The sequence below is a fragment of the Falsiruegeria litorea R37 genome (genome assembly GCF_900172225.1).
GTDB lineage: Bacteria > Pseudomonadota > Alphaproteobacteria > Rhodobacterales > Rhodobacteraceae > Falsiruegeria > Falsiruegeria litorea.
The window spans coordinates 1,474,419-1,701,906 of record NZ_FWFO01000001.1 but is presented as its reverse complement, the minus strand read 5'-3'; the positions used below and the strand labels follow the sequence as shown (position 1 = coordinate 1,701,906).

At 60.2% G+C, this 227,488-nt stretch carries 224 protein-coding genes, 2 tRNA genes and 1 pseudogene (2 of these 227 only partly in view); 105 read left to right on the top strand and 122 right to left on the bottom strand.

The features are described from left to right. From TRL7639_RS08410 to TRL7639_RS08395, 4 genes are all read left to right on the top strand, one after another. On the top strand, positions 1-1,187 hold the 3' portion of the coding sequence (locus TRL7639_RS08410) for an aldehyde dehydrogenase family protein (protein WP_085795267.1). The gene continues 190 nt to the left of window position 1, outside the view; 1,187 of the gene's 1,377 nt are visible here — the last part of the coding sequence; the start codon falls outside the window, past its left edge; its stop codon occupies positions 1,185-1,187. 4 nt (positions 1,188-1,191) lie between these two features. Next, positions 1,192-2,337 (top strand): iron-containing alcohol dehydrogenase, encoded by a 1,146-nt coding sequence (locus TRL7639_RS08405; protein WP_085795266.1) that lies wholly within the window; start codon positions 1,192-1,194, stop codon positions 2,335-2,337. A 224-nt stretch (positions 2,338-2,561) separates the two neighbouring features. Beyond that, positions 2,562-3,281, top strand: a complete 720-nt coding sequence (locus TRL7639_RS08400) for a hypothetical protein (RefSeq protein WP_085795265.1) — start codon at positions 2,562-2,564, stop codon at positions 3,279-3,281. 175 nt (positions 3,282-3,456) lie between these two features. Next, positions 3,457-4,167: a porin gene (locus tag TRL7639_RS08395; RefSeq protein ID WP_085795264.1), complete on the top strand. Its 711-nt coding sequence runs from the start codon at positions 3,457-3,459 to the stop codon at positions 4,165-4,167. A gap of 214 nt (positions 4,168-4,381) precedes the next feature. Here the strand turns inward: TRL7639_RS08395 and TRL7639_RS08390 are convergent, their stop codons facing one another. From TRL7639_RS08390 to TRL7639_RS08365, 6 genes are all read right to left on the bottom strand, one after another. Next, positions 4,382-5,356 carry a D-2-hydroxyacid dehydrogenase family protein gene (locus TRL7639_RS08390; RefSeq protein WP_085796322.1) on the bottom strand — a complete coding sequence of 325 codons (975 nt, stop codon included), beginning with the start codon at positions 5,354-5,356 and terminating at the stop codon, positions 4,382-4,384. Continuing rightward, complete coding sequence (locus tag TRL7639_RS08385) at positions 5,356-5,538, bottom strand: hypothetical protein (RefSeq protein WP_085795263.1); 183 nt, start codon at positions 5,536-5,538, stop codon at positions 5,356-5,358. Before TRL7639_RS08385 ends, TRL7639_RS08390 begins: the two co-directional genes overlap by 1 nt. Before the next feature lie 8 nt (positions 5,539-5,546). Further along, positions 5,547-6,362 (bottom strand): universal stress protein, encoded by an 816-nt coding sequence (locus TRL7639_RS08380; RefSeq protein ID WP_085795262.1) that lies wholly within the window; start codon positions 6,360-6,362, stop codon positions 5,547-5,549. After that, a complete protein-coding gene (locus tag TRL7639_RS08375) occupies positions 6,359-7,459 on the bottom strand; it encodes a 4-oxalomesaconate tautomerase (protein ID WP_085795261.1) in 1,101 nt (366 codons plus the stop codon). Before TRL7639_RS08375 ends, TRL7639_RS08380 begins: the two co-directional genes overlap by 4 nt. A gap of 10 nt (positions 7,460-7,469) precedes the next feature. After that, positions 7,470-9,500, bottom strand: a complete 2,031-nt coding sequence (locus TRL7639_RS08370) for a tripartite tricarboxylate transporter permease (protein WP_085795260.1) — start codon at positions 9,498-9,500, stop codon at positions 7,470-7,472. A 71-nt stretch (positions 9,501-9,571) separates the two neighbouring features. Beyond that, on the bottom strand, positions 9,572-10,660 hold the full coding sequence (locus tag TRL7639_RS08365) for a type 2 periplasmic-binding domain-containing protein (protein WP_085795259.1): 1,089 nt from the start codon (positions 10,658-10,660) through the stop codon (positions 9,572-9,574). Between the two features lie 137 nt (positions 10,661-10,797). On the opposite strand from TRL7639_RS08365, the gene TRL7639_RS08360 reads away from it, so the two are divergent. Then, positions 10,798-11,466 (top strand): response regulator transcription factor, encoded by a 669-nt coding sequence (locus TRL7639_RS08360; protein WP_085796321.1) that lies wholly within the window; start codon positions 10,798-10,800, stop codon positions 11,464-11,466. After that, entirely contained in the window at positions 11,466-12,833 is a 1,368-nt protein-coding gene (locus TRL7639_RS08355; RefSeq protein WP_085795258.1) for a sensor histidine kinase, read from the top strand. Before TRL7639_RS08360 ends, TRL7639_RS08355 begins: the two co-directional genes overlap by 1 nt. Positions 12,834-12,976: 143 nt before the next feature. Here TRL7639_RS08355 and TRL7639_RS08350 read toward each other — a convergent pair whose 3' ends face one another. Next, the gene (locus TRL7639_RS08350; RefSeq protein ID WP_085795257.1) at positions 12,977-13,891 is read right to left on the bottom strand and encodes a LysR family transcriptional regulator; all 915 of its coding nucleotides are present in this window, start codon (positions 13,889-13,891) and stop codon (positions 12,977-12,979) included. Positions 13,892-13,991: 100 nt separating this feature from the next. Here TRL7639_RS08350 and TRL7639_RS08345 point away from each other — a divergent pair, with 100 nt between their 5' ends. From TRL7639_RS08345 to TRL7639_RS08330, 4 genes are read left to right on the top strand one after another with little or no spacing between them, the layout of a single operon-like run. Continuing rightward, complete coding sequence (locus TRL7639_RS08345) at positions 13,992-14,294, top strand: DUF1330 domain-containing protein (protein WP_085795256.1); 303 nt, start codon at positions 13,992-13,994, stop codon at positions 14,292-14,294. Between the two features lie 56 nt (positions 14,295-14,350). After that, positions 14,351-15,127 carry a CmcJ/NvfI family oxidoreductase gene (locus tag TRL7639_RS08340; RefSeq protein ID WP_085795255.1) on the top strand — a complete coding sequence of 259 codons (777 nt, stop codon included), beginning with the start codon at positions 14,351-14,353 and terminating at the stop codon, positions 15,125-15,127. 8 nt (positions 15,128-15,135) lie between these two features. After that, positions 15,136-16,125, top strand: a complete 990-nt coding sequence (locus TRL7639_RS08335) for an LLM class oxidoreductase (RefSeq protein WP_085795254.1) — start codon at positions 15,136-15,138, stop codon at positions 16,123-16,125. A gap of 5 nt (positions 16,126-16,130) precedes the next feature. After that, the gene (locus TRL7639_RS08330; RefSeq protein ID WP_085795253.1) at positions 16,131-16,895 is read left to right on the top strand and encodes an SDR family NAD(P)-dependent oxidoreductase; all 765 of its coding nucleotides are present in this window, start codon (positions 16,131-16,133) and stop codon (positions 16,893-16,895) included. Positions 16,896-17,206: 311 nt separating this feature from the next. On the opposite strand, the gene TRL7639_RS08325 is transcribed toward TRL7639_RS08330, so the two are convergent. Further along, positions 17,207-17,282: transfer RNA gene (locus TRL7639_RS08325), tRNA-Val, on the bottom strand. A 59-nt stretch (positions 17,283-17,341) separates the two neighbouring features. After that, positions 17,342-18,376 carry an AbrB family transcriptional regulator gene (locus TRL7639_RS08320; RefSeq protein ID WP_207559646.1) on the bottom strand — a complete coding sequence of 345 codons (1,035 nt, stop codon included), beginning with the start codon at positions 18,374-18,376 and terminating at the stop codon, positions 17,342-17,344. Between the two features lie 87 nt (positions 18,377-18,463). On the opposite strand from TRL7639_RS08320, the gene TRL7639_RS08315 reads away from it, so the two are divergent. Next, complete coding sequence (locus tag TRL7639_RS08315) at positions 18,464-19,165, top strand: GntR family transcriptional regulator (RefSeq protein WP_085795251.1); 702 nt, start codon at positions 18,464-18,466, stop codon at positions 19,163-19,165. A gap of 42 nt (positions 19,166-19,207) precedes the next feature. Here TRL7639_RS08315 and TRL7639_RS23075 read toward each other — a convergent pair whose 3' ends face one another. From TRL7639_RS23075 to urtA, 8 genes are all read right to left on the bottom strand, one after another. Further along, on the bottom strand, positions 19,208-19,357 hold the full coding sequence (locus tag TRL7639_RS23075) for a hypothetical protein (RefSeq protein WP_165759781.1): 150 nt from the start codon (positions 19,355-19,357) through the stop codon (positions 19,208-19,210). 699 nt (positions 19,358-20,056) lie between these two features. Further along, positions 20,057-20,893, bottom strand: a complete 837-nt coding sequence (locus TRL7639_RS08310) for an NgoMIV family type II restriction endonuclease (RefSeq protein ID WP_085795250.1) — start codon at positions 20,891-20,893, stop codon at positions 20,057-20,059. 2 nt (positions 20,894-20,895) lie between these two features. Continuing rightward, a complete protein-coding gene (locus TRL7639_RS08305; RefSeq protein WP_085795249.1) occupies positions 20,896-21,867 on the bottom strand; it encodes a DNA cytosine methyltransferase in 972 nt (323 codons plus the stop codon). A gap of 382 nt (positions 21,868-22,249) precedes the next feature. After that, positions 22,250-22,945: an urea ABC transporter ATP-binding subunit UrtE gene (urtE, locus tag TRL7639_RS08300; RefSeq protein ID WP_085795248.1), complete on the bottom strand. Its 696-nt coding sequence runs from the start codon at positions 22,943-22,945 to the stop codon at positions 22,250-22,252. 3 nt (positions 22,946-22,948) lie between these two features. Further along, complete coding sequence (gene urtD, locus TRL7639_RS08295) at positions 22,949-23,689, bottom strand: urea ABC transporter ATP-binding protein UrtD (protein WP_085795247.1); 741 nt, start codon at positions 23,687-23,689, stop codon at positions 22,949-22,951. Further along, the gene (urtC, locus tag TRL7639_RS08290) at positions 23,686-24,915 is read right to left on the bottom strand and encodes an urea ABC transporter permease subunit UrtC (RefSeq protein WP_085795246.1); all 1,230 of its coding nucleotides are present in this window, start codon (positions 24,913-24,915) and stop codon (positions 23,686-23,688) included. The genes urtD and urtC overlap by 4 nt, the downstream gene beginning before the upstream one ends. Positions 24,916-24,918: 3 nt before the next feature. Beyond that, positions 24,919-26,874, bottom strand: a complete 1,956-nt coding sequence (gene urtB / locus TRL7639_RS08285) for an urea ABC transporter permease subunit UrtB (RefSeq protein WP_085795245.1) — start codon at positions 26,872-26,874, stop codon at positions 24,919-24,921. 63 nt (positions 26,875-26,937) lie between these two features. Further along, positions 26,938-28,218: an urea ABC transporter substrate-binding protein gene (gene urtA, locus TRL7639_RS08280; protein WP_085795244.1), complete on the bottom strand. Its 1,281-nt coding sequence runs from the start codon at positions 28,216-28,218 to the stop codon at positions 26,938-26,940. A 288-nt stretch (positions 28,219-28,506) separates the two neighbouring features. Here urtA and TRL7639_RS08275 point away from each other — a divergent pair, with 288 nt between their 5' ends. Genes TRL7639_RS08275 through TRL7639_RS08240 form a run of 9 tightly spaced genes read left to right on the top strand, consistent with a single transcriptional unit; the run spans position 28,507 to position 33,856 of the window. Further along, entirely contained in the window at positions 28,507-29,442 is a 936-nt protein-coding gene (locus tag TRL7639_RS08275) for an urease accessory protein UreD (RefSeq protein WP_235820290.1), read from the top strand. A gap of 1 nt (position 29,443) precedes the next feature. Further along, complete coding sequence (locus TRL7639_RS08270) at positions 29,444-29,746, top strand: urease subunit gamma (RefSeq protein ID WP_085795243.1); 303 nt, start codon at positions 29,444-29,446, stop codon at positions 29,744-29,746. Positions 29,747-29,758: 12 nt separating this feature from the next. Then, the gene (locus TRL7639_RS23070) at positions 29,759-29,935 is read left to right on the top strand and encodes a hypothetical protein (RefSeq protein ID WP_165759780.1); all 177 of its coding nucleotides are present in this window, start codon (positions 29,759-29,761) and stop codon (positions 29,933-29,935) included. Continuing rightward, positions 29,932-30,237: an urease subunit beta gene (locus tag TRL7639_RS08265; protein ID WP_085795242.1), complete on the top strand. Its 306-nt coding sequence runs from the start codon at positions 29,932-29,934 to the stop codon at positions 30,235-30,237. The genes TRL7639_RS23070 and TRL7639_RS08265 overlap by 4 nt, the downstream gene beginning before the upstream one ends. Continuing rightward, positions 30,237-31,946, top strand: a complete 1,710-nt coding sequence (ureC, locus tag TRL7639_RS08260) for an urease subunit alpha (protein WP_085795241.1) — start codon at positions 30,237-30,239, stop codon at positions 31,944-31,946. The genes TRL7639_RS08265 and ureC overlap by 1 nt, the downstream gene beginning before the upstream one ends. Before the next feature lie 10 nt (positions 31,947-31,956). Beyond that, positions 31,957-32,403, top strand: a complete 447-nt coding sequence (gene ureE, locus TRL7639_RS08255; protein ID WP_085795240.1) for an urease accessory protein UreE — start codon at positions 31,957-31,959, stop codon at positions 32,401-32,403. Further along, positions 32,387-33,031 (top strand): urease accessory protein UreF, encoded by a 645-nt coding sequence (locus TRL7639_RS08250; protein ID WP_085795239.1) that lies wholly within the window; start codon positions 32,387-32,389, stop codon positions 33,029-33,031. The genes ureE and TRL7639_RS08250 overlap by 17 nt, the downstream gene beginning before the upstream one ends. After that, entirely contained in the window at positions 33,028-33,678 is a 651-nt protein-coding gene (gene ureG, locus TRL7639_RS08245; RefSeq protein WP_085795238.1) for an urease accessory protein UreG, read from the top strand. Before TRL7639_RS08250 ends, ureG begins: the two co-directional genes overlap by 4 nt. After that, positions 33,647-33,856 (top strand): transposase, encoded by a 210-nt coding sequence (locus TRL7639_RS08240; protein WP_085796319.1) that lies wholly within the window; start codon positions 33,647-33,649, stop codon positions 33,854-33,856. The genes ureG and TRL7639_RS08240 overlap by 32 nt, the downstream gene beginning before the upstream one ends. Before the next feature lie 115 nt (positions 33,857-33,971). On the opposite strand, the gene TRL7639_RS08235 is transcribed toward TRL7639_RS08240, so the two are convergent. The 12 genes from TRL7639_RS08235 to TRL7639_RS08180 all read right to left on the bottom strand — a co-directional run bounded on the left by TRL7639_RS08235 (position 33,972) and on the right by TRL7639_RS08180 (position 47,764). After that, positions 33,972-34,919 carry a carbohydrate kinase family protein gene (locus tag TRL7639_RS08235; RefSeq protein ID WP_085795237.1) on the bottom strand — a complete coding sequence of 316 codons (948 nt, stop codon included), beginning with the start codon at positions 34,917-34,919 and terminating at the stop codon, positions 33,972-33,974. After that, positions 34,916-36,442 (bottom strand): mannitol dehydrogenase family protein, encoded by a 1,527-nt coding sequence (locus TRL7639_RS08230; RefSeq protein WP_085795236.1) that lies wholly within the window; start codon positions 36,440-36,442, stop codon positions 34,916-34,918. The genes TRL7639_RS08235 and TRL7639_RS08230 overlap by 4 nt, the downstream gene beginning before the upstream one ends. Beyond that, a complete protein-coding gene (locus TRL7639_RS08225) occupies positions 36,442-37,443 on the bottom strand; it encodes an ABC transporter ATP-binding protein (RefSeq protein ID WP_085795235.1) in 1,002 nt (333 codons plus the stop codon). The genes TRL7639_RS08230 and TRL7639_RS08225 overlap by 1 nt, the downstream gene beginning before the upstream one ends. A 9-nt stretch (positions 37,444-37,452) precedes the next feature. Further along, positions 37,453-38,286 carry a carbohydrate ABC transporter permease gene (locus TRL7639_RS08220; RefSeq protein ID WP_085795234.1) on the bottom strand — a complete coding sequence of 278 codons (834 nt, stop codon included), beginning with the start codon at positions 38,284-38,286 and terminating at the stop codon, positions 37,453-37,455. 12 nt (positions 38,287-38,298) lie between these two features. Continuing rightward, positions 38,299-39,237, bottom strand: a complete 939-nt coding sequence (locus TRL7639_RS08215) for a carbohydrate ABC transporter permease (RefSeq protein WP_085796318.1) — start codon at positions 39,235-39,237, stop codon at positions 38,299-38,301. A 143-nt stretch (positions 39,238-39,380) separates the two neighbouring features. After that, entirely contained in the window at positions 39,381-40,667 is a 1,287-nt protein-coding gene (locus TRL7639_RS08210; RefSeq protein WP_085795233.1) for an ABC transporter substrate-binding protein, read from the bottom strand. Positions 40,668-40,780: 113 nt separating this feature from the next. Continuing rightward, on the bottom strand, positions 40,781-41,812 hold the full coding sequence (locus tag TRL7639_RS08205) for a LacI family DNA-binding transcriptional regulator (RefSeq protein WP_085795232.1): 1,032 nt from the start codon (positions 41,810-41,812) through the stop codon (positions 40,781-40,783). A 380-nt stretch (positions 41,813-42,192) separates the two neighbouring features. Then, positions 42,193-42,267: transfer RNA gene (locus TRL7639_RS08200), tRNA-Val, on the bottom strand. A 19-nt stretch (positions 42,268-42,286) separates the two neighbouring features. Continuing rightward, positions 42,287-42,775 (bottom strand): HU family DNA-binding protein, encoded by a 489-nt coding sequence (locus TRL7639_RS23310; RefSeq protein WP_235820289.1) that lies wholly within the window; start codon positions 42,773-42,775, stop codon positions 42,287-42,289. 188 nt (positions 42,776-42,963) lie between these two features. Then, a complete protein-coding gene (lon, locus tag TRL7639_RS08190) occupies positions 42,964-45,372 on the bottom strand; it encodes an endopeptidase La (RefSeq protein WP_085795231.1) in 2,409 nt (802 codons plus the stop codon). A 262-nt stretch (positions 45,373-45,634) separates the two neighbouring features. Beyond that, the gene (tgt, locus tag TRL7639_RS08185; protein WP_085796316.1) at positions 45,635-46,765 is read right to left on the bottom strand and encodes a tRNA guanosine(34) transglycosylase Tgt; all 1,131 of its coding nucleotides are present in this window, start codon (positions 46,763-46,765) and stop codon (positions 45,635-45,637) included. A gap of 87 nt (positions 46,766-46,852) precedes the next feature. After that, positions 46,853-47,764 carry a nucleoside hydrolase gene (locus tag TRL7639_RS08180; protein ID WP_085795230.1) on the bottom strand — a complete coding sequence of 304 codons (912 nt, stop codon included), beginning with the start codon at positions 47,762-47,764 and terminating at the stop codon, positions 46,853-46,855. Positions 47,765-47,909: 145 nt separating this feature from the next. Here TRL7639_RS08180 and TRL7639_RS08175 point away from each other — a divergent pair, with 145 nt between their 5' ends. The 6 genes from TRL7639_RS08175 to TRL7639_RS08150 all read left to right on the top strand — a co-directional run bounded on the left by TRL7639_RS08175 (position 47,910) and on the right by TRL7639_RS08150 (position 53,397). Continuing rightward, positions 47,910-48,800, top strand: a complete 891-nt coding sequence (locus TRL7639_RS08175) for an SPFH domain-containing protein (protein ID WP_085795229.1) — start codon at positions 47,910-47,912, stop codon at positions 48,798-48,800. Next, positions 48,800-49,078 (top strand): hypothetical protein, encoded by a 279-nt coding sequence (locus tag TRL7639_RS08170; RefSeq protein WP_085796315.1) that lies wholly within the window; start codon positions 48,800-48,802, stop codon positions 49,076-49,078. The genes TRL7639_RS08175 and TRL7639_RS08170 overlap by 1 nt, the downstream gene beginning before the upstream one ends. Positions 49,079-49,329: 251 nt before the next feature. Continuing rightward, positions 49,330-50,973, top strand: coding sequence for an ATP-dependent nuclease (locus tag TRL7639_RS08165; protein ID WP_085795228.1), 1,644 nt, complete (start codon positions 49,330-49,332; stop codon positions 50,971-50,973). Positions 50,974-51,153: 180 nt separating this feature from the next. Beyond that, positions 51,154-51,516 (top strand): SUF system Fe-S cluster assembly protein, encoded by a 363-nt coding sequence (locus TRL7639_RS08160; RefSeq protein ID WP_085795227.1) that lies wholly within the window; start codon positions 51,154-51,156, stop codon positions 51,514-51,516. A 143-nt stretch (positions 51,517-51,659) separates the two neighbouring features. Further along, entirely contained in the window at positions 51,660-52,889 is a 1,230-nt protein-coding gene (locus TRL7639_RS08155; protein ID WP_085795226.1) for a glycerophosphodiester phosphodiesterase family protein, read from the top strand. A gap of 136 nt (positions 52,890-53,025) precedes the next feature. Further along, positions 53,026-53,397, top strand: coding sequence for a HesB/IscA family protein (locus TRL7639_RS08150; RefSeq protein WP_085795225.1), 372 nt, complete (start codon positions 53,026-53,028; stop codon positions 53,395-53,397). Positions 53,398-53,560: 163 nt separating this feature from the next. On the opposite strand, the gene TRL7639_RS08145 is transcribed toward TRL7639_RS08150, so the two are convergent. Further along, on the bottom strand, positions 53,561-54,478 hold the full coding sequence (locus TRL7639_RS08145) for an isopenicillin N synthase family dioxygenase (RefSeq protein WP_085795224.1): 918 nt from the start codon (positions 54,476-54,478) through the stop codon (positions 53,561-53,563). Positions 54,479-54,619: 141 nt separating this feature from the next. On the opposite strand from TRL7639_RS08145, the gene tpiA reads away from it, so the two are divergent. Next, positions 54,620-55,369 carry a triose-phosphate isomerase gene (gene tpiA / locus TRL7639_RS08140; protein ID WP_085795223.1) on the top strand — a complete coding sequence of 250 codons (750 nt, stop codon included), beginning with the start codon at positions 54,620-54,622 and terminating at the stop codon, positions 55,367-55,369. A gap of 142 nt (positions 55,370-55,511) precedes the next feature. Here the strand turns inward: tpiA and TRL7639_RS08135 are convergent, their stop codons facing one another. The 5 genes from TRL7639_RS08135 to TRL7639_RS08115 form a co-directional block, all read right to left on the bottom strand. Beyond that, positions 55,512-56,888: a TRAP transporter large permease gene (locus TRL7639_RS08135; protein ID WP_085795222.1), complete on the bottom strand. Its 1,377-nt coding sequence runs from the start codon at positions 56,886-56,888 to the stop codon at positions 55,512-55,514. After that, the gene (locus TRL7639_RS08130) at positions 56,888-57,565 is read right to left on the bottom strand and encodes a TRAP transporter small permease (protein WP_085795221.1); all 678 of its coding nucleotides are present in this window, start codon (positions 57,563-57,565) and stop codon (positions 56,888-56,890) included. Before TRL7639_RS08130 ends, TRL7639_RS08135 begins: the two co-directional genes overlap by 1 nt. 216 nt (positions 57,566-57,781) lie before the next feature. Continuing rightward, a complete protein-coding gene (locus TRL7639_RS08125) occupies positions 57,782-58,783 on the bottom strand; it encodes a DctP family TRAP transporter solute-binding subunit (RefSeq protein WP_085795220.1) in 1,002 nt (333 codons plus the stop codon). 384 nt (positions 58,784-59,167) lie between these two features. Beyond that, positions 59,168-60,397 carry a sigma-54-dependent transcriptional regulator gene (locus TRL7639_RS08120; protein ID WP_085795219.1) on the bottom strand — a complete coding sequence of 410 codons (1,230 nt, stop codon included), beginning with the start codon at positions 60,395-60,397 and terminating at the stop codon, positions 59,168-59,170. Then, positions 60,394-62,145 carry a sensor histidine kinase gene (locus tag TRL7639_RS08115; RefSeq protein WP_085795218.1) on the bottom strand — a complete coding sequence of 584 codons (1,752 nt, stop codon included), beginning with the start codon at positions 62,143-62,145 and terminating at the stop codon, positions 60,394-60,396. The genes TRL7639_RS08120 and TRL7639_RS08115 overlap by 4 nt, the downstream gene beginning before the upstream one ends. Positions 62,146-62,205: 60 nt before the next feature. Between TRL7639_RS08115 and TRL7639_RS08110 the strand changes: the two genes are divergently transcribed. Next, positions 62,206-63,387 (top strand): cytochrome P450, encoded by a 1,182-nt coding sequence (locus tag TRL7639_RS08110; RefSeq protein WP_085795217.1) that lies wholly within the window; start codon positions 62,206-62,208, stop codon positions 63,385-63,387. Positions 63,388-63,444: 57 nt separating this feature from the next. Beyond that, positions 63,445-64,593: an adenylate/guanylate cyclase domain-containing protein gene (locus TRL7639_RS08105; protein ID WP_085795216.1), complete on the top strand. Its 1,149-nt coding sequence runs from the start codon at positions 63,445-63,447 to the stop codon at positions 64,591-64,593. Here TRL7639_RS08105 and TRL7639_RS08100 read toward each other — a convergent pair. Then, positions 64,588-65,049, bottom strand: a complete 462-nt coding sequence (locus TRL7639_RS08100) for an Lrp/AsnC family transcriptional regulator (protein WP_085795215.1) — start codon at positions 65,047-65,049, stop codon at positions 64,588-64,590. The two genes, TRL7639_RS08105 and TRL7639_RS08100, sit on opposite strands and share 6 nt — an antisense overlap. A gap of 144 nt (positions 65,050-65,193) precedes the next feature. On the opposite strand from TRL7639_RS08100, the gene cobA reads away from it, so the two are divergent. From cobA to TRL7639_RS08040, 12 genes are all read left to right on the top strand, one after another. After that, the gene (gene cobA / locus TRL7639_RS08095; protein WP_085795214.1) at positions 65,194-65,970 is read left to right on the top strand and encodes a uroporphyrinogen-III C-methyltransferase; all 777 of its coding nucleotides are present in this window, start codon (positions 65,194-65,196) and stop codon (positions 65,968-65,970) included. After that, on the top strand, positions 65,970-66,284 hold the full coding sequence (locus TRL7639_RS08090) for a DUF2849 domain-containing protein (protein WP_085795213.1): 315 nt from the start codon (positions 65,970-65,972) through the stop codon (positions 66,282-66,284). The genes cobA and TRL7639_RS08090 overlap by 1 nt, the downstream gene beginning before the upstream one ends. 65 nt (positions 66,285-66,349) lie before the next feature. After that, positions 66,350-68,014 (top strand): nitrite/sulfite reductase, encoded by a 1,665-nt coding sequence (locus TRL7639_RS08085; protein ID WP_085795212.1) that lies wholly within the window; start codon positions 66,350-66,352, stop codon positions 68,012-68,014. After that, positions 68,004-68,765: a phosphoadenylyl-sulfate reductase gene (locus tag TRL7639_RS08080; protein ID WP_085795211.1), complete on the top strand. Its 762-nt coding sequence runs from the start codon at positions 68,004-68,006 to the stop codon at positions 68,763-68,765. Before TRL7639_RS08085 ends, TRL7639_RS08080 begins: the two co-directional genes overlap by 11 nt. Beyond that, positions 68,762-69,169, top strand: coding sequence for a DUF934 domain-containing protein (locus TRL7639_RS08075; RefSeq protein ID WP_085795210.1), 408 nt, complete (start codon positions 68,762-68,764; stop codon positions 69,167-69,169). The genes TRL7639_RS08080 and TRL7639_RS08075 overlap by 4 nt, the downstream gene beginning before the upstream one ends. Positions 69,170-69,279: 110 nt before the next feature. Continuing rightward, on the top strand, positions 69,280-70,110 hold the full coding sequence (locus TRL7639_RS08070; RefSeq protein ID WP_085795209.1) for a ferredoxin--NADP reductase: 831 nt from the start codon (positions 69,280-69,282) through the stop codon (positions 70,108-70,110). 104 nt (positions 70,111-70,214) lie between these two features. Beyond that, entirely contained in the window at positions 70,215-71,624 is a 1,410-nt protein-coding gene (locus TRL7639_RS08065; RefSeq protein ID WP_235820287.1) for an alpha/beta fold hydrolase, read from the top strand. A gap of 71 nt (positions 71,625-71,695) precedes the next feature. Next, a complete protein-coding gene (gene infC, locus TRL7639_RS08060; RefSeq protein ID WP_306456281.1) occupies positions 71,696-72,286 on the top strand; it encodes a translation initiation factor IF-3 in 591 nt (196 codons plus the stop codon). 136 nt (positions 72,287-72,422) lie between these two features. Continuing rightward, entirely contained in the window at positions 72,423-73,658 is a 1,236-nt protein-coding gene (locus TRL7639_RS08055; RefSeq protein ID WP_085795207.1) for a DUF3300 domain-containing protein, read from the top strand. 3 nt (positions 73,659-73,661) lie between these two features. Then, positions 73,662-74,570, top strand: coding sequence for a DUF2950 domain-containing protein (locus TRL7639_RS08050; RefSeq protein ID WP_085795206.1), 909 nt, complete (start codon positions 73,662-73,664; stop codon positions 74,568-74,570). 145 nt (positions 74,571-74,715) lie between these two features. Next, positions 74,716-76,116, top strand: coding sequence for a selenium-binding protein SBP56-related protein (locus tag TRL7639_RS08045; protein ID WP_085795205.1), 1,401 nt, complete (start codon positions 74,716-74,718; stop codon positions 76,114-76,116). A gap of 28 nt (positions 76,117-76,144) precedes the next feature. Further along, entirely contained in the window at positions 76,145-76,801 is a 657-nt protein-coding gene (locus TRL7639_RS08040) for a hypothetical protein (protein ID WP_207559645.1), read from the top strand. Here the strand turns inward: TRL7639_RS08040 and TRL7639_RS08035 are convergent. The 8 genes from TRL7639_RS08035 to TRL7639_RS08000 form a co-directional block, all read right to left on the bottom strand. Then, the gene (locus TRL7639_RS08035) at positions 76,798-77,199 is read right to left on the bottom strand and encodes a hypothetical protein (protein WP_235820285.1); all 402 of its coding nucleotides are present in this window, start codon (positions 77,197-77,199) and stop codon (positions 76,798-76,800) included. The genes TRL7639_RS08040 and TRL7639_RS08035 overlap by 4 nt on opposite strands. 50 nt (positions 77,200-77,249) lie before the next feature. Beyond that, a complete protein-coding gene (locus TRL7639_RS08030) occupies positions 77,250-78,038 on the bottom strand; it encodes an FAD binding domain-containing protein (protein ID WP_085795202.1) in 789 nt (262 codons plus the stop codon). Between the two features lie 137 nt (positions 78,039-78,175). After that, positions 78,176-80,539: a xanthine dehydrogenase family protein molybdopterin-binding subunit gene (locus tag TRL7639_RS08025; RefSeq protein ID WP_085795201.1), complete on the bottom strand. Its 2,364-nt coding sequence runs from the start codon at positions 80,537-80,539 to the stop codon at positions 78,176-78,178. A 104-nt stretch (positions 80,540-80,643) separates the two neighbouring features. Beyond that, complete coding sequence (locus tag TRL7639_RS08020) at positions 80,644-81,129, bottom strand: (2Fe-2S)-binding protein (protein ID WP_085795200.1); 486 nt, start codon at positions 81,127-81,129, stop codon at positions 80,644-80,646. A gap of 163 nt (positions 81,130-81,292) precedes the next feature. Next, positions 81,293-82,306 (bottom strand): molybdopterin-binding protein, encoded by a 1,014-nt coding sequence (locus TRL7639_RS08015; RefSeq protein ID WP_085795199.1) that lies wholly within the window; start codon positions 82,304-82,306, stop codon positions 81,293-81,295. Continuing rightward, positions 82,303-83,271: an XdhC family protein gene (locus TRL7639_RS08010; RefSeq protein WP_085795198.1), complete on the bottom strand. Its 969-nt coding sequence runs from the start codon at positions 83,269-83,271 to the stop codon at positions 82,303-82,305. Before TRL7639_RS08010 ends, TRL7639_RS08015 begins: the two co-directional genes overlap by 4 nt. Positions 83,272-83,537: 266 nt before the next feature. Then, complete coding sequence (locus tag TRL7639_RS08005; RefSeq protein ID WP_085795197.1) at positions 83,538-84,128, bottom strand: DUF6691 family protein; 591 nt, start codon at positions 84,126-84,128, stop codon at positions 83,538-83,540. A 3-nt stretch (positions 84,129-84,131) separates the two neighbouring features. Then, positions 84,132-84,683, bottom strand: a complete 552-nt coding sequence (locus tag TRL7639_RS08000; RefSeq protein WP_085795196.1) for a YeeE/YedE thiosulfate transporter family protein — start codon at positions 84,681-84,683, stop codon at positions 84,132-84,134. A 212-nt stretch (positions 84,684-84,895) separates the two neighbouring features. Here TRL7639_RS08000 and TRL7639_RS07995 point away from each other — a divergent pair, with 212 nt between their 5' ends. Continuing rightward, positions 84,896-85,399: a hypothetical protein gene (locus tag TRL7639_RS07995; protein ID WP_235820283.1), complete on the top strand. Its 504-nt coding sequence runs from the start codon at positions 84,896-84,898 to the stop codon at positions 85,397-85,399. A gap of 7 nt (positions 85,400-85,406) precedes the next feature. Here the strand turns inward: TRL7639_RS07995 and TRL7639_RS07990 are convergent, their stop codons facing one another. Together TRL7639_RS07990 and TRL7639_RS07985 are read right to left on the bottom strand one after the other, a co-directional pair. Then, positions 85,407-86,666 (bottom strand): vWA domain-containing protein, encoded by a 1,260-nt coding sequence (locus tag TRL7639_RS07990; RefSeq protein WP_085795195.1) that lies wholly within the window; start codon positions 86,664-86,666, stop codon positions 85,407-85,409. A 60-nt stretch (positions 86,667-86,726) separates the two neighbouring features. Further along, positions 86,727-87,635, bottom strand: coding sequence for an AAA family ATPase (locus TRL7639_RS07985; RefSeq protein ID WP_085795194.1), 909 nt, complete (start codon positions 87,633-87,635; stop codon positions 86,727-86,729). A 239-nt stretch (positions 87,636-87,874) separates the two neighbouring features. Between TRL7639_RS07985 and TRL7639_RS07980 the strand changes: the two genes are divergently transcribed. From TRL7639_RS07980 to TRL7639_RS07895, 18 genes and pseudogenes are all read left to right on the top strand, one after another. Further along, entirely contained in the window at positions 87,875-88,906 is a 1,032-nt protein-coding gene (locus TRL7639_RS07980; protein ID WP_085795193.1) for a glycosyltransferase family 2 protein, read from the top strand. Then, positions 88,903-89,556 carry a sulfotransferase gene (locus tag TRL7639_RS07975; RefSeq protein ID WP_085795192.1) on the top strand — a complete coding sequence of 218 codons (654 nt, stop codon included), beginning with the start codon at positions 88,903-88,905 and terminating at the stop codon, positions 89,554-89,556. Before TRL7639_RS07980 ends, TRL7639_RS07975 begins: the two co-directional genes overlap by 4 nt. After that, positions 89,556-91,958, top strand: coding sequence for a glycosyltransferase family 2 protein (locus tag TRL7639_RS07970; RefSeq protein WP_085795191.1), 2,403 nt, complete (start codon positions 89,556-89,558; stop codon positions 91,956-91,958). The genes TRL7639_RS07975 and TRL7639_RS07970 overlap by 1 nt, the downstream gene beginning before the upstream one ends. Positions 91,959-91,961: 3 nt before the next feature. Further along, on the top strand, positions 91,962-92,810 hold the full coding sequence (locus tag TRL7639_RS07965; RefSeq protein WP_235820282.1) for an FkbM family methyltransferase: 849 nt from the start codon (positions 91,962-91,964) through the stop codon (positions 92,808-92,810). Between the two features lie 5 nt (positions 92,811-92,815). Next, the gene (locus TRL7639_RS07960) at positions 92,816-93,895 is read left to right on the top strand and encodes a glycosyltransferase family 2 protein (RefSeq protein WP_085795190.1); all 1,080 of its coding nucleotides are present in this window, start codon (positions 92,816-92,818) and stop codon (positions 93,893-93,895) included. Positions 93,896-93,981: 86 nt separating this feature from the next. Further along, positions 93,982-94,944 (top strand): phosphoadenosine phosphosulfate reductase, encoded by a 963-nt coding sequence (locus TRL7639_RS07955; protein WP_085795189.1) that lies wholly within the window; start codon positions 93,982-93,984, stop codon positions 94,942-94,944. A gap of 81 nt (positions 94,945-95,025) precedes the next feature. After that, positions 95,026-96,063 (top strand): dihydroorotase, encoded by a 1,038-nt coding sequence (gene pyrC / locus TRL7639_RS07950; protein ID WP_085795188.1) that lies wholly within the window; start codon positions 95,026-95,028, stop codon positions 96,061-96,063. Positions 96,064-96,136: 73 nt separating this feature from the next. Then, on the top strand, positions 96,137-96,814 hold the full coding sequence (locus TRL7639_RS07945; protein ID WP_085795187.1) for an orotate phosphoribosyltransferase: 678 nt from the start codon (positions 96,137-96,139) through the stop codon (positions 96,812-96,814). 199 nt (positions 96,815-97,013) lie between these two features. Beyond that, positions 97,014-98,504, top strand: coding sequence for a replicative DNA helicase (locus tag TRL7639_RS07940; protein WP_085795186.1), 1,491 nt, complete (start codon positions 97,014-97,016; stop codon positions 98,502-98,504). A gap of 74 nt (positions 98,505-98,578) precedes the next feature. Next, positions 98,579-99,577, top strand: a complete 999-nt coding sequence (locus tag TRL7639_RS07935) for an agmatine deiminase family protein (protein ID WP_110647113.1) — start codon at positions 98,579-98,581, stop codon at positions 99,575-99,577. 160 nt (positions 99,578-99,737) lie between these two features. After that, the gene (locus TRL7639_RS07930) at positions 99,738-100,676 is read left to right on the top strand and encodes an isopenicillin N synthase family dioxygenase (RefSeq protein WP_085795185.1); all 939 of its coding nucleotides are present in this window, start codon (positions 99,738-99,740) and stop codon (positions 100,674-100,676) included. Positions 100,677-100,722: 46 nt separating this feature from the next. Further along, positions 100,723-101,751, top strand: a pseudogene (gene alr, locus TRL7639_RS07925) (alanine racemase); the annotation flags it as partial. Positions 101,752-101,855: 104 nt separating this feature from the next. Then, positions 101,856-102,638 (top strand): MlaE family ABC transporter permease, encoded by a 783-nt coding sequence (locus TRL7639_RS07920; protein ID WP_085795183.1) that lies wholly within the window; start codon positions 101,856-101,858, stop codon positions 102,636-102,638. Continuing rightward, positions 102,635-103,075, top strand: coding sequence for a hypothetical protein (locus tag TRL7639_RS07915; protein ID WP_085795182.1), 441 nt, complete (start codon positions 102,635-102,637; stop codon positions 103,073-103,075). The genes TRL7639_RS07920 and TRL7639_RS07915 overlap by 4 nt, the downstream gene beginning before the upstream one ends. Then, positions 103,068-103,814, top strand: coding sequence for an ABC transporter ATP-binding protein (locus TRL7639_RS07910; protein WP_085795181.1), 747 nt, complete (start codon positions 103,068-103,070; stop codon positions 103,812-103,814). The genes TRL7639_RS07915 and TRL7639_RS07910 overlap by 8 nt, the downstream gene beginning before the upstream one ends. After that, the gene (locus TRL7639_RS07905) at positions 103,811-104,362 is read left to right on the top strand and encodes a hypothetical protein (protein WP_085795180.1); all 552 of its coding nucleotides are present in this window, start codon (positions 103,811-103,813) and stop codon (positions 104,360-104,362) included. The genes TRL7639_RS07910 and TRL7639_RS07905 overlap by 4 nt, the downstream gene beginning before the upstream one ends. A 130-nt stretch (positions 104,363-104,492) precedes the next feature. Further along, entirely contained in the window at positions 104,493-104,945 is a 453-nt protein-coding gene (locus TRL7639_RS07900; RefSeq protein ID WP_085795179.1) for a paraquat-inducible protein A, read from the top strand. Positions 104,946-105,045: 100 nt separating this feature from the next. After that, on the top strand, positions 105,046-105,879 hold the full coding sequence (locus TRL7639_RS07895) for a DNA repair protein (protein ID WP_235820350.1): 834 nt from the start codon (positions 105,046-105,048) through the stop codon (positions 105,877-105,879). Here the strand turns inward: TRL7639_RS07895 and TRL7639_RS07890 are convergent. Continuing rightward, positions 105,876-106,346 carry a DUF2867 domain-containing protein gene (locus TRL7639_RS07890; RefSeq protein WP_085795178.1) on the bottom strand — a complete coding sequence of 157 codons (471 nt, stop codon included), beginning with the start codon at positions 106,344-106,346 and terminating at the stop codon, positions 105,876-105,878. The two genes, TRL7639_RS07895 and TRL7639_RS07890, sit on opposite strands and share 4 nt — an antisense overlap. Before the next feature lie 214 nt (positions 106,347-106,560). Between TRL7639_RS07890 and radA the strand changes: the two genes are divergently transcribed. From radA to purF, 4 genes are all read left to right on the top strand, one after another. Then, positions 106,561-107,922 carry a DNA repair protein RadA gene (radA, locus tag TRL7639_RS07885; RefSeq protein ID WP_085796309.1) on the top strand — a complete coding sequence of 454 codons (1,362 nt, stop codon included), beginning with the start codon at positions 106,561-106,563 and terminating at the stop codon, positions 107,920-107,922. A 43-nt stretch (positions 107,923-107,965) separates the two neighbouring features. After that, on the top strand, positions 107,966-108,520 hold the full coding sequence (locus TRL7639_RS07880; RefSeq protein WP_085795177.1) for a CvpA family protein: 555 nt from the start codon (positions 107,966-107,968) through the stop codon (positions 108,518-108,520). 320 nt (positions 108,521-108,840) lie between these two features. Next, entirely contained in the window at positions 108,841-109,407 is a 567-nt protein-coding gene (locus tag TRL7639_RS07870; protein ID WP_085795175.1) for a Hint domain-containing protein, read from the top strand. A gap of 373 nt (positions 109,408-109,780) precedes the next feature. Then, positions 109,781-111,301 (top strand): amidophosphoribosyltransferase, encoded by a 1,521-nt coding sequence (gene purF / locus TRL7639_RS07865; RefSeq protein WP_085795174.1) that lies wholly within the window; start codon positions 109,781-109,783, stop codon positions 111,299-111,301. A gap of 209 nt (positions 111,302-111,510) precedes the next feature. On the opposite strand, the gene TRL7639_RS07860 is transcribed toward purF, so the two are convergent. Beyond that, positions 111,511-111,717 (bottom strand): cold-shock protein, encoded by a 207-nt coding sequence (locus TRL7639_RS07860; RefSeq protein ID WP_085795173.1) that lies wholly within the window; start codon positions 111,715-111,717, stop codon positions 111,511-111,513. A 386-nt stretch (positions 111,718-112,103) separates the two neighbouring features. On the opposite strand from TRL7639_RS07860, the gene TRL7639_RS07855 reads away from it, so the two are divergent. Continuing rightward, a complete protein-coding gene (locus TRL7639_RS07855) occupies positions 112,104-112,352 on the top strand; it encodes a hypothetical protein (RefSeq protein WP_085795172.1) in 249 nt (82 codons plus the stop codon). Between the two features lie 42 nt (positions 112,353-112,394). Continuing rightward, on the top strand, positions 112,395-113,039 hold the full coding sequence (locus tag TRL7639_RS07850) for an SDR family NAD(P)-dependent oxidoreductase (RefSeq protein ID WP_085795171.1): 645 nt from the start codon (positions 112,395-112,397) through the stop codon (positions 113,037-113,039). Positions 113,040-113,042: 3 nt separating this feature from the next. Here TRL7639_RS07850 and TRL7639_RS07845 read toward each other — a convergent pair whose 3' ends face one another. From TRL7639_RS07845 to TRL7639_RS07820, 6 genes are all read right to left on the bottom strand, one after another. Then, positions 113,043-114,164 carry an aromatic ring-hydroxylating oxygenase subunit alpha gene (locus TRL7639_RS07845; protein ID WP_085795170.1) on the bottom strand — a complete coding sequence of 374 codons (1,122 nt, stop codon included), beginning with the start codon at positions 114,162-114,164 and terminating at the stop codon, positions 113,043-113,045. A 93-nt stretch (positions 114,165-114,257) separates the two neighbouring features. Then, on the bottom strand, positions 114,258-115,100 hold the full coding sequence (locus TRL7639_RS07840) for an ATP-binding protein (protein ID WP_085795169.1): 843 nt from the start codon (positions 115,098-115,100) through the stop codon (positions 114,258-114,260). Between the two features lie 75 nt (positions 115,101-115,175). Continuing rightward, positions 115,176-116,426: a peptidase T gene (pepT, locus tag TRL7639_RS07835; RefSeq protein WP_085795168.1), complete on the bottom strand. Its 1,251-nt coding sequence runs from the start codon at positions 116,424-116,426 to the stop codon at positions 115,176-115,178. Positions 116,427-116,915: 489 nt separating this feature from the next. Beyond that, entirely contained in the window at positions 116,916-117,788 is an 873-nt protein-coding gene (tatC, locus tag TRL7639_RS07830) for a twin-arginine translocase subunit TatC (RefSeq protein ID WP_085795167.1), read from the bottom strand. Beyond that, the gene (gene tatB, locus TRL7639_RS07825) at positions 117,785-118,249 is read right to left on the bottom strand and encodes a Sec-independent protein translocase protein TatB (protein ID WP_085795166.1); all 465 of its coding nucleotides are present in this window, start codon (positions 118,247-118,249) and stop codon (positions 117,785-117,787) included. Before tatB ends, tatC begins: the two co-directional genes overlap by 4 nt. Before the next feature lie 6 nt (positions 118,250-118,255). Then, a complete protein-coding gene (locus tag TRL7639_RS07820; RefSeq protein WP_085795165.1) occupies positions 118,256-118,471 on the bottom strand; it encodes a twin-arginine translocase TatA/TatE family subunit in 216 nt (71 codons plus the stop codon). A 227-nt stretch (positions 118,472-118,698) separates the two neighbouring features. On the opposite strand from TRL7639_RS07820, the gene TRL7639_RS07815 reads away from it, so the two are divergent. After that, a complete protein-coding gene (locus tag TRL7639_RS07815) occupies positions 118,699-119,007 on the top strand; it encodes a hypothetical protein (protein WP_085795164.1) in 309 nt (102 codons plus the stop codon). A 33-nt stretch (positions 119,008-119,040) separates the two neighbouring features. Further along, positions 119,041-119,706 (top strand): helix-turn-helix transcriptional regulator, encoded by a 666-nt coding sequence (locus tag TRL7639_RS07810; protein WP_085795163.1) that lies wholly within the window; start codon positions 119,041-119,043, stop codon positions 119,704-119,706. 253 nt (positions 119,707-119,959) lie between these two features. Here TRL7639_RS07810 and TRL7639_RS07805 read toward each other — a convergent pair whose 3' ends face one another. From TRL7639_RS07805 to surE, 3 genes are all read right to left on the bottom strand, one after another. Next, entirely contained in the window at positions 119,960-121,138 is a 1,179-nt protein-coding gene (locus TRL7639_RS07805) for a peptidoglycan DD-metalloendopeptidase family protein (protein ID WP_085796308.1), read from the bottom strand. Between the two features lie 69 nt (positions 121,139-121,207). Next, positions 121,208-121,855 carry a protein-L-isoaspartate(D-aspartate) O-methyltransferase gene (locus TRL7639_RS07800; protein WP_085795162.1) on the bottom strand — a complete coding sequence of 216 codons (648 nt, stop codon included), beginning with the start codon at positions 121,853-121,855 and terminating at the stop codon, positions 121,208-121,210. Then, positions 121,852-122,634: a 5'/3'-nucleotidase SurE gene (gene surE / locus TRL7639_RS07795; RefSeq protein WP_085795161.1), complete on the bottom strand. Its 783-nt coding sequence runs from the start codon at positions 122,632-122,634 to the stop codon at positions 121,852-121,854. Before surE ends, TRL7639_RS07800 begins: the two co-directional genes overlap by 4 nt. On the opposite strand from surE, the gene TRL7639_RS23440 reads away from it, so the two are divergent. Further along, on the top strand, positions 122,633-122,761 hold the full coding sequence (locus TRL7639_RS23440; RefSeq protein WP_268875833.1) for a hypothetical protein: 129 nt from the start codon (positions 122,633-122,635) through the stop codon (positions 122,759-122,761). The genes surE and TRL7639_RS23440 overlap by 2 nt on opposite strands. A gap of 103 nt (positions 122,762-122,864) precedes the next feature. Here the strand turns inward: TRL7639_RS23440 and TRL7639_RS07790 are convergent, their stop codons facing one another. The 5 genes from TRL7639_RS07790 to TRL7639_RS07770 all read right to left on the bottom strand — a co-directional run bounded on the left by TRL7639_RS07790 (position 122,865) and on the right by TRL7639_RS07770 (position 127,911). Continuing rightward, positions 122,865-123,908 (bottom strand): ABC transporter ATP-binding protein, encoded by a 1,044-nt coding sequence (locus TRL7639_RS07790; protein ID WP_085796307.1) that lies wholly within the window; start codon positions 123,906-123,908, stop codon positions 122,865-122,867. 149 nt (positions 123,909-124,057) lie between these two features. Next, on the bottom strand, positions 124,058-125,101 hold the full coding sequence (locus TRL7639_RS07785) for a methyltransferase domain-containing protein (protein ID WP_085795160.1): 1,044 nt from the start codon (positions 125,099-125,101) through the stop codon (positions 124,058-124,060). Between the two features lie 103 nt (positions 125,102-125,204). Next, positions 125,205-125,999, bottom strand: a complete 795-nt coding sequence (locus tag TRL7639_RS07780) for an O-methyltransferase (RefSeq protein ID WP_085795159.1) — start codon at positions 125,997-125,999, stop codon at positions 125,205-125,207. A 22-nt stretch (positions 126,000-126,021) separates the two neighbouring features. Then, complete coding sequence (locus TRL7639_RS07775) at positions 126,022-127,128, bottom strand: YhaZ family DNA alkylation repair protein (RefSeq protein WP_085795158.1); 1,107 nt, start codon at positions 127,126-127,128, stop codon at positions 126,022-126,024. A 3-nt stretch (positions 127,129-127,131) separates the two neighbouring features. Next, complete coding sequence (locus TRL7639_RS07770) at positions 127,132-127,911, bottom strand: SDR family oxidoreductase (RefSeq protein ID WP_085795157.1); 780 nt, start codon at positions 127,909-127,911, stop codon at positions 127,132-127,134. 186 nt (positions 127,912-128,097) lie between these two features. Here TRL7639_RS07770 and TRL7639_RS07765 point away from each other — a divergent pair, with 186 nt between their 5' ends. The 3 genes from TRL7639_RS07765 (at position 128,098) to TRL7639_RS07755 (ending at position 130,991) form a co-directional block, all read left to right on the top strand. Beyond that, on the top strand, positions 128,098-129,105 hold the full coding sequence (locus TRL7639_RS07765) for a Hint domain-containing protein (protein WP_085795156.1): 1,008 nt from the start codon (positions 128,098-128,100) through the stop codon (positions 129,103-129,105). A 389-nt stretch (positions 129,106-129,494) separates the two neighbouring features. Next, positions 129,495-130,229, top strand: coding sequence for a hypothetical protein (locus tag TRL7639_RS07760; protein WP_133057629.1), 735 nt, complete (start codon positions 129,495-129,497; stop codon positions 130,227-130,229). 261 nt (positions 130,230-130,490) lie between these two features. After that, complete coding sequence (locus TRL7639_RS07755; protein ID WP_085795154.1) at positions 130,491-130,991, top strand: c-type cytochrome; 501 nt, start codon at positions 130,491-130,493, stop codon at positions 130,989-130,991. Between the two features lie 162 nt (positions 130,992-131,153). Here the strand turns inward: TRL7639_RS07755 and TRL7639_RS07750 are convergent, their stop codons facing one another. Both TRL7639_RS07750 and TRL7639_RS07745 read right to left on the bottom strand, forming a co-directional pair. After that, complete coding sequence (locus TRL7639_RS07750; RefSeq protein WP_085795153.1) at positions 131,154-132,839, bottom strand: calcium-binding protein; 1,686 nt, start codon at positions 132,837-132,839, stop codon at positions 131,154-131,156. Between the two features lie 112 nt (positions 132,840-132,951). Next, the gene (locus TRL7639_RS07745; protein WP_207559644.1) at positions 132,952-133,296 is read right to left on the bottom strand and encodes a BrnA antitoxin family protein; all 345 of its coding nucleotides are present in this window, start codon (positions 133,294-133,296) and stop codon (positions 132,952-132,954) included. Positions 133,297-133,456: 160 nt separating this feature from the next. Here TRL7639_RS07745 and TRL7639_RS07740 point away from each other — a divergent pair, with 160 nt between their 5' ends. The 4 genes from TRL7639_RS07740 (at position 133,457) to TRL7639_RS23065 (ending at position 137,805) form a co-directional block, all read left to right on the top strand. Then, the gene (locus TRL7639_RS07740; RefSeq protein WP_085795152.1) at positions 133,457-135,064 is read left to right on the top strand and encodes a peptide chain release factor 3; all 1,608 of its coding nucleotides are present in this window, start codon (positions 133,457-133,459) and stop codon (positions 135,062-135,064) included. A gap of 27 nt (positions 135,065-135,091) precedes the next feature. Then, entirely contained in the window at positions 135,092-135,844 is a 753-nt protein-coding gene (locus TRL7639_RS07735; RefSeq protein WP_085795151.1) for a hypothetical protein, read from the top strand. A gap of 215 nt (positions 135,845-136,059) precedes the next feature. Next, a complete protein-coding gene (locus TRL7639_RS07730) occupies positions 136,060-137,457 on the top strand; it encodes a DEAD/DEAH box helicase (RefSeq protein WP_085795150.1) in 1,398 nt (465 codons plus the stop codon). Positions 137,458-137,631: 174 nt separating this feature from the next. Then, the gene (locus TRL7639_RS23065; RefSeq protein ID WP_165759778.1) at positions 137,632-137,805 is read left to right on the top strand and encodes a hypothetical protein; all 174 of its coding nucleotides are present in this window, start codon (positions 137,632-137,634) and stop codon (positions 137,803-137,805) included. An 84-nt stretch (positions 137,806-137,889) separates the two neighbouring features. Here TRL7639_RS23065 and TRL7639_RS07720 read toward each other — a convergent pair whose 3' ends face one another. The 36 genes from TRL7639_RS07720 to TRL7639_RS07555 all read right to left on the bottom strand — a co-directional run bounded on the left by TRL7639_RS07720 (position 137,890) and on the right by TRL7639_RS07555 (position 168,636). After that, positions 137,890-139,557, bottom strand: a complete 1,668-nt coding sequence (locus TRL7639_RS07720; RefSeq protein WP_085795148.1) for a ribonuclease J — start codon at positions 139,555-139,557, stop codon at positions 137,890-137,892. 2 nt (positions 139,558-139,559) lie between these two features. Continuing rightward, positions 139,560-140,333, bottom strand: a complete 774-nt coding sequence (locus tag TRL7639_RS07715) for a type III pantothenate kinase (RefSeq protein ID WP_085795147.1) — start codon at positions 140,331-140,333, stop codon at positions 139,560-139,562. Between the two features lie 14 nt (positions 140,334-140,347). Further along, complete coding sequence (locus TRL7639_RS07710) at positions 140,348-141,097, bottom strand: biotin--[acetyl-CoA-carboxylase] ligase (RefSeq protein ID WP_085795146.1); 750 nt, start codon at positions 141,095-141,097, stop codon at positions 140,348-140,350. Positions 141,098-141,151: 54 nt separating this feature from the next. Then, positions 141,152-142,594 carry an NADH-quinone oxidoreductase subunit NuoN gene (gene nuoN / locus TRL7639_RS07705; RefSeq protein ID WP_085795145.1) on the bottom strand — a complete coding sequence of 481 codons (1,443 nt, stop codon included), beginning with the start codon at positions 142,592-142,594 and terminating at the stop codon, positions 141,152-141,154. Between the two features lie 14 nt (positions 142,595-142,608). After that, positions 142,609-144,153: an NADH-quinone oxidoreductase subunit M gene (locus TRL7639_RS07700; protein WP_085795144.1), complete on the bottom strand. Its 1,545-nt coding sequence runs from the start codon at positions 144,151-144,153 to the stop codon at positions 142,609-142,611. Continuing rightward, the gene (nuoL, locus tag TRL7639_RS07695) at positions 144,153-146,288 is read right to left on the bottom strand and encodes an NADH-quinone oxidoreductase subunit L (RefSeq protein ID WP_085795143.1); all 2,136 of its coding nucleotides are present in this window, start codon (positions 146,286-146,288) and stop codon (positions 144,153-144,155) included. The genes TRL7639_RS07700 and nuoL overlap by 1 nt, the downstream gene beginning before the upstream one ends. 6 nt (positions 146,289-146,294) lie before the next feature. Further along, positions 146,295-146,600, bottom strand: coding sequence for an NADH-quinone oxidoreductase subunit NuoK (gene nuoK, locus TRL7639_RS07690; RefSeq protein WP_005624625.1), 306 nt, complete (start codon positions 146,598-146,600; stop codon positions 146,295-146,297). Positions 146,601-146,602: 2 nt separating this feature from the next. Next, on the bottom strand, positions 146,603-147,205 hold the full coding sequence (locus TRL7639_RS07685; protein ID WP_085795142.1) for an NADH-quinone oxidoreductase subunit J: 603 nt from the start codon (positions 147,203-147,205) through the stop codon (positions 146,603-146,605). After that, a complete protein-coding gene (locus TRL7639_RS07680; protein ID WP_085795141.1) occupies positions 147,202-147,621 on the bottom strand; it encodes a carboxymuconolactone decarboxylase family protein in 420 nt (139 codons plus the stop codon). Before TRL7639_RS07680 ends, TRL7639_RS07685 begins: the two co-directional genes overlap by 4 nt. Next, entirely contained in the window at positions 147,618-148,112 is a 495-nt protein-coding gene (nuoI, locus tag TRL7639_RS07675; protein ID WP_085795140.1) for an NADH-quinone oxidoreductase subunit NuoI, read from the bottom strand. The genes TRL7639_RS07680 and nuoI overlap by 4 nt, the downstream gene beginning before the upstream one ends. Before the next feature lie 2 nt (positions 148,113-148,114). Beyond that, a complete protein-coding gene (gene nuoH / locus TRL7639_RS07670; protein WP_085795139.1) occupies positions 148,115-149,152 on the bottom strand; it encodes an NADH-quinone oxidoreductase subunit NuoH in 1,038 nt (345 codons plus the stop codon). A gap of 6 nt (positions 149,153-149,158) precedes the next feature. Continuing rightward, positions 149,159-149,545 (bottom strand): YNQ4 family lipoprotein, encoded by a 387-nt coding sequence (locus TRL7639_RS07665; protein WP_085795138.1) that lies wholly within the window; start codon positions 149,543-149,545, stop codon positions 149,159-149,161. Beyond that, positions 149,542-151,575: an NADH-quinone oxidoreductase subunit NuoG gene (gene nuoG, locus TRL7639_RS07660; protein WP_085795137.1), complete on the bottom strand. Its 2,034-nt coding sequence runs from the start codon at positions 151,573-151,575 to the stop codon at positions 149,542-149,544. The genes TRL7639_RS07665 and nuoG overlap by 4 nt, the downstream gene beginning before the upstream one ends. A gap of 3 nt (positions 151,576-151,578) precedes the next feature. Continuing rightward, positions 151,579-151,995, bottom strand: a complete 417-nt coding sequence (locus TRL7639_RS07655) for a DUF5333 domain-containing protein (RefSeq protein ID WP_085795136.1) — start codon at positions 151,993-151,995, stop codon at positions 151,579-151,581. 98 nt (positions 151,996-152,093) lie between these two features. Beyond that, complete coding sequence (locus tag TRL7639_RS07650) at positions 152,094-152,450, bottom strand: hypothetical protein (protein WP_133057627.1); 357 nt, start codon at positions 152,448-152,450, stop codon at positions 152,094-152,096. A gap of 70 nt (positions 152,451-152,520) precedes the next feature. Next, entirely contained in the window at positions 152,521-153,024 is a 504-nt protein-coding gene (locus TRL7639_RS07645; protein WP_085795134.1) for a DUF3291 domain-containing protein, read from the bottom strand. Then, complete coding sequence (locus tag TRL7639_RS07640) at positions 153,021-153,437, bottom strand: MAPEG family protein (RefSeq protein ID WP_085795133.1); 417 nt, start codon at positions 153,435-153,437, stop codon at positions 153,021-153,023. The genes TRL7639_RS07645 and TRL7639_RS07640 overlap by 4 nt, the downstream gene beginning before the upstream one ends. 11 nt (positions 153,438-153,448) lie before the next feature. Continuing rightward, on the bottom strand, positions 153,449-154,744 hold the full coding sequence (nuoF, locus tag TRL7639_RS07635; RefSeq protein ID WP_085795132.1) for an NADH-quinone oxidoreductase subunit NuoF: 1,296 nt from the start codon (positions 154,742-154,744) through the stop codon (positions 153,449-153,451). Positions 154,745-154,751: 7 nt separating this feature from the next. Further along, the gene (locus TRL7639_RS07630; protein WP_085795131.1) at positions 154,752-154,991 is read right to left on the bottom strand and encodes a DUF5337 domain-containing protein; all 240 of its coding nucleotides are present in this window, start codon (positions 154,989-154,991) and stop codon (positions 154,752-154,754) included. A gap of 27 nt (positions 154,992-155,018) precedes the next feature. After that, complete coding sequence (locus tag TRL7639_RS07625; RefSeq protein ID WP_085795130.1) at positions 155,019-155,483, bottom strand: hypothetical protein; 465 nt, start codon at positions 155,481-155,483, stop codon at positions 155,019-155,021. 21 nt (positions 155,484-155,504) lie between these two features. Continuing rightward, a complete protein-coding gene (gene nuoE / locus TRL7639_RS07620; RefSeq protein WP_085795129.1) occupies positions 155,505-156,593 on the bottom strand; it encodes an NADH-quinone oxidoreductase subunit NuoE in 1,089 nt (362 codons plus the stop codon). A 27-nt stretch (positions 156,594-156,620) separates the two neighbouring features. Continuing rightward, positions 156,621-156,917, bottom strand: coding sequence for a hypothetical protein (locus tag TRL7639_RS07615; protein WP_085795128.1), 297 nt, complete (start codon positions 156,915-156,917; stop codon positions 156,621-156,623). Beyond that, positions 156,914-158,128 carry an NADH-quinone oxidoreductase subunit D gene (locus TRL7639_RS07610; protein ID WP_085796305.1) on the bottom strand — a complete coding sequence of 405 codons (1,215 nt, stop codon included), beginning with the start codon at positions 158,126-158,128 and terminating at the stop codon, positions 156,914-156,916. Before TRL7639_RS07610 ends, TRL7639_RS07615 begins: the two co-directional genes overlap by 4 nt. Before the next feature lie 41 nt (positions 158,129-158,169). After that, positions 158,170-158,544, bottom strand: coding sequence for a nuclear transport factor 2 family protein (locus TRL7639_RS07605; RefSeq protein ID WP_165759776.1), 375 nt, complete (start codon positions 158,542-158,544; stop codon positions 158,170-158,172). Positions 158,545-158,560: 16 nt separating this feature from the next. Then, a complete protein-coding gene (locus tag TRL7639_RS23060) occupies positions 158,561-158,707 on the bottom strand; it encodes a hypothetical protein (protein WP_165759775.1) in 147 nt (48 codons plus the stop codon). Further along, the gene (locus TRL7639_RS23055) at positions 158,704-158,877 is read right to left on the bottom strand and encodes a hypothetical protein (RefSeq protein ID WP_165759774.1); all 174 of its coding nucleotides are present in this window, start codon (positions 158,875-158,877) and stop codon (positions 158,704-158,706) included. Before TRL7639_RS23055 ends, TRL7639_RS23060 begins: the two co-directional genes overlap by 4 nt. After that, complete coding sequence (locus tag TRL7639_RS07600; RefSeq protein WP_085795126.1) at positions 158,877-159,482, bottom strand: NADH-quinone oxidoreductase subunit C; 606 nt, start codon at positions 159,480-159,482, stop codon at positions 158,877-158,879. The genes TRL7639_RS23055 and TRL7639_RS07600 overlap by 1 nt, the downstream gene beginning before the upstream one ends. Then, on the bottom strand, positions 159,479-160,012 hold the full coding sequence (locus tag TRL7639_RS07595) for a NuoB/complex I 20 kDa subunit family protein (RefSeq protein ID WP_037307875.1): 534 nt from the start codon (positions 160,010-160,012) through the stop codon (positions 159,479-159,481). The genes TRL7639_RS07600 and TRL7639_RS07595 overlap by 4 nt, the downstream gene beginning before the upstream one ends. Beyond that, positions 160,003-160,368 (bottom strand): NADH-quinone oxidoreductase subunit A, encoded by a 366-nt coding sequence (locus TRL7639_RS07590; protein ID WP_085795125.1) that lies wholly within the window; start codon positions 160,366-160,368, stop codon positions 160,003-160,005. Before TRL7639_RS07590 ends, TRL7639_RS07595 begins: the two co-directional genes overlap by 10 nt. 373 nt (positions 160,369-160,741) lie before the next feature. Next, the gene (locus TRL7639_RS07585) at positions 160,742-161,521 is read right to left on the bottom strand and encodes a crotonase/enoyl-CoA hydratase family protein (RefSeq protein WP_085795124.1); all 780 of its coding nucleotides are present in this window, start codon (positions 161,519-161,521) and stop codon (positions 160,742-160,744) included. A gap of 2 nt (positions 161,522-161,523) precedes the next feature. Next, positions 161,524-162,045 carry a P-loop nucleotide/nucleoside kinase family protein gene (locus tag TRL7639_RS07580; RefSeq protein WP_110647112.1) on the bottom strand — a complete coding sequence of 174 codons (522 nt, stop codon included), beginning with the start codon at positions 162,043-162,045 and terminating at the stop codon, positions 161,524-161,526. After that, on the bottom strand, positions 162,046-162,900 hold the full coding sequence (locus TRL7639_RS07575; RefSeq protein ID WP_085795123.1) for a hydroxymethylglutaryl-CoA lyase: 855 nt from the start codon (positions 162,898-162,900) through the stop codon (positions 162,046-162,048). A gap of 72 nt (positions 162,901-162,972) precedes the next feature. Beyond that, a complete protein-coding gene (locus TRL7639_RS07570) occupies positions 162,973-164,922 on the bottom strand; it encodes an acetyl/propionyl/methylcrotonyl-CoA carboxylase subunit alpha (RefSeq protein WP_085795122.1) in 1,950 nt (649 codons plus the stop codon). An 84-nt stretch (positions 164,923-165,006) separates the two neighbouring features. Further along, the gene (locus TRL7639_RS07565) at positions 165,007-166,611 is read right to left on the bottom strand and encodes a carboxyl transferase domain-containing protein (RefSeq protein ID WP_085795121.1); all 1,605 of its coding nucleotides are present in this window, start codon (positions 166,609-166,611) and stop codon (positions 165,007-165,009) included. 31 nt (positions 166,612-166,642) lie between these two features. After that, a complete protein-coding gene (locus TRL7639_RS07560; RefSeq protein ID WP_085795120.1) occupies positions 166,643-167,113 on the bottom strand; it encodes a hypothetical protein in 471 nt (156 codons plus the stop codon). Then, positions 167,110-168,636, bottom strand: a complete 1,527-nt coding sequence (locus tag TRL7639_RS07555) for an AMP-binding protein (RefSeq protein ID WP_085795119.1) — start codon at positions 168,634-168,636, stop codon at positions 167,110-167,112. The genes TRL7639_RS07560 and TRL7639_RS07555 overlap by 4 nt, the downstream gene beginning before the upstream one ends. Positions 168,637-168,818: 182 nt before the next feature. On the opposite strand from TRL7639_RS07555, the gene TRL7639_RS07550 reads away from it, so the two are divergent. Continuing rightward, positions 168,819-169,424 carry an OmpW/AlkL family protein gene (locus TRL7639_RS07550; protein ID WP_085795118.1) on the top strand — a complete coding sequence of 202 codons (606 nt, stop codon included), beginning with the start codon at positions 168,819-168,821 and terminating at the stop codon, positions 169,422-169,424. A gap of 85 nt (positions 169,425-169,509) precedes the next feature. On the opposite strand, the gene TRL7639_RS07545 is transcribed toward TRL7639_RS07550, so the two are convergent. The 3 genes from TRL7639_RS07545 to TRL7639_RS07535 form a co-directional block, all read right to left on the bottom strand. After that, the gene (locus TRL7639_RS07545) at positions 169,510-170,673 is read right to left on the bottom strand and encodes an isovaleryl-CoA dehydrogenase (RefSeq protein ID WP_085796303.1); all 1,164 of its coding nucleotides are present in this window, start codon (positions 170,671-170,673) and stop codon (positions 169,510-169,512) included. A gap of 199 nt (positions 170,674-170,872) precedes the next feature. Next, a complete protein-coding gene (locus TRL7639_RS07540) occupies positions 170,873-172,069 on the bottom strand; it encodes a DegT/DnrJ/EryC1/StrS family aminotransferase (RefSeq protein WP_085795117.1) in 1,197 nt (398 codons plus the stop codon). Positions 172,070-172,115: 46 nt separating this feature from the next. Continuing rightward, positions 172,116-172,814, bottom strand: coding sequence for an HAD-IA family hydrolase (locus TRL7639_RS07535; RefSeq protein ID WP_085795116.1), 699 nt, complete (start codon positions 172,812-172,814; stop codon positions 172,116-172,118). Between the two features lie 207 nt (positions 172,815-173,021). Between TRL7639_RS07535 and TRL7639_RS07530 the strand changes: the two genes are divergently transcribed. Next, the gene (locus TRL7639_RS07530; protein ID WP_085795115.1) at positions 173,022-173,564 is read left to right on the top strand and encodes a pyridoxamine 5'-phosphate oxidase family protein; all 543 of its coding nucleotides are present in this window, start codon (positions 173,022-173,024) and stop codon (positions 173,562-173,564) included. Here the strand turns inward: TRL7639_RS07530 and TRL7639_RS07525 are convergent, their stop codons facing one another. Continuing rightward, positions 173,565-174,284, bottom strand: a complete 720-nt coding sequence (locus TRL7639_RS07525; RefSeq protein WP_165759773.1) for an FkbM family methyltransferase — start codon at positions 174,282-174,284, stop codon at positions 173,565-173,567. Between the two features lie 93 nt (positions 174,285-174,377). Here TRL7639_RS07525 and TRL7639_RS07520 point away from each other — a divergent pair, with 93 nt between their 5' ends. Further along, the gene (locus TRL7639_RS07520; RefSeq protein WP_085795113.1) at positions 174,378-175,064 is read left to right on the top strand and encodes a DNA alkylation repair protein; all 687 of its coding nucleotides are present in this window, start codon (positions 174,378-174,380) and stop codon (positions 175,062-175,064) included. Here TRL7639_RS07520 and TRL7639_RS07515 read toward each other — a convergent pair. Next, positions 175,052-175,513, bottom strand: coding sequence for a hypothetical protein (locus tag TRL7639_RS07515; protein WP_085795112.1), 462 nt, complete (start codon positions 175,511-175,513; stop codon positions 175,052-175,054). The genes TRL7639_RS07520 and TRL7639_RS07515 overlap by 13 nt on opposite strands. Positions 175,514-175,604: 91 nt before the next feature. Between TRL7639_RS07515 and moaA the strand changes: the two genes are divergently transcribed. Genes moaA through TRL7639_RS07500 form a run of 3 tightly spaced genes read left to right on the top strand, consistent with a single transcriptional unit; the run spans position 175,605 to position 178,953 of the window. Next, entirely contained in the window at positions 175,605-176,612 is a 1,008-nt protein-coding gene (gene moaA, locus TRL7639_RS07510; protein ID WP_085795111.1) for a GTP 3',8-cyclase MoaA, read from the top strand. Continuing rightward, positions 176,612-177,910: a 3-deoxy-D-manno-octulosonic acid transferase gene (locus tag TRL7639_RS07505; protein WP_085795110.1), complete on the top strand. Its 1,299-nt coding sequence runs from the start codon at positions 176,612-176,614 to the stop codon at positions 177,908-177,910. Before moaA ends, TRL7639_RS07505 begins: the two co-directional genes overlap by 1 nt. Continuing rightward, complete coding sequence (locus TRL7639_RS07500; protein ID WP_085795109.1) at positions 177,907-178,953, top strand: glycosyltransferase family 4 protein; 1,047 nt, start codon at positions 177,907-177,909, stop codon at positions 178,951-178,953. The genes TRL7639_RS07505 and TRL7639_RS07500 overlap by 4 nt, the downstream gene beginning before the upstream one ends. Before the next feature lie 79 nt (positions 178,954-179,032). Here TRL7639_RS07500 and TRL7639_RS07495 read toward each other — a convergent pair whose 3' ends face one another. From TRL7639_RS07495 to TRL7639_RS07475, 5 genes are read right to left on the bottom strand one after another with little or no spacing between them, the layout of a single operon-like run. Then, entirely contained in the window at positions 179,033-180,196 is a 1,164-nt protein-coding gene (locus TRL7639_RS07495; protein ID WP_085795108.1) for a M20 aminoacylase family protein, read from the bottom strand. Between the two features lie 28 nt (positions 180,197-180,224). Beyond that, complete coding sequence (locus tag TRL7639_RS07490; protein ID WP_085795107.1) at positions 180,225-181,388, bottom strand: M20 aminoacylase family protein; 1,164 nt, start codon at positions 181,386-181,388, stop codon at positions 180,225-180,227. A gap of 39 nt (positions 181,389-181,427) precedes the next feature. Next, positions 181,428-182,594 carry a M20 aminoacylase family protein gene (locus TRL7639_RS07485; RefSeq protein WP_085795106.1) on the bottom strand — a complete coding sequence of 389 codons (1,167 nt, stop codon included), beginning with the start codon at positions 182,592-182,594 and terminating at the stop codon, positions 181,428-181,430. Next, entirely contained in the window at positions 182,595-183,764 is a 1,170-nt protein-coding gene (gene argE, locus TRL7639_RS07480; RefSeq protein WP_085795105.1) for an acetylornithine deacetylase, read from the bottom strand. A 9-nt stretch (positions 183,765-183,773) separates the two neighbouring features. Then, positions 183,774-185,594 carry an ABC transporter ATP-binding protein gene (locus TRL7639_RS07475; RefSeq protein WP_085795104.1) on the bottom strand — a complete coding sequence of 607 codons (1,821 nt, stop codon included), beginning with the start codon at positions 185,592-185,594 and terminating at the stop codon, positions 183,774-183,776. 283 nt (positions 185,595-185,877) lie between these two features. Here TRL7639_RS07475 and TRL7639_RS07470 point away from each other — a divergent pair, with 283 nt between their 5' ends. From TRL7639_RS07470 to TRL7639_RS07455, 4 genes are all read left to right on the top strand, one after another. Next, the gene (locus tag TRL7639_RS07470) at positions 185,878-187,584 is read left to right on the top strand and encodes a peptide ABC transporter substrate-binding protein (protein ID WP_085795103.1); all 1,707 of its coding nucleotides are present in this window, start codon (positions 185,878-185,880) and stop codon (positions 187,582-187,584) included. 109 nt (positions 187,585-187,693) lie between these two features. Then, the gene (locus TRL7639_RS07465; RefSeq protein WP_085795102.1) at positions 187,694-188,701 is read left to right on the top strand and encodes an ABC transporter permease; all 1,008 of its coding nucleotides are present in this window, start codon (positions 187,694-187,696) and stop codon (positions 188,699-188,701) included. Next, positions 188,694-189,626: an ABC transporter permease gene (locus tag TRL7639_RS07460; protein WP_085795101.1), complete on the top strand. Its 933-nt coding sequence runs from the start codon at positions 188,694-188,696 to the stop codon at positions 189,624-189,626. The genes TRL7639_RS07465 and TRL7639_RS07460 overlap by 8 nt, the downstream gene beginning before the upstream one ends. A 212-nt stretch (positions 189,627-189,838) precedes the next feature. Then, positions 189,839-190,909, top strand: coding sequence for a YeeE/YedE family protein (locus tag TRL7639_RS07455; RefSeq protein WP_085795100.1), 1,071 nt, complete (start codon positions 189,839-189,841; stop codon positions 190,907-190,909). On the opposite strand, the gene TRL7639_RS07450 is transcribed toward TRL7639_RS07455, so the two are convergent. The 4 genes from TRL7639_RS07450 to TRL7639_RS07435 form a co-directional block, all read right to left on the bottom strand. Then, a complete protein-coding gene (locus tag TRL7639_RS07450) occupies positions 190,845-192,122 on the bottom strand; it encodes a DUF3422 family protein (RefSeq protein WP_085795099.1) in 1,278 nt (425 codons plus the stop codon). The genes TRL7639_RS07455 and TRL7639_RS07450 overlap by 65 nt on opposite strands. 239 nt (positions 192,123-192,361) lie before the next feature. Beyond that, positions 192,362-193,795, bottom strand: coding sequence for an NAD(P)(+) transhydrogenase (Re/Si-specific) subunit beta (locus TRL7639_RS07445; RefSeq protein WP_085795098.1), 1,434 nt, complete (start codon positions 193,793-193,795; stop codon positions 192,362-192,364). Positions 193,796-193,809: 14 nt separating this feature from the next. Next, positions 193,810-195,381 (bottom strand): Re/Si-specific NAD(P)(+) transhydrogenase subunit alpha, encoded by a 1,572-nt coding sequence (locus tag TRL7639_RS07440; RefSeq protein WP_085795097.1) that lies wholly within the window; start codon positions 195,379-195,381, stop codon positions 193,810-193,812. Between the two features lie 130 nt (positions 195,382-195,511). Next, the gene (locus tag TRL7639_RS07435; RefSeq protein WP_085795096.1) at positions 195,512-195,967 is read right to left on the bottom strand and encodes a methyltransferase family protein; all 456 of its coding nucleotides are present in this window, start codon (positions 195,965-195,967) and stop codon (positions 195,512-195,514) included. Between the two features lie 219 nt (positions 195,968-196,186). On the opposite strand from TRL7639_RS07435, the gene TRL7639_RS07430 reads away from it, so the two are divergent. The 4 genes from TRL7639_RS07430 to TRL7639_RS07420 all read left to right on the top strand — a co-directional run bounded on the left by TRL7639_RS07430 (position 196,187) and on the right by TRL7639_RS07420 (position 198,788). Beyond that, on the top strand, positions 196,187-196,939 hold the full coding sequence (locus tag TRL7639_RS07430; protein ID WP_085795095.1) for an SDR family NAD(P)-dependent oxidoreductase: 753 nt from the start codon (positions 196,187-196,189) through the stop codon (positions 196,937-196,939). Positions 196,940-197,029: 90 nt separating this feature from the next. Continuing rightward, positions 197,030-197,653, top strand: coding sequence for an NAD-dependent epimerase/dehydratase family protein (locus TRL7639_RS23305; RefSeq protein ID WP_235820281.1), 624 nt, complete (start codon positions 197,030-197,032; stop codon positions 197,651-197,653). Next, complete coding sequence (locus TRL7639_RS23300; protein ID WP_235820280.1) at positions 197,650-198,324, top strand: DoxX-like family protein; 675 nt, start codon at positions 197,650-197,652, stop codon at positions 198,322-198,324. The genes TRL7639_RS23305 and TRL7639_RS23300 overlap by 4 nt, the downstream gene beginning before the upstream one ends. Beyond that, positions 198,321-198,788, top strand: a complete 468-nt coding sequence (locus tag TRL7639_RS07420; protein WP_085795094.1) for a DUF2269 family protein — start codon at positions 198,321-198,323, stop codon at positions 198,786-198,788. The genes TRL7639_RS23300 and TRL7639_RS07420 overlap by 4 nt, the downstream gene beginning before the upstream one ends. A gap of 57 nt (positions 198,789-198,845) precedes the next feature. On the opposite strand, the gene TRL7639_RS07415 is transcribed toward TRL7639_RS07420, so the two are convergent. Beyond that, a complete protein-coding gene (locus TRL7639_RS07415; protein ID WP_085795093.1) occupies positions 198,846-200,585 on the bottom strand; it encodes an arylsulfatase in 1,740 nt (579 codons plus the stop codon). A 143-nt stretch (positions 200,586-200,728) separates the two neighbouring features. Between TRL7639_RS07415 and TRL7639_RS07410 the strand changes: the two genes are divergently transcribed. Then, the gene (locus TRL7639_RS07410; protein WP_165759772.1) at positions 200,729-201,634 is read left to right on the top strand and encodes a LysR family transcriptional regulator; all 906 of its coding nucleotides are present in this window, start codon (positions 200,729-200,731) and stop codon (positions 201,632-201,634) included. 236 nt (positions 201,635-201,870) lie between these two features. After that, positions 201,871-203,064 carry a kynureninase gene (gene kynU / locus TRL7639_RS07405; RefSeq protein WP_085795091.1) on the top strand — a complete coding sequence of 398 codons (1,194 nt, stop codon included), beginning with the start codon at positions 201,871-201,873 and terminating at the stop codon, positions 203,062-203,064. Here the strand turns inward: kynU and TRL7639_RS07400 are convergent. Continuing rightward, positions 203,057-203,635: a TetR/AcrR family transcriptional regulator gene (locus TRL7639_RS07400; RefSeq protein ID WP_085795090.1), complete on the bottom strand. Its 579-nt coding sequence runs from the start codon at positions 203,633-203,635 to the stop codon at positions 203,057-203,059. The two genes, kynU and TRL7639_RS07400, sit on opposite strands and share 8 nt — an antisense overlap. Before the next feature lie 101 nt (positions 203,636-203,736). On the opposite strand from TRL7639_RS07400, the gene TRL7639_RS07395 reads away from it, so the two are divergent. The 3 genes from TRL7639_RS07395 (at position 203,737) to TRL7639_RS07385 (ending at position 209,064) form a co-directional block, all read left to right on the top strand. After that, positions 203,737-204,201, top strand: a complete 465-nt coding sequence (locus TRL7639_RS07395; RefSeq protein WP_085795089.1) for a (2Fe-2S)-binding protein — start codon at positions 203,737-203,739, stop codon at positions 204,199-204,201. Between the two features lie 3 nt (positions 204,202-204,204). Beyond that, entirely contained in the window at positions 204,205-206,442 is a 2,238-nt protein-coding gene (locus tag TRL7639_RS07390) for a xanthine dehydrogenase family protein molybdopterin-binding subunit (RefSeq protein ID WP_085795088.1), read from the top strand. A gap of 531 nt (positions 206,443-206,973) precedes the next feature. Further along, on the top strand, positions 206,974-209,064 hold the full coding sequence (locus tag TRL7639_RS07385) for a Hint domain-containing protein (RefSeq protein ID WP_085795087.1): 2,091 nt from the start codon (positions 206,974-206,976) through the stop codon (positions 209,062-209,064). A 1-nt stretch (position 209,065) separates the two neighbouring features. Here the strand turns inward: TRL7639_RS07385 and TRL7639_RS07380 are convergent, their stop codons facing one another. From TRL7639_RS07380 to TRL7639_RS07370, 3 genes are all read right to left on the bottom strand, one after another. After that, positions 209,066-209,845 carry a gamma-glutamyl-gamma-aminobutyrate hydrolase family protein gene (locus tag TRL7639_RS07380; RefSeq protein ID WP_085795086.1) on the bottom strand — a complete coding sequence of 260 codons (780 nt, stop codon included), beginning with the start codon at positions 209,843-209,845 and terminating at the stop codon, positions 209,066-209,068. A gap of 116 nt (positions 209,846-209,961) precedes the next feature. Then, on the bottom strand, positions 209,962-210,387 hold the full coding sequence (locus tag TRL7639_RS07375) for a GlcG/HbpS family heme-binding protein (protein WP_085795085.1): 426 nt from the start codon (positions 210,385-210,387) through the stop codon (positions 209,962-209,964). 64 nt (positions 210,388-210,451) lie between these two features. Then, the gene (locus TRL7639_RS07370) at positions 210,452-212,584 is read right to left on the bottom strand and encodes a malate synthase G (RefSeq protein WP_085796302.1); all 2,133 of its coding nucleotides are present in this window, start codon (positions 212,582-212,584) and stop codon (positions 210,452-210,454) included. Between the two features lie 230 nt (positions 212,585-212,814). On the opposite strand from TRL7639_RS07370, the gene pepN reads away from it, so the two are divergent. The 5 genes from pepN to gatB all read left to right on the top strand — a co-directional run bounded on the left by pepN (position 212,815) and on the right by gatB (position 219,548). Further along, the gene (gene pepN / locus TRL7639_RS07365; RefSeq protein WP_085795084.1) at positions 212,815-215,367 is read left to right on the top strand and encodes an aminopeptidase N; all 2,553 of its coding nucleotides are present in this window, start codon (positions 212,815-212,817) and stop codon (positions 215,365-215,367) included. Between the two features lie 3 nt (positions 215,368-215,370). Next, positions 215,371-216,111 carry an SDR family oxidoreductase gene (locus tag TRL7639_RS07360; protein ID WP_085795083.1) on the top strand — a complete coding sequence of 247 codons (741 nt, stop codon included), beginning with the start codon at positions 215,371-215,373 and terminating at the stop codon, positions 216,109-216,111. Continuing rightward, positions 216,111-216,542: a hypothetical protein gene (locus TRL7639_RS07355; RefSeq protein ID WP_085795082.1), complete on the top strand. Its 432-nt coding sequence runs from the start codon at positions 216,111-216,113 to the stop codon at positions 216,540-216,542. Before TRL7639_RS07360 ends, TRL7639_RS07355 begins: the two co-directional genes overlap by 1 nt. A 130-nt stretch (positions 216,543-216,672) precedes the next feature. Then, complete coding sequence (locus TRL7639_RS07350; RefSeq protein WP_085795081.1) at positions 216,673-217,941, top strand: hypothetical protein; 1,269 nt, start codon at positions 216,673-216,675, stop codon at positions 217,939-217,941. Between the two features lie 95 nt (positions 217,942-218,036). Then, positions 218,037-219,548 carry an Asp-tRNA(Asn)/Glu-tRNA(Gln) amidotransferase subunit GatB gene (gene gatB / locus TRL7639_RS07345; protein ID WP_085795080.1) on the top strand — a complete coding sequence of 504 codons (1,512 nt, stop codon included), beginning with the start codon at positions 218,037-218,039 and terminating at the stop codon, positions 219,546-219,548. A 185-nt stretch (positions 219,549-219,733) separates the two neighbouring features. Here gatB and TRL7639_RS07340 read toward each other — a convergent pair whose 3' ends face one another. Then, positions 219,734-221,260, bottom strand: coding sequence for a phospholipase D-like domain-containing protein (locus tag TRL7639_RS07340; RefSeq protein WP_085795079.1), 1,527 nt, complete (start codon positions 221,258-221,260; stop codon positions 219,734-219,736). A 129-nt stretch (positions 221,261-221,389) separates the two neighbouring features. Between TRL7639_RS07340 and TRL7639_RS07335 the strand changes: the two genes are divergently transcribed. Continuing rightward, positions 221,390-221,884 (top strand): DUF4177 domain-containing protein, encoded by a 495-nt coding sequence (locus TRL7639_RS07335; protein WP_085795078.1) that lies wholly within the window; start codon positions 221,390-221,392, stop codon positions 221,882-221,884. Here TRL7639_RS07335 and TRL7639_RS07330 read toward each other — a convergent pair. Then, positions 221,881-222,135 (bottom strand): BolA family protein, encoded by a 255-nt coding sequence (locus tag TRL7639_RS07330; protein WP_085795077.1) that lies wholly within the window; start codon positions 222,133-222,135, stop codon positions 221,881-221,883. The two genes, TRL7639_RS07335 and TRL7639_RS07330, sit on opposite strands and share 4 nt — an antisense overlap. A gap of 115 nt (positions 222,136-222,250) precedes the next feature. Between TRL7639_RS07330 and TRL7639_RS07325 the strand changes: the two genes are divergently transcribed. Together TRL7639_RS07325 and TRL7639_RS07320 are read left to right on the top strand one after the other, a co-directional pair. Continuing rightward, positions 222,251-222,877, top strand: coding sequence for a DnaJ domain-containing protein (locus tag TRL7639_RS07325; protein ID WP_085795076.1), 627 nt, complete (start codon positions 222,251-222,253; stop codon positions 222,875-222,877). Positions 222,878-222,904: 27 nt separating this feature from the next. Next, entirely contained in the window at positions 222,905-223,549 is a 645-nt protein-coding gene (locus tag TRL7639_RS07320) for an NADPH-dependent FMN reductase (protein WP_085795075.1), read from the top strand. 194 nt (positions 223,550-223,743) lie between these two features. On the opposite strand, the gene TRL7639_RS07315 is transcribed toward TRL7639_RS07320, so the two are convergent. Continuing rightward, positions 223,744-225,288: an arylsulfatase gene (locus tag TRL7639_RS07315; protein WP_085795074.1), complete on the bottom strand. Its 1,545-nt coding sequence runs from the start codon at positions 225,286-225,288 to the stop codon at positions 223,744-223,746. 322 nt (positions 225,289-225,610) lie between these two features. On the opposite strand from TRL7639_RS07315, the gene cobS reads away from it, so the two are divergent. Together cobS and cobT are read left to right on the top strand one after the other, a co-directional pair. Further along, positions 225,611-226,597, top strand: coding sequence for a cobaltochelatase subunit CobS (gene cobS, locus TRL7639_RS07310; protein WP_085795073.1), 987 nt, complete (start codon positions 225,611-225,613; stop codon positions 226,595-226,597). Positions 226,598-226,753: 156 nt separating this feature from the next. Further along, positions 226,754-227,488: the beginning of a cobaltochelatase subunit CobT gene (cobT, locus tag TRL7639_RS07305; RefSeq protein WP_085795072.1), read on the top strand. Its footprint extends 1,143 nt past the window's final position; the window shows 735 of its 1,878 coding nt (coding positions 1-735); its start codon is at positions 226,754-226,756; its stop codon lies off the right edge, out of view.

Below are 227,488 nucleotides of genomic sequence, written 5' to 3'. Positions count from 1 at the left end.
CCGACCGCATGGCGGTGGAACTGGCCCATCAGATGGGCCGCCCGGTGCGCTATGGGGGCGAGTTTGGCGGCTTCAACGAGCGCGCCAGCCACATGGCCGAAATTGCGGAAACCGCGCTCGCGCCGATTGTGGTCGAGGACAGCGACACCTTCCTGCGCAAGATCGAGCGTGAAGCCCATGGTGTCGTACTGGTCGTCGCGCCCTGGAACTATCCCTACATGACTGCGATCAACACCGTGGCCCCTGCCCTGATTGCGGGCAACACCGTGCTGTTGAAACACGCCGCGCAAACCCTGCAGGTGGGCGAGCGGATGGCCGAGGCGTTTCATGCCGCAGGCATCCCGCAGGACGTGTTCCAGAACCTGTTCCTGAACCACGACACCACCGCCGAGCTGATCTCGGGCCGCCACGTGAATTTCGTGAACTTCACCGGCTCGGTGCGCGGCGGTCAGGCGATGGAGCGCGCGGCTGCGGGCACCTTTACCCCAGTATCGACCGAGCTGGGTGGCAAGGACCCCGGTTATGTCCGCGCCGATGCCGATCTGGATGCCGCCGTCGATACGCTGATTGACGGGGCCATGTTCAACTCGGGCCAGTGCTGTTGCGGGATCGAGCGCATCTATGTCCACGATAGCCTTTATGACGCCTTTGTTGAAAAGGCCGTGGCACTGGTAAAGACCTATAAGCTGGGCAACCCGCTGGAGGCTGAAACCACCATGGGCCCGATGGCGCATGTCAGGTTCGCTGCCGAGGTGCGTGCCCAGATTGCCGAGGCCCTTGAGGCCGGTGCTGTCGCCCATATCGAGACCATGGAGGCCGATGATGGCGGTGCTTATCTGACGCCGCAGATCCTGACGAACGTCACCCACGACATGCGCGTGATGCGCGATGAGAGTTTTGGTCCGGTTGTGGGCATCATGAAGCTGTCCAGCGACGAAGAGGCCATCGAATTGATGAATGACAGCCAGTTTGGCCTCACCGCCTCGATCTGGACGGCCGATACAGACAAGGCCGACGAAATCGGCGCGCAGCTGGAAACCGGCACCGTCTTCATGAACCGTTGCGATTATCTGGATCCCGCATTGTGCTGGACCGGATGCAAAGACACCGGGCGCGGTGCAGGCTTGTCCGTCCTGGGCTTTCATGCTCTGACGCGCCCCAAATCCTACCACCTGAAAAAGGGCTGATCTGATGAACCTTGTTGGCAACTGGTCCTACCCCACCGCCGTGCGCTTTGGCGCAGGCCGCATTTCTGAAATCGCAGACGCCTGCGCGGCGGCTGGCATCACCAAGCCTCTGTTGGTGACCGACAAGGGCCTGGCCGATCTACCGATCACGGAGGCCACGTTGGACCTGCTGGACGCAGCTGGCCTGGGCCGCGCGCTGTTTTCGGACGTCGACCCGAATCCGAACGAGAAAAACGTCGAGGCCGGGCTGGCCGTTTACCGCGAAGGCGGCTTTGACGGTGTCATCGCCTTTGGTGGCGGCTCGGGCCTTGATCTGGGCAAGACGCTGGCCTTCATGGCGGGTCAGACGCGCCCGCTGTGGGATTTCGAAGACATCGGAGACTGGTGGACCCGCGCCGATCCAGCGGGCATCCACCCGATCGTGGCCGTACCCACAACTGCTGGCACCGGATCAGAGGTGGGGCGCGCGGGCGTTATCACCAACTCGCAAACTCACGAGAAAAAGATCATCTTCCATCCGCTGATGTTGCCCAAGGTGGTGATCTGCGACCCGGAACTGACCGTGGGCATGCCCAAGTTCATCACCGCAGGCACCGGTCTGGACGCGTTCGCCCATTGTGTTGAGGCCTTCTGTTCGCCGCACTACCACCCGATGTCTCAGGGCATGGCGCTGGAGGGCATGCGTCTGGTCAAGGACTACCTGCCACGCGCCTATGCCGATGGCACCGACCTTGAGGCGCGCGCGCATATGATGTCGGCCGCAGCCATGGGCGCGACTGCGTTCCAAAAGGGTCTGGGCGCAATTCACGCTCTATCGCACCCCATCGGCGCGCATCACCACACCCACCACGGCACCACCAACGCCGTCTGCATGCCCGCCGTGCTGCAGTTCAACCGCCCCGCCGCCGAGGGCGTGTTAACCCAGGCCGCCGCCTATCTGGGTATTGAAGGCGGATTTGACGGATTTGCTGCCTACGTTAACAACCTGAACGATAGCTTGGGCATCCCCAAATCGCTGGCCGAATTGGGGGTCAGCAACCCCGATCTGGACGCTCTGGTGCGCGATGCACTCAACGACCCGTCCACGGGCGGCAACCCGGTCGAAATGACGGCAGAAAACACGCGCGCGCTATTCGAAGCCATCCTCTGAGGCGCACAACCACCCTAATTAAAAGCCTTCGGCCCCAACCACCGCCGGTTGGGGCCATTTTTTTTGCGCCAAACGCGCATGGCACAATGCGTTGACGGCGCCTGTGGTCAGCCCGCAACAATTTCATCATTTTCACCCTTGGGGTGTATCGCCCTTAGATCAATGTGATAGCTGATAAGAAAACGCACTAAAGTGCGAAAAAACAACATAATTGGAGCAGGTCCATGAAAACTTTGACCCTGGCAGCCCTTGGGCTGTCCGTCGCATTCGCGCAGTCCACTACAGCCGCTGAATTGGTTGGCGGCTATGTCGATCTTGGCTATTCCGCCTTCACCGACAACACCCGTGTCTCCAAACGCTCGCTCACCGGTTCGGGCGAGGTCGCATTTACCCGCACCTTTGGCCTGCAAGCTGATCTGGGCCTGCATGATCTGAACGCCGTTAACGAGGTTGGCACCAATGTAACCCTGCACGGCAACTTTCACGTGGGCGAGTTCACCTCGCTGGGTGTGTTCGCCGGGCGTGACAACCTTAACAACCAAGGCGTGAATTTCTATGGCGTCGAAGCCGGGCACGAAACTGGCCGGATCGAGTTCGAAGGCTACGCATCCATTGCCGACGCCGCCGGAAACAATGGCAGCAACGGCACGCTGGCGGGCCTGCAAGTTCGGGGCAACATCAACGAATCCTGGCGCCTGAAAGCCAACGTCGACTACATCGACGCGCGCAACGGCGTTGACGCGACCCGCTACAGCATCGGTGCCGACTATGACTTTGGCCAAGGCGGCGCCTTCTACGCCGAAGCGGGTGGCTTTGACGCCAACGCAGGCAATGCGGGCGCAAACGAGGCCTTTGTCGGCTTTGGCGTGCGCTACAATCTGGGCACCAAGCGTGGCACCACCTTTGGTCGCCGCGGCTTCTTGGACAAACTGCCCGGCCTCTGATCCACCTGTGGCGTCGGCGCCGCGATTGGCGCCGACGATTCCCCCAATTCCTTTAACACTTTACCTGATTCGCTCCGTGCATTAGATTGTGCCTATCAGAGCGCGAAAAGCGCCGTGCAGAGATGTACAAGAACTATCCCGTGCGAGAGGCGCACGAGGCAAAGGAGCAGAACATATGAAACCCCAGGCAATGGCGGCGGTGCTTGCCATGGGGCTCGTCCCGATCAGCGCGAACGCTCAGGCAATCAGCGGCGCAAATGTTGACGTGTCCCACTATCAGTTCACCAACAATTCCAAAGGCACGCGCCAAGCACTGCGCGGATCCTTTGAACTTGGGCTCAGCGACAGCTTTTCGACCCAGATCGACCTCGGTTACTACCGCTTTGGCCAAAGCAACACATCCGGCCACAGCGCAACCTTGCACGGCGTTTATCAGTTCGACTATGGCGGGGCGATTGGTGCCTTTTGGGGCACCGAGGACGAGAACACCATCGACCGCAACTTCTATGGGCTTGAGGCCACCTATGACTTCACCGGCATGACGGTAGAAGGGTATTTCTCGCGCGGTCGTGTCCAGGGGCAGAACGCCACCCTGCTCGGCGCCAAGCTCAGCAGCGACGTGGGCAGCAACCTGAGCTTGAACGCGCAGTTCGACTATATGGACAACAAAACAGGTTCAGACCTGACCCGTCTGGCCATCGGCGCCGACTATGAACTGGGCAGCGGCGTGGCGCTGTATGGCGAATTGGGCAACGGCAACGCCCGCGTCGCCAACTTCAGCTCCAGCGATGCCTTCGTGGGCTTTGGGATGAAGTTCAACCTGGGCGACCGCCCCGGCACCACCTTTGGCCGCCGTTCCATCTTGGATCGTCTACCGGGTATGTAACCCGCACTCATCGCCGATTGAATTCAGGCCGCTGCGGTTATCCGCTGCGGCCTTTTTCATGTTCACTGACGCCCGGAAATCAATCGCTGCATGGTGCAAGATACACATAGGGTTCGACGAAGAACCATCACCAAAACCTGTGGTCGATCAGGAGTTGATCTGGCGGATCATTTCCCTGACGGCGGCAACGGTGCGCGTCGCGCGACACGCAGATTCAGCCAGAGACCTCCGGGTTGACCACATTGGTCGGCACCCCAAGCGCAAAAGCGTTCACCTGGTCGTAGATGTCCGCGAACTGAAGGTCGAATTCGTCTTCGGTGACGAAACCGATGTGCGGCGTGGCGATGAGATTGGGATGGGTCAGCAGAGGGTCGGACGAGTCGGTCAATGGTTCGGTGTCGAACACGTCAATGGCAGCCTTGCCCGGGCACCCCGCGTTCAGTGCCTGCAACAGCGCACCCGGCGCGATCAGCCCCGCGCGTGAGGTATTCACGAGCAGCGCACCGGACTGCATCGCCGCCAGATCCTGTGCGGTGATGATCCCGCGCGTGGCCGGTTTCAGGCGCAGGTGCAGGCTGACCACGTCGGCTTCGGCGAAGAAGGCCTGCCGATTTTCGGCGATTGTCTCCCCCTGTGCTTGAGCACGGGCTCGCCCCTCCTTCGAGGCCCACCAGGTCACCTCCATTCCAAAGGCGCGCGCATACCCGGCCACCAATCGCGCAATGCGGCCATAGCCATAAAGCCCCAGACGACGCCCCCTGAGTGTCTTGCCGACGCCTGATTGCCAACGCCCGGCCTTTACACTGGCCATCTGCCCGGGCAAATCGCGCATCCCGGCCAGGATCAGGGCCCAAGTCAACTCAGCTGCGGCATGGTTGGGGGCGCCGCCGCTGGGTATCTTCGAACAGAAGGCAACCCCGTGATCGGTACAGGCAGCAACGTCCACATGCGGGTAGACCCCGCGTTGCGAGATTAGGCGCAGGTTGGGAAGACGCTCCAGCAGGTCACGCGTGACTTGGGTGCGTTCGCGAAACAGCACCAGCGCTTCGGCGTCGGCCAGCCGTTTGACCAGACTGTCGACATCCTCGACATGGTCGGTCCAGACGGTCACCTCATGCCCGTCAAGCTTGGCAAAGCTGGGCAGGCCGCGCAGCGTATCGAACCAGTCATCCAGAATGTGAACGCGCATCATTGCCCCTTGTGATAAGCCGCCACTGCGTTCGCGGCGCGATCGTGCAGGACCGACAGGCGCTGAACCTCGGGATCTTTCAAGTTCGGCATAGAGGTCAGCTCGGCCCCGATGGTGTCGCGCACCTCGCGCAAGCTGTCGATGGCGGCGTTGATGCGGTTTATGGCGTCTTGGGATGTCATGGTCTTCCTCAGTGAGACAGCAGAACGGGGATGGGGGCGGACCGAAGGACCCGGGCTGTGACACCGCCCAGGAAATCCTCGCGAAATTTCGAATGCTCATAGGCGCCCATGACCAGCAGACAGGGGTCATGTTCGGTGCACCAGGCCAGCAAAGCGCGTGCCACACCGGGCGTGGCGGCGATATGTTCGTGGGTGGCCGCGACACCATGGCGAGACAGGTGCAGGGTGACATCACCGACCGGGCGCGGCATGGCCTCGTCTCCGATGGTCAAGACGGTTACCCGCCCCTGATCCTCCAACAGACCAAGCCCGTCCGACAGAGCCCGCGCCACTGCGCGCCCACCGTCCCAGGCCAACGCGGCATGCGCATGACGGGCCGTGGCATCGTGGCCTTCGGGCACGATCAGGATCGGGCGGCCGCTCATCAAGGCGATGCGGTCCGGATGCAGGGTGACGTGTTCGTCCACCCCGGCCTGATCCTGCCCGACAACCAACAGGTCGAAACTGCGCGCGTGTTCGGCCAGCACCGCGTCGACCCGCCCCGCGGCGCGGGTAAAGTGCAGCCGATCGCCCAAACCCAGGCCATCGCTCGCAACGCTAAACCGCGCCTCGATTTCATTCAGAATGTCGGCATTGGCCTCGGCGATGATCGTGCGCGCGCGGGCGGGGACCCAGGCGGAATTGGGATCCACCACCTCATGGGTGGAATGGGCCAGCAGCGCGGTGACATGGCCATGGTAGCCCGCAAGCTGCGCCGCGTATTTCAACGCCGAGATCGAGGACTGCCCACCATTGAACGCCACCAGGATGTTGTGCAGGGTCATGCGGGTTCCTCCTGTCCGGCCCAGGTATCGGCAGGAACATAGACGTGGCCGTCGGCCAGCTTGCGCGCCGTGCGCACAAGGCCCGCCGCGTTCAGGGCAAAGCCATCCTCGGTGCTGAAATCGACCAGCACATCGATGGTGCCCGAGGCATGTTCCAACACAACCTCGGCGGAGCTGGTGGCAGGACGCGTCAACATCCCGTCCGACACCGTACCCGGCGTCAACGCGCAAGAGGCCAGGCATTGCGCCCCGGTCACAGCCATGGTCGGATGGGTTTTCCAAGGCATGAAGTAACGCGTGGCGATGGTGCCGCCGTCGCGCGCGGGGGCCAGCAGGCCAAATTTGGGCGTAACCGACTGGCTGACATCGCCCATGCCCATCAGCTTACCCGCCTCGAGGCGCATGGCCTCCATCCGGTCGAAAAAGGCGCGGTTGGCGTCCAGCTCTTCGGCGCTTTCATATCCTGTCAGGCCGAAATCCTCGGCTCGGGCGATGACAAGGGGCATGGCGACATCCATGCAGGTCACTTCAATTCCGTCCACTGTGTCGCGCAGATTGCCCGTGGGCAGAAACGCCCCGGTGGACGAGCCCACCACGCCCATAAAGCTGAGCTGTACCGGCGCCGACGTGCCGGGCACGCCTGCGATCTCGGCGTCGCCCTCGTAGGCAAGCTTGCCGCCGGGTGTCTGCACCTTGGCGACGACCTGAGCATCGGTGTTCACGGCGCGAATGCGGATCTCGGTCACATCGCCCTGGGGCTCAATCAGCCCCATTTCAATGGCCGCGGGCCCAACACCCGACAGGATATTGCCACAGGTCGGTTTGAAATCGACCAGTTGCTCCTCGACCGAAACCTGAGCAAAGAAGTAATCCACATCCGCCCAGTTGTTGGTGCTTTTGGACAGCATTGCGACCTTGGTCGTCACGGCCGCGCCGCCGCCGATGCCGTCGATGTTCAACCCGTGTCCAGACCCCACGGCGGCAATCAGGACGCGCGCCAGGGTGTCCAGATCTTCGGGCAAATCCGAACGCCGGAAATATGGCCCCTTCGAGGTGCCTCCGCGCATGTGGATGTAGGGAATGGCGATCTGGGTCATGTCATGCTCCTCACTTCAGCGGCCAGGGCAGATCAACGGCACCCTGCAACAGGCCCGGTGGGAAATCGCGGTTCAGGGCACCCGCCATCAGGCACATGAAGCCGATGCCGCAGGCGGTCAGCAGCAGGGTCTTGCCCCAGCTGGCACCGGCCCGAACCCGCAGGAAACTGATCAGAAAGCCCAACAGCGCCAGGATGAAACCCACCACCCAGGTCGCGGCGATCAGCGCGGCGAACCAGGCCAGCGTGGACCACAAGCCAAAGGGGGCATCGGCGTCTTCGCCCGCCACCTCTTTGTCGGCAAAGATCGGATCGCCCTCGGGGCGGCGCATCATCTGCACCAGCAGGATAGCGCAGCACAGCAGGGCAAAACTGCCCACGACCAGCGGGATGATCTTGTCGGTCATGTTGTAGTCGGGGATCATGTTGGCGTTCACCAGCGCAACGATCAGATAGCCCGCCAGCACAAGCAGGAACACCATCGGCGCGCGTTTGGCACCGGACTGCACCTCGCCTTCGGCCATGATCGATTTGGCCTGGCGAATGCCAAGAACAACCGAGACCACGGTGATGATGATCAGCACGATCACGATGGGGCTAAAGACATACTCCATGCCCACATCAAACCCCTTGCGGAACCGGAAAGAGGCGATCTGAAACGCCTGGTTGGTGAATTTCTCGACCGGGTTGGACAGGACGAAACCGATCAGAAAGGCGGGTCGCGACCAATCAAACCGGCGCAGGAAGATGCCGATGAGGCCGATGGCGAACAGTGCCAGAAGATCCTCGAAGTTCTGCCCCGACTGGAACGCAGCAAAGCTGATCAGCATGAACAGGAACGGCGCCAGGTATGTGAACCGGATCGTGGTCAGCTTGGCGATGCCACCCGAGGCGGCGATGCACAGCACCGTGCCGACGACATTGGCAAGCGCCAACAGCCAGACGATCGAATAGGTGATGTCCAGGTTGTCCTTCAACATGCCCGGGCCAACCTCGATATCGCCCGAACCCAGCAAGGCCACCGCGCCGATGAAGATCGCCATCGATCCGGATCCGGGAATGCCGAACAAGAGCGTCGGGACAAGCCCCCCGCCCTCTTTTGCGTTGTTCGAACTTTCCGGCCCGATCACGCCACGGACTTCGCCCTTGCCGAAGTTGGACTTGTCCTTGGTGGTCTGGACCGAATGGCCATAGGCGATCCAGTCGACCACGCTGCCGCCCAGGCCGGGAATGATGCCCACGACGACGCCGATCACCGAACAGCGCACCGACAACCAGATATTGGCGAACCAGTCCTTTACACCGTCCAGCCACCCTGCGCCCAGGCTTGCGCCTTTGGCGATAGAACGGTCCTGGCGCAGCAGGGATACGATTTCGGGAATGGCAAAAATGCCCAGACCGACGATGACCAGCTTCAGCCCGTCGGTCAGATATGGAATGCCATAGGAGGCCATGCGCAGGCTGCCGCCTGCATCCGCCTCGCCGATGGTTCCGATCATCAGGCCCAAACCGGCGGCGGCGAGACCCTTGAGCGGGAAACGCCCCGCCAGAACGGCAACCATAGAGAGGCCGAGGATGGTGATCATCAACATCTCAGGCAGACCAAAGGCCAGGACGATGGGCCGAGCGACCAGGATAAACAGGGTCAGAAAACAGGCGCCTACAAGCCCACCAAAGAGCGAGCTGGAGAAGGCCGCAGACAGGGCCCGTGCCGCCTGCCCGTTCTTGGCCATGGGAAACCCGTCCAGCACCGTGGCCTGCGAGGCCGAGCTGCCGGGGATTCCCATCAAGACAGAGGCGAATGTGTCCGAGGTCGGCACCACGGCGACCATGCCGATCATCAGGGCCAGACCCAGAACCGGGTCCATGCCGAACATGAATGGCAAAAGCAGAGACAGGCCAGCGATGCCGCCCAGGCCCGGAAAGACCCCCACGGCCAGGCCCATCACGACCCCCAGGACCAGGTATCCCAGAACAACAGGTTGCAGGATCAAACCCCACGCTTCTCCAAGCGCAGGAAGAGCGGTGGCGAAAGCCTCCATGGGAGCCGCCTTTCAGTAGAAAAATCGGGAAAAGTGGCGCGTGTTAGACCCACGCGCCAAGGTGGGAGTGATCAGTTCAGCGAGACGCCATAGGCCTCTTGCAGCCAGTTGGTCACAAAGGTCTTGGCCTCATCCGGAACCGAAGTCGCCGTGCCCAATGCACCCTGCGCCTCCGCGCCAGTAAAGACCTGGTATTTACCAACCCGCTTAGACGAAATGTCTGCAAAATCAGCGCGCGCCACAACGGCTTCGAACGCGGCGGTGTAGGTGTCGATCACCTCTTGAGGCGTGCCTGCAGGCAGGAAGGCCAGTTTCTGCACCGGGAAGCCCGCGACAAAGAAGGCGCGCCAGGCGTCCCAGACCTCACCACTGGTTTCACAACCTTCGGTGGCCTCGCAGACCTCCTTGAAGGTCGGGATGTCGGGGAAAGTCGGATCGCGCACGATGTTGCCATCCGCGTCCAACGCTCCCCAAGTCATCATCGCCACCGCGTCGCCTGCAGCCACCATCTCGGCCGACCCTTTCAGATAGCCCGACGAGGTCTGGTAGTCGATTGTCGCTTCGCCCCGCTCAAACATCAGACGGCCGTCACCGCGCCCCTTGATGCCGAACACCGGCTCCACGTTCATGCCAAGCATCTGCCAGGCCAAAAGCGGCACCAGGTCCAGACGTGTCGCGCCTTGCGACCCATAGATGAAATCCACATCCTTCAGCCCGTTGGCCGAGCCATCAAACTTGGCGCCATCTTCCGGGTTCAAATAGGCCACGCCGCCCGTGCCCGAGGCCATGACCGGGTTCCAGTCCTTGTATTCATAACGCACACGCGGATCACCCAGCAGATAGGGAAATTGCGTCGAGCCCGAAGTGCCGAACAGCAGCGTGCCGTCGTCATGGTCCTGTTCCTGGAACCAGTTGGCCCCCTTGGTGGACCCGGCGCCCGGCATGAACTTTACCACAACCGTGGGATTGCCCGGCAGCTCTTCGGCCAGCAGCGGGGCAAAGAAGTTGGCCCATTTGGCCGACCCCCCGGTTTCCGAGAACGGAATGACCCATTCGATCGTCTTGCCGGAAAAGTCGACCTCGGCGGCCGCAGGCGCGGCAATGCCGGCGGCGGCGATCAGGCCGACAACAGCGCGGCGGGTGAAAGTGGAAACGGTCATTGGATCCTCCCTGTTGACCAGACAAGCACGGAAGCCTCCTCAGCACCACCATGATTGCCAAACTGTACGGGGTTGATTCCCCGGTTGATCTGCTGATCATGGGGGATCAACCTTGCGCCAAGCTTGCGGACCCGGACATGCGGATTGCGATCGTCGAAGACAACGAAACCCTGGCCAACGCGATTGCCTATCGCCTGCGCGACCGCGGTCACGCGGTGGATGTGCTGCATGATGGAGAGCTTGCCGATGACTTTCTGGCCCAGGATGGCGCCGACCTGGTGGTGCTGGACATCAACCTGCCGCGACGATCCGGCCTGGATATTCTGTCAGCCCTGCGCGCGAGAGGGGACGGCACACCGGTCATCCTGCTGACGGCCCGGTCGGAAACTTCGGACCGGGTGGCCGGGCTGGACACCGGAGCCGATGACTATCTGGTCAAACCCTTCGAGATGGACGAGCTGGAGGCCCGCATTCGCGCCCTGTCGCGCCGTAAGGATCTGGACTATGGCGCGCAAGAGGTTCTGGGGTCCGTGACCTTCGACCGTTCGACACGTCAGGTCAGTGCGCAGGGCACAGCACTGGATATTCCACGCAAGGAACTGGCCGTGCTGGAATGTCTGGCGGAACGACGCGGGCGCATCGTGTCCAAGGCGCAGCTGATCGAGCATGTCTATGGTGTGGGCGCCGACGTCGACGACAGCGCAATCGAACCGCATGTCTCGCGCCTGCGCAAAAGGCTGGCGCCGCATGGGGTCGGCATCAAGACCGCGCGCGGTTTGGGATACCTGCTTGAGGTCAACGGTTGATGCGCCGCGCGTCGCTCCGCCTGCGCCTTTTTGCGGTGATCCTCACTCCGCTGCTGGCCATGGCGCTGATCGTGGGGTTCTGGCGGGTGACGGTCGCACAGCAGACCGCGCAAGAGTTGTTCGACCGCTCGCTTCTGTCCGCAGCCCTGGCCATTTCCCGAGATGTGGCCGTGTCCGAAGGGGACGTGCTGTCGCTCACCACCCGTGACCTGATCGGCGATGCCGCCGGAGGCGAGGTGTTCTACCACGCAACGGGCCCCGGGGGTATCTATGTCACCGGATACGCCTATCCACCGACCGGTGGGGAAAAACCACGCCCTGCCCTGAACACACCGCATCTGTTCCAGGCGATCTATCGCGACGAAGAGGTGCGGGTGTTGCAGGTGACCGAGCGGCTGACCATCGACACTATGACTGGGGACACCACAGTCACTGTCTGGCAACGCCTGACGGACCGAAACCAGCTTGCAACGCAACTCGCGATCCGCGCCGCCGCCTTGATTGGCGTGCTGCTGGCAACTTTGGCACTTGTGGTGTGGTTCGGCGTCGGGCTTGGCCTGCGTCCGCTGCTGGATCTTGAAGAAGCGATTGCCGTGCGCTCCCCCGACGATCTGAGCCGGATCAAGCGCCCCGTCCCGATCGAAGCGAACGGCATCGTCCGCACGCTCAACCGCCTGCTGGGTCAGGTCGAGGCCAGCATTGACGCGCATCAGGCCTTCATCTCGGATGCCGCTCATCAACTGCGCAATCCCGCCGCCGCCGTGCAGTCCATGGCAGAAAGCGTCCGGGATGCACGCTCGGAAACAGACCGAAACCAGCGGATTTCCGAGCTGATTGCGGCGGCGCGTTCATCTGCCCGCGTCGCGGATCAACTGTTGTCGCTGGATCGCCTTCAACACCCCCTTCGGCCTGCAGCACAACAGAGTTTCGATCTGACGCTACTTGTCCGGCAGACCTGCGCGGATATGGGGCCAATCGTGCTGAAAGAGGACATTGATTTCGGTGTCAGTGTGCCAGACGCCCCAGTCGTTGTTCAGGGTGACCCTCTTTTTGTGACAGAAGCCATAAAAAACCTGATCGACAACGCTTTGAAGCATGGGGGCAAAACCCTGAGCGTAATCAAGGTTGCCCTGACCTGTCATGACGGGATTGCGCAGATCACCGTTGAAGATAACGGTAAGGGATTGATCCCCGAACAGGCAGACGCCGCCTTCAGGCGTTTCTCACAGATCGAACCATCAGAAGGGAGTGGCTTGGGCTTGGCCATCGTCTCTTCGGTCGCAGAGCGCCATGGCGGGCACTTGTCAATAAACAGGGTCTTACGTGGGGCCAGCCTGACACTGTCTTTGCCCGCCATGGCCACTTAGGGCGGCCAATAGCCATTGGATCCTCATATCCAATGGTGCTTTCGCTGCAAACGTATTGCCGCTCTGCCAAACGGCGCCTTGTACCCGCTTTGACACCTGCCGCGTTGTGTCCGAATGGCTGCAGGCGGTCTTGGTCGTGTCGTTCATTGAGGATGCGCAATCCACTGTGGATTGCGCCCGATCCGTTCAAGGAGGAAATCCATGAATACCCGTACCTTTACCGAGAGAACATTGGTTTGCGGGTAGATCAGCCAAAGTGCCGTGTTGGCGACGCAGGTGTAGTCCGGCAGCACGCGAACCAGGTTTCCCGTAGATAGCTCAGCATGGACGCTCCACAAAGAATGAGCAGCAACGCCCGCGCCCGCCAATGTCGCGAGCTTGTGGCTATGGCCATCATCAAAGATCAGCTTGCAGTTGTCGGCGCTTGGATCAAACTGCGCAATGGCACCGTCACCCTTGATCAGGCGCAGGGGCTCGTCGTTTCCAAAGGCCACAAGGCGGTGGTTGCGAAGATCAACCGGCGTTTCCGGATGTCCGTTCTCTTCCAAATACTTTGGCGATGCACAGAGGATACGGGTGTCGTCTGCAAGTTTGCGACCGCGTAGTGTCGAGTCCTCCAAAACGGCGTTGCGAAGGGCCAGATCGAAACTGCCGTCGATGAGATCGAATTGCTTGTCTGACAGGCGCATGTCGAGGCGAAGTTCAGGATGATCTGCCATGAACTCTGGCAGAATGGGTGCGATGTAGAGCTGCGCGAAGGTGCTGGGGGCAGTGAAGCGCAGGGTGCCGGAAACCTTGGCGCGGCCTTGCCCGAGCGCCGCTCTGGCCGCGTCCTCGCGCGCGACGATATCACGGGCATAGGGCAAGAACTCCACCCCCTCCATGGACAGGGCAACCTTGCGTGTCGAACGGTGCAGAAGATCAGCGCCGATACATTTTTCCAGCTTTGTCATCCATGCGCTGGCCACAGAAGGTGCGAGACCGAGCTCTCGCCCGGCTGCACTGATGTTCAGTTTGTCCGCGGCAAGGACGAACAGGCGAAGGGTATCGGTTTCCATTTTATATCCAAAACCAGAATTCTGATTTCAAATTCTCCCCAGTTTATTCCGCATTTGCAACAGGTCATATCTTGCGCAACACAAACCAGGAGACGCCCCCATGGCCTATTATTCTGTTCTTGCCGTCACGCCCTCCAGCGAAGATTGGATCCCGGACTATCTGCCTACCGCCAACAAGCTGGTTGCGAAGCATGGTGGCAGATATCTGGCGCGCACCGCGTCTCATGAGCAGGTCGAAGGGAGCGACCAGGCTGCTGCGTTGCGGATCATTCTGGAATGGCCGACCAGGGACGCGGCCATGAATTTCATGAATGACCCTGACTACAAACCGCATCTCGACGCGCGCACAGCTGGCTCTGAGAGTTACCATTTTGTGATCGAGGGCAAAGACGACCTTGCCTGAACCACTTGACCGGCCCGATCGCTTGCATCGGGCCGCATGCGACAAGGAAGCCTGCAATGACCAAAGCTGCGACCGTAAACTACCACGTTCATGCACCCGAGCGCCAAGCCTATCACATTGATGCAGGTGGCGTGGCCGGAGAGTTGATCTCGCCCAAGCATGCGGCGACCCAGGTCAAGCTGAAAGATGTGCGCGCTGGTGCAAGCGTCAGCTTTGCCAGCGACAGCGTTGGGTTTTGCAACGCGCCGTCCAAGGTGCGGGCCTTTGACGACAGCCGCGCGTGGCAAGCCGTCTACGATCAGGAGTTAACCGCCCTTCTTACCCGCAACATTGGCGCGAAAGAGGTCATTGTCTTCGATCACACCGTTCGCGTCGATGACCCGAATGCGACCCGCAAGCCTGCCCGCAACGTCCATAGCGACTATAGCCCAGAGGGGGCGCAGCAGCGGCTGGTCGACATACTTGGAGATCAAAAAGCCAGAGAATGGGCAGACGGGCATTATGGTTTCATCAACGTCTGGCGCCCAATCGAAAACCCAATCAATTCAGCACCTCTGGGCTTCGTGAGGCCCTCAAGCGTGCCTGATGAAGACTGGGTTTTGCTTGACCTGATCTATCCGGATCGGCGCGGGCATATCATGGGGCTGGTCGCCAATCTGGATCACGAATGGATATATCAGTCCCGCATGACGCCTGACGAAGTGGTGGCATTCAATATCTATGACAACCGGGGCAAGCCCTCGATTGCGCATTCGGCGCTGGATATGATCGAAGACGAAGCCATCATCACCAAGCGCAAAAGCATCGAAAGCCGCACCCTGGTGCGGTACTGAGGCACGTGATGACAGATCTGCGAACTCTTTCGGAAACAGGCACACTTTCATTCCCGACATTGAACCGGGCCTATGACACGGTGTTCCAACCAGGGGAATTGAGCCTTGGATTGGTTGTGCCGCTCGACGCACATCACAATGACCCGGTGCCCGACATGTCACGTCATCTCGAACGCGCACAAATGGCAGATCAACTCGGCTTTTCCGCCCTGTGGCTGCGGGATGTACCGTTCAATGTACCGAGTTTTGGCGATGCCGGGCAAGTGTTTGATCCGTTTGTCTATCTTGGCCTGCTATCAGGTGCGACGCGAAACATCGCACTTGGCGTTGCCAGCATAATCTTGCCACTGCGCCACCCAGCTGATGTAGCAAAGGCTGCGGCCTCGGCCGATCAACTCTCTGGCGGACGTCTCCTGTTGGGTGTCGCCTCCGGAGACCGGCCAGAAGAATATCCCGCTTTGGGGATGAGCTATGCCGACCGTGGCGCGCGTTTTCGCGAAAGCCTGGCGTATATCCGTGCCGTGGCGGCAGACTATCCAACCTACAGTGGCGACCACGGAACGTTGAACGGTGCCCTGGATATGCTGCCCAAACCTACGGGCACCCGATTGCCCATTCTGATCACAGGCGGGTCGCAGCAGTCTCCGGATTGGGTTGCTGCGCATGGAGACGGCTGGATGACCTATCCCCGCGATATCGCATCGCAGGCGCAGATCGTCCGAGATTATCGCGCAAGAGAGGCAACGGCAGGCGCGCAAGCCAAACCTGTGATGCAATCGCTTTATGTTGATCTCGTCGCCGACGATGATGCCCCGGCTCAGCCCATTCACCTGGGCTTTAGATCAGGGGTGTCTTTCCTGAAATCCTATTTGGGCCAGCTTCGCCTGCACGGGATCAACCACGTCGCGCTGAACCTGCGGTTCAATCAAGCCGACATCGAAGACACAATGAGACGCCTCGCAGCCGAGGTGCTGCCGGAATTCCCAAGCCAAGGATAAAAGTCATGACCAAAACCATACTCATCACCGGATCGACCGACGGCATAGGGCTTTTGACCGCCAAGACCTTGGTCGGCAAAGGTCACAAGGTCATCCTGCATGGCCGCAGTGCGGGCAAACTGGAGGCCGCCGCCAAAGGCGTCGGCGGTGACGTTGCCACCTATGAAGCGGACCTCTCGTCACTTCACGAAACCACGGAATTGGCAAAGGCTGTTGCTGCCAATCATGACCGGATTGACGTTCTGATCAACAATGCAGGCGTGTACAAAACACCACAGCCGATCCTGCCGAACGGTCAGGATGTCCGATTTGTCGTCAACACGCTGGCCCCGCACGTTTTGACCACCGTGTTACTACCGCTCCTCCCGCAGGATGGTCGCGTCATCAGTCTGTCTTCTGCTGCCCAGGCTCCGGTGGATTTGACCGCGCTTTCTGGAGAAACCCGCCTGAACGACATGGGTGCCTACGCACAAAGCAAACGCGCCATCACACTGTGGTCGGCCGAAATGGCAGCCAAACACCCAGACGGCCCCATATTCATCTCGGTCAATCCTGGCTCTCTGCTGGCCTCGAAAATGGTTAAAGAAGGCTTCGGCGTTGCAGGCAATGACTTGCAGATCGGGGCAGACATCCTTTGCCGCCTCTCTTTGGATGCCGGTCATGCAGATGCGTCTGGCCAGTATTGGGACAATGATTCAGGGGCATTTGGTCATGTGGACCAAGGGCAGGCTAAAGACGTGATGAAGGCCGTCGAAGCACTGACCGCCTAAGCGCCACGTTTGCAGGCGAACCCGCCATCAGTCATGAAATACCGCATAGCCGAGTTTGGTGCAGCGAGCAGTGAACTGGGCTTTCCACCCTAAATGCACATGAGGCGATCTCAGTTCCCATCAAGGCGGATGGCTGCTTGGCGCTGGCATTGGGGCATTGCGATGTCTTCGCTGCCTTTCACCTGCAGGCCGCCCGTGACGGGACAGGAACATGGGAACGCCGACTCTGTGGCTCTCATGCCTGGGTTTTGGGAGTCGCCCATTTCTGACGGCCAGAACCCCCTGCAAACCATCTGAAATTGTGGGGAAAATGGTGGGTGATGAGAGACTCGAACTCCCGACATCTTCGGTGTAAACGAAGCGCTCTACCAACTGAGCTAATCACCCGTGAGGGCGGATGTACCCAAGCCGACGACGAGGTGCAAGAGGGAATTGCGCAGTTTTTGTCATTCTTTTTGATCCAGGAAATAGCGTGCCGCAACCGGGGCTCCGGCGATAACAACAACCATGCGCACCAGGTGGTGCAGGACCACAAATCCCAGGTCCGCCCCCACGGCCAGAGCCAGAACCGTCATCTCGGCCTGCCCCCCCGGCGAAAACGCCAGAAAGGCCTCGACCGGGTCAGCCAGCCCCATCTGCACCACAAAATAGGTGATCGCCTTGGCCATTACCGCCAGCAACAAAACAAAGGCCGCGCCGGATAAAACGATCCGGCGCAGCTCGGCAGTGGTGATACCAGTATAGGACACCCCCAACCCCATGCCGATCACAAACTGGGCCACAAAAATCGCCTCGGCCGGGGGGCGGTGTTCCAACAGCCCCAAAAGCGTCGCGCCCGCCGCCAGGATCAGCGGCCCCAGGATCGCGGCCCCAAACAGGCCGATGCGTTCGCCCCCTTTCCATCCCACGATGGCAAGGATGACCATCAGGGCCAGTTGCAAAGGTGGAAGATCGCCAACCGGCTCCCCCACGGCACCGCTGAGGGACACGCCATAGACTTCGGTCAGGATGAACGGCGCGATCGAGACGATCACCAGGACGCGGGTCACATGGATCAGCGACAGGGCGCGCACGTTGCCCCCTGCCTCTTGCCCGAACAGGATCATGTCCTGCAACCCGCCCGGCATGGCGCTGAAATAGGCCGTAACCCGGTCAAAGCCGCACAGACGGGTGAAAAAGGGAACCCCGATCACCGCAATCAGGGCGATGTAAACGGCCATGATCGTCAGCGTGATTGCCATGTCCGGCAGTTTCATCACCAGATCCAGAGTGATGGCGCTGCCGACCGCGATGCCCAGAACTGTTCTGGCCGATGTAGAAACAACTTTGACGCCCCTCAGCTCGACGCCTGCCAAGGCGGCGATCAGGCAAGTGCACATCGGACCAAACAAAAACGGCAGCGGCAGATGCAAGAGCCAGAATACCGCGGCGCCAATGGCTGCGATCAAGAATGTTACCAAACGCGGCGGCAGGGGGGACATGGACACTCCAACAGGATTATTGTTCTGGCGGCTATGCATCCAGTCGTATACAACTGGATGCAATAGAGTCAATCCAAGGTCCCTGCCATGAGCAGCACGCAGCGCAAAGAGAGTTCATCGGCGTCTATCGCTTATGCCCGAATGTTGGATGACATTCGCACCGGGACGCTTCAGGCAGGTGACCGCGTCACCGAGACCGAGTTGGCGACGCGACTGGAGTTGAGCCGAACCCCCGTGCGCGAAGCGATCCGCATGCTCGAAGCCGACGGGCTGGTTGAACATGTGCCCCGCGTCGGCGCCACGATCCGCAAGCTCGGGTATGCTGAGGTGATGGAACTCTATGATATGCGCGCCGTTCTCGAAGGCACTGCTGCACGGATGGCGGCCCGCACGGCGTCGGACATAGAACTGGCAGAACTGGATGCGCTGAATGCCGATATGGCGACCTGCAGCGATTTGAACCAGGCCTATCACCTGAACCGCCAGTTCCACCTGACACTGCTGGATGCTGCCAAGAACCGCTTTCTGCTCAAGTCAATGGCTGGATTGCAAAGGACCCTGTTGATCCTGGGGCCGATCATCCTGTCGGACCCGACGCGTGCCGCAGCCTCGGTCGAAGAGCACGAAGCCATCCTGCGCGCGCTGCGCGCCCGCGATGCCGACGCCGCCGAAGCCGCCATGCGCGCCCACATCGAGGCTGGGCACCGCAAACGCCTGCGCCTCTTGCGCGACGAACGCCGTCTGACACCCCAGGCCGAGGATGTGTTGGCCGAAGCATTTCGCGACTAGGCTCTGGTATCCCTGCGATCAGGATTATGTCGGCAACAGGGGCTATTCCCGAGAAAGGATGTTGTCATCGGGTTTGGCTGGGCCCTCATCCGACGCGATAGTTTGGTTGTTCTGGATGTCCAGCTCTGCAAACTGGCGATCTATCAGGTTCATCAGATCGCATCCCTGGTTCGACCATGTCGGCGTCTCCATGCTTTCCCAGCAGCGTTCTTTGGCAAACACTGGAAGTTCGTGCGACCACCGGTTCTGGCACGCAGGCAAATCATTCCGCTGTGCTGTGCAGTTGCAGTCCTTGTTTCCCTGGCACGTGACAAATGTCCAACCAATCGAATCTGAACCCCATGCCACCTATCGGCAAAATTTGGCGTACTCACTTGCCAGAGACTGCCTGATCTGAACCTGAGTTCCTCGCCCGCCTGACCGATGGTCCTGACCGAGTTCAGGCAGAGGCTTCGCTCATTCAGCACTGCAACTGTCCACGGGGACGGCTGAATGGCCTCGTCTTACACTGCCAAAGGCGATGAAGAGTTTGTGCTGGCTCTCTAGAAAACGTGGTGGCGCTGCGTGGCTCCGCCGACATCAATCGCCCCGTCGGTAACTTCATCCTGGGTTTGTGGCTGTGGCAGCACAACAGAGAAGCAAAATCCTGTGAACTTGAGCCGGGAAGGCTCCCGCCCGTCGTTGATTTTTCTGACGAAAAACCGCCTCCCGTTGGGCCGGGCCGCCGCGCTGCGCGCGGCGGCGGGCGCTCGGTTGCACCTGTTGGAGATAGAGCCGGGACTTCCCGTCTGGGCGTGACCGCGCCGAGCCGAAGGCTCGGCGCCCGGCCCAAGGCCGTCAGCGGGGCTGACGCAGTCAGATCTGCTCGGGCGCGGGAGCCCCCCCTCGCCTTTAGACCACTAGATCCAATGGCAAATCCGAAGTATCCCGCAAGCGCTGACCATCGATCATCGTCTCAACCAGTTCCAAGGTGTCGCGTTCCTGTTCGCGCAGCGTCTCGACCAGCTCAGGCAGAGCGAAGTGATAGACACAATCCATGTCCCCTGTCCCAAGAGCAATCGCCGCAATTCGCGACGGCACTGGCTCGGCCGTCACCGCAACGATATGCGGCAACCGCCCCTTGCGGTTGCGGATCAGGTTCAGCGCCTCGGACCGTGTGTTCTGCACCCGGTCCGACCGGATCGTCAGCTTGCAGCTGACCGAGGCGTGCAGCGTTGCCCGTGCCCCATTGGCCTGGCGCAGGCCCGTGTTCCCGGCCACTGAAGCATCTACCAGAACCCCGCTCTGGTTGATCACCGCATCCGTTTCAGCCCCGCGCACCACCACCACGTCCGGCTTGATCAGATAGTCGGTCCCTAAATGCGTCTTGAGTGTTCGGCTCGCATCGGCCAGCGCCCTTAACTCATCAAGATGCGCATATTGCGCATAGCGCGAGATTGGCTGCCCCCGCTCGACCGAGAACCGCCCCGGCCGCAGATGGGTAAACTGTTCGAAACACGCCGCAATGAAATCCTGGCAGGCTGCCTCAAACAGGCTGCCAGCCGTTTGCCCCGCCGGTTTCTCGGCATGGCTGATAAGCGGCCCGATCTTGGCCACCATCGATGTCGCAATCTCTCGGCTCGACGTGTTCGAGACATCCGCCACCGACGGAACACCGCGTGTTTCCGTGATCGGGCCGGACAGGCATTGGGCATGGAACCGCGCCCGCGCCGCGCGCAGCCAGGTCATGCTCAGGCAACCGCGTAAAGGCGCCGCGCGGTGATCGCTGCCTTGACGTTGCGCGCCACAGCCTCGGCCACGGGCGGGGGAAAGGCATTCCCCACCTGCCTGTACGCATTGGTCTTGCGCCCGGCAAATTGCCAGTCGTCGGGGAAGCCCTGGATACGGGCCACCATGCGCACTGTCAGGCGCGGCAGCCCTTCGAAATCGGGGTCCGGCGCCTCTTCGGCGATAGATTTGCCATTGACGCCCAGCATCTCCCACGCACGCCGCGCGCGTGTGGGCCCCAGATCGGGGCCGCCGTGCTTCTTGGAGCCGCCCACGATGGTCGGCGCAATCTCATCCGCACCGTCACGCCACTGATCCACACCCGTCCAACCGCGCGCGCCCATCAGATCGTGCAGCAGGTTGCCCACACTGGGGGGCTGCATATCGCCGCCCTTGGGCCATTCGAACTTGTCGGCGAACTCATCCCGCACCGCCACGATCACCACCCTGGGACGCAGCTGCGATACGCCGAAATCGCTGGCGTTGTAGAGATGCCAGTCGACAAAGCTGTAGCCCATCTTTTTGAGCTGCCGTTTCAGCTTTTGCCGGTAGTCATGAAACACCGCATCCATGAAACCACGCACATTCTCGAGCATCACCGCCTTGGGGCGCACCTCATCAACGACCCGCAGGGCTTCGGGAAACAGATCGCGTTCGTCGGCGGCACCTAACTGCTTGCCCGCCTTGGAAAACGGCGGACAGGGTACGCCACCGGCGACCAGATCGACGCCCGCGAAAGGCCGCGCATCAAAATTGGTCAGATCGGCCTGCTCACCTTCGATGACATTCCACTGGGGACGGTTCAGCGTCAGGGTCTGGCGACACCATTTGTCGACCTCGACCATGGCCTCGTGCCCGAACCCGGCCCGCTCGATGCCCAAGGCCTGACCACCGGCGCCCGCGCACAGCTCCAGCGATGTCAGTTTCCCCTGCATGAGATGCCCCCGTTTTGGTTTTCACCGACTATCGCGAGATAGAGAACAAAATGTCAACACCTGCACCAAGTCACAAGGCCTGAAATCGCGGATATACTGGCGTCACCTGGCAAGCACCGTGCAAAGCCCAGCCTGTTTGCAAGCAGGCGGTGATCCCTGCCTCACCCAATGCGAATAAAGACGCCATCGAGTTGGGTTCACCTGGAAGAGCACTTTGACTAAAGAGTTCTGCATGAAGAGGATTTCGCTTTTCTTCGCCTTAGCTTGGCTTGTCTTTCCAGTCTTTGGCATGAGCTTTGATCGCTAAGCGGACACGCAGAAAAACCCTCATGCAGACCCTAAAATGGTGGATACATTTTTGAATCTCGCAGTGCACGCCAGTTCATACAGAGACCCCCCTAAAAACATCGTCTTTTGAAAGGTCGCCCTTTGTTCCGGCCATCACGACTTCACCTCTTCGCATGACCACAAATCGATCAGCAAGATCATAGGCAAACTCGAAGTATTGCTCGACCAGCACGATTGCCATGTCTCCCCGATCGCGCAGCAATTTGATGACTTCGCCAATCTGCTGGATGATGTTGGGCTGGATACCTTCGGTCGGCTCGTCCAACAAAAGCAACCGAGGTTTGGTTATCAGCGCCCGCGCAATGGCCAACTGTTGTTGTTGCCCCCCCGACAGGTCACCTCCGCGCCGATGCAGGAATTCCTTTAGGATAGGAAACAGGTCAAAGATTTCATCCGGCACAAAGTGCTGATCCTTGGGTAGGCACGCAAAGCCAGTCTCAAGGTTTTCGCGCACCGTGAGCAGCGGAAAGATCTCACGCCCCTGAGGGACATAGGCAATGCCCTTATGCGCCAGTTTGTGCGCGGGAAGAACGCCCAAGGCTTCGCCATCCAGCTCCACATCCCCGCCCGAACGCGGATGCGCACCTGAAATCGCCTTGATCAGGCTGGTCTTGCCGACGCCATTGGTGCCCATGACACAGGTCACCTCGCCCGAGGCGGCCTCCATCGAGATGCCGTTGAGGATTTTCGAATGCCCATAGTGCAGGGTCAAATCGTTCAGTTTCAGCATCTTTCAGCGCCCCAGATAGACATCGATAACCTCTTGGTTCGAGGTGACATGGTCGAGGCTCCCTTCGGCCAGAACCGAGCCTTCGTGAAGTACGGTGACCTTGCAGTTCAAGCGACGGACAAACTCCATGTCGTGCTCAACAACCACCACCGCGCGCGTCTTGGCCGCCTCCAACAGAAGGTCGGTTGTGTGTTCGCGCTCCTGTGGTGTCATCCCCGCCGCTGGTTCATCCACAAGCAGCAGCCGCGGCTCCTGCGCAAGCAGCATTCCGATCTCGAGCCACTGCTTCTGGCCATGGCTCAGCTCGCCGGATTTTCGTGCCAGCTCGTCGATCAGCCCAATTTCGCGCGCCACTTCAGCAACTCTGTCCAGATCCTCGGGCTTGACCCGATAGGATAGAACCGGCAGCCAACCGCGCGGTTTCTTCAACGCCATCAGCAGGTTTTCCTGCACCGTCTGATCTTCGAACACCGTTGGTTTCTGGAACTTTCGCCCAATGCCCGCTTGCGCGATCTTGGCCTCGTTCATCTTGAGCAGAGACACAGATTTCTCCCCCCAGATCACCCTGCCCTCGTCAGGTTTGGTCTTGCCTGTAACGATATCCATGAACGTTGTCTTGCCCGCCCCGTTCGGTCCGATCACGGCGCGCAACTCGGCCTCGCCGATCTGGAACGACAGGTTGTTGATGGCGCGGAAGCCGTCAAAGGTGACGGACACACCGGAAACCTCAAGAAGTGTGCTCATTTGCTGGCCTCCTGTTCGCGCAGGGCGCTATCATCGGGTCCCAGGTCTGCGCCATGGCGGTTGGGCGCGCGTGCTTGGGTCCAAAGGTCGACCAACCCGCCCATGCCTTTTGGCGCAAAAAGCGTGACAGCGACAAAGGACAGACCCAGCAGCACCAGCCACCAGTCGACCCATTTGATCGTGTAAAAGCCCAGCGGAATGTCCGGCGCCTGGCCGCCCGTGAACCATGTGCTCAAAAGGCTCACAAACGCCGCACCGATCACTGCGCCATACAGCCGACCACGTCCACCGATGGCGACCCAGACCGCCAGGTAGATTGACGCAATTGGCGCAATCTCGGCCGGGTTGATGATGCCTGCCTGGGGGTAATAGAGCGCCCCGGCGATGGCGGCGATGCAAGCCGTCAGCGTAAAGATCATCAGCTTGTAGGTCTCAACCGAATAGCCAAGAAAGCGCACCCGCGCCTCGTTGTCGCGAATGCCACGAATGACCGAGCCGAACTTGCCCGACACCACCCAGGCGGCGAGCAGATAGCCAAGGCCAAGCGCCAGGGCGGACGCCCAGAGAAACCAGAGCGACACGACGTCCTGCGACGCCTCGACCCCGGGCAGGTTTTGCAATCCCGAAAGGCCGTTGTTGCCGCGCAGACCGCTGTCGTTCTGGAAGAGGTAGAGCGCTAGGGCCAGGGTCATGGCCTGTGTCAGGATCGACAGATACACGCCCGTGACGCGGCTGCGAAACGCCAGCCAGCCAAAGACAAGTGCGAGCAGCCCCGGCACCAGAACCACCAGCAGCAGTTGCAGGAACAGACTGTCCGCCAAGGCCCAGATCAACGGGAACTCACTCGACCCGACGACGCCAAAGATCTGATTGCCAATGGCATCCACAACCTCGGAGCTGGTGGGGGGAGTTTCGGCCTGCGACAGCGACTCGACCACGATCAGCCGGGTGCGTTCGTACATCAGCCACATGCCGATCATGTAGCCGCCCAATCCGAAGAAGGCGAAGTGGCCGAGCGAGAGGATGCCGGTGAAGCCCCAGATCAGATCCATCGCCACTGCGATCAGGCAGAGGCACAGGGTCTTGCCGAGCGTCTTGATGAAACTGGTCGAGATCATGCCAAGACCAAGGCCCTCTGACAGCACAGTGACGATCAGCGTGAACAGCGCCAGGCAGGCAAGGAAGATCAGAACAGACGGGTTCTTGGCAATAAAGGAACGTTGCATGGATCAATCCCCCGCCGCACGACCTTTGAGGGCAATGATGCCCCTTGGCCGGAACTGAATGAAAATGATGATGAAGACGATCATGTAGGTCTGCGCCGCCAGCGTGTTGGACGGGTTCAGCCACTCGATCCCCTTTTGCAGGAAGCCGATCATCGTCGCCCCCGCAAGTGTGCCCCAAATGTTGCCCACGCCACCGACCACCACGGTCATGAAGCTTTGCACGATGTAGTCCGAACCAAGTTCCGAGGTTACCTTGGCGAACAAACCAATCGCCACCCCGGCGATCCCGGCAATGCCTGAGCCAAGCCCAAACGTCAGCATGTTCACGCGACCCGGATTGATGCCCATCGAGGCCGCCATGGCTGGGTTCTGCGTGACTGCGCGGGTTTCCAGCCCCAGCCGTGTCCGCTTCATGATGAACAGAAAGACGCAAAGGAAAATCAGCGCCAAGATGAAAATGGCAATGCGGATATAGCTGATCGACACCACGTCATTCAGCACCCACGCCCCGTCCAGCCAGCCCGGAGCAGTCAGCGGACGCGCTTGCGTGCCAAAGATGTTCTTTGCCAGCTGTTGCAGGGCAATCGAGATACCGAAGGTCGCAAGCAGTGTTTCCAGCGGGCGGGCATACAGCCAACGGATCACCAACCGCTCCATCGCCACGCCAGCGGCAAAGGTCACGGCAAAGGCCAGCGGGATCGCGACAATGATCGACACCGTGTGATCCGGGATGATCTGCTGCACGACATAGCCCGTGTAGGCGCCCATCATGATGAACTCACCATGGGCCATGTTGATGACCCCCATCACGCCGAAAGTGATGGCAAGCCCAATGGCCGCGAGGAAGTAGATAGAGGCCAGCGACAAGGCGTCAAGTGTCAGGTCCAGCGTCTGATTCACGCTCACTTTCAAAGCGATATTGTCGAGCGCATCCTGCGCGGCCGTGGTCACCTCGACGGCGGGTTCTGCGTAGGTTTCAAAGAAGACATGCGCAGCCAACGCGGCCTGAATGCCCGCCGGGTTCACCAAAGGCGGCACCTTGCCCGCCTCGGCCAATGCGGTATAGGCCCGTACGCGAGCCTTATCCTTGTCCAGCTGCGCAACCGGAACGCCACCCACGGTGCCGCCCTCGATGTTCTCGGCCAGCGCAAGGCGCATATCATCTGCGGTCACCCGCGCAGGCGCAAACCCCTTGGCCACCAAAAGGTCATAGGCCTCGTCTTCAGAAAACCCTTCCTCGCCGGGTGTCAGGTTCGCAGCAACATTCACCCCCTCGGGCACTGTGCCCAGCGCCACGTCGCGTGTGGTCGCGACCAAGGGGTTCAGCGTGGCCCGCACGTCGACGCCCAGATCGCCAGACATTTCTTCTATGGCGGCAATCCGGGCGACCGGGTCGGCGTCGTAGCCGATCGTCAATAAACGCTCGAGGCGCTGTTTCTGCGCCTTCAACCCTGCATCCGGTTCGCGATCAATCGAGGCGCGCAAAGGGGCCAGCAAAGCCGCCTCAGGATCACGCTGGATCGAGGTCAGCGCCGCCTGCCGTTTGGCCTTATCTTCATCCAGTAGCTGAAACTGGACCAATGCAGTGCCGATCAATGCACGAACGCCGCTGTTGGGTTTCAGCTGCTTCAGCTCTTTCTTGGGGAAAGTCCCAACCTCTTCGCCCGTATCGAAACCAGTCAGGCGATAATTCTTGCTGTCCGCCTTTTCGCCGACAAAGAAAAGACCATCCGATTTACGCATCCACATTGACTTTGACGCCCAGGTCTCAAGCACTATCTGCGCCTGAGGCAGACCACTGTTTGCGATGGCATCAATGGCCGGACCAATGGTCTTGCGAGAGCTTTTGGCAATCACCTCCCTGTGCTCTTGCAAGAGGGGCTGTATCGCACCCTCTTCGGCGCTTGCCGTCACGCATGACAACAGGATTGCGAGACTCGCAAGGAATAGTCGTAACATGTGGGGATTATCCGCGTCTTGAGGTGGAAGGGGCCGGAACCCAGCCCCTTCGCCCTGTTGCTCTTAGTAGTTCGACAGCGTCTGAACGCAGGACTTGGTTTCGGTGTTGTACATACCGCAACCCAGCTCTTTCCAATCCGAGATCAGAACCGCTGATTCCGGCAGATAATCGGTCCAGGCGTCGCCCGGCACTTCAGAGGTCTGGCTGATGATGTCAAACTGACCGTCGTCCTGGATCTCGCCGATCAGCACCGGCTTGGCCAGATGGTGATTGGGCAGCATCACGGCCGTACCGCCGGTTAGGTTCGGGAATTCCTGGCCGTACATCTCGGCGCGCACGGCGTCGACCTCGGTCGAGCCTGCTTCGGTTGCGGCGTTCACCCACATGTTGAAGCCGATAAAATGCGCTTCCATCGGGTCGTTGGTGACGCGCTCTTCTCCCATGGTCGCTTTCCAGGTTTCCACAAACTCGGCGTTCACGTCGCTGTCCGCCGACTGGAAATAGTTCCACGCCGCCAAGTGCCCAACCAGGTTCGAAGTGTCGAGACCCGCGAGCTCTTCTTCACCTACCGAGAACGCGACAACAGGGATGTCGTCTGCCGAAACGCCAGCCGCGGCCAGCTCTTTGTAGAAGCCGATGTTGGCGTCCCCGTTGATAGTGGAAATCACACCGACCTTTTTGCCATCAGCGCCCAGCGCCACCACATCAGCCACGATCTTGGACCAATCCGAGTGGCCAAAGGGCGTGTAGTTCACAAAGATATCGCTATCCGCGATACCTTTGCCCTTCAGGTAGCTTTCCAGAATGTTGTTGGTGGTCCTGGGGTAGACATAGTCCGTGCCGAGCAGAGCGAATTTCTCGACCCCCAGTTCCTCCAGGAAATAGTCGGTGGCAGGGATGGCCTGCTGGTTGGGCGCCGCGCCGGTGTAGAAGACGTTTTTCGAACTCTCTTCACCCTCATACTGCACAGGATAGAACAACAACCCGTTCAGCTCTTCGATCACCGGCAGGACCGACTTGCGGCTGACCGAGGTCCAGTTGCCAAAGATCACGTCGACCTCGTGCACGGTCAGCAGCTCGCGGGCCTTTTCGGCAAACAGCGGCCAATCCGATGCCGGGTCAACCACCACGGCTTCCAGCTGTTTGCCCAGAAGGCCACCCTTTGCGTTTTGCTGGTCGATCAGCATCAGCATGGTGTCTTTCAGTGTGGTTTCCGAGATGGCCATCGTGCCCGACAGCGAATGCAGCACACCAACCTTGATGGTGTCCTCGGCGGCCAAAGCGGCAGTGGCAAACGTGGCAAATACCGCTGATCCGGCAAGCGTGGATTTGAGAAAGTTCATACGATCCTCCAGGCGGGGCTTTTTGCGGCGGGGCTTGCACAGATGTGCCCGATCCCTTTAGCTATCCCCGCAACTTGATGTTGCATTTCGTGTGGCGGCCGCTTCGAGGTCCAATTCGTATGGTCGCCACACACCCGCGATTGTCAGACATCTTGTCCCCAGCAGGTGCTCAATCGATTCTGCATCGCAGCAAAACAAGCAAACCTGCCACCCGTGAATCACCGAGCAACCAAGGTGAATGCCTGTTTTTTGAACAGCCACCACCACGTCCGCACAACAATTCATCAAATGGACCCGGTCACAGTGCGCGGTACGCCGTTTGCAATGGTGCTTTGCACGCGCCCCAGCAAAACCAAGGGCATAGCAACACGATCCGAGGACGGCCCGATCACCCATCAGGCAGACATAACCCCACACGGCTTTTCAGATCAGCCTCGCGCGCGCGGCACGGTGCACCTCAGCACCAAGCGCACCGACGTGGGTACAGTGCTGGACAGGTTCCGACAGACGGGTTCGCTCAAGTGTCTGTTCCCCGGGCGGCGCGGATCCGCGTTGGATGCAGTCGTGTTGAACACGGCCGGCGGCGTGACCGGAGGCGACCAGTTCGATTTTTCTGCGCAGGCGGCCCCTGGCACCACACTTACCCTGACGACCCAGGCTTGCGAGCGTGCATACAAGGCGCAGCCGGGCGAGATCGGCAAGATCACCAATCGCCTGCGGATCGATGCGGGTGCGCGGATCAACTGGCTCCCGCAGGAAACCATTCTATTCAACGGCAGCGCCCTGCACCGCCGTCTGAAGGTCGATTTGTCCAAAGGCGCATCCCTGTTGATGGTCGAGCCCGTGGTCTTTGGTCGCCCTGCCATGGGCGAAGACGTGACAGACCTTCACTTTCGTGACCGGATTGAGATCCGCCGCGAAGGCGTGCCGCTGTTCATCGATGCCATGGCTCTGACCGGCAACGCGCGCGATCACCTCGCCAAGCCATTCATTGCAGGGGGCGCAGGCGCCATGGCGTTGGTGGTGCTGATAGCAAACAATGCCGAAACCCATCTGTCCCCCCTGCAAACCACCCTGCCCGCCACGGGCGGCGTCAGCCTGCTGCAAGAGGACGTGCTGGTGATGCGGCTTCTGGCCGAGGACAGCTTTGCCTTGCGACACACCCTGTTGCCCCTTCTTCAACGCCTGAACGGTGCGCCCCTCCCCCGATGCTGGAAGATATGACATGAACCTGACCCCAAGAGAAAAAGACAAGCTGCTGGTCGCCATGGCCGCCGAGGTCGCCCGCAAGCGGCTGGCCCGTGGCGTAAAGCTGAACCACCCCGAGGCCATCGCCCTGATCACCGACGCCGTTGTCGAAGGGGCCCGCGATGGGCGTTCAGTCGCTGACATGATGGAAGCAGGCGCGCAAATTATCCGCGTCGAGCAATGCATGCCCGGTGTGCCCGAAATGATCCACGAGGTGCAAGTCGAAGCCACTTTTCCCGATGGCACCAAACTGGTGACCGTCCACAACCCCATTCGCTAAAGGATATCCCGGATGAAACCCTCTCTCATTGCCCTAACCACCCTGGCCACCCTGGCCGCATCCGCTGCGCTGGCCCATGGCGGCGCCCATGTTCACCCACATGGGGCCGAGGCCTGGCTGGCCCTGGCCTTGCTCTCGGTCCCGGTTGCGGGCGCCTTGGCCTACCTGCGTCACCGGTCCCGCAAATGATCCCCGGCGAGGTTTTCCCAGCTGAGGGCGACCTGACCCTGAACCCGGATCAACCCGTCACCATCCTGATGGTCGCCAACACTGGCGACCGCCCCGTTCAGGTCGGCAGCCACTACCATTTTGCCGAAGCCAATCCGGCACTTGAATTTCACCGCGAGGCCGCGCGCGGCAAGCGCCTGGACATCGCGGCTGGCACCGCCGTGCGGTTCGAGCCCGGCCAGAAGCGCGAGGTGCAGCTGATCCCCATCGGTGGCGCCCGCCGCATCTTCGGTTTCAACCAACAGGTCATGGGAGATCTCTGATGCCCGCAACAATCGCCCGATCCGACTATGCCGCCATGTTCGGCCCCACCACCGGAGACCGTCTGCGGCTGGCGGACACCGATCTGATCATCGAGGTCGAACATGACCTCACCGCCTATGGCGAAGAGGTCAAGTTCGGCGGTGGCAAAGTCATCCGCGATGGTATGGGACAGGCCCAGACCACCCGTGCCCAAGGCGCGGTGGACACGGTCATCACCAATGCGCTGATCGTGGATCATACCGGTATCTACAAGGCTGATGTGGGTCTGAAAGACGGGCGGATCGCCAAGATCGGCAAGGCGGGCAACCCTGACACGCAACCCGGCGTCGACATCATCGTCGGTCCAGGCACCGAAGCCATCGCAGGCGAAGGGCGCATCCTGACCGCAGGCGGGTTTGACAGCCACATCCATTTCATCTGCCCGCAACAGATCGAGGACGCGCTGCATTCCGGCCTCACCACGATGCTGGGCGGTGGCACCGGGCCGGCGCATGGGACACTGGCCACCACCTGCACCCCCGGTGCCTGGCATCTGTCCCGCATGTTGCAGGCCGCCGATGCGTTCCCCATGAACCTAGCCTTTGCTGGCAAAGGCAACGCATCCCTCCCCGCCGCGCTCGAAGAGCAAGTGCTTGCCGGGGCCTGCGCGCTGAAACTGCACGAGGATTGGGGGACCACGCCTGCTGCCATCGACTGTTGCCTCTCTGTGGCCGACGATATGGACGTGCAGGTGATGATCCACACCGACACGTTGAACGAGTCCGGGTTCGTCGAAAACACCGTTGCCGCCATGAAGGGCCGCACCATCCACGCCTTTCACACCGAAGGCGCTGGCGGTGGTCATGCCCCGGACATCATCAAGATCTGTGGCGAAGAGCACGTGCTGCCGTCATCGACCAACCCCACCCGCCCCTTCACCGTGAACACGCTGGAAGAGCATCTGGACATGCTCATGGTCTGTCACCATCTGGACAAGTCGATCCCCGAAGACGTCGCCTTTGCCGAGAGCCGCATCCGCCGCGAGACCATCGCCGCCGAAGACATTCTGCACGACATGGGCGCCTTTTCGATCATAGCCTCGGACAGCCAGGCCATGGGCCGCGTGGGCGAGGTGCTGATCCGCACATGGCAGACCGCCGACAAGATGAAGAAACAGCGCGGCAGCCTTTCGGAAGAGACCGGCGACAACGACAACTTCCGCGTCCGCCGCTACATCGCAAAATACACCATCAACCCTGCCATCGCCCATGGGCTGAGCCACGAGATCGGCTCGATCGAGGAAGGCAAACGCGCCGATCTGGTGCTCTGGGACCCCGCGTTCTTTGGCGTGAAGCCTGAAATGGTTCTTTTGGGCGGGACCATCGCCATGGCGCAGATGGGCGATCCCAATGCCTCGATCCCGACGCCGCAGCCGGTCTATTCCCGGCCCATGTTCGGCGCCTATGGGCGGTCGGTGGAAAACTCTGCCGTGACCTTCGTCAGCGCGGCGGCACAGGACGCCGGGATCGGCCGCTCACTGGGCCTCGCCAAGCAGACACTGGCGGTTCAGAACACGCGCAACATCGGCAAGTCCCACCTTAAACTCAACACCGCCACGCCCGAAGTCGAGGTGAACCCCGAAACCTACGAAGTGCGCGCCGATGGTGAGCTTTTGACCTGCCAACCGGCCGAGGTTCTGCCCATGGCGCAACGCTATTTCCTGTTCTGAGGCAACGAAAATGACCCAAACCATCGCCCGCGCTTATCACGCCCATGCCCACAAAGACCTTACGGCCCAAGTGGCGCTGGACTACGAAGGCCGCTTCTTGCGCCGCAAGGTCCTGAAAACGGATGACGGACAGTCGGTGCTGGTCGACCTGCCCAAAACAACCTCGCTGGATCATGGCGGTGTGCTGGTGCTGGAAGATGGCCGCGAGGTCGGGATTGTTGCCGCGCCAGAGGACCTGTTGGAGGTCACCGGCCCAGATCTGCCCCGCCTTGCCTGGCACATCGGCAACCGCCACACCCCCTGCCAGATCGAAGAGGGTCGCCTGCTGATCCAGCGTGATCACGTGATCCGCGACATGCTGGGCAAAATCGGCGCCACGGTGCGCGAGGTGACCGAACCCTTCACCCCCGAAGGCGGAGCCTATGGACACGGACGCACCCATGGCCACAGCCACTGACATTCTGACCCTGACGCAATGGTTCTCTCCCGCCTACCCGGTGGGGGCCTTTGCCTATTCCCACGGGCTGGAATGGGCCATTGACGCCGGTGATGTTACAACCGCCGCGCAGACCAGCGCATGGATCAATGAGGCCCTGCACCACGGCGCCGGGTGGAATGACAGCCTGTTCATCGCAGCCGCCTATCACGCGGATGCAGAAGATCTGGACGAGATCGACGCAACCGCGCGTGCCTTTGCGTCCTCGTCCGAACGGCTGAAGGAAACCCGGCTACAGGGAGAGGCTTTTTGCGATGTCACGGCCAAGGTCTGGGCAACGGACATATCACGCCTGACCTACCCCGTCGCAGTGGGACGCGCGGCCCGGCTCGAAAGCCTGCCGCTGGATCTCACCATCCAATTCTACCTGATGGCCTTTGTCTCAAACCTCGCTGCGGTCGCCATGCGACTGGTGCCTTTGGGTCAAACCGAGGGCCAAAGACTGATCCGGGACCTCACCCCGCTCTGTACCCAGATCGCAGAAGAGGCCAGCAACGCCTCGCTCAACGACCTCACCAGCACCAGCTTCCTCGGCGATATCGCCGCAATGAAGCATGAAACCCAGTATTCAAGGATTTTCCGAACATGAGCACGATGAACGGCCCCCTGCGCGTGGGCATCGGCGGCCCGGTTGGCGCTGGCAAGACCACCCTCACCGCCGCGCTCAGCGAAGCCCTGCGCGAGACGCATTCGATTGGCGTCATCACCAATGACATCTACACGCAAGAAGACGCCGAGGCGCTGATGCGCATGCAGATCCTGCCGCAGGACCGTATCATTGGCGTTGAAACCGGCGGCTGCCCGCATACCGCGATCCGCGAGGACGCCTCGATCAACCTTGCGGCCCTGGCCGAAATGGTCGATCGCCACCCCGAGGTCGAGATCGTGCTGATCGAAAGCGGCGGCGATAACCTGTCGGCCACCTTCAGCCCCGAATTGGCGGACGTGACGCTCTACGTGATCGATGTTGCAGCAGGCGAGGAGATTCCCCGCAAGGGCGGGCCTGCGATTACCAAGTCCGACGTTCTCATCATCAACAAGACAGACCTCGCGCCGCATGTTGGCGCCTCATTAGAGGTCATGGATCGAGACGCCCGGCATATGCGCCAAGAGCGCCCTTACGTGTTTGCATCCCTGAAGCAGAGAAAGGGTGTTACCGAAATCGTGAGCCTTCTTTCGTCGATCGGAGGGTTGATGACGCAAAATTCAACGCAGCACATGTTCGGTAACGGGTGAAAGACCCACCAGGGTCAGGACCCAGAAGGGGTGCAAACCCACGCACCACCGCCTTGTTCTTGCAGGGAATGTCCGGATCTGGCGGACAGGCATTCCTTGGTGCGGCCTTCCCAAGGAGTCCGGCAAGTGCTCAAGCGTTCACCGGCAGTTTTGGTGCTGGGCTTTGGCTGGGTTATAGGGGGCATTGCGGACGCCTTGAACCAAAACGCTACGGTTCCACGCACCCTGCAAAGCCCGTCGTGGCACGACCCGCTACGACAAGGCCGCACAAAGGTTTCTGGGCTTCGTCGACATCAAATCGATCCGACCTGGCCCTGCATCTCGTGTGCCCAGGGTGGATCAGCTCCCTTTCGTGAGGCTGAAATGCTGGCCACCTTGGAAGCAAAAGCCAATGCTCTTTCAAGATGATCTTCATTCAGTTTCCTGAGAGAATGGATGCCCAGACATTCGAGCTCCATGAGCTTTCGCAACAGGCCGGCATTGAATGTATCGCCTGCGCCGACGGTGTCCACGACTTCAACATGTTGGGCTGCAACACTCACGGACGCGCCGTCACGCAAAAACCCCACCGCACCGGCGGATCCGCGAGTCACGATAATGACACTGGGTCCAAGTTTTTTGAGCAGGGCGACTTTTTGGGCCAATGGCAGAGATCGCGGGATCAACCAGTCCAGATCCTCGTCCGAGACCTTCAAGATATCGGTCTTGGCCATCATCCGCTCCAGCCGGGCGCGGTATCGTTCCTGGTCAGGAATGAAGTTTTCACGGATATTCGGGTCCAGCATCACCACACGGCCGGATTTCTCGCGTTCCAAAAACGTGGCGTATGTGTCGGCGGCAGGTTCCACCGCGAGGCTGATGCCTCCAAAAAACAGGGCAGACACCTCTTCAGTCAGGTTCGGCAAATCTGCTGCCGTCAACATGCGGCCCGCTGAATTTTCGTCCATGAACTCATAGCTGGTCTTGCCGTCCTCAAAATGCACAAACGCCAGCGTTGATGGGCGGTTCGACCATGAAACGAATGACAGATCGACATGTGACGCACGCAGGTGTTCCTCCAGCTGGCGGCCAAACAAGTCGTGGGACAGTCCGGTGAAAAGCCCGGTGGGCGCTCCTAGGCGGCTCAAGGCAACCGCCGTATTCATCACCGCGCCACCGCAGTGCGCAACAAACCCTACGCCGTCTTGGCGCGTGGGGTCCGGGATCATGTCGACAAGAGCCTCACCACAGCACAGGATCATCCCGCCGTTTCCTGTCCCTGGTGCTCAGGCGGCCCCAGATAGGCGCGAAGCGCAGCGGCGCTGCCTTGGGACCAAATGAGCTGCAGCCAATGACAAAACGCGGTCTTGAAAGCGCCATCATCAACAAGATTACCGTAGATCTGCCCTTGCTCAAGCCAGGCCTGTGGTCGATGGGCGCTGGTTCGGGCGACCTCTGACAAACGTCGCCAGTCAGGGTCGTTTTCCTCGATTGCGGTCCCGTCGTCTCTGATCCCGGCACACATTCGCGCCCATAGTGCCTCCACCAACGCCAGGCCCTGGATCGGACCACCACGGTTCAGAGCATCGCGAATGATAGGTAGAATGAATTCCGGATGACGTGACGAGCCATCGAAGGCCACCCGACGCGTCGTGTCCCTGATCTCTGGGTTTGAAAACCGTTGGGCAATCAGACCAACATATTGAGTGGGCGTCACGCCTGGAACAGGATCCACATGCGGCACGATTTCTTCATGTTCGATCTTGTTGAAAAACCGCGAAATCAGCGGGTGTGCCATACACTCGGCGATGGTGTGAACAGACATCAATTCGCCAACATTGGCCAAAACCTGATGGCCCGCGTTCAGAATACGGATTTTCATGGCCTCGTAGGCATGAACCTCGGATGTCAGGATCACCCCTACCTTCTCAAGGTCTGGCCGACCCGCACAGAAATCATCTTCGATCACCCATTTCCGATAGTTCTCATGGGTCACCGGGACCGGGTCTTCGATCCCAAAGCCCTGCGCCAATGCGATTTCATCTGGCCCGGTTGCGGGAACAATGCAGTCCACCATGGAATTCGGAAAGCTACAGTGTTCACCTATCCAATCTGCTAAATCGGGATCCTGCAGCTGAGCCAGCGAAAGAACCGCTTGTCGGGCAATCGCGCCATTGCCGCGAAGGTTGTCGCAACTCAGAACCGTAAGTGGACCCGCCCCGGATCTGCGACGAAGCGAAAGTGCGGCGACGATTGCGCCAAAGACCGTACGCGGAGCTCTGGCGTTTCGAATGTCGTGCTGCAGGTCAGGATGATCAACGTCCAGACCGCCATGAGCAGCAGACGCAAAATAGCCACCTTCGGTTATCGTCAAAGACACGATCCGGGTGGTGTCATTGGCAATCTGACGCACAAGTGCTGAATTTCCGGTTTCGATCGGTAGATAGTCGATCATCGAGCCGATGACCTCGGCAGATCTCTCTTGCGGGGACAATTCGACCAAAGTGGTTAAAAAATCCTGCGAAATCAAACTGTTGCGCATGATCTGATCTTGTTCGCGGACGCTTGCACCGATTATGGCCCAATCCAATGCGAGCCCCTGCTGCATCAACCTATGGATATACCAGGCCTGATGTGCGCGGTGGAAATTTCCAAGGCCGATATGCACGATACCGGGACGCAGCTTTGTCCGGTCATAGCTGGGCCGAGACACAATGGCGGGCAGACTTGGCAAATTCGCGTCCGAAAGCGCAAGGCCGTTGGATATAGGGACCGCAGGCGCCATTACTGTTTCAGGCCCTCGGCATCAAACTTGTGAATCTGATCACCTTGTGGCGTCAGGTAAATCGTGTCGCCATGTTTGACCGAAACATCGCCGATCACGCGCACTGTCAGCACATCGGCAAGGCCAGTGTCATGCACGTGAATGAAGGTATCCGAGCCAAGGTGTTCAGCCACCCCGACACGCCCCTTCCAGGCGCCTTGGGTCAAACTGACGTCGATATGTTCAGGGCGAATTCCGATGGTGCTCGCGCCATGTTTCGCCGCTTCGTCGCCCTTGAGGAAGTTCATCTTTGGAGAGCCGATGAAACCCGCCACGAATTCGTTTTGCGGTTTGTGATACAGCTCCAATGGGGAGCCGACTTGCTCAATCACACCCGCGCGCAAAACGATGATCTTGTTCGCCATCGTCATGGCTTCGACCTGATCATGAGTTACATAGATCATCGTGGTTTTCAGCCGCTCGTGCAGTTCGCCAATTTCCAGGCGCATACCGACACGAAGAGCAGCGTCCAGATTTGACAGGGGTTCGTCGAAAAGGAACGCAGATGGCTCGCGAACAATGGCGCGACCAATGGCGACACGCTGGCGCTGGCCACCTGAAAGATCGGCTGGCTTCCGGTCCAGGTAATCCATCAGGTTCAACGATTTGGCTGCCGTTTCAACCCTTTGATCTGTTTCAGCCTTCGACATTTTCGCCATACGCAATGGAAAGGCGATGTTCTTGCGCACGGTCATGTGCGGATAAAGCGCATAGGATTGAAACACCATCGCCAAACCACGTTGGGCAGGCGGCACATTCGTTGCGATTTTACCGTCGATTTCGATTTCGCCCGATGTCAGGTCCTCCAACCCTGCGATCATGCGCAGAAGCGTGGATTTACCGCATCCGGACGGGCCGACAAATACCGCGAACTCGCCATCCTCGATGGTCAGATCCAGCGGCGGGATGACCTGAACGTCACCAAAGCTCTTGGTCACGTTCCTAAGTTGAATACGTCCCATTGTCGCTCCTTATTTCACAGCGCCAAAGGTCAGACCTTGGACAAGTTGTTTCTGGCAGAACCATCCCAGGACGACGATTGGCCCAACGGCAGCCGCAGAGACGGCAGAGAGACGCCCGAAAAAGAGCCCCTCTGGCGCGCGGTTGCCTTCGATGAGTTTTGAAAGCGTCGCCGCATCGGTCGTGGTCAAACGCACGGTCCAATAGGCCTCGTTCCAGCAAAAGATGAAGCAGAGCAGAGCGGTAGAGGCGATGCCCCCCCAAGCCAGAGGCATGAGGATTTCCTTGATCTCTCCCACCGTGCTGACGCCATCCATTTGGCCGGCCTCAATGATGTCCTTCGGGATCTCTTTGAAGTAAGTGAAAAGCATCCAGATCACGATTGGCAGGTTGATCAGGCTCAGCACCAAGATAATCAGAAAGTGGGTGTCAAAGAGGCCCGCTGATTTGGTGATGAAGGTCATTGGATAAAGCACCGCCGCGGCTGGCAGCATCTTGGTCGACAACATCCACATCAACACGTCCTTGGTGGCCTTGCCTGGGTTGAACGCCATCGCATAGGCGCACGGTATCCCGACAAAGAGCGTGAATATTGTGGCGAAAACCGCCGTGATGACCGAATTCCTGGCAAAGCGCCAATAGTCGTAATTCTCGGTCATATTCAGGTAGTTCTCGAGCGTCGGGGTGAACCAGATCAGATGTTCGGGTTTCACCGCATCGGCGTCGGTCTTGAAGCTGGTCAACACCATCCAGAAGATTGGAAAGAAGAACAACAGCCCCACGCTCCAGGCCAATGCAGGACGGCCGTATCTGGCGAATTTCGAAGGTTTTGCAACAATTGCCATATGTCCGTTTCCTTATTCCATCAACGTCTTGCCAATCATGCGCAACAAGAAGAATGCGACGATGTTGGCCAGGATGACCGCAAAGATGCCAGCAGCGCTGGCGGCTCCGATGTTGTTGTTGGCGAACTCACCGATCAGATATGGAAGGTTCTTGTTGCCATTCCCCCGGCTTACGATCTCGATCTCTGCATAAAGCGACAGATGAAAGATCGCCTGGATCATCACAACTATCGCGATTGGCCGGGATAAATGCGGCAGGGTCAGAAAGCGGAACTGCGACCAGGCACTTGCACCATCCAGCACTGCGGCTTCTTTCTGCTGTTGGTCCTCGGACTGCAGCGATGTCATGAAGATCAACACCGCAAAGGGGGTCCATTGCCATGTCACCATGATGATGACCGCATAGGCCGAAGTCTGCGTTGCACGGAACGAGACCGGCTCGAGCTCGGGCCACAACGAAAAGAACCACCCCACTGCAGGCGCATTTCGGAGCGTATCGATCAGATCATTGAGACCACCTACAGCGATACCCTGAAGCCCAAGCACCGGATCCAGGATCATGTTAATCCACAAAACAGCGTTGACCGCCGGCATCACGAAGAACGGTGAAATCAACAGCACGCGGACAATGCCCTGCCCGGGAAATGTCTTGTTGATCAAAACAGCGATCAACACGCCCAGGATGACAGTCAGGATCAGGATGCTGCAGACGATAAACAGGCTGTTCTGGACGGCAAAAAGGAAGTCCTTGGATTTCAGAACGAACTCGTAATTGCCAAAGCCGCGCCAATTGCTGAGGCTTGGGCTCGTCCACTCGGGGCGGCGCAGGTTGTTCAACACATAGCGGATAAACGAAAAGTACAGGGTCATTCCAAGCGGAATAAGCATCCACACCAGAAGCAGCAGCACAGCAGGCGTTTGAAGAAGGCGCGGGAGCTTTCTGTCTGACATGGCCATATCCTTTCAGCAAAACGTTTTCTCGTTTCGCATCCGACATTTGAGTTGTGATTTCTTGAATGTTAGGCGGGACCAAAGCGTTCAAGCAAATGCTGCGGCGTATTTTGGGGCCCGACAGTGTCGGGCCCCATGATGGATCAGTCGTAGTATCCCGCTTCTTTCATGATCGAATCCGCGGCTTGCTGCGATGCAGCCAACGCCTCTTCAACAGATTTTGCACCAGAAAGGGCCGCCGCCATTTCCTGTGCAACCGCCGAGCCAACCTCAGGGAATTCTGGGATCGCTGCGAACTGAACCCCGACGTAAGGTTTCAGATCTGTCGCTTCGGGTGCAGCACTGTCAATGGCGGCAAGTTCCGCGGCCGCAAAACCTGCAGCTTCTTGGAATTCCGGGATTGCATAGGTGGATGCGCGTTGACCGGTCGGCACCGCCCCCCAACCAAAGTCCGGGTGGTTGCCCACGGCCTGCACATATTCTTTGGAAGTCGCCCACTCGATAAAGTCAGCCGCGGCTTCCGCGTTTGGAGATCCGGCCGGAATCGCCATCGCCCACGCCCAAAGCCAGTTTGCGCCCACAGGGTTGCCGGCGTTCGGAGACTGCGCATAGGCCACGCCGTCTACTTCCAGAAAGGACGCCGCAATGGTCGCGTCGATCCACATGCCGCACTTGCCTTCGTTGTAAAGCGCGAGGATTTCGTTGAATGAATTCCCTTCAGAGCCAGGAGGCCCGTAGGTGCCCAGAAGGTCCACGTAAAAGTTGATAGCCGCGTTCCATTCCGCACTGTCCAACTGTGGCCGCCCCTCGGCATCGAACCACGCGCCCCCGAAAGAGTTCACCACTGTCGTTATGAATGCCATGTTGTCGCCCCAGCCCGGCTTACCGCGAAGACAGGCTCCATAGACGCCGTTGTCTGGATCATGAATTGCCGCAGCCGCGGCTTTTACATTGTCCCAGCTGTCATTGTCAGCAATGGAAACCCCCGCAGCATCGGTCAGATCCTTGCGGTACATGACCATCGAGGATTCACCATAAAATGGCGCAGCATAAAGCTGCCCTTCATGAGAGAGCCCATTGCGCATTGCCGGCAGGATGTCGTCCATGTCGTAGCTTGCTGAAAAGTTGAGCGGTTCAATCCAGCCAGCGGCCCCCCAGATCGGCGCTTCCTGCATGCCGATATTGATGATGTCATATTGTCCACCGCCGGTCGCAGTGTCGGAAGTGACCTGTTCACGCAGAACGCCCTCTTCCAACGAGACCCAGTTCAGATCAACGCCTGTCTCGGCGGTATATGCTTCCGCCACTTTCTGCATGTTGATCATGTGACCGTTGTTCACGATCGCGATCGTTAGGGTTTCGGCAGATACACCACTTGCTGCTAAGAGCGAAATGGCACTAGCTGCGCAAAGCGCGCCTTTCTTAAACATCTTGATCCTCCCAAAAATTTGATGCTTGCCTCTAGGCTAAAGCCACGAAGTGACTTGCGTCAATTTTTTTCTTTACGCGCGTAAATTTTAAGCTCTACGCCCTCCATAGGGCATCAGGCTGATGATCTCATGATCAACCGCCCGTCAAACAAGGTTTCGCGCGGCGAATCGGCGCCCCCTTCGCCCTCAATCCGCGCCAACAAGATCGAGGCGCTTTTCTTGGCGATTGCCTCATAATCTTGCGACGCCGTTGTCAGGGTCGGACTGGTGTATTTTGAAAACGGGTGATCGTCGTGTCCTGCGATCCGCAAATCACACTCTTCGCCGATCCCAACCCTCAGCCCGGCTTCGAAAGCGGCGGAAAGCAAACCGATTGCCAGACGGTCGTTGCTGCACAGAATGGTGTTTGTGGGAAGGTTTCTGTCCCGCACAACGCGCGTGCCCTCACGAAACCCGATCTCTTCGAATTCCCAGCCCTCACCGTCAGCCTGGATCAGATCCGGGTTGTGCCCCAGCCGATCCATGGCGGCCAGATAAGCATTGCGACGCTTGAAGGCATTCGGATTGGTCGGTGATTTCATTTCAAAAAAGCTGGGCGGCTCACCCGTCCGGCAAAGGTAATCAACAATCAGATCAATACTCTGGTCGTTGTTGGACCCCACAAATGCCTCGTCTATCGTATCAATGTTCGCATCAAACAGCACCGTTGGGACGTCTTGGCAAAAGGCCTTGATTTTCTTGTGATCAGACGCCCGTCCCAAAGGTGCAAGAAGAACCCCGGCCGGTTTGAGACTGCGGAGGTTATCGAGGTTGGCTATCTCCATCACCGGGCTGCCATGAGAGCCAAGCAGAACCGGCCTGAACCCGGTCTCTATTATGTGCTCTTCAATTGTCCGCGCGATTTTTGCAAAGAACGGGTCCGCCAGGTTGGGCACGACAATGCCGATGTTCTTGGTCAATCGGCGGTTTTGGTTCACCGCATAGGGATTAGGTTGGTAGTCATACGTCTCCAACGCCTGCTCAATGCGCTTTCGCGTGGATGCCCTCACACTGCTGGGATCGTTAAAAAACTTGGACAGGGTTGGTCGCGAGATGCCACTGACGGAAGCAAACTCTTCCATGTTCTTGATTTTGGTTCCAGTCATATGAAGCCCACTGCAAAGTGTCAGGACCCCGCTGCGTTTCGGTCAGCGATATCATCACCATAAATACTTTACGCGCGGAAACAAAGCCCGGAGGCCGCAGAGCTTTTGCGTTTCTGAGGTGTCCACTCTCGAGAACAAATTTCACGGAAAATAGCCTGACACGACACCAGTCCACCACAGGATCCGGTCGCTGTTTTCCCCAGGCGGCAACGTCCGCATCGGATGCTATCACCCGACGCATATGCGAGCCTTTCACCTGACGTCTTGAGGAAATGTGGTCGACGTCACCCGAACCAGTAGAGCCGCTTGAGTTCACGGAACTCAGGACCACGTCGAAACGGGCAAAATCACCGAAAAACGAAATAAGTCACGTGGTTGGATGGTGGGTGATAAGAGATTTGAACTCCTGACATCTTCGATGTGAACGAAGCGCTCTACCACTGAGCTAATCACCCATTGGGCGGGGGTTTACCTTTACTCCGCCGCCTCTGCAAGGGGTTCTTTTTCGTCCGGACCGGTCGAATTGCTCTGGCGCAATTTGCACACGATCACGCGGCCGTTGTCCTTTTCCTCGACCCGATTGATGCGGAGTTTGCCAAGCGGTTGCAGGTTCAATTCCCGCCCCGACGCAATCGCCTCGCCCAGGATAGCCAACGCAGCCTCGATCGAGGGTTTTGCGTCCTTTTTCTTGACGCCGGCGCGATCCACAACCAGATCGATCAGCTCGCGCTTTTTCATCTCGGGTCCGTCATTCGACGGAACCACCACATCAGCCGCGGCCGGTTTAACCACCTTGGGCAGTTCGGATTTCGTGGCCGCAACGGGGGCCGTCTTGGCCTCAGGCGCTTTGGGCGCCGCGGATGTTTCGGGTGTTGCGGTTTTTGTTGTCGGAGCCTTGCTCGGGGTACGGCGCGCGGGGGTCTTGCGAGTCGTCCGCGACGCGGTTGTCGTGCTCTTAGCCATGGGGTGCCTCATACCTGCGTTTATTCTTGTCTGTTGCCAGCATAGAGACAAAAACCCTTAAAAACCAGAAAACTCGACCAAAAGTTTCCGATCCGTCACATATCCGCCCCAAATTGCCGCGCAACGTGGCAACAACAAAAAAAGGGCGGAACCTGCTGGCCCGCCCCTTTGTTCAGGTTCTCGCCTGATCAGTGTGCCGTAGCCGAAGCCCCGTCCCCACCGATGATCGACGCCTTTGCCGCAGCGGCCTCTTCGGCGGCCTCGTCCCATTCAATGGGCTCGGGCTCGGCCGTTAGCGCGTGTTTCAGCACCTCGGAGACATGGCTGACGGGGATGATCTCCAGCCCCTCTTTCACGTTGTCCGGGATCTCGGGCAGATCCTTTTCGTTCTCTTGCGGGATCAGCACCGTCTTAACGCCGCCCCGCAGGGCCGCCAGCAGCTTTTCTTTCAACCCACCGATGGCGCTTGCATTGCCGCGCAGCGTGACCTCACCCGTCATGGCAATGTCCTTGCGCACCGGAATACCGGTCAGCACCGACACGATGGCCGTGACCATGGCCAGACCCGCGCTTGGCCCGTCTTTGGGCGTGGCGCCATCAGGCACGTGGACGTGGATGTCCAGCTTGTCGAACTGCGGTGGCTTAACCCCGATCTGAGGGCTGATCGAGCGCACATAGGATGACGCCGCCTCAATCGACTCTTTCATCACGTCGCCCAGCTTGCCGGTGGTCTTCATCCGCCCTTTGCCCGGCAGGCGCAGCGCCTCGATGCTCAAAAGCTCGCCACCAACGCTGGTATAGGCCAGACCGGTGACAACACCCACCTGATCCTCTTTCTCGGCCAGACCATAGCGGAACTTCTTCACCCCCAGGAAATCGTCGAGATTATCGGCAGTTACGGTGACGTCTTCAGCCTCTTTCTTGACAATCTTGGTCAGCGATTTCCGCGCCACCTTGGCGATCTCACGCTCCAGGTTCCGCACGCCCGCCTCGCGGGTATAGGTGCGGATGATCTCGGTCAGCGCCTCGTCGGTCAGTTCAAACTCCTTGGCCTTCAGGCCATGGTTCTTGACCTGCTTGCCGATCAGATGCTGCTTGGCGATCTCGCGCTTTTCATCCTCGGTATAACCCGACAGCGGAATGATCTCCATCCGGTCGAGCAGCGGCCCGGGCATGTTGTAGCTGTTCGATGTGGTCAGGAACATCACGTTCGACAGGTCATATTCCACCTCAAGATAGTGATCCATGAAGGTGTTGTTCTGCTCCGGATCCAGCACCTCAAGCATCGCCGACGCCGGGTCGCCCCGGAAATCCTGCCCCATCTTGTCGATCTCATCGAGCAGGATCAGCGGGTTCGTCGTTTTGGCTTTTTTCAACGCCTGGATGATCTTGCCCGGCATCGAGCCGATGTATGTCCGGCGGTGACCGCGAATCTCGCTTTCGTCGCGCACACCACCCAAGCTGATGCGGATGAACTCACGGCCGGTCGCCTTGGCAACCGATTTACCAAGCGAGGTTTTACCAACACCCGGAGGTCCAACAAGGCACAGGATCGGCCCCTTGAGCTTCTTCGAGCGCTGCTGCACGGCCAGATACTCGACAATGCGTTCTTTGACCTTCTCAAGACCATAGTGATCCGCATCCAGGATCTCTTGAGCGCGGCCCAGGTCTTTCTTGACGCGGGATTTGGTGCCCCACGGGATCGACAGCATCCAGTCCAGATAGTTGCGCACCACGGTGGCCTCGGCCGACATGGGCGACATGTTCTTGAGCTTTTTCAGCTCGGCATCGGCCTTTTCACGGGCCTCTTTGCTCAGCTTGGTCTCGGCGATCTTGGCTTCCAGCTCGGCAACCTCGTTGCCGCCGTCCTCGCCATCACCCAGCTCCTTCTGAATGGCCTTCATCTGCTCATTCAGGTAATATTCACGCTGCGTCTTCTCCATCTGGGATTTGACGCGGGTTTTGATCTTTTTCTCGACCTGCAGAACGCTCATCTCGCCCTGCATCAGACCATAGACCTTCTCCAGCCGCTCGCTGACGGACAGTGTCTCCAGCAACTCCTGCTTCTGCTCGACCTCCAGACCCAGGTGACCCGACACCAGATCAGCCAGCTTTGCCGGTTCCGTGGCCTCGCCAACGGCGGCAAGGGCTTCCTCGGGGATGTTCTTGCGCACCTTGGCATAGCGCTCGAACTCATCGCCCACGGAACGCAACAGAGCCTCGGTGGTGGTCACGTCACCCGGCATCTCGGTCAGATACTCGGCGCGCGCCTCAAAGAAGGCGTCGTTTTCCAGAAAATCGGTGATCCGCACCCGCGCTTGGCCCTCGACCAACACCTTGACGGTGCCATCGGGCAACTTCAGCAGTTGCAGAACATTGGCCAGGACACCGGCCTTGAAAATACCATCCTGTTCAGGGTCGTCGACCGAGGGGTCGATCTGGCTCGACAGCAGGATCTGCTTGTCATCCTGCATCACCTCTTCCAGCGCGCGCACCGATTTTTCGCGGCCCACAAACAGGGGCACGATCATATGCGGAAACACGACAATGTCGCGCAGCGGCAGTACGGGGTAAGAGGAGTTGAGAGGCTCTTGCATGCTCTTTCCTTATCGTTGGCAAGACGGCACCGGTCCCTGTTGCAGGCAACGCTTGGCCATCTCCGGTCATGGATTGAATAGGTGGGGCAACCTGCCCCCCATTTCAACCTCACGGCTCAATTCGTGACCAAGACAATGACCCGCCACGAAACGGGCTGCAAGGCGCGAATGACGTATAGGTGAATTTTCAATGACTGCGCAGACCACGGGACGGCGGGCGGGGCGACGTGCACAGCACAAGCGGCACCCCGTCGTCCACAAGTCACAAAGGCTCGATATCCCCCTGCGCCCGCTGCGCATGGAATTCCGCCTGCCAGGCCTCAAACGTTCCAGCCGCAATCGCATCGCGCATGCCCGCCATGATCTCCTGAAAATAATGCAGGTTGTGCCAGGTCAACAGCATCCCCGAGATCATCTCGTTCGACCGATACACATGATGCAGATAGGCGCGCGAGTAGTTCGCACAGGCCGGGCATGTGCACTGCTCATCCAAAGGACGCGGGTCATCCGCATGGCGCGCGTTCTTGATGTTGACCACGCCGTGCCGTGTAAACACCTGCCCCGTCCGCCCCGAGCGGGACGGTAACACACAGTCCATCATGTCGATGCCCCGCGCCACCGCGCCGACGATGTCATCGGGCTTGCCCACCCCCATCAGATAGCGTGGCTTGTCCTGGGGCAGATGGTCCGGGGCATGGTCCAGACACCCAAACATGGCCTCCTGCCCCTCGCCAACAGCTAGCCCACCGACCGCATAGCCATCAAACCCAATCTCTTTCAGAGCCTCAGAGCTTTCTTCGCGGAAATCCGTCTCCAACCCACCCTGCTGGATACCAAACAGAGCATACCCCGGCCGGTCACCAAAGGCCTCTTTCGACCGCGCCGCCCAGCGCATCGACAGCCGCATGCTCTCGGCGATCCGGTCCCGGTCCGCAGGCAGTGCGGGGCATTCGTCAAAACACATCACGATGTCACTGCCCAACAGCCGCTGTATCTCCATCGAGCGTTCCGGCGTCAGCTCATGCTTGGATCCGTCTACATGGCTCTTGAAGGTCACACCCTTTTCCGTAAGCTTGCGCAGCCCCGCCAGCGACATCACCTGAAACCCGCCACTGTCCGTCAGAATGGGCCGGTCCCAATTCATGAACTTGTGCAAACCTCCCAGGCGGTCGATGCGCTCGGCCGTGGGCCGCAGCATCAAGTGATAGGTATTGCCCAGCAGAATGTCCGCCCCCGTGGCGCGCACGCTTTCCGGCATCATCGCCTTGACCGTCGCCGCCGTCCCCACGGGCATGAAAGCAGGCGTGCGTATCTCTCCACGCGGCGTGTTGATCACACCGGTGCGGGCCTTGCCGTCAGTGGCTTTCAAATCGAATGAGAAACGCTCGGTCATCATATGTCCTTGGAGTTTTCAGGGCTGCGCAAAGCCCGCAGGGTTTGCCCCATAGCCTCAGCCAATGCAAGCTGTCAGCACAGACATTCACGGCAGGCTGGCCACCTGCCGCGTAAACAGATCGACCACAGCATCCCCGTCAATGTCGCGGCAAACGCGGATCTTGGGGCCGCTCTCTACCGCCCGCGTCGCCCCCACGGCCTCACCCGCTACATCAACCTGCACGCCCGTCTCGACCATCTCGAACAGATGCGGATGGGTGCAGGCGATCACGGCTGTGGAATCGTGCAATCCACAGCCATCCTCACCCGCAACGCTCTGGTAGAACTCCAGATAGAAGCGCGAGATTTCCTGCAAGAACCCGCCAGTGGTCTTGGACGCCCGCGCCAACTCTTCAAAGTCCTGCGCGCGGTAGAGCGTCTGCAGGGTCACGTCGAGCCCCACCAGAACCACGTTCCCCTCTGCCCCCAGCACCTCAGCCGCCGCTTGTGCGTCATGATAGATATTCGCCTCGGCATGGGCAGTGATGTTACCCGGACAGAACACTGCCCCGCCCATGATCACCAACTGCGCCAGATTGCCCAGAAATGCAGGATCCAACCGGATCGCATCCGCGATGTTCGTCAGCGGTCCGATGGCACAGACCGATAGCGCCCCGCGATGGGCCCGCGCCATCTCGACCAGATATTCGGCCGCGGACAAGTGATGATCCACACCGATCTGCGGCACATCCGTGAAATGCCCGAACCCCTCATCCCCATGCACATAAGCCGATGGTTGATAAGTCCCGGCCCCATACGGCAAAGCCGCCCCTGTCGCCACGGGCAGTTCAGCCCACAACAGGTTCAGCAGATAGCGGGCATTGCGACTTGATTGCGCCACATGGGTGTTGCCGAACACAGTGGTCAGCCCCAACAGGTCAATGTCCGGAGCAGCATGGGCATAAGCAATCGCCATGGCATCGTCGATGCCCGGATCGGTGTCGATGATCAGTTTCATACCGCGCCTTTACGCCGTTTCAGGGGCTAAGACCACAGACCAATTCCCCTTGCCATATGGGCCACTCACCCCCTAGCTGTCTTGAAAATGGGCGACTCAATCCCCAAATGTATACCATTGCACACAAAACAATAGGGAGCAGCATATGACCGAAGACCAAATCCTTGGCCTGATCACCCAGAACATCGTTCTGGTGCTGGGCGCCATCTTTATCGTGGTCATCATCCTCAAAGGCATCAAGATCGTGCCCCAGTCCGAGAAATACGTGGTTGAACGCTTTGGCCGCCTGCACTCGGTGCTTGGCCCCGGCATCAACTTCATCGTCCCGTTTCTGGACGTGGCCCGCCACAAGATCTCGATCCTAGAACGCCAGCTGCCCAACGCCACCCAGGACGCCATCACCAAGGACAACGTCCTGGTGCAGATCGACACTTCGGTGTTCTACCGCATCCTTGAGCCGGAAAAGACCGTCTACCGCATCCGCGACGTCGATGGTGCCATCGCCACCACTGTGGCGGGCATCGTGCGCGCCGAGATCGGCAAGATGGATCTGGATGAGGTGCAATCCAACCGCGCCCAGCTGATCGGGCAGATCCAGCACTCGGTCGAAACCGCTGTTGATGATTGGGGCATCGAAGTCACCCGCGCCGAGATCCTGGACGTGAACCTGGATCAGGCCACCCGCGACGCCATGCTACAACAGCTTAACGCCGAACGCGCCCGTCGTGCCCAGGTGACCGAGGCCGAAGGCCAGAAACGCTCGGTCGAGCTGCAGGCCGACGCCGAGCTGTACGCCGCCGAACAAACCGCCAAGGCTCGCCGCATCCAGGCCGAGGCCGAAGCCTATGCCACCGAGGTCGTGGCCAAGGCCATCGCCGAAAACGGCATCGAAGCGGCGCAGTATCAGGTCGCCCTGAAACAGGTGGAATCGCTCAACGCGCTTGGCAATGGCTCCGGCAAGCAAACCATCGTCCTGCCCGCCAACGCGATCGAGGCATTTGGCGACGCCTTCAAGATGCTGAAAGGGGGCAAATGATGGCTGACCTCTGGTCCGTCTGGTGGGTCTGGCTGGCCGCCGCGCTGGCGCTGGCGATCATCGAAGTTCTGGCCCCCGGCTTCATCTTCCTGGGCTTCGCCATTGGTGCAGCGCTCACCGGCCTGCTGCTTCTGATCCTGCCCGGCATCGGCTGGACCATCCCTATGCTGGCCCTGATCTTCGCCGCGCTGTCGCTGGCCGCCTGGCTCATCCTGCGCCGCTCTTTTGCGCTGCGCACCGGTCAGGTGAAACACTTCGAGGATGACATCAACAGCTGACACTTTTGACAAGCTGGCACGCGGGCCGTCCATTTGGGCGGCCCCATTGCTTTGCCCCTTCCCCGTCCAATCAATTCCGGAGGGTCTCCCCCGCCCGCTCCTGCCGCTCACCCATGCCGAAACGCTGCTATGCGTCGACCCAACGCCTAGAGAGCACACAAACCCTTCCCAATAGCGCCACTAAACCGCAAGTTGCGCATGGATGCCTTCACCGGTAACACTTTCGGCAAGTCATTTTTCAGGACCAGACCATGATCGAAAGCATTGAACTCACCTGCGGCCCCACGCACGTTTCCGACCCCGTGAAATGGAACCAGCGCCCCGGCCTGACAATTTTCGTTGGCCCCAACAACTCCGGCAAAAGCGCCCTGCTGGACGATTTGTACAACTGGTGGCCAACCAGAGGAAGCACCAAGCGGTCGTCGTTAAACGACGTCCAACTAACGCCATTTCAGCCATCTATGTTTGAAGAACACCCGAAATTTCGTGGAAGCAATGATAAGGACAGCATCGTGCACAGTGGCACTAATGCGACGCGCGCTATGTGGGCCCACCAATTCGAACGCTACTGGGGGGATCATGAAGCCCGCGAATTTCGACTCGATCTGAGCATCTGGATGAACGGCACCAACCGTTTGGACATGTTGACCGACGAAACAGACGCAGACTTGCAATCCCCAACAACGCCGCTCGCGCGTCTTCTGGCGGACGACGACCGCCGAGCGGAATTCCAAGCGGCCGTATTCTCGGGCCTCAATCACTTTCCAATCGTGGATTGGATCACAGAATACGGAACACTGAACCTCGCCTTTTCACCCGACAAACCCGATGTGAAGGTTGAAAAGTCGTTCACCCCCGAGATGCAGGAATACCTGGCCCAATCCAACCTGTCTTCCCGAGCCAGTAGCGGCTTCAAGGCATACACGGGTATCTTGGGAACCCTCTACGCCACCGACTACAAGCTCATCCTGATCGATGAGCCCGAGGCGTTTCTTCACCCGCCACTTGCGCGAACGCTGGGGAAACAAGTCGCCGAGCAAGCCAAGGACCGGCACGTCTTCGTTGCCACTCACAGCGCCGATTTCCTGATGGGTGCGGTGGATTCCGGTGCGTCAGTTAGAGTTGTCCGGCTGCAATATCAAGACGGAGTTGCTACGGCCTGCATGTTGGACAGCGAAGACCTGAAACAGTTCATGACCGATCCTCTGCTGCGGTCTTCCAATGTACTGTCCGGCCTTTTCGCCCAATCCGTCATCGTAGCCGAAGCCGACACCGACCGTAACTTCTATCAGGAAATCAACAACCGTCTCTTGGCCGAAGGTGATGGCCGGGGCATCGAAAACGCGGTATTCCTGAATGCGCATGAAAAATCCACTGTACCCCGTATCGTCGCAATGCTTCGAAAAATGGGCGTCCCGACTGCTGGCATTGTCGATGTGGACGTGGTCGCGGACAGAAGCGGTGCTTGGACCAATCAGTTGAGAGCTGTCGGCATTCCTTCTTCGATGCATTCCGAACTATCATGCGAGCGGAAAACTATCCTCCATAACATGAAAGAAAACAGCTCGGATCCAACAGGAAAGAGCTACAAAAACGAAGGCGCAATAGACCTGCTGAGCAACGGAGAGCTCAAAGCTGCGCGATCGTGGCTTCGAGAACTGGCCAACTTTGGCCTGTTCGTCGTTCCGATCGGTGAGTTGGAGCATTGGCTGCCCGAACTTGAAGTCCGAGAAAAAGGTCGACCCTGGCTTGGCAAGATATTCTCAAAGATGGGAAGCGATCCCAAGGCACCCGACTACATCCACCCCGCCAAAGGCGACGTCTGGGACTTCATCGCGGATTGCAATGCGTGGCTGACCAATCCCGCGCGTCAGGGGATGGGTGGGGTTGAATAGCCCCCCTTTATGCCGCACTGCAGCGCATTTTGTCGGTGCACGCTTGGTGCACGCATAGTGCACGGATGTCACAGGCACGCTGTACGGGTTTCCTTCGCACCTGCGGCATGAACACGCGACCTCTGGACGGCCCAAGGTGCTTTCCCTATATAATCACTCAGGAAGCAGATCGAGGCCCTGATGACCCATTCGACCGAACCCATGGAAGGCGCACCGCTGATTGCGCCGTCCTCTGTCAATCACCCGCTTTATGACGCCGTGGTGGATGCCTGCCGGAGCGTGTATGACCCGGAAATCCCGGTCAATATCTATGAACTTGGCCTGATCTACACCATTGACATCAATGAAGAAAACGAGGTCCGGGTGATCATGACCCTGACCGCGCCCGGTTGCCCTGTCGCCGGTGAAATGCCCGGCTGGGTGGCTGACGCCGTTGACCCGCTGCCCGGTGTAAAACAGGTCGATGTCGAACTGACGTGGGAGCCGCCCTGGGGCATGGAGATGATGTCGGACGAGGCCCGGCTCGAGCTGGGCTTCATGTAATCCGCCCCAGAGAGAACCTGGACAATATCCATAAAAATCAATGGGCTGTCACAAAATGTTCGTCAGCCCGTTACCATTCCGACGGACGCCTGTCATACTTGCTCGGCAAGAATGAGGACAGAAACGACCGCCGGAGAGACCCCATGCGCCATACCCTGGCCCGCGCCGCACTGATCCTGTGTCCCACCCTCGCCCTTGCCGTGGGCGACAACGAACAGCAGGTGAGCGCACCCGCAATCAGCTATGGTGACCGCCCTGCCTATCTGATCGACAAGCTGCCCGAGGGGGCGCTCAAGACCAAGCTCAGATCCTGCGAAGGACAGACGCCCAAGCGCAGTCTTTTCTCCATCGGTCACCGCGGCGCACCGATGCAATACCCTGAACATACAGTAGAATCCAACGTTGCCGCCGCCCGCATGGGGGCCGGCATCCTGGAATGCGACGTGACCTTTACCAAGGATCATGAGTTGGTCTGCCGCCATGCCCAGAACGATCTGCACACCACCACCAACATCCTGGTGAGCGACTTGGCGGACACATGTGTCGTCCCCTTCACGCCCGCAGATGGCGACACGCCTGCGACGGCCGAGTGCCGCACATCCGAGCTGACATTGGAGCAGTTTCGCATGCTCACGCCCAAGATGGACAGCGCCGACAAAAGCGCCACCACGGCCGAAGCTTTCCAAGGCGGCGTCGCCCCGTGGCGGAGCACGCTCTATACCGACGGCGCAGCCAGCATGACCCATGCCGAATCCATCGCGCTGTTCCGCGATCTGGGCGCCAAGTTCACGCCCGAGCTGAAATCGCCCGCTGTCGAGATGCCTCATGACGGCTTCAGCCAGGCGGATTACGCACAAAAGCTGATCGACGAGTACAAGGCCGCCGGAGTTCCGGCAAAGGACGTCTGGGCGCAATCTTTCAACCTTGACGACGTTCTGTACTGGATTGAAAATGAACCAGAATTCGGCAAGCAGGCCGTATTCCTGGATGCCTCCTATCGGATCAACGGGTTCGTCCATACCGATCCTGCGACCTTCCCCCACGACTTTGCCGATTTGAAAGCCAAGGGTGTCAACTACATTGCGCCGCCGCTTTGGATGCTGCTGAGCGTCGAGGACGGCAAAATGGTGCCCTCGGCCTGGGCTAAAGCCGCCAAAAAAGCTGACTTGAAGATCATTACCTGGACGCTGGAGCGTTCGGGCCCGCTGGCACATGGTGGCGGCTGGTATTTCCAATCGGTCAAGGATTTGACCACCGATGACAGCATGTATCTGCAGGTTCTGGATGTGCTGGCACAGGATGTGGGCGTCGAGGGCGTGTTCTCGGACTGGCCCGCCACGGTAACCTATTATGCCAATTGCATGGGCCTCTGATCCCCCCACCCCATCGGGCCCATCACCGGAACCGTTCCTGCCCCTCGGGAACGGTTCCTTTTTTGTTGAACCGCAGCCCCTTGAGCCTTGGACGAGGGCGTCCTAGATTAAGGGCAACGCGCAAACGGAGATCAACATGTTCGGCATTCCCGGCAAGCAGGCTGTCACGATGACACCCAAGGCGGCGGCCCAGATCGCAAAGCTCATGGCCAAGGATGGCCACTCGGGCCTGCGCATCGGCGTCAAGAAGGGCGGTTGCGCGGGCATGGAATACACCATGGAATACGTGACCCAGACCGATCCGCTGGACGAAGTGGTCGAGCAGGACGGCGCGCGCGTGATGATTGCCCCCATGGCGCAGATGTTCCTGTTTGGCACCCAGATCGACTATGAGGTCTCGCTGCTCGAGGCCGGGTTCAAGTTCAGCAACCCCAATGTGGTGGATGCCTGTGGCTGCGGTGAATCGATCAAGTTCAAGGATGCCAGCGAACTGCAACAGGACGCCTGACGCGCTGCTCTTTTCCTAAACCGGGGCGCTCCCGCCCGTCGTCAATACCCCTTGTGGGACATCTCCTCCCGTTGGGCCAGGCTCATGCGGGCCTTGCCCGCATGAGCCTGGCCCCCCGCCGTCCGCAGGACGCGAGGCCGATAGGCCGCGCAGGTGGGCAATGTCACGCTTTCTGATTTTGCAGATGCACATAGGTCTCGTCATAGCGCCGAGTCAGGTGCTCGCCCGCAGTGATCACCTCGCCGGACCCTGGCGGGGCGACGTTGGTGTCATAGGACGGGTTGAAAAACAGCGGCACCGACAGGCGTTCGTTGGCGCTTCCCACCACACGATGCTCTGTTGCCTTGACCTGCCCTGCCGTCCAGAACTCCAGCATCTCGCCAAAGTTGATCACAAACTCACCCGGCTGCGTGGTCACTGCATCCCAGGTGCCGTCCGCCCTCTTCACCTCAAGCCCCGGCACACCGTCGGTGGCCAGCAGGGTCAGGCAGCCATAGTCGGTATGAGCCGCGATCCCGAAATCCCGCGCCCCGGCCCAAGCGGGCCGTTGCGGATAATAATTGCCCCTGAGCAGCGCCATCGGCGGATCGAATGCCGCGTCAAACGCCGACGCGTCCTGCCCCACCACATGCGCGATTGCCCGCAGCACCTCCATCGCGACGCCTGAGGCCTCTTGGAAATAGAGCTGAATGTCCTCGCGAAACCCCTTTGGCGTATCGGGCCACAGGTTCGGAGCATAAACGCTCAGGTTGCGGGCGTGTACCGGGTGATCCGGCGCCAACTCGAACCCGCAATCGAACACCTGCTTGTAGTCGGGATTGGCATTTGGATCGACCTGTTCGGATTGTCCCCCGCCCCAGCCCCGGTTCGATCCTGTCCGCGCCATGTCGACCGTATGTTTGACCGCCTCAGGCTGTTGGAAAAAGCGTCGGTAGGTTTCGATCACTTCCATCACACGCGCCGCGCTTAGGCCGGTATTGGTGATCTTGAGGAACCCCACGTTGCGGACCTCCTGCGCCAATCGTTGCAGCTCTGCCGGGTTTCGCGCCTTGAGCAGCTGAAGATCCAGGTTTTCCAGCATTCCGCGCCTCCCGCCGCTTGTGAGTGCTTGCCCGGGCCTCTACCGGCTGCGCATGACGGGGGCAACCGCAATTGTCACCCCGCCCCGGCGGTGCTATCGGGGGTGGGATAACACCACAGAGCATTAGGGCGAGGGCATCACATGCGGCGCAAACTGGCGGCAGGCAATTGGAAAATGAACGGCATCGGCGCGAACCTCGCCGAGTTGGAGAGCCTGGCCACGGCCCATGCAAACGCTGGTGTCGACATTCTGATCTGCCCCCCTGCCACCTTGCTGCACCGTGCCGCCGAAGTCGCCAAAGACACCAGCATTCGGATCGGCGGTCAGGATTGCCACGCCAATGCAAGCGGTGCCCACACCGGGGACATCAGCGCGCAGATGCTGGCGGATACGGGCGCCACAGCCGTGATCGTCGGCCATTCGGAACGCCGCGAGGATCATGATGAGCGCAACGAAGATGCGCGCGCCAAGGCCAAGGCCGCCATCGACGCTGGCCTGACAGCTGTGATCTGCCTCGGCGAGAGCCTGGCACAGCGCGAGGCCGCCAACACGCTCGACATCATCGCGGGTCAGATGTCCGGCTCGATCCCCGATCTGGCGACCGGCGAAAACGTGGTGATCGCATATGAACCGATCTGGGCCATTGGCACCGGCAAGGTGCCCACGCTGGAGCAGATCGGCGAAGTGCACGACTTTATCCGTGCGCGGCTAGAACGCCGTTTTGGTGAGGGCGTTGGCCGCTCGGTTCGCCTGCTTTACGGCGGTTCGGTCAAACCCGGGAACGCGGCAGACATCTTTGCGGTGCCCAATGTCGATGGCGCGCTCGTCGGCGGCGCGAGCCTCACGGCGGCGGATTTCTCGCCCATCATCACGGCGCTGGAACAGGCCTAAGCCCCAAGCCCCCTGCTTCTTCTTGTTTGAAAATACGGCGGGGGAGTCGCGCAAGCGACGGGGGCAGCGCCCCCTCCCACGGCCGAAAAAACAAAGCCGGGCCTGTTTCCAAGCCCGGCTTTCTTGTTACGCTAAACACTCGCTACTTCGTTATGATCTCCGGCCCCATCACCGCGTTCGGGATGACCGTGCTGAGCCATGGGATGTAAGTGATCATGATCAGGAAGACGAAGAGCACCGCCAGGAACGGCAGGGCCGCCCGCACAACGCTCATCATCGGCATGCCTGCCACGCCTGAGGTCACAAACAGGTTCAGACCCACCGGCGGGGTGATCATCCCGATTTCCATGTTCACCACCATGATGATGCCCAGATGGATCGGGTCGATGCCCAGTTCGATGGCAATCGGGAAGACCAGCGGGGCGACGATAACCAAAAGACCCGAGGGCTCCATGAACTGACCACCGATCAGCAGGATCACGTTCACCACGACCAGGAACATCACCGGACCAAAGCCCGCCGACAGCATCGCATTGGCGATATGCTGCGGGATCTGCTCATCGGTCAGCACGTGCTTGAGGATCAGCGCGTTGGCGATCACGAACAGCAGCGTGACGGTCAGTTTGCCCGCCTCAAACAGCGTGTGCTTGGTATCGGCGTGAAAGAAGGCCGTGACCAGAGCAATTGGCTTGCGCATCAGCGCGGTCTTGGGCGCATCTTCACCATTCGATAGCGGGCCCATGTCCTTGTAGACAAAGCACGCGATGAAAAAGGCATAGACAGCCGCCACCGCGGCGGCCTCGGTTGGGGTAAAGATACCGCCATAGATGCCGCCCAGGATGATCACGATCAGGAACAGACCCCAGCCCGCGTCACGCGCAGATTGGAAAATCTCACCCCAGCCCTGCCATTCACCTTTGGGCAGGTTCTTGACCTTGGCCATGACATAAATGGTCACCATCAACATGATGCCCGCCATCAGACCTGGAATGATGCCAGCCAGGAACATGCGACCGACCGAGACTTCGACCGCAGCCGCATAGACCACCATCACGATGGACGGTGGGATCAGGATGCCAAGCGTACCGGCGTTACAGATGACGCCTGCCGCGAATTCCTTGGAATAGCCAACTTGCCGCATACCCGCGATCACGATCGAGCCGATGGCCACAACGGTTGCAGGCGACGAGCCGGACAGGGCCGCAAAAAGCATACAAGCAAAGACGCCCGCAATCGCCAGACCGCCGGGCAGATGGCCCACGCAGGCGATCGAGAACCGGATGATCCGCCGCGCCACGCCGCCCGTCGTCATGAAAGACGAGGCCAGAATGAAGAACGGGATCGCCAGCAGCGTAAAGTGACCCTCAAACGCTTCGAACAAAGTGCCCGCGACCGACGCCAGCGAACTGTCGGAGTAGACCAGCAGGAACAAGGTGGAACTCAGGCCCAGAGACACCGCAATCGGCACGCCGATCAGCAGCAGGCCGATCACCATCGAAAATAGAAGAACGACGTCCATCAATCATGCTCCCCTTGCTGAGCACGGACGGCTTCCAGCTCGTCCTCTACTTCGTGGCTGGCGACCAGGCGGTCGGTTTCGCCGCGCAAGATCTGCATGGCGGCTTGCGCAAAGCGATAGACCAGCAGCAGCATCGACAGTGGCAGCACCAGATAAGGCACCACTTTGGGCATCTTTTCATAGGCGTCGCCGTAGTTGATCAGATCCTCAAGAAACCGCAGCGCACCGATCATCGGCACATCTTGCACCTCATAGAACGACTGGCTGCGCGCCTTCATGTCGAACCCGGTCGGGAACCAGCGGCCCGAAGTGGGCGGCAGGTCCGCAAAGACGGCCCAATAGTCATAGGCCCCTTTCAGCATAAGCAGCGAGAAGATCAGGCAGGCCGCGACCGCGATCAGCGCCAATGCGCGCCGCGCGGCTGGCGCCAGCATGTTCACGATGGCATCGACACCCAGGTGCGCGTGTTTCTTGACCGCGTAAGATGCGCCCAGCAGAACCAGCCAGGCAAACAGAAACACGGTGGCCTCCAGCGCCCACAGGATGTTCGAGTTGAATGCAAAGCGCGCGACGACGTTTGCGAAGGTGATTATCGTCATCAGCCCCAGAAGCGCCGCAATCACGGTCTCCTCAAGCCGGTCGACAAACCCGGGTGAACCGGTGGTCTGACCAGACATCTCACTGTCCTCGTTTTGTTTTGGATTTTTGGGTTTGAGGCAGGCCGATCAACCGGCCCGCCCGCGCGCGCATCCAACACTCCCCAGCTTCGGACGCGGCGCTATCTAGTGGAACGTGTTCTGTTCTTTTGAATTCACAGGACCCTGCCTCTCGGCGAGCCTCGAACAGGCCCTATGAATGTCCAATTGATTGATCAAACAGACCACGTCCCCAAATCAGAAACCGGCGTTGATCGCCTGAGCTGCGTCGATCTTGTCCTGACCCACGTCGCCTGCAAACTTGTCCCAAACCGGCTTCATTGTATCGACCCAGGCCTGACGCTGCGTGGCGTCCAACTGACGGATGGTGCCGCCTGCATCAATGATTGCCTGCTTGGCGCCTTCGTTTACGGCAAAGGCTTCGCTGTTGCGCGTCTCGGTCACTTCGCTCAGGATGGTGGTGAACTGATCACGCACGGCCGGGTCCAGGCTGTCGAGCCAGTCCACGGAGGTCACGACCAGATAGTCGATGATGCCGTGGTTGGTTTCGGTCACACCGTCCTGAACCTCAAAGAACTTCTTGCCGTAGATGTTCGACCAGGTGTTCTCCTGCCCGTCCACAACACCCTGCTGCAGCGCGCCATAGACTTCCGAGAAGGCCATCTTCTGCGGCGAGCCACCGATGGCTTCCATCTGGGCCACCAGAACGTCCGACGACTGAACGCGGAACTTCAGGCCATTTGCATCGGTCGGCGCGACCAGCGGCTTGTTGGCCGACATCTGCTTCATGCCGTTGTGCCAGAACGCAAGGCCCTGCAGACCGCGGCGCTGCATGCTGTCGAGCATCGCCTGACCGTCTGCTGACGACTGGAACGCGTCCACGGCTTCAATGTTCTTGAACATGAACGGCAGGTCGAACAGGCGGAACTGCTTGGTGAACTTTTCAAACTTCGACAGCGACGGTGCGGCAAGCTGCACGTCGCCCTGCAACATGGCTTCGAGCACCTTGTTGTCGTTGTACAGCGTGGAGTTCGGATAGACCTCCATGCACATGGTGCCGTTCATCTCGTCATTGACGCGTTGCTCCAGCAGCGAGGCGGCGATCCCCTTGGGGTGCTTGTCGGTGTTGGTGACATGCGCAAACTTGACGACGATCTCACCATCATCACAGGCGGCAAACCCGGCGGTGGCGGTGACGCTCAGCGCCAGTGCGGTTGCGGCGGTTGCTAGAAATTTCATCTGCTCTCTCCCTACAGATTGTCTGAACCAGATTGGCAAACGCCGAAGAGCGGCGTGCTGAACGAAGTGAACCGACTCACGGACAACAGCTCAACGATTTGTAGCGAACTGGTACATACTTCGATTTTTATCTTTTATTTTCAAATCACTGATGGGGTGCCCCACGGTTTTGAAAAGCGCCTTGTTCCCTTGATGTGCGAATTTCCGCACATCCCGCCTCCCACTTGTGCGAAAATCCGCACATCCAGACGAATCACCTCTCCGAATCACGGTGCCGCAGGCCGGGCCCGACAGGGGCCGACCTGCCCAGACAAAGTAGATATGGCCAAGTCTGTTCGGACACATCTTTGATGTGATCCGCAGACGCGGGAGCGCCCCTCCCTTCTACCGACGGTAGTCTTCGGGCCTTATGCCGTAACGGGTGAGCTTGTCGTAAAAGGTCTTGCGCGGCAGTTTCAGCACCTTGGCCGCCTCGGACGCCTTGCCGTTGTTGCGCCCAAGGGCAGACACCAGCAAAGCCCGTTCCACCCGCGCCAATTGCTCCGCCAGCCCCAGCTCTGCCGCCTGCGCCACATCTTCGGGCATGCCCAGAACGAATCGCATCGCAGCTGACATCAGCGACCGCGCGTTTCCCGGCCAATCCTGCGCCATGAGCGCGGCCAGATGATCCGGCGTGATCTCGGGCGCGTCTATGCCTGCCTGCTCGGCGGCCTGCGCCACGTAGTGTCGGAACAGCACGGGAATATCCTCGGGCCGCTCGGCCAGGGACGGGATGCGCACCCGCATCACATCAAGGCGATAGAAGAGATCGGCATTGAACACCCCCTGCGCCGCCAAAGCCCCCAGATCCGCAGTGGTTCCGGCCAATATGCGCGTGCCGGCCCCCTGCTCGATCAGCTCAAGTGCCGCGTATTGCGTCGCCTCGGGCATGGCCGAGACCTCATCCAGAAACAAGGACCCACCCGAAGCCTCATCACACAGCCGCGCAAATTCCTGCGCGCTCAGCCCGGCGGCGGGACGTTTGACAAAAGGGCCCTGCCCCGCGGGCGACATCAGGTGAACCACCTCGGCCACCTTGGAAATGCCGCTCCCTGCCGGCCCGGTCACCAACACCTCGGCCCCCGTGCGCGCCACTGACCGCACCCGCGCGCGCAGTTCCTCGGACTGCGACGAGGTGCCAAAGAGCATCCGCGCCGCCGGATCACCGGTCTCCAGCTGCAATTTCAACGCCCGGTTTTCCAGCACCAGCGCGCGCGTGCGGCTGGCCCGCTCCAGCACCGCCAGCAAATCCGCACGGGCGCAGGGTTTTTCCAGGAACCCGAACGCCCCCTGCCCCATAGCCTTGACCGCCATCGGGATGTCGCCTTCGCCGGTCAACAAGATCACCGGCAACTCGGCGTCCACCTCTTGCGTGTAATCGAGCAAGTGAAACCCGTCCCGCCCCGGCATGCGGATGTCAGACAGGATCACCCCATCGAAATCGGGCCGGATGTGATCCTTGGCGGCCACGAAAGACCCCGCCGTCAGCGCGTCATAATCCGCCAGCTCGAGCGTCTGCGACAGTGCTTCGCGCACGGCGGCATCATCGTCGATCAATAAAACCCTGCACGTCATGCCGCCTGCTCCTTGCCAAAAGGCTCCAGTTCCACCGTGAACACCGCGCCCTGGTCCGTGTTGGCCCCGCGAATATTACCGCCAAAGCTCTGCACCAACCCGTATGAGATCGAAAGCCCCAATCCCATCCCTTCGGAGCTGCCAACCGCCTTGGTGGAATAGAACGGATCAAAGATCTTTTCGGGCTCTTCAATTCCAGGTCCGGTGTCGGACACCGTAACATGCAGCCGATTGCCACCATGAACGACGATCTCGATCTGCTTGTCTTCTGCATCCGCCATGGCGTCCACCGCATTGTTGATCAGATTGACGAACACCTGCCCCAATCGCACCTCTCCGCCCCAGGCATAGACCGGCGTCAGCGAGCGCGCCCAATTCAGCGTGACACCTTCCGCCTTGAGGTGCGTGGCCGTCAGTTCGACAGCCGTGTCAATCACCTGCACCAGATCGACCTTGCCCATCGGCTCGCTCTCATTGCGGGCAAAGGCGCGCAGGTTCTTGATGATCCGCGCCATGCGTGCGGCCATGTCCGAGATGCGCCCCAGATTTTCACCCGCCTTCTCGCTCCGGCCCCGATCCAGAAAGGCCGCGCCGTTGTCGGCAAACTGCTGGATCGCCATCAGCGGCTGATTGAGCTCGTGACTGATGCCCGCCGACATCTGTCCAAGCGCCGACAGCTTGCCCGCCTGCACCAGATCCGCCTGCGCGCGTTTGAGCGCCGCTTCGGCCTCTTCACGTTCACTTACCTCGCGACGCAGCTGCACATTGGTGTCTTGCAAAACACGCGTTCGATCCGCCACGCGGCTTTCCAGATCCGCATTGGCCAAGGTCAACGCCCGGCGCCGTTCCGACGCCAAAAACAGCAACGCGCCAAAGGCCAAACACAGGGCCGCCAAAGCGGCCGCCTGAAGCCCCGCGATCCGGGCCGCGGGGGCCACATCCACGATGATTTCCCCCGTCATTCCGATTTGCGGCAGGCTGACGGTGGTGTGCAAGCCTGCGCGCGGCACATGTGGCCCCCAGTTGAGCTGCCAGATCTCATGCTCGCCCACATCAATGGAGCCAAAGGCAGGAGCATCCCCCGTGACCGGGGCCAGGCCGATCTGCCCTGCCTCTCTTTGCCAGAACAGCAGCTCGGGCCGGTTCGAGATAAAAACCTTTCCCGCGTCATCAGTGAAGAACACTGGCGGGAGCGAGCCGCGCCATGTCTGTTCCACATCTTCCAGATCAGCGACCACGATCAGCACACCGCGGACCGGGCCGTCGGGCTCAAACGCGGGCGCGGCATAGAAATAGGCGCGCCGCCCGGTCTGGGGCATGACCTCATGATGGGTGCCTAGCGCGCCCTGAAGTGCGCGTTCGAAATAAGGAGTTCGGGACAGGTCCTGCCCCGCCAAACCCTGGGCTGCGGCTAGCACCCGACCGTTGCGGTCGGCGAAAGCCACATCCAAAGCCCCGGTCTTGTCGGCAATTGCCACCATCAGCGTATTGGCCTGGGCCTGCATCTCGGGACTGTTGTCGAGGCCGCGCAGCCCGGGATGCGTCGCCGTCAGCACCGCAAGTTCCTGATAAATCTGCAACTGGGTGCTTAACCGGTCGCTGGCCAATGCCAGATCGGCCTCGGCCCTCAACGCCAGTTGATCCAGCGCCTGACGATAGCCATAGGTCCAGACGCCCGCGGCAAGGGTCGCCACCACGCCAAAGAACCCAACGATGATCCAGCTGCGCTGACGCCAATATCCCTTCATGTCCCTGATCTTAGCAAAGCTGCTCTTGCATTGACCAGAGGCGCGCGGCACACCCGAAGCATGAAGACTTTGCACCAGACCCCCACAGCCCCGGAATTTGTCCAAGATCCTTATGCCTTCTATCGCGCGGCCCGCGCCGATGGGGATCTGCAGTTTTGGGCCGACTACGGCATGCCTGCCGCCTTTACTCATGCTGCTGTGCAAAGCCTGTTGAAAGACCGCCGCTTTGGCCGCGAGGTTCCACCCGAGATGGCCAAACCCGGCCCGGCGCATCTGGCCCCGTGGCTTGCGATCGAGGCGACCTCACTGCTCGAAGCGGAACCGCCGCGCCACACGCGGCTGCGCGCGCTGGTTCTGCGCGCCTTCACCTCGCGCGCCATAGGCTCGCTGGCCCCGGACATCGAAACCCTCTGTCACCATCTGATCGACCAATTCCCCGATGGCCCGTTCGACCTGCTCGACGCCTATTGCACCCAAGTGCCGGTGATCACGATCTGCCGTCTATTGGGCGTGCCCGAGGCAATGGCGCCTGATCTGTTGAAGTGGTCCCATGACATGGTCGCGATGTATCAGGCCAGCCGCACACGCGAGACCGAGGATGCTGCAGCCCGCGCCTCAACCGAGTTTGCGGATTTCCTGCGTGGCTATATTGATGAACGCCGCAACGACCCACGCGACGACCTGATCACCCGTCTGATCGCAGCCGAAGAAGAAGGCGAGAAGCTGAACACCGACGAGCTGATCGGCACCTGCATCCTGTTGCTGAATGCCGGGCATGAAGCGACAGTGCATGCCTTGTCGAACGGGGTTAAGACGCTGCTTGAAACCGGATCGGTTGATACATTGTTCAGCAATGCCTTGGACGAAACGGTCGAGGAAATCCTGCGTTACGACCCGCCCCTGCATATGTTCACGCGCTATGCCTATGAGGACGTTCAACTTTACGGGCATGACTTCAAACGCGGCGATCAGGTGGCGCTGCTTTTGGGGGCAGCCAACCGCGATCCGGCGATCTGGAGCGATCCAGACCGCTTTGATCCCACCCGTCACATCCAGACCAACACCAGCTTTGGCGGCGGGCTGCATTTCTGTGTCGGCGCGCCGCTCGCGCGTCTGGAACTGCGCATCGCGCTGCCGATCCTGTTTCAACGCTGCCCGAACCTGATGCTGAACGCCCCGCCGGAATACGCCAACACCTACCATTTCCACGGCCTTACTCGGCTAGAGGTGTCGAAGGGTTGAAAAGACCGTGCTTCGCCCAAACTATGGAGAAGAGCACCGAAACCACAGAGAGCGCCCGTGCCCACCCCAACCGATCTGAACCGCTGGCTGATTTCTGACGGTCGTCTGCTTGGCGACGAGATCGCCATCGTGCGCGGCTATTGTCAGGCTTTGGTCGATATGGGCGTTCCGCTGGCGCGGGTGCGGGTGGCACAGCAATATTCCAATCCAATCCTCAGCGCCTGGGGCATCATCTGGACGCCGCAGAACACCGAGAAATACGTTGTCCCGTCGACCATCCTGGATACCTCGGCCTGGAAGGGCAGCCCGTTCGAACATGTCATCACCACGCGAACATCGTTGCGCAAACGGATCATGGATCTGAACCTTGCCCATGAACACGACGTCTATGCCGAGCTTGCGGCAGGCGGGGCGACGGATTTCTTTGCAATGGCATTGGAATATGGCGATGGGTCTGTTCAGGGAACCAGCCTGACAACGCACCATCCCGATGGATTCAGCGACGCCGACATCCAAGCGTTTGAAGACACCCGCCAAGCGTTGGCCGCCGCGATGGAACCGATTGCAATGCGCGAATCCCAAGACAGCCTGTTGCGCACCTATCTGGGCGATGGTCCGGCTGTTGAGATCGGGGACGGCCACATCAAACGCGGCGAGAACACCTCGGTTTCGGCCGCGATCCTGATTGCTGATCTGCGCGGGTTCACCGCCAAGTCCGAAGCCTGGCCCGAGGCCAAGCTGCTCACGGTGATGGGGGATTACTTCGACATGATCGTTACGGCCGTTCGGGATCAAGGCGGCGATGTGCTCAAGTTCATGGGCGATGGCGTTCTGGCGATCTTTCGCGACGACGATGCCAACCGGGCTTGCACCGCCACGATTAAAGCCGCCGAACAAGCTCTCGCCGCGCTTGAAAGTTACAATCAATGCGCCCAGGAAGAGAGCCGTGAACAGATCGCCTTTGTCCTGAGTGCTGATTTTGGCCCGGTCACTTTTGGCAACATCGGCAGCCCCGACCGGCTCGATTACACCGTGGTTGGCCCGCCGGTGAATATGGCAAGCCGGGTGCAGGCGCTTTGCAAGAACCTGCACCACCCGGCCTTGTTCACCGCCGCCGTGGCCCAACACGCGCAGGCCAAAACCGCCAGCATTGGTCCTCATGACATCCGCGGTGTCGCCGATCCGGTCGAACTGTTCCGCCTATAGCGGCAGCATCGTGGTTGATTTGATCTCTTCCATCGACAAGAGCGCTGTGACGTTGTGCACCCGCACCTCGGAAATGAGCGCCTGATAAAAGGCATCATAAGCCCGCGCGTTCTGCACCCGCACTTTCAGGATATAGTCGATGTCGCCCGCCAGGCGGTGCGCCTCTTGCACTTCGGGGCGATCCCGCAAGGCCTTTAGGAAGGCTTTCTGCCACTCGGCCTCATGCTCGGACGTGCGGATCAGGACAAAGAAACAGGCCTCGAACCCAAGCGCCTCGGCGTCCAGTTGCACCGTCTGCTGACCGATCACACCAGCACCGCGCAGCTTGCGGATGCGATTCCAGACCGGCGTCTTGGAGGACCCCACGCGAGACGCGATTTCGTCCAGCGACTGGCTAGCGTCGCGTTGCAGCTCAGCCAGAATTTTCCGATCTGTGTCGTCTATTCGTACCGACATTCCTGTTTTCCCTCTCATTCGAAACCGGCGTTCCGTTTCGCCGAACTTCGAAAACACTTGTCCTTATTTGATCGCCCATATGGCGCATTGGCGGGAATATTTCCTATATTGAGACCCAAGTCAAACACACCACAGGGACCAACAATGTCCACGACCACGCACCATATTCCACAAGGCCACGTCGACTTTGTCGGCGCAGGTCCGGGTGATCCCGAACTGCTGACGCTGAAAGCCATGCGCGCGTTTGAGATGGCGGATGTGGTCATGCACGATCGTCTGATCAGCGAAGAGATCCTGGCCCTTGCGGGCAAGACCGCGCGTCTGGTTGATGTGGGCAAGGCAGGCTTTGGTCCGTCGTGGAAGCAATCGGACATCGACGCGCTGCTGGCTGAAACCGCCCTCACCGGCGCCCGTGTGGTTCGGCTCAAGTCCGGCGACCCCACCGTCTTTGGCCGTCTGGATGAAGAGATTGAAGCGGTTGAGGCCGCCGGCGTCACCTGGCGCATCGTGCCCGGCCTGACCGCTGCCTCGGCCGCTGTCGCGGGCATCGGACAGAGCCTGACACGCCGTGGCCGCAATTCCTCGGTCCGGTTTCTGACCGGCCACGACATGAAAGGCTTTGCCGATCACGACTGGGCCGCTCTGGCGCGCACGGGCGAGGTTGCCGCGATCTATATGGGCAAGAAATCGGCCCGTTTCGTTCAGGGCCGCCTGATCATGCACGGTGCCGACCGCGCAACGCCTGTGACGCTGGTCGAAAACGCCTCGCGCCCCGATCAGCGCGTTCTGGCGACCACGCTGGACAAGCTGCCCACCGATCTGGCCGCCGCCGAAATGGACGGCCCCGCCCTGACCCTTTATGGCCTCGCGCCCCGCGACGCGGCGCAAGCCCTGACCCAATTGAACAAGGAATTTGCCTGATGGCCCGTGCCTTTACCCCCAAGATCGTCACTGCCAACCACCTGCTGGAAGGTGACGTGATTTATCAAACCGCCGATGATCGCTGGTCGCGCCATATTTCCGAGGCCGAGCTGATCACCGACGAGGCGCATGCGCAGCTGCGGCTGCTGGATGCCTCGCGGCAGGCAAACGTGATCGTGGGGGCCTATCTGGCCGATGCGGTGGCCGGCGACACTGGCCCCGAACCCACCCACTTTAGAGAGGACTTCCGCCGCACCGGGCCGTCGAACTACGTGCACGGCAAGCAGGAAACCTCTCCGCAGCCCCGGGCCTGATCTGGGCCCCTTCTCTCTCCCCTCAAAAGGCCCCATGTCCGGGGCTGCAACAAGGACAGCAAACCATGTATCGCTACTCCGAGTTTGACACAGCCTTTCTTGCTGAACGCAACGCTCAGTTCCGCGCCCAGGTCGAGCGCCGCATCGACGGCTCGCTGACCGAGGATGAATTCAAGCCGCTTCGCCTGATGAACGGCCTGTATCTGCAGCTGCACGCCTATATGCTGCGGGTCGCCATTCCTTATGGCACGCTCAACAGCGCGCAGATGCGCCAGCTGGCCCTGCTGGCCGAAAAGTGGGACAAGGGTTACGGCCATTTCACCACGCGCCAGAACATTCAGTACAACTGGCCCAAGTTGAATGACGTGCCGGATATGCTGGACGCACTGGCCGAGGTTGGCATGCACGCCATCCAGACCAGCGGCAATACCATCCGCAACGTGACCGCCGACCATTTCGCCGGTGCTGCGGCTGACGAGGTTGCCGACCCGCGTCCCTATGCCGAATTGCTGCGCCAGTGGTCCACCGACCACCCCGAATTCCAGTTCATGCCGCGCAAGTTCAAGATCGCCATAACCGGCTCGGAAAACGACCGCGCCGTGATCAAGGCGCATGACATCGGCCTGCAACTGGTCGAGCGTGACGGCGTTCTGGGCGCCAAGGTCATCGTGGGTGGCGGTCTGGGCCGGACGCCGATGATCGGCAAAACCTTGAACGAATTCATCGCCTTCGACGATCTGCTGGCTTACCTCGAAGCCACCGTTTCCGTGTGGAATCAGATCGGCCGCCGAGACAACAAGTACAAGGCCCGCATCAAGATCACTGTGCACGAGCACGGTATTGACGACATCCGCGCCCGCGTGGAAGAACGTTATGCCCAAGTGCGCCCCCAATTCAAAGGCGTCGACATGGCGCTGCTGGACGAGATCAAGACGCATTTTGCCCTGCCTGCCTTCCGCGAGGCATCCGTGGCCACGTTCGAAGGTGCCTATACCAACGATCCGGTTTTCCGGTCGTGGGTCGACACCAACATCGCACCGCACAAGAACGCGGACCACGCCATCGTCACGATCTCGATCAAAAAGCACGGCAACACGCCGGGTGATGCGACCGCTGAACAGATGCGCGTGATGGCGGATCTGGCGCAAGATTTCGGCTATGACGAGCTGCGCATCAGCCACGAGCAGAACGTGATCCTGCCGCATGTCCACAAATCGGACCTGCCTGCGATCCACGCAAAGCTGAAAGAGCACGAGCTGGCGACCGCCAACATCGGTCTGATCAGCGACATCATCGCCTGCCCCGGCATGGATTATTGCGCGCTGGCCACGGCCCGCTCGATCCCGGTTGCTGAAACCATCGCGACCCGTTTTGACGAGCTGAAGCTGGAACACGACATCGGCCACCTGAAGATCAAGATCTCTGGCTGCATCAACGCCTGTGGCCACCACCATGTGGGTCACATCGGCATCCTGGGCCTGGACCGGGCTGGCGTCGAAAGCTACCAGATCACGCTGGGTGGCGACGGTTCGGAAAACGCCTCCATCGGTGAACGTGCTGGTCCCGGCTTCTCGTATGATGAGATTGTTCCGGCAGTAGAGCGTCTGGTTTACGCCTACCTCGACCTGCGCGACAGCAAGGACGAGACGTTCCTGCAGACCTACCGTCGCCTTGGTCTGGCGCCGTTCAAAGCGGCTCTTTACCCCGAGGCACAGGCCGATGCCGCTTGACGAGATCCAGACGGAACTGGGAGCGGATCGTCAGGCCCTGACCGACAAGGTCGAGGCCCTGAACGACCGCTACCGTCACCACAGTGCCACCGATGTCATGCACGGGGCGCTGGCGGATGCAGGTAACATCGCGCTGGTGTCCAGCTTTGGCGCGGAATCGGTGGTTCTGCTGCACATGGCGGCGGTGATCGACCAATCGGTGCCGGTGTTGTTCGTGGACACTCAGATGCTCTTTACCGAGACGTTGGTCTATCAGGCCGAGGTGGCCGAGCGGTTGGGGCTGAAGGATGTCCGCATCATCCGCGCACATGAGGGCGATGTGGCCAAGCAGGACCCTTATGGTGCCCTGCACCTGAGCGACACCGACGCCTGTTGCACGTTGCGCAAGACGATCCCGTTGCAGCGCGCCCTGGGTGGTTTTGACGGTTGGATCACCGGTCGCAAGCGGTTTCAGGCGGGCACCCGCGCCGCGCTCGACTTTTTTGAGGTCGAGGATGGCACGGGTCGGGTCAAGGTCAACCCGCTGGCCCACTGGGCGCCCGAAGATGTGCGCGCCTACATGGAAGAAAACCGCCTGCCCCGGCATCCGCTGGTGGCCCAGGGGTATCCTTCGATCGGCTGTGCACCGTGTACATCGAAGGTGAAACCCGGAGAAGACCCCCGCGCCGGACGCTGGCGCAACGAGAACAAGGAAGAATGCGGCATCCATTTTGTCGATGGCAAGATGGTGCGCGTAGGAGATAAGACATGAACGTGATCGTAAGCGACGAGGGCTTTCAGCCCGACGACTGGACCGACGGCTTTGTCACCCTGGACGATGCCGCAAATGACGTGGTGGCACTGGATGTGGCATCCGACACCAACCCTGACGAATTGATCGACCGCCTGGGTGCGGCCAAGATGGTGCGGGTCGATTTCCCATCCTTTGCCGATGGGCGCGGGTTTACCATTGCCCGCACCCTGCGATTGAAAGGCTTTACCGGACGCCTGCGCGCCAAGGGCCATGTTCTGGCCGACCAATACGCCATGGCGCGGCGCTCGGGCTTTGACGAGGTCGAGATTGATCAGCACCTGGCCAATCGCCAGCCCGAGGATCAATGGCTTGCCCGCGCCAACTGGAAAGACCACGATTATCAGGCCCGCCTGCGCGGATAATCCTGCGTCATAGCCAGCTTGTGAACCAAAGGGGGCCGTTTGCCCCCTTTTCCTGACTTGGATCAACGATTAAACGGAGTTGTCGGTTTAGAGCACCGGCAGATATAACGATGACAGAGATGAAATCCGTGACCGATGCACCCGCCGTCAAGGCCCCCGTTCTCCCCGACGCCCAGACCGTCACCGATGTGAAGCACTGGACCGACAGCCTGTTCTCTTTCAAGGTGTCGCGCCCTGCCTCGCTGCGCTTCCGCTCGGGAGAGTTCGTGATGATCGGCCTGTTGGGCGACAACGGCAAGCCGCTGCTACGCGCCTATTCCATCGCCTCGCCGTCCTGGGACGAAGAGCTGGAGTTCTACTCGATCAAGGTGCAGAATGGCCCTCTGACGTCAAAGCTGCAGCACATCAAGCCTGGCGATCAGATCATCCTGCGCCCCAAGCCCGTTGGCACCCTGGTGCACGACGCGCTGCTGCCCGGCAAGCGTCTGTGGTTCTTTGCCACCGGCACCGGTTTTGCCCCCTTTGCCTCGCTCCTGCGTGAACCGCAGACCTATGAGGACTACGACGAAGTCGTCATCACCCACACCTGCCGCGAAGTGGCCGAGCTGGAATACGGTCGTCAGCTGATCGAAAGCATCAAGCAAGACGAGATGCTGGCAGAACTGATCGGCGAAGGGTTTGCGGACAAGATCCGTTATTACCCGACCACCACCCGCGAAGAGAGCCCCAAGATGGGCCGGATCACCGATCTGCTGACCGACGGCACCGTGTTCAAGGATCTGGGCATCGACCCGATCAACCCGGAAACCGATCGCGGCATGGTCTGCGGCAGCCTGGCCTTCAACAAGGACATCACCGAAATCCTCGAAGGGTTCGGCCTGGAAGAAGGTGCAAATTCGGATCCCAAGCAGTTTGTAGTTGAAAAAGCCTTTGTGGGCTAAGCCCCAATTGCACTGAAAATAAACGCCCCCGGAACGAAAGCTTCGTCACGACAGCTTCATCCGGGGGCGTTTTGCGTGTAGACTGCCCTCATTCGTTTTCGACATTGAGGGGCCAAGTCATTCAACGCCGCCTGACCACCATCCTGATGGCCGACATGGCCGGATACAGCCGCCTGATCGAGGCGGATGAAGACGGTGTCCTGGCCCGGCAGCGCAGCTATCGCAAAACCCTGATCGACCCCACGATTGCCGAAGCCCACGGTCGGATCGTCAAAACCACAGGCGATGGGATGATGGTCGAGTTTTCCAGCCCCCGCGCTGCTGTCACCTGTGCCCTGGCGATCCAGTCGGGCATGATCAAACACGAAGAAAGCGAGCCGCACGACACGCGCATCCAATACCGCATCGGCATCAACATCGGGGATGTGGTGGACGAGGACGGCGATCTCTTTGGTGACGATATAAACGTGGCCGCACGGCTGGAACAGATGGCGGAACCGGGCGGTGTCTGCCTGTCGGACGCGCTGCACCAACTGGTGCACAGCCATCTGGATGTGGCGTTTGCCGATCTTGGATCACAAAGCGTCAAAAACATCTCGCGCCCAATCCGGGTCTGGCAGTGGACACCAATCGAACGTCAAAGATACAGCGACGCCCGAGAGCTGTCCCGCAGCCAGCAGATCGAATTCTGCGTCGCCCCCGATGGGGTTCAACTTGCCTATGCGCGTGTGGGCACGGGATCACCGGTACTCAAGATGCCCAACTGGCTCAACCATCTGGAATACGACTGGTACGACCCGATACGCGGACCGATGTTGCAGGATATGGCCCGCGCCCACCAGTTCATCCGCTTTGATCAACGCGGCAACGGCCTGTCCGATTGGGAGGCCGAGGACATTTCCGAAGACGCGATGGCAATGGATATCGAAACTGTTGTCAACGCGACAGGATTGGAACGGTTCGCGGTTTTTGCCGTATCGCAGGGCTGTGCCTTTGCGGTGCGCTATGCCGCTGCTCATCCGGAGCGGGTTCGCTGCATGGTCATGTATGGCGGCTATGCCCGTGGCAGCCTGCGCCGTGGAAAACCGGATCAGGAGGCTCTGCACGCCGCCACAACCGATGTCATTCGCGCCGGATGGGGATCCGTCACGCCTGCCTTTCGGCACATGTTCACCGAAATGATGATGCCAAGCGCAAGCGCCACCCAAAAGGAAGGCTTTGACGAGCTGCAACGCGTCGCCTCGTCGCCAGAAAACGCGGCGCGTGTAAACGATATGAACGCCCGGTGCGATGTCAGCGATCTGGCGCGTCAGCTGCAGGTGCCGGTGCTTGTCCTACATGCCGAAGGCGACAAACGTGTCCCCGTCGAAGAAGGCCGCCGACTGGCCGCTTTGATCCCCGGAGCGCGGTTTCAAACTCTGCCCGGCGACAACCACATGCTGCTTCCCGGAACGCCTGCTTACGACAGTTTTAGTCGCAGTTTCCGCGAATTCATGGCAGAGCATCATGATTGACTGTAAAACATACATGATTTCGGCGGCTTTCAGCGATGATGCCGCTTGCAGAGCAGCCCGACGCAGTCTAAATTCCAACATCGAAATTCTGCCACTACCAAAGGAATGATCCCATAGCCCGCAGACCGCACAACGCGCCGCCGCAACGCGACACTGGCCCGCGCGTCAACGACAAGATCCGTGCCCCCGAAATCCGCCTGATCGGCGCCGATGGTGATAACGTCGGTGTGGTTCACCCCGCCAAAGCCATGCAGATGGCCGCAGACGCGGGTTTGGACCTGGTCGAAATTTCGCCCAATGCCAACCCTCCGGTCTGCAAGATCATGGACTTCGGCAAGTTCAAATACGAACAGCAGAAGCGGGAAAGCGAAGCGCGCAAGAAGCAGAAGATCATCGAGGTGAAAGAGGTCAAATTCCGGCCCAACACCGACACGCATGATTATGACGTGAAGATGCGCAATGTGTTCAAGTTTTTGGAAAACGGCGACAAGGTCAAAGTGACCCTGCGCTTCCGTGGTCGTGAAATGGCGCACCAGAACCTTGGCCGTGAGCTGCTGGAACGTGTGGCGGCCGACGTCAAGGAAATCGGCAAGATCGAAAACATGCCGAAGATGGAAGGCCGTCAGATGATCATGATGATCGGCCCGCTGCCGCAAAAGTAAGCGACCGCACCGTATGGAATTCTGGCGCCCCGTTGCATCCGCGACGGGGCGCTTTTCGTTTCACCCCAGAAAACCATTTGGTTTCAAGGGCTCTTTCCCCTAGGCTTTCGATATTCATAGCCGGAGGGGAGACCGGATGACCTACCGCATTATTTCTGCGGCGGTGTTGTGTGCCATGCTTGGCCCGCAGCCCTTGATCGCCCAAGACACGTCGGACACGGCTCAGGCCGAAGCCTCTGCCGACCAAGAGGCACAAACCCTGCTGACGCAGGAAGAGCTGCAAGAGCTGGTTGGCCCCGTGGCCCTCTATCCTGACACGCTGCTCATTCAGGTTCTCGTGGCGGCCACCTTCCCGCTTGAGGTGGTCAAGGCTGACCGCTTTGTGCAGGACAACAAGGATGCCGACGATCTGGAAACCCAGATCGAGGCGCAAGGCTGGGACGAAAGCGTTGCCGTATTGGCCACCGCCTTTCCCGATGTGCTGGCCGACATGGCGGTGCATATCGAATGGACCGAAACCATCGGCACCGCGATGCTGGCCCAGGACGATGACGTGATGGCCGCGGTTCAGGACATGCGCAAGATCGCCGAAGAGGCCGGTACGCTCGCCAGTGGCGACGAACAGACGGTGGAGGTCACTCAGGACGCAGGCGAAGAAACCATCATCATCCAGCCCACAGACCCCGAAGTGGTCTATGTCCCGCAATACGAACCCGAGACGGTCTATGTCGACGACGGCTCGGACGTGGGCGATGCTGTTGCAGCGGGGGTGATCACCTTTGCCACCGTAGCGCTGATTTCCGAGATTTTTGACGACGATGACGATTGGAACGACTATTGGGGCTGTCGCAACTGCGGCGGTTGGAACGGCAATCCGATCATCCGCAACCCGGACATCGACATTGACATAGACGGCGATGTGAACATTGGCGATCGCGACAACATCGGGTGGAAACCCGACGACGAACGCCGCGACAAGGCCCGCGACGATATCGGCAAGCGTCGAGGGGACGGCGCAACAACCATGCCGGTCAAGAAACCCGACCGCGGGGATGAGATGCGCCAGCGCCTGTCCAAAGAAACCGGAGCTGCCGATATTTCGCGCCCCGGTGCCGACCGCGATGTCCAGCGCCCCGACGCCCGCCGCGAAGCGGTGGACCGGACCAAGGCCAAGGCACCAAACGCGTCGAAACAAAAAGCCAAAGCCAAGGTGCAATCGCGCCCCAAACAGGCAACCCGTCCCGCTGCACCACGTGCTCAGGGTGGCGGCAACCGGGGCGCGGCCATGCAAAGGCGCGCGTCATCTGGCCAGCGCGCCAACGCAGGCGCAGCACGGGGTCACGCATCCCGTGGTGGTGGACGGAGGAGATAAGTCATGAAAACCAGAACGTTTTCCACCGCCATCGGCGCACTCGCCCTGACCCTGGCAATGCCCCTGCACGCAGCTGAAGACCCGGCCGACTATGCCTCTCCGCAAGAGGCGCTGGATGCGATGATGACGGCCGTCGCCGCCCAGGACACTCAAGCCCTGCTGTCTGTGTTCGGAAACGACGCCGAAGAGCTTTTGTCGTCCGGCAATCCTGACCGTGACCAGCAAAACCGGGCAGAGATCCTGAACATGTACGGCGAAGGCTATCGCTTCCTGCCTTCTGATGAAGGGCATGTCACGTTGCTGCTTGGCGCAGACAGCTGGCCGTTCCCTATCCCCATTGCACGAACAGATGCGGGATGGGCGTTCGACATCGTCGCGGGCGAGGATGAGATCCACGCCCGCCGGATCGGCCTGAACGAGCTGGAAACCATCGAGATGCTGCAGGCCTATGTGGACATCCAGGCCGAATACCGCCTGACAGATCATGACGGCGACGGGGTGATGGAATTTGCCAGTGCACTTCTGTCGTCCCCTCAAGGTCGGGACGGTCTGTTCTGGGCCGATGCCGACAGCCCGCTTGGCGAACGGATCGCGATCGCCTCGCTTGATGGTTACAACGATGGGCAAGACGATCAGGACCCCGAACCCTTTGGCGGCTACTACTATCGCATCTTGACCGGGCAGACCGACAATGCGCCCGGTGGCGCGATGGACTATCAGATCAATGGAAACATGGTGGCTGGGCACGCCATGCTGGCGGTGCCTGCAGACTATGGCAACAGTGGCATCACCAGCTTTGTAGTGGGCGAGAACGGGGTCATCTATGAGGCCGATCTGGGCGAAGATACGCTGGACGCTGCGCATGCCCTGACGTCGTTCGATCCTGGTCCCGATTGGGCCGCCCTGGAATAACGGCAAAGATACGCCCGACATGCAGGTTTAACTTGACCCAAACACCCGACCCGTGAACGATGATCGGGCCGGGATAATATTGCGGTAGCGCACAAAAATTTAGAACATTGTTCCGCCCCCGGTAATTTTCATGGGAGGACCAAGAATGAATTTAAGACCTGATCCGACGTTTCACCCCTCGCCCAAACTGGCGATGGAAGCCCCGCCCGAGACGCTGGCGTTCACCCTGATGCTCAGTCCGGATTTCTCGCAACCTGACGGGCTGGCCGTGGTGAATGTGGACCCGAAGTCGGACGACTATGGCAAGATCGTTCACAAGGTGATGATGCCGAACATCGGCGACGAGTTTCACCACTTCGGCTGGAACGCCTGTTCTTCGGCCCTGTCACCTTTGACCGGTCACGCCTTTCTGGAGCGGCGTTACCTGATTATCCCCGGCATCCGCTCGTCGCGCATCTATGTGATCGACGTCAAAGAACCGCTTGAGGCCAAGATACACAAGATCATCGAACCCGAAGAAGTGTTCGCCAAGACCGGTTATTCCCGCCCCCACACCATCCATTGCGGCCCCGAAGGCATCTATGTCTCGACCCTGGGTGGCGGTGGCCCTGATGGCACCGACGGCCCGCCGGGCATCTTCATCATGGACTGCGAGACCTTTGACATCATCGGTCGCTATGAAATGGACCGGGGCCTGCAGGACAAACACTATGACTTCTGGTGGAACCTGCCGCGCGACTACATGGTCAGCTCGGAATGGGGGCTGCCGCCACAGTTTGAAAACGGCATCGTAGCCGAGGATCTGCTGAGCAACAAATATGGCCATTCGATCCACTTCTGGGACTTGCGTGCGCGCAAGAATGTGCAGACCATCGACCTGGGCGAAAACCACCAGATGGCGCTGGAAATCCGGCCCGCACATGACCCCGTGAAACAATACGGGTTCTGCGGTGTGGTGGTCGACACCACCAACCTGCAAGGCGCGATCTTTACCTGGTGGCGCAAGGACGATGGAACGTTTGAGGCCAAGAAGACCATCACCATCGACCCGCAACCGGCCGATCCCGATGACCTGCCGGATCTGCTCAAAGGGTTCTCGGCCGTGCCGCCGCTGGTCACCGACATCGACCTGAGCCTGGATGACAAATACCTCTATGTCGCCTGTTGGGGCACCGGCGAGATGCATCAATACGATGTGTCCGACCCGATGAACCCGACACTGGCGGGCAAGGTCGACATCGGCGGCATCGTCAAAAAAACCAAGCACCCCAACGGTCAGGACTTTGGCTATGGCCCGCAAATGGTCGAGATCAGCCGCGATGGCAAACGCGTCTATTGGACCAATTCGCTCTATTCCACATGGGATGATCAGTTCTATCCCGGCGAACGCGGCGCTGCGATGGTCATGGCCAACGTGGGCGAAGGCGGCGGGTTGACCCTGGACGAGAACTTCTGGGTCGAATTCCCCGATGGCTACCGCTCGCACCAGATCCGGCTTGAGGGCGGAGATTGCTCGACCGACAGCTTCTGCTATCCGTCTGTCTAAGCTCGGAGCGTAAGGATTGGAAACGATCATGACGACAACGGCTGGCCTTTGGCTGGCCGTTGTTCTGAGCGGGCTTTATCACGGGTTGAACCCCGGCATGGGTTGGCCCTTGGCGGTCTCGTCGGCCTTGATGGAACAACGCCCCCGCGCGCTTTATGGCGCCTTGGGTGCTCTGGCCGTTGGGCATTTCCTGGCGATGTTGGTGATCCTGCTGCCCTTTTCGCTGATGTCCCTGCTCTTGGACTACGAACGTCATCTCCGGCTAGGGGCGGGCATTATCGTTGTGGCCCTTGGCCTCTGGCTGTTGATCACGCGTAAACATCCAAGATTTCTGTCCCGCGTCCCGCCCACTCAATTGGCGCTGTGGTCCTTTTTGGTGGCGCTGGTTCACGGCGCGGCGCTGATGTTGGTTCCGATTTACCTGGGCCTTTGCCGGATCGAAGAGCTTGACGCAGGCCACCGCGCAGCGGCGGACTTGATGGGGCGCAATATGCTGCTGACACTGGGCGTGGCTGTGGTTCACACGGCTGCGATGATCATCGCTGGCGGCGGGTTGGCCGTCGCGGTCTATCGCTGGCTTGGTCTGCAATTCCTGTCGCGCTCTTGGTTCGACCTTGAAACCATCTGGGCGCTCAGTTTGATCCTGGTGGGCGGCATCGGCATATATACCGCCCTGCCCGCCTAAGCGACCTCGCGATCGCCCTGCCACCATTTGATGGCATCCACGTAATCAAACAACAAAGAGATCATGTCGACAATCACAAGCAAAACCAAAACCTGAAGGTAGCCGCCACTGACCCCGCCTTGCAGCTGCCCAGAAATCACTCCCAACAGGGGTGTCCAAAGCAGGATATGAGGAAACGCCATAGCTTTCGAAAACCCCCGTTCGAACAGCAAGATCGGCAGGTTCAAAACCATGCCACCAATTGCCAAAACGGCAATCGTCACACCGCCCGGTTGCCCCAGAAAAGCCAATGGCAACAGGTTCACTGGCATCAGGATCCCACCAACCCAGATCTGCACCCACAGCGGCAGCCTGCGAAAACTGGCCCAGATTTCGGTGATCATGGCACGCTCTCTCATGGCAAAAGCCGCGCAGCTTCCCGCGCGGCTTTCTTCAACTTCTGCAAGGCTTACCCGCAGGCGGCCACCGCCCGTTTGGTCATCACAGCCACCAGATGTGCGCGGTATTCTTTCGAGCCGTGCAAATCGCCGATCATGCCATCAGCGTCAACACTCAAGCCCTCCAGCGCGTCACCGCTGAAATTCTGGCTGAGCGCCGCTTCGGCCTCGGACCAGCGAAACACGCCCTCCTCGGACGCGCCGGTCACAGCGACCCGCACACTGTCGGCGTATTTGGCGACATAGACACCCACAAGCGCAAAGCGCGAGGCAGGCTGGACGAATTTCTGATAGTTCGCGGCTTGCGGAATTGGAAAGCGGACCGAGGTCACGATCTCTCCCTCATCCAGCGCAGTTGTGAACATGCCCTGGAAATAGTCATCCGCCGCGATCTCACGCGCGTTGGTGACGATGGTCGCGCCCGACCCCAAGGCCGCGGCCGGGTAACAGGCCGACGGGTCATTGTTGGCCAGCGAGCCGCCAATGGTGCCACGATTGCGCACCGCCGGGTCACCGATATGGCTCGCCAGATCGGCCAGTGCCGGGTAGTGCGCGCCCGCCTCGGCTGCGACGGTGGCATGGGTTGTCCCGCCGCCAATGCTCACCGCGCCATCCTCGGCGCAGACGCCCTTCATCTCGGCAATCGCCGCCAGCGACACCAGTTTGCTGGGCGATGCCAAACGCTGCTTCATCGTGGGGATCAGAGTCTGCCCGCCCCCCAAAGCCTGCGCATCTTCAGCCCCAAGTGCTGCAACCGCATCTGCGATTGTGCCGGGCTGTTCATAGTCGAAATTATACATTTCGGTCCTCCTTCAAGAAGCTCGGGGCAACTTCCCCTTCCTCTTGCTGAAAATATCCCGGGGAGCGCGAGGGGCATCGTCCATTGTTCTTGAACCAATGGCGAACCATGAACGATCCTCGCACCCGCCCTCTCATCTCATCCGTTCATAGCGGCCCAGACACGGGACGGCGACACCGGCATATCGATATGTCCGACGTCCTTGCCGCCCGACTGCATCGCGTCGATCACCGCGTTCACCACCGCTGGTGGCGAGCCAATCGCCCCGGCCTCACCGCAGCCCTTCACCCCCAAGGGGTTGTGGGTGCAGGGCGTCTGGCTGGAATGATCCACGGTATAGAACGGCACGTCGTCGGCACGCGGCATCGCGTAATCCATGTAGGATGCGCTCAGCAGCTGGCCGTTGTCGTCATAGACGCAGTTTTCCAACAGCGCCTGACCGATGCCCTGACCGATCCCGCCATGCACCTGACCGTCCACGATCATCGGGTTGACGATGTTGCCAAAGTCATCCGCTGCCGCAAACCGCTCTACTGTGACCTTGCCGGTTTCGGGGTCTACCTCAACCTCGCAGGCATAGGCGCCCGCCGGATAGGTAAAGTTCGCCGGATCGTAGAAGGCCGTCTCCTCCAACCCCGGCTCAATGTCTTCGAGCGGGAAGTTGTGGGGGACATAAGCCGTCAGCGTGACATCGCCCCAGGCCACCGACTTGTCGGTGCCTGCAACGGTGAACTGACCGTCCTTCAGCTCGATATCGGCATCCGATGCTTCGAGCAGATGCGCCGCGATCTTCTTGGCTTTGTTGATGATCTTTTCGGTCGCGCGAACCATCGCAGACCCACAAACCGCCAGCGAACGCGAGCCATAGGTGCCCATGCCGAACGGGATCTTCGACGTGTCGCCATGCACGATCTCGACCTGACTTTCATCAATGCCGATCATCTCGGCCACAACCTGCGGGAACGCAGTCTCGTGTCCCTGACCGTGGCTGTGTGCGCCCACCATGACGCTGATCGAGCCGGTGGCATTCACCCGCACGGTTGCCGCGTCATAAAGACCAGCTCGTGCGCCCAACATGCCCACGATGTTCGACGGCGCGATGCCGCAAGCCTCGATATAGCAGTTGACGCCCAGACCCCGCAGCTTGCCATTGGCCTCGCTTTCCGCGCGCCGCGCGGCAAAGCCCGCGATGTCGGCAGCCGCCTCAAGCTTGTCCATGGTGCCGTTGTAATCGCCGGTGTCATAGGTCAGCGCAACGGGCGTGTCATAGGGGAACTCGGTGATAAAGTTCTGACGACGCAGGGCAATCGGGTCGACGCCCAATTCACGCGCGGCTTTGTCGATCACCCGCTCCAGCTGGAACGTCGCCTCGGGACGGCCCGCGCCACGATATGCATCAACCGGCACGGTGTTGGTGAACATCGCCTTCACGTTCACCTGGATCATCGGGGTCTTGTAGTTCCCCGCCATCAGCGTGCCGTGCAGCCAGGTCGGAACCGAGCTGGAGAAGGTCGACAGGTAGGCGCCCATATTGGCGTGCGTGTTGGTGCGCAGACCGATAAAGTTGTTATCTGCGTCCAGCGCCAGTTCGATGGTGGTCACATGATCGCGACCATGAGCATCGGACATGAACGCCTCGGACCGGCTGGCGGTCCATTTGACCGGACGGTTGCAGGCTTTGGCCGCAAAGGTGACAAACGCCTCTTCCGCGTAGTGGAAGATCTTGGTGCCAAAACCGCCGCCCACGTCCGGGGCCACAACACGAACCTTGTGCTCGGGCAGACCCAGCACAAAGGCGCACATCAAAAGGCGGATCACATGGGGGTTCTGCGAGGTGGTGTAGAGCGTGTGCTCATCCGTGCCCCGGCTGTAATCCCCAACGGCCACGCGCGGCTCCATCGGGTTCGCAACCAAGCGGTTGTTCACCAGATCCAGCGTTGTCACATGCGCGGCATTGGCAAAGGTGTCGGACACAACCTGTTCGTCGGTTTCCCCCAGCACCCAGTCATAGCAGATGTTGGACGTCAGATCGTCGTGAACCTTGGTTGATCCTTCGGCGGCCGCGGTCTTCATGTCCACAACTGCGGGCAGTTCAGCAATGTCGAGTTCAATCGCTTCGGCCGCATCGCGGGCCTGTTCCAGCGTGTCGGCCACAACAGCCGCAATCGGGTCGCCCACGTGGCGGACCTTGCCTTGCGCCAGGATCGGGTGCGCCGGTTCCTGCATCGGCTCGCCGTTGCGGTCGGTCACCTGCCAGCCGCAGGGAATGCCGCCTACGCCTTCGAAATCGGCGCCGGTAAAGATGCGCACTACGCCCGGCATGCCAGCGGCGGCCTCGGTTCCGATGCTGTTGATGGTTCCATGCGCCACGTCCGAGCGCAGGAAATAGACATGGGCCTGGCCATGTACGTTGATGTCGTCGGTATAATTACCCTCGCCGGTCAAAAAGCGCACGTCTTCGCGGCGCTTTGAACTGGCTCCGATGCCACTGTCTTTGGGCATAGCTTGTTCTCCTCCCTGGATACCGGGTTGGGCACCATAGCCCACCGGTCATAGCTCCGGGCGCATCTCCTCAAATTCGCCCGTGCTGGAAATTCGCGTCTTGCTTATTCGGCTGCGATTGCGCCCACGTCCTGACCCGATGCCGCCATGATCGCCTTGACGATGTTGTGGTAGCCCGTGCAGCGGCAAATGTTGCCTTCAAGGTGTTCGCGCACCTCGGCCTCGGTCGGCTTGGGGTTGTCTTTCAGCAGTGCTGCTGCCGACATCACCATGCCAGGCGTGCAGAACCCGCATTGCAGGCCGTGGTGGTCCTGAAACGCCTGCTGGATCGTGTTCAGCGTCCCGTCCGGGGCCGCCTGCCCCTCGATCGTGGCAACCTCGGCGCCGTTTGCCTCCATCGCCAGCATGTTGCAGGATTTCACCGCCTCGCCGTTCACATGCACCATGCACGCACCGCATTGCGCGGTATCGCATCCAACATGTGTGCCGGTCAGTGACAGGTGATCCCGCAGAAAGCTCGACAGCAGCGTGCGGCCTTCGACCTCACCGCTGGCAGTCCGGCCATTCACGGTCATCGTGACCTGTGTCATTCGTCTCTCCCCTTTTGGCTTATCTAGCTGGGGAAGAGTTAAACACGGGTCCAAGCATTTGAGAACAAAAATTTTTGACCGTTTGGTTTAGGTCAAAATGAGAGTTTCCTATACCTAGAGCAGAGTTATTGCCGGGCAAGTGTGTCTGGGTTTCAACCCAGCGTCACTTGCGTTTCCCCGCCCGTGTACTGGAGCGAGGCTGTGGCCGCGTTGGGATTTCCTTAAGCAATCCCCCCACCCCCATCGCAGCAATGTCATCGCCCGTGACGGTGATTCCACACGCCACACGGCTGAGAACCCAGTCGGCACCGTTCAGCGCAGGGGACCGCGCGCACCCCGGCAGGCCAATCACGGGCCGCGTGCCGATCCGCCCGGAAAACAACAGGTTGCCGGGATCCACGGGCATGCCGAACCGGTCCACCTGCCCCCCTGCCGCGCGCACCGCACTGGGGGCCACATCGTTCACGTCCGAGGTGGCAGAGCCGGTCAGGATCATCGCGATCTCGCCTTCGACGCGCGCAACGGCCCGGGCCAGTTCATCCGTGTCATGCCGCACGATCTGCACGTCGCTCAGGTCCATTCCCAAAGCCTCGACCCGGCCTCGGATCGCCTGAATGCCCTTTTCATTTGGCGGTCCGCCGGGAATATCGGTGACCACCAGACCGGCCGTCTTGTAGGTCGGCGCGATCAGCCGCACCGCATCCCGCGCCGCGTTGCAGGCCGCGATCACATCCGTTTCTGGAACCGCGTAAGAGATCACCTTGATCGTCGCGACCATGCCGCCGTCGGTCATCTGCTGCATCTGCGGCACGGTGGCGACGGTGATCATCGGATGCACCCGGTTGAACGCCTCGATCGCGGACACGTCAAGCTCGACCACGCCCGGCCCATCGGCCAACAGATTGACCCGACCGGTGAAAGGGTCTGTCACACGCAGACCTGCGGCTTGCGGATCGCTGGCCAAGGCCGCTGCCAAACGCCCCGCCGCTTCATCCTCGTGCAGATCGCCCTCTTCCAGCCGGGCAACCGTGACCTCGGTAATCCCTGCGGCGCGCAGTTCCGCCAGATGATCATCCTCCAGCAAGATCCCCTTGCGGAGTTTCCGTTTCGGCGTTGTCACCGAATGCGCCAGAATGGACCCTTGAGCCTGCTCCAGCGGGACGGGTCCGAATTTCATGCCTTGCCCCGCAGCACGGCCGTCATCTGCGCAAGGACCGCCACCGCGATCTCAGACGGACCTGCAGCGCCGATATCAAGCCCGATGGGCCCGTGGATACACTCGATCTGCTCAGACGTGAAACCCGCCGCCTGCATGCGCTCCACCCGCTTGGCGTGGGTCCGGGTTGAGCCAAGCGCGCCAATGTAAAACACATCCGCGGCCAAAGCGGCCTGCAATGCGGGATCATCCAGTTTGGGATCATGGGTCAGCAGCACCAGCGCGGTACGCGGATCAAGGCCCAGCTTGGCCACCGCCTCGTCCGGCCAGTCGTGCAGGATCTGCTCACCCGGGAACCGCTGATCCGAGGCAAAGGCCTCGCGCGGGTCGACAATCACCGGGTCATAGCCTGCAATCCGTGCCATCGGCACAAGGGCTTGCGCGATATGCACCGCGCCCACCACGATCAGGCGCAGGGGCGGATTATGGACCGCCACGAACGTCTCGCCATCTTCTTCGAACCCGGACCGATCCATGCGCATCCGCTCGGAATATCCGTCGCGCACCAACCGCCGCTTACCGGTGGTGATGTTGACCTCATAGGTCACCGCATCACGTCCGGCACGTATGTCCACAAGCTCGGCCAGCATCTGCTCGCTCAACACCTTGCCGACCGGTTCAACCAGCACCCGGATGGTACCGCCACAGGCCAGACCCACGGCAAAGGCATCCTCGTCACTGACGCCAAATTCCAAAAGCCGCGCCTCGCCCTCTTCGATGGCTTCGATCGCCTCGACGATCACCGCGCCTTCGACACAGCCGCCCGACACGGACCCTTCGATCCGACCATCGCCGCCGATCACCAGTTGCGAGCCGACGCGGCGCGGCGCGCTGCCCCAGGTTTGCACCACCGTCGCCAGGGCCGCGCCAATCCCCTTGCGATGCCAGGCCAGGGCGGTCTCGGGGCTACTGTCAAATCTGTCCATCACGTGGCTCCTGCGGCGTCATGCCTGCACAACATAAGGACAAATTTCGCAAAGAAAAGCGACCCGGCGGGGAACGCGTGGTCCGCCGGGCCGCAACTGCGGGACGACCTGACCCTTTGCGTCTGACTTGAATTGCTTGTTCGCTGTCTCTCGCTACGCTCGAACGCGAAAAGCAATGCATGGCAATGTATAAACGCAAAGGGCCGGGATAGCACGGGATGCCCCGCAGGCAGAGGACCCATCGGGGCGGGCCCCCTGTTCCGGTGTTACTCGGCCGGTTGCACCTGCGCCGGGGCGCCGGTCAGTCGCTCGGGCAAGGCAAAGGCCAGCGCAACAAAGCCAAGGCCCAGAACCAACCCCAGGATGTCCCCCGGCAAAGCAGTCAGCCCGTCGTATTTCGCACCGGGCACCGCACCAAGCGTGACCTTGCCGCCCGCAATCGCGTCCAAAAGGCCCGAGGATTTCCATGCCGGATAGGTCACCATGTACGCCGCGGCGCCCAACAGGCCGCCAGCGATGAAGAACAGCGCGTCCTTGCGCCCCGAGGCCGCTGCGACAACGCCCGTGCCAGGGCAAAACCCCGACAGCGCCCAACCCGCGCCAAGCATCAGACCGCCGAGGAACACGCCCGCATAGGCGGCTTTGACCGACATGTGGCCCACATCAACCAGACCCAGCATCTGACCGCCAAACATCAGGACAGAACCAACGCCGATGGCCAGCAGGATCGATTTGGCAAGGTTCAGGTTGGTCAGGTTCAGCATGGCCCCGATACGGGACGGGTTCGACGCCCCAACGCGGTCAAGCACGGCGCCAAAGGCTGCGCCAATCACAAGAGCAAGAAGAATGGTGGTCATGGCTCAGGCCTCCTTTTTGAAGAGCATCAGGGACACAGGGACAGCCGCAGCAAAGGCGCCAGCAGCAAAGATGTAGCCGGACACGGCCGTCTGCATCATGCCCGACATCATGTGCCCCGAGGTGCATCCGCCCGCGAGACGTGCGCCATAGAGCACGATGAACCCGCCGACAAAGGCCGCCACATATCGCTTGATCCGGCTGTCGCCAAAGTTTGCCCGCCACAGTGCAGGTACCCGACGATCCGCCGCCGGGATGCCGCCGCGCGCCAGGGCGGACAACAGCCCGCCAATCATCATCGCGATGACGAAGACAAAGCTGTAGTTCAGCGGGTTCGACACCGCCTTGGCGTATTTGCCACCCGATTTCGCCAGATAGGCGTTGGTCGAGGTAAAGCCCTCTTCGGTCTGCGTCACCAACCCCGGGTTCACGGCATCCGCCACGATCCCGTCCAGGATCACGAATTGCGTCGATACGCCAATCGGCTTGACCAGCCACACGGCGGCAAAGAACACCAGCCCCAGCAGCAGCCCGCCAACCTTCCAGTTCAGTTGCATGGGATTTCCTTTCCAAAATCATATTCTGATTCTGAAATATGATACACATTCCAACATTGGAATGATTTAGATCAAAGTGACGCAGGGAACGTCTCGGGGTTGTGCTACTCATAGACAAGGCGTACCTTAATACGGCCTAACCATATGGCAAAGCGTGGCTTTTCCCCGCAGATAACTTTAAAGATCAAACCTCTTTTTCAGGAGCGCACCCTGTGTTGAAACACATCCCCAAACTGGCCGCTGCCGCATGCATGATGCTGGCGACCACCGCCCAGGCCGAAAAATTCGAACCCTTCGGCGCGGTTGAAGGTTGGAACATCTATGCCGACACCGAAAAGAAGTCCTGCATGATTGAAAGCAAGGATGACCTGGGCAACGTGGTGCAGATGGGCCTGACCGCGGATCGCGGCGTGGCCTATATCGGCGTCTTCACCCAGGCCGAAACCAACATCAAGAAGGGCGACAAAGAAGCCGTCGCCATCGTCTTGGGTGACAAGATCTATGTCGGCGAAGCCACCGGCATGCGCGGCAACATCACCAAGGGGTATTCAGGCGGCTACGTGCTGACCGACGACCCGTCCGTGATCGAGGCTGTGGCCAAGGAATACGTCATGTCGGTCTTCCCCGAGAAAGACTATGGCTTTGTCGTGAACCTCAAAGGCACCAAAAAAGCGATTGAAGCCGCTGCCAAGTGCAATCAAGAGCAGCTGCAGTAAGCCGCCCTTAGGGAAGCGCGGCCATCAACCGCGCTTTCTCGCCCACGTCATCGGGGCGTGAGATAACTTCGGCCAGTTCCTGAAGCGAGGCGATGGAATGACCCGCGCGGAAGCTGTCGACATGGGGCAGCATCGCCGCGATCCCTTGGGCCTTGGGGGCAAACCCCTCCCACCGCAGCAATGGGTTCAGCCAGATCAGCCGTCGGGACGACAATTGCAGGCGCTGCATCTCGTGGCCCAACTGATCAGGGTCGTCGCGGTCCAAACCATCTGTGATGAGCAGCACCACTGCTCCCTGCCCCATGACCCGGCGCGACCAGTCGCGGTTGAAACCATGTAGGCACGAGCCGATCCGCGTGCCGCCTTCCCAATCCTGCGCCTCTGCGCCCGCGGATTTGAGCGCCGCATCCACATCGCGCTGCGCCAGGTGGCGTGTGATGTTGGTCAGCCTTGTGCCAAAAGTGAAGGCATGCACCTTGGCCCACCCCGCGCCCTTGGCGTTGCTGACAGCGTGGAGAAAATGCAGAATGATACGACTGTATTGACTCATCGAGCCCGAAATATCGCAAAGCACCACCAGGTTCGGCCAACGCGGACGAGGTGTCAGCTTGGCGATATCACGTATCTCGCCCCCCTGCCGCATCGAAGCCCTGAGCGTACGTCGCCAATCCACCTTAGAACCGCGCAGACTGGCCATGCCGCGTCGCGACGGGATCGGTTTTACAGGCAGGAATAGCTGCGCCAACATACGTTTGGCTTGGGTAATCTCATCGGTGCTCATCAGCTCGAAATCAAGCGTCCGCAGGCGCTCCTCGCCCGACATGGTGCGCGAGGCGTCAATCTCGATTTCGGTTTCTTCAGAGGCCTCGCCTTCCTCCTGTGGGGGCGCATCCCGCTCGACCCCATCCAGCAGTGCCTCAGCCGCGCGGCGCTCGGCCGCCTGCGCCTCACGATCCTCTTGCACACCGCGAATGGCGGGCAGCATGGCGGCCATCATCTGTTCCAGATACCGCGGATCGCGCCAATAAAGACGAAAGATCTGGGCAAAAACCTCGCGGTGTTCGGGCTTGTTCACGAAACAGGCGTGCAGTGTCCAGTAAAAGTCGCGTTTTTCGGTGAACCCCGCGGCCTCAACCGCGTGGATGGCATCGATCACCCGCCCCGGCCCGATGGGCAACCCCGCCTTGCGCAATGCGCGCGCAAAATGGGTGATGTTTTGGGCGAGCTTGGGACGCTCGGGGATGTCTAGCGGAATCTGTTCTGCCATGTCACAACCGCCGGGGGCGCTGCCCCCGGACCCCCGGAGTATTTGAAAAAAGGTGAAGCATCAGGCGGGCGCGAGGCTGGCGTGGGCTTGGTCCAAAATACGTTTGGCCTCTGATCCTTGCATATTTTGGATGTCATCCTGGTATTTCAGGATCGCGCCAAGCGTGTCCGCGATCACCTCGGGGCTGAGGTTGATAACATCCAGCGCCAACAGGCATTTGGCCCAGTCAATGGTTTCGGCCACGCCGGGTTTCTTGAACAGATCCTCGGTCCGCAGTTGCTGGACAAAGGCCACAATTTCGCGCGACAAGTTTTCGGCCGCCTCGGGCGCGCGGGCGTGCAAGATTTCCACCTCGCGTGCGAAATCTGGGTAATCGACCCAGTGATAGAGGCAGCGGCGTTTGAGGGCATCATGCACCTCGCGCGTGCGGTTCGAGGTCAGGATCACCACCGGCGGCTCGGGCGCTTTGATGGTGCCAAGCTCGGGGATAGTGACCTGAAAATCGCTGAGTGCCTCAAGAAGGAAGGCCTCGAACGGTTCATCCGTGCGGTCCAGCTCGTCGATCAGCAACACCGGCGCACCGTTTTCATCGGGGCGCATCGCCTCCAAAAGCGGGCGCTCGACCAGGAACTCATCCGAGAACAGCTCGGTCTGCAGCGCCTTGCGATCGGCCCCACCCGAAGCTTCGGCTGTGCGGATCGCAACCATCTGTGCGGGAAAGTTCCACTCATACACAGCCGAAGACGCATCCAGCCCCTCGTAACACTGCAACCGGATCAACCTGCGCCCCAGGGCCGCGCTGAGTGCCTTGGCGATCTCGGTTTTGCCGACGCCTGCCTCCCCCTCCAGAAACAAGGGTCGCCCCAGCTTGAGCGACAGAAACACCACGGTCGCCAGCGCCCTGCCGCAAACATAGCCCTGCGCGGTCAACATATCCTGCACCGCATCGATCGAATTTGGAATGGTCATGCTCTCTCCCCTTGACGACCTAGAGGGCACGACTGGGCGCCATCCGTCAACCGCCCCTGCGGTCGCATTTCAGGGCAACCTAGGCCACCGTGACACGCTGTCCACGAGTTTGCGAAATGTTGACGGATTCGCGCACAAATGTCATGACTTGAGAAACAATCAGCGCTCGCTAAAGAGCGCCACGACAGGGGCAGATTTGTGAAGAGCAAACCGGCATACAGGCCGAAGGAGAGCCGGATATGAAAATCACGGCCGTAACCTGCGTTAAAAACGAGGGGCCTTTCCTGCTGGAGTGGATCGCCTTCAATCGGCTGATTGGGGTCACTGATTTCCTATTCTATTCCAACGACTGCTCGGATTCGACCGACCGGCTGCTGGACGCGCTACAAGACCGGGGCATTGTCCGGCACCTGCCCAACCCGGCCGAAGGGCGCAATTACCAAATGGAGGCGCTCAAGGCCGCCGCGCACGAAGATATCGTCGTGGATGCCGATTGGGTTTGGATCGCGGATGTGGACGAATTTTTGAACATCCACGCAGGCGATCACACCATCCCGGCGCTGATTGATGCCTGCGGCAACCCGCAGGCCATCAGCCTGTCCTTCCAGTTTTTCGCCAACGACGGGATCGAGACGTTCGAGGACAAGCCGGTGATCGAGCAATTCACCCGCTCGCACAATCCCGATCTGTGGGGGGGCGAAAGCGCAGCTGAGGTTAAAACTCTGATCCGCAGCGACTTTCCCCTGCAATATTACGGCGCGCACCGCCCATTCTTTCGCAAGAAACTGCCACCGAAAAAGCGCCCCAGCTGGACTGATGGCTCGGGCCGAGATGTGCAGCACCGGTTCAAGGTCGCCGCCAACCCGCGCCGTATCCGCAAGTTCCCGGCCCGGGGTGCACGTGATCTGGCAACGCTCAACCACTACGCCCTGCGCAGCCTGGACAGCTATCTGGTCAAGAACGACCGGGGCGACGTGAACCGCGAGCACCGCAATTTCGACGACAGCTATTGGCGCGACCGCAACGACCCGGCTTGGCAGGATCTCAGCATCCAACGTTACCTGCCCGATCTGCAACGCCAGTTGGCCGCGTTGAAATCCGACCCTGAAATCAGCGCGCTGCATGACGAAGCTGTGGCTCTACACCGTGCCAAACGGGACGAGTTGCTTGAACAGGCTGAATACCAGGCCATGCGCGATCAGTTGCGCGCGGCCTCGACCCTGCCACCGGCTGAAGAGAAACTGTTGCAACGACTGGGACTGACTGCATGAGCCGCCTGCGCGTGATCAATCTTGGACTGCCTAAATCGGGCACCACAACCTTGGGCAAGGCGCTCGAAGCTTCGGGCTTGAAGGTGGCGGATTGGAAAATCCACAACCATCAGACCGAGATCAAGGAGTTGCGCAACGATTTTGTCGGACGCTTGATGTACCGGGGCTACTTCAAAAAGGGCGACCCGCTGCATTTCATGCATGAGTTCGACGCCTTCACTGAAATCAGCATGATCGCACGCGGGTTCAACGAATGGCCGCAAACCGATTGGGGGTTGCTGAGTTCCATCATCGATAAACACCCCGGCGCCAAGTTCCTGTACTCCAGTCGCCCGCCGGAAAAGCTGGTGGATTCCATGTTGCGGTGGTCAAACCTGGGCAAGCGCCGCTTGCCAATGTACCAGGTGCCCGGCATGCCCGAAGGTTATGGGTACGAGGTGGATGAGCTGATCCGCTGGATCGACGGGCATCAAAAATTCTGCCGTCGTGTGTTCGAGGGTACGGACAGTTTCCTAGAGTACGATATCACCGACCCAGAGGCGCCTCAGAAAATCGGGGCATTCCTGGGACTGGAAGTCAAATGGTGGGGCAAAGCCAACGTGCAAGCTGAACGGATCGCCAAGAAAACAGCTGCGGGCAAGAAATCCTGATGCGAATTTATCTGCACATTGGCCCAGAGGTGGCTGGCGCACAGGCGCTACAAGAGGTTCTCTCTTCCAAGCGCGAACAGCTGCGCTCTAAGGGGCTGCTATATCCGCGCAGCCCAGGAAACAAAGCTCATACACGGTTCTTTATGGCGGTGACCGATCCCGATCATATCGACCCGCTGCGTTTCAACCGTGGTTTTGCCAGCCCCCAGAAGCAGGCACAATTGCGCGAAGATCTCATGCGTGATCTGCAACGCGAGATTGACCAGGCCCGCCCCGAAGCGGTGATCCTGTCAGTGCCGCAACTTTCGACCTCTGTGTTTCGCAGAAGCGAGATTCAGCGCATCCACGATCTGTTGCAGCCCCTGTCCGATGACATCCGTTTGATAACCTATGTCGACGATCCGACACGTTTGCTTGTGGATCACTATGCCGCTCAGCTGTCTGAAGGGCGCGCCACCCCGCTGAGCCAGGAACTGGCCCTGGTCGAAAGCGACGATTGGTGGGCCGCGTGTGTGGATGCCATGCCACGCATTGATCCTCTTGCAGGTGTATTCGAAGAAACCCAAGGCCCAGCCTTTTGGCTGGATACGAACACGTTGCAACGCGAATGGGAGGCTGTATTTGGCGCGGGTGCCTTCCATGTTCGCGCCTATGCCGAGGACTTGTTTGCCCCCGACACGATCACCGATGAAATCCGCGCTGCCTTTGGCATCAACGAAACGATCGGCAAGGCTCAAGCTCTTCCGGAACGCGCGCCCATGTCTGCGGCCTGGATGGCACGCGCACGACAGTTCAATGCCATTTTGCTAAAGCTATTGGCCCAAGGCGATCGCCACGTACCCCGACAACTTTGGCGCAGTTTCATCACCGAAATTTCTGTCCCCGGCCCGACAACGCCTGCTGGCAGCCTGTCGCAAATCTCGGATCGCTTCAGCAAGGCCAACGCCGAGCTGATCCTGCGCCATCCCGAACTGGACGATGATACCTTTCAGTCTCCAAAAGCATGTGATCCATGGACCGAAGCTGATCCAGAACGCGGCTATCGGGCCTCGCAGTATCTGCTGGCCTTTCTGTTCCGCATCGACAAGGCCACGAAAGAGAAGTTTACCCAGCGGGTTGAGGATCTGACCGATCGTGGAGTCATCCCGGCCGCGGTACCGACCGCCACCGCGCCGCCTATGCCAAAAGCCGCGCCCGCAGAGCCAATGAAAGACGGCTTGACCGACACGGCCCGCGCCTTGATGCCGCCCCAGGCCGTGCAGAATTTCGAAAAGCTAAAGACATCTTCTTTTGCCCCCCACAACCGCCTGGGTGCGGTCGACGAAGAGCAATTGGCGGCTGCCTACACCGAAGTGCCCCCGCGCGAATTGCCCGAAGGGCGCAGTGGCAACGTCATCGTCGGCTGCATGAAGAACGAAGCCCCCTACATTGTGGAATGGGTCGCCTATCACCGCGCCATGGGGGTCGACAATTTCCTGATCTACACCAACGACTGTTCCGACGGCACATCCGAGATCCTGGACCGGCTTCAGGATATGGGTGTGCTGCAGCACCGCAACAACGACAACTGGAAGGGCAACTCGCCCCAGCAATACGCGCTGAACCAGGCCTTGAAAGAGCCGGTGATCCAGAACGCCGACTGGATCTTGCACATCGATGTGGACGAATTCGTCAATGTCCGCACCGGCAACGGCACGTTGCAAGACTTCTTTGACGAAGTGCCCGATGCGACCAATGTGGCAATGACCTGGCGGCTTTTCGGGCACAATGACGTGACGCGGTTGGCCGATGACTTCGTGATCGACCAATTCGATACATGCGCCCCCAAATTCTGCCCCAAACCGCATACGGTCTGGGGCTTCAAGACCATGTTCAAGAACATCGGCGCATACGAGAAAATCAGCTGCCACCGCCCCAACAAACTGGTCGAAGACAAACGCGGCGATGTCTGCTGGGTCAACGGCTCGGGCCGTGACATGACGGGTGAGGCGGTGGACAATGGCTGGAGAAACTCCAAAAAATCAATTGGATACGATCTGATCCAATTGAACCATTATGCACTGCGAAGCGCCGAGAGCTATCTGATCAAACGTCAAAGGGGCCGCGCGCTGCATGTGGATCGCTCGATCGGGCTGAATTATTGGATCCGCATGGATTGGTCGGACTTCCGCGATGTCACCATCAAGCGCAACCTGCCCCGCCTGCGCGCTGAATACGACCGGCTGATGCAGGATGACACCCTGCGCAGCTGGCACCAAAAGGGGTTGGAGTGGCACAAGACCAAAGCGGTCGAACTGCACGGCATGCCCGAGTTCGAAGAGTTGTATCAGCAGGCCCTCAAGGTCAAACTGACCGAAACTGAGCGCGTGGCCTATGCGCTCGCCCTTGATCTGGAGAGTTGAGACATGGCCAAGACAAAAACCAAGAACAAGAAAGCTGCTCAGCCCAAGGTCAAAACCGACAGCGGCACTGTAAGCGGCACCGACCTTGCCCCCGCGCCTGCGCCGGAAACAGGGGCGGACGTTGTCGTTGAAACTGTTTCAGAGGCTGCACCCGACACGCCCGCAGCTTCTGAGCCCGAACGTCAGGCGATGCTGTGGTGCCGGGACATGAGGTTTCCCCGCAACATGGAGCTTTTGCCCAAACGGGTTCGCATGTCCCTGCGCACGGGGTCCTATGAACAAAAAGAGGCCGACGCCGCGCTCAGGCTGATCCGCAAGGGCGATGTCGTTTTGGAACTGGGGGCGGGCATCGGGTTCATGTCGACACTGATATCCACCCAAACCCGCGCGCGCGAGGTACACTCGTTCGAAGCCAACCCCGGCCTGCTTGACTACATCCACGAAGTTCATCGGCTGAACCGCGCCAAGAAAGCCCACCTGCATCACGCCGTCTTGGGCGACAAGGACGGCACCACAACGTTTTATTGCCGCGAAGACATCCTGTCCTCGTCCCTCGACCCCGAAGATGGCGGTGCGGATGCCACCCCTGCGCAGGTGCCCATGCGGGACGCCAACAAGGTGATTGCCGAGATCAAGCCCACAGTCCTGGTTTGCGATATCGAAGGGGCCGAGGCCGACCTGCTGCCCAAGCTTGACCTCAGCGGTCTGCGCGCCCTGCTGATCGAATTGCATCCCCAATGGATTGGCAGCGCTGGCATCAAAAGCATCTTTCAACTGCTACACGACCAGGGGTTGGTCTACTTCCCAAAGATGTCGTTTTCCAAGGTCGCGGTCTTCCGCAGCGACTGGTAACGGCCATGCGCGCGCTCGCTGTCCTGACCGTCCGCAACGAGGGGGCCTTTTTGCTGGAATGGCTTGCCCATCACCGGGCAGCAGGGTTCACCGATTTTCTGGTGTTTTCCAACAATTGCCAGGACGGGACCGACCGTATCCTGGACCGTTTGCAAGAGATGGGGCACCTGAGCCATGTGGCCAACGATGGCCCATATGACAAGCGCGGCATCCAGTTCACCGCGCTCAAGACTGCCAGCAAACATCCGTTGGTCCGAAAGGCGGATTGGATCCTGCCGCTGGACGTTGATGAATTCGTCAATATTCACGCAGGAAACGGCGCCATTGGCGATCTGATCGATGCCCTGCCCGAGGCAACCGCCATCACCCTGACCTGGCGCCTTTTCGGCAATGGCGACACCATCCGTTATGCCGACAAACCCGTAACACAGAGTTTCACTCGCTGCGCGCCTGCAGTGATGTTCTGGCCCTGGCGGGCGTCGATGTTCAAGACGCTCTACCGAAACGACGGAATCTATTCGAAACTGGGCGTCCACCGTCCCCGCAACCCCGATCTGGATCGCCTGGATCAGGCGCGGTGGTTCGACTGCAACGGGCGCGAGCTGGACGAGCAATTCAAACTCAAACGGCTGTTTTCCAATTACGGTCGCGACAATTTCGAGCTGGCACAACTCAACCACTATCCCTTGGGTGCCATGGAAAGCTATGTGCTCAAGGCCGATCGAGGCCGTGCGGTACATTCCGAACATATGCTTGATGTCGACTATTGGGTGGAACGAAATTTCAATACCGATACGGACACCTCGATCAGCCGCTATGATGCCCCCAGCACTGCCTTGCGCGACGAGCTGCACGCCGATCCGACACTGGCAAAACTGCACAGACGCGCGGTCGAATGGCGACAGAACCGGTTTCAGAAACTGATGGAACAAGAACCATATCGGGCCCTTCTGGCGCGCTTGATGATGACCCCTCAATCGCGCCCGATCAGTGCCGCAACCGCTCGTACACTGACCGGTTTTGCCAACCTCGGACGCCTGCGCGCCAAATCTCAAGAATCCGGAAACGACCCGAAACGGACCTGAGTTTTTCCCATTTTGGCCTCATTCTCAGCCTAGACCTGTTGGCAACAACCGGCCCGAAAAGCGGCCGGAGTTTCGAGGATGAGTATATGCAGGACGCAAAAACCAGTATCGACACATCAATTGCGGGCTATCGGCGCGGCGTGTGGAAACGCAAGCTGCTGGATCAGGCCGAAGCCGAAGGTATGGCGCAGGAATTGGGCGACAAGCATTTCGCGACCTTCATCGATCGCGACGCGACGCTGATCGTGACATTTGAAACGATGCAGGGCATCCGCGCCATGTCGGAAACCCAACAACCTTTTGGCTTTGACTTGGTCAAGACACAGAACTGGTCCCATCTTTGCATTGTCTCGGACGGGGACACCTGGTTCCGCGATCCCAAGGTCTATGGCTTTTTCGACCGTCTGATCGATGACGGATTTTTTGAGGATTTCGACCGCGTGGTCTTCTACGGCGCGGGCCCGTGTGGCTATGCGGCGGCGGCCTTTTCCGTGGCCTCGCCCGGTGCAACCGTGGTTGCTGTACAGCCGCAGGCAACGCTGGACCCCAACATGACCGAATGGGATGACCGGTTCGTCGAAATGCGCCGCACCTCGTTCACCGACCGCTACGGCTATGCCCCGGATATGTTGGACGCCGCCGATCACGCGTTCATCCTGTATGACCCGCTGCAAACGCTGGATGCGATGCACGCAACCCTGTTCGAACGCCCGAACGTCACCCGCCTGCGCATGCGCAATATGGGGAGTGAGTTGCAGTCGCGCTTGCTTGACATGAACCTGCTCTATCGTCTGCTCGCGATGGCAGGGACTGGCAAGCTGAGCGCGCGCAGCTTCTTCCGCCTTTATCGTGCGCGCCGCTCGTACCCGCGATATCTGCGAGGTTTGGTAGGACAGCTGGATTCCGCCGAACGGTTCTATCTCAATACTCTTTTGTGCCGGAACGTGACCTCACGCATGCCTGCGCGCCGTTTTCGCATGCGGCTGGAGCAGTTGGAAGAGATGGCCCAACAGGGTGCTTTTGCCCCGCCGCCCCCCATGGCCAGCTGACAACTGCGGATCACACGAAAATCCCCCGGCTCTCAGTGGCTGGGGGTTTTCCGTTTGGGCAGGCTGTGCTAGCGGGGGCACATGACCGATAGCCTCACGATCCGCCGCCCCGACGACTGGCATCTGCACCTGCGCGATGGCGCAATGCTGGACGCCGTCCTGCCCGAAACCGCCCGCCATTTTGCTCGTGCCATCATCATGCCGAACCTGGTGCCGCCCGTGGTTCGTGGCACCGATGCCGCCGCCTATCGCGATCGCATCCTGGCCGCATTGCCCGAGGGCATGACATTCGAGCCGCTGATGACGCTGTATCTGACCGAGGACACCGACCCCGAAGATGTGGCCGCGGCCCACGCCAGCGGTCTGGTCAAGGCGGTCAAGCTGTACCCTGCCGGTGCCACCACAAACTCGTCTTCGGGCGTCAAAGATTTCGACAAAGTCCGCCCGGTGCTGGAAAAAATGGCTGAAATCGGCCTGCCGCTGTGCTGCCACGGCGAGGTCACCGACCACGACATCGACATCTTCGACCGCGAGGCCGTGTTCATCGAACGCGTGCTGGATCCGGTGCGTAAATCCACTCCCGGTCTGCGCGTCGTGATGGAACACATCACCACCGCCAATGGCGTCGACTATGTCAAAGCAAATGAGGCCGATCTGGGCGCGACGATCACCACGCACCACCTGATCATCAACCGCAACCACATCCTGGTTGGCGGGATCAAGCCGCATTACTACTGCCTGCCCGTCGCCAAACGCGAAGAGCACCGCCTGGCGCTGGTCGACGCCGCCACATCCGGCGATGCGCGCTTTTTCCTGGGCACCGACTCGGCGCCCCACACAGACGCCAACAAGGAAATGGCCTGCGGCTGCGCGGGTTGCTTCACGGCGACCAACACCATGTCACTGCTGGCCGAGGTGTTCGAAAAAGCCAATGCACTCGACAAGCTCGAAGCCTTCACCTCGCGCAATGGCCCCGGTTTCTACCGCCTGCCGGTAAACGAGGAGACGATCACGCTCACCAAAGGCGATGTCGTCACATACCCTGACAAGATCGAAAGCGGCGATGGTCCCGTTACCGTCTTTGATCCCGGGTTCGACGTCCACTGGCGCGTCGCCTGATTTCATCTTTTCCCAAATACTCCCGCCAGAGGCTCCTGCCCGCGCCTCTGGCACCTGCCCCAAGGATGTCACGATGATCCCAACCTCCTACCCCCCCGCCGAAGAAATCGCCCGCCTCACCGCCCGCATGTTGCTGGAGATCAAGGCCGTGCATTTCAACGCGCACGAGCCCTTCACGCTGGCCTCGGGCCTGCCCAGCCCGACCTATATCGACTGTCGCAAGCTGATCTCTTACCCGCGCATCCGCTCGACGCTGATGGACTTTCTGACCATCACCGTCATGCGCAACGCTGGGTTTGAGGCGTTCGACAACATCGCCGGTGGTGAGACCGCAGGCATCCCCTTTGCCGCCTTTGTCGCCGAGCGGATGGCCCTGCCGATGACCTATGTGCGCAAAAAGCCCAAAGGTTACGGCCGCAACGCCCGCATCGAGGGCGCGATGAGCGAAGGTGAGCGTGTTCTGCTGGTCGAGGATCTGACCACCGACGGTGGCTCGAAACTGTCGTTTGTGGATGCCATCCGCGAGACCGGCGCCACTTGTGGGCACACTGCCGTCATCTTCTACTACGGCATTTTCCCCGAAACCGAGAAGACCCTTGGCGATCATGGCGTGCAACTGCATTCGCTGTGTACCTGGTGGGATGTTCTGGCCGAGGCCAAGGCCCAAAACGCCTTTGACGCGGAAACGTTGGCAGAGGTCGAATCCTTCCTGAACGACCCGCGCGCCTGGCAGGAAGCCAACAAATCCTGACCTAAGGTCAGGTTTGCCATTGGCGGGTTTCCGCAGCGCGGTTTCCTGCCCCTCACCACAAAATGTTGGATTTTTGCCCGGATCCCCGTCAATATGATGGGGGTCGGGATATGCACATCTTATCCACACAAACATACAATTTGCTAGGAATCCCCCGCCTCGGCTATGACCTTGTGCTCAAGGGGATGCACACACCAAAATGAACGAGATCAGCAACATCGAGCAGGTACCGGCGCAGGTCCAGAATGCCGATACGATGCCGCATTCGGTCGAAGCAGAACAGCAACTGCTGGGCGCGATTCTGACCAACAATGACGTCTACGACCGGGTGGCATCGGTCATCGGACCGCAGCATTTCTACGACCCCGTGCACGCGCGCATCTATGAGATCGCCGCCGCACGGATCGCCAAGAATGCACTGGCCTCGCCGGTCACCCTCAAGGCCTTCATGGAAGACGACGAGGGGCTCAAGGAACTGGGCGGTCCTGCCTATCTGGTCAATCTGGCTGCCGCCTCGATCTCGGCCTTTGCCGTGCGTGACTATGCGCAGATGATCTATGATCTGGCGATCCGGCGCGAGCTGATTGGCCTGGGCCGCGATATCTCGGACAAGGCCGCCAAGGTCGATGTCGCCTCGGAACCGCGCGAGCAGATCGTCGAGGCGGAACAAAAGCTCTACAAGCTGTCGGAACAGGGCCAGACCGAAAGCGGCTTTGTGTCCTTCCTCAAAGCCGTGACCGAAGCAGTCAACACCGCCAACGCCGCCTATCAGCGCGACGGCGGTTTGGCCGGTGTCTCGACCGGTCTGATTGATCTGGACAAGAAACTGGGCGGCCTGCACCCGTCGGACCTTTTGATCCTGGCCGGGCGTCCCTCGATGGGGAAAACCTCGCTTGCGACCAACATCGCCTTCAACGTGGCCAAGGCGTACAAGAAGGGCATTCGCCCCGACGGCACCGAAGGCACCATTCAGGGCGGCGTTGTGGGCTTCTATTCGCTCGAGATGAGCTCGGAACAGCTGGCTGCGCGTATCCTGTCCGAGGCGGCCGAGGTGCCATCCGAGCAGATCCGCCGCGGTGACATGACCGAGACCGAGTTCCGCCGCTTTGTCGACGCCGCCAAATCGCTAGAGGCCTGCCCGCTCTTTATCGACGACACGCCCGCTCTGCCGATCAGCCAGCTGGCCGCCCGCGCCCGCCGCCTGAAGCGGACCCATGGGCTGGACCTGTTGATCATCGACTATCTGCAGCTCTGCCGGGGTACGGCGGAAAACCGTGTTCAGGAAATCGGCGAGATTTCCATGGGCATGAAGGCCATCGCCAAGGAACTCAACATCCCCGTCATCGCGCTGTCGCAGCTGTCACGTACGGTGGAAAGCCGCGACGACAAACGCCCGCAACTGTCGGACCTTCGTGAATCCGGCTCGATCGAGCAGGACGCCGACGTGGTGATGTTCGTGTTCCGCGAAGAATACTACGTGGAACGGGAAAAGCCCTCGGACGACCGGCTCGAGGAAATGGCCGCCTGGCAGGAACGTATGGAACGCCTGCACGCCCGCGCCGAGGTGATCATCGGCAAACAGCGTCACGGCCCCATTGGCACCGTGGATCTGTCGTTTGAGGGCCAGTTCACCCGCTTTGGCAACTTGGCCAAACCCTGGCAGCAGGACGGTGCCGACGAGGGGTATTGAAACCGCTCCGGATCACACGACGTCACGCCCTGGCCCAAATCGCCGGGGCGTCCCTGTATGTGGGAGGTGCCGGAATGGCGCTTGCAGATGGCTTTCGGGTTCCGCCCGAAGACGCACGCCACCAACGCACCTTCATGCAATGGCCGGTCTTTGCGCCCGTCTATGGCAAGGGCCGTTTCCTGCGTCGGACACAGGCCACCATCGCCGAAATCGCCAATACAATCGCCGCCTTTGAGCCAGTCACCCTGCTGGCCTCGCGCGATCAGCACGCGAAGGCGCGCAAGCTGCTCGCGGGCCAGGTCGAACTGTGGGACATTCCAACGGACGATCTGTGGTGCCGGGATGCCGGTCCGCTTTTTGCCAAGAACAGCGCCGGTCAGCTGTCTGTGCGTGGGGTGAAGTTCAACGGTTGGGGACGACGCTATCATCTGCGCAACGATGAACAAATCGCCCGCCGCGTGGCCGATCATCTGGGATTGCCGTTTGTTGACAGCGGCTTGCAGGGCGAAGCTGGCGGGGTTGAGGCCAGCGGCCATGGCCTATTGATGGCCAACGAAAGCAGTTGGGTGAACCCCAACCGCAATCCGGGAATGACCCGCGACCAGATCGAACACCGCCTGCTAGCCGCCTATGGTGCTGCGCAAATGATCTGGGGCAAAGGCGTCATGGGCCAGGACGTCACCGACGATCACATCGACGGCTTTGCGCGCTTCACCGGGCCCAAAACGGTGCTTATGATGCTCGACCCCGATCCCGATCCGGATGACGCTTATGCCCGTTCGGCCTTTGCCCTGCGTGACCGATTGCAAAGCGCGGGCCTTAAGGTCGACACCATCCCGCCCGGCTACGACGGTCGCGTGCGCAACCCCGATGAGTTGAGCAGCTACGCCAACTACTATGTCTGCAACGGCGCCGTCATCGCCTCGAACACCGGCGACCGGCGCGCTGATGCCACCGCCCGCGCGGCCCTTGCACGGCACTACCCCGGCCGCGAGGTGGTCATGTTGAACACAGATATCCTGGGCGAGCTTGGGGGCGGCATTCATTGCGCCACCCAGCAGATGCCCGCTTGACTTGGAGCGCCTCTTTCCGCCAGATGCGCCCATGACCCGCAAGTTCGCACATCTCGTGGTGCTGGAACGCCACTACGGCCACCGCCGTAAACGTTTCGCCGGATAGACCGGGGGCGGTTTGCCCCTGTTCCCATCCAACGAAACGTACAAAGGGTTCATCATGACCGAATTCACCGAAATCCCCGTCATTCGACTGGGGACCCGCCCCGATGCCGAGATCGCAGCCGAGTTTCGCGCCGCTTATGGCACCACCGGCTTTGGCTATATCGAAGACCACGGCATTGATCCGCAACTGATCGAGGATCTCTTCGACGCTTCCGCCCGCTTCCACGCCCTGCCGCTGGAACAGAAAATGGCTGTGGCCGCAGGCAAAACCCATCGCGGCTATATCCCGATCAACAGCTCCACGGACGTGAACTCAACCCTGGCCGATGTCACCAAACCAAACCAATCCGCCAGCTTCATGATGATGCGCGAGGATGCGCAGGCCGACGCGGGCATCTACCTCAGCGGCCCCAACCGCTGGCCCGAGCTAGCAGGTTTCCGCGAAGCGCTGGAGGCTTATGACACTGCCATGCGCCAGCTTGGCCGTCGCTTGATGAGCATCGCCCTGCAAGCCGCTGATGTTACGAACACATCCGTCCTGTCGGCGTTCGACACACCAACCACTTGGCTGCGCCTGTTGCACTATCCGCCACAACCCGAACGCAGCCCCGAGGACCTCTATGGCTCGGCGCCGCACACGGATTTCGGCTGTCTGACATTGCTCGTGCAGGACGATGTCGGCGGGCTGCAGGTCAAGACGCCTGCGGGCAACTGGGTCGATGTTCCCCGACGCGAAGGCACCTTTGTGGTGAACGTCGGCGATATGCTGCACCGGATGTCGAACGGCAAGTTGCTGTCCACTCCGCACCGTGTGATCAACCGATCTGGCCGCGAACGCTACAGTTGCCCGTTCTTCTACGATCCCCACGTGAACACGGTCATTGAACCGCTTCCAGGAACCGGCACGCCGAAATTCCCGCCGCTCAAATTCGCCGATTTCCTGCGATCCGAGCTTGAAGCGGCCTATGATGCGCATAAACCCGCCGCCAATTAGGGTATTTCCCCCTTGACCTATGGCCTACGCCTGTCAAGAACGGGCCATGAGTACTGCAAGACTGACGATCGATCTGGGCGCGCTCGCCGACAACTGGCGGGCGCTGGATGCAAAAACCTCTGTCGAGACCGCCGCGGTGGTCAAGGCGGACGGCTATGGGCTGGATGCGGGCCGCGTGTCGCGGGCCCTGGCTGATGCAGGCGCGCGCCACTTCTTTGTGGCCGCCGCCGAAGAGGGCATTGCCGTGCGCCGCGCCGTGGGTCCCGGCCCGCGCGTGTCGGTCTTTTCCGGTCACATGGCAGGCGACCGTGACGTGCTGCGCGACAACAATCTGACGCCGATGATCAACTCGGTCGATCAGATGCTGCGCCATGTCGAGGAACTGCCGGGCCACGCATTCGGCATCCAGCTCGACACAGGCATGAACCGACTGGGGATGGAGCCTGACGAATGGGCCGCCCTGCGCGAGATCGCGTTGCAGCAGAACCCGGTTCTGATCATGTCGCACCTGGCCTGCGCCGATGAGCCAGGACATGAGATGAACCGCAAACAACTGCGCGTTTTCAAAGAGATGACGAGCGAACTTGACGCTCCCAAATCACTCGCAGCCACCGGTGGATTGCTGATGGGCCCTGATTACCACTTTGACCTGTGCCGTCCCGGCGTCGGCCTTTATGGCGGGGAGCCGTATGACGAGGCCAAGGCCGTTGTAACGGTCGACATCCCCGTGATCCAGATCCGCGACGTCGCCGTGGGTGAAACTGTCGGCTACTCCAACAAATGGACCGCCCAGCGACCCTCACGCATCGCCACGATTGCGGCGGGCTACGCTGACGGGTTGATCCGCGCCATCGGCAACGGCATCGACGTCTATGTCGGCGACATCGCCTGCCCCGTGGTGGGCCGCGTTTCGATGGACATGATCACCGTCGATATCACCGACATCGAGGGCACGCCTGATGCCGTGCAAATCCTGAACCGTCGCCAAACCGTCGATGACCTGGCCGAAGCTGCCGAGACCATCGGCTATGAAATCCTGACCTCGATGGGCCGCCGCTATGCGCGCCATTACACCGGCGCCGACAAACTGGCCGCGCAGGCCAGCTCGGACGCGTTGGAGAGCATCCAGCAGAAACTCCAGCGCAAGCGCCCGGAACTGCTGCGCGAAGGGCGCGCCGGATGAACCCCATTTCGATGTTGGGACACCTCGGTCGGGCCGTCCTGACCGTCATGGCGGCCTTTGGCCGGGTGGCGATCTTTGCGCTGGATGCGTTGTCGCACATGCTGCGCCCGCCGTTCTACCCGCGTGAGTTTGGCGTGGCCTTGCTCAACATCGGCTGGCTGTCCCTGCCCGTCGTCGGCCTGACCGCGATCTTTACTGGCGGCGCTTTGGCGTTGCAGATCTACGCAGGCGGCGCGCGCTTCAACGCCGAGGCCGTGGTGCCCCAGATCGTTGCCATCGGCATGGTGCGTGAACTTGGCCCCGTTCTGGTGGGTCTGATGATCGCGGCCCGCGTCACCTCCTCTATCGCCGCGGAAATCGCGACGATGAAAGTGACCGAGCAGATCGACGCGCTGGTGACGCTTTCGACCCACCCGATGAAGTACCTTGTCGCGCCCCGTGTTCTGGCCGCCTTGCTCACCGTACCTGTGCTGGTGGCCGTCGGTGACATCATCGGCATTGCGGGCGGCTACACCGTCGCAGTGCAGAACCTGGGCTTCAACTCTGCGGCCTATCTGCGCAACACCGTTGACTTTCTCGAGATGCGCGACATCGTTTCCTCTCTTGTCAAAGGCGCCGCCTTTGGCACCATCGCCGCCATCATGGGCTGCTACTACGGCATGAACTCGGGCCGAGGGGCCCAGGGCGTGGGCCGCGCCACCAAAGGCTCGGTCGAGGCCGCCGCCGTTCTCATCCTGGCCGCCAACTTCGTCCTGACCGGAGTGTTTTTCTCGCTATGACCCGTCTGATCCTGTCCGCCGCCACCGCAATCGCCCTGTCGCTTCCCCTGACGGCCAGTGCGCAAAGCCAACTGCTTGGGGAGTTCAACACCCAACGGCTGGAACAGACCATGGGCTTTGACGCCGAGCTGCGCCAGATCGCCTTTGGCTTCCTGCAGGGGATGACCAAAGCTCAGGCGCATGACTTCCTGGTCGCTGAACGCTTCCGCTGCCTCGAAGGGGTTTGCGAGCGTGTGATCGTCGACAAGGAAACCGCGTCCGAGGCGGGTAAGACGTTCGGCAAACGCCGCACCACCCGCGCTACTTTTGCCATTACGCTGCTGGCGGACGTCATCCGCTCGCCGCAGGACATCGCCGCCAACTTCCGCTACGAAACCGGCGAAGTCCCCTGGCACCGCCGCCCCAAGGACAGCGATTTCACGGTGCTCTATGATTAAGCTCGGCAACGTCAAAAAGTCGTTTGGCGGCAACCACGTGCTGCAAGGTCTGAACCTTGAGATCCCCAAGGGGTCATCCATGGTGATCATCGGCGGATCGGGCACCGGCAAATCGGTTGCCTTGAAATGCGTCCTTGGCCTGATCACACCAGACAGCGGCACGATCACGGTCGACGGCCAAGACGCCAGCAAGGGCGACCGCGACGCGTTTCTGGCAAAGTTTGGGATGCTGTTTCAGGGCGGCGCGCTATTTGACAGCCTCACCGTCTGGCAAAACGTGGCTTTCCGCCTGCTGCGCGGCTCGCTCAAACGCCCGACGGATGAGGCACGCGAAATCGCCATCGAAAAACTGCGCCGCGTGGGGCTAAAGGCGGATGTGGCCGACCGCCTGCCCGCCGAGCTCTCGGGTGGCATGCAAAAACGCGTGGGCCTTGCCCGCGCCATCGCCGCCGAGCCCGAGATCATCTTCTTTGACGAGCCCACAACGGGCCTCGACCCGATCATGTCCGGCGTCATCAACGACCTGATCCGCGAGATCGTGGTCGAAATGGGTGCCACCGCGATGACCATCACCCACGACATGTCCTCGGTCCGGGCGATTGCCGATAACGTCGCGATGCTCCACAACGGCGTGATCCAATGGACCGGCCCTGTTGCCGACATGGACGCCAGCGGCGACCCGCATCTGGATCAATTCATCCACGGCCGCGCCGAGGGGCCGATTGAGGCTGTAAGGTGAAAATTGAGCGTTGGAGATCATTTACTCTTTTTGCTAGGCAGTATCTAAACGCCGTCGACATATTATCAGCTAGCGATTTCCCGCACATACACCCCGATACTTTTGCCGTAGGCCCGATTTACAACTCTTTAGGGTTGGCTGCCGAGCTCACATTCAAAGCTATTCTATTGAAAGAACTGAACTACGACCTTTCAAAGCTGAGATCGCTGGGGCACAATCTTCGAGCATTGTACGTCTCTTGCGATGCTGCATTCGATAGAGTGAAATTTGAAAAGGATGTTTTTGTATGGTCTGGAATGAACCTTAAAATTCCTTTGAGCATCAAAGAATTCTATGAGGAAGTCGGTCTGCCCGAGAAGACATACTTTCATTTCTCAGTCCAACTAGAAGCGCTGAACTTCAACTACAATCGCGACCAAGATACTCAAGAGAAATTTGCCACACGATATCTATCAAGCTCATTGAAAGCGCGCCAGGTGCGAGTTCCAATCATACGATTTGGTCTTAATGAGCTTTTGCGTCCTATCGAAGAAAAAGCGAAACTTTAAGCCACTTCGATTGCAACTTCGTGTCCACCCCTTCTTCTTGCCCCAAATATCCCGGGGGAATCGCCCAACGGGCGATGGGGGCAGCGCCCCCAACCTTGCACCACCTCCCCCAAACACATAGATCGCGCTCATGCTTTTACGCCTGGCCACCCTCTCGCTGTTGATCCTCTACCCCATCGCGTGGTTTGCACCGCTCATGCGCGCAGGGTTACTGCCGATCTTCGGCCTGTCCGAGATCAGCGTCCTCACCGGCCTACAGGCGCTTTGGGCCAGCGACATCTTTCTGGCGCTTCTGGTGACCTTTTTCGCGATCTTCGCCCCCTACCTCAAAACACTCGGCCTGGCCCTGGTGCAATGGAACCTGCTCGACACCCGCACCTTTCCCGTCCTGCACGTGCTGGGAAAGCTGGCGATGGCAGACATCTTTCTGGCCGCGATCTACATCACCGTTGTCAAGAGTATTGGTGTCGGAACCATCGAACCGGCCTGGGGTCTCTATATGTTCACAGCATGCATTTTGGCGTCGATGTTGCTGGGACACCTCAGTGAACGCGCCCTCAAGCAGGATAAGGAAAGCCCCTAATTGCTTGAAAACCAATATTTGTGTATCATCTTAAAAGTTCGAGCAGCAAAGTGATTGATTGGCCGGGTCCGCTGGGGGGCGCTCCGCATTTTATGTGAGCATGATTCCGCTGATCCCGGTGCCGCATTGGTTTCGGTCGGAAAGGTTGCCCATGTCCACCATTCGTAAGCTGGTATTTCGTATCCAAGCTCTCTTCATACGCCTTGCCTTCTTCCTCATATGTATCGCCGCCTTTGCAGGGGTTTTGGCAACGCTTCTGTCGGCCACCGGCGTCTGGCCGTGGCTGTCACTGCAGGCCGGGATCGATGGGCAAATGCATCCGCAGGCGGGCATGGTTGCTCAGATCGGCTTGACCTGTCTGGCGGTGATGCTGGCCTTCTACCTGCCCGCCAATGGTCGCATTCTGGCGCTGGAGCGCTCGCACCGAGACTTTCATATCCACATGAATGACGTTGCCGTGGCCTATCATGCCGCCCATGCCGCCGACCGGGCCGATACCTTTCAACTCGCGTCCGAGTTTGACGCGGTCAAGGACCGGCTGGCGTTTCTGCGCGAACACCCCGAACTGGGCGATCTGGAGCCCGAGGTGTTGGAATTGGCGGCTCAGATGAGCCAAGTCAGCCACGAGTTGGCCGACATCTATTCCGACGCCAAGGTCGACCGCGCGCGCACATTCTTGCGGCAACGGCAGGAAGAGATGGAGCAATTCAACACCCGGCTCGATGAGGCCAAGATCATCATGCACGAGCTGCGGCAATGGACCCGCGATGTCGAAATTGATGAATCCGTTGCCAAATCCCAGCTGTCTCGCCTGCGCGAAGAGCTCTTTGAATTGCTGCCTGAACTGTCAGCGCAACTGCAAAGCCCCCCTGATGGCACCGACCCGGACGAAGGCTCAGTTGTGCCGCTGCAATCTTCGCGCTCCAAGGACTAAGCCACAGAAGCCTGCAACGCCCTCAAGTTCCTGGCCACAATCCGTTTGTGAACTGGACGCACCGGGATCATGTAAAGGCGCCCAAACCAGTTGTGCGTCTTGACGGATGAGGTGATCGAGATGTCGCGACCGTCAACGGATACACAGGTCATCACATCCAGATGCCGGTCCCGTTCCGTCAGCACCAGTATCTGATCGCTCACCGCTTCCACCAGAAAGAAATCCAGCTTATCCCCGACCTCGACGCGCTCGGGAACGCGACCTGAAAACCCGCCAATCCGCTTGACGCCAAACTTTGACGCCACCGCATCGCGGATCCGAAACGCCAATTGCATCAACGGCATCGGCTGCGTCATGATCATCCGCCACGCCTCAAGCGCGCTCAGCGACCGCGCCAGTGTCACTGACTGGCGATCCAGAAAATCCAACTCGTTCTCTGCTCCAACCAACCTGGGCTCAGACTGCATCGCACTACACGTCCTGTTTTCCTGTTGCACCACCCCAATCTGTGCACCACATCTCCCCGGACCAATCGGTCCTTTCGCCACAGCCCTCCACCGCAATCTGCCCCAAGGCCGCGCCGATGGCCCCACCGGGGCCTGAGGCGCGGCCTCCGCCACCGGCAGCGACAAATGCCCGTCAGGGCTTGAGGAGCTGCCACCCATGGGGCATCAAGGCGCCATGGCAAAGACAACTTTCTCCTGCTCCGCCTGTGGGGCCTCCTTCTCCAAATGGTCCGGCCGCTGCGAAGGCTGCGGCGAATGGAACACCATCTCTCAGGACAAGGGCCTCTCGACCGGCCCAACCTCGAAATCGCTTGGTGCAAAGCGCGGGCAATCCATCATCCTCACCGACCTCTCGACCGAGGAAACGCCCCCGCCCCGCACCCTCAGCGGGATGGGAGAGCTCGACCGCGTTCTGGGCGGCGGCCTTGTGCCTGCCTCAGCCATCCTGGTCGGCGGCGATCCGGGCATCGGCAAATCGACCTTGCTGCTACAGGCGGCGGCGCAGTTTGCCCGCTCGGGCCTCAAAACCCTCTATGTTTCCGGCGAAGAGGCCAGCGCACAGGTCCGCATGCGCGCCAAACGTCTGGGGTTGAGCGACGCGCCGGTGCAGTTGGCGGCTGAAACCAACCTGCGCGACATCCTGACAACGCTCGAGGCGGAAAAGCCCCAGCTTGCCATTATTGATTCGATTCAGACCATGTGGGCCGACAATGTGGACAGCGCCCCCGGCTCCGTCTCCCAGGTCCGCGCCGCCGCGCACGAGCTGACGACCTTTGCCAAACGCCATGGCGTCTCGATCGTCATGGTCGGCCACGTCACCAAAGAAGGCCAGATCGCTGGCCCCCGCGTGGTCGAACATATGGTCGACACCGTGCTCTACTTCGAAGGTGAGCGGGGTCACCAGTTCCGCATCCTGCGCGCGGTCAAGAACCGCTTTGGTCCCGCGGACGAGATCGGCGTCTTTGAAATGACCGGCGGCGGGCTGGCTGAGGTTATCAACCCCTCGGCCCTCTTCCTGTCGGAACGTGGCGAACCCAGCCCCGGTTCGGTGGTCTTTGCGGGCATCGAAGGGACACGACCCGTTCTGGTCGAGATGCAGGCGCTGGTCGCCCCCTCGCCGCATTCGCAACCTCGCCGCACGGTCGTAGGCTGGGACGGCGGGCGGCTCGCCATGATCCTTGCGGTACTCGAGGCGCGCTGCGGCATCCCTTTTGCCGGACTCGACGTCTATCTGAACGTCGCAGGGGGCATGAAAATTTCCGAACCCGCCGCCGACCTGGCTGTGGCCGCCGCCCTACTCAGCGCCCGCGAAGACGCGGCACTCCCCGCAGATACGGTGGTTTTCGGCGAGATTTCCCTCTCAGGCGCCCTCAGACCGGCACCGCAGACGGAAAACAGGTTGAAAGAAGCGCAAAAACTTGGTTTCACCTCAGCCATTGCTCCGGCTGGCGGCAAAACGGGCACAGGTGGCGGGCTGACGTTGAAACGTCCCGCAGATCTGACCGGTTTTGTTGGCGAAACCTTCGGAGCAGGATAAGGTCGCCCACACGGGCGGGCGGACGAGAAAACAGGCGAGGGCCATGGAAGGTTTTACCATTATCGACGGGGTTGTGGCCCTGATCATCGTTGTGTCGGCGCTGCTGGCCTATTCGCGCGGCGTCGTGCGCGAGGCCATGGCGATCGCCGGTTGGGTCGCTGCCGCTGTGCTGGCCTTCATCTTTGCGCCCCAGGCGATGCCCTTGATCAAGGAACTGCCCGTGGTGGGTGAGTTTCTGACCGGCAGCTGTGAGCTGTCGATCATCGCGGCCTTTGCCGCCGTCTTTGCCCTGGCCCTGATCATCGTCAGCTTCTTCACCCCGCTCTTTTCCTCGCTCGTGCAGCGTTCCGCGCTTGGCGGGTTGGATCAGGGGCTCGGGTTCTTCTTTGGCGTGGCGCGTGGCATCCTGCTGGTGGCTGTGGCCTTCTTTGTCTATGACACCGTCATGACCGGCCAGAACTTCACCATTGTGGATGAAAGCCGCTCGGCCCAGGTCTTTGCCCGCATGACCGGCCAGATCGAAGCCCAGAACCCCGAAGCCGCTCTGGGTTGGGTCACGCAGCAGTACGAAAACCTGGTTGGTGCCTGCTCGCAGTAAGTCCCACGAGACTCCCAAGACGACAAAGGCAGCCCATGGGCTGCCTTATTTTTTCCCCGATCCTGCCCCGGACCAACCCCGGCTCTGCCCCCGAATCGCTCAGGTCACCTTGCAGGATGATCCTGTTAACCCCTTGCCTTGGTTAACCATTCCTTACTCCGTGTTCTCGCAGGGGTCGGAATCCCCTCGCCTCGCCCCACTCTGTTCGCGCTCTGGAAACAGTTCGCCAATTCGGCCTTAATCGTGTCGAAAATTTGGCAAACTTCCCCGGCTTCTCTGAAGACAGTCCAGAACAGACACAGCACCCGGAGGACCCCGTTATGCATCTCAAGCACGAAACCGCCTTTGCCCATTATACCCCGGCACCGAAAACGCAGCCCGGCCTGATCGCCGGAACGCGGGTCGAGACGCCCCAAGGCTGGATGCAGGTTCAGGATGTCACCCCCGGCACCCGCGTGGCCACCTATGACGGTGGGTTCCGCCCCGTAAGCAAGGTCACACAGCAGGCCGAGGCCACATCGCTCTGGCGGGTACCCGGCGGTGCTATGGGCACCTGCTCGGACCTGTGCCTGCCTGACGGTCAATACATGGCCCTGAGGGATCCAGCCTGCCGCCGCCTATTTGGCTTGCCCTTGGTGCTGACGCCTGTTTCGGCCCTGGCCGGACACTGCGGCATTCACAAGGTCCAAGCCAGAACCGCACAGGTCCACCGCCTGCATTTTGCCGAGGATGAGATTCTCTGGGCCCAGACGGGTGCCCTGATCCACGCAGGCGCGGACGCACCAGAGGCACCAGACACACCCTATCGCAAGCTCAGCTATGGCGAGACCCGCGCGTTGCTCTTGATGATGCAGCAGCACTGCTATGCCCCCGATCTGGCAGTCTGAGCGAGCGTTCCATCCCCTGCGGCAAAAAAGATATGTGATCCTTTCGTGACAGAACGGATCAGAGGCATTATGTGGGGGCCAACACTCGCAACGGAATCGGAGCTGCCTGCCTTGCCTCGCCCGCAGATGCCCCCCGCCGACCGGACCGGCCCCACGTTTTGGGCCGTGCCGCAACACATAAACGACGCACCCGACATGTCCCCGGACAGCTAACCGCACGACAGGTCCGCCATGTTCCGGTGCTGTCGAGTTGACGCTGCAATCGACGCTCCATTTTGGCCGATCTTGATCTATACTGCCGCCACGGCACCACCACATCGCCAACTGCAGCAACACCTCACGCGGATAGATCCGCAGATTTTGGAGCCACCACATGTGCGGGATTTTGGGGATCGCAAGCCGGACAGACGAAGTCTTTGCCGAGATTTATGACGGCCTGTTGATGCTGCAACACCGGGGTCAGGACGCCTCGGGCGTGGTGACCTATACGGGCGAAAACTTTCGCGAGCGCAAGGCCAATGGCCTGGTCAAGGATGTGTTCAAGGCCGAAGACGCCGATACCCTGCGCGGCAAGATCGGCATGGGCCACGTGCGCTATCCCACCGCAGGATCGCTGAGCGCAGCCGAGGCGCAGCCGTTTTTCGTGAACGCGCCCTATGGCATCTATCTGGTTCACAACGGCAATATCACCAACACCGAAGAGCAGCGCGAAAAGGTCACCGCGAAATACAGCCGCCACCTGCGCACCACGTCGGATTCGGAAATCCTGTTGAACGTGTTGGCCGACAAGGTGGCCGACGCGATCAAGGTCAACGGCAACGCCGATCCGATCCGCAACCTGTTTGCGGGCGTGAAAATGACCATGGAGCGCATTCAGGGCGCCTATTCCGTCATCTGCCTAATCGCAGGTGTTGGCATGCTGGCCTTCCGCGACCCCCACGGCATCCGGCCCTTGTCGGTCGCCAAGCGTGACGTGGACGGCGAAGGCGACGATTACTCCTTTGCGTCTGAAGATGTGGCCTTTGGCATCAACGGCTTTACCAAGCTGCGCGACCTGGAACCTGGCGAGGCGATGCTGGTCGATCTCGACGGCAACCTGCACGAGTTCCAGGCGGTTGAAGGCAACCTGACGCCCTGCATCTTCGAATACGTCTACCTCGCCCGCCCGGATTCGCTGCTCGATGGGATCTCGGTCTACAAGACTCAGATGCGCATGGGCCAAACTCTGGCCAAACAGATCGAAGAGAGCGGGCTCGACATCGACCGGATCATCCCGGTGCCCGACAGCGCGCGGCCCGTCGCGCTGGAGGTGGCCAAAGCCACCGGTATTCCCTACCGCGAAGGTCTGGTGAAAAACCGCTATGTGGGCCGCACCTTCATCATGCCCGGCCAGGCCGAGCGCCAGAAATCGGTGCGCCGCAAGCTCAACGCCATCCCGCTGGAGTTTGACGGTCACAACGTCCTGCTGATCGACGATTCCATCGTGCGCGGCAACACCATCAAGAAAATCGTCGAGATGTGCCGCGAGGCCGGCGCCAAAAAGGTATATATCGCCTCTGCCTCGCCGCCGGTGATCTTTCCCAACGTATATGGCATCGACATGCCCACCAAGCATGAGCTGATCGCCAACGGGTTGAGCATCGAGGAAATCCGCGAAGAACTGGGCGCAGACGCGCTGTTCTACCAAAACCTCGATGACCTGATCTGGGCCGCACAAGAGGGCAACCCCGAGATCAAACAGTTCGACTGCTCTTGCTTTGACGGCAACTACATCACTGGTCTGGACGACAGCTATCTCGACACGCTGGAAACCAGCAGCCGCGTGAGCCAGAAAATCGAAGACATGCCCGCAACCGGATCGTCCTGGAACGCAGCCAAACTGGCGTCGGGCTGAGATTTATTGCCAGTGCGTGAAATCGGTTGGGATTGATCAGACTTCAGACAGTTCGCGCTGTCTGGAGTTTTGGCGCGCGGTGATCAAAGGCCATCCGCGTTCGGGGTGACTGTCGCCAGAGTTGCCAACAGGGTGCCCTAAACGCAAAACGCGGCCCACAAATGGGACCGCGTTTCAATTGCTCTACAAGTGCAGAGACTTGTGCCAGCTTATGCCAGTGCGATGTTCGACGCGGACTCGCGGCCATCACGGCCGGGCTCGATATCGAAAGTCACTTTCTGGTTGTCGGCAAGGCCGGTCAAACCAGCCCGCTCGATCGCAGAGATGTGCACAAACACGTCTTTGCTGCCGCCGTCGGGCGCGATGAAGCCGAAGCCTTTAGTTGCGTTGAACCATTTTACGGTGCCAGTGGCCATATCCGTAGTCTCCTATTGGTGCTGCCCGCGTTGGTGCGTCAGCTTGGCGTTGTCGGTCTGGATCGAAGGACTGAACGCCGAAATCGGGAGACAGTTGGTCGAAAAAGAAAAACGTTAGCAATCCGGCATATGGGGCGCATCGCCCCGGACCGCAAGGGGTGATTTGCATTATTTCAAAAAAAGCCTCAATTTTGTCCAGTGCATTGATACCGGTGGCAAGAGCTGACGGCCTGGGTTGTGCCTCAAGGATAGCGCTCACGCGCGACTCACCGTGCAGTTGCAGCAAAACCCCGCCCACGGGTGCTTCCGTCCACTTTAACCTCTCTCATAGGCCTGATAGGTCCCCGCTTCGGTAAACCAGTTCCGAGCTTTTTGGGGAAACGCTCATGTCCAATTCCACTGTCAACAAGGCGGCCACTCAGCCGGGTTCGATCAAACGCAACAGCACCTCCGTTTTGGGCGTCTTTGGCGCCCAGGGTAACATGCGTGCGCTTGTACGCACGTCGTCGGGCCGTGTGAAACAGATCAAGCCCGGGGCGCGGATCAATTCCGCCAAGGTCGTCGGCATCGACAAAGACGGGCTGATCCTGCAGAAAAACGGCCGGACAGAGCGGCTGAACATCGCGGGCGGCTGATCTGCCCTTGACGGGTCCCGCAACTGGGTCCAAACCGCGCCCATGACCGAGACAGCACACCTAGCCCTGATTACTGGCGCCTCGCGCGGCCTTGGCGCCGCTCTGGCCGAAGCGCTTGCGCCCACCCATCACGTCATCGCCGTGGCCCGCACCACCGGCGCGCTCGAAGAACTGGATGACCGCATTCAGGCAGCGGGCGGCACAGCGACGCTGGCGCCGATGGACATCACTGATCCAAACGCCATGGCAACGCTTTGCCGGGGCATCCATGACCGCTGGGGCAAGCTGGACCTGTGGCTGCACACCGCCATCCACGCCGCGCCCCTGACGCCTGCAAATTTCGTCGATCCCAAGGATTGGAATAAGTCACTGGCGGTCAACACCACCGCGACATCGGTCCTGATCCCCTATGTCGCGCCCCTGCTGGGCCACGAAGGGCAAGCCGTCTTCTTTGACGACCCAAAGGCGGGCGAGAAGTTCTTTGGCACCTATGGCGCCACCAAGGCCGCGCAGATGGCACTGGCGCGCAGTTGGGCGGCCGAGACGGTCAAAACCGGCCCGCGTGTCACCATTGTGGAACCTGCGCCCATGCCCACCGCCTTGCGCGCGCGCTTCCATCCGGGCGAGGACCGCGAGGCGTTGGCTTCGGTCGCGGATGAGGCGGCAAAGATCATCGCCGACCTCTGACCCTCAGATCGCGTCGCTGTACCAGCGGGTAAAACTGGCCACGTTGGGCTCCAGATCCGGTTGGAACCGCCCCGGCACCGCGTCGGGGCATTCCATCCCGCGTTGCTGGTTGACCAGTGCCGGCACATCCTCGGCCAAGGCTGCATCGAGCCGCTCCAGGTAAGCTGCCACGCGGGTGTCAAACCCCGGCAGCGCGCAGGTCTCGGGGTGGAAACACGCCGTCTGCACCACCTTGCAGCGGTTCGGAGCCAGCGGATAGGCCTCGTAACACCACAGCGCGTCCGTGTTGGCGGCGAACGTCATGTTCGGAAACACCCACGTATAGCGCGCGCCTTGCGTCGCCTGCCCCGTCAGCCCCGGCATATCGGGCAGCGCGCTGTCCTGCGCGCTTTCCAGCAGCGCCCCGGTCCCCTCGGTCCGCCCGAACTGTGTGGCAAAAGCTCCCGTCACCTGATCCGCCGGATCGGGCGTGGCATAGATGCTATCGATCGAATCGGGGTGCACAAACGGCAAGTGGTAGTACTCGTTGAACACCTCTAGGAACATCTTCCAATTGCAATCGACCTCCAGCTCGCGCCGCCGCACTGTGCGCAGCTCGGCCAATGGCCAAGGCGCGTGGAGGTCGAGGAATTCACCCAGATGATCATCCAGCGGACCTGCCGCCTGATCGAGACAAACAAAGACAAACCCGGCCCGCTCTTCGGCGCGATAGGCGATCAACCCGTTGTCGGCCCGGTCAAACCCCTTGGCCGCCTCCATCTGAGGCGCCGAGACCAGCCGCCCATCAAGCGCATAGAACCAGGAATGAAATGGGCAGCGAATGCCCTTGCAGGTTCCTTCTCCATCGACCAGGCGCGCCCCTCGGTGGCGACACGTATTGGCATAGGCACGCAGCTGACCGTCCTTGTCGCGCAACAGCAAAACAGTCTGGCCCGCAAAATCCAGCGTGATGTAGTCCTCTGGACCAACCACCATGTCCGAGCGCCCAACACCAACCCACCCACGGCGGAAAAATCCCTCCACCTCAGCGTGTTGCGAGCCATCTGTGATGTAACACTGCGGTGGCAGGCTTGACGCCTCTTCGGCCGATCTGCGGCAGTTTTCAAACCCCAACTCGTCCCGCATGGCTGATGTCCTCCCTGACTGGCTGCGCACATGTCGCGTCAGAGGTCGCAGCCTGTCTGTTCCGAAAACGTCATGGTCGACGGTTTCAAGCGCCTATCCCAAGGCGACCCCATTCCGCCCCGCCAGATCGCAAAAGAACTGCCAGGCGACCCGACCCGAGCGCGCGCCCCGCGTGGCTTGCCATTCGATCGCTTCCGCCCGCAGGGTGACCGCGTCGATGCTGAGACCATAGGCCTCGCAATAGCCGTCGATCATCGCCAGGTATTCATCCTGATCACAGGGATGAAAGCCCAGCCACAACCCAAAGCGGTCGGACAGAGAGACCTTCTCCTCTACGGCCTCGGAGGGGTTGATCGCGCTTTGACGCTCGTTCTCGATCATGTCGCGCGGCATCAGGTGGCGCCGGTTCGAGGTGGCGTAGAACAGCACATTCTCGGGTCGTCCTTCGATGCCGCCATCCAGCACCGCCTTGAGGCTCTTGTAATGCTGGTCATCATGACTGAACGACAGGTCGTCACAAAACAGGATGAACCGATGCTTTGACCCGCGCAAGTGGTTCAACAGCCGCGCGACCGACGGCAGATCCTCGCGCTGCAACTCCACCAGTTTCAGGTCCGGGTGATCGGCGTGAACCGCGCCATGTACCGCCTTGACAAGGCTGGATTTTCCCATACCTCGCGCGCCCCAAAGAAGTGCGTTGTTCGCCCCAAATCCGGCCGCAAAACGACGGGTGTTGTCCAGCAACGTGTCCCGCGACCGGTTTATCCCCACCAACAGTTCCAGCGCCACCCGATTGACACGCGGCACCGGCTCCAGACGATCCGGTTCGACATGCCAGACAAAGGCGCTGGCCGCGTCGAAATCAGGTGCTGCCAAAGGGGCCGGTGCCATGCGTTCCAGCGCCTCGGCAATGCGGGTCAGGGTCATCTCGTTCATGTCACTCACGGCGGCGATCCTCTGCAATCTTCTGAGACCGGACAAAGCAGGTTTGCGCTGCCCGCACAAGCTCCCTCACCCCTTGGCCCCCCGCTCCACCAGGCTCAGGCAAACCTTGGTGGCCAGCGCCATATCCTGGACCGAAATCCATTCCTTGGGTCCGTGAATGCACTGCATGCCGGTAAAGATGTTCGGCGTCGGCACGCCCATTTCCGTCAAGCGCGAGCCATCGGTGCCGCCCCGGATCGGGACCGAGAGCACCTCGACCCCGTTGTCGGCACAGGCCGCGCGGGCCAGGTCCACCGGGGTCATGTCGTTTTCCAGCCAATAGCGCATGTTGCGGTACTGCGGGTAGATCTCGCAGGTGATCTGCGCCCGAGGCTCGGTCGCCTGCACGGTGGCACAGACCTGTCGCAGCAGATCGCCCTTGGCCGCCAGCCCATCCCGCTCAAAATCGCGCAGGATAAATTTCAGCTCCATCTCGGACGAGCCGCCATTCATGTCGCCCAGATGAATGAACCCCTCGCGCCCATCGGAGGTTTCGGGCTGCATCGTCGCCTGCGGCAGGGTCTGCACGATCTTGGCGGCCAGATGGGTGGCATTGACCATCTTGTCCTTGGCATAGCCGGGGTGGATCGACACGCCTTTGATGGTCACCACCGCCCGGTCGGCCGAGAAGCTCTCGTACACCACCTCACCCGCGACACCACCATCCAGCGTATAGGCAAAATCCGCCTTAAGATCGCGCGCCAGACGGTCGTCAAAGCCACAACCAATCTCCTCGTCTGGGGTAAAGGCAATGCGCAGCGGCGGGTGCTCTGCGCCGCTCGCATTCAACAGCTCGCGCGCCATGGTCATGATGATCGCAATACCCGCCTTGTCGTCACCGCCCAGCAGGGTCAGACCGGACGCCGTGATGATGTCATGTCCCACCTTGGTGCCCAAATAGGGATGATCCTTGGGCGAGAGCACCAGATCGGCATCATCGGGATAGGTGATATCGCCGCCATTGTACCCCTCGATCACGCGCGGTTTTACCCCGGTGGCGTTGAACTGCGGTGCCGTGTCCACATGGGCCAGAAACCCGATCGTCGGGCCGGGGACCGTGCCCGGCACCGTCGCCAGCACCACGCCATAGTCGGTCAGTTCCACGTCGCTCGCCCCGATCTCGACCAGCTCTTGTTCCAATAGACGCAGCATATCCCACTGGCATTCGGTGCTGGGTGTGATGCCCGTGGTCTCATCGCTTTGGCTGTCGATGGCGGCATAGCGCATCAGGCGATCTTGCAGCTCGGCGTCAAAGTGGGTCTTTGCGGTCTCGGTCATGGGCTCTCCAGATGATAGGGGGGGACAGGCGCCACAGGCACCCACCGTTGCGCCCATTCATTGCGCAAGTGGGGCCGAACGGCAACGCGTCACTGTCCGCTTTGACACCAAACAGGCCCGAGCTTGGCCGTAGAATTTGGTAACAACCGGAGGGCGGGTCTTAGCGGCAACGACAGAAAGGGCACTTGTGCAGAACTTAACCGACCTGCAAGTCTCGCGATCCACCAACCCTGACCACAACCGCCCGGCGCAGTCCGAGCATCGCCCGACCTCCCCCAAGAGGGCGATGCCCGGATTGCGCCTGATGTTGGGGTGGGCTCAATGCTGCCGCTCGACACCTTTTTTTGGGGAACGTCCAAAATGGTCCCACCGGCACACCATAAATTTGTCAGAGCCGGCGTCCGCCCCCCTGAACCTGACACTCACATGAAAACACCCCCGCCAGTTCCGGCGAGGGTGCTCCACTGTTTTTCCGCGAATAGGCGTGGCTTACTTCAGATCGTCGCTGTGTTCGGCCAGATCCTCGTCCATCTCGTCGTCATAGTAGCCATCGGCGCGCAGCTGTTCCTCGCGCTTTTTCTCGACGCGTCCAACCAGGAAGATCGACACCTCATAAAGGCCATAGACAACGACAAACAGGATAACCTGCGTGATCACATCCGGCGGTGTTACCAGCGCGGCCAGCACGAGAATGGCCACAACCGCATATTTACGCACGTTGCCCAGACCCTCGGCGCTCACCAGCCCGGCCTTGCCCATCAGCGTCAGCAGAACCGGCAGCTGGAAACACATGCCAAAGGCCACGATGAACTTGATGGTCAGGTTCAGGTATTCCTGGGCCGAGCCCTGGAACACCACGCTCAGCGGCGCGGCTGTTGCCGTATCTGTCACGGCCTCGCCCTCGGCGCCAAATTGTTGGAAGCCCAGGAAGAAGTCATAGGCCAGCGGCGTGACAACGTAGAAGGCAAAAGACGCGCCCAGAATGAACATGAAGGGCGAGGCAACCAGGAACGGCAGAAACGCGCCCTTCTCGCTTTTGTACAGGCCCGGCGCCACAAAGCGCCACATCTGCATCCCGATATAGGGAAACGCCAGCATGAACCCGCCAAGCAGCGAGACCTTGATGGCAACAAAGAAGCCCTCTTGCGGCGAGATGAATATCAGCCCGCAATCCTGCCCGCGTTCATTCAGCACTTCGCATAGGGGCGCGGTCAGAAAGTTGAAGATCGGCGTCGCGACCGTGAAACACAGCACCATGCCGACAAGGAATGCCACCACACAGTGGATGAGCCGCGTGCGCAGCTCGGCCAGGTGTTCGATCAGCGGGGCAGAGCTGTCGTCGATCTCGTCGGTATGGCTCATGTTTTGGTCTCTGTTTCCGTATTAAGCGCCGCCTCGGCAGCCTCGGCCTTGGCCATCGCCTCTTCGGCCTCGCGCGCCTTGCGCTCAGCCGCAGCACGCGCGGTCGAGGCCTGGATCTTCTTCGCCGCTTCGGCCCGTTCCGCCGCCAGCTTGCCGGTCTCGCTTTCGGGGTCGAACTTGGTGGGATCAATAGCCGATGTCATCTCGCGTGCCGCATCCTTGACGCCGTCCATCGCCGCACCCATCGGATTCGACGCAGTCTTGATCCCCTTGGCGATGTCATTGACACCGGCTTGATCGGCCGCCTCGTTCATGGCGCTGGAAAACTCGCGCGCCATGCCACGGGCCTTACCGACCCAGCGGCCGACATTGCGAAAGAGCACCGGCAGATCCTTGGGGCCAACAACGATCAGCGCCACGATGCCGATCACCAAGAGCTCGGTCCAGCCCAGATCGAACATGCGCGATTAGGCCTTGTCTTTGTCGGCTTCGGGGGTGACGTCCTTGGCCTCTTCTGACGCGTCCTGCTCCAGCTCGGCGGTGCCTTCGTTGATGCCCTTCTTGAACGAAGTGATGCCTTTGCCCACTTCGCCCATCAGCGAGCTGATTTTGCCGCGTCCAAACAGGACCAGAACCACAACCGCGATCAGAAGGATGCCGGGAAGGCCGATATTGTTCAACATGTGATGTCTCCTCAACTTGGGTCCGCGCGTTTTGGCGCGGGGAATATCTCGGGCTCAGGTCTAGCGCGACGCCTTGATCCAGGGAAAGGCGCAGCGGTCCAGAATCCGTGCCCTCCTCCGGCAAAAGTGAAGATTTCCGCCAACGGCCAACCCCAACTGACAGGTTTATGTCAGTTGCCCTGCGATAGGTCCAGCCCATCGAAGGTCGAACAATAGGAGTATCCAAAATGACCCAAGTCGCCGAAATCGTCACCTTCACCCTTGCCGCTGGTATCAGCGATGCCGAGTTTGTCGCCCTCAGCCAGGCGTCCGAGGCGTTTGTGCGCGCCACACCCGGCTTTCTGCACCGTCAGCTGAGCAAAGGCATGGACGGACGCTGGACCGATTATGTGATCTGGCAGGACATGGAGACCGCGCAGAGGGTGGCGGCCTCCTTCCCGAGCCAAGATTTTGCACCCGCATTGATGGCCGCGATTGCACCAGGCAGCGCTGAGATGCGCCACGAAGAGGTGCATTGGCAGATGATGGCCGCTTGACCGGCATAGGTCCGGCGCGGCAAGGGTAAAGCCATGCGCCGCACCGACCGCCTTTTTGACATCATCCAGATCCTGCGCGACGGCAAACTGCACCGCGCGCAGGACATCGCCGACCAGCTAGAGGTGTCGGTGCGCACGATCTATCGCGACATGGACACGCTGGTGGCCTCGGGCGTGCCGGTCGAAGGCGAGCGCGGCGTAGGTTACATGGTGCGCGAGGCGATCACCCTGCCCCCCCTGACGCTGACCACCGAAGAACTTGAGGCCCTGAACCTTGGCATGGCCATCGTGTCTGAGGCCGCCGATCCGGGGCTCAAGGCAGCGGCGCAGTCGCTGGTCGACAAGATCGACGCGGTGCTGCCCACACAGACGGTGGCCGAGGCGGACGCTTGGAAGTTTGCGGTCTACCCCTTTGCCGATGCGGCGCGCGGCTTTACCCATATGGCCCCACTGCGCGCAGCGATCAAATCCCGCCAGAAACTGGCACTCAAGTATCGCCGAATCGATGGCACGATGACCAACCGTGTGGTGCGCCCTTTGCACATGGAATACTGGGGCCGGGTGTGGACGCTGACAGCCTGGTGCGAAACCCGCGACGATTTCCGCGTCTTCCGCGTGGATCTCATCGAAGAGGTCACCCCCCTGCCCGAGCTCTTTGTCGATGAGCTCGGCAAACGGCTGGAAGACTACGTGCCGTAAGCAGATGCCGGGCGAAACGACGGGGGCGCTCCCGCCCGTCGTCAATTTTTCTGACGAAAAACCTCCTCCCGTTGGGCCGGGCGCCTCGCCTTCGGCTCGGCGCGGGTACGGCAAGACAAGACGCCTTGCCCAATCCCCACGGGTGCAACAAGGCGCCAACCGCCGAGCGCAGCGAGGCCCGGCCCAAGGCCGCTCGCGGAGCTGACGCAGTCAGGTCTGCGCGGGCGCGGGAGCCCCTTCGCCCGCAAACACTTTATTGCAGGTAGGGCGTGGGATCGACGCTGTCGAAGCCTTTGCGCACCTCGAAATGCACATAGGCGTTGTCACCGGACCGCAGCTGCGCCAACTTTTGCCCGCGCTTCACACGGTCGCCTTTGTTGACTTCGATGTTTTCGACATTTGCATAGACCGTCAGCAGGTTGTCCTTGTGCCGCACCACGATGATCGGCACTTGGTCAGCATCCGCCGTGATCGCCGCCACGGTGCCTTTGTCGGCGGCGACAACGGCCGATCCAGCTGCGGCCGCAATATCGATCCCGTCGTTCTTACCCTTCTTGTAGGGGCGGATGATCTTGCCGCTGACCGGCATCGTCATCGCAGCCCCGCTGGCCTGAGTTGGCTTTGCCACCTCCACTGCCTCAGGTTCGGGTGTCTTGACCGCCACCTTCTCGTCCGGCAGCGCCGTTGTCGCGCTCGGCGGAGTGGGTGTCGGACTGCCCGAACCCGGTTTGGTTACCGCCGCCGCACTGGCCGCCGCTGCCGCAGCGCCACTTGGCGCAGACTGGTCCTTGACCGGGATGATCAGATACTGACCTTCACGCACAGCGAAGTCCGAACCCAACCCGTTCCACTCGGCCAGCGCCTTGACCGGCACCTGATACAGCCGCGACACGGTATAGGCAGTCTCGCCGCGCGCCACCTTATGTCGTACAGGTTCTGGCCCCGTGGGCTTGGCAGCAGGTTTCGACGAACTTGCAGGCGCCAAGGTGGTGGTTTCAACCGGCGTCGTATCCGGCGCCTGATCAATCGCACTGCCTGCCAAGGCCGCAATATCCACCGATCCGCCCGAGCTGCTTTCCGCCACCCGAGACGGTAACGCCAGAACTTCGCCCTTGCGCAGGGGCGTGTCAGGGTTCAACCCGTTGAACCGTGCGACCTCGCCGGCAGGCAAGCCGATGCGGTTCGACAACTCGGCCACACTGTCGCCCGAACGCGCAACGGCCACCTGATAGTTGGGATAGGATATCACGCCGCGTTCGTCCGGCTTGGGCCGAGGCGCAGTTTTGACCGATTGTGCGGCTTCCGTCGTGTTGAAAGCACCGATCTGACCGCGCAGGTCATAATCCAGCGGGCCTTCGCAGCCCGCGACCAATGCAACCACGGCACCAGCCATAAGCAGCCGGGTCGGCAATTTCCGGGTGGAACAAATCATCTCGCTATCCTCAAACACGCGCCCCCTGTTGACCGGAGGCTTGGCGATCATCGCAACTCAAATAGGTCTTTAACCGTCCTTGCCCAACCCCTCAAGCAAAGGGACAAAGCGGACGGGCCGGATTTCATCATAGTCGAACCCGCTTTCGCTGCGCCGCACCCGGATCAGGGTCTGCACCGCGTCGGACTGGCCCACCGGCACCACCATGATACCGCCGATTTTCAACTGCGCCAAGAGCGGCCCCGGCGGATCCTCGGCTGCCGCCGTCACAATGATACGGTCAAAAGGCGCCTGATCGGGCAATCCGAACGAGCCGTCGGCGGTCATTGTGGTGATATTCACCAACTGCAGCGCCTGAAAAATCTCCTGTGCCTCGCGCACCAGCCGCGCGTGGCGTTCAACCGTATAGACCCGCCGCGCCAGCTTGCTGAGGATCGCCGCCTGATAGCCCGACCCGGTCCCCACCTCGAGCACCTTGTCGCGCGGGTTGACCTGCAAGGCCTGCGTCATGATCCCCACGACCGAAGGCTGGCTGATCGTCTGTCCACAGGCAATCGGCAACGGCATGTCCTCATAGGCGCGGTCAGCAAAAATGCCGCGCACAAACGGACCGCGATCGATCTCTTCCATCGCGTTCAGCACCCGCGCATCCGTCACCCCCTTGGAGCGCAGAGCAAACAGAAACTGCATCTTGGTTTGTGCGTCAGGCCCGCTCATTCGATGTCCGCCAAGGCCTCCATCGCGTCATGCGCGGTCAGATCCGCCCGCATCGGCGTGACCGAAATATACCCTTCGAGGTTCGCTGCCGCATCCGTCCCGGGTGCGGTCATCACCTGCTGATTGCCGCCCTTGATCCACAAAAATTGCTTACCAGAGGGGGAGTTATGCGGCTCGACGCTGAAACAGGACCCACGCCGGAACCCCTGCGGCACCACGCGGATGCCCTTGACATCCCCCACACGGACGGGCGGCAGGTTGACGTTATAGAACAAGCGATAGTCCTGATCTTGAGCGGGCGTCTTGGCCAGGATCTTGCGGATGACATCGGCGCCATGCGCGCGCGCGACTTCGAACGGCTCGTCGATGCCATAATTCTGCGGGCCGTAATATTGCGACATGGCAATCGCAGGCAGCCCTTGCAAAGCAGCCTCCATCGCGCCGCCCAACGTGCCGGAATAAAGCGCGTTCTCGGCCGAGTTATTGCCCCGGTTCACCCCCGACAAGACCAGGTCAGGACGCGCATCTTTCATCACGTGATGCAAGGCCGCAAGCACGCAATCAGCGGGGCTGCCTTCGGTCGCAAAGCGCCGCTCGCCCATCTTGGCGATCAGCATCGGATGGGTGTAGCTGATGCAATGGCCAACGCCGGATTGCTCGAATGCCGGGGCCACGACCCAGACCTCGCCCTCCGGTCCTGCCAGCTCTGCCGCGATTTCTTCCAACGCGGCCAATCCAGGCGCGTTTATGCCGTCGTCGTTTGTCAAAAGAATGCGCATGAAACCGCCGCCCCATCTGGTTTTTGCTGATTTTGCCCTTGATAGACGCGCGGTTTGGCACGGGCAAGCACATGAGAACCAGGTCAAGACATTAAGCTTAACCTACGATGAATTCGCCACAGGTTGACCTCTCGGCCAGGCGGGACCCCGAAAACTTCAAAAGTTTTCGGTCCGATTTCTTTCAAAGAAATCGGCGCCCCCATCCCCCTCAGCGATAGTTCACACGCGTCTCACGCAGGAAAAACAAAGCACCGGTCCCGGCGCACGGTCAGCCACATGACGCGCCCCGTTTCTGGCACGAAGACATTGGGCACCGTTGCCCGCAAAATCGAACCGTCGAAGTCCATCCGAAACTCAACCAGGCTCTCATTGCCCAAAAACCGCGCACGTTCGACCACACCCCGTGCAGCCACCCCGGCCGCCGGCGTCGGCAAAGGTCCTTTGCCGCCCCGGTCGAAATCCAGCTTCACGTGCTGCGGACGAAAGACGATGTCGACATCCGTGCCATCCGGCACCCCGGGCGCCAGAAACTGGCCAAAGGGGGTATCCGCCAACGCTCCTTCAACTCTGGCCCCTAAAACATTGATGTCACTGAAAAATGCGACCGCAGCCTTGTCCACCGGACGGGTGTAGACATTATATGGAGCACCGCGTTGCACGATCTTGCCCCCGCGCATCAGCGCGATCTCATCGGCCATCCGCATCGCCTCTTCCGGCTCATGGGTGACCAGCAGAACAGCTGTGTCTTCTTCCTTGAGCAGCGCCAGCGTCTCATCCCGGATGCCGTCACGCAGCCGGTTGTCGAGGCCCGAGAACGGTTCGTCCATCAACATGATCCGGGGCCGCGGTGCCAAAGCACGCGCCAGCGCCACGCGCTGCTGCTCTCCGCCGGACAGCTGATGCGGAAACTCGTCAATGTAGCGGATCAGATCGACCTTGCGCAGCAGCTCTTCGACCCGTGCGCGTTTCTCGGCTTTCGGCCCTTTCAGACCAAAGGCCACGTTGTCGGCCACGCTCAAGTGAGGGAACAGGGCAAAGTCCTGAAACATCAGCCCGATCTCGCGGCGTTCGGGCGGCACTCGGAACACCGTGTCACAGATCAGCTTGCCGTCGACATAGATCTCGCCCGAATCCTGCATCTCGACGCCTGCAATCATCCGCAGCGTCGTGGACTTGCCGCAGCCCGACGGCCCCAGCAGGCAAGTCACCTGCCCCGCCTGAATCGACAGGGATACATCATCGACCACCGCGCGCCCGTCAAACTGACGCATCATGTTGCGGATCTCCAACCGAGGGGTCGGGCGCAGCTGTGCCTGGGGTTCAGCGTTCAAAACAAGCCTCTTCGCCTTTCCCGACCACTTTCATCGGGCTTGGGACGGGATAGCAACCCGTCCCTCCTTACGCAAGAGAGGGCCGCATGGCGTCAACAGCAGCTGATTGTGGTTCCGGCCTCCTGGTTGAAGGGGCTTTCGCCACCGCAGCCCTCAAAGATACCAAAATGCGTATCGAACGAACCGACGAATTCGAAATGGCGTGCAAACCGCGTGTCTTTCAGCATCATCCAGGTGTTGCCACAGACCGGGAACACCTTGCCCGTCTCGATCACGTGGTGATCGTCCAGCACAAATGCATGCGGCGCATGCTCGACCGAGCCCTTGTAGATCACAGCCTGACCATAATCCTCACACGCCGGTTCCAACTCGGGCAGCTTGAACAGACGATAGGTCGCCGACAGGAACGACAGCGGCGCCACCCGCGCCTCCAGCTCGGGGTTTTCAATGGTCAGCGGGCGATGTGTCACCAGACGCGGATCGCCAAATCCGGATGCCTTGGCGATGGACAGAAAGTCGTTCCAATACAATGCCCCCGACAGGCATTCGCCATACAGCACCTCATCCTCGGCCATAACCTGCGGCACCCGGCGGTCGGCATAAACGTCCGAGAAATACATCTCGCCACCCGGTTTGAGCAGATGATGCGCTCCACGCAGCACCGCGCCCTTGTCGGTGGCCAGGTTCACCACGCAGTTGGACACGATGATGTCGAAAGACCCCGGCTCCAGGTCCAGCTCATCCAGTTTTTCGATGAACCCGTGGTGAAACTCGACATTGCTGGCGGAATGCCCAAAAACCTCGGCGTGATAGTCCTGATGCGCGCGCGCCACGTCCAGCTGCGCCGGTGTCATGTCCACGCCGACAACGCGCCCCGTCTCGCCCACCATGGCCGAAAGCGCATAAACGTCGCGTCCCGCGCCACAACCCAGATCCAGAATGCGCATACCGGTCAGATCCAGCGGAGCGATCAGCCCGCAGCCATAGTACCGCGTCAGAACCTCGTCATGAACCTGCGACAGGATCTTCTTCAGATGATCCGGCATCTCGTCCGGCGTGCAGCACGCGTTGGTCTGCAGATCAGAACTCGCCTGCAACACCTCGCCATAATAATTCTGCACAGATTCATGCTTCATCGGACCGCCCTTTCCTTGATCGTTCCGATGCAGCTATCGCCCCCAGTGTGGCCCCGCAATCAACCCGAGCGTCATATGACGCAACCGTGAAGGATCGTGTGGGTTAGGTTCTCTTTTGCCCAAAAACCTTTGCGAAAAACCGTGACACGGCCGAACCTGTCGCCGCTTCTGTCGAGGGCAGCTCGACTACCCCAACCCGAGCTCCAATCTCCCACACGCCCACAAAATCTTCGCGCGCCTGGATCTCGCTCCAACACTTCTCCATGCTTTTTGAGAAATTGATGCCATCGATCAGAACAATTGCCCCCTTGGCCGCAATCCCTTCGACCAAAGTCAGTTGTTGCCTGACAAAATACCGCGTGTGAATCCCATCGATCAAAGCGATGTTCACGGGTTCCGTGACCCGGTCGACACTGCCTTCGAATGTCCCTTCGGTCAGGTCATAGCTGCCGCCAACCACTGCAAAGTTGTCGCGCACAATCGGGGTCCACAGGCGGTTCGGCTCAAAACTGAACAATGTGCCGCCCGCATCTTTCATGCCCGCCAGCCAATACATGCCGCTCACGCCAAAACCCGATCCGAACTCCAACACGGCCTGCGGTTCAAGCTGGGCTGCCAGCCATGAATAGAACCGACAATAATCGGGCTGAGTGCGCACCTCTTCGACATTCCTTTTGGGGTCATCACCGATCCGAACGCCATAGTTGCGCACCCGCTTGTAGGCAGACCAAAGCGGCAGTTTTCCCTTATTCATCGTCCGATAGACTGCCGTTTCGATCTTTTCGAAAATGGCTACATTTTCAGTATCGAACCGATCCTGCTCGTCCGAGTATCGCTCAAACACCTCCGCCATGCGGCTCTCGTTGGTGACCCGCAGCGGTTTGATAACAACACTCATACGCCCTCCCTCTTTGCTTTGGTTACGGCAGCAACTCGAAACCCTGGTCCACGCGCACAACGCCATTCACCTGAATTTGCAACCGATGAGCTCCGGGCACCAGCTTGAATGTGGTGGCATCCCCTTTCAGCTTGTGCCGTTTGCGCATCTTCAGGGCGCCGCCGCGCACCACCGCCTGCTTCAATTTGTGCACCTTGGCCGAGATCTTTCCGCCAGGCCTTTGAAAATGAATGATGTAATCGACCAAGACCGGCACGTCACCGGCCGCCGAGACCTCGACATCGAACTCCAGCGCGCCGCCGATCCGCGCCTCACCCTCAATGTCGACATGCACCAGGATGTCCGCATCCGGGTCATAGCCCAACATCTTCATCGCGCCCGGGTGCCCGGCCTTCACCAGTCCACGCAGCGCATGGGTTGTCATCCAGCGCAGTTCGTCGGCGTCCTGTACGCCCAGCGCGCGCCAATCTGCCATTCGCCGCAGCACCAAATCCGGATCTTTCTTGGCAATGTCGTTCAGATGATTGGCAACCGACCGCGTGACATAGCGGGTCCGATCCCCGTGCAACCGATCCAACAGCGGCAAGGGATCATCCAGCGCCAAACCCACAGCCATCCCCCAAGGCAATCGCGGCCGCGTCCCCTCGCTGACCAGACGCCGCACGTGATAGCTGTCGTGCGCAGCCCAGAGCTCCATCCGGGCCAGAACGTCCTCTGGCCAACGGTTCAAAAAGGGCCGGATCGCCCATTCCATGGAAAACCGCTGCGTCAGTTCTTCCAGCACATCCAAAGCCACATCAGGATGCCCGATGCCTATCTCGGCCACCCACTCTCCCAAAGGCGCAAAGATGAAATCGCCAAAGTCATCGTCGCCCAAGCTCGGGTCCAGAGGGGGCGGCAGGGCCGCCAGGATCACCGGTGCAACCTCGGGCAGCTCACCTGGAACCGCTTCACCAAGACAGGCCGCGATCCAAGCCATCCGCTCTTTCAACTCCAGCTCCAGAAGCCGCGACATGACCCGAGCGTGAAACCTATCCGCATCAAAACCGTCACCGGCGAAAAGGCCCGCCAGGTAGCGGACCTTTTCGTCGTTAAACAGCTGATCCTTCATGGAAAAGCCTGACGTCATGGATCACATCGTCATATTGGTGGCACCGCCATCCAGCAAAATGTTCTGCCCCACGATGAATCCCGCATGCTGCGAGCACAGGAATGCACAGGCCGCGCCAAATTCCTGACGTGTGCCATAGCGGCGGGCCGGGATCGTCGCCTCGCGCGCGGCCTTGGCCTCGTCCAGCGAAATCCCCTCCTGACCTGCCACCCCGGTGTCCAGTGATACGGCCCGGTCGGTGGCGTGAATGCCCGGCAACAGGTTGTTGATCGTCACCCCATGCGGCGCCACCTGCCGCGAGGTACCCGCGACATAGCCCGTCAACCCTGTACGCGCTGCATTCGACAACCCCAAAACGGCGATAGGCGCTCGCACGGACTGCGAGGTGATATTGACCACCCGGCCCCAACCCTTGTCCATCATCCCTGGCAACAGCGCCTTCATGAAAGCAATCGGCGTCAGCATGTTGGCATCCAACGCCTTGATGAAATCGTCACGTTCCCAATCCGACCACATTCCGGGGGGCGGGCCGCCCGCGTTGGTCACCAGGATGTCCACACCCTGCGCCGCTTCAATCACCTGCGTCTGGCCCTCTTCGGTCGTGACATCCGCTGCCACGGTCTGCACGTTCACGCCGTGGGCGGCGCGAATCGCCTCCGCCGAGGCCTCCAGCGCCTCGGCCCCGCGCGCGGTCATGATCAGGTCAACACCCGCCTCTGCCAGCGCCTCGGCACAGCCCAGGCCCAACCCCTTGCTGCTGGCCGACACCAATGCGCGTTTTCCTGCTATTCCCAGATCCATCTTTCATCTCCCGATTTTCGCCCCTGGGGGCGTCTTTGCGCCCGAGTAAGCACCAGCTTGCCGACAATTGCCAGCCATTCACCAAAGCTCTGACCGATATCCGCCACATTCTGGCGCTATCGTGACTTGTCACACACCGCGTGACCAACCACACTGTAGAGCCGAGCAACAAAGAGCCAACACCCCGTGACCGCCACCAGCCCCGTGCAATCCATCCCCGTCTTCCGCGCGCAGCACTTCACCGTGATCAATGGCGCCAACATGGGGGACGAGATCTCGTATATGGACGAGTTGATGCTTGATGACATTTATGCGCTTGGCCATGGCGCCACGCTGGAACGGCTTGCGCTGCAAACCGACGCCGAAGGGCATTTTCAGGTCGCCTCCGACACCGACTGCGGCACTCCCGGCGCGCTGATCCACCTCGATTGCGCGCTCAACCTGATGTCGCCCGATGGCCAGACCACCGACGCGCTGGTCCTGGTCGAGGTCGACGACACCGGACACATCGCCGAGCTTTACCTGCTCCCGCTGTCCCCGCTGGAGCCCAAGGTGGAATATTCGCTTGTGGGCATGGACCGCGACAGCGCGCGGCAAAAGTTCGCCCAGGTCGCCTGCGTCTCGTTCACCCGCGGCACCCATATCACGCTCGCCTCAGGCGCACAGGTGAGGATCGAGGATCTGAAGATCGGTGACCGCATCCTGACCCGCGACGATGGCGTGCAACAGGTGCGCTGGATCGGGCAATCCACCGTGCGCGCTGTGGGAGAACTTGCCCCAATCATGATCAAGGCAGGTGCGCTGAACAACGAGAACGACCTGTTGGTCAGCCCCGACCACCGGCTCTTTGTCTATCAACGTTCCGACCAGATCGGAGCGGGTCAGCCTGAACTGCTGGTCAAAGCCCGCCACCTTGTGAATGGCGATACGGTATATGTGCAGGATGGTGGCTTTGTCGACTATTTCCAGCTGCTGTTTGACCATCACCACATCATCTACGCCGAAGGGATCGCGGCCGAGTCGATGCTGCTGGATCCGCGCACCAAACCTGCGCTGCCACAAGAGCTGATCGATCGCATCTCGCCCCTGTTGGACCAACACAGTTCAGGAGGGGATCACGGCTTGGACGTCGCCAAGGCCCTGCTGGACCGCCCCGACGCGATTGCATTGCTCAAACGCGCCTCGCGGCACTAAGGGCTTGTGATACTGCAAAGCTTACATTTGAGTGACACCAAATAGATGCATTGCGGGTGATGGCGCACTGCACGTAGAACGGTTGCGCGAAGGTGTCAAAAGCCGGAACAAGCAGCGGCGAACGCAGCCGATTGTTCCAGACTTCTCAGGCCCCGAATTTATCGAGCTGTTCACGGTTCAGTCAGAGTGTTCCCCGACAACCGTCAGCTAAACCTTTCACAAGACACCGACTAAGGTATTCGCAGGTATCAACCCTTCGAATGCAGACCTATCTGGCGCCGATCTTGGGGTCTGGACCCATTTCAAAACCCTCTTTCCAGACAGCCCCAAACGTTGCCTGAAAGCACGGTCCGCGCGATACTCGCGCTTGTTTGTTAAAGGAGTTCGTTTTGATTATTCAGTCCACAAAACCGCCCAGCCGCAGGTTGGATGCCGCATTGAAGGCCGAACCCGTGACGCCCCCACAGGGATCGGAACCGATGATCGGTCTGGCCATCCTCGACCCCCAAACGCCCTCCATCCCCACGCTCAGCGCCTTTACGCCGGCCTTTGTCACCGCATCCGAGCGCCCCGGAGACGTGCAAGGTCTGTTCCGACACGACACGCCCCGGCTTGTGGACTCTCTGGCCAATTTCGCCAAATCCAACGAGGCGCAGCTGTTGCGGGCGGTCTGGAAAACTGTCCTGAAACCAAACCTGCCAGACCCCATCGGCCGCAGCGTCGATGCTGTGTGGCTGGTCGGGGACGGTGCCAAACTCTATCAGACATTTCGTAAGAACGACTGGCAAGGCGATCTGCAAGCCACGGCAAAACTTGCCATTGAATCAGTTGATGTGTTCACTAATGCGTTGATTTTGGCCAACGCCGCCGCGGGTCGCCCAACCGATGGCCTGGGCACAATCCGCGTCGCCTGCCGCTATGGCAAGAAAGCCGTTGGCGGCGCCAACCCGAGTGAAATTCAGTGGATGATAATCAAGGACTTTGCCGCAGGTGAATCCGCAGAAGTCAAAACCGTTCTGGGGATCAAGGGCATTCTGGACGCCGCCGCACAACTGTCTCCCGAAGAAGCGCCCCTTGTTCCTGTGCAAACAACGCTTCCAGTCTCCCCCTCCAACGGCACCTGACTGTAGCTTTCGAGTTACGGGTTGAACCCAAGGCGTTCTGACCCAACTCACCGGTATTTTCCTTCACAGCCCGGTGGCACTCCCGCGCCCGCGCAATCCTGACTGCGTCAGCACCGCTGGCGGCCTTGGGCCGGGCACTGCGCTTTGCGCAGTGCCCGGCCCAACCGGAGGAAATGTTTCGCCAGAAACATCGACGACGGGCGGGAGCCCCTCTGCCTTGACGGGTCCGGCCGCATCACGGTGCCGTCAAGATCTCTGCAAATGCCGTCAAACGCCAACCGCTGCTTGATAGGATCGCAACAACTGAACCGGATGGACGCAAAATGCTCTCACGCCCCTTTTTTCACAGCTGTGCTTCTCTCGATTTCAACGGTCGCTCTCGCCCACCAGGGCGTCCAGAACGAGGCGGTCAAGGCGCGGATGCATTCCATGATGGGTCTTGACGATGACCTCAAGCTCATGATCGCGATGGCCAAGGGGGAAAAGGCCATGGATGCTGACGCCGCGCAAGCCGCCGTTCAGCGCATCAAGGCGGGCACGCCCGAGATCGCCACCTTGTTCAAAGCCCCCGAAACCGACCCCAAGTCCGAGGCCCTGCCCACCATCTGGGACGAGTTCGACCAGTTCACCACTCTCGCCCAAGAGTTGGAACAGGCCGCCGCCAAGGCCGCCCCCACGATCCAGGACCGCCCGACCCTGGCTCAGGCCGTCGCCAACATCGGCGGCGCGTGTCGGGCGTGCCACAGGCGGTTTAGGAAGTGAGAAACACGGAGCTTGGCGCGATGCAAGACGTCCGCCTCGCTCTCCTTTGCGACAGCCGCCACGCTTGCATTCACAAGCGCATCGGTTTCGTTTGACATTGATACCCTTGAACAAAACAACACATCTGCCAACGGCCGACATGGCGTCCTGATGCAGACGGGGCTACATGAACGTGATGTCATCGATCGCATCAAAGTGCGGATCGCTGTTGTTGATCGTTAAGGTGCTGCCATCGTCGACTGTGATAATGGTTCGTGTACCCGAGGTCGAATAGGTAACCTGCCCGGGATCTGCGTAGAGTAAGATTTGATCGTCCCCGTCAAAGCCGCTGATGGTGTCATGGCCCGAATAAACGCGGAACACAAACGTATCCGCACCCGCCCCACCGATCATCAGATCGTCTCCGGCGTTGCCTTCAATCGTGTCATCGCCACCTTCGCCTCTCAGAGTGTCGTTGCCCGCCTGACCGTGCAACAGATCATTCCCGTCACCGCCAAAGATGAAATCCCCATCTTCGCCACCAAGGATTCTGTCATCCCCCGTGCCTCCACGCAACGTGTCCTGCCCTACACCACCACTCAACGTATCGGTGCCAGCATCCCCGGTGAGAGAGTCATTTCCAGAGCCGCCGATCAGATAGTCATCACCAGAGCCGGACCACACCTTGTCATTACCAGATCCCACATCAACGGTATCATTGCCGTCCCTGCCATAGACCGTGTCATTTCCGGCATGCGCCAGCATGTGATCATCACCCGTCGCCCCGTCCAAGACATCGTTTCCAGCCTCGCCATACAGCGTGTCGTTACCTTGGTCGCCATAGAGGGTGTCATTCCCATTCCCACCGCGAACGGAATCGTCGCCGTGTCCAGCCTTTACAAGGTCGTGGCCATCCTGCGCCAGGATCAGATCGTCCTCGCGAAACCCTATACGAGTGCTCAGAACATCGTTGCCGCTTGTTCCGTCGACCCGATTTGCAACAGTCGCAGACTCGGCCTCTGCCAGCACCTCGATATTACTATAGGTTGCCGTCACCTCTTGATCGACGCCAACGCCATCTCGATAAACGCCCAATCGCAGGTAGGCAGGAATCGCCTCTCCGTTCGCATATTGCCCGAAACTGGATGAATCACTCGCATCCGTTTTATATGTAACAAAATCAGTATGTTTATTCTTGTTGACCATCTTAAAATAGAAAGTCGACTTTGTTGCATCCGTGGGATGCTGTTCGATAACGAATGAAACGTTATAACTTGCACCTTCTGTCAGCCGGAACACGGCGCCCTTCGGCTGATCGTCCACCATAACCCGAACGTAGTTCCCACCACCATCAGCATAAACCGCGACGCGCAATGGAATAGCATCAGCAGTGTCTTGCTGCTTCAACTGCACAATATTCAACCACCCTGCATCGCTGCTTTCACCTGCAGGGAAATCCACTTCAACATCAAACGAGTATGCATATTTCCGCCCCGCCTCCACATAGCGGTGCGACGCGATTTCGCTGCGGTCCTTATCCTCGGTTTCATCAAGCGAAGCCGTGAAGTCATCCTTTTTAACCGTGAAACTGATCGATTCTATTACGCCCGCATCCACAGAAGCTGACATATTGTCGGCTCCATAGCTTGGGTCTGAAAGAACGTTGTAAAGATGCCCTTTCGACATCCACTCACCGTTCTCCCAAACTTGTGGGCGACTGTTCAGATGCACGGTGTTGGCAAAGTTGTCCAGAAAGAACTCGTTCACGCCAGAGAATGAATTGTAGTGCTCCCCAGCCTCAAAAAAGCCATTGAACCAAGCATCCTTCAGAACCGACACACGGTTATCAACAGAAATTATATTCGCCATGCAGATGACCTTTCAGAATAAATTAAATAGTTTTTCGCAATAAATAATTGAAATCGCCCATAGATCAAATAAAAATAATCAACCTTATGGAGAGCGGAGACTTGCTCATTCTTCACCCCGACACTTCCCTCTCTATCCGCTTCGCCTCGAGCATCAGACGTGGCAGCGTGTTGTCATACTGATGCCCGCTGATGTGCCCGCTCAAAAGCGCCGTCCAGTAAATCCGCAGCACCTGATTGATCCGCGCCTGATAGCCCGGCCCCAGCTTGCGAAACCATCGCACCATGTCCGCATCCAGCCGCAGGGTCACCCGCGTCTTGTCGCGCACTGCGCCGTGCCAAGTGTCCATCCCGTGCCAATCCTCGGGCAGGCTTTTGTCCAGCCATTCGCTCGCCAACCCGTCCTGCAGCGCTTCCAGCTCATGCAGCATCTCGGCCCGTGCCTGCTTCCGGCTCACCATCGCGGCCTCCTCTCGTTAACCTGCCCGCAACTTTGCCGCACAAAGGTTAACGCCCGATCAGGTCACCGACCGGTGCACGTCCTGTGCACGTTTGGTGCACGCATATCACACCGCGTTTTTCTTGCGTTGCCCGCGTTCCTTACCTATACGCGCGCTCATGCTTGATACCGCCACAAACCGCCCCGAATTGCCGCCCGAGATCGCGCGCCGCCGCACCTTTGCGATCATCTCGCACCCGGATGCGGGCAAGACGACCCTGACCGAGAAATTTCTCCTTTATGGGGGCGCCATTCAGATGGCCGGACAGGTGCGCGCCAAGGGCGAGGCACGGCGGACGCGATCAGACTTCATGCAGATGGAAAAGGACCGCGGCATCTCGGTCTCTGCATCGGCAATGTCTTTTGATTACAACAACTTCCGGTTCAATCTTGTGGACACACCCGGCCACTCGGATTTCTCAGAAGACACCTATCGCACGCTCACGGCGGTGGACGCGGCGGTGATGGTGATCGACGGGGCAAAAGGGGTGGAAAGCCAGACGCAGAAACTGTTCGAGGTCTGCCGCCTGCGCGACCTGCCGATCCTGACCTTCTGTAATAAGATGGACCGCGAAAGCCGGGATGTCTTTGAGATCATTGACGAGATTCAGGAAAATCTGGCCATCGACGTGACCCCGGCCAGCTGGCCCATCGGCGTGGGTCGCGACTTTGTCGGCTGCTATGACATCCTGCGCGACCGACTGGAACTGATGGACCGCGCCGACCGCAACAAAGTGGCGGAAAGCATTGAAATCAACGGCCTGGACGATCCAAAGCTGGCCGAGCACGTGCCCGAAGCGCTGCTTGAGCAGCTCAAGGAAGAGCTGGAAATGGCGCGCGAACTGCTGCCCCCGCTCGACCCGCAGGCGCTGTTGGACGGCACCCTGACGCCCATCTGGTTCGGCTCTGCGATCAATTCCTTCGGGGTCAAGGAACTGATGGATGGGATCGCCGGTTACGGCCCCGAACCGCAAGTGCAGTCCGCACAACCTCGCAAGATTTCTCCTGAAGAACCAAAGGTTTCCGGCTTTGTCTTCAAGGTCCAGGCCAACATGGACCCCAAGCACCGCGACCGCGTGGCCTTTGTCCGCATGGCGTCCGGCCACTTCAAACGCGGCATGAAACTGACCCATGTGCGGTCGAAAAAACCGATGGCCATTTCCAACCCGGTGCTGTTCCTCGCGTCTGACCGCGAACTGGCCGAAGAGGCCTGGGCCGGCGACATCATTGGCATCCCGAACCACGGCCAGCTTAGAATCGGCGACACGTTAACCGAAGGTGAAGCTTTGCGTGTTAGTGGTATACCCAGCTTTGCTCCGGAACTGCTACAGGGTGTGCGGGCTGGTGACCCGATGAAGGCCAAGCATCTGGAAAAGGCGCTGATGCAGTTCGCCGAAGAAGGGGCCGCGAAGGTGTTCAAGCCCTCTATCGGCTCGGGCTTTATCGTCGGCGTTGTCGGCCAGTTGCAATTCGAGGTTCTGGCCAGCCGGATCGAAATGGAATACGGCCTGCCTGTGCGGTTCGAACAGTCCCAGTTCACTTCGGCCCGTTGGGTCAATGGCGACAAACAGGCGGTGGACAAGTTCATCAACGCCAACAAGCAACACATCAGCCACGACCATGACGGCGATGTGGTCTATCTGACGCGTCTGCAATGGGACATCGACCGGGTCGAACGCGACTATCCTGATGTGCGCCTGACCGCGACAAAAGAGATGATGACCTAAGCCGCGGGCTGGCCTAAAGTCGGCCCGATGGACATCGAAAACCCTGTATATCCGGGCGGTTACTATAGCCTGATGCGCAATCTGGAGCATGCCGAACGGCCGTTCCAGAATGCCCATCTGGTGATGCCCCCCGCTGATGTGGATCTGGCGGCCCTGGCCAGACAAACCGTCACCGCCGAACCGGACCGCCCCCTCCCCGAGGGGGAAACCGACGCGCGCCGCAAGCTCCACGCGCTCGAGCTGGAGTTCGATGGTGACAACGTCCTCCACCTGCTGCACGCCCTGACAATCGCCCTGCTGCGCCGCCGCGACGCCTCGGAAGAGGCCCGCCAATTGTTTCTGCGCATCTGGCGCGAACAGGGAAAGTTTCTGGCCGGCACATTGTCTGTCCGCTGGATGATCTCGGCCGCCACCACATTCGGCGATCATGGCGATACCATCGAACAGCGCTTGGGTGGTCAGGGCCTGTCGATGCTCTTTGATCTGATCAAGCTGCACGACAGCGAACGCCGCCAGTCCGGTCGCGGAAACGATAGCGGCTTTCCCCGTGTGCGAGGCGCCAAACCCCGCGACGGGCTTGCCTTTGACATGGACCCTTACTCGCTCGAGAACGGCGACCTGGACATCAACATGCTCGCTCGCCTGTGGCGCCTGTCCGAAGCCGATGCCGTACTGCGTCCGCTGGGGTTCCGAATGCTCAGATTGGTCATGTCTGACCGCAAAACCATATTCGCCCGATTGCGCCGTTACAAACGCTCTCCCATCACGCCGTCGCACTAGCCGCCGGAAACAGAGGCTGCGGATTCGGTCTGGTTGTCGCTCAATTCTACGAAAATCAACAACAATTCCATGCGACAAGGGACTTGATTTGACCCCGGGCGGGGATTTTGTTATGCCCCAGACCGAGCCGTCATGCGCAGTCAGCGCAGGGTCGTCCGGACCCGGCTCACACCAGACGTGCGGGCCAAGAATGTGTCCGCAAACCGCGGAAACACATGACGAAATTTACCGACCTCAACCTGAATCCCAAGGTTCTCAAGGCTATTGCCGAGGCGGGGTACGAATCCCCCACTCCAATTCAGGCTGGTGCCATTCCCCCCGCTCTTGAAGGGCGCGATGTTCTGGGAATCGCCCAGACCGGCACTGGCAAAACCGCCAGCTTCACGCTGCCGATGATCACGCTTCTGGCCCGTGGCCGGGCGCGTGCGCGCATGCCCCGCAGCCTGGTGCTGTGTCCTACGCGCGAACTGGCCGCCCAGGTGGCCGAGAACTTTGACACTTACACCAAGCACATGAAGCTGACCAAAGCGCTGCTGATCGGAGGCGTCAGCTTCAAGGAGCAGGAAGCGATCATCGACAAGGGTGTCGATGTTCTGATCGCCACGCCGGGCCGTCTGCTGGACCACTTCGAACGTGGCAAGCTGATCCTGTCGGACGTCAAGGTCATGGTCGTGGACGAGGCTGACCGGATGCTCGACATGGGGTTCATCCCCGACATCGAACGCATCTTTGGTCTGACGCCGTTCACCCGCCAGACCCTGTTCTTCTCGGCCACCATGGCGCCCGAGATCGAGCGGATCACCAACACCTTCTTGTCTGCGCCCGAGCGGATCGAAGTGGCCCGCCAAGCCACCGCGTCCGAGACCATCGAACAGGGCGTCGTCATGTTCAAACCCTCGCGTCGCGACCGCGAGGGCAGCGAAAAACGCACGGTCCTGCGCGGGTTGATCGACCGCGAAGGCGACAAATGCACCAACGCCATCATCTTCTGCAACCGCAAGACGGATGTGGATATCTGCGCGAAATCGCTCAAGAAATATGGCTATGATGCCGCCGCAATCCACGGCGATCTGGATCAATCGCAGCGCACCAAGACCCTGGACGGGTTCCGCGAAGGATCGTTGCGCCTGCTGGTGGCCTCGGATGTTGCTGCCCGCGGTCTGGACGTTCCCAGCGTCAGCCATGTGATCAACTTCGACGTGCCTGGTCACCCCGAAGACTATGTTCACCGTATTGGCCGCACTGGCCGTGCCGGACGCGAAGGCAAGGCAATCACAATATGCGGCCCGCGAGATCAAAAAGCGTTGGATGCGGTTGAACAGCTGATCCAGAAGGAGATCCCGCGCCTCGAAAGCCCGGTGAAATCCAAACCTGTCGAGGCCAAGGACACCCCCAAGGACGAGGTCAAGGAACCGCGCGAGAAGAAGAGCGCAAGCAAGCCTCGCAGATCAGACAAAACCGACAGGCCAGAACGATCGGACAACAAACCGACTGAAAACAAACCACGTTCGCGTGGGCGGGATCGCAACGACCGTGGCAACAAGGTCGTGGGCATGGGCGATCACTTGCCCAGCTTCATCGCGCTTAGCTTTGCGGAACGCCGCGCCGGTTAAGGGTTAGAAAGACCACTTTAGAAAGCGCCCTCATGTACCGACATGTGGGCGCTTTTTGTATCCGGACCTCAGAGCTGTGCAACAGGAACATGACGGGTTTGCGCAAACATAAGATGTGCTTGGGCCATGTGAACCTTATGTGACGGGCTCAACATGATGATCCGAGATACGAAAATGAATACCAAAGACATGCACTTTCCGTGCGCCGCCGAAATCGAATCCATCCGCCTGCAAGCCGATATGGCCCGCAGCCGCGCGATGGCTGACGGCGTAGCCTTTGCGGTCAAGGCAATTTTCGCCCTGCCCCGCAAGATCAGCCTGCTTTTTGCGGGCAAACACCCGGCGTAAACGCCCAGCAACACCACCACTCACAAAAGAAAACCGCCCACCAGATCACTCTGGCGGGCGGTTTTTCTTTTTGCTCTCGTCGACTTAACGCATCCGACTGGTCACGACAGTGACCTCGGGCTTCTTGCCAATCTCGGCCTGTGCGGTCTGACGCACGATCCGACGCAGTGCCTCTTCGAGCTTGTCGTCGTCTTTCAGCGTCTTGGCACCAGCGCGCATCAGGAACTGGTTGAGATCCTCTTCCATCACATCCACCAGCGACGCCTTGGAGCTGCCCATATCCGGCAAACCCATGGTCTCGCACCAGGGTTCCCCCAGGGGCTCATCCTCTTCGTCCAGAATGACCGTGACCAGCACATGCCCATTGAGCGCCATGCGGATGCGGTCGCGGACCACGCCGTCCAGTGCGCCAACCATCACCGAGCCGTCCAGATAGCTGCGACCGGTTTCGACGTATTCGGCCACCGATGGCGCATTGCCCGACAGGTCCAGCATCATGCCGTTCACGGCCACAATACCAGGGCGGCCATGGCTTTCGGCCAGTTTGGCATGGGCGCGCAGGTGCCTGTGTTCACCGTGCATCGGGATCACCATCTGCGGGTCGATGATGCCATGCAGCGCTTCCAGATCGGGTCGGTTTGCGTGGCCTGACACGTGATAAAGGCCCGAGCTGTCATCAACCACATCCACGCCTTTTTCGCTGAACTGGTTGATGATCCGGATCACGCCTTTTTCGTTGCCCGGAATGGTCTTGGACGAGAACAAGAACAGATCGCCCTCTCTCACCTCAAGTCCGCGATACTTGCCACGCGCCAGCTGCGCGCTTGCTGCGCGACGCTCACCCTGGCTGCCCGTAACCAAAAGCATCAGATGATCCCGCGGTACATCGCGTGCCTCTTCGGCGCTGATCACCTTGGGGAAATCGGTCAGAACGCCGGTTTCAATCGCTGCCTCGATCATCCGCCGCATGGCCCGACCCAACAGCACAACCGAGCGCCCGGCCCGATCTGCCGCCTCTGCCAGCGTCTTTACCCGCGCCACGTTGCTGGCAAATGTCGTCGCCACCACCATGCCGCTGGCTTCGCTCACCAGGCGCACAATCTCGGGGCCCACCTCGGATTCCGAGCGACCCGGATGGGTCGAGAACACATTGGTGCTGTCACAGACCAGTGCACGTACACCCGGCTTGGCGATCTCGGCCCACATGTCGGGATCAAACGCTTCACCCACCACGGGGTTCGGGTCCAGTTTGAAATCACCGGTGTGCACGACACGGCCTGCGGGGCTGTCGATGACAAGGCCCGCGCTTTCCGGGATCGAGTGCGACATGGGCGCAAAGCCCACCGTGAACGGCCCCGCCTTGACCGTCTCGGGCCAAGTTGACGCCGTGCGCACCGCCTCGGGCGGATGGCCGTGCTCGTCCAGCTTGCGCCGCGCGATGTTGGCGGTAAAGGCGCGGGCATAGACCGGCGCGCCCAGTTTGGCATAGAAATGCGCCACACCGCCCACGTGATCCTCATGCGCGTGGGTGATAAAGATGGCGTCCAATCGGTCCGCGCGCTCCATCAGCCAAGCCATGTCGGGCATGATCAGATCCACGCCCGGCGTGGTGTCCATATCGGGAAAGGCAACGCCCAGATCGACCAGGATAAAGCGTTCCTTGTCCGCTGCTCCATAGCCGTACACATAGGCATTCATGCCAATTTCGCCCGCCCCACCGAGGGGCAGGTAAATCAATCTCTCGCTGCTCATTGTCAGCCATTTTCCTTGTTATAGCGATGAATCACGGTCAGCCCGTGCATCGTCAAATCTTCTTCCATGGCATCAAACAGATCAGCGTTTTGCTGAAACAGCGGGGCCAGCCCACCTGTCGCCACGATCTTCATTGGTCGGTCGCGCTCCTCGCGGATGCGCGTACAAATTTCTCGCACCAGCCCGACATAGCCCCAGAACACGCCGGATTGCATGCAGGCCACGGTGTTGGTGCCTACTACACGCTGTGGCTTGGCAATGTCCACATGTGGCAGCGCAGCAGCCGCCATATGCAGCGCTTCAAGGCTCAGGTTCACGCCCGGCGCAATTGCGCCGCCCACATAGGCGCCATCGTGATCCACCACGTCAAAGGTGGTCGCCGTACCGAAATCCACCACGATCAGATCGCCGCCATGACGATCAAAGGCCCCGGCCGAGTTCACCAGACGGTCTGGCCCCACCTGCGTGCCCTCATCGACGCGCGGTTGATGCGGCAACAGGCACTCGGGCTTGCCTACCACGATGGGGCGCGCACCAAAAAACCGATCTGCAAAGACGCGCAGGTTGAACACAACGCGCGGCACCGTCGACGAAATGATCACCTCGGTGATGTCCACATCCAGCCCATAGTGCTTCACCAGCGTCGAATACCAAGTGAAATAGGCGTCCGCCGTCCGCGAATGGTGGGTCGAGGTGCGCAGGGTGCACAGGAACTCGGTCCCGTCCCAGATCGAAAAGACGGTGTTGGTGTTGCCGCAGTCGATGGCCAAGAGCATGCTCTGTCCCTTTCTTAGAAATACACGTCAGCGGCGGGAATGCTAACGCGTCCTTTGGCGGTGTTTAGGACAAGGTTGCCGTCTGCGTCCACCGTTTCAAAGGTGCCCACGGTTTCGGACGTTGCGGTACGGGCGGTAATGACCTCTCCCAACTTGGCGGCGCGCGTCAACCAAGCGGTGCGGATCGGTTCAAACCCATAAGTCCGCAGTTGGGTCTCATATTTGTCGAACGAAAGCGCCAGTTCCAGCAGGAAGTCCTCGGGCTCTACCTTGAGCCCGGTTTCGCCGAGCAACGACACGGGCCGCGTGGCACGTTCTTCCAAAATGTCATCGGGCGGACCCGCGATCAGGTTCACGCCAATGCCAACTGCCAGATGGGTGACGCCGCCACCAATGCCCGCACTTTCCAACAGGATGCCAGCAATCTTGCCGCCGTTCAGCAGCACATCGTTGGGCCATTTCAGCGACAGACCGTCTGCGCGGCCCGTGACCGCCACAAAGGCATCAAAGAGTGCCAAGGCCGCCACAAAGCTGCGCAGCGCGGCCTGTTCGGGCGGCCCCTCAGGGCGCAGCACCAACGTGGACGAGAAGTTGCCACGCGGGTTTTTCCACACCCGGCCACGCCGTCCGCGGCCCGCGGTCTGGTGATAGGCCATGATCCATTCCGGCCCCGCCAGTGTTGGCGCGATCCGGGCCGCCTCGTTCAGGGTGCTGTCGATCTCTTCGAACACCCGGCGGCCATATCCGTGCGGCCAGGCCTTCATGACAAAAGGCCCGGTCGTGTGACCAGGCCCCTTTGTTCGTATCGCTGTGTCAGATCAGTTGACAAGTGTCGCCGCCGCAGCTGCTGCCGCGCCCTCAATTCCGAACTGATAGACAACACCGACCAGCATCAGCGCCGCCGATCCCATCAACGCCGCCCACAAGATGGGCGAGGAATGGGTGTCGAGCGCTTCTTCGGTCTCTTCCCCGAAGTACATGTAGAACACGATCCGAAGGTAGTAGAACGCACCAATGACCGAGGCCACGGCCGAGGCGATCACAAGCCCGGTCAGATCCGCCTGCACACCCGCCTGCCAGACGCCGTACTTGGCAAAGAAGCCCAGCATTGGCGGCACACCGGCCAGCGAGAACATCAGGATCAGCACCGCCAGGGCCTTACCTGGTTCACGGCGGCCGTACTGGCGCAGAGCTTCGATATCCGTCACGGGCTGGCCATCACGCTCCATCATCAGGATGAAGGCAAAAGTGCCCACGTTCATGGTCACATAGATCGCCAGGTACATCAGCATCGATTTGACGCCCAGTTCCGTGCCAGCGGCCAGACCGATCAGGGCATAGCCCATGTGCGCAATCGACGAAAACGCCATCAGACGCTTGATGTCCCGCTGCCCGATGGCCGCAATCGCACCCAGGAACATCGACAAAACCGACAGAAGCACAACCACTTGCTGCCAATCCTTGACCGCTGCACCAAAGGCGTCATGCATCAGGCGCGCGAACAGAGCCATCGCCGCAACCTTGGGTGCGGTGGCAAAGAAGGCGGTGATCGGCGTGGGCGAGCCCTCGTAGACATCCGGGGTCCACATGTGGAACGGCACGGCCGAAACCTTGAACGCCAGGCCCGAGATCAGGAAGATCAGACCAAACAGCAGGCCAACCGACAGTTCACCATGTTTGGCCGTCTGGATGATGCCCGAGAACAAGGTGGTGCCCGAAAAGCCGTAAACCAGCGAAGCACCGTAAAGCAGCAGGCCCGAGCTGAGCGCGCCAAGGACGAAATACTTCAGCCCCGCCTCGGTCGATTTGATGCTGTCACGACGCAGCGCCGCCACGACATAAAGCGCCAGCGATTGCAGCTCCAGCCCCATGTACAGCGCCATCAGGTCGCCAGCCGAGACCATCATCATCATGCCGACAGCGGCCAAAGCCACCAGCAGCGGGTATTCGAACCGCAGCAAACCGCGACGGTTCATATAATCCTGGCTCATCACCAGAACAGCAGCCGCGCTCAGCAGGATGGCCACTTTGGAGAAGCGGGCAAAGCCGTCGTCTACGAACATGCCGTTGAACGCCACGTTGGTGCCATTGCCGCTGGTTGCGATCCAGATGGCCAGCACGGCCATCAACCCGCTGGTCGTCCAGACCAACAGCGGGGCCATGCCGTCCTTGGTGGTGTAAACCGCCCCCAAGAGCGCCACCATGGCGTACACGGCCAGAACAATCTCTGGCAGGATTACGGTCAGATCAGCCTGGATCATGTCCCGGGGCCCCCTTAGTGCGTCTCGGCAACCTGGGTCGCGGCCTCTGCCGCGGCCAGGGCCGTGTCATAGTTCGAAATCAGCGCGGCAGTCGACGGGCCGATGATGTCTGTGACCAGCGAGGGGTAGACCCCCAGCAGGATGGTCATGACGATCAGCGGCGCAAAGACGGCACGCTCGCGCGAGCTCATATCGGTGATGGATTTCAGGCTCTCCTTGATCAGATCGCCAAAGACCACCCGACGATAGAGCCACAGCGCATAGCCAGCCGAGAAGATCACGCCGGATGTCGCCACAGCTGCCACCCAGGTGTTGACCTGGAAGATCCCCATCAGTGTCAGGAATTCACCAACGAAACCGGACGTGCCCGGCAGGCCCACGTTGGCCATGGTGAACAGCATGAACACCATCGCGTATGCCGGCATCCGGTTCACCAACCCGCCATAGGCGTCGATGTCACGGGTGTGCATCCGGTCATAGATCACACCCACACACAGGAACAGCGCCGCCGAGATGAAGCCGTGGCTGATCATCTGGAAAATCGCGCCATCCACGCCCTGCTGGTTCGCCGCAAAGATGCCCATGGTCACAAAACCCATGTGCGCGACCGACGAATAGGCGATCAGCTTTTTCATGTCTTCCTGCACCATCGCCACCAGCGAGGTGTAGACGATCGCAATCGCCGACATCCACAAAACCAGCGGCGTCAGAACCTCTGCCCCCACCGGGAACATCGGCAGGCTGAACCGCAGGAAGCCATAGCCGCCCATTTTCAACAGGATCGCCGCCAGAACGACCGAACCGGCTGTTGGCGCTTGAACGTGCGCATCCGGCAACCAGGTGTGCACTGGCCACATCGGCATCTTGACCGCGAACGAGGCAAAGAACGCCAGGAACATCAGCGTCTGCATGCCGCCCACGACATAGATCCCCAGCACACTGAAGCTCTCAGATGCGAACTGATGGCTCATCAGCGCTTCGATATCGGTGGTGCCTGCATCGACATACATCGCGACCATGGCCACCAGCATCAGCACCGAGCCAAGGAAGGTGTAGAGGAAGAACTTGAAGCTGGCATAGATGCGTTCCTTGCCGCCCCAGATGCCGATGATCAGGAACATCGGGATCAGGCCCGCCTCGAAGAACAGGTAGAACAGGATCAGGTCCAGCGCCATGAACACACCGAGCATCAGCGTTTCCAGCAGAAGGAAGGCGATCATGTATTCCTTGACCCGTGTTTCCACGTTCCAGCTGGCCAGGATGGTCAGCGGCATGATGAAGGTGGTCAGCAGGACAAACAGCACGCTGATGCCATCAACGCCCATCTTGTACTTCAGGCCCATGAACCATTCGGCCTCTTCCACGAACTGAAAGCCCGTGTTCGAGGGGTCAAAGCCCGTGTAAATGCCGATGGACACCAGGAAGGTCACGGTCGTTGCAAACAACGCCCCCCATTTGGCGTTGCGCTGTGCGGCTGCATCTTCGCCGCGCAGAAACACGGCCAGGATGAGCGCGGCAATCGCCGGGACAAAGGTGACGATGGAGAGGATGTTATCCATTAGTGTGCGCCTCCGCCGATCGACATCCAGGTGACCAGGGCGGCTAGCCCCAAAACCATCCAGAAGGCATAGGTAAAGATATAGCCCGACTGCGCCTTGCCTGCGAGGCGGGTGAAGAAGGGAACAACGCCCATGGCAATCCCGTTCAGGAAGCCGTCGATGGTGTTGCCGTCACCGCGTTTCCACAGGAACCGGCCAATCGCCAGGGCGGGTTTGACAAAAACCACGTCATAGAGCTCGTCAAAGTACCACTTGTTCTTGAGGAACCTGTAGAGCGGGGTGAAGTTTTCGACCATGCGGCCGGGCATCGCCGGGTTCCAGACATAGAACCACAGCGCCGTCAGCAGGCCCAGGATCATCGCGATGAAGGGCGAGACCTTGACCCATTTCGGTGCGGCATGCGCGTCATCCAGCACGGTGTTGTCCGGCGCCATGTAAAGCGCGCCCTCACCCGGCTCACCAGCAAAGACATAGTGATGCTCGCCCGAAGATGCGGCGCCATGTCCGTCATTTGCGTGGCCCGCGTCGTCACCGTGACCGTCCGACGATACAGTGTCCGAGCCGGACGCGCCGTGCGATGTGCCATGACCATCTGCTGCAGCCTCGGCCACCGGAATGCCATAGAACTTGGCAACCTGATCGGTGTGACCAAAAAACTGCCCATACCAGATCATGCCGGCAAACACCGCACCAGCGGACAGAACCCCAAGCGGCACCAGCATGGTCATCGGGCTTTCGTGCGCGTGTTCATGCGTATGTTTGTCGCCGCGTTCCTCGCCATAAAAAGTCAGCAAGATCAAACGCCAGCTGTAGAAGGACGTCATTGCTGCCGCGACAACCAGCAACCAAAAGCCATAAGACGACCCGCCCGCATAGGCGCTTTCGATGATAGCATCCTTGGACAGGAAGCCTGCGAAACCAAAGGTGGTCAACGGAATGCCAACCCCGGTGATCGCCAGAGTCCCGATCATCATCGCCGCAAAGGTATAGGGGATCTTCTTGCGCAGGTTGCCATAGTTCATCATGTCCTGCTCGTGGTGCATCGCGTGGATGACCGAACCGGCCCCAAGGAACAACAGTGCTTTGAAGAAGGCGTGCGTGAACAGATGGAACATCGCCGCCGAATACATGCCAACACCAGCGGCCACAAACATGTAACCCAGCTGAGAACACGTGGAATAAGCGATCACGCGTTTGATGTCGGTTTGAACCAGACCCACGGTGGCCGCAAAGAACGCGGTTGTTGCACCAAGCACGGTGATGAACCCGGTTGCACCCGGTGCGAATTCCATCAGCGGCGACATGCGGCACACCAGGAAGACACCGGCGGTCACCATGGTTGCGGCGTGGATCAGCGCCGACACAGGTGTCGGGCCCTCCATCGCGTCGGGCAACCAGGTGTGCAGGATCAGCTGCGCCGACTTACCCATGGCGCCAATGAAGAGCAGCACACAGACAACCTCGATCGCCGACCACTCACCCCACAGGAACGTCAGCTGCGTTTCAGCCAATGTGGGCGCGGCGGCAAAGATGTCGTCAAAGTTGATGCTGTCGACCAAGAAGAACAGCGCAAAGATGCCAAGCGCAAAGCCAAAGTCGCCCACGCGATTGACGATGAACGCTTTCATCGCGGCCGCATTGGCCGTGGGTTTGCGATAGTAGAAGCCGATCAGCAGGTAGGATGCGACGCCCACGCCTTCCCAGCCAAAGAACATCTGCACCAGGTTGTCGGCCGTCACCAGCATCAGCATGGCAAAGGTAAAGAACGACAGGTAGGCAAAGAAGCGCGGCTTATAGCTCTCACCTTCGCGCCACTGCGGATCGTGATCCATGTAGCCAAAGGAATAAAGGTGCACGAGCGCTGAAACGGTGGTGACGACGATCAGCATGATTGCCGTCATCCGATCCAGACGGATCGCCCAGTCGGTGCTGAGCGCGCCACTTTCGATCCAGCGCAGGATCTCGATCTGCTGGGTGACACCGTCAAAGGTGAAGAAGACGATCCAGCTGAGCAGGCAGCTTAGGAACAGCAGGCCCGTGGCAGTCCACATGGCGGCTTTTTCGCCCAGAAATCTCCAGCCGAACCCGCACAGGATCGCGCCGACCAGAGGGGCAAAGAGGATAGTGGTTTCCATAATCTCTTAACCCTTCATCACGTTGATGTCTTCGACGGCGATGGTGCCGCGGTTGCGGAAGAAGCAGACCAGAATGGCCAGACCAATCGCGGCCTCAGCTGCAGCAACGGTCAGTACGAAGAGGGTGAAGACCTGACCGACCAGATCACCAAGAAAACTGGAGAACGCCACAAGGTTGATGTTCACCGCGAGCAGCATCAACTCGATGCTCATCAGCAGAATGATCACGTTCTTGCGGTTCAGGAACAGACCAAAGATGCCGATGACGAACAGCGTCGCCGCGACGGTCAGATAATGTTCAAGTCCGATCATGGTTACAGCCCCTGCCCCGGTTTGACGTCCTTCAGCTCCATCGCGGTGGCCGGGTCGCGCATCATCTGGGCGACGATGTCCTGACGCTTGATGTCGGTCCGATGGCGCAGGGTCAACACGATGGCACCGATCATGGCGACCAGCAGGATCAGACCTGCCAGCTGGAACAGAAGGAAATATTGGTCGTAAAGAATGACGCCGAGCGCCTCGGTGTTGTGACGATCAGCAGGCACCGGCTGTGCCAGATGACCTGCAGCACCCGGAGCACTTTCCCATGCGCCAAACGCCATGACAAACTGCATCAGGATGACCAGGCCGATCAGCAAGGCCAGCGGCATATAGCGCGCCATCTCGGCCTTCAGCTCAGCAAAGTCCACGTCCAGCATCATCACCACAAACAGGAACAGAACCGCGACCGCGCCGACGTAGACGATGATCAGCAGCATGGCGACAAACTCTGCCCCCAGCAGAACAAACAGCCCCGCCGACGAGATGAACGACAAGATCAACCACAGCACCGAATGCACCGGCTGGCGGCTGATCACGGTGAACAGCCCCCCGGTGATCGCGCTGATCGCGAATAGGTAAAAGGCAAATACACTCATGTTTCGCTGTCCCCTTCTTCGCCCATGACCTCTTGCGCCAGCTCCAGCGCGCGGGTCATGGCCGGAATGCCGGCAAACACCGACATCTGTCCGATCGTTTCAACGATCTCTTGTTTCTTGGCGCCCGCCTCGACCGCATGGCGCACCGTCTGACGCACAGCTGAATCCGCCTGCGCGCCCTGACACGTCAGCCCCGCCAGTGTCAGCAAAAGGCGTGTCTTGGCATCCAGCCCGTCCTTGTTGACGGTGTTGCCAAACATCATCTCCATGACCTCTTTGGGCATGGTCGGCCACATGGCCTCGAACCCTTTGAAGGCGTCGGTGGGCGAGAAGTTCTCAAGCGCGGGGTTCATGGCCTTGGCCATGTCCTGCGCCTGCTTCATCATCATCTCAAACGGGTTTTTCGGGTCGGTCATCGGTAGGGCGCATCCATTTCCAGATTGCGGGCAATTTCGGCTTCCCACCGCTCGCCGTTCGCCAGCAGCTTGTCCTTGTCATAGAACAACTCTTCGCGGGTCTCAGTAGCGAATTCGAAATTCGGCCCCTCGACGATGGCGTCCACTGGGCAAGCTTCCTGGCAGAAGCCGCAGTAGATGCATTTGGTCATGTCGATGTCATAGCGCGTGGTGCGACGGCTGCCGTCTTCGCGGGGTTCGGCGTCGATGGTGATCGCCTGTGCCGGGCAGATCGCCTCGCACAGTTTGCAGGCGATGCAACGCTCTTCGCCATTTGGATAGCGGCGCAGTGCGTGTTCCCCCCGGAACCGCGGGGACAATGGCCCCTTTTCATGCGGGTAGTTGATCGTTGCCTTGGGGGCGAAGAAATACTTCAGCCCCAATTTCATGCCGACCCAGAAATCCTGTAGCAGGAAATATTTGGCGGCGCGGGTATAGTCGATGTTTGCCATGATCAGCCCCCTACGCTCCAGCGGGCGAATGCCCCCCAGAACCAGTCGAATTTTGCAGCAAAGGCCACGAAGACCACCCATGCCAGCGAGAACGGCAGGAACACTTTCCACCCCAGGCGCATCAGCTGGTCATAGCGGTAGCGCGGCGTGATCGCCTTGACCATCGCAAACAGGAAGAAGAAGAACGCCATCTTGGCGACCATCCAAAGCACGCCGTCCGGCAGACCCGGGATCGGCGACAGCCAACCGCCAAAGAACAGCAGCGTGGTCAGCGCGCACATCAGGAAGATGGCGATGTATTCACCAGCCATGAACAGCAGGAAGGGTGTGGCCGAATATTCCACCTGATAACCGGCCACCAGCTCCGATTCCGCTTCGGGAAGGTCGAATGGGGGTCGGTTGGTTTCAGCCAGGGCCGAGATGAAGAACAGGAAGACCATCGGGAAATGCGGCAGCCAGTACCAGTTGAACAGACCCAGATTGCCGTCCTGCGCGCGCACGATGTCACCAAAGTTCATCGACCCGGTCGACAGGATCACACCGATGATGATGAGGCCGATCGATACCTCGTACGAGATCATCTGCGCGGCTGACCGCAGCGATCCCAGGAATGGGTATTTCGAGTTCGAGGCCCAACCGCCCATGATCACGCCATAAACCTCGAGCGAGGAGACGGCGAAGACATAGAGGATCGCGACGTTGATGTCGGACAGAACCCAGCCATCGTTGAACGGGATCACCGCCCAGGCGATCATCGCCAGAACAAACGAGGTCAGCGGCGCCAGGATGAACACGGTGCGGTCGGCGCCCGCAGGGATCACCACCTCTTTGACCACATATTTCAGCGCGTCCGCCACCGATTGCAGCAGGCCATAGACGCCCACGACGTTGGGGCCCCGACGCATCTGAACCGCGGCCCAGATCTTGCGGTCGCCGTAAACCAGAAAGAGCAGCGAGATCATCACAAAGGCAACAACTGCAAGCACTTGCGCCAGGATGATCACGGCGATGCCGCCTGGGGTGTTAAAGAATTCAGCCATAGGTCCTCACACCGTGGGTATTCCGTTTTCCGCGCAATTGGCGACCACGACTTCGGCGTCGATGGTATCCAACCCACGGGGTAATGATGACGAGATGGTGTAAACAGCATCCGCCGACCACACGCCACCTTTTTCATTCATGTTTGTGCGCAAATGCCGCGCAAATCCGTAGCCACGGATCAGCGCATATTGCGCCGCCGCACATTCGGCATAGGCGTCCACATCCCGTTCGTTGCGGGCGCCTGTCATTGTCACATCAAATTGCACCAGATCCCCGTCCAAGAGCGAGGTTTCCACGCCCTGATAGTCAGGCGAGAACCGCGTAACGGTATCGCTGGCTTGCTGGTCACAAGCCGCCAATGCGATCAGGGATATGAGTGCGATCCGGATCATTCTGCTGCAATCTGCTCCGACGCGCGAGCCTTGGCCCCTGCTGACAGTTCAGCCATCAGCTGGGATGCGCGGGCAATCGGGTTGGTCAGGTAGAAATCCTTGACCGCAGTGCGGAACGTCGCCTTGCCAAGTGGGCCTGCCTCAATCGCCTGCACCTCGTTTTCGGCAACTTCGTCGATCCGGGCCAGATGCGGCACGGCTGCAACCAGCGCCTGACGCAATTGTGCCAGGCTGTCGTACGGCAGGGCTTCACCGGTTTCCGCGCTCAAAGCACGCAGGATGGCCCAGTTTTCCTTGGCCTCACCCGGTGCAAACCCGGCGCGCAGGGCCAGCTGCGGGCGGCCTTCGGTGTTCACGAACAGCCCGTTTTCCTCGGTATAGGCGGCACCCGGCAGGATCACATCTGCACGGTGTGCGCCACGGTCGCCATGGCTGCCTTGATAGATGACAAAGGCACCCCCATCTTCTTTGGCTCCGATCTCGACCTCGTCGGCACCCAGGTTATAGATCACGTCTGCTTCACTGACCGCATCCATACCGCGTTCGTTGGTGGCGTCCACATCCATCGCGCCAACACGCGCGGCTGCGGTGTGCAGGATCAACAACCCGCTGTCGGTGTTGGCCGCAACAGCCTGGGCCGCTGCCAGAACTGCGGCGCCGTCGGCCTCTTGCAGGGCGCCCTGCCCTACGATCACCAGCGAGCGCTTGCTCTTGATCTCGTCGTCTCCGCCCATGTCGACAACCTTTTGCAGCGCGGCGCGGTCGTCACCCATGTGGGCATAGTCATAGGTCAGATCGACCGCCTGACCGACCAGTGCGACCTCCGCCCCGTTGATCCAGGCTTTGCGAATACGCGCGTTCAGCACCGGCGCCTCGTTACGTGGGTCGGTACCGATCAGCAGGATGCGTTCGGCGCTGTCGATATCCTCAATCGCGGCGGTCCCGGCATAAGCACCACGGTTGCCCGTTGGCAGCTTTGCACCGTCGGTACGGCATTCGACGACACCGCCTTTGCCCTCGACCAGTTGCTTCAGCGCAAATGACGCCTCGACCGAAGCTAGATCACCAACCAGACCAGCCAGTTTCTCGGCCCCGTTGATCGCTTGTGCCGCAGCGGCCAAAGCCTCGGGCCAGCTTGCGGGCTTCAGTTTGCCATCGACGCGCACATAAGGCCGGTCCAGACGCTGGCGGCGCAGGCCGTCCCAGACAAAGCGGGTCTTGTCGCTGATCCATTCCTCGTTCACGCCGTCATGGTTGCGCGGCAGGAACCGCATCACTTCACGCCCCTTTGTGTCGACGCGGATGTTCGAACCAAGGGCGTCCATCACATCGATGCTTTCGGTTTTGGTCAGCTCCCACGGGCGCGCGGTAAAGGCGTATGGTTTCGACGTGAGCGCCCCGACCGGGCACAGATCGATGATGTTGCCCTGCAGGTTCGACACCAGCGTTTCGTTCAGATAGCTGGTGATCTCGGCATCTTCGCCGCGACCGGTCTGGCCCATCTGGGTGATGCCCGCGACCTCGGTCGTGAAGCGCACGCAGCGGGTGCAGCTGATGCAGCGGGTCATCGCGGTGGACACCAGCGGACCCAGATCCAGATCGTCGACCGCGCGCTTGGCTTCCTTGAAGCGGGTTGCCGAAATGCCATAGGCCATCGCCTGATCCTGCAGGTCGCATTCGCCACCCTGGTCGCAGATCGGGCAGTCCAACGGGTGGTTGATGAGCATGAACTCCATCACCCCTTCGCGGGCCTTCTTGACCATGGGCGAGTTGGTCTTGACGACCGGCGCCTGACCTTCGGGGCCGGGGCGCAAATCGCGCACCTGCATCGCGCAGGATGCCGCAGGCTTGGGCGGGCCGCCCACAACCTCGACCAGGCACATGCGGCAGTTGCCCGCGATGGACAGACGCTCGTGATAACAGAAACGCGGCACCTCGACCCCGGCCTGCTCACAGGCCTGGATCAGGGTCATCGCGCCGTCCACTTCGAGCTCTTGCCCATCGATATTGATCTTGCGGAGGTCAGACATGGTCTATTTCGCCCTCAAATACACGCCGATCGCGCTGTTTTTATTGATCTCTGCGCGGCCAAGCGCACAGAAGGTTTCGGGTTGTCCGTATTTCGCACCGTTGGCGGCCAGATAGCTCTCGCCCTTGGCGCGCATACGGTCCTTTTCGGTGTCGGATTCCACATAGGCCCGGATTTCATCATCCGAATAGCCCAGTTTATTGGCCTTGGACCGCAGCCCCCACATGACACCGATCGCCTTCATCCGACGGCCACTGATGCCATCGCAAACCTCGGCGATCTCGTTGGCGATGGCGATGTAGTAGAGCTCGTTGTCGATCTCGCTCACCTCGCGCAGAGGCGGCTTGGCCTGGGCCGCAGCGGGGATCGTGACAGGCAGAGCAACCAGGGTCGCAAAAACGGCATACTTGATAACGGACATGGCATTCCCTTTCGTTTTGTATGATCCAAAACGACCCCCATCCGGGTTGCTATTCAATAACAGCCCCATTGATGAGCAAGGATATGCCAATGCGCGGATCATGGGCGGCCACAGGTCCCGCGGAAGGTCAGCGCACCATCAACCAGTTGCAGCTGCGCCGGATCGGCATCCGGACCAACCACCCAATCGACTTTTGAAGTGCCGTAGTTTTCGATGCAATAGCGATACGCCCGGTCGCGACCAGCCTTGCGAGCCGAGTCCAACGAGATGGCAGCGCCTTCGACGCGAACATAGAAGTCAGCCAACGTCACCTTCTTGTCGATGGGTTTTGCATCGGTGCGGAATTCGATGCCGTCATAGGTGATCAGGTTGACCGCGTTTTTCTTGCGGTTGCACCCGGCAACAGCAACGGCTGCGCACAGAACCCCAAGCAGGGCAAGACGGGTGGTCTTCATGTCAATGTCCTCCTGTTGCTGTGCCCAGGTCACTGGGTTGGCTGTTGAATTTTGGTTTCTTCATCTGCTCTTACTCCGCCGCCACATGGGTGCAGCCGTGGGTTTTCCACATGTTGGCGTCGCTCAAGGCGGACCAGTCAAAGGCATGCTCGGTTGCACCATGCGCGCGCAGGTGCTCGAGCCGCTCTGTCGCTTCGTCCAACGTCGGCTCATGCCCCTCGGGCATCCACCACATGACGAAATGCATAGCGCCCAGAACCTCGAACCATTCCTGGCGGCGCTCATAGAATTGCTTGTGGATCGTGCCCCAGACGAATTTTTCCAGGCTCGGCGCATCCTTCCAAACCGTCAGGTTGGCCACAAATTGCGGGTCGTCGCCGATGCTGTTTTCGGTGTTTCCGGTACCGGGCTCGCCCGAGCCTTCCATCATCCAGACAAAACCGGGCATGCGTTTGCCCAGACCGTTCACACGGTCCAGGTTTGCCATGAACTCGGCCACACGCGGATCATCCGTCGGTGCCAAAAGGCGGCCGACGTTCAGCTCGGCCAGGTGATATCCGTCAGGTTGTTTCAAAACACTGCCACCAATGCCATGATCCCAAGGGCCACCAGGCAAGCCCACCCCAACACGTAGAAAACCGAACGCGGGCCATTATTCGCCTGCCCAATTCCGCGCAGATGGACCACCAACATCATCAGGCGCGAGACCAAAACAACCGATGCCAAAAGGTTGACCCAGAACGGGCTTGCCCCTGCCAGCATCGCCGCGACGGTCACGGTGACAAACGCAGGCAGGGTTTCGGTGCCATTCAGATATGCCCGGTTCAGACGATAGGCCTTGTCCGCATAGTCCTGCTCGGGCGTGGCACCTGGTGCCAGCCCCTTGCCCGCCTTGGCAAGCGCCGAAAACGGCGAGAGCGCCAGCACGACCAGCGTGAACAGCACCAACGACGCAATCGCGTGGGAATATTCTGCAAAACCTTCCATCGTCTCCTCCTTTACTCGGCTGCCATCGCCCCCATGCGTCCGGTGCGCTTGGCCTTGATCCGGTCCTCGATCTCCTCACGGAAGTTCTTGATCAGCCCTTGGATCGGCCAGGCCGCTGCATCGCCAAGGGCACAGATGGTGTGGCCTTCGACCTGTTTGGTCACGCTCAGCAGCATGTCAATCTCTTCAACCTCGGCCTCACCTTTGACCAGACGATCCATCACCCGCATCATCCAGCCGGTGCCTTCGCGGCAAGGCGTACACTGACCACAGCTTTCGTGTTTGTAGAACTTGGACAGCCGCCAGATCGCCTTGATGATGTCGGTCTGCTTGTCCATCACGATGACTGCGGCGGTACCCAGAGACGAGCCCTTTTCCTTGAGCGCGTCGAAATCCATGATCGCATCGCGCATATTCTCGCCAGTGACACAAGGCACGGACGAGCCACCGGGGATCACGGCCTTGAGGTTGTCCCAACCGCCGCGAATGCCGCCGCAGTGCTTGTCGATCAGTTCCTCGAAGGAAATCGACATCGCCTCTTCAACGACACATGGGTTGTTGACGTGACCCGAGATGCCAAAGAGCTTTGTGCCCGCATTGTTAGGACGCCCGAAGGAGCTGAACCAATCCGCGCCACGGCGCAGGATCGTGGGCACGACGGCAATGGATTCCACGTTGTTCACGGTGGTCGGGCAGCCGTACAGACCCGCGCCCGCCGGGAACGGCGGTTTCATGCGGGGCATGCCCTTCTTGCCCTCAAGGCTTTCGATCAGCGCTGTTTCTTCGCCGCAGATATAAGCACCCGCTCCGTGGTGCAGGAACAGATCAAAGTCCCAGCCCGAGCCAGCGGCGTTCTTGCCCAGAAGGCCCGCGTCGTACGCCTCATCAATCGCGGCCTGCAGCGCCTCGCGCTCGCGGATGTATTCGCCGCGAATGTAGATATAGCAGGCGTGCGCGTTCATGGCGAAGGATGCGATCAGGCAGCCTTCGATCAGGGTGTGCGGATCATGGCGCATGATCTCGCGGTCTTTACATGTACCGGGCTCGGATTCATCTGCGTTCACAACCAGATAGGCCGGGCGACCGTCGCTTTCCTTGGGCATGAAGGACCATTTCAAACCCGTAGGAAAGCCCGCGCCGCCGCGTCCGCGCAGGCCCGAGTCCTTCATCTGTTGCACGATCCAGTCGCGCCCCTTTTGGATGATTCCGGCTGTGCCATCCCAATGGCCACGCATCTGCGCGCCCTTGAGCGTACGGTCGTGCATCCCGTAGAGGTTGGTAAAGATCCGGTCCTGATCCTTCAGCATCGCGTGCCTACCTTTGCCTGTCTTGTTCACTGGCCTGACGCATACGCCAGAGTTGAATGATGTTGATCACTGCATAGACGAACGCCGCCAAGGCGGCGAAATCGAACAGCAGCGCATAGCGCCCGGCCAATCCAATGGCCGGACCGACGAACAGCGTCATGACAACCCACAGCACCATCGTTCCGGCGATAACCAGACCGATGTGGCGGCCCTTTTGGGCGATGGCTTTGTCCTGTTCCGTGTTCATCTTCTTCGTGTCGTTGACCCCTGCGGATTAAGCAGAGGCGTTTCCTTTGTATGTCCAGCTACCCTTGCGGTTGGCCAATTCAACCTGGCCGGGCAGCTCTTTTGACGGTTTGACCAGCGAACTGGCCGAAACGGGGGTCGGGTCCGGGGTGGCCTCGGTCGCGGCCACTGGTTCCGGCTCGGGTGTCGCCTCCGGCTCCGGCGCTGCCTCTGGCGCGGGCGCAGGTTCTGGTGCCGCCTCTACCACTGGTTCCGCCACAGGTTCCGGTGCCGGAGCAGGTGCTGCAGAGGCCGTATCCTGCTGACCCTCGGGGCACAGAAAGCGTGTCAGCACAAAACCCAACACGACAAATCCAACAACGCCCCCAATGGCTGCTGATACGATCCCGGCGTTCCCAACAAGCATGAACAATACGGCCAACACTACGCCGCCATAGGCGGACAATCTCCAGCTGCGTGCCTTGCAGCCTGCCTCGTCTGTCGCATTCGTCATGATGTGGGTCTCCCTTCCCGTTTATGTGTCTTCTTCGTAAGTCCCGTCTTCTTTGGCCCGCTTTGCGAACTCTGTTTCCTCTCCGGTGGCGAGCAGTTTGGCCTGCGCCACCCAATCATCCCGGCTGACACGGCCCTTGAAGCCGACCAGGTTCTGGTCCGCCCAAGCCACTTCAGCCTCAGTCCATGCAGCGATCTGGTCGTAGTGGAAGATACCGATGCCGTTCAGCACCCCTTCCAGCTTGGGACCAACGCCCTTGATCATCTTCAGGTCATCGGCCTTGCCATCACGCGCCGCGTCCAGAGTTGCAGGCTTGTCGCCCGCCTCTGGTTCAACCTCAGGCGTTGCCGCCTTCTTGGGCGCAGGCTTGACCTTGGGTTTCTCAGCCTTCGGCGATTTGGCATCCTTGAGCCACGGCGTCAGCAGCGGCACTTCGGTGCCTTCGATGCGCTTGACCGTATCACCAATATCTACCGCCAGCTGCACGGAGGCGTTGTACTGCGTGCGACCGCTGTCGTAGTCCGTCAGACTGGTCAAGCCGCTCAGCGGCTCGGCGCCATAGCGGCCGTTCTGCGGGCCGGGTGTGGGCACCTTGCCCGCCGCCAGTTCGTCGATCAGTTGGCCGAACTTTTCGGATGTCAGATCTTCGTAGTAGTCTTTGCCGATCTGGGCCATGGGCGCATTGGTGCACGAGCCCAGGCATTCCACCTCTTCCCAGCTGAACTTGCCATCGGCCGAGACCACATGCGGTTTGGTCGCGATCTTTTCCTGGCAAACAGCGATCAGATCCTCGGCACCGCAGATCATGCAGGACGTCGTGCCGCAGATCTGGATATGCGCAACAGAACCAACCGGTTGCAGCTGAAACATGAAGTAGAACGAGGCCACTTCCAGCGCACGGATATAGGCCATGTCCAGCATGTCGGCGACAGCTTCGATGGCGGGGCGGGTCAGCCAGCCCTCCTGCTCTTGCGCGCGCCACAGCAGTGGAATGATCGCACTGGCCTGGCGGCCTTCGGGGTATTTGGTGATCTGCCCTTCGGCCCAGGCCAAGTTGGCCGGGGTGAAAGCAAAGCTTTCGGGTTGTTCGGGATGCAGACGGCGTAGCATGGTGTTTCGTAGTCCTTCTTGTTCCCGTCAGGCCGCGCAAGGTCCGGTGGTGATACGGATAGAGTTGCCATCATCGACCCGTTGGGCCTTGCCGCGTGCGACATAGCCCGAGGTGATTGCAACCGTTTGCTCGCGGGTCAGGCCCGCCTGGAAATCGACAGCGCCATATTGGCGTTCGTCGCGCAGAACGCAGCCCACGGATGCCACCGCGGCCAGATAGTCCTGGCGCATCTCAGGCGTGATCGTGCCCCCGCCCGCTGTCGTGGTTTCACAGCCCGCAAGGGCCGCAACCAGACCAAGGGAGGCCAAAGTGCCCCGGATCATCGGTCGATCTCCCCGAACACAACATCCATGGTGCCGATGATGGCAGCCACGTCGGCCAACTGGTGTCCCTTTGCCACGTGATCCATCGCTTGCAGGTGCAGGAAACCCGGCGCACGCAGCTTGGCGCGGTACGGCTTGTTGGTGCCATCAGCCACCAGATAAACGCCGAATTCACCTTTGGGGGCCTCGACAGCGGCATAAACTTCACCGGCAGGCACGTGGAACCCTTCGGTGTAAAGCTTGAAGTGATGGATCAGGCTTTCCATCGAGGTTTTCATGTCCGAGCGTTTCGGCGGGGTGATCTTGCCACGCGCCAAAACATCGCCCGGGCAATCGCGCAGCTTGGCGATGGCCTGGCGGATGATGTGCAGCGACTGGCGCATCTCTTCCATCCGCACCAGGTAACGGTCATAGCAGTCGCCGTTCTTGCCCACGGGCACCTGGAATTCGAACTCGTTGTAGCATTCATAGGGCTGCGCGCGGCGCAAGTCCCAAGCCAGGCCCGAACCGCGCACCATCACACCCGAAAAGCCGTACTTCTGGATGTCTTCCTCGGTCACGACGCCGATATCGGCGTTGCGCTGTTTGAAGATGCGGTTTTCAGTCAGCAGGCCGTCGATGTCGTCCATAACAGCCGGGAACTCGTGGCTCCAGGCCTCGATATCATCGATCAAGTCATCAGGCAGGTCCTGATGCACACCACCGGGGCGGAAATAGGCTGCGTGCAAACGTGCACCACAGGCGCGTTCATAGAACACCATCAGCTTTTCACGCTCTTCGAACCCCCAGAGCGGCGGGGTCAGCGCGCCCACGTCCATCGCCTGAGTGGTCACGTTCAGCAGGTGGTTCAGGATGCGGCCGATCTCGGAATAGAGCACCCGGATCAGCGAGGCACGGCGCGGCACCTCGACCCCGGTCAACTTTTCGATGGCCAGACACCAGGCGTGTTCCTGATTCATCGGCGCCACGTAATCCAGACGATCGAAATACGGCAGGTTCTGCAGGTAAGTGCGGCTTTCCATCAGCTTTTCGGTGCCACGGTGCAGCAGGCCGATATGCGGGTCGCAGCGTTCCACGATCTCGCCGTCCAGTTCCAGAACCAGACGCAGCACGCCGTGCGCCGCCGGGTGCTGGGGACCAAAGTTGATGTTGAAGTTGCGGATCTTCTGCTCGCCCGTCAGAGCGTCGTCGAAGCCCTTGCTGCCGTCCATCATCCGTGTCTCTCCTGTCCGGGTTGACCCCGGCGTTTCCTTTACAGTTCGGGGCCTTCGGCCACGCGGAACAGTTTTGTAATCAGGCGCCATTCGCCTTCGACCCGGAAAAAGCCCAGGTAATCCAGATACCGCCGGGGCGGCATGTCGACCCACAGTTTGACGTGGGCCATGTCCGGGCCTTCGACGTCGACCGAGATCACCTCGAACGAGGGCGCATCCTTGTCGGCATCCAATGTGTGGATACCACCCACGAACTTTTCCTTGTTCAGGAACCGTGGGGTGCCATCGTCCTTGACCCAGGTCATCAGGAACCGGTCATGACACAGCGCATCCAGCGCATCGCCGTCCGCCTTGTTCAGCGCGACGCAGTAGGCCTCTGCCGCCGCGTTCACCTGTTCCAGGGCTGTTGTCATGTCCAACGCCATATTCTTACCCTCTCCGCCGCGAACCGCGCGATTTGGCATTTGCCTTGACCCGAACACGGGCCTTTTCTGCTTGGGCCGCCTTGGCTGCGGCACCTGCCAGCAGGACACCCAGAACACCAAGCGCCGCCAGTTCACCAAGAAATGCCATCATCTGCGCTCCAGCTCCTGCAACTTCATCGCCATGACCCAAAGCAGCACCAAAACCCCCAAGGGGATGACGCAAGCCGCCGCCCAGTATTTGTTGATGCCGAAATGGGGCAGCAACTTGAGCATTGGTATGACCGTCGCAATGACAAAGATGATCCAGACGATGGTCCCCATCACTTGGCCTCCTGTTTTTCGTCCCCCGGCAAAATGTATTCAGCGCCTTCCCAAGGGCTCATGAAGTCAAACTGACGGTATTCCTGCACCAGGCTGACAGGTTCATAGACCACGCGCTTTTGCGCCTCGTCATAGCGAACCTCGGTATAGCCAGTGGTCGGAAAGTCCTTGCGCAGCGGATAGCCGCGAAAGCCATAGTCGGTCAGGATGCGACGCAGGTCCGGGTGGCCAGTGAACAGGATGCCGAACATGTCGAACACTTCGCGCTCGAACCAGTTTGCCGAGGGGTGCACGTCGATGATCGAGGGCACCATGTCATCCTCGCGGATCGACACCCGCAGGCGGATGCGCTGGTTCTGGTACATCGACAGCAGGTGATAGACGACGTCGAACCGCTTGCCGCGTTCGGGGTAGTCCACACCGGTGATGTCCACCAGGGTCGAGAACTTGCAGGTCGGATCGGATTTCAGAAATTCGATCAACCCAACGATGTTCGACGGTGTGACGTCCACATTCAGCTCGTCATGGGTTACATCCCATGCCAGCACACAGTCACTGCGCTTGAGCTCGATATGCGTGCCCAGTTCTTTCAAGGCTTCACTCATCGTACAATCGTCCCCGTGCGGCGGATTTTGCGTTGCAGCTGCATCAGGCCATAAAGCAACGCCTCGGCCGTTGGTGGGCAGCCGGGAACATAGATGTCCACCGGAACGATGCGATCACAGCCACGCACCACCGAATAGGAGTAGTGATAGTACCCGCCCCCATTGGCACAGGACCCCATCGAGATCACATAGCGCGGCTCGGGCATCTGATCATAAACCTTGCGCAGCGCCGGAGCCATCTTGTTGGTCAGGGTGCCGGCAACGATCATGACGTCGGATTGGCGCGGAGAAGCACGCGGGGCAATCCCGAAACGCTCAGCGTCATAGCGCGGCATCGAGGTGTGCATCATCTCGACCGCGCAGCAGGCCAGACCAAAGGTCATCCAGTGCAAGCTGCCGGTGCGGGCCCAGTTGATGATATCCTCGGTCGAGGTCAGCAGGAACCCTTTGTCCTGCAGCTCGGCATTCAGGGCCTGGGTGGCGACTTCCTTGTCGACACCTGCGGTGTTTGCACCCGTCATCACTCCCATTCCAGGGCCCCCTTCTTCCACTCATAGGCAAAGCCGATGGTCAGAACGCCCAGGAACACCATCATCGACCAGAAACCCACGTCACTGATGTCCTTGAAGCCGACGGCCCAAGGGAACAGGAAAGCGATTTCCAGATCAAAGATAATGAAAAGGATCGAGACGAGGTAAAACCGGACATCGAATTTCATGCGCGCGTCATCGAAGGCGTTGAAACCGCATTCGTAGGCACTTACCTTTTCGGGGTCCGGGTTGCGCACGGCCAGGATCACGGCGGCCAAAATCAAAACGATGCCAAGGCCGACAGCGACGGCCAGAAACACCAGAATCGGGAGGTACTCCCGCAACAGCTCTTCCACGAGTGGCTCCTTTCCTGCGCACCACGTGTTGGCGCGCCGTCAATTGGCGTGTTGACTGGTCATTCTCTACCCGTGCCACACCAGAGCGTCAACCAAAGGCAGGGCGCGAAACCCTGTCGAATTGCCGCAAAGGGGAAACGAGCCATTTGGGTGTTTCCCCTCGATTCACCGCCGGAACGTGTACAACTTGGCCTTTCCGGCATGGAACAGAGGAAAAGCGGCAGTCTTTCGACAGATCGCCGTGATCAGAAGGGTTTAGCGAATTTTGTTGCCGCCTCCGCTGGCATGGCACCTTTGTTCCGATCACGGCTGCAAAACTTTATGTGATTCCCCCAACCCACTCCAAAAGAGTAGGGCCAGATTCACCTTTACCTCAAACCCAGTTGGGTTTTCGTTTGTCGAAAAACGCTCCGATCCCCTCGACCGCTTCGGTGGTTTCCCAACGGTCAACAAGGGCCTGGATCGTGGTGTCGATCACGGCGTCATCGATGCGCGGACCCAGCTCCCGGGTCAGTTGCTTGGCCGCCGCCACAGCCCCCGGCGCACAGCTGAGGTATGGCGTCACCTCGGCCTCGACCGCCGCTGCCAGTTCCTCGGCAGGAACCATTTTGGCCAACAGTCCCAGCTCAACCGCTTCGGCCGCCCCAAAGATGCGCGCCGACATGAACACCCGCCGTGCCCGTGCCTCGCCCATGCGCGAGATGACATAGGGCCCGATGGTGGCCGGGATGATCCCCAGCCGGGTTTCAGTCAGCCCCATCTTGAGCGTATCGACCCCGATGGCGATGTCACAGACCGACGCCATACCCACGCCGCCGCCAAAGGCGTTGCCCTGCAAGGCCCCGATCAGCGGTTTCGGCAGGGTGTTCAGCGCCTGCAGCATCTCGGCCAGCTTGCGCGCCTCGACAAAGCGGGTTTGGGAATCCGCAGCCATCTGAGCCTGCATCCAGGCCAGATCGCCACCCGCGCAGAACGACTTGCCCGCCCCCGTCAGCACAACAACCCGCACGGCATCATCCTCCGCCAGCTGTCCGGCCGCCTGCGTCAATTCGGCCAGCATTTGCGCCGACATCGCGTTGTGCTTGTCCACCCGGTTCAGGGTCAAAGTCGCAACGCCGCGTGCGTCGGTCGTAAGGTCAATGGTCTCAAACATGCTCAAGTCTCCTGTTTCGCCGCCTCAAGGGCCCGGCTCAATCTTTCAACGGCGGCCTCGACCGAGGTCAGGCCCGTATCCAATCTCACATCCGCATCCAGCATCGGCTCATAGGTGCGGTCTTGGACTGCCTGCCAGTCGGGACCGACCCAACCCGGCAAATCGATCTGCCGCGTTTCAATCCTGCGGCGATGCGCGTCCTGATCCGAGCACTTCAGTTCGACCGTGATGAAACGGGCACCCGTATCGTCCGCCAACGCCCGCCATGCCGCGCGTGTCAGCATGATGGGGTTCACACAGTCTGCGATGACGTCGAACCCCTGACGCAAGGCCCCTCTGGCCACAGCCTGCGCGGCGGCATAACCCGCATCGGCCAGATCATCCGTCACCATGTGAGAGGCCTTCATCGCCACCTCGATCTGATCAATCCACAACCACAGCGCACCAGTGTCTTTGGCCACCCGCTTGGCAATCGTGGACTTACCTACGCCCGGCAATCCGGTGAGAGACATCAGAACCGGCACTCACCCTGTCCGCATCATGCGGGCCATCTGCGCCGCCTCATCCAGAACGGCCATGTCCAATCCGGTTTCATAGCCTTGTTCGGTCAGATGGTTCACAACGGCCTCAGTTGCCACGTTACCCGCAGCACCCGGCGCATAAGGGCAGCCGCCCAAACCACCAACGGCCGCATCAAAGACACGCACTCCCAACTCCAGCGAAGCGTCGATGTTGATCAGCGCCCGGCCAGCGGTATCGTGGTAATGCCCGGCGAGTTTTGCGGCGGGTACCCGATCCAGAGCCGCTCCCAACATCGCTGTGATGCTCTCGGGCGTGCCCTGCCCGACTGTATCCCCCAGCGAGACCTCATAGCAGCCCAGATCCAACAGACGCCCGGCCACCTCGGCCACCCGCCCCGGCGGGGTTGGCCCGTCAAAGGGGCAGTCGGTCACGCAAGAGACATAGCCCCGCACCGGCAATCCAATCTCACGCGCGGCTTCAAGGATCGGCACAAATCGCGCGATGCTCTCGGCGATGGTGGCGTTGATATTGGCCTTGGAAAACCCTTCCGAGGCAGAGGCAAAGACTGCGATCTCATCCGCCTGGGCCGCTACCGCATCCTGATATCCGCGCATATTCGGCGTCAGCGCAGCATAGCTTACGCCGTCCGCACGGGTGATGCCGGCCAGAACCTCGCCCGAGCCTGCCATCTGCGGCACCCATTTGGGCGAGACGAAACTGGCCACCTCGATCCGGCGGAACCCCGCCCGGCTGAGGCAGTCGACCAGTGCGATCTTCTCTGCCACCGGAATCTCACGCTTTTCGTTCTGCAGCCCGTCCCGAGGCCCCATCTCGAATATCTCGACCCGATCACCCATGGCGCATGCCCCCTGCTTCTTCTCGTTCCAAATACGGAAATCCCACCGCCCACAACGGGCGATGGGGTTGGCTTATTCCTCTTCCAGCCGCACCAGAGCAGCCCCGGCTTCGACCTGCGCGCCGGCCTCGGCCAGAACCTCGGCAACCACGCCATCACGCGCGGCCAGCAGCGAATGCTCCATCTTCATCGCCTCCAGAATGGCCAAACGGTCGCCTTCGCTTACGGCCTGCCCCGCTTCGGCAAAGACCGCCTTGACCAGACCCGGCATCGGCGCCTCGATCACGTTGCCGTCGCCCCCCGCGGCCGCATCACGGTCCAGCGGGTCGGTCACGACAAAGCGATAGCCGTTGCCCCAGAACACTGTGACCTCATCGCCAACGTGCGACACGCGCGCCTGCACTTTGGTGGCATCCACCCACCAGGTGCCGTCGCGGCGGCTGACGTGATGCGTCACATCCGGCAACGCCACGGTGAAGCTCTCAGGTCCCTCGGCCAGAACACGGGCCTCGAACGTCTCATCATGATGGGTCAGCGTCACGTCCCAGCCAAGCGGCCCCCAGAGGGTGAAGCCGCCCTCCTCCCCCGCGCCATCCTGCAACCCGAGCGCCGCCAGTGCCGCAATCGAGCGTGCCTTGGTGCAGGCCACCGGCGCAGGTGTCAGCGAATCCAACTCGCGATCAATCAGGCCAGTGTCCATGTTGCCAGCCACAAAATCAGGCTGCGCCGACAGCACACTCAGGAACGAGACATTGGTCACCGTCCCGCCCACATCGGTCCACCGCAAAGCACGCTCCAGCTTTCGCAGGGCGGCTCCACGGGTGGGGCCGTAGACCGTCACCTTGGCAATCATCGGATCATACCAGGGGCTGATCGTATCACCACAGCGCACACCGCTGTCGATGCGCGCGTCTTCGGGAAAGTCCAGATGAGTCACTGTACCGGTAGCAGGCAAGAAGCCCTTGGGCACATCCTCGGCATAGATCCGCGCCTCAAACGCGTGACCGGTGAAGTTCAAGTCCGATTGTTGCGCAGGCAGGGACTCGCCTGAGGCCACCCGCAATTGCCACTCCACCAGATCCACGCCGGTGATTTCCTCGGTCACAGGATGCTCCACCTGCAGGCGCGTATTCATCTCCATGAACCAGAAGTGATCCGGGTGCAGCCCGCCCGTTCCCCCGCCCGAGCCGTCTACTATGAACTCAACTGTGCCCGCGCCAGAGTAGCCGATTGCCTCAGCCGCAAGAACCCCAGCCTGCCCCATCGCTTCACGCATCTCGGCTGTCATGCCGGGAGCGGGTGCCTCTTCGATCACCTTCTGATGGCGGCGCTGCAACGAGCAATCCCGTTCGAACAGATGCACCGCATGGGTGCCGTCGCCAAACACCTGAACCTCGATATGGCGCGGTTTTTGCACGAACTTCTCAATCAGCACATCCGGGTTGCCAAAGGCCGTGGTCGCCTCACCCTGGGCACTCTCAAGTGCAGCAGCGAAATCAGCAGCGTCTTCGACCAGCCGCATCCCCTTGCCACCGCCGCCTGCTACGGCCTTGATCAGCACCGGATAGCCGATTTCCGCAGCCTGCTCTGCCAGGAACGCGGGCTCCTGATTGGCACCATGATAACCGGGGACCACCGGAACGCCTGCCTCTTCCATCAACGCCTTGGCCGCATCCTTGAGCCCCATGGCCCGGATCGCCTTGGCAGAGGGACCGATAAAGGTCAGGCCCGCCGCCTCGACCGCATCCACGAAATCGGGGTTCTCGGACAGAAAGCCATAGCCGGGGTGGATCGCCTGCGCGCCAGTATCGAGCGCGGCCTGGATGATCACATCGCCCCGCAGGTAGCTGTCCGCCGGTGCAGGTCCACCGATGTGCACCGCGCGGTCGGCTTTCTCGACATGTTTCGCACCCGCATCGGCGTCAGAGTAAACAGCCACGGTTTTGACGCCCATGGAGCGGGCCGTGTCCATCACGCGGCAGGCGATTTCACCACGGTTTGCAATTAGAATTGTGTCAAACATCGGCGTAGTCCTTTGTTTTGAGCGTCGGACCGGGGGCTGTCTGCCCCCGGACCCCCGAGGATATTTCTGGCAAGAGGAAGAGGATTACATCCGGAACACGCCAAAGCGCGTCTCTTCGATCGGGGCGTTCAGCGCCGCACTAAGAGAGAGCGCCAGCACATCCCGCGATTTGCGCGGATCGATGATGCCATCATCCCATAGACGCGCCGAGGCATAGAGCGGGTGGCTCTGCTCCTCGAACATCTCAATTGTGGGGCGCTTGAATTCGGCCTCTTCTTCGATCGACCACGCCCCACCCTGCCGCTCGATGGCGTCGCGTTTGACGGTGGCCAGCACGCCTGCGGCCTGTTCGCCGCCCATGACCGAAATGCGCGAGTTCGGCCAGGTCCACAGAAAGCGCGGCTGATAGGCCCGCCCCGCCATGCCGTAGTTGCCCGCCCCGAACGAGCCCCCCACCAGCATGGTGATCTTGGGCACATTGGTCGAGGCCACGGCGGTCACCATCTTGGCCCCGTGCCGCGCAATGCCTTCGTTTTCGTATTTGCGCCCCACCATGAAGCCAGTGATGTTTTGCAGGAAGACCAGCGGGATCTTGCGCTGCGAGCAGAGCTCGACAAAATGCGCGCCCTTTTGGGCGGCCTCGGAGAACAGCACCCCGTTGTTGGCGATGATGCCGATGGGGCAACCTTTGAGGTGAGCAAAGCCGGTCACCAGCGTCTCGCCGAACCGAGGCTTGAACTCGTCAAAGCGTGATCCATCGACCAGACGCGCGATCACCTCGCGGATGTCATACGGTGTGCGCAGGTCGCCGGGGACGACGCCCAGGATTTCTTCGGGGTCATAGGCAGGCTCTTCGGGATTGGCCCAGTTCACGGTCAGCGGCTTGGTGATGTTGAGCGATTGCACCGCGCGCCGCGCCAAGGCCAGAGCATGCGCATCATCCTCGGCCAGGTAATCCGCCACACCTGACAAGCGTGTATGGACATCGCCGCCGCCCAGATCCTCGGCGCTCACCACCTCACCCGTCGCGGCCTTGACCAGCGGCGGACCGGCAAGGAAGATGGTGCCCTGTTCCTTGACGATGATGGTGACGTCGGACATGGCAGGCACATACGCTCCGCCCGCCGTGCACGACCCCATGACCACCGCGATCTGCGGGATTCCCTTGGACGACATCCGCGCCTGATTATAGAAGATGCGGCCAAAGTGGTCGCGGTCGGGGAACACCTCGTCCTGTTGCGGCAAGTTCGCACCACCGCTGTCGACCAGATAGATGCAGGGCAGATGGTTTTCCTCGGCAATCTCCTGCGCGCGCAGGTGTTTCTTGACCGTCATCGGGAAATAGGTGCCGCCCTTCACCGTGGCATCGTTGCAGACCACCATGACCTCTTGCCCGTGCACCCGACCAATGCCCGCCACAACACCCGCCGCCGGGGCCGCGTTGTCGTACATATTGTGGGCCGCTGTCGCTCCAACCTCAAGAAACGGAGAGCCCGGATCAAGCAGGTTCGCCACCCGGCGGCGCGGCAGCATCTTGCCCCGGCTTTCGTGGCGGGCACGGGATTTCTCACCACCGCCAAGACGCGCATCCTCAGCCGCCTCGCTGATCTGCGAGAGCGCATCCAGATGCGCCGCGCGGTTCTGTTTGAAGCCGTCCGAGGAGGGCATGGCTTTGGATGTGAGTTTCATTTCGGTTCTCCTAACTGGGCCCAGCTTCTCCTCACGGACACGCCCCTTTTTCTTCTGTAACTGCGGCGTTACGAACGAAACGAGCACTTTCCCAGTTTCGTGCTTCGACCTTAAGCGTGCATTCCCACTCGCCAAGGTATGTACCTTCACACCCCCACTCCCGGGTTTGAGAAATAGAAGCGATCATGTTCTGTGCGGCCGGAACCAATCTTTTTCCGTCGCAAGTGAGCTCATCGATTTCGGCAAGTATCTGGTTGGTTTTATCTGTCAAATTCTTTGCCGCTGCCTGAAAGCATGCCTCAGCAGGATCAGGGGTAGAAAATGCTTCGCAAGCAGATCTCAGATCTGACACACAATGGTAGTCTCCCATCCGCGCGCCCAGCTTCGGCAGCTTTGAAAGACAGATGTCGAATTTTTCTACCGGCAAAATGTCGGCGCTCGCCAACTCCGCGCCAGCCAAAAACAACGAGGCAATCATTATAAACAAGTTTCGACCAATCATTTCACCCTCTCCCCTGCAGCCCGCGCCTTCAACTCTTTCCGAATGACCTTCCCCGTCACCGTCATCGGCAGAGCCTCCAGAAAAGCGATCTCGCGCGGATAGGAATACTGCGCCAGCCGGTCCTTGACCCAGGCCTGCAACTCCTCGGCGCTGACTTCAGCCCCTTCTTTGCGCACCACATAGGCCTTGACGATCTCGGTACGCAGCGGGTCGGGTTTGCCGACCACACCCACGGTGGCCACGCCCGGATGGGTCAGCAGGCAATCTTCGATCTCAGCCGGGCCGATGCGGTAGCCGGCCGAGGTGATGACATCATCATCGCGCCCCACAAAGCGCAGATATTCACCGTCCCACACACCGCGGTCGCCGGTGATCAGCCACTCGCCCCGGAACTTCTCCGCCGTTTCCCGGGGCCGTTTCCAGTATTCCAGCAGCATCGAGGCCGAGCCGCGCCGGACCGCCACATCGCCCTCTTCATTCGTTGGTTTGCCATCCTCGTCGATCACCGCAACCTCATGCCCCGGCACCGGCTTGCCGATGCAACCGGGCAGAACCGGGAAATCCACACCACAGGACGACACCGTCATGTTGCATTCGGTCTGGCCGTAGAATTCGTTGATCGTCAGCCCAAAGGAACGTTCGCCCCAAGCGAGCATCTCCGCGCCCAGGGGCTCTCCACCAGAGGCAACCGAGCGCAGACCGTCGAGCCCCTGCCCCGCCGCTTTCAACATGCGCAGGGCTGTGGGGGGAAAGAACACGTTGCGCACATCGCCGCGCGCCACGATGCCGGCGCAAGCCTCCGGCGTGAATTTGTCCAACCGCGCCGCGACCACAGGAATGCCAAGCGCCAGCCCCGGCATCAGCACATCAAACAGCCCGCCGATCCACGCCCAATCGGCCGGCGTCCACAGGCAATCGCCCGGGCGCAGGTGGTTGTGGCTGATCGAAACACCTGGCAGATGGCCAGTGAGCACACGATGGCCATGTAGTGCGCCCTTGGGCGTGCCAGTGGTGCCGCTTGTATAGATCAGCACGGCCGGATCCTCGGGACCGGTGTCGACAAAATCAACGGGTGCGCCGTGCTGCCCGATTTCGGCCACCATCAGCGGCGTCGCAAGATCACCCAGCAAGACAGCCCCTTCGGCATCGGTCAGAACCAGCTTGGCCCCCGCATCCCCGACGCGCGAGGCCAGTGCGTCACGCTTGAACAGTTTGAACAGAGGTACCGAGATCGCGCCGATCTTCCAGATCGCCAGATGCGCCGCCGCGCACCAGGGCGATTGGCTGAGAAGCACTCCAACCCGGTCCCCGGGACGCACCTGTGCCATCAAGGCACGCGCCAGACCATCGACCCTATCCGCCAATTCGCCAAAGCTTACATCGCGGCGATCCGTGCCGGTCAGGTCGATGATGGCCACCTGATCTGCGTCTTGTGACAGACATTGCCGCGCCATGTTCAGACGGTCGGGGATGTCCCAGCTGCCCGCCTCGGTCAAACCGGGAATGCGTTCAGCGAAAGTCATGACGCGGCCCCAGCAGAAACACTTGAAATCGCAACGTCAACTTGACGTTTTTTGATGTAAATCAAATCACTTGCCGGATGATATGAATGCAAAAATTGATCCAGATCAGAGCACCTGATCCGCCACTGTTTCAAAACCGGGATGTCTCGCAAAGACTCACAATAGAAAGAGTAGGCATTCTGATGAAATCCCTGACAGCTGCCGCAGTTTGTGCTGCCGCGCTTGCCACCGTATCCGCTCCGGCTCTGGCCCAATCCCAAGGCGACTGGACCGTCGGTGTCGGTGTTGCCAACGTCAATCCCAAATCCTCGAACGGCACGCTGGCAGGCGCCGCGGCCTCGATCGGGGATGACACCCGCCCGACCCTGACATTCGAATACTTCGTGCGCGACAACATCGGCATCGAGCTGTTGCTGGCGACCCCGTTCGAGCATGATGTCTCGCTGGCGGGCGCGGGCAAAGTGGGTTCGGTCAAACACCTGCCGCCGACCCTCTCGGTCAACTACCACTTTCCGACCAAATCGGCGATCAAGCCCTTTGTCGGCGTCGGTCTGAACTATACCACCTTCTTCGAGGAAGCCTCTCCCTTGGGCAACCTGAGCCTCGACGACAGTTTTGGCGTCGCGCTGAACGCCGGTGCCGATTACCAGATCTCGGACAATGGTGCCCTGCGTCTGAACGTGCGCTGGATGCAGATCCGCTCGGATGCCAGCCTGAACGGCGCGAACATCGGCGAAGCAAAGATCGACCCTGTTGTGGTTGGCCTGGCGTACGTGCACCGGTTCTGATCCTTCCCTCCCATGCGGGACGTCCTCACTCAGGTCGTCACGCAACGCCCCCATGCGGCCCGAACCGCATGGGGGCATTTTTGTCTCAGAGCATCGAACTCATCAGCTCGCGCCCGACCAGCATCCGGCGAATTTCCGACGTACCGGCCCCGATCTCCATCAGCTTGGCGTCGCGGAAAATGCGGCCAACCGGGTTGTCGGACAGATAGCCCGCACCGCCAAACGCCTGCACCGCCTGATGCGCCTGCACCATCGCCTGCTCCGAGGCATAGAGGCAGCAGGCCGCCGCATCCTGGCGAGTCACGTCACCCCGATCACAGGCCTTGGCGACCTCATAGACATAGGCGCGCGACGAATTCATCGCGGTGTACATGTCCGCGATCTTGCCCTGCATCAGCTGGAAATTCCCGATGGGCTGACCAAATTGCTTGCGCTCGGCCATATAGGGCATGACCTCATCCATACAGGCGGCCATGATGCCCAGGCCGATGCCTGCCAGCACCACCCGCTCGTAATCGAGACCGGACATCAGAACGGCAACGCCTTTGCCCTCTTCGCCCAGAACGTTTTCGAACGGCACTTCGACATCTTCAAAGATCAACTCGGCGGTGTTCGACCCACGCATGCCCAGCTTGTCGAAATGCGGCGAGGTCGAGAAACCCTTGAACTCTTTCTCGATCAGGAATGCGGTGATCCCTTTGGAGCCACCTTCAGGGTCGGTCTTGGCATAAACCACCAGCGTGTCAGCATCAGGACCGTTGGTGATCCAGTATTTGTTGCCGTTCAGACGGTAGTAGCCATTGCGCTTCTCCGCGCGCAGCTTCATCGACACCACGTCCGACCCGGCGCTCGGTTCAGACATCGCAAGCGCCCCTACGTGCTCACCCGACACCAGACGCGTCAGGTATTTTTCCTTCTGCTCCTGGGTGCCGTTCAGCTTGATCTGGTTCACGCAAAGGTTTGAGTGCGCGCCATAAGACAGCGAGACGGATGCACTGGCGCGGGCGATCTCTTCGACCACGATGGTGTGCGCCAAATAGGACATGCCCGCGCCGCCGAATTCCTCGGGAACGGTTACACCCAGCAGACCCAGATCACCCATTTCCTTCCACAGTTCGGCCGGAAACTCGTTTGTCTGGTCGATCTCGGCGGCCATCGGCTTGACCCGTTCCTGGGCCCAACGGTGAACCATATCGCGCAGGGCATCCACGTCCTCGCCATGATCGAACTTCATTGTTGCGGTAAACATCGCCTCTCCCATCGAGTCTAAGAACAACCGTTTATGAACAAGTGTTCAATAAGGGGATAGCAGCGATTCCGATATGCGTCAACGATTGCGTATTGCGCCGCGACGTCGCGGCGCAAGGTGACAAAAGAAAACCGCCCCACCGGCTGCGGCGGGGCGGCAAACAAACAATCGAGCGTGCGCGCAAGCGCACTCAATTTAACTATGGCTGCGACTGGTGAACCGCGCTCACTTCGGCCCTGATGATCCGCGCAATCACCGCGCAATCGTCCAGACTGAACGTCAACGGGACCCGCATATCGACAATGCCGGTCAGCACCCGATCACTTGCGGGCATCCGTTCGCTTTGCGCATAGCGCCAACTGTCATAACGCGACGTGAAACCCGCAGGCTCGTCCGCACCAAACCACTTGAGCTCCACCCCTCGTGCCGCACAGCGGGCTATCGCCTCCCGCACCGCTTTCGGGGTCCAATCGAGAAGCAAAAATTGGATCGACGACCCGACATAGCTCTCTGCCGCGGGGCGATCGATCACTGTCAGCCCCGGAACATCTCGCAAACCCGCTTCCAGCGCCTGGTAGCGCTCATTCCAGCGGGTAACCTGTCGGTCCAAATCTTTCAACTGCGGTCGCAGGATCGAAGCCCGCAGGTTGTCCATCCGACCCGATACATTGGGCGTATGGTACTTGATGCGATCAAAAACTTCTGGCCCCGGCGCCGCCAGATGCCGTTCATAGAGCATGTAAGATCCCGACAGCATCACCGCCTTGGCGGCCAGCTCTTCATCATCGGTGATCAACAGACCACCCTCCCCCGAATTCACGTGCTTGTAGGTCTGGCACGAGTAGCAGCCAAAGGCCCCCTGCCGGCCCGAAGGCACCCCGCGCCAGGCTGCCCCCATGGTATGGGCGCAATCCTCGATCACCGTGATCCCGGCAGCGTCACAGATCTCCATCAGCCGGTCCATGTCGCACAGGTGCCCACGCATATGGCTGAGCAGCAGCACCTTGGCCTGATCCGCCTTGGCGGCCAGATCGCCCAAATCAATCGTCAACTTTTCGGTCACGCCGACAAACACAGGTCGCGCATTGACCGACGCAATGGCACCGGGCACCGGCGCCAGCGTGAACGCATTGGTCAGCACCGCATCGCCGGGCTGTACCCCGACCGCGCGCATCGCCGTGGCCATCGCATAACCGCCCGAGGCCACGGCCAAGCAATACTTTGCGCCGGTTTGCGCTGCAAATTCCTGTTCCAGCAGAGCGGTTTCACCCAACTCGCCCTCGGCCACATTGTAGCGGTGCAAACGCCCGTGCCGCAAAACGGCCAAAGCGGCCTCGATGGCCTCATCCGGGATGGGTTCCTGCTGCGTAAAGCTGCCTGTAAATCTCTCAGTCATGCAGGGTTTGTCCGTTTGCTGTCCGGGGCCGTCAAGCGCCCAAAGGTCAATTCACATTTCCCAAAGCCGCGTTTTCGGTCTTTGCACTCAGGACGCGCCCCACCAGATCGGGCAGATCCGCGTAATCCTCCAACAGCGCTTCGGGCTCCAACGCGGCCATATCCGCGCCTGACGGGCCAAAAGTCACCAGGATCGACGGCACGCCCGCCGCGCGCGAGGTGTTGCGATCCGTGTCGGAATCCCCGATCAGAAGGCAGTGATCGGGATGCCCACCGGCCTGCCGCGCGGCCTCGCGCAGCGGCTCTGGGTCGGGCTTGCGCACCGGCAACGTGTCTGCCCCGATGAGCGAAGCAAACGCATCTCGCGCACCCAAACGCTGCATCAACAACTCGGCCAGACCCTCGGGCTTATTGGTACAAATGCCAACGCCGTACCCCAAAACCTTGAGCCGCTCGACCGCGTCCATGGCGCCGGGATAAAGAAATGTGTGGGTGTCGATGGCCTCAGCATAAGCCTCGAGCAGGACCGGGTAATAGCGATCCACTGTCGCCTGTTCCAACGCGCCCAGGCGTTCCAGTCCGCGGGTCAGCATCATCCGCCCCCCGCGCAGGGCGATTCCGGCATCCTGCCCCGGGATCAACACATCCCCGTGCCCCATGTCGCGAAAGCAGTGGTTCGCAGCAGCCAGCAGATCACCCGACGTATCCGCCAGAGTTCCGTCCAGATCAAAGATTACCGTCTGCATCCTGCCCCCATTTGTCCCTTCGCGCTCTGCGGCCCTTCGCGTCGCACAATGTCCTTTAACTCGCGGATAATCTGCGGCAGCGTGAATTTAAAGTGAAATCGCGCCCAAACACCCGCATTTGAGCACCAACAGACTTGAACCCGCGCGCAGGCACCGCGCTAGAGTAACTCAATACGTCGACAGGCAGAACAACCGAACGGAGAGGCCATGGCCAAGCAGTTTGACCGTATCGAAGACCAGCACCGCAGCTTTATCGAAGAGCAGCATATGTTTTTTGTCGGCTCAGCCGGACCCGAGGGGCGCGTGAATATATCCCCCAAGGGAATGGATTCGTTACGGGTGAAGGGCCCCAATCGCATCTTGTGGATGAACCTGACCGGCAGCGGCAACGAGACTGCCGGGCATCTGCGTGAAAACGCGCGCATGACATTGATGTGGTGTTCTTTTACCACCCGCCCCTTGATCCTGCGTACATTTGGCACGGCCCGTGCCACGCATGTCACCGATCCGGAGTGGGAGGATTTGGCCCGACATTTCCCAGCACACCGAAGCGCTCGCCAGATCTTTGATCTGGACATCGACCTGGTGCAAACGTCGTGCGGCTATGCCGTCCCCTTTATGGAGTTTCAGTCAGACCGCGACACGATGCAAAAATGGGTCGACGAAAAGACCGACGAGCAGATCCGAGCCTATTGGGTGAACAGAAACACTGAGACCATTGACGGAAAACCCACTGGAGTTCCCACCTGATTAACCCTGGATGTAAAGCACGTCCCCATGGCGTGGCACCTGCATGTAACGATGCGACGCCAAGCGGAAACCCATGGCCTTCATATGCGAATCTATGTCTTCGAATAGAGCGCCGCCGTCGTACATTGGCACGCGGGACACTTCGCATTTGCATTGATGGAACTGTTTAAGACCTTCCCCCAAGCCCTTGAGAACAGAGAGTTCATGCCCTTGCACATCCACAACCAGCATCGGCCTGGTGGCGCTAGTGACGTCGATGTCATGTCGGGCCAAAATCTCAGGGAGCGAGCAAGTTTTCATCTGGATCACTTCGCCGGTTTCGCGGCTATGCGGGAACCGTTCGCGATAGGTATCGGTCGAAGTATAGATGGATGAGGACGCCCCATCGCCATTGAAGCGATTGAAAGTCAGCTCTTCTCCGGCCGTGGCGGACACCAATGCGTTTTCCGTGACATGGCGAGTGGTTCGGGGACGGGTTGCAATTGCCGTGGTGAGCTTCTTGTAGGTGTCAGGATCAGCCTCGACCCACAGGATCGTCTGGGCGCCGCATCGCTCATAGAATTCCGCATCCTCACCCCAATGCGCGCCCACGTGAACCACCAGGTCGATAGGCGCGCGCCGTTCCATCAACAACTCGTACTTGGACGCACGAAAGTGCTTTCGCCACCCGACTGGCACCAGTTTTTTGGCGGACCTTTCAAGCCCCTTGAGAAAATGCATCATCTGCTCCTGCCGATTTGAGTGGATGCTTATCAGCCCCCTTGATCTTGGAAAAGCGGTCCATATGCTGCAAGACAAAAAAGAGACCCACCGATGCTTGCCGCCTATCTGGATGAAATCAAATCCCACGCCGACCCCGAGCGCGCGCCCGGCATGGCGTCATATCACAAGGTCGAGCGCGAGTACCTGGGGGTAGCAAACCCGATTTTAAACGACCTGACAAAGAGTTGGCGGCAAAACCTTACAGTCGAAGAGCGGGTTCAATTGTCCTCTGAGCTGTGGCAGACCAATGTCTATGAGGCGCGGCTTGCCGCCTCGAAACTGCTGACCCAAGCGCGCATTCGTCCTGATGAGGCCGCGTGGGAGTTGCTGCAAAGTTGGCTGCCCGATTTTGACAGCTGGGCGATTGCCGATCATGCCTGCATGGCGGCGCAAAAGCGCCTGACGGCCGATCCCGAACGCCTGGATCAAGTCGAGGCATGGACGCAGTCAGATCACATGTGGACCCGGCGCGCGGCCCTGGTGGCAACCTTGCCCTGGACCAAACAGAACCACCCAAAACCGGACGATCTGATCCGGCGGGATCGCATTCTGAGTTGGGCGGCAAGCTATGTCCCGGACCGCGACTGGTTCATTCAAAAGGCCATCGCGTGGTGGCTGCGTGAGCTGTCGAAACACGACGCCGACCGCACGTGCGCCTTTCTGGCCGCTCATGGTGACAACATGAAACCGTTTGCCCGCAAAGAAGCGGGTCGTTTTCTGAAGTCTCAGCTTGAATAAACGTCGAGCTCAACCAGTTGCTCAAGCGGCGCCAGCAACTTGCGCATCGCCTCAAGCGACAGGAAGCTGCCCGCTGTGGGATCCCCGGGAATCGGGATCAGCGTCACCGTGGCCGATGCGCCGGTCTGGCGCACTACAACACGGCCGGTGCGTTCGACCTGCACCAGCGGGGTTTCCATCCAGATCCCACCCTTGGTTGGATCCCCCAGTCCAGCGATGGTCTGCTTGGCACCTGTCCAGGTCTCTAGCTTCTGCGCCTGAGAAGTTTGGCTGGCTTCCGCCACCTCCTCTTCCGGCGTCTCTGCAACCTCGGCCACTTCAACCTCTTCCACTGTGTTTTCAGCGGGTTCCGGGTTCGAGCTAAACCACCCCCCAACTCGATCAGAGGTGGAACGCACCTGGTCGCAACCCGCGACCGCGACAACGGCAATCAGCAACATGTATTTCATGCCCCGACCCTAGTCGGCCACTACGCCGCGCACCACCCCAATTCTCACATTGCCCTTGCCGGGCTGGGGGCCACGCTTTACCTATGCACTCATGACCGCACCGCTGATCGATCCATTCGCCCGCGCCATCACCTATCTGCGTGTTTCCGTAACGGACCGCTGCGATTTTCGCTGTGTCTACTGCATGTCGGAAAACATGACCTTTTTGCCGAAGAAAGAGCTGCTAACGCTCGAAGAGCTGGACCGCATGTGCTCGACCTTTGTAGGCTTGGGCGTTGAAAAGCTGCGGATCACGGGTGGAGAGCCACTGGTGCGCCGCGATATCATGACATTTTTCCAGTCGATGACGCGGCATCTGGACAGTGGCGCGCTCAAGGAGCTGACGCTGACCACCAATGGCTCGCAGCTCGAACGCTTTGCCGATCAGCTTTACGCCGCTGGCGTGCGGCGCGTGAACATCTCGCTCGATACGCTGGATGAGAAGAAATTTGCCGATGTCACCCGTTGGGGCCGCCTGCCGCAGGTGCTGCGCGGCATCGATGCGGCGCAAAAGGCGGGCCTGCGGGTCAAGATCAATGCCGTTGCGCTCAAAGGGTTCAACGAACCTGAATTGCCCAAGATCACTCAATGGTGCGCCGAACGCGACATGGACCTGACCTGGATCGAGGTTATGCCGATGGGCGATCTGGGCAATGAGGACCGATTGGATCAGTACTGGTCGCTCAAGGATGTGCGCGCGGAATACGCGCAGCACTATACCGTCACCGACCTGGCTGAACGCACCGGCGGTCCGGCGCGCTATGTGCGGCTGGAAGAGACCGGGCAGAAAATCGGCTTTATCACCCCGCTTAGCCACAACTTCTGTGAAAGCTGCAACCGCGTGCGCCTGACCTGCACCGGCGAGCTGTACATGTGCCTGGGCCAAGAGGATATGGCGGACCTGCGCGCACCGCTCAGGGCACATCCCGATGACCCATCAGCGCTTGAGGCCGCAATCCGCGATGCCATCTCGCACAAGCCCAAGGGTCACGATTTCGACTATTCCCGCCAACGCGCCGACGGCCAGATGAGCCGCCACATGAGCCACACGGGCGGCTGATGTCGTCCCCCACCGGGAAACCGACCCCGCTCTATCACCTGTATCGGGGTGTGACAGCGGCGATTGCCCCTATTGCCTGGGCCAGTGTTGCGCGCAAACTGCGCAAGGCCGGGGTATCAACTGAGCGTCAACAAGAACGCCTGGGCGCGGCCAGCCTGCCCCGTCCACCGGGGCAACTCGTGTGGTTTCATGGTGCAAGCGTGGGCGAAAGCCTGTCGGTCCTGACCCTGATCACCCGCATGGGCGAGCGCCTGCCCGGAACCGAGTTCCTGATCACTTCGGGCACGCCCACCTCGGCCGAGCTCATCGCCAAACGCCTGCCACCGCGCACGCGCCATCAGTTTGCACCGCTGGACGTGCATGGGCCTGTGGGCCGTTTCTACAACCATTGGCGGCCCGAGGCCGGGATATTTGTCGAAAGCGAGATTTGGCCGCAAATGCTGGTCAAGGGACGTGAACGTGGCACCCGTTTGGCGCTGCTCAACGCACGGCTGTCCGACAAGTCCGTCGAAGGCTGGAAAAAACGCCCCAAGACCGCGCGCTTCCTGCTGGACCAGTTCCGTCTGATGCTGACGCAGAATGACAAAACGGCGCAGAACCTGCTGGACATGGGCGCCGATCCGGCCCGCGTGAAGCCAGGCACCAACCTCAAGGCCACTTCGGCACCGCTGCCAGTGGACGAACTCGCCCTGGCACGTATCCGGGGTGAGATCGGGGATCGCCCGCTCTGGATCGCCAGTTCGACCCACGCGGGCGAAGAGGAAACGGTGCTGGCCGCACACAAGGAGCTGCTCAAGAGCGATCCTGACCTTCTGCTGCTGCTTATCCCCCGTCACCCGGATCGCGGGGAAGAGGTCAAACGCCTGGTGGGGCAAGCCGGGCTAACTTGTGCTCAGCGATCCACGGGCCAAGCATTGGCTCCGGACACCCAAGTCTATCTGGCGGATACCTTGGGCGAGACGGGCACGTGGTACGCGCTCTGCCCGCTGGTGTTTATGGGCGGATCGCTGTTGAAAATCGGCGGTCACAACCCGTTTGAACCCGCCCAAGCCGGGGCCGCCGTCATCACCGGCCCCGGATACTACAATTTCCGCGAAACCTTTGATCCGCTGATCGCCCAAGGGGGCGCGGTAGAGGTCACGGACGCCGCCAGCCTTGCAGAAGCCGTCTCACATTGGCTTACCAACTCGCCGGCGCTGAAAGCAGCTTGTGCCGCCGCCCGCACCTGCGTTCAGGATCAAGCCAACGCCTTGGACGATGTTGTGGAAACCCTGATCAAGGCGTTGGAGCTGGAATGACGCCTGAGCTTTTTGTCACCAACTTCAACAAGAACTTCACCGGGGTGTCAGCCACGGCGGCCAATGTCATCCGCCAGCAGGCGAAACACCACGACCTACGACTGGTAGGCCATCCCCTGCCCGGTTGCCCGGACCCGATCACCGCCAGCGACGCCAAGCGCCTGAGCCGCAAGGCGCCTGTCGGGCGCGCCTTTGCGATCTGGCACGTGCGCCGCAACCCGGAAATGCGCGTGGCAATCTGGGCGCGCGATGTGCTGCAACTGCCCATTCGCATCGTCTTTACCTCGGCCGCACAGCGCCTGCATTCGGCCTATCCCCGTTGGTTGATCAGCCGCATGGACGCGGTGGTGGCCACGACCGAACGCGCGGCAGAGTTTGTCCCCCATGTCCGCGCCGTGGTTCCGCATGGCGTCGACACGGACCTTTTCACCCCCGCCGCTGACCGCGCCACCGCCTGGGCCGCGACTGGATATGGCGGCACGATGGGCATCGCCACCATCGGGCGCATCCGACCTGAAAAGGGCACCGATCTTTTTGTCGAGGCGATGCTGCGTCTGCTGCCCGACTTGCCGGGGGCCACAGCCCTGGTCATCGGGCGAGCGGGTGGCAAACATGATGCGTTTCAACAAAAGCTCCAGGACCAGATCGCGGCTGCGGGCCTCAGCGACCGCATCCTCTTTCCCGGCGAGGTGCCCGCCGCCGAATTGCCTGCGCTGATGCGCGGCCTGTCGTTGGTGATGCAAATGCCCCGCTACGAAGGCTATGGCATGGCACCGCTCGAAGGAATGGCCAGCGGCGTGCCCTTTGTGGGCAGCGACGCGGGCTATTATCAGGCCTTCTCAGCCCAAGGGCGCACCGGCTCGATTGTCCCGATAGAGGCCGCCGTCGACGCCGCCGAAGCGGCCAGAGCAATCCTGTCAGACCCGGACAAACACGCCGCAATGTCCCGCGCCGTACGCGAGGTTGCGCAACACAGCTTCAGCGCCGCACGCGAAGCCGCAGGGATTGGCGCTGTTTATGACGCACTCTGGTCAAACACCTGACCCCCTCTTCCTCTTGCCAAAAATATCCCGGGGGAGGCCCCGCAGGGGTCGGGGGCAGAGCCCCCTTCCCACCTTGTGATCAAGCAGCAGGCATCCGCTGCTCGACGATCTCGGCCCACCAGCTGCAGCCAGCCGGGATCGCATTGTCGTCAAAGTTGTACTCGGGATGATGCACCATGGCCGTGTCGCCATTGCCAACGAGAATATAGGCCCCTGGGCGTTCTTCGAGCATGTAAGCGAAATCCTCGCCGCCCATCACCAGAGGCGCATCATCGCAAGAGCCAGACACATCGCGCGCCACCTTGGCCGCAAACTCGGTCTGCTCTTCGGTGTTCACCATCACCGGATAGCCGCGCATGTAGTTGATGTCGGCGGTTCCGCCAAAGGTCGCCGCAATGCCGTTGCAGATCTCTTTGATCCGGGTTTCGGCCAGATCGCGCATCTCTTTCGACATGGTGCGCACGGTGCCTTTGATCTGCACCGTCTGCGGAATCACGTTGAAGGCCTTGGACGAGGTTTCAAACGACGTCACTGACACAACAACCTGATCCACAGGATCCGCATTGCGCGACGCAATCGTCTGCAGCGCCAGCACGGTCTGCGCGGCCATCACGGTTGTATCAACGGTGTCATGCGGTTTCGCAGCGTGGCCGCCGCGCCCCTCAAGTGTGATGTCGAACGTATCGGTGGCCGCAAAGAACGCACCGGGACGGATCGCGAAGGAGCCAACAGGACGGCCCGGCCAGTTGTGCATGCCATACACTTCCTGAATGTTCCAACGCTCCATCATGCCGTCGTCGCACATCTCTTTGCCGCCGCCGCCGCCTTCTTCGGCGGGCTGGAAGATCACCACGACGGTGCCGTCAAAGTTGCGTGTCTCGGACAAGTACTTGGCCGCCCCCAGCAGCATCGCGGTGTGGCCGTCGTGACCGCAGGCATGCATCGCACCATCGGTCTTTGAAGCATACTCCAACCCGGTCGCCTCGTGGATCGGCAGCGCGTCCATGTCGGCGCGCAAGCCGATGACTTTTCCGGCAGTGTCGGATTTGCCCTTGATCACGCCCACAACGCCGGTTCGACCGATACCGGTGACAATCTCATCACAGCCGAACTCTTGCAGTTTTTCCGCAACTAGCGCGCTGGTACGGTGCGTTTCGAACAGAATTTCCGGGTTTTCGTGAATGTCTCGTCGCCATTCGGTGATTTCATTTTGCAGTTCCGCAAAGCGGTTCTTGACTGGCATGTCTCTTCTCTCTCTTGGTTTATCGCATTTACGCGGCAGGCATGCGCCGCTCGACCATCTCGGCAAACCAGCTGCAGCCGATTGGGATGATCTCGTCGTTGAAGTTGTATTCGGGGTGGTGCAGCCCGGCACTGTCGCCATTGCCCAGGATGATGAAGGCGCCGGGACGAGCCTCCAACATGAACGAAAAATCCTCGCCGCCCATGACCATTGGTGCCTCACCGCAGGAGCCACCCACGATGCGTGCAGCCTCGGCCGCGTACTCTGTGTTCGCTTCGGCGTTGCTGGTCACGGGAACCCCGTGTTCATAGGTCACCTCGGCCTTGCCACCAAAACTCGTTGCGATCCCTTGCGTCACCTCATGCACGCGCTGTTCGATCAGGGCGCGCATGTCGTTGGAATGGGTCCGCACCGTGCCTTTGATCCGCGCAGCCTGCGGGATGACGTTGAAGGCATTCGAAGAGGTTTCCACCGACGTGACAGACACCACGGCCTGCAACACCGGATCGGTGTTGCGCGAAACGATGGTTTGCAACGCCACGATGAGTTGCGAGGCCATCACGGTCGTATCAACCGTCTCTTGCGGTTTGGCCGCATGGCCCCCGTGCCCCTCAAGCGCAATGTCGAACGTGTCGGCAGCCGCCAGCATCGGGCCAGACCGGATCGCAAATTGACCGGTCGGCAGGCCTGGCACATTGTGCATGCCGTAAACCTCTTGGATGCCAAAGCGGTCCATCATCCCGTCCTTGACCATCGCTTCGGCCCCGTTGCCGCCCTCTTCGGCGGGCTGAAAGATGACCACGGCGGTGCCATCGAAATTGCGGGTCTCGGCCAGATATTTCGCCGCCCCCAGCACCATCGCCGTATGCCCGTCATGACCGCAGGCATGCATCGCACCATCGGTTTTCGACGCATAGTCCAGCCCGGTCTGTTCCTGCATGGGCAGCGCGTCCATGTCTGCCCGCAGGCCGATCACCGCGCTTTTGGTATCGGTCTTGCCCTTGATGACGCCGACAACTCCGGTGCGACCGATGCCGGTCACGATCTCATCGCAACCGAACTCTTTCAGCCGCTCGGCGACCAAAGCGCTGGTGCGGTGGGTGTCGTACAGGATCTCGGGGTTCTCGTGGATGTCTCGCCGCCACGCCGTAATCTCGGCGTGCATTTCGGCCAGGCGGTTCTTGATCGGCATGTCACTCTCCCCTTTGTCATACCGTGGGATTCGCCACGCTCAGGCGGCAGGCATTCGTCGTTCGATGACCTCGGCATACCAGCTGCAACCCGCCGGGATCGCCTCGTCGTCAAAATTGTATTCCGGGTGATGGCACATGGCCGTGTCCCCGTTGCCAATAAAGATGTAGGCGCCGGGGCGCTCTTCCAGCATGTAGGCGAAGTCTTCACTCGGCATGATTGGATCAGTGGCATCGTTGACCGACCCCGACACCGCCTTGGCGGCTTCGGCAGCGAACACGGTCTCGTCTGGCGTATTGACCGTCGCGGGATAGCCCGGCGTCCAGGTCATCTCGGCCTTGGCGCCAAAAGCCGAAGCTGTGTCTTCGGCGATCCGGCGCACGCGCTCTTCGGCGATGGCACGGTATTCGGGGTCCAGTGTGCGAACGGTGCCCCGAAGGCGCGCGGTATGGGCGATCACGTTCGAGGCGACACTGTCGGTTTCAAAAGTGCCCACCGTCAGAACCACGCGCTTGATCGGATCAACTGTGCGCGCCACAACAGATTGCAATGTAACAACAATTTGCGATGCAACCAGAGTTGTATCAACCGCATCATGTGGCGCCGCGGCATGGCCACCCTTGCCGGTAACGGTGATTTCAAACTCATCAGACGAAGCCAGCAGCGCGCCGGGACGAATCGCAAATTCCCCAACCGGCATGCCCGGCATGTTGTGCATGCCATAGACCTCTTGAATGCCCCAACGGTCCATCATGCCGTCCTGGCACATTTCCAGACCACCGGCCCCGCCCTCTTCGGCAGGCTGAAAAATCAGCACGGCGGTGCCGTCAAAGTTCCGCGTCTCGGCCAGGTATTTCGCGGCCCCCAACAGCATCGAGGTATGTCCGTCATGCCCACAAGCATGCATCTTGCCTTCAGCCGTCGAGGCATAGTCCAACCCCGTCGCCTCGTGGATCGGCAGCGCGTCCATGTCGGCACGCAGGCCAATCACACGGCCCTTGGTGTCGCTGCGCCCCTTGATGGTGGCGACGATGCCAGTGCGCCCGATGCCGGGGGTGATCGTGTCTACACCGATCTCTTTCAGCCGCTCTCCGACAAATGCGGCGGTTTCTTCGACGTCAAAGAGCAATTCTGGATGTGCGTGGAGGTGCCGACGCCAGCCAGTGATTTCGTCGTGCATCTCGGCCAAGCGGTTTTTGATCGGCATTTAACCCTCCTGCAATCGGTCCAATAATCGGTCGGCAAACGCGACGCCCGCCTCGAACTGCGCAACCGTGATGAATTCGTTCGGCTGATGCGCCTGAGCGATGTCACCCGGTCCGCACACCACGGCGGAATATCCCGCCTCTTGAAACTGTCCGGCCTCGGTGCCGTAGCTAACCACATGAGAGGCGTTATCACCGGTGATCTTGCGCACCAATCCCTCGGCCTCGCCATTCTCTTCGGGTTTCAGGCCCGGCACGCCAAAGCGTTGATGCACCTCGATCCGGGCCTCGGGATGAATGGCCTGCATTCCCTCTTCGACTTCGCGGATCTTGTCCCTGACCATGGCGGTCCAGGCGTCCTTGTCGGCGTCTGGGACGGCCCGGTATCCGATGTCGAAACTACAGTGTTTCGCCGTGATATTGGCGGCAGTGCCCCCTTCGATGACGCCGGTATGCAACGTCGTCCAGGGCGGCTCAAACATGGCCGCGACAGGGGTGGGTTCCTTGGCCCGTTCGGCCTCGTTCACCTCATTCGACCACGCAATGATCTTGGCCGCTTCCATGATGGCGTTGACGCCGGTGTGCATGATCGAACTGTGGACCTCGAACCCCCAGACATCGACCCAAAACCCCTGCCCGCCCTTGTGGCCGGTCACAGCCTTCATCATCGATGGCTCGCCAACGATTACGGCCGAGCCCTTAGGCAAAACCGGCTGCATCGCTTCGATCATCGGCGGTGCGCCGGTGCAGCCGATTTCTTCGTCAAAACTCAACGCCAGTTGCAGAGGCTGCTTGAGATCTCGGTACGTGCCCTCGACCAAAGCCCAGATGGCGATGGCGTCGAACCCCTTCATGTCGCAGGTACCGCGACCAAAGTACTTTCCGTCTCGCTCAACAACGGTGAACGGGTCAGTGTCCCAAGGCTGCCCATCGACCGGCACGACATCCGTATGCCCCGACAGAACGACGGCCCCTTCTTTCCAGGGGCCGACGTGGGCAAACAAGGCCGCCTTGTGGGGTTGATCCGGGTCGGGCCATCGATGGCTTTCGATGCCGTGGCTGGTCAGATACCCCTCAACCCAGTCGATCAGTGGCAGGTTGGTGTCCCGGCTGACCGTCGGAAACGAGATCAGCTTGGTCATGATCTCCAGCGGCGATAATCGCTCGGCCATGATGTCCCCTTAGTACCCGCTGTCGGTGGTCAGCACATAATGCCCCGGCTCGACCTCGTTGTATTTCGACGGTTCGGGGCTGTAGTCCAACCCGTGGATGGGCGACGGGATCGGTTTGAAGTTCAAGTCTTTTTCCGACTTGCGCTTGTTCGGGTCGGCAATCGGAACCGCCTTCATCAATGCCTGTGTATAGGGATGCTGCGGGTTTTCAAACACGCGGTTGCGCGGGCCAAGTTCCACAATCCGACCCAGGTACATCACACCCACCTGATGGCTGACGCGTTCGACCACGGCCATGTCGTGCGAGATGAACAGATAGCTCAACCCCAGTTCGGCCTGCAGTTCCATCATCAGGTTCAGCACCTGCGCCTGCACTGACACGTCAAGCGCCGAGACCGCCTCGTCCGCGATGATCAACTTTGGGTTCAGGGCCAATGCACGGGCAATTGCGATTCGCTGACGCTGACCGCCCGACATCTCGTGCGGATAGCGGCGCATAAAGCTGCGCGGCAGTTGTACACGGTCGAACAGGTTCGCCACCCGATCCGTCAACTCAGACCCGCTGGCTACGCCATAGTTGCGCATCGGCTCGGCCACCTGTTCCAGCAGCTGCATCTGCGGGTTGAGCGAGGCAAACGGGTCCTGGAAAATCATCTGCATATCCAGACGCGCCTTGCGCAGGCCGCCTTGGTCCAGCTTCATGATATCGACGCCATCCAGGTCAATTTCGCCCGCCATCGGTTCGACCAAACGCAGAATCGAACGGCCTGCAGATGATTTACCGCACCCTGATTCGCCCACCAGGCTCAGGGTCTGGCCCCGGTTGATGGTGAACGACACATCCTCGACCGCATGGACATTGGAAATGGTGCGACGGAAAAAACCGCCCTTGACCGGGAAGCGCGTGGTCAGGCCTTTGACCCGCAACAGCACCTCGTTTGTGCCTGGGATCGGATCAAGGTTCTGCCCCTCGACCCCCATCAGTTTCATCGGGCTGGGTTCTTTGCTGCCGCGCATCTCACCCAGTTTCGGAACCGCGGCCAGCAGCGCCTTGGTGTAGTCGTGCTGCGGGTTCTCAAAGATCTCCTGAACCGTGCCCTCTTCGACTTTGTTGCCGCGGAACATGACGACCACGCGGTCGGCCATCTGCGCCACAACAGCCATGTCGTGGGTGATGAACATCACCGCCGTGCCGGTTTCGCGCTTCAAGCGGTCCATCAGCGCCAGAATTTCGGCTTGAATGGTCACATCCAGCGCGGTTGTGGGTTCGTCCGCGATCAGCAGGCGCGGCTCACACGCCATAGCCATGGCAATCACCACACGCTGGCGCATACCACCAGACAACTCGTGCGGGAATTGTTTCAGGCGGCGTTCAGGCTCGGGGATTCGCACTTGGCGCAGCAACTCAAGCGCGCGCGCCTCGGCGTCTTTTTGCGACATGCCCTTGTGAACGCGCAACCCTTCGGTCAGCTGGCGACCCACAGTAAAGACCGGGTTCAGGGCAGTCATCGGCTCTTGAAAGATCATTCCGATCTCGTTGCCGCGAATCTGTTTCATCAACTCCTGGTCGGCATTGGCCAGGTCCATTTCACCGCCATCGCGCCGATCAAACAGCAGTTTCCCGCCCGCGATCTCGCCGCCGCCGAACTCGACCAGACGCATCAACGAGAGGGAAGAAACCGATTTTCCGGACCCGGATTCGCCAACGATACAAACGGTTTCGCCCGGATTTACCTCGAACGAGACATCCTCGACACCGACAACCGGACCGTCTTTTGTCTGAAATTCGACCCGAAGACCTTTGATCTGTGCAATAGGCTGATCCAGCACGCGCGCGCTCCCCTTTGGTCGCCTTTGGAATTGAGAGCCAAACGCTAAGACCCTGCGAGGGGGAAAGTCAAACGCATAGATTTTCCCGTCACGAAGGCTTGCAATTTTTTGAAACTCTGTTTCGATACGCCTCGTAACCGTTCTCGGGGGATGAATGGCGCTGACGTAACGTGAACCTGTTTCCCGTTTAGTTCCAACTCCTTAATCGAAGAGCGGCACACGCTGAATCCGCGGGCATCGCGGAGATAATCGAGGCACGTAAGTGTCCAACATGGAGTGTATAATGAAAGTCAAAGCCCTTTTACTTGGTGCGATCGCAAGCACGGCAATGGCCCCGATGGCCATGGCCGAGCGCGGGTCGGACGGCAACGTCAACATCATCTATTGGCAAGCCCCGTCGATTCTGAACCCGTTCCTGTCGGGTGGTACCAAAGACGGCGACGCCTCGGCGATCATCCTCGAGCCGCTGGCGCGCTACAACCAGGACGGCGAACTTGTTCCCTTCCTGACCACCGAAATTCCGACCGTTTCCAACGGCGGCGTGAGCGAAGATCTGACCCAGATCACCTGGAAGATCGCGCCCGGCATCAAATGGTCGGACGGCTCGGCCTTTACCTCGGCTGACGTCAAGTTCACCGCCGACTACTGCATGCACCCCGAAGGTGGCTGCGCGCAGCTGACCAAGTTTGACGGCGTGCAGTCGGTCGAAACCCCCGATGACATGACCGTTGTCGTGACCTTCGACAAGCCGACCCCGTTCCCATACGGCCCCTTCGTTGGCGGCGAAAGCCCGATCCTGCAGAAGGCACAGTTCGAAAACTGCATGGGAGCAAAAGCGCCCGAGTGCACCACCGAGAACTTTGGCCCGATCGGCACCGGCCCGTTTGTTGTCACCGAGTTCAAGCCGAACGACGTGATCACCTATGCGGCCAACGAAAACTATCGTGACCCGAACAAGCCCGCATTTGCGACAGTGACGTTCAAAGGTGGCGGCGACGCAACCGCGGCCGGCCGTGCCGTCATGGAAACTGGCGAGTTCGACTATGCCTGGAACCTGCAGCTGGCGCCCGAAGTGATCGCACAGATGCAAGAAGGCGGCAAAGGCACCCCGATCGCAGGCTTCGGCCCGCTGGTCGAGCGTATCATGCTGAACCAGACCAACCCGTCGCCCGACCTTCCTGAAGGCGAGCGTTCGACTGCCAAACATCCGCACCCGTTCCTGCAGGACCCGGCCGTCTACAAAGCCATGTCGCTGGCCATCGACCGCCCGCTGCTGGTTGAGATCGGCTATGGTCAGGCCGGTGCGGTTACCTGTAACTGGGTTCCGGCACCTGCTGCTGTAAACTCGTCCACCTTCTCGTGCGACACCCAGGACATTGCTGGCGCCAACAAGCTGCTGGACGATGCAGGCATCGTTGACACCAACGGTGACGGCGTACGTGAAAAAGACGGTGTGCCGCTCAAGGTCGTTTACCAGACCTCGACCAACGCCGTGCGTCAGGACTTCCAGGCTCTGATCAAAGAGTGGTGGAGCCAAATCGGCATCGAAACCGAGCTGCGCAACATCAATGCGTCGGTCTTCTTTGGTGGTGACCCGGGCTCGCCCGATACCTTCCAGAAGTTCTATGCTGACGTTGAAATGTACGCCAACACCTTCAACGGCACCGACCCGCAGTCCTACCTGGGCAACGGCATTTGCGACAAGGCTCCGCGCCCGGAATCGCAGTGGCAGGGTGAAAACATCAGCCGCTTCTGCAACGAAGAGTTCGATGCGCTGCACGCTGAGCTGACCCAGACCGCTGACGCGGACAAGCGCGCCGAAATCGCGCGTCGTCTGAACGACATCATGGTTGAAAACGGCGGCATGATCCCGCTGGTGCACCGTGGTCGTCTGTCGGCACATGCCAACACCCTGGGCGGTGTTGTCCTGAACGTGTGGGACAGCGAAATGTGGAACATCGCTGACTGGCACCGCAAGACCGGTTCCTAAGCGTTAGCCCTTGCAAAGCCGCGCTCCGATCATTATCGGGGCGCGGCCTCTGGCATCATGACCCCAAGTCGCACCCAAGAAAAAGACTCATAAACAAAGGCGCACACGAATGCTGACCTTCACTATCCGACGTTTGGTTCTGGCTGTACCAACGCTTTTGTTCATCAGTCTAGTTATCTTCATGCTGTTGGAATTTGCCCCCGGCGACCCGATGGCTCAGGTCCCGCTGACTGTTCCCCCCGAAGTCAAAGAAAAGATGCGCGAGGCCCTTGGCCTTGGCCAGCCCATCCATATCCGGTTCTGGAAATGGATCGTGCAGTTCTTCTGGATCGAACCGCAGGTTCTGATCGACTACTATCTGGGAACAAGCTTCTCCGAGGGCAAGCTGCGCGTGATCTCCTGGCAGACCCGTTCGCCCGTCATGGACATCGTGGTTCAGCGTATTCCGCAGACCCTGTGGGTTGTTGGCACCGCTTACGTTGTCGCCATCATCATCGCGCTTCCGATCGGCATCTACTCGGCCTATCGCCAGTACAGCTGGTTCGACCAGTTGGGCACGTTTGTGTCGATGGTGGGCTTCTCGGTTCCGCCCTTCTTCTCGGGCGTTCTGGTGATCGTGATCTTCTCGGTCCAGTTGGGATGGTTCCCGTCGATTTATGACACCACGCTGGTCGTCAACAGTTGGGAAAGTTTCGTAAAGCAGCTGCAACAGATGATCATGCCGGTCATGGTTCTGGCGTTGCAGATCACTGCGCAGCTCAGCCGGTTCATGCGGGCCTCGATGCTCGACAACCTGAACCAGGATTATGTCCGCACCGCCCGCGCCAAGGGGCTGAGCGAATATGTCGTGGTCATGGTTCACGTCCTGCGCAACTCGATGATCCCAGTTGTCACCGTTATCGCCCTGGGTATCCCGGCCATCTTTGGCGGCGCCATCATCACCGAGCAGGTGTTCAAGGTGAACGGCATCGGCCAGTTGCTGATCGGCGCCATTCAGGCCAACGACCTGCCCATGGTGCAGACCCTCACATTCATTTTCGCCGTGCTCATCGTGCTGTTCAACCTGATCGCCGATGTCCTGTATGGCATCCTTGACCCACGGATCCGCTATGACTGAACTAAGCAAAACTCAGACTACGCTGAACCAACCGGAACCGACCAAACCGCCGCGCAGCCAATGGTTGGACGTGTGGGACCAGTTCAAGACCCACAAGGGCGCGATGATGGGCGGCGTTCTGTTCATCCTGATCGTGGCCGGCGTGTATCTTGGGCCGTTCATCTGGGACATCGACGCGACCCAGATCGACATCCGGTCCCGCAATCAGGGCCCCAGCTGGGCGCACCCCTTTGGCACCGACCAATTGGGCCGTGACCTGTTGGCTCGCATGATGGCCGGCGGCGCGACCTCTGTTTCAGTGGGCATCACCGCGATGCTGCTGGCGCTGTTCCTGGGTTCGTTCGTGGGCGTTCTGGCGGGGTTCTTCAAGCGGCTCGACGGCCCGCTGATGCGCCTGACCGACCTGTTCCTGGCTCTGCCTCTGCTGCCACTGCTGCTGGTGATGATGCTGCTGTTCCGCGAGCCTTTGAATGCGGCCTTCGGTCTGGAACAGGGGATTTTCATCCTGATCGTGTCCGCCATCGGCATCACCTCGTGGATGCCTACAGCCCGTATCGTGCGCGGTGATGTGCTGGCCCTGAAGGAACGCGAGTTCGTTCTCGCCGCCCGCTCCATCGGGACCACCAACTCCAAGCTGATCACCCGCCACATTCTGCCCAACGTGCTGTCGCCGATCATGGTGTCGGCCACCCTGGGTATTGCTACCGCAATCATCACCGAAAGCGCCTTGTCGTTCCTTGGCTTGGGCTTCCCGCCCGACTTCCCAACCTGGGGCCGGCTGCTGTTTGATGGCGTCGACTATCTGCAACAATACCCCGAGCGTGTGATCTGGCCCGGGCTTGCGATCTCGCTGACCGTGCTGAGCGTCAACTATCTGGGCGACGGTCTGCGCGACGCTCTGGACCCGCGTATCCGCGGTCGCTGAGCACAGCAAAAAAGAACATCTGCAAACGGCCGCCCCGCAACGGGCGGCCGTTTGTCTTTCCAGGGTCGCAGAACGACGATATTGTTCCCCTTCCCCATTCAAGATCAAGAAATCTTCCCCCTCCGAAACGCACCATCATATTCACATAGCCTTGATTGTTGATGAGTGCTGGACCTAGTGGAACTCAGTACCCACCCCGGCTGGAGGCCCCCATGTTCGAAACATTCGGCTTTGAAGAGACAACCGCAAAACAAGCCAGTGTCGCGCTGGCGCTTATCCTTGGCGCGATCTTCGGCTTCCTCGCCGAACGCACTGGGTTTTGCTTTCGTCGCGCCGTGGTGGGAGAAGATCGCCGCTCTGCTGCCGGTGTCTGGATGATGGCCCTGGCCGTGGCCGTGATCGGCACCCAGTGGCTGGTGTCAGCGGAACTGATCACTTTCGACGAGCACCGTTTTATGGCATCTGAATTCCCCATACTCGCGATCGTTCTGGGCGGGGTGATGTTCGGCATCGGCATGGTGTTGACCCGAGGCTGTGTTTCCCGCCTGACCGTTTTGGGGGGCACCGGAAACCTGCGCGCTTTGCTGGTTCTGTTGGTGTTTGCCGTGGTGGCCCACGCCATGCTCAAGGGCGTCTTGGCCCCGCTGCGGGTGGCGGTCGGTTCGGTCACTTTTGATCTTGGTTCCAACGTCTCGCTCGCAACTTTGCCCGGTGGCGCTTGGCTCTATGCCGGTGCGTTGGGTGGGGCCGCTCTGATCACGGCCCTGCGGTCGGGGAATGGTCCACTGGTCTTGCTTGGGGCAGCCCTCATCGGTGCATTGGCTCCGCTGGGGTGGGTCGGCACCGGCTACATTCTGCTGGATGAGTTTGACCCCATTGCGCTGGAAAGCCTGTCCTTCACCTCTCCGGCTGCAGACAGCCTGTTCTACACCGTTGCGTCGACTTCGATCTTGCCGGGCTTTGGCGTGGGCTTGATGGGTGGTGTCCTGACCGGTGCCTTGGTCGCAGCCCTGCTGTTCGGCAGTTTCCGCTGGCAGAGTTTCGAAAGCCCGCGCCAGACCGGGCGTTATCTGGCTGGTGCAGCGCTCATGGGGATGGGCGGCGTTCTTGCCGGCGGTTGTACGGTTGGCGCTGGTTTGTCAGGTGTTCCCACCCTGAGCGTCGCCGCAATCACCGCCCTGCTGTCGATCGCTTTTGGGGGCAAACTGGCAGATCAGGCTATTCGATCCGCTTCCGGATCCGGCGCACCATCAGCCACACCAACCCAACAACCGGCAGAGTGACCAGCGCGGTGATCATCCCCTTGCTCAATCCCGTCGCAGTCAGCGGATAGAGCAGATACGCCGCCAGAGAGACCGCGTAGTAGCTGATCGCCACCACCGACAGCCCCTCGACCGTGTGCTGTAGCCGCAGGGCCAGATCGGCCCGGCGGTCCATGCTTTCCAGCAAGGCCTGGTTCTGCGCGCTGCGTTCCACATCGACCCGCGTTCGCAGCAACTCGCCCGCCCGGATCGCCCGGTCCGACAGCATCTGCAGTCGGGTTTCGGTTGACTTCACGGTTCGCATCGCAGGTTCATACCGGCGCATCATGAAGTCGGCAAAGCTCTGCCGCCCTTCAAAGCGTTCCTCGCGCAGGGACTGGATGCGCTGGTTCACGATGGCCTCATAGGCGCCTGTCGCACCAAACCGGAACGACGAGCGCGCGGCCATGGTTTCCAGCTGGGTCGAGATCGACAAGAGCTGCGGCAGCATCTCATCGGCGGGCGCTTCGCCTTCTGTCATCTCGACCATCAGCTGTGTCAGACGCACATCCATCTCTCCCAGCCGCTCGTTCAGTGATTTGACCCGTGCAAAGCCCAGCATCGACATCGCCTTGTAGGTCTCGACCTCGCACAGGCGTTGCACGATCCGCCCCACCCGCCGCTTGCCAGTGGTCTTGGAGACAAAGACGGCAAAGCGCATGTGCCCGGCCGGGTCGATCCGGAAATCCCCTGCCGCAATGGCTGCATCATCCAACACCTGCGACACCGCCAGGCTTTCCGGAACAAACCAATCCGCCAAGTACCGTTTGACCTGCGCTTTGTCAGGGCGATCCAAAACACGCACCATGGCCGAGGTCACCCGTTGCCCCGGCGCCTGTTCCAGCCAATCCGCGGGGAAGACCTCAAAATCCGTTGGGTTGAACTCTCGCTCGCTCACCCCGTCCGAAAATGCCGTATAGGTCACGAACTCTGTGTGCTGTTCCCATTTTAGCCAATGCCGCCCGATCTGGCCGGCATAGTGCGTGGCGTCCGGTTGTGGGTGCGGCGCGCCGTGGCGATCCAACAGATCCAACAGATGCGCCCGGTCCACCCCCCTGTCACGACCCGCCGCCTGATCCGGTTTCTTGATCGCCAGGAACACCACCGTGCAGGGCGCCTGCGACACCGGAAACGGGCGCGCATGCAACTCGTTGGCAAGCGCATAGCGCAAGGGATGGTCCTGAATCGGTGGCATGGGGCGTCTCCGGGCTTTGCGCCACTATAACGTCGCCCGCCTCAACATCAATTATCTTTTTAAATCAATAGCTTAGATGAATGCAAAGGTATACAAACCTCCCAACGCATTGAAACGCAGCGGTTTTTCGCGCCTCCACTCTTCCTCTTGCCAAAAATATCCCGGAGCGCGAGGCAGAGCCTCGCACAAAAAAAGGGCGCCCCGAAGAGCGCCCTTTCCGTTTTCCCGCAATTCCAAGATCAATTGATCATGGTCAGCAGTGTGTCCAGCGAGGCCTTGGCGTCGCCATAGAACATGCGCGTGTTCTCTTTGTAGAACAGCGGGTTTTCGATGCCTGAATAGCCCGTGCCCTGACCACGCTTGGACACGAACACCTGCTTGGCTTTCCAGCACTCCAGAACTGGCATGCCCGCGATCGGCGAGTTGGGGTCCTCTTGCGCCGCCGGGTTCACGATGTCGTTCGACCCGATGACGATGGCCACGTCCGTTTCCGGGAAGTCATCGTTGATCTCGTCCATCTCCATCACGATGTCATACGGCACCTTGGCTTCGGCCAAGAGCACGTTCATGTGCCCCGGCAGACGCCCCGCAACCGGGTGGATCGCAAAGCGCACTTCTTTGCCCTTGGCGCGCAGACGACGGGTCAGCTCCGCCACGTTCTGCTGTGCCTGTGCAACGGCCATGCCGTAACCTGGGATGATGATGACGCTGTCAGCTTCGTCCAGAGCAGTTGCCACGCCCTCGGCGTCGATTGCGACCTGCTCGCCCTCAACCTCCATCGCGGGACCGGTGGTGCCGCCAAAGCCGCCCAGGATCACGCTGATGAACGAGCGGTTCATCGCCTTACACATGATGTAGGACAGGATGGCACCCGAGGAACCAACCAGAGCACCCACAACGATCAGCAGGTCGTTGCCCAGCGAGAAGCCGATCGCGGCCGCCGCCCACCCCGAGTAGGAGTTCAGCATCGACACAACCACCGGCATGTCGGCGCCGCCGATGCCCATGATCAGGTGATAACCGATGAACAGCGCCGCAATGGTCAGAACCAACAGCGGGAAGAAACCGCCCGAGTTCAGATACCAGATCAGGCAGATCAACGACAGCGCAGCCGCACTGGCGTTCAGCATGTGACCGCCCGGCAGTTTGGTTGCCGCGGATGTCACCTTGCCCGACAGCTTGCCATAAGCAATGACCGACCCGGTAAAGGTCACAGCACCGATCCAGATCCCCAAGGCCGCTTCGACCCGCAGGATGTTGATCTCGACACCGTCTTTCTTGGCCAGCAGCGCCGCAAACCCTTCGAGGGTCTTCTTGGTCGCCTCGTCCATGGCCATGACGTTGCCCAGTTCGAAATGCGCGTTGAAGCCCACGAACACGGCCGCCAGACCCACCAGCGCGTGCATGCCAGCCACCAGCTCCGGCATCTGGGTCATTTCGACCTTTGACGCCAGCTGATAGCCGATCATGCCACCCAGGGCGATCAGGATGATCGACAGCCACCACAGGCCGGCACCAGGACCGATCAGGGTTGCAAAGACCGCCAGGCCCATGCCGACAATACCGTACCATACCGCGCGCTTGGCGCTTTCCTGACCAGACAGACCGCCCAGAGACAGGATGAAGAGAACAGCCGCGACGACATAGGCCGCAGTGGTAAATCCAAAGTCCATTGTCCTCTACTCCTTTAGGATTTCTGGAACATGGCGAGCATGCGCCGTGTCACGAGGAAGCCGCCGAAGATGTTGATCCCGGCCATGAAGACCGACGACGCCGCCAGCAGGATCACCAGGAACGAGCCCGACCCGATCTGCATCAGGGCGCCCAGGATGATGATCGACGAAATCGCGTTGGTCACAGCCATCAGCGGGGTGTGCAGCGAGTGCGAAACGTTCCAGATCACCTGGAAGCCCACAAACACAGCCAGCACAAACACGATGAAGTGCTGCATGAAGCTGGCCGGGGCAACAAGGCCCACACCCAGCATCACAACCGCACCAACCGCCAGCAGGGTCACCTGCTGCTTGGTCTGCGCCTTGAATTCGGCGACCTCTTGCGCGCGCTTCTCTTCCGGGGTCAGTTCCTTGACCTCGGGCTTTTTCTGCGCGGCAATTGCGGCCACTTTGGGCGGCGGCGGCGGGAAGGTGATCTCACCCTGGTGGGTCACGGTTGCGCCGCGGATCACGTCGTCTTCCATGTCGTGCACGATCTGACCGTCTTTTTCAGGGGTCAGGTCGGTCATCATGTGACGGATGTTGGTCGCATAGAGCGTCGAGGCCTGCGCTGCCATCCGGCTGGGGAAGTCGGTGTAGCCGATGATGGTCACGCCATTGTCGGTCACGATCTTCTCGTCCGCGACAGTCAGCTTGCAGTTGCCGCCCTTTTCAGCCGCAAGGTCAACGATGACCGAACCCGGCTTCATCGCGGCGACCATATCCTCGGTCCACAGCTCGGGCGCTTCGCGGTTGGGGATCAGGGCCGTGGTGATGACGATGTCGACCTCAGGCGCCAGTTCACGGAACTTGGCCAGCTGTGCCTCGCGGAACTCAGGAGAGGACACGGACGCATAACCGCCTGTTGCCGCACCGTCCTGCTGCTCCTCTTCGAAGTCCAGGTAAACGAACTCGGCACCCATGGATTCGACCTGTTCAGCCACTTCGGGCCGCACGTCGAACGCCAGAGTGATCGCACCAAGCGAGGTCGAGGTGCCGATGGCGGCCAGACCGGCCACACCAGCACCGACAACCAGAACCTTCGCCGGGGGAACTTTACCCGCAGCGGTGATCTGACCAGTGAAGAAGCGACCAAAGTTGTTGCCTGCCTCGATCACGGCACGGTAGCCCGCGATGTTAGCCATCGACGACAGCGCGTCCATCTTCTGCGCGCGAGAGATACGCGGCACCATTTCCATGGCGATGACGTTTGCGCCTTTGGACTTGGCCAGCTCCATCCCTTCTTCGTTCCCGGCAGGGTTGAAGAACGAGATCAGCGTCTTGTCGCCATTCAGGCGCTTGAGCTCAGTCTCATTAGGCTGGCGCACCTTGGCGATGATGTCGACCTCTTTCCACAGGGCCGCGGCGGTCTTGATGACCTCGACACCTGCTTCTTCGTACGTCGCATCCGAGAAACCGGCGGCAACACCTGCCCCGCTTTCGATCGCGCAGTCATAACCAAGTTTCTGCAACTGCAGCGCAGACGCCGGGGTCATCGCGACACGCGCTTCCCCCTCAAATATTTCCTTTGGTGTGCCTATTTTCACCCGTCAGGTCCCCCTTTTTCGCCCGTTTTCGGACGCGGTTTGGTTCGGTTCGCAAAGCCATGCCATAAATTGCGCAACATTATTTCGCAAGCGCAGCATTAAGAACGTTAGGTCCAGTGTCACAAAACTCCTACACCCAACGGCGCGTTTTGCCTTGATAACGGGCAAAATCCGCGCGAAACGTCCGCCTGAGCCGGTTTTCTTCCGGAATGACAAAGCGTCGCTCCAGCAGCCAGACAAAGATCGGAACAAGTGGTAGCGCCAACACGGCGTCAAACCGCAGAATCAGCCCTGCCAGGATCAGAACGTCACCCAGATAAATGGGGTTGCGTGTGCGCTTGAAGATGCCTGTCTGAACCAGCGACTGCGCATTCTCGTGCGGCCAGAGCGTGGTCTGATGCCTGCGCATCTCGGTTACTGCGAGCAGCATCAACAGCAGCCCGGCACCGATCAGCAGCCCGCTGAGAAGGCCGGAAATCGGCCCCTCCAAAGACAACCCAAGCGACAAGAACCGGGACTGCATCCATGCAAGGGCAGCAAATCCCAGCAACCAAAGTGGCGGCAGGTCAATCTTTCGAAGTGTCATGTGCGGTGTTCCATGGATGACACGCACCTTTCAGTCAGCTTGGGTGTCCCCTACTGCATGGCGGCGACAATTGTACAGACCAACATCTGGAATGCGACAATTTGAACGTCGTTTACGGCATGCGATTGCATGCCCTGATACCCCTTTGTGACGGAACGGCGCGGCTTGTCACATCGCCAGTCACGCGTAGGGTTGGGTCAGGAAACGGGAGGACAGGATATGAGTTTGCAGGGAAAACATGCGCTGGTAACGGGTGGCGGCACAGGGATCGGACTGGCCATTGCACGCGCCCTGGCCGATGAGGGCGCCCATGTGACAATCACCGGACGCCGCCAAGAGGTGCTGGAAGAGGTTGCCACCGACAACATGACCGCGATGGCCATGGATGTTCGGAATGAGGACGACGTGACAGCCAAGATTGCGGCGGCTGTTGCCAAGAATGGCCCGATCCAGATCTCGGTCCCCAATGCAGGCATTGCCGAGGGCAAGATGCTGCAAAAGACCGACATGGAATTCTGGCGCAACATCATGGCCACCAATCTGGATGGCGCCTTCCTGACGATCCGCGAAAGCCTGCGCTCGATGCTGGAAACCGATTGGGGCCGGGTAGTCCCTGTTGCCTCTATCGCCGGATTGCGCGGCGCGCCGGGGGCTGGTGCCTATGCTGCATCCAAACACGGGCTGGTGGGGCTGACCCGCACCTATTCCGAAGAATTCATGGGCACGCCATATACGTTCAACGCGCTTTGCCCCGGTTACGTCGATACACCCATCGTGGATCGCAACACCGTGTCGATCTCGGAACGTGCTGGCGTCAGTAAAGAGGACGCGCTCAAGATTATGGTAAGCTCGAACCGCCACAAACGTCTTATCGCGCCGGAAGAAGTGGCCGCCGCAGCCTTGTGGCTGGTCCGCCCGGGATCCGAGAGCATCAACGGCCAGTGCATCGAAATCGCAGGCGGCCAAACCTGAGGGAAACCGCGACACTGCGCCCCCCGAATTCTTGGCACTCAGCCGCGTTTCCTGATGTAAGGATACAAGGGAACGAGGAAGGGAACGGACGTGCCCAAGGCAATTGTTCTAGGGGGCTATGGCCTGATCGGATCGGCCTGCATGCGCGCTTTGGCGCTGGCCGGTTTTGATGTCGTTGGGATTGGACGGTCGCGCAGCGCCGCCGCTGCCTCGGGCGGCACCAACGCATGGATCATTCGCGACATTCCTTCAATCACAGTCGATCAATGGCGTGAATTCCTGACCGGTGTGGATGTGGTCGTCAATGCGTCCGGTGCGCTGCAAGACGGGCTTAGGGATGATCTTGAAGCTATTCATGTCACGGCGGTTTCGCGACTTGCCCAAGCCGCTGCAGATCTACCGGTGCGCATCATCCAGATCTCGGCCGCCGGCGTGTCCGAACAGGCGACAACCGCCTTCATGCGCAGCAAGGCGCGCGGCGACAAGGCGCTTATGCAGACCGCACAGGATTGGGTCGTCTACCGCCCCACTCTGTTGCTCGCACCTCAGGCTTATGGTGGCACGGCGTTGTTGCGCGCGGTCGCTGCCGTTCCCTTTGTCCAACCAATTGTTCTGCCGGACGCCCGCATCCAGACCGTGCACATGGACGACGTCACTGACGCCGTGATGTCCGCCGCAAAAGGCAGGATTCCCGCAGGACCGTCGCAGAGTTGACCGAAGACGCGACCCACAGCCTGCCGGATCTGATCGCCAAGATACGCCGCTGGCAGGGGTGGCCTGCCCCTCGGCTGACTTTCCCTGTGCCGTCTCTCTGCGTCTCAATTCTTGGTCGGGTCGCTGATGGGTTGGGATATCTGGGATGGCGATCACCGCTGAGAACCACCGCACTGAATGTGCTGTCAGATGGCGTTCAGGGAGACCCTGGATCATGGAACGCCGTAGGTGGTCAGCCGTGCCGCAGCTTGGACGAAACCCTCGGACAGCTTCCCGCAACCCGTCAAGAGCGACTCTATGCGCGGGCTTTTCTGGCCTTGCCCATGGCGATCGCGGTGTTGGCCTTGTTCTGGCTCCTCTCGGGGGCGATCACCCTGCTCGATCCCGCCCAAGCGATGCAGGTTCTCACGGACCGCATGGCGCCTGCGTGGATGATCGCACCTTCGGTGATTGGGGGCGCGGTTGCTGATGTTTTTCTGGGGCTGGCCATCCTCTATCGGCCTTGGGCCAAAAACGCGGCACTTGGCATGATCGCGCTGTCCGCAAGTTACTTGATCGGCAGTGTGTATCTGGCCCCCGATCTTTGGTCAGATCCCTTGGGACCAATGATCAAAGTTTTCCCAGGTATGGCCCTGGCCGCGATTGTCTGGCTGATGATGGAGGACCGATGACCTACGACATCCTGCTGTTTCTACATGTCGTCGGCGCCACGGTATTGCTGGGCACCGGGGCTGGCATCGCTTTCTTCATGGTTATCTCGAACAGGTCGCAAGACCCGCGGTTGATTGCCCATGTGGCCGGAATTGTGGTTTTGGCGGATACGCTGTTCACGGCTACAGCCGCCATAATCCAACCCATAACCGGATATTTCTTGGCGAAAGAGGTCGGCTGGCCTGTGATCGAAGGATGGGTGGGACTATCGCTTGCGCTCTATGTGGTTGTCGGCGCATTTTGGCTGCCGGTGGTATGGATACAGATCAGGCTCCGAAGTCTGGCTATCTCTGCCCGCGACGCGGGGCAAAACTTGCCGCCCGACTACCATCGCCTCTACCGTATCTGGTTCGCCTGTGGGGTTCCGGCCTTTGCCGCAGTGTTGGCGATCATTTGGCTGATGCTGACCAAGCCGCCCTTTTGAAACGCGAAAAGCACCGGGGCCCCATCAAACTGACAAGGCCCCGCCAAAACTTTTCAGTCAATGACCCGTGTTGCGCTTTGCATTGATCACGGTCTGCTCCAGCGGATTATATCCTTCTGGCACAGGAACCAGGTTCACCTCTTTCGCATAAGCCGCAAAGAACGCACGCATTTCCGCGACACGTTCTGGCATCTGACCTGCCAGGTCGTGCAGTTCCGACGGATCCGCTTCGATGTCGTAAAGCTCCCAGTCACCGGTGCCCTTGGGGTCCAGGTTCTGCATCAACTTGAAACGCCCCTGAAACACAGCCGACGAACCTGCAAGCTCATAGCCCACAGGATTGTCGTCACCGCGCACCGTCTCGGCCTCTCCCTTCAGAACCGGCATCATGCTGATGCCATCAGGCGCATGGATTTCACGACCATCGTAGGTGTCGCCCGGCGTTTCCACGCCAGCGACCTCAAGCAAGGTCGGCACGATGTCGCGGACAAATGCGAACTTGTCGACCTGGGTGCCAGGTTCCACCACGCCGGGAAAGCGGACGATCAGCGGAACGCGCAGGCCGCCTTCGGTCGAGAAGGTCTTGAAATAGCTGCCTGGCACAGCCGCGGCTGCAGCCCATCCTGGACCGTAGTCCGCATAGACGCCTTTTTGCCCCATGTCGGAATAGTCGCCCTCAAAGTCTTCGAAATAGACCTTGTCATAGTTGGCCTTGTACCAGTCCTGATAGGCCTCGGACAGCGGCAGTTGGTTGGGATCGGGACCGTTGTCGGCCATGAAGATCACGATTGTGTTGTCGGCAATGCCCTTATCCTCAAGGTGCTGCAACAAGCGGCCGATGTTGACGTCCATGTTGTCAAGCATACCGGCATAGGTCTGCATCCGCCGCGCATTGAACGCCTTTTCCTCGTCGCTCAATACCTCCCAATCGGGCATGCGCCAGGGCTCATAGCTGGTTTTGGCGAACTCGGGGTCCAATTCGACATCCGGCGAGATAAGGCCAAGTTCCTTTTGCTTTTCCAGGCGCGAGACACGCAATTCTTCGAAACCGTCGTCATAGACACCGTCGTACTTGTCGATGAATGATTTCGGCGCCTGATGTGGATAGTGCACCGCCTGATAGCCCACCCAAGCCAGGAACGGTTTGCCGTCGCCCAGATTGCTGTCGATGTAGTCGATCATCTTCTGGGTATAGAAATCCGACGAGAAGTAATCTTCTGTCGGCAGGCTGACCAGTTTGTCGTCTTCGTAGTAATGCACTCGGTCATAGAAAGGCGCATAGGGCTGCTCAACCCAGTTGTCGGCCCCGCTTTCACCCAGCATGAACGACCGTTCAAAGCCCCGGTCATAAGCAATCGTGCCGGGCTCGTGACCCAGATGCCATTTGCCAGTCATATAGGTGTGATAACCTGCATCACGTAGCAGACGCGGCAGCGCCACGACCTTGTCGTTCAGATGTCCCTCGTATCCAGGCTTGCCGAACTGGTTGTCGGCCTGGATTTCCAGCATGTTACCCAGACCGGCTAGGTGGTTGTCGACACCGCTGATCAGCATGGTGCGCGTCGGTGAACAGGACGCGCCTACATGGAAGTTGGTGAACAGCATCCCCTGATCGGCCAACCGATCGATCGATGGCGTATCAATCTCGCTGCCAAAGGCGCCGACGTCGGAAAACCCCATATCGTCGGCAATGAGGATCAGGATATTCGGGCGCTCGGTCCCGGCCATGGCCTGAAGCGCGGTGACGCTCAAAGCTACACCGCAGAGCGCTGAAATAAGTGAATTGAATCGAACCATTTAGGTCCTCCGTACTCGTGTCGTCCGGACGATCTGCCGCGGATTGACACCTTGTGGCAAAGAACCCAGGGTTGAGCCACATTTCGGACCTCTCGTTCCAGTCGTTGGTATGCGCGTTCCGTTTCCTGCGATGCGAGGCAAAAGTGATTGACGCAAAGATTTCTGCGGCGGTGTTCGCGCTGGCCAAATACGGCAACTTCCGCGCGGCGGCCGAGGCGATCGGCACCTCTCCGGCCAGCTTTTCGCGCTATATCGGTCAGGCTGAAAGCTATGCAGGTCATACCTTGTTCGAGCGGGGCCCGAATGGGGCGCCGCTGACGCCCGCCGGACGGGATTTCTTGCAACTGCTCGATCAGATGCAAAATGCCGCCACCCAGTTTGAGGCCGGCGTATCGCGCCTGCGCTCCAAGGGACCGGAAACGCTCAAGATCGGCTGCGGCCCGCTGACAACGCGCACAATCATCGCCCCCATTCTGGCGGAAATGCTGGGCGAGAACCCCGACCTGCACGCGTTGATCAACGTGCGCGCCACCAAGGAACCGCTGGAAGGCTTGCGCATGGGATCTCTTGACGTGGCGGTGTGCGACCTGACCCACACCCCGGATCTGAGTGATCTGGATATCTTGGTGCTCCGGAAGGAGCCTGTATCCTTCTGGGCCCGGCCAGGTCATCCGCTGCTGGATGCAACCTCGGTCTCGGTCGCGGATATCTTTCGTGGCCCTTTCACGACAGCGCATCTTCATCGCCATTGGCGCTCGGCCATCGCCGGGATGCTGGGCGGTGATCCAGAGGCTTGGCAGATCGTTGATCAGCTACCGCAGATCGAATGCGATGACTTTGCGCTGGTCGCGGATCTGGCCTGCCGTACCGATTTGGTCGCCGCCGGAATGCACGAAGATTTTGCGCCACATGCGGAAATGGGGCGGTTGCACCAGGTCAAAACTGTTGAGACGATGACTTGGAACATCTGCGCAGCACGGCGAAAAAACGCTGGTTTTCCCGCGCTTGAGGGGTTCTGGTCTCATCTGAGCCAAAGGTTTTGTGCATGAAGCAGCCCGCCGGGCTGGCTGGCTATCCGAAATTTAGCCAACCAGTTTCCAAGACTGAATACCAGGCCATAAACCTATAGGAAAAATAGATTTTCTTGCATATCACAGTCCAAACACAAGGTGTACCAGGCTTGCAAATCCCTGTTTTGTGAACACAAAAGCTGGACAGGGGTGATGGTTCTGCTGTACCCACGCCCCAAGATACTTCAAGCTTAAAATATATGTGAGAGGCCATCATGACCGACTTCGCTGCCACCAAGGCCATGTTCGAGCTGCCCGAGGGCGTGATCTATCTGGACGGCAATTCCCTGGGCCCCCTGCCCAAGGCTGCGGGTGCCCGCGTCCAGAACATGATGACCGAAGAATGGGGCAAGCTGCTGATCACCGGCTGGAACAAAGCGGGCTGGATGGCCAAGCCAACCAATCTGGGCGACCGTGTCGGCAAACTGATCGGGGCAGAACCCGGCAGCGTCGTCATGGGCGACACCCTGTCGATCAAGGTCTATCAGGCGGTTGCCTCGGCGCTGGAACTGAACCCTGGCCGCAAGGTTGTGCTCTCGGACAACGGCAACTTCCCCACCGACCTTTACATGGCCGATGGCCTGCTGCGCTCGCTTGGAGAGGGTTATGAGCTGCGCGTGGTCGACCCCGAGGCGGTGGCGGACAACCTCACCGATGATGTGGCCGTCATGATGATTACCGAGGTGGATTACCGCACCGGGCGCAAACACGACATGAAGGCGCTGACGCAAAAGGCCCATGCCAACGGCGTCATCACTGTCTGGGATCTGGCCCATACCGCCGGAGCCGTGCCTGTCGATCTGTCAGGCTGCAACGCCGACTTCGCGGTTGGCTGCACTTACAAATATCTCAACGGTGGCCCCGGCGCGCCGGCGTTCATCTATGTCTCCCCACGCCACGCAAACCAGGTGCGCCCGGCCTTGTCGGGATGGCTTGGGCATGAGGCTCCCTTTGCCTTTGATCTTGATTATCGTCCCGGGTCGGGCATCGAGCGGATGCGCGTCGGCACCCCGCCAGTCATTCAGATGACTGCACTGGAAACCGCGATGGATGTCTGGGACATGGCCGACATCCACGAAGTGCGCGCCAAATCCACTGAGCTGACCGAACTTTTCATCGCCGAGGTCGAAGCCGCCTGCCCGATGCTGACGCTGGCCAGCCCGCGTGATGCGGAAATCCGGGGCAGCCAAGTTTCGTTCAGTTTTGAGGATGGCTATGCTGCGATGCAGGCAATCATTGAGCGCGGCGTCATCGGCGATTTCCGCGCACCCGACATCATGCGGTTCGGCTTCACCCCGCTTTACATCGACGAGGGCGACGTGCGCGCCGCCGTGGCGATCATCTCGGATGTAATGAACAACAAGCTGTGGGACCGCCCCGAATACAAGGTTCGCAACCGCGTTACTTGACGGACAGACCGGCCCCCGCGATGGCCGCCAAAAGGCTGACGCGGGCGGTGTACATTTCAAAATCAGGGGCGTGTGTTTTCACGCCCTTGAGCGCGGAGGTCAGCGTCGCCGCAATCTCAGGTGCTTCGCCCGGAAGCCGCACCCGCCCCTTGGCGGCCTCTTGCGTCATCCAATCGGCATAAAGCGCCTGCAACGCCCCCTCACCTGAATCAACAAGATCCGAGGCCATGCTGGAGCTGGCATCCAGCAGTTCCATCCCATGCGGAGAGGCCAGCAGCGCCGCAACGCCCTCGCCCTGTTTCAGCATGGCAGCGGTCAGCAACTCTGTCACCGAACCCTCAGCACTCAACGCCTCTGACACAGCGGCGGCGGCCTTGTCATAATGGTGCTGAACCAGGCTGCGGCAGATGTCTTCTTTGTTGCGATAGTGCTGATAAAGCGCCGGACGCGACATGCCCGCTCCGCGCGCGATGTCATCCATCGACGTCTTACGGAACCCATAAGTCGCAAAGGCCTGAAACGCCGACCCAAGGATCGCCTGCTGCTTTGGATCACTGCTGATATCTTTCATGATTCATGCTCTGACAGTTTTTGTTCAAAATGTCAATTGACACACTGACACTTTGCATTAATTATGTCAGGCATCCTAGCTGAAGCGGAGAGATACGCGCCATGGCCACCACACTCACCATCAACGGCAAGACCCATCAGGTCGATCTGCCCGACGACGTGCCCCTGTTGTGGGTGCTGCGGGATGAGGTCGGATTGACCGGAACCAAGTTCGGCTGCGGCGTCGCCGCCTGTGGTGCCTGCACCGTGCACATCAACGGCGAGGCGGTGCGCAGCTGCCAAACCCCGCTGTCGGACGTAGACGGCCCCGTCACCACGATCGAGGGCATCGGCACCCCCGACAGCCTGGCCGCCATCCAGCAGGCCTGGGTCGAAAACCAGGTGGCGCAATGCGGCTATTGTCAATCCGGTCAGATCATGCAGGCCGCCTCTCTGCTGGCTGAAAACCCCTCGCCCACTGACACCGACATTGACGAGGCGATGCAAGGCAACCTCTGCCGTTGTGGCACCTATCCACGTATCCGCGCCGCGATCCATGATGCGGCCAGCAAGATGAAGGAGGCCTGATCCATGGGTATCGGAAAAATCCTGCGCCGCACCTTTCTAATCGGATCAGCCGCCATTGTCGGCGGTGTGGCCTTTGGCACCTATTATGTCACCCGCCCCGCTGCCAACCCGCTTGAACCACGCGAAGGCGAGGCCGCGCTGAACCCCTTTGTGCTGATCGACCAGAACGGCATCACGCTGTTCGCGCCCCGTGCCGAAATGGGACAAGGTGTGAAAACCTCTTGGGCTGCACTGATCGCCGAAGAGCTGGATGTCGAGCTGGAACAGGTCAACGTCCTGCACGGCCCGGCGGCGGCGGCCTATTACAATTCGGCCTTTGTGGCGGATGGCCTGCCCGGCAAGGGTTACGACACCAGCCAGTTCAAACACAACGTGGGCGAGGCCCTTGGCGTTCTGGGGCGGGCCTTGTCGCTGCACGGCACTGGCGGCTCGACTTCGATGAAGGACGGCTTCGTCCGCATGCGCGAGGCCGGGGCGAGTGCGCGTGAGACGATCAAACAGGCCGCCGCAGACCGCCTTGGCGTCTCTCGTGACGACCTCAAGACCGAAGCGGGTCATGTAATCGCGCCCGATGGCACGACGATCCCATACTCCGATCTGGCCGAGGCCACGGCGGCACTCGACCCCATCGAGGCCCCGCTGCGCGACCCGTCTGAATGGCGCATCCTAGGCCGAAGCCAGCCGCGCCTGGACATGGTCGGCAAATCCACTGGCACGGCGGAATTTGCCATCGACGTGCGCCTGCCGGGGATGAAGTTTGCCACCGTGCGCCGCAACCCCAAGCTGGGCGGTGGGATGAAATCCTTTGACGCAAGTGCGGCCGAGAGCATGCCCGGCGTCGAAAAGATCATCAGCGTCGATGACGGCATCGCGGTGATCGGCACCAACACCTGGTTGGTCATTCAGGCCGCTGAAGCGGTCGAGATCGATTGGGAAGACGCCCCCTATCCACCCACGACTGACGCCGTGTTCGCACAGATCGAAAAGGCCTTTGACGACGCGCCAAACTCGACCATGCGCGACGATGGCGATGTGGATACAGCCGTTGAGGGCGCGACCGAGATCAGCGCCAACTACACCGCGCCCTATCTGGCGCACTCCACGATGGAGCCGATGACAGCGGCCGCGCATCTGACCGGCGATGGCCTGCAGGTCTGGACCGGAACGCAGATGCCGGTCTTTGCGCAGCAGCGCGCAGCCTATGTGGCCGGGTTGGACAGCGAACAGGTCGAGATGAACACCACCTATCTGGGTGGCGGCTTTGGCCGTCGGCTGGAGCTGGACTTTGTCGAGGTCGCGGTCAAGGTCGCCATGGCCATGCCTGGCACTCCGGTCCTGACCACCTGGTCCCGCGAAGAGGACATGCGCCACGATTACTTCCGCCCCGGCGCGATGGCGCGGCTGCGGGGTGCGGTCAAGGATGGCAAGGCGGTGTTGATTGACGGCCATGTGGCGGCGCAATCGCCGGTACAACAGGCGGTGGAACGTCTGACCGGGATGGCAGGTGGCGGCCCCGACAAGGTGCTGGTCGAGGGGTTCTTCAACCAACCCTATGCGGTGCCCAATTATCGCATGAGTGGGTATATCGCCGATTTGCAGATCCCAGTCGGCTTCTGGCGCTCGGTCGGCAACAGCTACAATGGGTTCTTCCATGAGACGTTCATGGATGAACTGGCCCATGTCGCCGGTCGCGACCCGCTGGACTTCCGGCTAGACCATGCTCGCGACGAGTGGGACGTGGCCGCGCGCTGCCTGGAAAAGGTACGCGACATGTCCGACTGGACCGGCAAGACGCCAGATGGTGTGGGGCGTGGCGTGGCGATGACCTACAGCTTTGGTACACCGGTGGCACAGGTGATCGAGGTGGTGGACGAAGACGGCACCATCCGCATCAACAAGGCCTGGATCGCCTGTGACATGGGGCTGGCCATCGACCCGCATGTGGTCCGCGCGCAGATGTTCAGCGGTCTGATCTACGGACTGTCTGCGGCCTGTTTTGGCGAGATCACCTTTGATGAGGGCGAAGTGGAACAGTGGAACTTTCCCGACTATGATGCGCTTCGGATGCACACCGCGCCCAAGGTTGAAATCGAGATCCTGGAAACCAACCGCTTCATGGGCGGCGCGGGTGAACCCGGCACACCACCGTCAATGCCGGCGCTTGGCAATGCGCTCTTTGATCTGACGGGCAAACGCGCGCGCAGCCTGCCGCTGAGCCATGAGTTCGACCTGCTGATCTGACACGCATCCCATCTGTAGCGACCTAAGACGCCAGCGGACATCAAATCCGCTGGCGTTTCTTTGTGTTGTCCGCCGTGTTTCCCAGAAAGAAAGGGCTCCCGCACCCGCGCGGACCTGACTGCGTCAGCTCTGCGAACGGCCTTGGGCCGGGCGCCTCGCCTTCGGCTCGGCGTGGTCCCTCCCGTGGCAAACCGCGCTTTTTCTGATCCCAGTCAGTGCGGCGAAACGCCAGCCGCCGCGTGCAACGCGGCGGCCCGGCCCAACGGGAGGTGGGCATCTTCGATGCCCGACCGACGGACGGGAGCCTCCCCTGCTTACTCTCTCACCGTTCCCAATTTGGAAACAATTGTGGCAAACTTGCTGAAAATCTCCCCGTTTTCGTCAGAATGCCTCCCTTCTTTTGCCGTTACCCCCTTTTAGACCGTTCAATGGGACGGAAGGACTACCACAATATCCAAGAAGGCCCGTTTTGCAGAATATCGCGCGGGCGTCTCCTGACTTGGACACGCAAGCCAAGTTAGGACCAGTATCATGCCGTTCGGTTACCTTGTCTCTTTGGGAGCTGACAACACGCTCAATGCCACGGACATCATCAGTGGCGCCTGGACCGAATTCAACACTCAAACCGCACTTGGTGCAGGACAATGGGTGTTCACAGGCATTGATGGTGGCACTACATTCACCAATGAACAGGAACCGGGTCAGTTTTTTGTTGCTGAGGATGGCAACGTCTACTTCGTTCCCGACTTTGGCGAAGTCGACACGCTCACCAGCGCTTCCACGATCACGGCACCAGCTTATACGCCCCCCTCTCCGTTTGATGTTCCGACTGATCTGCCCGACAATATCGTCTTCGGTTCACTAGGAAATGACTCTATCGGCCCGACCTACACTGACGTTTTTGGCAGCAGCCTGAACGACTCGGCCGACAATGCCGATCTTGTTCTAGGATTTACGGGTGACGACACGATCCGCGGCCTGTCGGGCGACGATTGGTTGCTGGGCGGTGCCGGCGATGACATCCTGCGCGGCAACCAGGGTGATGACATCCTTTACGGGGATCGCTCTATTGAATCGCTGAGCTGGAACGCCCAGGCCGCGGATGAAACCGATGTTTCCGGCGGGTTCACCCAGAACACTGGCGACATCAACGTTGCTGTGAGTTTCAGCGACGACCGGAACAACGGCTCCTCAGAGTTTTCAATCGAAAGCTCTGACACGCTCTATGTCGGAGCAAACGAACCCTTCAACGAGCAGTCCTCGCTGTACCTGTTTGGTAACGGCACCGGGGCCACATCGACCACAACTCTCGACTTCTCGGCCGCGACCGGGGCAGACGTCCAGAGCGAGGTGGAAAACGTCTCGTTCCGGATCAACGACGTGGACTTCGGGTCCGGCAATCACCGCGACGTCGTGACGGTCAATGCCTTTGACGCCGATGGCAATCCGGTCGCAGTAACCCTGACCACTGACAGCTCGGCAGGGAACCCGGACACTGTTTCGGGCAACACCGTGACGGCGGGGGATTCCGGTGAAACACAAGCCGATCAGGCCGGTTCGGTTCTCGTCGAAATCGACGGCCCTGTTGCCCGCATCGAAATCGTCTATTCGAATGCCCTGAATGGCACCCAGGCGATTTGGGTCAGCGACGTTTTCTTTGAAACAATTCCCCTGACGGATGGCAACGATACCCTCGCTGGAGGGCAAGGCAGCGATACCCTGTTTGGCGAGGGCGGTGACGACGTTCTGAGCGGCGGCCAGGGCGCAGATGCCGCGGACGGGGGCGCAGGCAATGACACCTTGAACACCGCTCAGGGCGACACGGTTCAGGGCGGTGAAGGCGATGACACCTTTGTGCTGACCGATCTGGGCGAGACGGGCAGCGCCGATATCCAGATTGACGGTGGCGAAGGCGATGAAACCGACGGCGATCTGCTGGACTTCAACGGGTTGGCCGTCGATGGCACGCTGAACTTCACTTCGACCACGCCCGGTGATCTGGCCGGCACGGTCGAGATGACAGACGGCTCCATCGTCACCTTCCAGAACATCGAGCGCATCATCTGCTTTACCCCCGGCACGTTGATCGACACCGTCCACGGTCCGCGTCTGATTGAGGATCTGCGCCCCGGGGATCTGATCGTGACCCGCGACAACGGCCCGCAACCGCTGCGCTGGATTGGACAAAAGACGGTAGAGGCCACCGGCACCAACGCCCCCATCGAATTGCACCAGTCCCTGCTGCAGGGCGCAACCGCGCCGCTTTTGGTCTCGCCGCAGCATCGGATGCTGTGGTCAGGGTCACGCGCGCAGATGTTGTTTGGAGACAGCGAGGTTCTGGTTGCGGCACAACATCTGCTGAGCAACCCCGGTGCACGTCGCATCGAAGGCGGAGATGTCACCTACATGCATCTGATGCTGGACCAGCACGAGGTGATCTATGCCAATGGCGCACCGACCGAGAGCTTTTTTCCAGGCGACGCCGCGCTTGACGCCCTGACCGGCCAAAGCCGGGCCGAGATGTTCTCGATCTTTCCGGAACTGCGCAGCCATCACGGCGCCTTTGGCGAAACCGCGCGGTTGTGTCTGCGGGCGCATGAGGCCCGCGTGCTTGCCGCGTAACTTACGCCGATTTTTGCAGCGATGGCCCCTTGCCCGCGCAGGCCCAGGACCGCACCGCATCCCCAAACGCCTGAAACAACGGGCGCGACACCGGATCATTGGCCGCGTCCCATTCAGGATGCCATTGCACCGACAGGGTGAACCCCGGCGCGTCCTTGACATAGATCGCCTCAGGCGTGCCATCGGGGGCGTAGCCGTCGATCACGATCCGCGCACCGGGGCGCTTGATCCCCTGTCCGTGGAGCGTGTTGGTCATCACCTCTTGCGCGCCGAACAGGCGATGGAACGGGCCGTTCTCGGACATTTCGACCGTGTGGCGCAGGGCAAATTTCTCTTCCAGCGTGCCGTCCGGGGGCATCCGGTGGTTCATGCGGCCCGGCAGATCGCGGATTTCGGGATAGAGCGTGCCACCCATTGCGACGTTCACCTCTTGGAACCCGCGGCAGATGCCCAGAAACGGCTGGCCGCGTTCGACACAGGCCCGCACCAGCGGCAACACAATGGCATCACGCGCCCGGTCAAACGCGCCATGGGCTTCGGTTTCGGGCTCGCCATATTCTTCGGGGTGCACATTGGGGCGACCACCGGTCAGTAGAAAGCCGTCGCATGTCTCCAGCAGCTCGTCCACGGACAGGAACCGGGGGTCTGCCGGGATCAGCAAGGGAATACAGCCGGCCACATTGGCCACCGCGTCCGAGTTCATGGTCCCGCCCGCATGGGTGGGATATTGATCATTCATCAGATATGAGTTGCCGATGATACCAACGACCGGTCGCGACATGGGGTCTCCCTAGGCTGTGCGTCAGGGGCAAACCTACCGAGCAGATCAAACCTCTGCAACAGCGCACGACCTGCACCATGGCGCAGGTCATTGTTCAATGACGCACAAGGTGTGATTTAGACCTCGCCGGTCAGCCCAACCGCTTCGATCGCAGCCAGAGCGGCCGTCGCGTCGTTGTCCGATGTGTCGCCGGTCACGCCCACAGCGCCGATCACGGTGCCCTTTTTGTCGCGCACCAGCACGCCGCCCGGCACCGGGATGACCTGACCACCATAAACGCCGTTCACAGCCGCCATAAAATAGGCCTGCCCCTCGGCCCGCGCCATCTGCGCTGTACCGGCCATGCCCAACATGACCGAGCCATAGGCCTTGCCATGCGCAATCGCGAACCGACCCGGCGCCGCGCCATCCTCACGTTCAAACGCCTGAACATGACCGCCGGCGTCCAGAACCACAACCGAAAGCGGCTTAAGCTCCATCTCACGGCCTTTTTCCAGCGCCTTGCGGATGATGGTCCGCGCCCGTCTCAGTGAAAGTGCCATCCCTGCTATTCCCTTTGCTTCCCTTGTTCAGGGAGCGAGGCTTGGCCTCGCCCCCCATTTGTCTTCACGCGCTCAAGCTGGCCTTCAGCTCCAGACGTCGTGCATGCAATACTGGCTCTGTGTAACCCGAAGGTTGCACGCGCCCCTTGAACACCAGATCGCAGGCCGCCTGAAACGCGATTCCGTCAAAACCGGGTGCCATTGCGCGATATTCAGCGTCACCTGCATTTTGCTCATCAACCACGGCGGCCATCTTTTGCATCGCGTCCATGACCTGATCTTCTTCGATCACGCCATGGTGCAACCAGTTGGCCAACGCCTGAGACGAGATCCGGCACGTGGCCCGGTCTTCCATCAGGCCAACATCGTTGATGTCTGGCACTTTGGAGCAACCGACGCCCTGATCGACCCAACGCACCACATAGCCCAGGATGCCCTGCGCGTTGTTCTCGATCTCGCGCGTGATCTCTTCGTCACTCAGGTTGCGCCCGCCAAGCAGCGGAACAGTCAGCAGATCAGCCAGCGTGCCACGTGCCCCGCCTGCGGCCAGTTCGTCCTGACGCGCCAACACATCAACCTTGTGATAATGCGTCGCGTGCAGGGTCGCGGCGGTCGGCGACGGCACCCAGGCACAGGTCGCACCCGACTGCGGGTGGCCGATCTTGGCGTCAAGCATTTCGCCCATGCGGTCGGGCATGGCCCACATGCCCTTGCCGATCTGCGCGCGACCCTTCAGGCCACAAGCCAGACCGATGTCGACATTTCGATCTTCGTAGGATGCAATCCAAGGCGTGTTCTTGATGTCGCCCTTGGGCAGCATCGGGCCTGCTTCCATCGAGGTGTGGATTTCATCCCCGGTGCGGTCCAGGAACCCGGTGTTGATAAAGGCCACGCGGGATTTCGCGGCGCGGATACATTCCTTGAGGTTCACCGAGGTGCGGCGTTCCTCATCCATGATGCCCAGCTTTACGGTGTTGCACGGCAGGCCCAGGATGTCTTCGACCATGTCAAAGATCTCGACCGACAAGGCGACCTCTTCAGGCCCGTGCATCTTGGGCTTCACCACATAGACCGACCCGTGGACCGAGTTGCCGCCTTCGCGCTGCAGGTCATGCATCGCGATCATCGTGGTGCAAAGCGCATCGAGCAGCCCCTCGCCCACCTCATTGCCTTCGCCATCCAGCACCGCAGGGTTGGTCATCAGGTGACCAACGTTGCGCACCAGCATCAGCGAGCGGCCCTTGAGCAGGCCAGCACTTCCGTCAGGGGCGGTATAGCTCAGGTCGTCGGACAGGGTGCGGGTAAAGGTCGATCCGCCCTTGGTCACCTCTTCGGCCAGATCGCCCCTCATCAAGCCCAGCCAGTTGCCATAGGCCAGCGCCTTGTCTTCGGCGTCAACAGCAGCAACCGAGTCTTCGCAGTCCATGATGGTCGACAGCGCCGATTCCAAACGCACGTCCGCAATGCCCGCCGGATCGCTGGATCCGATGTTCGAGCTTGCGTCGATCATGATCTGTATGTGCAGCCCGTTGTTCTTGATCAGAACAAAATCCGGCTTATCCGCCGCCCCGCCATACCCTACAAAAGCGCCTGCATCTGCCAATGCCGGAACCAGCGCGCCATCCGCAACGCTCAAGCCCGCGACATCGCTCCACGACCCACTGGCCAATGGTGCTGCGTCGTCCAGGAACCCTTTGGCCCAGGCAATGACGCGCGCACCGCGCGCCGTGTCATAGCCACCGCCCGACGGCAGATCGCCCATGGCGTCGGTACCATAGAGCGCGTCATAAAGGCTGCCCCACCGGGCATTGGCCGCGTTCAGGGCAAAGCGCGCGTTGGTGATCGGCACCACCAGCTGCGGGCCGGGAATATGAGCAATTTCAGGGTCCACATTGGCCGTGTCGATGGAAAAGGCCTCGCCCTCTTCGACCAAATAGCCAATCTCTCGCAGAAACGCCTCGTATGCAGCGGCGTCCGCATCGCGGTTGGCCTGATGCCAGGCGTCAACCCGGCTCTGGATATCGGCGCGTTTGTCCAGCAACGCGCGGTTCTTTGGTCCCAGCTCGGCCATCATGCGCGCCAGCCCCGCCCAGAAATCGCCCGCCTCGACGCCCGTCCCGGGCAAGGCCTGCCCTTCGACAAACGCCACAAACTCGGACGCGACCTGCAAACCTGCCCGGTTTTCTCTGACACTCATTGCGCTCTCCCTCTGGCGGCCGTGTACAACTGTATGCAGCCCCAGATAGATCGAAAGTTTCCGATAGGCAACTTTTGTCGCCACATCGAAACTGTCCCATTTCAGCGAATGCTGTTTCAAATGGCGCCGAACAATCGCCTGCCCGGATTGGCGGCAATCCGGACCGGCTTGCGGCCCCAAGTCGAACCCCATAACGTCAGTCACAAAACCACCATCACCCAGAGGCCCCCATGCGCGACGCTGCCCCGACCACGATCTACCTCAAGGATTACTCGCCCTTCGGATTTACCGTTGACGATGTGCATCTGACATTCGATCTGTCCCCCAGTGCCACGCGCGTCACCTCGCGGATCACATTCAGCCCCAACCCGGATGCCGCTGACCACACATTCTTTTTGCATGGCGAAGAGCTGAAGCTGATCCGGGCCAGCATCGACGGCCAGCCCGTGACACCCGATGCCACCGACAAGGGCCTGACCTGTAACGTCCCTAGTTCGTCCTTTGTGTGGGAGGCCGAGGTCGAGATCGACCCGGCAGGCAACACCGCGCTTGAGGGGCTGTATATGTCAAACGGCATGTACTGCACCCAGTGCGAAGCCGAAGGGTTCCGCAAGATCACCTATTACCCCGATAGGCCGGATGTGATGAGCACATTCACCGTGCGCATCAACGGGCCGGAAAAGGTGTTGCTGTCCAACGGCAACCCTACCGATCAAGGCGAAGGCTTTGCAGAATGGCATGACCCATGGCCAAAACCGGCCTATCTCTTTGCACTGGTGGCCGGGGACTTGGTGAACCACCCCGACCGGTTCACCACCAAATCGGGCAAGGAGGTCGAGCTGAACATCTGGGTCCGCCCCGGCGACGAGGGTAAATGCGCCTTTGGAATGGAGGCGTTGAAAAAGTCGATGACCTGGGACGAAGATGTCTATGGCCGCGAATACGATCTGGATGTGTTCAACATCGTGGCCGTTGACGATTTCAACATGGGCGCGATGGAAAACAAGGGGTTGAACATTTTCAACTCGTCCTGCGTTCTTGCCTCGCCCGAGACCAGCACCGACGATAATTTCGAACGCATCGAGGCGATCATCGCGCATGAGTATTTTCACAACTGGACCGGCAACCGCATCACCTGCCGCGATTGGTTCCAGCTCTGCCTGAAAGAGGGGCTGACGGTTTTCCGCGACGCGCAGTTCACATCCGACATGCGCAGCGAGCCGGTCAAGCGCATCCGCGACGTGATTGACCTGCGGGGGCGGCAATTCCCCGAGGACAACGGCCCACTGTCGCATTCCGTCCGCCCCGATAGCTTTGTCGAGATCAACAACTTTTACACCGCCACCGTCTATGAAAAGGGCGCCGAGGTGATCGGCATGCTCAAGACGCTGGTCGGCGATGACGCCTATGCAAAAGCGCTGGACCTGTATTTCGAGCGCCATGATGGCGACGCCGCCACGATCGAGGATTGGCTGGCAGTGTTCCAAGACGCCACCGGCCGCGACCTGAGCCAGTTCAAGCGCTGGTATTCCCAAGCCGGTACTCCGCGGGTGAAGGTGGCCGAGGATTGGGCGGATGGCACCTATACCCTGACCCTGTCGCAATCCACGTCACCCACGCCCGGACAAGACAACAAACAACCGCAGGTGATCCCCGTGGCTGTCGGTCTGCTCGGACAAAACGGGGATGAGGTCGCACAAACCCGCGTGCTGGAGCTGACCGAAAAAGAACAAAGCTTCACCTTCGACGGACTTAGCACAAAGCCTGTGCCCTCGATCCTGCGCGGCTTCTCTGCCCCGGTCATTCTTGATCACGACACGACAAGCGCCGAGCGTGCTTTCCTGCTTTCCCATGACACCGACCCGTTCAACCGGTGGGAAGCAGGCCGCTCGCTCGCACGCGAGACCCTGCTGGCGATGATTACCGATGGCACCGCGCCGTCGGGGGCATACCTAGACGGGGTTCAGGCCGTGTTGCGGGATGACACTCTCGACCCCGCCTACCGCGCATTGATGCTGGGCCTTCCGGGTCAATCCGAGCTGGCGACCGCGCTACATGATGGCGGCACAACGCCGGACCCGCAGGCGATCTGGACCGCAACCGAAACCCTGCGCCAGGCGCAAGCGCAGCATATGCAGGACCTGCTGCCGCGTCTGCATGGCGAGGCGCAGGTGTCGTCCCCTTATCAGCCTGATGCCGACCAATCGGGCCGCCGGGCGCTTGGCGGTGCGGCGTTGTCGCTGATCACCCGACTGGACGGCGGCGCATTGGCCGCATCGGAATACGCCAAGGCCGACAACATGACCCTGCAGCTCTCGGCGCTTGGGTGCCTGATCAAGGCAGGCAAGGGAGAGGCCGAACTGCAAGCCTTCTATGATCAGTGGGAAGACGACCGTCTGGTGATCGACAAATGGTTTGGGCTGCAGGTCTCGCTGGCCGACCCCGAGCAGACGGCCACAGTCGGGCGCAGCCTGACCCAGCATCCTGACTTCAACTGGAAGAACCCCAACCGTTTCCGCGCCGTCTTTGGTGCGTTGGCGATGAACCATCCGGGGTTCCACCACGCCAGCGGCACGGCCTATGAGCTGCTGGCCGCCTGGTTGATCCGGCTTGATCCGGTCAACCCGCAAACCACCGCGCGCATGTGTTCGGCGTTCCAAACCTGGCGGCGCTATGACGCGGCGCGCCAAGACCTGATCAAAGTGCAGCTCGATCGGATCGCGGCAACGCCTGATTTGTCACGTGATGTAACCGAAATGATCACACGCATTCGGGGGGCCTGATGTATGCGCAAAACCCTTCTAATCACCGGAGCGAGCGCAGGGATTGGCGCGGCCACCGCGCGGCTGGCTGCCGAGCAAGGCTATGACTTGGCGCTGAATTATCGCAGCGATCATGCGGGCGCTGCCACCGTGGCCGAGGCCGCGCAGGCAGCGGGTGCGAAAGTGATCCTGTGCCAGGGCGACGTGGCCCAGCCAGACGACATCGCGCGCATCTATGCTGAGGTGGACGAGGCGTTTCCCCGCCTCGACGGGCTGGTGAACAATGCGGGCATTGTCGATGTGACCGCCAAGGTGACCGATCTGACCCACGACCGCCTGCGTCAGATGTTCGACATCAACGTCATTGGCGCGATACTGGTCGCGAAAGAGGCCGTGCTGCGGATGCAGGCGCATGGAAACGGCGGGGCCATCGTCAATATCTCATCCGCCGCAGCGCGCCTGGGATCGGCCAACCAATATGTCGACTATGCCGCCTCGAAGGCGGCAATCGATATCTTTACCAAGGGGTTGGGCGATGAAGTGGCGGCCGACAACATCCGCGTCAACGCGATCCGCCCCGGCCTGATCGAAACCGACATCCACGCCAAGGGCGGTGAGCCCGGCAGGGCACAGCGCCTGTCGCATATGGTTCCGATGAAACGCACCGGATCTGCACAAGAAGTCGCCGATGCGGTGCTCTATCTGCTGTCGGAACAGGCGTCATATGTCACCGGCGCTTGCCTGGACGTCGCGGGCGGACGGTGATGACAGAGCCCTATTCGTTCTTGCGTCATCAGCGACAACCCAAGACGGTAATGATCCTGACCGTAATCTACGCCGGTCTGATTGCCTTGGTCATCCTGTTCAACGCGGCCTGGTGGATCATGGCCGGGCTGGCGCTGTTCACCCTTCCGACCCTGTGGGACTTGGCCACGGACGCAAAAGCCGGGCTCACATTGGACAACCACGTCCTGTCGTGGTTCAGCGGTCGCCGCTCGGCCGAGGTGCGTCTGGATGAGATCGACTATCTGCGCTTTGACACGCGGTGGGACTTTTCTGTCCGTGTGACCGTCTACCTGACCACCGACAAGCGTGTGCGGCTGCCCTATGACAGCCTGCCGCCGCACCGAACCTTCGAAGAGGTCCTGCAAGCACACGGCTTGCGTGTAGAGCGTCATCACTTCACCATTCTTTAGGGAATGTGGCACGTATCGTGGCGTAACTCCCAGAAAGCTGTCCGGAAACATCCCAGCTTGGACACGATTGTGCCGCAAACTAGCGTCAGCTTGAACGGGCTAAGTTTCAAGAACCCGTTTCGGAGCTGTAATGTTTCATCGTCCTCGTTTTTTTTCCCGTCACCTTCTGCCCCGTCTGGCGGGGCTGCTCCCGAACCGAACACAATCTGCCCCCCCCACAAACGCACCAAAATCAGCCCCTTTCCGGGTCGAGGATTGGCTGAGCATCCCGGTCTCCAACCGCTCCGCCGCCGAGCGATTCACCCGCGAGCGTCAGAACCGCGGCCAGTTTCTGGCCCGCCAGGACCGCTGGGATGAGTTGGCTGTGGAAATGGCGGCTGCAGATGCCGCCCGACAGGTTGCTCCGAACGGAACTCCGGTGACGGATCTGTTGGCCTATGGCGCGCGATCTGATGTCATTCAGGCCGTTGAACACGCTCTTGCCGAAGAGGCACCCGCCAATTCCGCATCCCTTATCGATGGGGTCAGCGGTCTGGAAGAAGTGTTAAAGGATCATCCTGGCGACGCCATGCTTGCGACGATTGTTGCCCTGACCCACGTGGACATGGGTTGGGCCTGGCGTGGCACCGGTTGGGATTCGATCGTTCCCCGCCTCAACCGCGAGCGCTGCGCCGCGCATTTCGACCGGGCAGCCGATTTGCTGGCGCCTTATGCGCACGAAACCCGCACCAGCCCGTTCATGGCAGCCGCGCGATGCGCGCTGTTTGCTGGACGCAGGATCAAGAATGTTCGCATGGCGGATGAATACGAGCGACTGATCGACCTTGCCCCCAATAACCACCGCCACATGCGCGCCATGGGCACACAGCTGTTGCCGCGCTGGTTCGGAAGCTATGACGAGTTGGAGCTTGAAGCCCGCCGCACAGCCTCACGCACGCAAAGCATTTGGGGCGCAGGTGGCTACACTTGGGTCTATTTCGACGCCATCGCCATGGACGAAGAAGCCTGCGCACGCGTAGATGTCGAATTTTTTGTCGATGGCCTGCGCGACATCGTCAAGGCGCGCCCTGATCAGGAAATGGTCAACTTGCTGGCCGCCTATTGCGCCGTGGCGCTGCGCAACGGGATGGGGCTGGATGAAGGCGCCGATTTTGTGCGGGCTCAGATCTGCAGCAACGACCGCTGGCTCATCCGTGACCATATGACAGAACTGCACCCTCTGATCTGGGCGCATGCTGCGGACGGGTTCGACAACAACGCGCGCATCACTTCTCCCAGCCGGTTTGCGGCCCGCGGCCGCTCGGATGCTTTACACGTGATTGCAGATCTGTTTCGCGACGAAATCAGCCGCGGCCTGCGTGTGACCTTTACCCCCGACGGCCCCAGGGTCGAGGCCTGACGTCCCAGAGCCCAGTCAAACCCACAAGCCCTCTTGCCCCCCCAGCCGACCTCCCCTAGAACGCGCAGGATACCTTGCGGACAAGAGGCACACCCATGCTGGACCTGACCTACGAGACACCCAAAGTCAAAACCATCGCCGGAGCCAAACACGATTGGGAACTGGTGATCGGGATGGAGGTGCATGCACAGGTTTCATCCAACGCCAAGCTGTTTTCCGGCGCGTCGACCCAATTCGGGGCCGAGCCGAACTCGAACGTGGCGTTTGTGGACGCGGCCATGCCCGGCATGCTGCCCGTGATCAACGAATATTGTGTCGAACAGGCGGTGCGTACCGGTCTGGGGCTGAAGGCCGACATCAACCTGAAATCCGCGTTTGACCGCAAGAACTATTTCTACCCCGACCTGCCGCAGGGTTATCAGATCTCCCAGCTCTACCACCCCATCGTGGGCGAAGGCGAAGTGCTGGTTGAAATTGGCGACGGCACCGCGCGTCTGGTTCGGATCGAGCGTATCCACATGGAGCAGGACGCAGGCAAGTCGATCCACGACATGGACCCCAACATGTCTTTCGTTGACCTCAACCGTACCGGCGTTTGCCTGATGGAGATCGTCAGCCGCCCTGACATTCGTGGCCCTGAAGAGGCCGCCGCCTATATCGCCAAGCTGCGCCAGATCCTGCGCTACTTGGGCACCTGCGACGGCAACATGCAGAACGGCAACCTGCGCGCGGACGTGAACGTGTCGATCTGTCGTCCCGGTCAGTACGAAAAGTACCAGGAAACACAGGACTTCTCGCATCTGGGCACCCGTTGCGAAATCAAGAACATGAACTCGATGCGCTTTATCCAGCAAGCGATCGAGGTCGAAGCCCGCCGTCAGATCGCCATCGTCGAAGGTGGTGGCAAGGTCGATCAGGAAACCCGCCTGTATGACCCGGACAAGGGCGAAACCCGCTCGATGCGGTCCAAAGAAGAAGCGCATGATTACCGCTACTTCCCCGATCCTGACCTGCTGCCGCTTGAAATTGAACAGGCCTGGGTCGATGACATCGCGAACAACCTGCCGGAACTGCCCGACGCCAAAAAAGCGCGTTTCATCGCGGACTTTGGCCTGACCGATTATGACGCCTCGGTCCTGACGGCCGAAGTGGAATCGGCGGCCTATTTCGAAGAGGTGGCGCAGGACCGCTCGGGCAAGCTGGCTGCGAACTGGGTCATCAACGAGCTTTTTGGTCGTCTGAAGAAAGAAGACCACGAGATCACCGACAGCCCCGTGTCCCCTGCCCAGTTGGGTGGCATCATCGACTTGATCAGCTCGGACGCGATTTCGGGCAAGATCGCCAAGGATCTGTTCGAAATCGTCTATACCGAAGGTGGCGATCCGGCGGAAATCGTCGAGGCGCGCGGCATGAAGCAGGTGACAGACACTGGCGCGATCGAGGCCGCCCTGGACGAGATCATCGCGGCCAACCCCGCACAGGTTGAAAAGGCCAAGGTGAACCCCAAGCTGGCGGGTTGGTTCGTGGGTCAGGTGATGAAAGCCACCGGCGGCAAGGCCAACCCCAAGGCGGTCAACCAACTGGTGGCGCAGAAGCTGGGCGAGTAACTGCTGATCAGTCAAAGCGTCAACTTTTTGGAAAAGGCGGTGCTTTTGCGCCGCCTTCTTCTTTGCGCGCTGTCATTCGAACTTGTTCCATACCGCCTCCAAGGCGGCACCTTGGAACCTGCGGCTCTTTACTGAAATATCTGAACAAGTTCAGCGCTTTCAGAATCTCTCCCGGAACACTGTCCCTAAAGCTGCTGCTCGACCGGCAGCAGCGCGGTGATGCCCACCACCAGTTGTTTCCAGAACGTGACGCCTGGCTCTTGCTGTTTCACCGTGATCATGTCGGGCTGCTCATAACGCCACTGCACCCGTTCATCGCCGTCTAACACAATGCGATAGGTATAGTCGGCAAGCCCCTGATCCAGGTCGGCCAGGATGTCACGCGCAAAGCCCTGGCTTGCCATGAAAAGCCCCAACTCGGTGTTCTGTTTGATTGACCGAGGATCCAGGTTCAGCGAGCCGACAAACACCGTTTCGTCGATCACCGCCAGCTTGGTGTGCATCACGACGCCGATCTCGGACTCGGCCGGGACCAGCCCCAGTTCTTGCAGCGAATCCGCCCGCAATTCATAAAGCTCGACACCCGCCTTCAGCAGGTCCGTGCGATGTCTGCGGTATCCGGCATGAACATAGGCATGGTTGGTCGCAGCCAGAGAATTGGTGACGATCCGCACCCGCACCCCGCGTTGCGCCAGATCGGACAGCAGTCGCGCACCGTAGTCTTCGGGCACGAAATAGGGCGTCAGCAGAATAACCTCGCGCTTCGCATCGCGCATCCGCGCCAGCAAGGTTTCGGCCAGGGGTCTGGGGCCACCGCGTACCGGCTGCTTGAGCTTTTGCGGCGGATCGACCACCAGCTCGGCCCGCCCGCGATAAAGCGGAACCGCCGAGGTGCCGATTTGCCGGATGTAGCGATTTTCGACCGCATCATCATAGACTTGGCGCGCCGGTTTCAGCTCTGCGGTCAATTCGTTCCGGGCCTCACGCAATTCCTGCGCAGTTGCAGGGTCATATAGGCTGCTCAGGGGAACGGCCCAACCGTCGTTCCAATACCGGTCGAACTCTTGACCGATCTCGGCGACCGGTGGCCCAACCACCAGCAGATCGAAATCGGCGAACTCGGAACTGGTGTTGAGCTGGAAATACTCGTCCGCAATATTGCGCCCGCCGATGATGGCAAAGGCCTGGTCGGCGGTAAAAGACTTGTTGTGCATACGCCGGTTAATGCGCGAGAACTCCAACGTCATGCCCACCGGTTTTGGCCAGGGCCGCGCCGCCGGGTTGTAGATGCGGACCGCGATGTTGTCATGCGCATCAATCAGAGCAAGGCTGCTGTCGTCCACGGTGGTAAAGAAATCATCCAGCAGAAACCGCACACGAACGCCCCGGTCCGCGGCCCGCAGCAGCGCATCGGCAATCAAGGCACCGCCGAGATCGGGCTTCATCAGAAAATACTGAAGGTCCAGCGTATCCTGCGCCCCTTCGATCAACCGCAACCGCGCGCCAAGCGCCTGATCCCCGTCAGAAAGCGGCACAAACCCCGCCTGCCCGCGCGACAGACCACGCGCGGCCTGGACAAGCGTTGATTGAGGCGCCTGTCGCACTTGGCTGACGGATGTCTCCTGATCCAGCGGCGCACCTGCGCAGGCTTGCAGCAACATCAGCGCACCGATCACCAGACCGCCCTGAAAACAGCCACATATTCGCATCATACCCCTGCCCGCAGCTTTGCCTTGTACCTTGCCTTAAGTGACCTTAGCCCGACGATTTCCCCGCGAACAGGTCTTTCACCTTTGCGTTAACCTGCTAGATTGCCGCGACACGAAGTTCCGGGAAACATCATGCACCGCTACGAATACAAAGTCGTTCCAGCGCCCTCCAAAGGCACCAAAGCCAAAGGCGTGAAAACGCCCGAGGGGCGCTTTGCTCTGACCGTCGAACAACTGCTCAACCAGATGGGCGCCGACGGGTGGGAGTTTCAGCGGGCCGAGTTGCTGCCCAGTGACGAACGCTCGGGCTTGACTGGATCGGTGCAGAACTGGCGCAATGTCCTGGTGTTCCGTCGCGCCATTGGTGCCATCACAACAGACAAAGACGAGGTTGTCGCTACTGCCGTGCCCGGCCCGATGTCCGAGCCTGCCCCGATTGAGGCCCCCGCGCCGCTTTCGGCAGAGGTGAATGACCCGCCCATGGCCAGCGGCGCCGAGCGGATGCTCAAGGACAATGGCGTCGAGGAATTGAGCGACGTGGCCGGAATGACCGAAGCGCTCAAAGCCCGAGCCGAGCGTCAGACCGACGAAGACGCCGAGCCTGACGAGACGGTCAAACGGGACTAAACGTCAATGTCCAGGGCCAAGGCGTGAATGCGCGGCACAACGTCGCCCAAAGCTGCGTGAACCGCGCGGTGACGTGCCACACGTGACTGTCCTTCGAAAGCGGCGGCCCGGATTCGAACGTTGAAATGGCTTTCACCACCCTCTTGGTATCCTGCGTGGCCGCGGTGGCTCTCGCTGTCGTCCACGACCTCCAACTCGGTTGGACTAAAGGCGGTTTCCAGCCGATTGCGGATCTCTTCTGTCATGCTCATTGGCGTCTTCTTTCCTGTTGTCACGGATTTTTTCACCGTGCCCTCTTCTATCTGCCGCCACTTAGATTAAACTCTGGCCTCCGAGTCGAGAAGTTGCGTTCGAAAGGTATCCATCATGGCTAAGTCAGATCCCTTTGGGTTCGATATGTCTGTCTCCTCCGCAAAGAAAAAGAACCCGCGCGGACGTCGGGGCATGTCGGGTGCATCCGAAACATCGGTGCGCGTCTGCGAACATCCTGGCTGCGAGGAAGCAGGCAAGTTCCGCGCGCCCAAAGCGCCGGACGTTCTGGATGATTTCTACTGGTTCTGCCAGCAGCACGTGCGCGAATACAATCTCAAATGGAACTTCTTTGACGGCACAACCGAGGCCGAGCTGAACGCGCAGCAATCCAAGGACAAGGTCTGGGAACGCGAGACCAAACCGATGGGCGACCCCGAAGCGCGCGCCTGGGCCCGTCTGGGCATCGAGGACCCGCATCAGGTATTGGGCGCTAACGGCACCCAGAACAAAGGCCGCACCGGCGGCGGTGGCGGCAAACGCCTGCCCCCCACCGAGCGTCGCGCCATCGAAATTCTCGAGGCGAAAGACAGCTGGACCAAAGCCGAGGTGCGCAAGGCCTACAAGAAGCTGATCAAGGTGCTGCACCCTGACATGAACGGCGGCGACCGCAGCCAGGAAGAACAGCTACAAGAAGTCGTCTGGGCCTGGGACCAGATCAAGGAAAGCCGGAACTTCAAGTAACCAATCCAGCAGACGGGTGAAGAGAGCATGACAACCCTCGTATTCTTGGGATCCACCCGTGACAGCAGCCCGCCACGCCCCAGACGCCTGGGCGCGCGGGTGGCCACGGCCTGCGCGCGCGTGTTGACCGAGGCCGGAGCAGCCGCGGAACTGATCGACCCGCTGGACTACGACTTCGCCCGCCGCTTCAAACCTCACTTTGCTTATGCCCCGTCGCAGGTTCCGGCCGAGATGGAGGCCTTGGCGCAAAAGATCGAAGCAGCCGACAGCTATGTCATGGTCAGCCCCGAGTACAACCATTCCATGAGCCCCGCCTTGGCTGATTTGCTCAACCATTTCGGCAGCTCACTGTTTTCCTACAAACCAAGCACCATCGTGACCTATTCCGCAGGTCAATGGGGCGGTGCGCGGGCGGCAGTGAACATGCGCACCTATCTCAGCGAGCTTGGCTGTTTGCCGATCTCAGCCATGATCCACATCCCTCATGCCCAAGACGTGCTGACGCCGGACGGAAACTTTGCCGAAGACGTGGATGCAGATCGCTGGACCGGGTACTTTGGACGCAGCTTTCAGCAACTTCTGTGGTGGGCCGCAGCCGCCAAGTCGCAGCATCAGGTCGCATCACCGACCGAGGCTTTTCTGACAGCCCCCTCACAACGCAACGCGCCCTAAGTAGCCAACTCTCAACGGTCGCTGGCCAAACGCAACCCGCCGCGCGAAGCGCGGCCCGGCCCAACGGGAGGAGGTTTTTCCGCAAGGAAAAATTGACGACGGGCGGGAGCCTCCCCTGCCCTTGCATAGACCGCAAATTCGAAAAAGCGCGCCGGGGAAGCCCTGACGCGCCTTTCTTTTCATGGGCTACAGACTTAACCGCCCTGATTGCGCTGCAGGCTCTCCAGCACCTGGTCGATCGAAAAGCTCGCCGGTTTCTGGCGCGGCGGGTAGTCCTGGAACGTGGCCAGGAACTGCGCCACGAACGCCTGGGCCGGCACCAGCAGATAGGTGCGATCCAGACGCCATTTCGGATAGCCTATCGACTCGTGCTCGGCCCGCTCGAACGGATCCGAATAGAGATCGATGATCTTGGGCAACCGCAGGAACGTCAGCGGTTCCTGCCAGACATCGAACCCATGTGCCCGCTGTTCGGCAAAGACCACCTTCCACCGATTGTAGCGCAGGTTCATCAGATCTCCGCCGTCCGAGAAGTACAGAAACTCGCGCCGCGGCCCCTCTTCCGCCTCGCCCCGGAAATACGGCATGAAGTCATAACCATCCAGGTGCACCGGCTCATTGCCCTCACCAAAGGGGGCCTCGGTCAACATGCGTTCTTTCATGTCGCCATCACCAAGCGCTGACATGAAGGTCGGGAACCAATCCAGATGGCTGATGATCTGGTTCGACCGGCTGCCGGGGTCGATCACGCCGGGCCATTTGATCATCATCGGAACACGGAACCCACCTTCCCAATTGTCATTCTTCTCGCCCCGGAACGGCGTGGTGCCGCCATCGGGCCAGCTGAACACCTCGGCCCCGTTGTCGGTCGAATACATCACCACGGTGTTGTCTGCGATGCCAAGCTCATCCAGCTTGTCGAGCATCTGGCCGACCATCTTGTCATGTTCGACCATTCCGTCCGGATAGACCCCCAGACCGGTTACGCCTTCGCTCTCTTCCTTGAGGTGGGTATGAATGTGCATCCGGGTGGTGTTGTACCAAAGGAAAAACGGCTTCTCCTGCTCGGCTGCGCGGTCGATGAAGTCCAGAGCCCCGGCGGTGACCTCTTCATCAATGGTCTCCATCCGCTTGCGGGTCAGCGGCCCGGTGTCCTCGACGCTACCATCGGCCGAGGATTTAATCACGCCACGTGGACCAAATTGCTCGCGAAAGGCAGGGTCCTTGGGATAGTCCGCGTTTTCCGGCTCTTCTTCGGCGTTCAGGTGATAGAGGTTGCCAAAAAACTCATCAAATCCGTGATTTGTCGGCAGGTGCTCGTCCAGATCCCCCAGATGGTTTTTGCCATATTGGGCCGTCATGTAGCCCTTGGACTTCATGTATTCGGCGATAGTGGGGTCTTTCTCACTGATCCCCTCTTTGGCGCCGGGCAACCCAACCTTGAGCAATCCTGTGCGGAACCCCGATTGCCCGGTCACGAAAGACGCGCGCCCCGCAGTACAGGATTGCTCGCCATAGCCATGGGTGAACAACATCCCCTCTTTGGCGATCCGGTCAATGTTGGGGGTCTCATACCCCATCATACCCTGATTGTAGGCGCTGACGTTCCAGTACCCGATGTCATCGCCCCAGATGATCAGGAAATTCATCGGCTTTTCCTGGGCAAATGCGGCCCCCGTCCCTGCAAGGCCAATGGCGCCTGCCAGCAACGTCTTTCTGAAATGGCTTAGTCCAGTCATTTTTCTCCCCAAAAACAACATGTGTTGGAATTCAGGGTCGCCGGAGTAGTCATAGTATGGCGACCCGGTTCAATACGCTGAGTATAGCGCGCATCGAGTGATCGTCCCATTGTTTTCCCATGCCAGAGGCTGCTCAGGTGCGTGCCATGTCAAAACCCGGCAGATTTGGCGCAAACGACGCACACCATAAGTCCAGTTCACAACCTTTTTTCGGCACAGCTGATTGGAACGCGTGGTTCCCCTTGCCCTTGCCCCAAAGATGTTGCACCAAACGCTGGACCACGCCCCGTTGGGAGGGGCCGACAGGATAAGGACGACTGGAATGGCTGACGGGATGCTCGACATCAACGCAAAACCCACCGAAGAAATCTCGGTCCGTGAGGTGTTCGGCATCGACACCGACATGACGGTCAAAGGATTTGCGGAACGCTCGGACCGCGTGCCCGAAATCGACCACACCTACAAGTTTGACCCCGACACCACGATGGCGATCCTGGCCGGTTTCAGCCACAACCGCCGCGTCATGGTGCAGGGCTATCATGGCACAGGCAAATCGACCCACATCGAACAGGTCGCCGCGCGCCTGAACTGGCCCGCCGTGCGTGTAAACCTGGACAGCCACATCAGCCGGATCGACCTGATCGGCAAGGACGCGATCAAACTGCGCGACGGCAAGCAGGTCACCGAATTCCACGAGGGCATCCTGCCCTGGGCTTTGCGCAACCCCGTTGCCATAGTGTTCGACGAATACGATGCCGGCCGCGCTGACGTGATGTTCGTGATCCAGCGCGTTCTGGAGCATGACGGCAAGCTGACCCTGATGGACCAGAACGAGATCATCACGCCCAACCCGCATTTCCGCCTGTTTGCCACCGCAAACACCGTCGGTCTGGGCGACACCACGGGCCTTTATCACGGTACCCAGCAGATCAACCAGGCCCAGATGGACCGCTGGTCGCTGGTCTCGACGCTGAACTATCTCAGTCATGACGCCGAAACGATGATCGTCCTGTCCAAGGCGCCGCATTACAACACCGCCGATGGCCGCAAGACCGTCAGCCAGATGGTGACTGTTGCCGACCTGACCCGGACCGCCTTCATGAACGGCGACCTGTCGACCGTCATGTCACCCCGTACCGTGATCAACTGGGCCCAAAACGCCGAGATCTTCCGCGATGTGGGCTATGCCTTCCGCCTGTCGTTCCTGAACAAATGTGACGAGCTGGAGCGTCAGACCGTGGCCGAGTTCTATCAGCGCTGCTTTGACGAAGAGCTGCCCGAAAGCGCTGCAAGCACGAGCATGGGATAACCTGGCCCGGCGGTACGCCGGGCAGTGCCCGTCCGCCCCCATGGGCGGGCACTTCGTTTCCCGCCCGCGGCCGGGCACAACACGTTCTCGACCTGAGAGAAGACTGGACAACGGCTGCGCAAGACGGAATGCTTCGACCAAGGACAGCATGCGATCATGAAAAAGCCCAACGACAACCCCGCCGATCCGTTCAAAAAGGCCCTGGCCGAGGCCACCAAGGTCATGGCCGACGATCCTGAGCTGAACGTAACCTATACGGTCGATCCCTCGGGCGTGTCGGGCGACTCGATGCGGTTGCCCCAGGTCAGCCGCCGCATGTCCCGCGAAGAGGTTCTGCTAGCTCGCGGCACCGCCGACGCCCTGGCCTTGCAACGCAAGTACCACAACGCCGAAACCCACGCCCGCTATGCCCCTCCGGGCAACATGGCGCGCGATCTCTATGAGGCGATGGAAACCGCCCGGTGCGAGGCCATGGGCGCCCGCGATATGCCGGGCACTGCGTCCAACATCGACGTCAAAATCACGCATGAAGCGCTGCGCCGGGGCTATGACCAATGCACCCAGGCCGCCGATGCCCCCCTGCCCGTCGCGGCCGGCTACCTGATCCGCCATCTCGCCACCGGGCGAGAGCTGCCTGCGGCTGCGGCCAACGTCATGGACCTGTGGCGCGGCTTCATCGAGGAGCAGGCTGGCGGCACGCTGGACAACCTTCAGGACATGCTCAGCGATCAGGCCGAGTTCGCCAAATTCGCCCGCCAGGTGATCGAGGATCTGGGATACGGTGACCAGTTGGGTGATGACCCCGACGAGTTGGACGAAGACCAGGAGGATCAGGCCGAGGACGACGCTGAAGAGCAACCCGATCCCGACAGCACCGGTCAGGACGACCAG

Excerpts from the sequence above, each read along its gene's own strand:
- TRL7639_RS08030 (WP_085795202.1), bottom strand. The coding sequence starts at position 78,038 with ATGTATAATTTCGACTATGAACAGCCCGGCACAATCGCAGATGCGGTT.
- TRL7639_RS08050 (WP_085795206.1), top strand. The coding sequence starts at position 73,662 with ATGAAAACCAGAACGTTTTCCACCGCCATCGGCGCACTCGCCCTGACC.
- cobA (WP_085795214.1), top strand. The coding sequence starts at position 65,194 with ATGTCCACGACCACGCACCATATTCCACAAGGCCACGTCGACTTTGTC.
- TRL7639_RS07355 (WP_085795082.1), top strand. The coding sequence starts at position 216,111 with ATGACAGAGCCCTATTCGTTCTTGCGTCATCAGCGACAACCCAAGACG.
- tpiA (WP_085795223.1), top strand. The coding sequence starts at position 54,620 with ATGCGGCGCAAACTGGCGGCAGGCAATTGGAAAATGAACGGCATCGGC.
- TRL7639_RS07505 (WP_085795110.1), top strand. The coding sequence starts at position 176,612 with ATGTCGTCCCCCACCGGGAAACCGACCCCGCTCTATCACCTGTATCGG.
- TRL7639_RS07860 (WP_085795173.1), bottom strand. The coding sequence starts at position 111,717 with ATGGCCACTGGCACCGTAAAATGGTTCAACGCAACTAAAGGCTTCGGC.
- TRL7639_RS07395 (WP_085795089.1), top strand. The coding sequence starts at position 203,737 with ATGGCCACCACACTCACCATCAACGGCAAGACCCATCAGGTCGATCTG.
- TRL7639_RS08225 (WP_085795235.1), bottom strand. The coding sequence starts at position 37,443 with ATGGGACGTATTCAACTTAGGAACGTGACCAAGAGCTTTGGTGACGTT.
- TRL7639_RS07915 (WP_085795182.1), top strand. The coding sequence starts at position 102,635 with ATGACCCGTCTGATCCTGTCCGCCGCCACCGCAATCGCCCTGTCGCTT.
- TRL7639_RS07535 (WP_085795116.1), bottom strand. The coding sequence starts at position 172,814 with ATGCAGACGGTAATCTTTGATCTGGACGGAACTCTGGCGGATACGTCG.
- TRL7639_RS08100 (WP_085795215.1), bottom strand. The coding sequence starts at position 65,049 with ATGTCGGTACGAATAGACGACACAGATCGGAAAATTCTGGCTGAGCTG.
- TRL7639_RS07585 (WP_085795124.1), bottom strand. The coding sequence starts at position 161,521 with ATGTTTGAGACCATTGACCTTACGACCGACGCACGCGGCGTTGCGACT.
- TRL7639_RS23070 (WP_165759780.1), top strand. The coding sequence starts at position 29,759 with ATGAAACCCTCTCTCATTGCCCTAACCACCCTGGCCACCCTGGCCGCA.
- TRL7639_RS07880 (WP_085795177.1), top strand. The coding sequence starts at position 107,966 with ATGGAAGGTTTTACCATTATCGACGGGGTTGTGGCCCTGATCATCGTT.
- TRL7639_RS07930 (WP_085795185.1), top strand. The coding sequence starts at position 99,738 with ATGACCGAATTCACCGAAATCCCCGTCATTCGACTGGGGACCCGCCCC.
- TRL7639_RS08130 (WP_085795221.1), bottom strand. The coding sequence starts at position 57,565 with ATGTCTGGTCAGACCACCGGTTCACCCGGGTTTGTCGACCGGCTTGAG.
- TRL7639_RS07740 (WP_085795152.1), top strand. The coding sequence starts at position 133,457 with ATGCTTGATACCGCCACAAACCGCCCCGAATTGCCGCCCGAGATCGCG.
- TRL7639_RS23310 (WP_235820289.1), bottom strand. The coding sequence starts at position 42,775 with ATGGCTAAGAGCACGACAACCGCGTCGCGGACGACTCGCAAGACCCCC.
- TRL7639_RS08080 (WP_085795211.1), top strand. The coding sequence starts at position 68,004 with ATGCCGCTTGACGAGATCCAGACGGAACTGGGAGCGGATCGTCAGGCC.
- TRL7639_RS08265 (WP_085795242.1), top strand. The coding sequence starts at position 29,932 with ATGATCCCCGGCGAGGTTTTCCCAGCTGAGGGCGACCTGACCCTGAAC.
- moaA (WP_085795111.1), top strand. The coding sequence starts at position 175,605 with ATGACCGCACCGCTGATCGATCCATTCGCCCGCGCCATCACCTATCTG.
- TRL7639_RS08005 (WP_085795197.1), bottom strand. The coding sequence starts at position 84,128 with ATGACCACCATTCTTCTTGCTCTTGTGATTGGCGCAGCCTTTGGCGCC.
- TRL7639_RS07810 (WP_085795163.1), top strand. The coding sequence starts at position 119,041 with ATGCGCCGCACCGACCGCCTTTTTGACATCATCCAGATCCTGCGCGAC.
- TRL7639_RS07385 (WP_085795087.1), top strand. The coding sequence starts at position 206,974 with ATGCCGTTCGGTTACCTTGTCTCTTTGGGAGCTGACAACACGCTCAAT.
- TRL7639_RS07730 (WP_085795150.1), top strand. The coding sequence starts at position 136,060 with ATGACGAAATTTACCGACCTCAACCTGAATCCCAAGGTTCTCAAGGCT.
- TRL7639_RS07920 (WP_085795183.1), top strand. The coding sequence starts at position 101,856 with ATGAACCCCATTTCGATGTTGGGACACCTCGGTCGGGCCGTCCTGACC.
- gatB (WP_085795080.1), top strand. The coding sequence starts at position 218,037 with ATGCTGGACCTGACCTACGAGACACCCAAAGTCAAAACCATCGCCGGA.
- TRL7639_RS07340 (WP_085795079.1), bottom strand. The coding sequence starts at position 221,260 with ATGATGCGAATATGTGGCTGTTTTCAGGGCGGTCTGGTGATCGGTGCG.
- TRL7639_RS08340 (WP_085795255.1), top strand. The coding sequence starts at position 14,351 with ATGACCAAAGCTGCGACCGTAAACTACCACGTTCATGCACCCGAGCGC.
- TRL7639_RS07430 (WP_085795095.1), top strand. The coding sequence starts at position 196,187 with ATGAGTTTGCAGGGAAAACATGCGCTGGTAACGGGTGGCGGCACAGGG.
- TRL7639_RS07525 (WP_165759773.1), bottom strand. The coding sequence starts at position 174,284 with ATGCATTTTCTCAAGGGGCTTGAAAGGTCCGCCAAAAAACTGGTGCCA.
- TRL7639_RS07770 (WP_085795157.1), bottom strand. The coding sequence starts at position 127,911 with ATGGATCTGGGAATAGCAGGAAAACGCGCATTGGTGTCGGCCAGCAGC.
- TRL7639_RS07720 (WP_085795148.1), bottom strand. The coding sequence starts at position 139,557 with ATGAGCAGCGAGAGATTGATTTACCTGCCCCTCGGTGGGGCGGGCGAA.
- TRL7639_RS07680 (WP_085795141.1), bottom strand. The coding sequence starts at position 147,621 with ATGACCGACCCGAAAAACCCGTTTGAGATGATGATGAAGCAGGCGCAG.
- TRL7639_RS07445 (WP_085795098.1), bottom strand. The coding sequence starts at position 193,795 with ATGGACTTTGGATTTACCACTGCGGCCTATGTCGTCGCGGCTGTTCTC.
- TRL7639_RS07550 (WP_085795118.1), top strand. The coding sequence starts at position 168,819 with ATGAAATCCCTGACAGCTGCCGCAGTTTGTGCTGCCGCGCTTGCCACC.
- TRL7639_RS07470 (WP_085795103.1), top strand. The coding sequence starts at position 185,878 with ATGAAAGTCAAAGCCCTTTTACTTGGTGCGATCGCAAGCACGGCAATG.
- TRL7639_RS08205 (WP_085795232.1), bottom strand. The coding sequence starts at position 41,812 with ATGACTGGAACCAAAATCAAGAACATGGAAGAGTTTGCTTCCGTCAGT.
- TRL7639_RS08215 (WP_085796318.1), bottom strand. The coding sequence starts at position 39,237 with ATGTCAGACAGAAAGCTCCCGCGCCTTCTTCAAACGCCTGCTGTGCTG.
- TRL7639_RS07945 (WP_085795187.1), top strand. The coding sequence starts at position 96,137 with ATGATCCCAACCTCCTACCCCCCCGCCGAAGAAATCGCCCGCCTCACC.
- TRL7639_RS07845 (WP_085795170.1), bottom strand. The coding sequence starts at position 114,164 with ATGCGGGACGAGTTGGGGTTTGAAAACTGCCGCAGATCGGCCGAAGAG.
- TRL7639_RS07775 (WP_085795158.1), bottom strand. The coding sequence starts at position 127,128 with ATGACGTCAGGCTTTTCCATGAAGGATCAGCTGTTTAACGACGAAAAG.
- nuoE (WP_085795129.1), bottom strand. The coding sequence starts at position 156,593 with ATGCTACGCCGTCTGCATCCCGAACAACCCGAAAGCTTTGCTTTCACC.
- TRL7639_RS08310 (WP_085795250.1), bottom strand. The coding sequence starts at position 20,893 with ATGACCTGGCTGCGCGCGGCGCGGGCGCGGTTCCATGCCCAATGCCTG.
- TRL7639_RS07610 (WP_085796305.1), bottom strand. The coding sequence starts at position 158,128 with ATGGACGGCAGCAAGGGCTTCGACGACGCTCTGACGGGCGAGCAGAAG.
- TRL7639_RS07890 (WP_085795178.1), bottom strand. The coding sequence starts at position 106,346 with ATGCAGTCTGAGCCCAGGTTGGTTGGAGCAGAGAACGAGTTGGATTTT.
- TRL7639_RS07710 (WP_085795146.1), bottom strand. The coding sequence starts at position 141,097 with ATGAAGGCCTGGCCGCACGGATATGGCCGCCGGGTGTTCGAAGAGATC.
- TRL7639_RS07985 (WP_085795194.1), bottom strand. The coding sequence starts at position 87,635 with ATGACCATTCCAAATTCGATCGATGCGGTGCAGGATATGTTGACCGCG.
- TRL7639_RS23065 (WP_165759778.1), top strand. The coding sequence starts at position 137,632 with ATGAATACCAAAGACATGCACTTTCCGTGCGCCGCCGAAATCGAATCC.
- nuoK (WP_005624625.1), bottom strand. The coding sequence starts at position 146,600 with ATGATCGGACTTGAACATTATCTGACCGTCGCGGCGACGCTGTTCGTC.
- TRL7639_RS07560 (WP_085795120.1), bottom strand. The coding sequence starts at position 167,113 with ATGATTGGTCGAAACTTGTTTATAATGATTGCCTCGTTGTTTTTGGCT.
- TRL7639_RS08305 (WP_085795249.1), bottom strand. The coding sequence starts at position 21,867 with ATGCAGGGGAAACTGACATCGCTGGAGCTGTGCGCGGGCGCCGGTGGT.
- nuoI (WP_085795140.1), bottom strand. The coding sequence starts at position 148,112 with ATGGCAAACATCGACTATACCCGCGCCGCCAAATATTTCCTGCTACAG.
- TRL7639_RS07330 (WP_085795077.1), bottom strand. The coding sequence starts at position 222,135 with ATGAGCATGACAGAAGAGATCCGCAATCGGCTGGAAACCGCCTTTAGT.
- TRL7639_RS08015 (WP_085795199.1), bottom strand. The coding sequence starts at position 82,306 with ATGAAATTCGGACCCGTCCCGCTGGAGCAGGCTCAAGGGTCCATTCTG.
- purF (WP_085795174.1), top strand. The coding sequence starts at position 109,781 with ATGTGCGGGATTTTGGGGATCGCAAGCCGGACAGACGAAGTCTTTGCC.
- pyrC (WP_085795188.1), top strand. The coding sequence starts at position 95,026 with ATGACCGATAGCCTCACGATCCGCCGCCCCGACGACTGGCATCTGCAC.
- TRL7639_RS07600 (WP_085795126.1), bottom strand. The coding sequence starts at position 159,482 with ATGAGTGAAGCCTTGAAAGAACTGGGCACGCATATCGAGCTCAAGCGC.
- urtA (WP_085795244.1), bottom strand. The coding sequence starts at position 28,218 with ATGAACTTTCTCAAATCCACGCTTGCCGGATCAGCGGTATTTGCCACG.
- TRL7639_RS07370 (WP_085796302.1), bottom strand. The coding sequence starts at position 212,584 with ATGAGTGTCAGAGAAAACCGGGCAGGTTTGCAGGTCGCGTCCGAGTTT.
- TRL7639_RS08020 (WP_085795200.1), bottom strand. The coding sequence starts at position 81,129 with ATGACACAGGTCACGATGACCGTGAATGGCCGGACTGCCAGCGGTGAG.
- TRL7639_RS07360 (WP_085795083.1), top strand. The coding sequence starts at position 215,371 with ATGCGCAAAACCCTTCTAATCACCGGAGCGAGCGCAGGGATTGGCGCG.
- TRL7639_RS08370 (WP_085795260.1), bottom strand. The coding sequence starts at position 9,500 with ATGGAGGCTTTCGCCACCGCTCTTCCTGCGCTTGGAGAAGCGTGGGGT.
- TRL7639_RS07700 (WP_085795144.1), bottom strand. The coding sequence starts at position 144,153 with ATGGATAACATCCTCTCCATCGTCACCTTTGTCCCGGCGATTGCCGCG.
- TRL7639_RS07940 (WP_085795186.1), top strand. The coding sequence starts at position 97,014 with ATGAACGAGATCAGCAACATCGAGCAGGTACCGGCGCAGGTCCAGAAT.
- TRL7639_RS08155 (WP_085795226.1), top strand. The coding sequence starts at position 51,660 with ATGCGCCATACCCTGGCCCGCGCCGCACTGATCCTGTGTCCCACCCTC.
- TRL7639_RS07335 (WP_085795078.1), top strand. The coding sequence starts at position 221,390 with ATGCACCGCTACGAATACAAAGTCGTTCCAGCGCCCTCCAAAGGCACC.
- TRL7639_RS08125 (WP_085795220.1), bottom strand. The coding sequence starts at position 58,783 with ATGAAATTTCTAGCAACCGCCGCAACCGCACTGGCGCTGAGCGTCACC.
- TRL7639_RS07315 (WP_085795074.1), bottom strand. The coding sequence starts at position 225,288 with ATGACTGGACTAAGCCATTTCAGAAAGACGTTGCTGGCAGGCGCCATT.
- TRL7639_RS07840 (WP_085795169.1), bottom strand. The coding sequence starts at position 115,100 with ATGAACGAGATGACCCTGACCCGCATTGCCGAGGCGCTGGAACGCATG.
- TRL7639_RS07530 (WP_085795115.1), top strand. The coding sequence starts at position 173,022 with ATGGCCAAGCAGTTTGACCGTATCGAAGACCAGCACCGCAGCTTTATC.
- TRL7639_RS07500 (WP_085795109.1), top strand. The coding sequence starts at position 177,907 with ATGACGCCTGAGCTTTTTGTCACCAACTTCAACAAGAACTTCACCGGG.
- TRL7639_RS07490 (WP_085795107.1), bottom strand. The coding sequence starts at position 181,388 with ATGCCGATCAAGAACCGCCTGGCCGAAATGCACGCCGAGATTACGGCG.
- TRL7639_RS07630 (WP_085795131.1), bottom strand. The coding sequence starts at position 154,991 with ATGAACACGGAACAGGACAAAGCCATCGCCCAAAAGGGCCGCCACATC.
- TRL7639_RS08355 (WP_085795258.1), top strand. The coding sequence starts at position 11,466 with ATGCGCCGCGCGTCGCTCCGCCTGCGCCTTTTTGCGGTGATCCTCACT.
- TRL7639_RS08175 (WP_085795229.1), top strand. The coding sequence starts at position 47,910 with ATGACCGAAGACCAAATCCTTGGCCTGATCACCCAGAACATCGTTCTG.
- TRL7639_RS07485 (WP_085795106.1), bottom strand. The coding sequence starts at position 182,594 with ATGCCGATCAAAAACCGCTTGGCCGAGATGCACGACGAAATCACTGGC.
- TRL7639_RS07435 (WP_085795096.1), bottom strand. The coding sequence starts at position 195,967 with ATGACACTTCGAAAGATTGACCTGCCGCCACTTTGGTTGCTGGGATTT.
- TRL7639_RS08025 (WP_085795201.1), bottom strand. The coding sequence starts at position 80,539 with ATGCCCAAAGACAGTGGCATCGGAGCCAGTTCAAAGCGCCGCGAAGAC.
- TRL7639_RS08270 (WP_085795243.1), top strand. The coding sequence starts at position 29,444 with ATGAACCTGACCCCAAGAGAAAAAGACAAGCTGCTGGTCGCCATGGCC.
- tatB (WP_085795166.1), bottom strand. The coding sequence starts at position 118,249 with ATGTTCGATCTGGGCTGGACCGAGCTCTTGGTGATCGGCATCGTGGCG.
- TRL7639_RS07465 (WP_085795102.1), top strand. The coding sequence starts at position 187,694 with ATGCTGACCTTCACTATCCGACGTTTGGTTCTGGCTGTACCAACGCTT.
- TRL7639_RS07960 (WP_085795190.1), top strand. The coding sequence starts at position 92,816 with ATGCGCGCGCTCGCTGTCCTGACCGTCCGCAACGAGGGGGCCTTTTTG.
- tgt (WP_085796316.1), bottom strand. The coding sequence starts at position 46,765 with ATGACCGAGCGTTTCTCATTCGATTTGAAAGCCACTGACGGCAAGGCC.
- argE (WP_085795105.1), bottom strand. The coding sequence starts at position 183,764 with ATGGCCGAGCGATTATCGCCGCTGGAGATCATGACCAAGCTGATCTCG.
- TRL7639_RS08235 (WP_085795237.1), bottom strand. The coding sequence starts at position 34,919 with ATGATCCTGTGCTGTGGTGAGGCTCTTGTCGACATGATCCCGGACCCC.
- kynU (WP_085795091.1), top strand. The coding sequence starts at position 201,871 with ATGACCGACTTCGCTGCCACCAAGGCCATGTTCGAGCTGCCCGAGGGC.
- TRL7639_RS07625 (WP_085795130.1), bottom strand. The coding sequence starts at position 155,483 with ATGACGAATGCGACAGACGAGGCAGGCTGCAAGGCACGCAGCTGGAGA.
- TRL7639_RS07450 (WP_085795099.1), bottom strand. The coding sequence starts at position 192,122 with ATGCCACCGATTCAGGACCATCCCTTGCGCTATGCGCTTGCCAACGAG.
- TRL7639_RS07900 (WP_085795179.1), top strand. The coding sequence starts at position 104,493 with ATGCTTTTACGCCTGGCCACCCTCTCGCTGTTGATCCTCTACCCCATC.
- TRL7639_RS08075 (WP_085795210.1), top strand. The coding sequence starts at position 68,762 with ATGAACGTGATCGTAAGCGACGAGGGCTTTCAGCCCGACGACTGGACC.
- TRL7639_RS08110 (WP_085795217.1), top strand. The coding sequence starts at position 62,206 with ATGAAGACTTTGCACCAGACCCCCACAGCCCCGGAATTTGTCCAAGAT.
- TRL7639_RS07605 (WP_165759776.1), bottom strand. The coding sequence starts at position 158,544 with ATGACAACAGCCCTGGAACAGGTGAACGCGGCGGCAGAGGCCTACTGC.
- cobS (WP_085795073.1), top strand. The coding sequence starts at position 225,611 with ATGGCTGACGGGATGCTCGACATCAACGCAAAACCCACCGAAGAAATC.
- TRL7639_RS08120 (WP_085795219.1), bottom strand. The coding sequence starts at position 60,397 with ATGACGTGCAGGGTTTTATTGATCGACGATGATGCCGCCGTGCGCGAA.
- TRL7639_RS08035 (WP_235820285.1), bottom strand. The coding sequence starts at position 77,199 with ATGAGAGAGCGTGCCATGATCACCGAAATCTGGGCCAGTTTTCGCAGG.
- TRL7639_RS07975 (WP_085795192.1), top strand. The coding sequence starts at position 88,903 with ATGAGCCGCCTGCGCGTGATCAATCTTGGACTGCCTAAATCGGGCACC.
- TRL7639_RS07685 (WP_085795142.1), bottom strand. The coding sequence starts at position 147,205 with ATGAGTGTATTTGCCTTTTACCTATTCGCGATCAGCGCGATCACCGGG.
- TRL7639_RS08150 (WP_085795225.1), top strand. The coding sequence starts at position 53,026 with ATGTTCGGCATTCCCGGCAAGCAGGCTGTCACGATGACACCCAAGGCG.
- TRL7639_RS07570 (WP_085795122.1), bottom strand. The coding sequence starts at position 164,922 with ATGTTTGACACAATTCTAATTGCAAACCGTGGTGAAATCGCCTGCCGC.
- TRL7639_RS08380 (WP_085795262.1), bottom strand. The coding sequence starts at position 6,362 with ATGACCCTGCACAACATCCTGGTGGCGTTCAATGGTGGGCAGTCCTCG.
- TRL7639_RS08070 (WP_085795209.1), top strand. The coding sequence starts at position 69,280 with ATGACAGAGATGAAATCCGTGACCGATGCACCCGCCGTCAAGGCCCCC.
- TRL7639_RS08345 (WP_085795256.1), top strand. The coding sequence starts at position 13,992 with ATGGCCTATTATTCTGTTCTTGCCGTCACGCCCTCCAGCGAAGATTGG.
- TRL7639_RS08040 (WP_207559645.1), top strand. The coding sequence starts at position 76,145 with ATGACGACAACGGCTGGCCTTTGGCTGGCCGTTGTTCTGAGCGGGCTT.
- nuoH (WP_085795139.1), bottom strand. The coding sequence starts at position 149,152 with ATGGCTGAATTCTTTAACACCCCAGGCGGCATCGCCGTGATCATCCTG.
- TRL7639_RS07375 (WP_085795085.1), bottom strand. The coding sequence starts at position 210,387 with ATGGCACTTTCACTGAGACGGGCGCGGACCATCATCCGCAAGGCGCTG.
- nuoN (WP_085795145.1), bottom strand. The coding sequence starts at position 142,594 with ATGATCCAGGCTGATCTGACCGTAATCCTGCCAGAGATTGTTCTGGCC.
- ureE (WP_085795240.1), top strand. The coding sequence starts at position 31,957 with ATGACCCAAACCATCGCCCGCGCTTATCACGCCCATGCCCACAAAGAC.
- TRL7639_RS07665 (WP_085795138.1), bottom strand. The coding sequence starts at position 149,545 with ATGATCCGGATCGCACTCATATCCCTGATCGCATTGGCGGCTTGTGAC.
- TRL7639_RS07325 (WP_085795076.1), top strand. The coding sequence starts at position 222,251 with ATGGCTAAGTCAGATCCCTTTGGGTTCGATATGTCTGTCTCCTCCGCA.
- TRL7639_RS07565 (WP_085795121.1), bottom strand. The coding sequence starts at position 166,611 with ATGAAACTCACATCCAAAGCCATGCCCTCCTCGGACGGCTTCAAACAG.
- TRL7639_RS08045 (WP_085795205.1), top strand. The coding sequence starts at position 74,716 with ATGAATTTAAGACCTGATCCGACGTTTCACCCCTCGCCCAAACTGGCG.
- TRL7639_RS07515 (WP_085795112.1), bottom strand. The coding sequence starts at position 175,513 with ATGAAATACATGTTGCTGATTGCCGTTGTCGCGGTCGCGGGTTGCGAC.
- TRL7639_RS08085 (WP_085795212.1), top strand. The coding sequence starts at position 66,350 with ATGTATCGCTACTCCGAGTTTGACACAGCCTTTCTTGCTGAACGCAAC.
- TRL7639_RS07805 (WP_085796308.1), bottom strand. The coding sequence starts at position 121,138 with ATGATTTGTTCCACCCGGAAATTGCCGACCCGGCTGCTTATGGCTGGT.
- surE (WP_085795161.1), bottom strand. The coding sequence starts at position 122,634 with ATGCGCATTCTTTTGACAAACGACGACGGCATAAACGCGCCTGGATTG.
- urtB (WP_085795245.1), bottom strand. The coding sequence starts at position 26,874 with ATGTTACGACTATTCCTTGCGAGTCTCGCAATCCTGTTGTCATGCGTG.
- TRL7639_RS07850 (WP_085795171.1), top strand. The coding sequence starts at position 112,395 with ATGACCGAGACAGCACACCTAGCCCTGATTACTGGCGCCTCGCGCGGC.
- TRL7639_RS08335 (WP_085795254.1), top strand. The coding sequence starts at position 15,136 with ATGACAGATCTGCGAACTCTTTCGGAAACAGGCACACTTTCATTCCCG.
- TRL7639_RS07495 (WP_085795108.1), bottom strand. The coding sequence starts at position 180,196 with ATGCCAGTCAAGAACCGCTTTGCGGAACTGCAAAATGAAATCACCGAA.
- TRL7639_RS23055 (WP_165759774.1), bottom strand. The coding sequence starts at position 158,877 with ATGGGGACCATCGTCTGGATCATCTTTGTCATTGCGACGGTCATACCA.
- TRL7639_RS07735 (WP_085795151.1), top strand. The coding sequence starts at position 135,092 with ATGGACATCGAAAACCCTGTATATCCGGGCGGTTACTATAGCCTGATG.
- TRL7639_RS08275 (WP_235820290.1), top strand. The coding sequence starts at position 28,507 with ATGGACCCGGTCACAGTGCGCGGTACGCCGTTTGCAATGGTGCTTTGC.
- TRL7639_RS07460 (WP_085795101.1), top strand. The coding sequence starts at position 188,694 with ATGACTGAACTAAGCAAAACTCAGACTACGCTGAACCAACCGGAACCG.
- TRL7639_RS07780 (WP_085795159.1), bottom strand. The coding sequence starts at position 125,999 with ATGAGTGTTGTTATCAAACCGCTGCGGGTCACCAACGAGAGCCGCATG.
- TRL7639_RS08250 (WP_085795239.1), top strand. The coding sequence starts at position 32,387 with ATGGCCACAGCCACTGACATTCTGACCCTGACGCAATGGTTCTCTCCC.
- urtD (WP_085795247.1), bottom strand. The coding sequence starts at position 23,689 with ATGAGCACACTTCTTGAGGTTTCCGGTGTGTCCGTCACCTTTGACGGC.
- radA (WP_085796309.1), top strand. The coding sequence starts at position 106,561 with ATGGCAAAGACAACTTTCTCCTGCTCCGCCTGTGGGGCCTCCTTCTCC.
- TRL7639_RS07650 (WP_133057627.1), bottom strand. The coding sequence starts at position 152,450 with ATGAAGACCACCCGTCTTGCCCTGCTTGGGGTTCTGTGCGCAGCCGTT.
- nuoL (WP_085795143.1), bottom strand. The coding sequence starts at position 146,288 with ATGGAAACCACTATCCTCTTTGCCCCTCTGGTCGGCGCGATCCTGTGC.
- TRL7639_RS23075 (WP_165759781.1), bottom strand. The coding sequence starts at position 19,357 with ATGGAGACGCCGACATGGTCGAACCAGGGATGCGATCTGATGAACCTG.
- TRL7639_RS07955 (WP_085795189.1), top strand. The coding sequence starts at position 93,982 with ATGCAGGACGCAAAAACCAGTATCGACACATCAATTGCGGGCTATCGG.
- TRL7639_RS07320 (WP_085795075.1), top strand. The coding sequence starts at position 222,905 with ATGACAACCCTCGTATTCTTGGGATCCACCCGTGACAGCAGCCCGCCA.
- nuoG (WP_085795137.1), bottom strand. The coding sequence starts at position 151,575 with ATGTCTGACCTCCGCAAGATCAATATCGATGGGCAAGAGCTCGAAGTG.
- TRL7639_RS07400 (WP_085795090.1), bottom strand. The coding sequence starts at position 203,635 with ATGAAAGATATCAGCAGTGATCCAAAGCAGCAGGCGATCCTTGGGTCG.
- TRL7639_RS07640 (WP_085795133.1), bottom strand. The coding sequence starts at position 153,437 with ATGGAAGGTTTTGCAGAATATTCCCACGCGATTGCGTCGTTGGTGCTG.
- TRL7639_RS07750 (WP_085795153.1), bottom strand. The coding sequence starts at position 132,839 with ATGGCGAATATAATTTCTGTTGATAACCGTGTGTCGGTTCTGAAGGAT.
- TRL7639_RS07855 (WP_085795172.1), top strand. The coding sequence starts at position 112,104 with ATGTCCAATTCCACTGTCAACAAGGCGGCCACTCAGCCGGGTTCGATC.
- TRL7639_RS07965 (WP_235820282.1), top strand. The coding sequence starts at position 91,962 with ATGGCCAAGACAAAAACCAAGAACAAGAAAGCTGCTCAGCCCAAGGTC.
- TRL7639_RS08165 (WP_085795228.1), top strand. The coding sequence starts at position 49,330 with ATGATCGAAAGCATTGAACTCACCTGCGGCCCCACGCACGTTTCCGAC.
- TRL7639_RS07785 (WP_085795160.1), bottom strand. The coding sequence starts at position 125,101 with ATGAAGCATGAATCTGTGCAGAATTATTATGGCGAGGTGTTGCAGGCG.
- TRL7639_RS07455 (WP_085795100.1), top strand. The coding sequence starts at position 189,839 with ATGTTCGAAACATTCGGCTTTGAAGAGACAACCGCAAAACAAGCCAGT.
- TRL7639_RS08350 (WP_085795257.1), bottom strand. The coding sequence starts at position 13,891 with ATGGAAACCGATACCCTTCGCCTGTTCGTCCTTGCCGCGGACAAACTG.
- TRL7639_RS07575 (WP_085795123.1), bottom strand. The coding sequence starts at position 162,900 with ATGGGTGATCGGGTCGAGATATTCGAGATGGGGCCTCGGGACGGGCTG.
- lon (WP_085795231.1), bottom strand. The coding sequence starts at position 45,372 with ATGCAAGAGCCTCTCAACTCCTCTTACCCCGTACTGCCGCTGCGCGAC.
- TRL7639_RS07895 (WP_235820350.1), top strand. The coding sequence starts at position 105,046 with ATGATTCCGCTGATCCCGGTGCCGCATTGGTTTCGGTCGGAAAGGTTG.
- TRL7639_RS07350 (WP_085795081.1), top strand. The coding sequence starts at position 216,673 with ATGTTTCATCGTCCTCGTTTTTTTTCCCGTCACCTTCTGCCCCGTCTG.
- TRL7639_RS07820 (WP_085795165.1), bottom strand. The coding sequence starts at position 118,471 with ATGTTGAACAATATCGGCCTTCCCGGCATCCTTCTGATCGCGGTTGTG.
- urtE (WP_085795248.1), bottom strand. The coding sequence starts at position 22,945 with ATGCTGAAACTGAACGATTTGACCCTGCACTATGGGCATTCGAAAATC.
- urtC (WP_085795246.1), bottom strand. The coding sequence starts at position 24,915 with ATGCAACGTTCCTTTATTGCCAAGAACCCGTCTGTTCTGATCTTCCTT.
- TRL7639_RS08010 (WP_085795198.1), bottom strand. The coding sequence starts at position 83,271 with ATGGACAGATTTGACAGTAGCCCCGAGACCGCCCTGGCCTGGCATCGC.
- TRL7639_RS08330 (WP_085795253.1), top strand. The coding sequence starts at position 16,131 with ATGACCAAAACCATACTCATCACCGGATCGACCGACGGCATAGGGCTT.
- TRL7639_RS08145 (WP_085795224.1), bottom strand. The coding sequence starts at position 54,478 with ATGCTGGAAAACCTGGATCTTCAGCTGCTCAAGGCGCGAAACCCGGCA.
- TRL7639_RS07540 (WP_085795117.1), bottom strand. The coding sequence starts at position 172,069 with ATGACTGAGAGATTTACAGGCAGCTTTACGCAGCAGGAACCCATCCCG.
- TRL7639_RS07910 (WP_085795181.1), top strand. The coding sequence starts at position 103,068 with ATGATTAAGCTCGGCAACGTCAAAAAGTCGTTTGGCGGCAACCACGTG.
- ureG (WP_085795238.1), top strand. The coding sequence starts at position 33,028 with ATGAGCACGATGAACGGCCCCCTGCGCGTGGGCATCGGCGGCCCGGTT.
- TRL7639_RS07980 (WP_085795193.1), top strand. The coding sequence starts at position 87,875 with ATGAAAATCACGGCCGTAACCTGCGTTAAAAACGAGGGGCCTTTCCTG.
- TRL7639_RS07715 (WP_085795147.1), bottom strand. The coding sequence starts at position 140,333 with ATGCTCTTGGCCATCGACTGCGGCAACACCAACACCGTCTTTTCGATC.
- TRL7639_RS08055 (WP_085795207.1), top strand. The coding sequence starts at position 72,423 with ATGACCTACCGCATTATTTCTGCGGCGGTGTTGTGTGCCATGCTTGGC.
- pepN (WP_085795084.1), top strand. The coding sequence starts at position 212,815 with ATGCGCGACGCTGCCCCGACCACGATCTACCTCAAGGATTACTCGCCC.
- TRL7639_RS08405 (WP_085795266.1), top strand. The coding sequence starts at position 1,192 with ATGAACCTTGTTGGCAACTGGTCCTACCCCACCGCCGTGCGCTTTGGC.
- TRL7639_RS08315 (WP_085795251.1), top strand. The coding sequence starts at position 18,464 with ATGAGCAGCACGCAGCGCAAAGAGAGTTCATCGGCGTCTATCGCTTAT.
- TRL7639_RS08360 (WP_085796321.1), top strand. The coding sequence starts at position 10,798 with ATGCGGATTGCGATCGTCGAAGACAACGAAACCCTGGCCAACGCGATT.
- TRL7639_RS08230 (WP_085795236.1), bottom strand. The coding sequence starts at position 36,442 with ATGGCGCCTGCGGTCCCTATATCCAACGGCCTTGCGCTTTCGGACGCG.
- TRL7639_RS07615 (WP_085795128.1), bottom strand. The coding sequence starts at position 156,917 with ATGATCCGGGGCACTTTGGCCTCCCTTGGTCTGGTTGCGGCCCTTGCG.
- TRL7639_RS08090 (WP_085795213.1), top strand. The coding sequence starts at position 65,970 with ATGGCCCGTGCCTTTACCCCCAAGATCGTCACTGCCAACCACCTGCTG.
- TRL7639_RS07870 (WP_085795175.1), top strand. The coding sequence starts at position 108,841 with ATGCATCTCAAGCACGAAACCGCCTTTGCCCATTATACCCCGGCACCG.
- TRL7639_RS07790 (WP_085796307.1), bottom strand. The coding sequence starts at position 123,908 with ATGATGCGTCAGTTTGACGGGCGCGCGGTGGTCGATGATGTATCCCTG.
- TRL7639_RS07380 (WP_085795086.1), bottom strand. The coding sequence starts at position 209,845 with ATGTCGCGACCGGTCGTTGGTATCATCGGCAACTCATATCTGATGAAT.
- TRL7639_RS07755 (WP_085795154.1), top strand. The coding sequence starts at position 130,491 with ATGCCGTCAAACGCCAACCGCTGCTTGATAGGATCGCAACAACTGAAC.
- TRL7639_RS08400 (WP_085795265.1), top strand. The coding sequence starts at position 2,562 with ATGAAAACTTTGACCCTGGCAGCCCTTGGGCTGTCCGTCGCATTCGCG.
- TRL7639_RS07800 (WP_085795162.1), bottom strand. The coding sequence starts at position 121,855 with ATGAGCGGGCCTGACGCACAAACCAAGATGCAGTTTCTGTTTGCTCTG.
- TRL7639_RS08000 (WP_085795196.1), bottom strand. The coding sequence starts at position 84,683 with ATGCAACTGAACTGGAAGGTTGGCGGGCTGCTGCTGGGGCTGGTGTTC.
- TRL7639_RS08220 (WP_085795234.1), bottom strand. The coding sequence starts at position 38,286 with ATGGCAATTGTTGCAAAACCTTCGAAATTCGCCAGATACGGCCGTCCT.
- pepT (WP_085795168.1), bottom strand. The coding sequence starts at position 116,426 with ATGACCGAGACCGCAAAGACCCACTTTGACGCCGAGCTGCAAGATCGC.
- TRL7639_RS07990 (WP_085795195.1), bottom strand. The coding sequence starts at position 86,666 with ATGGCAGAACAGATTCCGCTAGACATCCCCGAGCGTCCCAAGCTCGCC.
- nuoF (WP_085795132.1), bottom strand. The coding sequence starts at position 154,744 with ATGCTGAAGGATCAGGACCGGATCTTTACCAACCTCTACGGGATGCAC.
- TRL7639_RS08115 (WP_085795218.1), bottom strand. The coding sequence starts at position 62,145 with ATGAAGGGATATTGGCGTCAGCGCAGCTGGATCATCGTTGGGTTCTTT.
- ureC (WP_085795241.1), top strand. The coding sequence starts at position 30,237 with ATGCCCGCAACAATCGCCCGATCCGACTATGCCGCCATGTTCGGCCCC.
- TRL7639_RS08170 (WP_085796315.1), top strand. The coding sequence starts at position 48,800 with ATGGCTGACCTCTGGTCCGTCTGGTGGGTCTGGCTGGCCGCCGCGCTG.
- TRL7639_RS07545 (WP_085796303.1), bottom strand. The coding sequence starts at position 170,673 with ATGTTTACCGCAACAATGAAGTTCGATCATGGCGAGGACGTGGATGCC.
- TRL7639_RS08375 (WP_085795261.1), bottom strand. The coding sequence starts at position 7,459 with ATGACCCAGATCGCCATTCCCTACATCCACATGCGCGGAGGCACCTCG.
- TRL7639_RS08395 (WP_085795264.1), top strand. The coding sequence starts at position 3,457 with ATGAAACCCCAGGCAATGGCGGCGGTGCTTGCCATGGGGCTCGTCCCG.
- TRL7639_RS08210 (WP_085795233.1), bottom strand. The coding sequence starts at position 40,667 with ATGTTTAAGAAAGGCGCGCTTTGCGCAGCTAGTGCCATTTCGCTCTTA.
- TRL7639_RS23440 (WP_268875833.1), top strand. The coding sequence starts at position 122,633 with ATGAAACCGCCGCCCCATCTGGTTTTTGCTGATTTTGCCCTTGATAGA.
- TRL7639_RS07970 (WP_085795191.1), top strand. The coding sequence starts at position 89,556 with ATGCGAATTTATCTGCACATTGGCCCAGAGGTGGCTGGCGCACAGGCG.
- TRL7639_RS07815 (WP_085795164.1), top strand. The coding sequence starts at position 118,699 with ATGACCCAAGTCGCCGAAATCGTCACCTTCACCCTTGCCGCTGGTATC.
- TRL7639_RS07390 (WP_085795088.1), top strand. The coding sequence starts at position 204,205 with ATGGGTATCGGAAAAATCCTGCGCCGCACCTTTCTAATCGGATCAGCC.
- TRL7639_RS07420 (WP_085795094.1), top strand. The coding sequence starts at position 198,321 with ATGACCTACGACATCCTGCTGTTTCTACATGTCGTCGGCGCCACGGTA.
- TRL7639_RS08160 (WP_085795227.1), top strand. The coding sequence starts at position 51,154 with ATGACCCATTCGACCGAACCCATGGAAGGCGCACCGCTGATTGCGCCG.
- TRL7639_RS07415 (WP_085795093.1), bottom strand. The coding sequence starts at position 200,585 with ATGGTTCGATTCAATTCACTTATTTCAGCGCTCTGCGGTGTAGCTTTG.
- TRL7639_RS08365 (WP_085795259.1), bottom strand. The coding sequence starts at position 10,660 with ATGACCGTTTCCACTTTCACCCGCCGCGCTGTTGTCGGCCTGATCGCC.
- TRL7639_RS07595 (WP_037307875.1), bottom strand. The coding sequence starts at position 160,012 with ATGGGAGTGATGACGGGTGCAAACACCGCAGGTGTCGACAAGGAAGTC.
- TRL7639_RS23060 (WP_165759775.1), bottom strand. The coding sequence starts at position 158,707 with ATGATGGCATTTCTTGGTGAACTGGCGGCGCTTGGTGTTCTGGGTGTC.
- TRL7639_RS08320 (WP_207559646.1), bottom strand. The coding sequence starts at position 18,376 with ATGTCCCCCCTGCCGCCGCGTTTGGTAACATTCTTGATCGCAGCCATT.
- TRL7639_RS08390 (WP_085796322.1), bottom strand. The coding sequence starts at position 5,356 with ATGCGCGTTCACATTCTGGATGACTGGTTCGATACGCTGCGCGGCCTG.
- TRL7639_RS08135 (WP_085795222.1), bottom strand. The coding sequence starts at position 56,888 with ATGGACGTCGTTCTTCTATTTTCGATGGTGATCGGCCTGCTGCTGATC.
- TRL7639_RS07520 (WP_085795113.1), top strand. The coding sequence starts at position 174,378 with ATGCTTGCCGCCTATCTGGATGAAATCAAATCCCACGCCGACCCCGAG.
- TRL7639_RS08180 (WP_085795230.1), bottom strand. The coding sequence starts at position 47,764 with ATGAAACTGATCATCGACACCGATCCGGGCATCGACGATGCCATGGCG.
- TRL7639_RS08385 (WP_085795263.1), bottom strand. The coding sequence starts at position 5,538 with ATGACATCCCAAGACGCCATAAACCGCATCAACGCCGCCATCGACAGC.
- TRL7639_RS07655 (WP_085795136.1), bottom strand. The coding sequence starts at position 151,995 with ATGTCCGTTATCAAGTATGCCGTTTTTGCGACCCTGGTTGCTCTGCCT.
- TRL7639_RS07555 (WP_085795119.1), bottom strand. The coding sequence starts at position 168,636 with ATGACTTTCGCTGAACGCATTCCCGGTTTGACCGAGGCGGGCAGCTGG.
- TRL7639_RS07935 (WP_110647113.1), top strand. The coding sequence starts at position 98,579 with ATGGCGCTTGCAGATGGCTTTCGGGTTCCGCCCGAAGACGCACGCCAC.
- tatC (WP_085795167.1), bottom strand. The coding sequence starts at position 117,788 with ATGAGCCATACCGACGAGATCGACGACAGCTCTGCCCCGCTGATCGAA.